We start from the raw sequence: 230,686 nt of genomic DNA, 5'->3' as shown, positions 1-230,686 counted from the left end.
CACTTTAACGACGGCGGCATCTTCGACAAGATTTACACGCCAGGCTCGAAATAATGATGGTGACCATAGATGAACGGAGCTGACTTCACATGAAAGGTTCCAAAAGGAAGTCCAAAAACGTACTGCCGGGCTTTGGCTTGTCGATGGGCTTCACTATCGCTTACCTCAGCTTGATCGTTCTTATCCCTCTTGCCGGTGTGTTTGTGAAAACAACCGGCCTGAGCTGGAACGAATTCTGGGCGATTATTACGAATCCAAGGGTAATCGCTTCTTACCGGATCAGCTTTACGACATCGTTTTTCGCCGCGCTAACCAATCTGGTATTCGGGCTGCTTGTAGCCTGGGTGCTTGTCCGATACCGGTTCCCGGGTAAAAAGATTATCGACAGCCTCGTCGATTTGCCGTTCGCTCTTCCGACGGCGGTAGCGGGTATTGCGTTGACCGCAATCTACGCCCCAAATGGCTGGGTAGGCTCGATCCTCGCGCCGCTGGGGCTAAAGGTTGCTTATACGCAGCTTGGCATTACGATTGCACTCATTTTTATCGGAATTCCTTTTGTCGTCCGCACGGTACAGCCTGTGCTGCAGGACTTCGAAAAAGAAACCGAAGAAGCGGCGGTTATGCTTGGCGCATACCGGCTGCGTACATTCTGGAAGGTTATTTTGCCGGAGCTGATGCCAGCGTTATTAACCGGGTTCGCTCTCGCTTTCGCACGGGGAATCGGGGAATATGGCTCCGTCGTGTTTATCTCGGGCAATATGCCGATGAGAACGGAAATCGCTCCTCTCCTCATTATGACGAAGCTGGAACAATTCGATTATAAAGGTGCAACGGCGATTGCGCTGGTTATGCTTATTGTCTCATTCCTGCTTCTGCTGCTTATCAACTTTATGCAATGGCGGATTAACCGCCGTACGATAGCGGACTAAGGGGAGGAATAACAATGGCTGGAGCAGTTACCGCGCATTTGTCTCAGGAAGCGTCCAAAAGACCAAAGCATATTACCGAATCGGCTGGCGTAAAATGGACTTTAATCAGTATCGCCGTGTTATTTCTAGGGCTGGCCGTCGCGATGCCTCTTGTCTCGGTATTTATCGAAGCCTTCAAGAAGGGCTTTGATGTGTACAAAGCGGCAATCACCGACCCGGATGCCTTATCCGCTTTGCGGTTAACCTTGCTAGTTGCCCTGATTGCCGTACCGCTCAATGCGGTGTTTGGGATAGCGGCGGCATGGGCGATCAGTAAGTTCCGCTTCAAAGGGAAAAACTTTCTTATCACTTTAATTGATTTACCGTTTGCGGTATCGCCGGTAATTTCCGGACTTATCTATATTTTAATGTTTGGCGCACAGGGCTTTCTTGGTCCTTGGCTTGACGAACATGATATTAAGATCGTCTTTGCTCTTCCGGGCATTGTGCTGGCTACCATTTTCGTTACCGTTCCGTTCGTAGCCCGCGAGTTAATTCCGCTCATGCAGGCGCAAGGCGTACAGGAAGAGGAAGCAGCAGCAAGTCTTGGAGCAAAAGGCTGGCAGATCTTCTGGCGCATCACGCTTCCGAATATCAAATGGGGCCTGTTGTATGGCATTATTCTCTCGAATGCCCGAGCGATGGGGGAGTTTGGCGCCGTATCCGTCGTATCCGGTCATATTCGTGGGGAAACAAACACGCTGCCTCTGCATATCGAAATCCTGTATAACGAATACCAGTTCTCGGCTTCCTTTGCCGTAGCTTCACTGCTCGTTATGCTGGCCGTTCTGACTCTGCTGGTGAAAGCTTTGTTCGAATGGAAAACGAATCAAAACGCATCGCGCGAAAAAGTTGAGTGAATTTTTTTTGAACCTAATACCGAGTAAATCGGTTGATTATGGAGGGGTTAATAATGGCAAAACCGTTGGAAGTAGATCAATTGTGGTTGGACCGTATTCTTGAGCAAGTTAATGGGCTGCAGTATGGTTCTGTCAATATTACCGTACATGATGGACGTATAGTTCAAATCGACCGTACCGAACGTACACGTTACGATCAGCCATCCCATAAGCAGACGCAGCCGGAGCACAAAGCTGCTAACGGCGATAACCTTCGCGCGGTTGCTCAATGATAGAGGAATGAAAAAAGCTCCGTACCGGATATCCGGTACGGAGCTTTTCTTGTTTGTGGTTACGAAATGACGAATTTGATGATGACAGCTGCAGCGAAAATGACGGTCATAAAGCCGAGCATTCCGCCAAAGCCTGTCATAACGTCCATCAAGTCGTGGCGCGGTTCTTCGTTCACATGTTCGCGCGGATCACGTACATTTTCCATTAGTGGATTACGCCTCCCTTGAAGACCATTCAAGCTTATAATAGTATACCCAACTTTACGAATAATTGTAAAGCAATTCATTGACAAATATAAAGCGAAACATGCGTTCGATATGCTAATATAAAGAAATAGATAAACAGCGATAAGCCGATGTTTTCGAAGTAAGAATTACCACAATTGCCGAGGATCGGCTATTAGTATGGTAATTCTAAGCTTATGCTTACGAAGTAAGAATTACCACAATTGCCAAGGATCGGCTATTAGTATGGTAATTCTAAGCTTATGCTTACGAAGTAAGAATTACCACAATTGCCAAGGATCGGCTATTAGTATGGTAATTCTAAGCTTATGCTTACGAAGTAAGAATTACCACAATTGCCGAGGATCGGCTATTAGTATGGTAATTCTTTTTAGGAGGGACAATATGGATCAGCAACAACAGAATACAGCCGCGAGCAGGGCAGAAGCCGAAGAGCTAATCCGCAACAAATTAGCGCTGCTTCCAGACCAGCCCGGCTGTTATTTAATGAAGAACGGGGAAGGCACTATTATATATGTAGGCAAAGCGAAGGTGTTGAAAAACCGCGTTCGCTCCTACTTTAACGGCAGCCACAACGGGAAAACGCAGCGGCTCGTATCGGAAATCCGCGACTTTGACTATATTATTACCTCGAGCAATATGGAAGCACTCATTCTCGAATGCAATCTGATCAAGCAATATCATCCAAGATACAACGTCCTGCTGAAGGACGACAAAACTTTTCCATATATTAAGATTACGAACGAAAAGCATCCGCGTCTTGAGGTTACGCGGCGTGTCGTCAAGGATAAAGGCAAATATTTCGGACCGTATCCGAATGCGTTTGCGGCTCAACAGACCAAGAAGCTGCTGGACCGGCTTTATCCGCTGCGAAAATGCGGAACGCTGCCTGATAAAGTCTGCTTGTATTATCATATCGGCCAATGTATCGCGCCTTGCGAGTATGATGTTGAGCAGGGCCAATACGATGCGATGATTCAGGAAATTACCAAATTCCTTAACGGCGGTCATGATGCCGTAAAAGCCGAAATTCATCGTAAAATGGAGGCAGCGGCCGAAGAGCTTAATTTCGAGCGTGCCAAGGAATACCGCGATCAGATCATCAGCATTGATGCGGTTATCGAGAAGCAGAAGATTACGATGAATGACGCACTCGACCGCGACATCTTTGGTTATGCGGTAGAGAAGGGCTGGATGTGCGTGCAGATTCTGTACATGCGCCAGGGTAAAATGATTGAACGGCGCGGCACAACTTTCCCGTATTATGGGGAAGAGTATGATGATTTTATGACGTTCGTTACCCAGTATTACAGCGATAATCCGGCATTGCCGAAGCAGATTTTGCTGCCGCTCCCTGCCGAAGAGGAAGAAGGTACGGCGGAATCGTCCACGGCCTCAGATGAGTTTGCAACAATGCTGCATAACTGGCTGAAGGTGAAGGTGCTGATGCCGCAGCGCGGACGGAAGAGCGAAGCCGTCTCCATGGCCATCGATAATGCGAAGATTGCTCTAGCTGATAAATTCCGGCTGATCGAGCGAGATGAAGAGCGAAGCGTCCGCGCTTCGGAAGGACTAGCCGAGTGGCTTGGACTGCCTGAAGTCCGGCGTATCGAGGCATTTGACAACTCGAATATCCAAGGTACAAACCCGGTCTCGGCCATGGTTGTCTTTACCGATGGCAAGCCGGACAGAAAAGAGTACCGCAAGTACAAGGTGAAGACCGTGGTTGGAGCGGATGATTATGAGACGATGCGTGAGGTTATTCGGCGCCGTTACGAAAGAATGCTGAAGGAGCAGCAGACTCCTCCGGATTTAATCGTAGTCGACGGTGGCAAGGGACAAATCTCCGCGGCTCTTGACATCCTGCAAAATGAGCTGGGGCTGTATATCCCGGTATGCGGACTTGTGAAGGATGCGAAGCATAAGACGGCTCAATTGATGACCGGTGATCCGCCGGAAGTTGTGCCGCTGCCGCGCGACAGCCAGGAATTTTATCTGCTGCAGCGGATTCAGGATGAAGTCCACAGGTTTGCGATCTCCTTCCACCGCGAACAACGCGGCAAATCAATGATCGCTTCCCAACTGGATGCGATTCCGGGAATCGGAGAGAAGCGCCGCAAGCTGCTGCTTAAGCATTTTGGTTCGATCAAGAAGATTAAGGAAGCCTCCATCGAGGACTTCAAGCCTCTATCGATTGGCGAGAAGCTGGCTTCGCAAATTTTAGCTGCGTTAAATGAAGAGGTAAAAGATAAAGAAACGGAATGATAACCTCATTCCGTTTCTTTTTTAATTTATTTACTAACCTTTGCCTTTGCTTTTATCTTTACCCTTGCCTTTGCCTTCGTCCTTACCCTTTTTGCCCGATTTGTTTTCTGCTTCGGATTCAGTTGCCGCGCCGGCGCTGCGTCCGCCGCCGGGACCACGGCCGCCGGGGCTTTGGTTGCCAGCCGTACGGTTGCCGCCGCCAGGATTTTGGTTGCCAGCCGTACGGTTGCCGCCGCCGGGGCTTTGGTTGCCAGCCGTACGGTTGCCGCCGCCGGGGCCTTGGTTATTACCAGCCGTACGGTTGCCGCCGCCGGGGCCTTGGTTATTACCAGCTGTACGGTTGCCAACGCTTTTGTTGGCTGCATCGGAGTTTTGTTTTTGTTGCTTGTCATTATTGTTGTTCTTGTTTTTGTTAGGCAAATCTATCACTCCTCTTAAACGTAGTACTAGATTATATGATGAATGATAGATTTGTTCCTGTACGAGAGTGGATAAAAAAGCGAAATGGTCCCTTGTCCAATTCTTACAGGGCGATGCTTGTAATTTTGTTCAGCGGTACATAGACGATGTAGGTTGTTTTGTAACTGCCAGCCGAGAATGTAGCATTCCCGTTCTGAAAACCTGCCCATTTCGCTTTGTCCAGATCTTTGCCGTTATCGAGCGTTATGCGATGAATAACTTGTCCGAGCGACAGCTTGCTAAGGATGCCGTAAGCATATCCAGCATTGGTTTTTCCGCCTTCTTCTTTGTGGTAAGGAATTGCCGAATTGTCGCTGCAGCCCGAAGATTTGTTCTCGCATTTGCTGCCATTTGATTTGTGTGAATAACCGTACGATTTTTTGCACGATGACTTGTGTTCACGGCATTCGTTTTTCTTGCCGCCTGATTTGTTCTTTTTCCCGGACGATTTGTGATGGCCGCTTGACTTTTTGCATGACGATTGTTTCTCATAGCTTTTGTTGCATGAGCTCTGTTTGCGGTCATAGCCGCTGATTCTTGCAATCAATCCTATCACACCCCATATGTTGGTTTAATAGATTATATTAAGGTGGACAGGATTTCTCTTGGACAAAATGACCGTTTCTATTAAATGGGCTGTTTGGGGTGCCGTTAGTACGAAAAAAAGGAATGTATCTTCTAAGAGATACATTCCTTTTTTATGAAGAGCCCTTTCAGGCCCGTACTATAGTGCGCCGTTTATGCCAGGATTTGATGACCCAAGCGACAATAACAGGCAGAATAGAATAGATAAGGGCTGCGGTAATATTAACGCCTCCTCCAACGCTGACCAGCTCGAAGCTCATAATGAGGCTGTCCAGGATCGCGTGGGTGAACACGGCTGTAATAAAGCCATAGCGGAGGAAAATAAGACAAAATACCGTTCCCAGAATAACTAGCTCTACGATACGCGTATAGAATGGGAAGATCGGATAACCGACATGACCAAGCGCCCACATGATCGTTGGAATAAGCGTAGCGATAAACGTATTCTTGAACCATTTCTTGAATAGAGCAATGCCGAACAACCGGAATATGGCCTCTTCGGAGATTGCAGCGCACCAGGCCATCATCGGCATAAGCCACAGCATATCCGTATTGTACGGAGATTGCGTAGCATCGCTGGTTGCCCAGGAGCCTGCAAGAAACTTCATGGCGACCATAATGACCGCTTGCGCGCCAAGGATAATTGCTGCAAAGAGATAGGAGAGGCCAACGCTGCGCCATACATGATCGCCATAGCCGCGCTCGCGGAATCCCGGCCATAAGGGGCGTTTTTGCGAGCGCCACATTCCGTCACCGGCGACAAGGGCGAAGTAAACGGCGAGCCCAACCGGAATCAGCAGCACAACGGTAATCAGAACAGTAGCTTTCATTTCGGCATCCGAACGGCTCTGCTCGCCAAAGGTTGCCATGATACCGTCGAGAACATTGAGATTGTTATAAATGTAGAACACGATAAACACCAGGCTGATAAATATCCCGCGTTTAAAGGTCGTGTGTCCCCTGTACAGAATCGCGTAAATAAGCGATAAGACAAGGGAGATGAAGCACATGTACGCCAGACTCACAACAGACAGCGCGCTGCCCGTTTTTTTCTGGCCTTCCACATAAGAGACGTAATCTGCCGGAGCTTGGAAGGCTGGCTTGTACCTGGTGATCACAGCTTTATCATCAATAAGGCCGACGCCGATAGTAAGCTCAAGAGAAGCGTCTCCAAGCGTATAACCGGTTGGATGAAGAATAGCGTCTCCTTGGTCATTCATGTACAAGCTGTCCAATTCTTCAGACCGGAACCCTTTTGTTTCGGCAAAAGCCTTCGCTGACGTTTGAACCTGAGCATTTCCGGCAGATTGACCGCCAAGCCAATGCCAGCCTGTAATACTGCCGTTTGTCATATGGACGTAGACATAAGCTTTTGTACCGTCTTCCAGATCCAAATTGACCTGGAACGTATCGGTTGGAAACTTGGCGTCATATTTATCTTCGAACTTTCCTAACAGCTCTTCCTTAGAGAAATAACCGTTTGCCAGACTGTCGGTCTGGTAAATCGTATGGGCGGCTACGGTTGTTTTGCCGAATTGTTCCTGGACGAACTTCTTCGCGGTCGACTCGGCTTCGCTTTTTGCAATCACTTTAGGTGTTGAGCTTGAGAACAGCTGGTCCCCGGCTGCAGGGCCGAACTGGGTAAAGATGAAAATAATTGCGCCTGCAACAGCAGCCCAGAGAAACCTTTTCCAATCATGAGGAGCGATGGAAGGGATCATACAAAACCTCCATTTCGAATTCAGACGATGCTTCGCTACAGTAACAATACCATTATTAACCTGATTTATCCAATGCAGGCGAAAGTAGAGTATGCCAACGGAAAGCGGTGAAATAAGGACTTGCAGCCAGCAAGTGACCATTTGCTTTATAACATTGCCTGTTTTTGAACGAATTCAGCTTAATTATCGCTTAGGCTCATTTTGATCGTTTCCGTCGTTTGGGCGTATAATCGTTTACGTCATATTAATCGAATCGTATCAGCCGAATTTCTTTTTTGAAAACGGGGGAACCAAACCGCTGTCCGGAGCAATCCGCCAGCATGGGGTGAATTTCGAGCATTCCGCTTGAATAGGGCTGCCTTTCCAGGCCCGAATCCGTCAGCTAACCTCGCAGGCTGTGTGGAACAGGACTCATTTGCATGGGAGTTCCCGTGCTTTTTTTTATGCCTAAATGTTGAATGGCCCCTATAAAGGAGAGAAGAATGGCTAAATATTTCAATATTCTGAGATGGTCGCCTCCAAGAATACTTGTCTTTGGGTTTGCGATGATTATCGTCATTGGGGCCGTGCTGCTGTCGATGCCCATCGCCTCAAGCGACGGCTCGCGACTGCCCTTTATTGATGCGTTGTTTACGGCAACCTCGGCAACCTGCGTGACCGGCCTTGTTGTTGTCGATACGGGTACATACTTCTCTACCTTTGGCAAAATCGTCATCCTCTCGCTGATTCAAATTGGCGGATTAGGCTTTATGACCATGTCAACGCTGATTGCTCTTGTGCTGCGCAAGAGGATCTCGCTTAAGGAGAGGCTGATTCTGCAGGAAGCGATGAACCAGACGAGTATGGAGGGCATCGTCCGATTAATCCGCAGGGTTATCTTTTACTCTTTAACGATTGAGCTGGTTGGCGCTGCTTTGTTTGCCATTCGATTTGCCTTCGATATGCCGTTTGGCAGAGCGGCATGGTTTGGACTCTTTCATTCGATATCCTTCTTTAATAACGCGGGCTTTGATATCTTCGGCCATTTCCGCAGCTTAACGATGTATGTAGGCGACCCGCTTGTTAATATCGTGTCAATGCTGCTAATTATTTTTGGCGGATTAGGCTTTGTTGTTATGGCCGATTTGCTGGATTTCCGGAAAAACAAACGGCTCTCGCTACACAGTAAGGTTGTTTTATCGACGACAGGCATTCTGATTGCCGCTGGCGCCCTTGTTATCTTTATTTTCGAGTTTTCGAACAGCAATACGCTTGGATCCCTCCATTGGGGCGAAAAGATCCTGGCTGCCTTCTTCCAGTCCGTTACGCCAAGAACGGCAGGGGCCAATACGCTGGATTATACCCAGCTTCGGCAGGCGACCGTATTCTTTACCGTTATTCTGATGTTTATCGGCGCTTCGCCAGGCTCGACCGGCGGGGGAATCAAGACAACAACCTTTACCACGATGGTCGGGGCGGTTATCGCGATGATCCGCGGGCGGGACGATATCGTTCTTTTCCATTACAGGCTTGGGAAGGACCGGATCTTCAAGGCGCTGACGATTACGATGCTGTCGCTCACGCTGGTGATATTTGTAACGATGCTGCTCTCCACTACGGAAGACCAGCAGTTTCTGAAGATTTTATTCGAAACAACGTCGGCGTTTGGCACCGTTGGCCTCACGATTGGTATTACGCCTGAGTTGACGTTTTTTGGGAAAATGGTCATTGCATTAACGATGTTCGCCGGCCGGCTTGGTCCTCTGACGCTTGCTTACGCGCTTGGACCAAAAACAGAGAGAGAGCTGTACCGGTATCCGGAAGGCAAAATTACGATTGGATAGGGGAATAGGGAGCAAGAATGAAGAACAATCAATTTGTGATCGTAGGTTTGGGGCGGTTTGGCTCTAGTCTTGGTAGAGAGCTCATTAAGCTGGGCTATGAGGTGCTGGGGATCGACCGGGATGAGGAAGCCGTTCAGGAGATGAGCAATGTGCTGACCTATACGGTATCGGCGGATTGCACGGACGAAGAGACGCTGCGATCACTAGGCGTTCGTAATTTTGACTGCGGAGTCGTGGCGATTGGCGATGACATTCAGGCCAGCATACTGACGACTATATTATTGAAGGACTTGGGCGTGAAGCGGGTTGTAGCGAAAGCAATGAGCGAGCTGCATGGTCGTGTGCTGGAGAAAATTGGCGTCGACCGCGTCATCTATCCGGAACGGGATATGGGCATTCGGGTTGCCCATCAGCTTGTCTCCCCGAATCTGCTTGATTATATCGAACTGTCGAAGGAGTATACCATTGCCGAGCTTTCGGTACCCAAATGCCTGAACGGCAAGTCGCTTCAAGATATGAATTTGCGTGCCCGATTCGGATGCAGCATCGTAGCCATTAACAAGCCTTCCGGTATAATTATTGCTCCTACGGCGACAGATGTGGTGACGGAAAAGGACGTTATGGTCGTGATCGGAACAAACGACCAGATTGAACAGTTTGAAGAAACCATAATCAGGTGATGATAAGGACAGTGGGCGCGGTTAGCGTTCATTGTCCTTTTGTTTGTTCGCTGCTGAGGTGGGGAATGGATGGGGCGGGATGGCTCGGCGGGACGGGGTATCTCTTCCGGCCGCTGTTGTCATTCCTTTGCTTTGAATTGGGTTTACATAGGGGTAGCAAAGGAAGTGACAAAGGCGAACGCTGCGCTCCTCCAGAGATACCCCTTTCCCGCATCGCGCCGCACCCATCCATTCCCCCTGCGAGGGAATGATAAAGGACAGTGAAGCGCTAAAAAGCGCTACCACTGTCCTCCCTTGCGGGAGCGAGAAGAGCGAAAGACACAAGAGCGAAAGACACAGAGCGACCCCTACTGACCCAACTCTGAAATCCAACGCCGAACCGCCGGATGTAGATCGGAAGGATCGTTGTGGATAAGACAAGTTGTTCGCTTGGTCTCTTCCAGCTCACGGATTGGGACAACGACAAGCTCGTTGTCGGCTAATAATTGTTTGCGCATATAGGAATGCGGGAGCAAGGTTGCCGCGCGGCAGGTATGAAGGAGACGGACGATAGCCTCGAAGGAGTCGATCTCCATCCGGACATCCGGCTGAAGTTGGTATTTGGCGAATACTTCGTCGGTCAGCTTACGGTACCACGTTCCTTTGGAGAACAAGATCATCGGCAGTCCGTTTAAATCTTCTATTGAAAGAGGCTCCTCGTGCGTAACGGTTACGCTGGTCGGGATAACGAGGAGCAGATGATCGTCAAACAGCGGCACGCAATGAAGCTGGGAGTCTTCAATCATGGAGGCGACGATGGCAATATCCGCTTTATTGTCACGGACAAGCGTGACAATCTCGTGGGTTTTGCCGGTTACGGCCTTGATATCGAATTCCGGATGACTGGCGTTTAGCGTCTTGATGAAATCGGGTAATGTGGTTTGAAGCGTCGTTAAGCTAGCCCCTATCGTAATGGAGGTTCGTCCCGCGGCGGTAAATTCAGCAACGGAGTCCATATAGCGGCGGTGCAGCTTGCGCAGATTGACGGCGTACTCGTAAGTCAATTGTCCGACGCGGGTCAACTCAAGCCGCTTGCCGACGCGTTCGAACAGTTTGGCGCCTATTTCTTCTTCAAGCTTTGCTATTTTGCGGGATAAGGCCGGTTGGGACAAATTAAGCAAGGCAGCTGCTTTATTCATGCTGGAATGCTCCACAATAGCAGCAAACATATGAAATTCTTCGATCATTTTTGGTCTCCTCGATCGCTTATGTGAATTGGTTATAATAAATTATAATAAATATGCAATTCCATTATAAGCTCAAAAGGAGTAGGATTAAAAGAGTGGCATACACGGAACGTTCACAATTTTTAAGCTCCGAAGTTTAATCCTAATACTTTGCGGGGACCCCATGCAATAAAAGTCGAGAAATGAAACTTTCGCAAATGGTGTCGACTTTTGTTGACGGACTTTAAAGCCGGGGGTACAATGTAGAATGGTTTGTCAACAGTAAAAAATGTCATGGAGCGACCACAGTCTGGAAAGGAGAAGTATTAATGAAAGGAAATTCGTACTACTGGCGCAAGCTTCACTCTCTGCTTGGGGTGATTCCGCTGGGTGGATTTATCATCGTGCATGCCCTGGCCAATTTTCAGGCGTATGAGCGTGGGCCTGAAGGCTTCACTAGAGCGGTTAATTTTATTAACGGCCTGCCTATCGTAACACTGCTTGAGATCTTCGGCATCTACCTGCCGATTTTGTTCCACGGTGTTTACGGTTTGTATATGGCTTATCAATCGAACCTCAACTCGGGACGTTTCAAATATGAGCGTAACTGGGCGTTTACGTTGCAGCGTATCACGGGGGTAATCACGTTTATCTTTATTATCTGGCACGTGTTCGAGACTCGCGTGCAGGTAGCGCTTGGCAATGTAACGCATGAAGAGCTTGGTTCGACAATGCATAACATTGCAACAAGCCCTGCTTTGTTCATTCTGTACCTCATCGGTATTCTCGCTGCGGTATTCCACTTCAGCAATGGCCTCTGGGCATTCCTGATCAGCTGGGGTATTACGGTATCTCCGAAAGCCCAACGGGTTTCGGCGAATATCTGCATGGTTATCTTTGTGCTTGTAGCTGCGCTGTTCATCCTGTCCCTGGTAGCATTTATGGGTGACGAGTTCAAGGAAACAGCAAGTGCCGCATTGGCATTGACCAATATCGGTTAGTAGTATTTAGACAAGGAGCGAAACGTTATGGCTAAAAATAAAATTATCGTCGTTGGCGGCGGTCTTGCCGGCCTTATGGCAACCGTTAAAGCGGCGGAAGCGGGCGTGCATGTGGATCTGTTCTCCCTCGTGCCGGTGAAACGTTCCCATTCCGTTTGCGCGCAAGGCGGCATTAACGGCGCTGTAAATACAAAAGGTGAAGGCGACTCCCCATGGGAGCATTTTGACGATACCGTATATGGCGGCGACTTCCTCGCGAATCAGCCTCCGGTAAAAGCAATGTGCGAAGCTGCACCTGGCATTATCCACTTGATGGACCGCATGGGCGTTATGTTCAGCCGTACGCCTGAGGGTCTGCTTGACTTCCGTCGTTTCGGCGGTACGCAATATCACCGTACGGCATTCGCGGGCGCAACAACCGGCCAACAGCTGCTGTACGCATTGGACGAGCAAGTTCGCCGCTGGGAAGCAGCCGGTCTCGTAACGAAATACGAGCATTGGGAATTCCTTGGCTCCGTACTGGATGACGAAGGCATCTGCCGCGGTGTTTCCGCACAAAGCCTGCGTACGATGGAAGTACATACTTTCGTCGGCGACGCCGTTATTCTCGCATCCGGCGGTCCTGGTATCATCTTCGGTAAAACAACGAACTCCGTTATCAATACAGGTACTGCGGCATCTGCCGTATACCAGCAAGGCGTTCATTACGCAAACGGCGAATTTATCCAAATCCATCCAACGGCTATTCCTGGCGACGACAAGCTGCGCCTGATGTCCGAATCGGCTCGCGGCGAAGGCGGCCGAATCTGGACGTACAAAGACGGTAAGCCTTGGTACTTCCTTGAAGAGAAATATCCGGCTTACGGCAACCTGGTTCCGCGCGATATCGCTACTCGCGAGATCTTCAGCGTCTGCGTTGACGACAAGCTTGGCATCAACGGCGAGAACATGGTTTATCTTGACCTGTCGCATAAAGATCCGAAGGAGCTTGACGTTAAGCTTGGCGGTATCATCGAGATTTACGAGAAGTTCATGGGCGACGACCCGCGTAAAATTCCAATGAAAATCTTCCCTGCGGTTCACTACTCGATGGGCGGCATGTGGGTTGACTACAACCAAATGACGAACATCCCTGGTTTGTTCGCAGCAGGCGAATGCGATTACCAATACCACGGCGCGAACCGTCTGGGCGCGAACTCGCTTCTGTCCGCTATCTTTGGCGGTATGGTTGCCGGTCCTAAAGCCGTTGAATACATCAAAGGCCTTAAGAAATCGTCCGAAGACATTTCCTCTTCGGTATTCGACCGCGAGAAGAAACGCCAAGAAGACAAGTACAACAGGATCCTCGGCATGAACGGTACCGAGAATGCTTATGTAATCCACAAAGAGCTTGGCGAGTGGATGACAAACAACATGACGGTTGTACGCTTCAATGACAAGCTGCAGCAAACGATTGACAAGATCAAAGAGCTGAAGCAACGTTACCAAAACATTAATATCAACGATTCGCTCAAATGGAACAACTCCAGCGTAGCGTTCACGCGTCAGCTGTGGAACATGCTTGAGCTGTCCGAAGCGATGACTCTGGGTGCTTTGCTCCGTGACGAAAGCCGCGGCGCGCATTACAAGCCGGACTTCCCGGACCGTAATGACGAGGACTTCCTCAAAACAACAAAAGCAACCTGGACGCCTGAAGGTCCGCAAATCTCGTATGAGGATGTTGATACTTCCCTCATTAAACCGCGTAAACGCGACTATACAGCCAACAAGAAGAAAGGAGAATAACAATGGCTCAAACGACAGCAACGAAAACCGTAAAATTCGTTATTACCCGTCAAGACGGTCCGGACTCCGCACCTTATACCGAAGAGTTTGAGATTCCTTACCGCGCCAACATGAACGTCATCAGCGGCCTGATGGAAATTCAGCGTAATCCGAAAAAATCGGATGGCGGAAACACGGCTCCGGTATGCTGGGAATCCAACTGCCTTGAGGAAGTGTGCGGCGCCTGCTCGATGGTCATCAACGGCAAGCCTCGTCAGGCGTGCAGCGCGCTGATCGATAAGCTGGAGCAGCCGATTCGTCTTGAGCCGATGCGCACATTCCCTGTCGTGCGTGACCTTGTTATTAACCGCGAGCGCATGTTCAACGCGCTGAAACGGGTTAAAGCATGGATTCCGATCGACGGTACGTATGATCTGGGCCCAGGCCCGCGTCTGGCGGAAGAGAAGCGCCAATGGGCTTACGAACTGTCCAAGTGCATGACTTGCGGCGTTTGCATGGAAGCCTGCCCGAACGTAAACGACCGTAACAGCTTTATCGGTCCGCAAGCGATCTCCCAGGTCCGCCTCTTCAACGTTCACCCTACAGGTGAGATGAACAAGGCTGAACGTCTGGAGACGCTGATGGAAGACGGCGGTATCGAAGGTTGCGGCAACTCGCAAAACTGCGTGCGTTCGTGCCCGAAAGGCATTCCGCTTACGACTTCGATCGCTGCAATCAACCGCGATACTACGAAACAATTGTTCAAAAAATGGCTTGGTTAAGAAGGACGCCTTCCGCAGCAGCGGAGGGCTTTTTCTTTGTTTGTATTTGATAATGATAACTATTATCAATATAGTAATGGAGTTAACGATGAAAGTCAACTCATGCAAAAAAGCTGCGCCGGAAGGGATAGTAACATCCCTAGTCCGGCACAGCTTTTTTGTTTGACAGCTTTACATCCAATGCTCGCCCCAGTTTTGAATCGATTCGATTACAGGCTGGAGCTCGCGGCCCTTCGGCGTTAACTCATATTCGATTCGAACAGGCATTTCAGGATAGACAGTTCGTTTCACGATGCTCTGACTCTCTAGTTCCTTCATCCGATCCGTTAACATTTTGTCGCTCATCTCGGGGATCTGCTCTTTAATTTCCTTGAACCGTTTAGGTCCGCCAAGCATAACCCGGATGATAAGCCCTGTCCATTTCTTACCTAGAATGTCGGCCGCAGCTTCATACTTTGGGCACATAGTTGAATAATCCAACGCGATCACCCCTTTTTCTACCTATATTGTAGCATATGTTCTAAGGAAAAGTAAGTTCGTTAGTATAGCCAAATTCGGGTATTTGCTATTTTTTATTTATTTACTTGACTAAAGTAAGTAACATACATTATGATAAGTGCATCAAAGAGAGCGGCCGCTCAACTAACGAGAGAATAGATAAAGGGAGAGGTACTATTATGATGGATACTGGGTTATTGATTATACGGGTTATTATTGGTTTATTGATGATTGGACACGGCACGCAGAAGCTGTTTGGCTGGTTTGGCGGTTATGGTCTGAAAGGTACGGGCGGATGGCTGGAATCGATCGGAATGAAACCTGGCGTTTTAATGGCAGCCGGTGCAGGCTTATCCGAGGTTTTGGGCGGTGTACTGTTCGGAGCGGGACTTTGGGTTGAAGTGGGGGCAGCATTGCTGATCCTTACCATGATTGTTGCGATTGCGAAAGTTCATGGAGCTAACGGCCTCTGGGTTACGCAAAACGGTTATGAGTACAACTTGGTTCTGATTGCTGTTCTTCTTGGCGTAGCCTTCACAGGCGCCGGCGATATCTCGATCGACGCATTACTGAAATAAGTTAAATAAGTCAAATAAGGAAAAGCACCTCAGGTTTCTGCGCGGGCAGACTCCGGGGTGCTTTTTGCGTTGTTAGGCAGGATGGTCAAATCCGGATAATAATAAGTCCGGCGATCGTCAATATAAAAGCGGCCCATTGGGCATGGCTCAGCTTTTCCTTGTAGACGAGAATGGAGCCTGCTGCGACAACAAGGCTATTCGTCGCGAAGATTGGCGCAGCCAGATTGGAGGGGCCGGTCGCTAATGAAACGGCATATAGCTGGAGTCCGCCGTATGAGAATACACCGGCTAGCAGCCCCAGCTTTAAGCCTTCTTGGAATGCTGCACGGTCCGTCGCTTTCCGAAGAGGAAACGCGAACCAGATCAGGGATAACGCGTAACCGATAAATAAAATGGGGGCGCTGGATAGTCCCAGCTCCTCGGTTACTTTTAATCCGGCATTGCGGAAGGTAAAGAACAAGATCGCAGCGGTTACGTACAGGTACCATTTCGATTGCACGGAGGAGGGAACTGCCTGCTTTTTATACGAAATTAATACAACCGCAGCAAGCAGCAATGCGATCCCCGTTGCTTCCGTATAATGCAGCGTCTCACCGTAATATAATGTACCGAGTGCAATAACAAGCACAATATTCATGTTAGTAAGCGGGGACGTTAAGGCAGCGGGGCCATAGTCCAGCGCTTTCATAAATAAAGCATTGCCAAGAGCAGAGCCTGCCCCGATAATGATTCCGGCCAGCCATACCCGGTAATCGCTTAATTGATGGATCGTTCCTTCTACGGCTGCATGAATCCCAAAGCCCGCTGTTCCAGAGGCGTATAGCCCAAACAACATGACCGAGACATGTCCCCGGCGCATTTGGCTTACCTTCATCCACCAGCCTGCCAGTCCAAACAGCACGGCGCTGCCGACTGCGATTGCCAGCCACATCAGATGTCATCTCCTACCTGAATTTGTTACACAATTGAAATAGTTCTGTTACGGTACAAACATATTATTAGGCTATTATAATAAACAAGACCCCCTTTTAATATATCGATTTTGGACCTGTGAGCGCACAGGTCCACTTTTTTTGTCCTGAAAAGTACGCAACAAAAAGGCTTTGCCAGGAAGGCAAAGCCGGGATTTCTTTTATTACAACGGAACGATGATTTGTTGGCGTTTGCGGTAGAATACCCACTTCGAGAAGCCGATTTCCTTCAAGCGCTTGCGCACCAGCTCGAAGTCCTCGCCTATACGGCTTGGTTTATGGGCGTCAGAGCCAAACGTGACATTCACTCCAAAATGAAGCGCTCTCTCGAGAATCGCATCGGAAGGGTACCAGCCGCCAACATCCTTAGTACCGCCGGAAGTGTTGATCTCAATGGCAACGTCGCACTGGGCGATAACACGGAGCGTATCATCAATCACTTCATTAGCCGGAATGTCGGAGAAGGCCGGGTAATAGCCCTTCATCGCATCAATATGGCCTAGTATGTCAAACATGCCGCTGCGGGCGGATTGCTGGATCAGCTCGTAATACGCGACTTTTTCCGAGATCTGCTTCTCATCGGACAAGCCTTTCCAACGGTTGCGGTTAAAGATGCTCACTCCGCTGACCTGATGGACCGAACCAATCAAATAGTCAAAAGGAATATTGCGGTAGGCATCCTGGTAGGTTTCGGCATGCTGCGGGAAGAAATCCGATTCCATGCCAAGGAGCACTTCAATACGGTCTTTATATTTCTCTTTAAGGCGAAGAACCTCGTCTACATAGCTCCGGAAATCGCTTCGGGCCATAGCGATGCCGGGAAAAGGCTGGTCCTGCTCGCTTCCGAAATACGGCGAATGGTCGGAAATACCAATAACCTCAAGGCCTGCATCAAGTGCGGCAATAATGTAATCCTCGATCATGCCGTCGGCGTGGCCGCAACGTTCGTGATGGGTATGCAAGTCGAATTTCATAATGAGCTCCTCCTAAAAACGAAATAATTCGTAAGCATGGTCTACTCGCTGCCAAGAAATGATTGCTCAGGCATGCCTTTTAAGTCGCTTAAAAACTGCTGCATGGCCGTATTTAAATATCTGCCGGATTTATAGACGACTGCTACCGGATGATAGGGTTCAAGCTCCGTCACTTTGATGATTTTGAGCGAGCCAAGCCTTAGTTCATTGGCAATGGACAGCTTGGATACGACGGCAATGCCAAGATTAATCTCGACCATCCGCTTTACTTCCTCACTGCTCGACAGCTCCATAATAATATTCGGCTGGATATTATTTTTCTTGAAGATTTGATCCAGGAAGCGGCGGCCCAACGTGTCAGGCGCAAGCATGATAAAGGGGTAGTCCTTGATCATATCGATCGTAGTATGTGCCACTTGGCTTAATGGATGAGCGGGAGAAGCAACGAGGACAAAGGAATCGTAATATAGAATGGATGAGTCCATGTTCGGATTTTTTTCCGAGATGTAAGTAATGCCCATATCGACGGAGCCGTTCTCTACGCTGGCCAGAACTTGCGAGGATGGCATCGTGTGGATCGTCGTTTTAATAAGCGGGTACTGGTCCTGAAAGTAAGATAATACCCGGGGCAATATCTGAATGGCCATGGATGAGGTAGTTCCAAGTACGATATGGCCTTGAGGTATCGCATTCAAATCGGACAGCTTCTGCTTTAATTCTTCAACAACCGCAAGTATTCTCTCCGCGTGCTCCAGAAAAACTTTTCCGTGGTCGGTCAAGGTAACGGGCTGATTGCGATCGATGAGAACTGTCTTGAATTCTTCCTCCAGCGTCTTGATTTGAGCAGAGACGGCCGGCTGTGTCAAATTCAGCAGCTCGCCGGCTTTGCGGAAGCTCATCGTCTTGGATATGGTGAGGAGCGTTTCAAGCTGGCTAATATTCAATTCAATTCCCCCTCGAACATGATCACTATTTATTATAAAGCAAATGGATGATTACAGCAAAAAAGCGGTCAAGCTTCAAGAATTCTTAAGAAGATGCATTCGAAGCATGAATACCGCAAACGGTTTATGTTAATTTTTTGTATGGCAAATTCATTTTAAGAGGAATAAATGGGGGACCGTCGAACTATTGCTGAAGTATGGCCAATTCCTAAAACTGGGGGCGTTTGTTCTGGATCATAGAGCATTGCGTGGCTGGAAAATGTACGACTGGGCAAACTCCGCCTTTGCCACTACGATGATGGCAGCGGTGCTGCCGGTTTATTATTCCGATGTCGCAGGCGTCCATCTGATAGGCAACCGGGCCGAGACCTACTGGGGTTATACCCAAAGCATTGCGATGCTGCTTGTGGCCGTGTTGTCGCCGATTCTTGGGGCCATTGCCGATTATACGGGCTCCAAGCTGAGGTTTTTGTCCGTATTTATGCTGCTTGGCGTCTTGTCTTGCGTATTTATGGCGTTTGCCGGGGAGGGAGACTGGCTGCTGGCCTCAAGCTTGATGGTGCTGGGATCTATAGGCTTCTCCGGAGGAAATACCTTCTATGACGCGATGCTGGCGGATGGCGTGCCGCAGGAGTTAAGGGACCGCGTAAGCTCGCAGGGCTATGCTTACGGTTATGCCGGAGGCGGCCTGCTGCTGCTTATTAACGTTATCATGATTGAAGGCTGGGATAAGCTGGGCTTCCCGAGCAAAACATTCGCTACCCAAATGGTCTTTATTACGGTGGGGATTTGGTGGCTCCTGTTCTCCATACCGATTCTTCGCTGGGTAAAGGAAACCAGGAAACCAACCGGCCATCTTGGCAAAGGTGAAGTCATTCGGGCTGGTTTTGTCCGGATCGGGAAAACCTTCTCGGTTATTAAGCGATATCCCGAGCTGCTGAAATATATGGCTTCTTTCTGGTTTTTCAACGATGGAATCAATACGGTTATTGTCATGGCAACGATTTACGGAGCGGGTATCGGCATTGAGACAAGCGATCTGATTATCGCGCTTTTAATTACGCAATTTGTCGGGTGGCCGTGCACCATCCTGTTCGGCAGGCTGGCCGGTCGCTTTGGCTCGAAGCGCATGTTGTATTATTCCTTGCTGATCTATGTCCTCATCGTCGGGCTTGGCTTCTTTATGACCAGCGCCATTCATTTCTATGCGCTTGCCATCATGGTTGGCCTTGTCCAGGGCGGAAGCCAGGCGGTGGCCCGTTCGATCTATGCCAATCTGGTGCCTCCTTCGCGAACCGGCGAGTTTTTTGGCTTCTTGGCGCTGTCGAGCAAGTTTTCCTCTTTTGCGGGTCCGTTTGTCTTCTCGGTAGTAGGGACAATTACCGGTTCGAGCCGGGTAGCGATTTTGTCTCTGATTGCCTTTTTCATCATCGGAATCGTTTTGTTGTGGAAAGTAAATTTGGAAAAAGGCGCGCGCGAAGCGGCAGAGGAAGAGATGGCATAAGCAGGCTTCCGGAGCAAATGCTATAATGAAAAGTGATCCAATATAGAAAGGTGCGATGATGAATGCCCAACATTTACAGTAATTTGACGGAGCTGATCGGCAATACACCATTGCTTGAGCTTACTCATTACAATAAGAGTCAGGAGTCGCTTGCGAAGGTTATTGCGAAGCTGGAGTACTTCAATCCGGCTGGCAGCGTAAAGGACAGAATTGGTTTTGCGATGATTAAGGATGCGGAGGAAAAAGGCAAGCTTGCTCCGGGCTCCGTTATTATTGAGCCAACAAGCGGCAACACCGGCATTGCGCTTGCTTTTGCAGCCGCGGCTTTGGGCTACCGGTTAATTATTATTTTGCCGGAGTCGTTCAGTATCGAACGCCGCAAGCTGCTGGAGGCGCTTGGCGCGGAGCTTGTGCTTACGCCGGCATCCGAAGGAATGTCGGGAGCAATCCGCAAAGCCGATGAACTCGCTGCTCAAATCCCGGGTTCCTACATACCGATGCAATTCTCAAACCCTGCGAACCCTGAGATTCATAAAACAACAACCGCAGAGGAAATCTGGCGCGATACCGACGGTCAGGTGGATATCTTTGTTGCCGGCGTAGGTACGGGCGGCACGATCTCCGGCGTAGGCGAACGCTTGAAGGAGCTTAATCCTGCCGTAAAAATTATTGCCGTCGAGCCTTACAGTTCCGCGGTCTTGTCGGGCGGCGAAAGAGGCCCTCACCTGATCCAAGGGATTGGCGCCGGGTTTGTGCCGGACAACTATAACGCGTCTGTCGTGGACGAAATAGTTACGGTCAAAAACGAAGACGCGTACAAGACTTCCCGTATGCTGGCCCGCAGCGAAGGCTTGTTGGTCGGCATCTCTTCCGGCGCTGCGGCATTCGCGGCATCTGAACTGGCGAAACGCCCGGAGAACAAGGGCAAAACGATCGTGGTGCTTCTCCCGGACACGGGCGAACGTTACCTGTCGGCGAATTTGTACGACGAAGCTTAATATGGCACAATAAGACCCCGCGAGGGTCTTATTGTGCTTTAAGGGGGTTGAAGTGGCTGTGATAAGACCCTGCCAGGGTCTTATCGTGCTTATTGTTAAGTCGGGCTCGTGCGCAGCACCTGAGCCCACCTTATCGGCTCCACCCCCAAGAGCCGCCAGGGGTTGTGGGCGGCGGTGCTGGGAGCGCGGGGCGGTCGGGGAGGGGCGCAGGGGTAAGGGGGAGATCTCCATTGAAGAGCGGAGCGTCCGCCTTTGTCTACACTTTGCCACCTTGGAACACTCATTCAGGCAAAGTGTAGACAACAGCGGCTGAAAGGAGATCTCCCCCGTCCCCGAAGCACACCGACCCGACCGCCCCCGCCACAAAGCGGACAGCAAAAAGCCGCCCCAACACCAGGGCGGCTCCCCACTCATAACCATTTTTTCTTCCTAAACACAACAAGCATTCCTACTCCTAACGCGAGCATGATGCCAAGCAGAATGATCGATCCGCCGCGCACATGCATTCCGGGGATAAAGTCGAAGTTCATCCCGTAAATCCCGGTTATAAAGGTCAGCGGCATGAAGATCGTGGTCATCGCGGTAAACACGCGCATGATTTCGTTCGCCCGGGCGGAGATGGTCGACTGATAAGCTTCTCGTAAGTTGCCCATGAGCTCTCGGTACGTATCGAAGGACTCGGCGATCTTCACGGCATTCTCGTAGATGTCGCTGAAGTACTTTTGCAGCTGGTCGTCGATCAGTTTCAAATCCCGCTTGTTCAGCGTGGCGATGAGGTCCTTTTGCGGGCCGAGCACTTTCTTCAGCCACAAAATTTCGCCGCGCAGACCGATGATTTCGTTTAGATGCGTTTTTTTCGTATTCATTAATATATCTTCTTCCAGCATCTCGATCCGGTTGTCGATCCGGTCGCCTACGAGGAAGTAATTGTCGACCACGATGTCGACGAGATGGTATAAGAAATAGTCCGGCCGGTTAACTTCCTGTTCCCACAGAACGGGTTTCAGCGTGCGCAGCTCGTTCAGCTTTTGCTTCGTAATCGTAATAATATAATGACGGCCTAGAAAAATATTCAGCGCACGGAGGAAAATTTCCTCGTCATCGAACCGGATACTGTTAATTACAATAAAATATTGGTTTTCATAAATTTCGATTTTCGGACGCTGCTCTTCTTCGCTCAGGCAGTCTTCGACGGCCAGATCATGCATGCCAAACAGCGGCTGCAGGATAGCGAGGTCTTCCACGTCGGCATCAATCCAATAGAAGCCTTCCGCTGCCGGAACCAGCGTTTCATTAATGTCTTCGATATGGGTAAATAACCCGTTGTTTACATGACGAATTTTCATCCGAGCTTCTCCTCTCTTGTGACGAGCTGCCGGATGAACGGGCAAAAGAACGGACTTAAAACGCAAACGCCCGCTTGAGCAACGATAGATCCGGCAGCTGCCGTATTCGGTTGTTGTCAGGCTTAGGTCGATCGCCTTCCATGTCTGTTTGCACTCCTTTATCCTTTATTCTTCATGAAAAATAGGCTTTTAATCCTTGTCTAGTATACTCCCCCATACACTTTACATTCAAGCGGAAAAATAGGCCGACCGCCTTCAAAAAAAGCCTTCTACAGCATATGTCAATAACGTCCTTGACGCGAATGGCAGAATCCATTAAAGTTAACAATAGAATTGGATTTCGACAACCGAATAGAACCACTTTCTTATCAAGAGCAGGCGGAGGGACTAGCCCGATGAAGCCCGGCAACCGGCGTAAGCACGGTGCTAATTCTTGCGGAAACATTAGTTTCTGAGAGATGAGGGAGGCGAGAGCTCTTTTTTTGATGAGCGCACGACCTTTTCTCACGGCAGAAAGGGTCTTTTTTGCGTTGAGAAGGCCGATATCGAAGCAAAGGAGTGAATCGCAATGCCGATTAAAGTACCTGATTCTTTACCAGCCAAAGAGATTTTGAACAATGAGAACATTTTCGTTATGGATGAAAGCACCGCTTTCCATCAAGACATCCGTCCATTACGGATTGCCATTTTGAACTTGATGCCGACCAAGGAAACGACGGAAACGCAGCTTCTTCGCCTGATTGGCAATACGCCGCTGCAGGTGGAGATTGTACTGCTGCATCCGAAGACCCATACGTCCAAAAACACGTCGCACGAGCATCTGGAATCGTTCTACAAAACTTTCGATGACATTAAGGACCAGTATTATGACGGTCTTGTTATTACTGGCGCTCCGGTCGAGCATCTGAACTTCGAGGACGTGAATTATTGGGAAGAGCTGAAGGACATTATGGATTGGAGCAGGCGTCAGGTGACTTCGACCTTCCATATTTGTTGGGCCTCGCAGGCCGGCTTGTACCACCACTACGGCGTACCGAAATACGAACTGGACAAAAAGATCTTCGGGGTGTTCCCGCATACAACCGAGAAGCAGAACGTCAATCTGCTCCGCGGCTTTGACGAAATGTTCTTTGTCCCTCAGTCCCGCCATACCGAAGTTCGCCGCGAGGATATCGAGAATATCGGGGATCTGGATATTTTGTCCGAGTCCGAAGATTCCGGCGTATATATTGTAGCTTCCAAGGACGGCAGACAAATTTTCGTCAGCGGGCATTCGGAATACGATCCGCTATCGCTGAAATACGAGTATGACCGGGATAAAGCAAAAGGGCTGGAGATTGAGCTTCCGAAGAACTATTTCCCGGGAGATAATCCGGAAAAACTCCCTTATTCGACATGGCGCTCCCATGCGAACTTGCTGTTCTCGAACTGGTTGAACTATTATGTATACCAACAAACGCCTTATGATTTGGGCGCCGGTATCTAAATAATAAATTAGACATGACGAAGACGAAGGAGACGGACGAACTTTATGAAAATTGAAAGTCATCTTGCGCATATCGGTTCCGAGAAGGAGCCTGTAACGGGTGCGGTAAGCTTCCCGATTTATCAAGCAACGGCGTTCCGCCATCCTAAGCTTGGCCAAAGCACTGGCTTTGATTATGCCCGCACCAAAAGTCCGACGCGTACCGTTCTGGAAGAAGCGGCGGCTCAGCTCGAATCCGGTGACGCAGGGTTTGCCTGTAGTTCCGGTATGGCCGCTCTGACAACGATCTTCGCTTTGTTCAGCCAAGGCGACCATCTGATCGTCTCGCTTGATTTGTATGGCGGCACATACCGTTTGCTTGAAAAAATCATGTCCAGATACGGCGTTACGGCTTCGTATGTAGATACCAACGATCTTGACGGCATGTCCGAGCTGCTCCAGCCCAATACGAAGGCGGTTCTGATCGAGACGCCAACGAATCCGCTGATGATGATTACCGACCTGGAGCGGGTATCCGCTTGGGCGAAGTCCAAAGGACTTCTTACTATTGTAGATAATACGCTGCTTACTCCGTTCTTCCAGCGTCCTATTGAGCTTGGCGCGGACATCGTAGTCCACAGCGCAACCAAATATTTGGGCGGTCACAATGACGTGCTTGCCGGTCTGATCGTAACGAAAGGCAAAGAGCTCTCCGAGCAAATAGCTTTCCTGCACAACTCGCTTGGCGCCGTTCTTGGACCGCAGGACTCCTGGCTTCTGATGCGCGGCATGAAGACGCTGGCGCTTCGCATGGAACGCCATCAGCTCAACGCAACGGCTATTGCGAATTTTCTGCTGGAGCACGAGGCGATTGAGGATGTCTATTATCCCGCGCTTCCACACCATCCGGGTCATGATGTGCAGAACAAGCAATCTTCGGGCAATACCGGCATTTTCTCCTTCCGTCTGAAGGATGCCCGTTACGTAGAGCCAATCCTCCGTCATATCCAGCTGATCGCGTTTGCGGAAAGCCTTGGCGGCGTAGAGTCGCTTATGACATATCCGGCTGTTCAGACGCATGCGGATATTCCGGCGGAAATTCGTCAGAAGATCGGCGTCGACGACCGTCTCCTTCGTTTCTCGGTAGGAATCGAGCATGCCGATGATTTGATTGCCGATCTCGATCAGGCTTTAGCTGCGGCAAAACGCGAAATCGAGGGGGCTTAAATGTCATGAGCGACAGACATAATCCCGAAAAAATCGCCGGACGCAGCTTTGCGACAAAGCTGCTTCATTTCGGCGCCGAAATTGATGAACAAACCGGCGCATCCAGTGCGCCGATTTTCCAAGCGTCAACCTTCCATCAGGCGGATATTCAAAATCCGCCGCATCATGATTACAGCCGTTCGGGCAACCCGACCCGCGAAGCGCTCGAAAACTATATCGCTTTGCTGGAAGGCGGTACCCGCGGTTTCGCTTTCGCTTCCGGCATGGCGGCGATCTCGACGGCGTTTATGCTGCTGTCCGCAGGCGATCATGTGATCGTAACGGAGGACGTGTACGGCGGTACATACCGTTTGCTTACGGCTGTGCTGACCCGTTTCAATATTGAAACCACGTTTGTGGACATGACGGATTTCGATCAGGTGAAAGACGCGATTAAACCGAACACGAAAGCCGTGTTTATGGAGACGCCGTCCAACCCTACGCTCAAGATCACGGACATCGCGCGGGTAACGGGCTGGGCAAAAGAAAACGGCCTCCTGACAATGCTCGACAATACGTTTATGACGCCTTACCACCAGCGTCCGTTTGAGCTTGGCGTAGACATTGTGCTTCATAGCGCTACGAAGTTCCTGAGCGGTCATAGCGACGTGCTGGCTGGACTGGCCGTAACAAATGACGAAGCGCTCGGACGCCGGCTGTATCAGCTTCAGAACGGCCTTGGCGCGGTTCTGAGCGCTCACGAGAGCTGGCTGCTGATGCGCGGTATGAAGACGCTGCAAGCCCGCATGGAGCATAGCGAACGAAGTGCCCGCAGATTGGCGGAATGGCTGAATGATCATCCGGCGGTTACGAGAGTGTTCTACCCCGGTCTTGAAGATCATCCGGGCCGTGACATTCACGAGAAGCAATCGAAGGGCTACGGAGCTGTTGTGTCCTTCGACGTAGGCAGCGGCGAGAGCGCTGCGTCGCTTCTAAGCCGCGTTCAGCTGCCGCTCGTTGCGGTTAGCCTTGGCGCGGTGGAAAGTATTTTATCTTACCCGGCCAAAATGTCGCATGCGGCAATGCCGAGAGAAGTTCGCTACGAGCGGGGAATTACGGACGGTCTCGTTCGTTACTCGGTAGGACTCGAAGATATCGAGGATCTGATCGCGGATCTGGACGCAGCCCTGCGCGGATAATTTTGTTCAAAATAAGCGAAAAATGCGGCTGTCGCGTGCGACAGACCGTGTTTTTTCGTTTTTCCGTAACATACGAAAGATGACGGACAAGAACGAGATATGATAGGATTAGTTGATAGCTATTAAGAACGGAAAGATAAGGAGGTCTTGCGATGTCTACGTTGGACCAGATTTTGGATAAAGCGCTGCTCGGCGAACGGATTACGTTTGACGAATGCGTAACGCTGCTTGAATCCGATGAAATTGAAAAAATGGGCGAGGTTGCGAATCAGCTGATGCTGAGACGCCATCCCGAACCGATTACGACATTTGTCGTGGGCCGGAACGTCAACTATACAAATATTTGCGATGTCTATTGCCGGTTCTGCGCATTTTACCGCGCGCCGGGTTCGAATGAGGGTTATGTCCTCTCGAACGAAACGATACTTAATAAAATTCAGGAAACCATCGATGTAGGCGGTACGGAGATTCTGATGCAGGGCGGTACCAACCCGAACCTGCCGTTCTCCTATTACACGGACCTGCTTCGCGAGATTAAGCAGCACTTCCCGGACATTACGATGCATTCCTTCTCGCCTGCCGAAATTCAGAAGATGAAGGAAGTATCGGAAGGGCTGTCGCTCGACGAGGTGATCCGCCAGCTGAACGAAGCCGGCCTTGATTCGTTGCCGGGCGGCGGCGCCGAGATCCTTGATGACCGCACCCGCCGCAAAATCAGCCGTTTGAAGGGTTCTTGGACCGATTGGATGGACGTGATGAAATCTGCGCACCGTCATGGCATGAACACCACGGCAACGATGGTATACGGCTTTGGCGAGACCGCGGAAGAGCGTGCGCTTCACCTGCTCCGCATTCGCGACGCGCAGGATGAGTGTATCGCTAACGCTTATGATTCGAAAGGCTTCCTTGCGTTTATCTGCTGGCCGTTCCAGCCGGATAACACGAATATGAAGAAAGTCGAGAAGTCGAAGCCGGAAGAATATCTGAAGATGGTTGCGGTCAGCCGCATCATGCTCGACAATATTGATAACTTCCAGTCTTCCTGGGTGACCATGGGGCCGGAAATCGGCAAGCAGTCGCTTTCGTACGGCTGTAATGACTTCGGCAGCACGATGATCGAGGAAAACGTCGTATCTGCCGCGGGCACCACGCATAAAGTTAACATCGAACTTATTCTTCAGCTTATCCGCGAGTCCGGCAAAATCCCGGCACAACGCGATACGAAATACAATACGCTCAAGATGTACGATGACAACGAGCACGCTTCGAAAGACTTTGTAATGCAGAACTAATAAAGATGTAAGCATCCGGTCCCGCTTAATGGGGCTTGGATGCTTTTTTTATTTCGGGCATGAAATGAGGTTGATGTCACATATTCTTTTCCATGAACAAGACATGTGAAGAAGGATGTGTAGAGGATGGACCAGCAGAAACTAATAGCCGCGATCAAGCAGATGGAGATCAGTCTTCACCGTGAAGGTATCAATATGCGGGAAGAAATAACGGCCCCCATACTGGATGCTATCTTTGACGAAAATACGATTCTGAGGAAGAAGATCGCATGCGGCCTAACTTTTGATTTCTACTACCGGACCAAAATAGCGCGTGACTTTCTGCTGGCCGAACCGGATTGTCCCGATCATGTATGGGAGCCGCAGACGACCAAGCTGCTGAAGATTTTCTCCCGAGAGGTTAAGGAAGTGCTGATTGGCGGAGCTTATTTTGGCGATCAGGCGCTGATCGTTGCGAAGGAGATGTTGCCGTTGGGCGGGACCGTGCATTGCTTTGAGCCCAACAAGGACCAGTTCTACATGCTGCAGCATAATGCGGAGCTGAACGGTCTGGATAATATACGCGCGTGGCAACTTGGCTTATGGAAAGACGAACAAGCCAGAATGAAGCTGATCGGAGAGGATTCCTTCGCCCATGCGGAGCTGGTAACGGACCATGCCGGCAGCGAGAATGCCGAGGTCTTCCCTACCGTTTCCATTGATACATACGTGAAGCATCAGCAGATTGGCAGCCTGGATCTGATTCTGCTTGATATCGAAGGGCTGGAGCATACCGTTCTTCAAGGCGCCGAGAGTCAATTGAATTTGACTCCGGATCATGCCCCCAATATCATCTTCGAGGTTCACCGCAACTACGTCGACTGGAGCAATGGGCTTGATCAAAGCGACATCGTCCAGTACCTGCAATCCTTCGGCTACCATATCTATGCCTTGCGCGATTACAACACCAACATAGATATGACCGGCAAGCCGGTGGAAATTATTCCTCCGGACCGGGTTTATCTCGAAGGTCCTCCGCATGGCTTTAATATGATCGCTGTCAAAAATCTTTCCATTCTTGATGATCCCGAGATCAAGCTGTGCTACGACGTCAGCCCCAAGCTGCTGACCCATAAAAAAACTTATCTCCATCAGCCAACGGAGTAACGCCATCGACTGCGCTACGTTGGATTACCTCCAATCAATAAAGCATTGCAAAGCCGATTAGGCTCTCTACGTTGGATTCGCTCCAGTATAATGTGCCAATTTAAGTCTTTTTCCGGAAAAATCGAAAACTACGCTGGACGGAATCCAACGTAAACTCAAAATGAGCCTGTTAATGGCCTTTTTCATTGGACTATCTCCAACGTAGCCTAATGGGGGCTAGATAAAATTGCTGCCCGAGGAAACCGGGCTGTACATCAGAGCCTCACCCCACCAGGAGTGGTGTAGTGAGGCTTGGTTTGTGAAGAGTTGGCTGGCGTGAGCGGAGCGAAAGTAACGTACTGGAGAAACGTAGTTTATGCTTCCGATGCAGCTTTCTTGCAGAAAGCTTTTAGTGCGCCTTTGTTCCCCGGATTTCAACCGCATCGCGGCTTGAATCGAAGAAATCCGGGAACAACAGCGATCGTAAGGACGTTACTTTCGCGCGGTGAAATCCCAGCCTAGCCAGCGCCAATAAGAAGCCAGCACAACCAACGCCACTCCCCATCATCTCCCACCACTCCTTTCGTATATACCCAACCCCCCAGCCATATACTTATAAGGGGAATGAAAGGGGTGAGCTCATGGAGCTGTTTACCGTAACGCTGCCTTCGAACATGGAGCAATCCGCTGCCCGTTTAGCGGCGTTGATGGCGGAATACACTACCAATGATCTACATATCGCACACATCGAAGAAGAAGCTATACAGTACACGCTGCTTTCCGATAAGGAAATTAGCTGCCAAGCGATCCTGCCGTATTTTCAGCTGGCTGACCATAGCCAATCGGTGTTTCAAGCCGCTTCCAAAGCGCTTGCCGAATTCATCGTAACCGATATGGAACCGCTCATACTGGCAGCCATCATTCGGAGAAAATACAGGAACAACCATGCCATCGATGCACCTGTCATCGAAAAATATTGCCACGAGCTGCTACATGGAACCGAATGGGACGGTCTCGGAACGAGATTTCTGGATGCGGACCGGCAGCGACGCAAAACGAAGGTAGCCGATGAGATTGACCGTTATCTGCAGGAGAACTCGGTTTTGCATATGGATGGATTAACGTCTTTCCGGCTGCTGCCCTACCGGACGGAACTAGCCGAAATTGTAGACTATGCTTTGGACGAATATGTGCTGGATAAACAGTACCAGGAGTTTATTTCGCTGCTGAAATATTTTGTGGGCTTACAGGAATCCAAGGTACCGATTGTCCATCTCGTGCATAAAGGGAGTCATGATTTTGTCCTTTTTAACGAGAAATTTCAGCCTTTTGAACCGAAGCCCCACTCGGACAAGTTAGTGGCCGAGATGCTGGAGACTGAGATGAATATCGAAGATATGGTCATCAGTTCGCTGATTGCCGTCTCGCCTAAGCATATTATGATTCACACGAGACAGGATGATATGCAGGTCATCCGGACGATCGAGACGATTTTTGACAACCGCGTATCGGTTTGCACCCAATGTCCGGCTTGCAGTCCATGCTTTGAAGGAAATGGAACAATCCAGCCTGATAGCCGCATCTATTGACCAATGGGGGACAAAGCGGTTATAATTTGCTCATAACTATGCAAAAAGCAATGACAAAGCCATGTATTTGCCCCGTAATGTCGGCTCAGAGAGAGGAAACTCGGCTGCAATTTCCTTCATGACATCAGCAAATATACCTCTTTGTAGCTGTGCCGTTGAACGTGGATTACGATGAATAAGCCACTATTAAGCTGCACCGGATGTCTCCGTTATCAGATCAATACAAGGATTGCCCTCATATGTCTGGTTTCAGATGCAAGAGAGCGGTCGAAGTAGGGTGGAACCACGGGTAATCAAGCACTCGTCCCTTTGCGGGATGCGTGCTTTTTTTGCGTTCATCCCGCCTGCTATGCCAACTTTCTCAGGAGGGAAATCCATGTCTATCCAAGTTACTTTTCCAGACGGCGCGGTTCGCGAATATGCGGCTGGAACAACAATCGAAGAAGTAGCCGGCTCGATTAGCCCGGGTCTACGCAAGAATGCAATCGCAGGTAAAATCAACGGCAAGGTCGTTGACGTGTACTCGCCAATCGAATCCGATGCGGCAATCGAGATCGTTACCGTTGAATCGGCCGACGGTCTTGAAGTGTACCGTCACAGTACGGCCCATCTGATGGCTCAAGCCATCAAACGCCTTTATGGCAACGCAAACGTGAAGCTTGGTATCGGTCCGGTGATCGAGGACGGCTTCTATTACGATATCGATATGGAACAGTCGCTGACTCCGGAAGACTTGACCAAGATCGAAAAAGAAATGCAGCGCATCGTTAACGAGAACCTCGACATTCGTCGCCGTGTTGTTAGCCGTGATGAAGCGCTCGCGATTTTCACCGAGCTTGACGACAACCTGAAGCTTGAACTGATCCGCGACCTGCCTGAGGATTCGGTTATTACGATGTATGACCAAGGCGAATTCTTTGACCTTTGCCGCGGACCGCATCTGCCATCCACTGGCCGAATCAAAGCCTTCAAACTTCTTAGCGTAGCGGGTGCTTACTGGCGCGGCGACTCGAAGAACAAGATGCTGCAGCGTATTTACGGAACAGCTTTCGCGAAGAAAGCCGAGCTGGACGAGCATCTGCACTTCCTGGAAGAAGCGAAGAAGCGCGACCACCGCAAGCTCGGCAAAGAGCTGAAAATGTTCACGTTCTCCCGCGAGGTTGGTCAAGGCCTGCCGCTGTGGCTGCCAAACGGTGCAAAGGTTCGCCGCACGCTGGAGCGTTATATCGTTGACCTCGAAGAGCGTCTTGGCTACGAGCATGTTTATACGCCGGTTCTTGCCAACGTGGAACTTTACAAAATCTCAGGTCACTGGGAGCATTACAGCGAAGACATGTTCCCAGTGATGGCGCTGGATAACGAAGAGCTTGTTCTTCGTCCGATGAACTGCCCGCATCACATGATGGTCTATAAGAGCGACATGAGAAGCTACCGCGATCTTCCGGTCCGTATTGCCGAGATGGGTACGATGCACCGCTATGAGATGTCCGGCGCTTTGACAGGCTTGCACCGCGTACGCGCGATGACGCTGAATGACGCGCATATCTTCTGCCGTCCGGATCAGATCAAAGAAGAATTCGCACGCGTTGTTAACCTGATCCGTAAAGTCTATGAGGACTTCGGCATCAAGGAATACCGTTTCCGCTTGTCGTACCGTGATCCGCAGGATACAGAGAAGTACTTCCAGAACGACGAGATGTGGGAAATGTCGCAGCGTATGCTGCGCGAGGTAGTCGAAGAGCTTGGCCTGCCATTCTTCGAGGCAGAAGGCGAAGCGGCGTTCTACGGTCCTAAGCTTGACGTTCAGATCAAGACAGCGCTTGGCAAAGAAGAGACTTTGTCGACTGCTCAGCTCGACTTCCTGCTGCCTGACCGTTTCGAGCTTGAATACATCGGAGAGGACGGCAAAAAGCATCGTCCGGTCGTTATTCACCGCGGGATCATCAGTACAATGGAACGGATGACCGCCTTCCTGCTCGAGAACTTTGCGGGCGCATTGCCGCTGTGGCTGTCGCCGGTTCAAGCTAAGGTTATTCCGGTATCCACTGCTTACGAAGCTTACGCGCGTGAAGTGGAAGAGAAGCTGCAACTGGCTGGTATCCGCGTAGAGAGCGATCTGCGCAACGAAAAGCTGGGCTACAAGATCCGTGAAGCACAGCTCGAGAAGCTGCCATACATGCTTGTTGTAGGCGAGAACGAAGCGCAATCGGGCTCCGTATCGGTACGTAAGCGCGGCGAAGGCGATATCGGCGCTAAGCCTGTAGCAGAGCTGGTAGAGCTGCTGCAAAATGAAATCGCGACTAAAACAATCTAAGTCTCATGCATAAAGCTTGGACCGTTTGGGAAATATTCTTCTGAGGAGGAAGCTGCCCAAATGGTCACAAGCTTTTTTACTTGTACAAAAACAATTTCAAGCCTGGCGATAGCCGCCGTGCTGACAGGAGGAGTTGCTGCTCCAAGCCTTGCAGCGGCACCCGCAGCCAAGCAAGAAATTCATGAAGGAACAAAGAAGAACAAGGATGGCAATGCAGCGGTTGAAGCCATTGCAGAGCAGGCCCTATCAACCGTTCAGGTCGTAGCCACCGGTTATACGGCCGGTTATGAGTCAACCGGCAAGCGTCCGGGTCATCCCCAATACGGAATCACTTATTCCGGAGTAAAAGTCAGAAGGGGGCAAGTGTCGACCGTCGCGGCGGATACGAGGCTATTCCCGATTGGTACGCTGCTCTATATCCCGGGCTATGGCTACGGCGTAGTAGCGGATACCGGTTCGGCCATCAAAGGCCACAGGCTCGACTTATACTTTGAGACGATAAAAGATGTATATAAGCAGTGGGGGAAAAGAACGGTGGATGTCCAGGTGCTTCGCAAAGGCAACGGCAAGCTGTCCCAGTCCTGGCTTAACCAGATTAACCGCGCGGTAGAAGCCGGAAAACCGATCCCCCAGACCTATCTAGAGTCATGATCCCCGTGTTCCGTACCTGCATAATAAGCCTTCACACAGCCATACTAAGGTTGGACGGGGAGGTGAATGACTATCATGGCTAAAAATAAAAACAACAAAGCTCAAAACAACAAGTACAATGCTGAATTCGCTGAAGAATTCAACCAAAACCAAAACGCTACAGCTGGTAAAACAGCTAACCAAGCAACTCAAAAAGCACAGAAGTAACTACTTAAACCAATCAACAGAGGAACCGTCCCTGGTTCCTCTTTTTTCAATGACCCGAATAGCAATGCGTTCCGCAAGGGCAACGATAATCGTTTTTGATTTGAAAATATTGTTTTTGTCAAATTTTCTAATGTTACATAAATTCAGTTTTCAAGAACGAATCTTTGTTGTATGATTAGGTATGTAATAAATAATCACGCAATGAAGACAGGTGAGTTGACATGACCGATCCAATTATCCATACGAATCATTCTTCGACCCATCATCGCAAAGCGGCTGAAGTGCTGCCCTTTATTGATGCGTACGTAGCGAAGAAGGAGCAGGAAATCGCGGAAATCGAGCAAATGGTTGAACGTTATGAGAAGCGTCGTCTGAAGGAAGAACGGGCTTACCAGTCGATGTCTACGTTGCGCCGATTATTGCATGGCCGGAAGCCGGATCATCATTTGGCCGTTGAGTACATCCATTTCGTGAAAAAACCGATGGAGCAGGTTCGGGCGCTTCGGCTAGAGATCGAGCATGCAAGATCCATTCAAGTATCTTCACCTACAGATATCGTAACGGTCTCGGGAGACCTGGTTAATGAACTATATCGATAATACTCATACTTATAAATAAACGGCGTTCCCCATCGGAGGAACGCCGTTATTTTTATTACTTTCTTGTGATGTGGTCTACATCTATAAAGTCATTTTCCTGGCTGTATGCAGGGACGCCATGGATCCCGACATCAAGGCCCACAAGCTCTTCGTCTTTGGATACGCGAACAGGCATCACTTTGCGGATCAGCCATAATACAGCCCATGTCAAGCCAAAGCCCCAAATAGCGATAACGACAAGTCCAAGGGCTTGGGCTCCAAGCAGATTCCAGCCCCCTCCGTACAACAAACCGTAGTAGCCATTTCCAACGCCTTCGGTTAGCTCGGGAATCGCGCATAATCCAACGGCCAGGGTGCCAATGCTGCCGCTTATGCCATGCACGGCGAAAGCTCCAACCGGATCATCGATTTGTTTGCGTTCCATGAATTCCGTAACAAGAACCATAGCGATCCCGCAAATAGAGCCGATCCAGATGGCAGCTCCGTCAGATACAAAGGCACAGCCCGCCGTAATCCCGACAAGGCCGGCGAGAGAACCGTTAATAACCATCGGCGGATCTGCTTTGCGGTATCGGAACATCGTAAACAAAATACAGATTGCGCCGCCTGATGCCGCGGACAACATGGTTGTTATGGCAATGTGCCCGATTGCCGCGTTGGTTGCGCTAAGCGTACTGCCGGCGTTAAAGCCGAACCAGCCGAACCAGAGAATAAAAGCGCCAACCGATGCGAGCGGCAGGTTGGAGGGCGATACGATGTTTACTTTGCCGTCAGGTGAAAATTTGCCGATCCGCGGACCGATAAACAAGGTTGCGGCAAGCGCCGCGAATCCGCCAAGAGCGTGGATTGCCGCAGATCCGGCAAAATCGATCATGCCAAGATTGCCTAACCAGCCGTTAACCGCCCATACCCAATGTCCGGACAACGGGTAGATCAGACCGGTCATGGCGATGGTTAGCAAAATATAAGCCCGGAAATGGATCCGTTCCGCAACGGCTCCGGATACAATGGAGATAACGGCGATAACAAAAGCGCATTGGAACAGCCAGTAGGTTTCGTGGGAAATATTTAGATTGATGTGAGTCAAATCTCCGTTAAGCATGAAACCGGATGTGCCGAATAAGCCGCCGATGTCTTTGCCATACATGATGGCAAAACCGAAGAAGTAAAAGACAAGTGCACCAAATACAATGTCGACAAATACCTTCATAATAATGCTAACCGCATTCTTCTGCCGGACAAATCCAGCCTCAAGCAGGGCAAATCCGCCTTCCATCAGCAAAATCATTGCTGCTGTCAAGACCACCCATATGGTATCCAGCCCTCTCGACAGTTCTGCTACATCCATTGATTCAACTCCCGTTGTTCATAGTCGTTATTGATGTAAGGTTTCTCTGTCTCTATGAATCCGCTCACCATTATAAATAGCCGAAGTAAGTAATGTCAACGTATTAGCGTAATGTTTTGTGACGCAGTCTAACTTTTTTTTACAGATTTTCATAGATTGGACTCGAAACATTGGCAACTGACCTTACAAATCGTTTTGAACTCCGTCTCGAGACCGATGCCAAGTTCAATCGGCCGTCCCTTTATATCCCTTCTTTCATTAGCTATACTAAGTAGCAATAAGACATTCTGAAGTACAGGCAGGGAGTTGACTAAATTGAATGGAAGCTTTCTAAACCGGCTGTTATCGGGTCTTGTCATCATTTCCGTTGGCGTATTCTTCTTGTTGAAACAACTGGGCATGATTGATTATGACATTAGTATTGGCGAGATTATCTCCAATTATTGGCCGGTCGTACTGCTCTGGATCGGTCTGCATGGACTGCTTGCCGGCCGTCAGGGTCACGGCTCGGGTTGGTGGGCGGGCATGATGATTATTCTCGGCTTTCTATTCCTGGGTCATAACCTGGAATGGTTCGCCTGGTCGTTCGGGGACATCATTTCCTATGCTTGGCCGATAATTATCATCCTGGTGGGCTTTAACTTCTTGCGCCGTCCGCGGCACCGCCACCAAGAGCCGCCGCAATATGAAGACGAGTGGAAGTCGTACAATGCTTATACCGATTACAAAGGCGAAGTACCGTCGGCTCCTCCGCTTCATCCGGACCCTACGAAACCGGGCGGCACGGATGAAAGGAAGGAAGCCCGCAGCGAAGGAGACTCTTCTGCCTTTAATGAAAGGAATGAACGCAGCGAACCGGCCGGGGATTATCGCGAAGAACCGCTTCATCGGATGAGACATCATGACATGAGACAGCAATTTCGCCGGCAGATTCACGAACAAAAGCGTCATATCCGAGAGCATAAGCAGCAAGTAAGGGAGCATATCCGCGAGCATCGTCAGCGGGCGAAGCATGGCTCTTTTGAATATTGGAACCACGATCCGCACGCGCAATCGAGATCGGGATTTATCGGAGATATTCATATCGGCCAGGATTACTGGGAGCTGAAGCCGCTTAATATCTCGCATTTTATCGGCGATACCATTGTAGATTTGACGAAAGCACAAATACCTTTCGGCGAGACGAAGATTTGCATCTCTTCCTTTATAGGGGACGTTAAAGTCTATGTGCCTAACGATTACGAGGTAGGCGTACAGGTCGTATCGAGTGCTTTCGTGGGCGACGTGAAGATTTTGGGCCAGAAGGAAGGCGGAATGTTCAAGAGCATCAACATTCATTCCCCTTACTATGAGGAGACGGATAAAAAAATCAAACTCGTCGTTAGCACGTTCATCGGCGATGTTCGTGTGACGAAGGTGGGATAGACGGTTATGATCGTTCGATTGTTCCGCGGCGGCAAATGGCAGCTGCTCACGATGTTTGTGGCTTCTTCCGTAACCGCGCTGCTGCTTGGAATCGCCGTGTGGGCAGGATTAGCAGACGGGGACTATGTGCAGACGGAAGTGCGCTACGGCGCAGTGTCCGTCTTTCTGCTTGTCAGCGCAGGCTTCGGGTACTGGACGGGCCAGCATATTCAGAGACGGATCGATACGCTTCAGCTTGCGCTTAAGCAAGCGGTAAACGGAAATTTTCAGGTCCGGATTACGGAATCCGGCGACTCTTCTTTTTCGGAGCTGTACCGCGAATTTAACGATCTTGCCGAGCTGATGGAAGAGAGAATGAAACGCCTCCAGATGACCGGAGAAGAACAGGTGATGTCGCAAGCGGCTTCTAATGAAGCAGCGGTTCAGGAGGAACGCAAACGGCTGGCCCGGGATTTGCACGATACGGTCAGCCAGCAGCTGTTCGCCATGCATATGTGCGCTTCCTCGCTGCCGAAGCTGCAGGAGATCGACCGGGAGCGGGCAGCCTCCGTGCTGGATCAGCTTATTCAGATGTCAACGCTCGCGCAGAAGCAGATGCGGATCTTTATCGCGCAGCTTCGGCCGATGGAGCTTGAAGGGCGCACGCTGCTGGAGGCGCTTGATAAATGGTTTCCGGATTATTGCCGGCAGAACGGTCTGCAGGGCGTATTCGACTGGCGGTTGACCGAGCCGCTTACGGAAGCCAAGGAGCATCAGCTGTTCCTGATCGTTCAAGAGGCGATGGCGAATGTCGTAAAGCATTCCGGCGCGCAGGGCTGCTCGCTAAGTCTGACGGAGAATGAACGGCAGGTGGTGCTTAGTCTGCAGGACGATGGAGCGGGCTTCCGCGCGGATCAGGTAAGACGCGGATCTTACGGATTGTCTACGATGCAGGAACGGGCCCAGCAGCTTGGCGGTCTCGCTGAAATTATAAGCAAGCCGGGCAGCGGCACTAGAGTAAAGGTTACGATACCGAAAATGTGGCGGAGGAATGAAAACGATGACCGGGACTAATACGTTAAAAGTTATGATTGTGGACGACCATGACATGGTGCGAACAGGCTTGCGCACGTATTTAATGCTGGAGCCCAAATTTGAGGTTGTAGCTGAAGCGGGCAGCGGACAGGCTGCGATTTCGATGCTGGAGGCGGGTCTGCCTTCCGGCTTGCCGGATGTTATCCTAATGGACTTGATGATGCCCGGCATGGACGGTATTGAGACGACCAGGCAATTGATTGTCGAATATCCGAATCTGAAGATTATTATGCTTACAAGCTTCCTGGAGGATGACAAAGTATACGGGGCAATTGAGGCGGGAGCGGTCAGCTATGTCCTGAAGACCGTATCGGCGGAGGAATTGATCTATGCGCTTCATGGGGCGGTCAAAGGCATGCCGGTTATGACGGCGGATGTGTCGCAGGCTCTGACAAGAGGCTTGCGACAGCGTACGGCCCAATCCGGAGACGAAGAACTGACGGAGCGGGAAAAGGAAGTGCTTTTGCTTATTGCGGAAGGACGCTCCAACAAAGAAATTGGCGAAGAGCTTCATATCAGCGTAAAAACCGTCAAAACCCATGTCAGCAATCTGCTGATGAAATGCGAGCTGGAGGACCGGACGCAGCTGGCGGTGCTCGCTCATCGCAAAGGCTGGGTGAAAAACACATAATTGGCCATATGGCGGGACATATTATCCTTTAGCGGTTATATAAGCAAGAGATGCCAAAGGAGAGCTGAACTGTCATGATTCCACTATCATCATCGCTGGAAGCCCGTCAGCAAGCATTTACCGATTCCAGGGACTGGCTGGAGCAGCATCAATTCTCGCTCGGGGGCAACTGGGATTATACAAACGGTTCCTTTGACCGGGCGTTAGACGAAGAGAATAAAGTATGGCTTCGTCTGCCGTTTCAAGTGACGAATGGCAGCGTAGTGGATGTAACTGCGGATACGAATGCCGTCATTACATTTGCCCAGCCCTATGTGCTGAGGCACGAATACCAGGAAGGCAATGATCCGGAGGCAAGCGCCCGCGTAGTAGGAGCGTTGTTTGACCAGTTTCAGTCACCTTCCGATCCGGATGCCCATGTCGATCAGAAGTGGGTAGGCAAGGCGAAGGAAGTTCTTAAAGAGGTCGAAAGATTGTTCCCCCAATAGAATATCGCACGCCAAACTCTCTATTGGGAAATGGGGAGTTTGGTAGAGTCATACGAAAAGTGCATAGAAATAACGTCGTCAGACGTTTTTTTTATGTTCGTTTTAATTCATTTTAAGTTTGTTTTAAGGTAGAATGTGCATGATAGGAATACAGGAATTAAGCGCCGATGAATGAAAGATTCGGCTGCTTTAACGGAATAGATCAAGGAGGAGAACGGAAATGGACGATCAGAACAAAAAATACGACGATTTCTTTCAGAATCGTGCTAATGGTGAAGATGACAACAACCCGCGCGAAGAAGACAACACGGCTTCAAGAGCCGAAGGATCGGAAGCTCCGGGTAAAACTTCCTACTATTATTCATACGGACCTTTCAAATCTTCCGCACAAGACGATGACGGAGCGAGCGTACCTTCCCGGTCTAATCCTCAGGATTACTACACGGCAGCATCCGGCGAGAACGAGCCTGAGCTGGAACAGCCAAAGGTCGAAGTTACACCTCCGGTGCCGATGAGACCCTTTACTTATAACCAGCAATCCGGCAAAAGCAATTGGCAGAACCGCGAACCGCGCAAGAAAAGCCCGATTAAAGGAATGTTTGTTTCTTTCCTCGCCGGCGTTGTGGTGGTTGGCGGCTTGATGGGCGGCCTGATGTATGCTTCGGATACAAACAATTGGTTTACTAGCAACTCGGTATTTTCCTCGAAGCAGGAAAGTGCAGCTAGCACGGGCTCGGGTTCAACGGCATCCGGTTCGACAAGCAGCAACGGCGGCGCGTCCGTGGCGGCTGCGAGACCGGATAACATTGCTTCGCTTTTCGAGAAAGCAAGCCCTGCGGTTGTAAAGATCGAGACGTATGTGAAGCCGCAAACACGCAGCAGCAGCGGCGGCGGCAGCATTTTGGACGATCCGTTCTTCCGTCAGTTCTTCGGTGAGGATGCACCGGACGCGAATCAGCAGCAGGACAATAACAACAAGAATGACGACAGCAATCTGCAAGCGTCGGGAATTGGTACAGGCTTCTTCTTTGAATCCGACGGTTACATTCTGACGAACCAGCACGTTGTTGCGGATTCCGATAAAATCGAAGTTACGGTACAAGGCTACGACAAGCCGTTTACGGCTGAGCTTTTGGGCTCCAGCTTCGATCTTGACCTTGCCGTACTGAAGGTTACAGGAGATAAAGCGTTCCCAACGCTGCCGCTTGGCAGCTCGGATAAGATCAACATCGGTGACTGGGTCGTTGCGATCGGCAACCCGTACGGATTTGACCATACCGTAACCGTAGGCGTGCTTAGCGCGAAGGAACGTCCAATTGATATTCAGGATACGGACGGTACACGCGAATACAAACACTTGCTCCAAACCGATGCTTCCATTAACCCCGGTAACTCCGGCGGTCCGCTTCTGAATGTTAATGGCGAGGTTGTTGGTATCAACACCGCAGTCAGCTCGCAGGCACAAGGCATTGGCTTTGCGATTCCGACAAGCACCATCCAGGAAGTTCTGGATACGCTCAAAAACAATAAGGAAGTACCGAAAGAGCCGGTTCCGTTCATCGGCGCAGAGCTTGGTGACGTAACGGATGCGATTGCGAAGCAGCTCGGAATGGATAAAGCACAAGGCTCGATTGTCAGCAACGTTTACTACAACTCTCCTGCCTACATCGCAGATTTGAAGCAATTCGACGTTATCTTAGGTATCGACGGCAAATCGTTTGATGGCACGCAGGCGCTTATTGACGAGATCAAAAAACGCAAGGTCGGCGATAAAGCCGTGCTGAACATTATCCGCAGAGGCGAGAAAATGGATCTGCAGGTCGAAATTGGCGACAAAAACAAATTTAACGCCGAGTAAGCGATAAAGTAAGCGCAGAGGAAAGTCTCTGCGCTTCTTTTCTAGAAAAGATAAGGTATACAAGGGGAGAATAGAGAATGAGACAACACATCATGGTAGTAGATGACGATGAAAAAATCACTTCTTTGCTTAGAAGAAGCCTTGCGTTTGAAGGTTATGAAGTATCAACGGCAAGCAACGGGATGGAAGGCCTGAGGCTTCTCTTAACAGCGGATCCGGACATGCTTATTCTCGATGTCATGATGCCGCAGGTGGATGGCTGGGAAGTATGCCGCCGCGTGCGGGAGGGCGGAAGCACCGTACCGATTCTTATGCTGACGGCTAAAGATGATATTTCGGACCGGGTTAAAGGACTGGATGCCGGCGCGGACGATTATTTGATCAAGCCTTTTGCGCTTGAAGAGCTTCTGGCTAGAGTGCGTGCTTTGCTGCGCCGCAAATCGGACAAGATTGACGAATCCAGCAGCAACAAGATTGTATTTGACGATCTGGCGTTGGATCTGGATTCCCGCGAAGCCATCCGTTCCGGCAGAAGAATCGAGCTGACCGCGAAGGAATACGATTTGCTGCTTTTATTTATGCAGAATCCGCGCCGCGTATTGACGAGAGATGCCATTATGGAGAAGATCTGGGGCTATGATTTCAGCGGCGAGTCCAATGTACTTGAAGTGTACATAGCAATGCTGCGCCAGAAGCTGGAGGAAGGCGGGGCCAAGCGGATTATTCAAACCGTACGCGGAACCGGCTATGTACTGCGGGGAGAGGGTTGATTTCACATGACGATCAGGCTTCGTCTGACCTTATGGTTTTCCGGTATTCTTGCGGCAGCACTTATCGTGTTATGCGTAGCGATTTATTTTTTCGTAAACATGAATACGTACAGCGATACGAAGGAGCAGCTTCGCGATCAAGCTGAATCCTATGATATCGTGAAATACGAGAACGGATTAAATCAGATTGACCTGAACATTAAGAGGAATTCCCCGTTTTACGAGAAAGATTTTTATGTGCAATTAGTCAATTATAAAGAAGGCGTTATTAAAGCCTCCGGCGAGCTTCAGGTAAACGGCATCAAATTTCCTATCCCGGAAGCAAAGTCCAAGCCGGATTACGGCTATAAAAAAGCGGTATTAAAGACCAACGAAAGAGAAGTTGCTTTTCTGATCTACCAGGTACCTATTCGCAACAATACGGATTCAAGCTTAATTGGCCTTCTTCAGGTTGGTACGGTAGTTGCGAGCGAAGAGAATTACTTGGCGGGATTACGTATCATTCTTATTATGTCGTCGGTGATTTGCTTGTTAATCGCCTTCACGGTGGGTCTGTTTATGGCACGAAAAGCCTTGCAGCCAATCGAACGGGTTATCCGCAGCACCGAGCAAATTCAGAGCGGTTCCGATTTGAGCGTACGGATTCCGATTGAAGGTCCAAAGGATGAGATTGGGCATTTGGTCTACACCCTTAATATTATGCTATCCCGCATCGAGATGGCGTATAACGGACTGGACGAATCCTATAAAGCGCAGCGAAGGTTTGTTTCGGATGCGTCACATGAGCTGCGTACTCCACTGACGACGATTCGCGGCAATATTGAACTGCTGCAGCGGATGTGGTCCAAGACGCTTGAGCCGGATGAAGCGGGAGATATTGTACTGGCGTTGGATAGCCAACGCTATGAGCTGTCTAACGAAGCCATGCAGGATATTGCGGCGGAGGCGCGGCGGATGTCCACTCTCGTTAACGACCTTCTTGCTCTGGCAAGAGCCGATGCGGGCTACGAGATGGAAAAAACAACGCAGCCTATGCTGCCGATTGTGGAAGAAGTAGGCCGTAGAGCGAGCCTCTTGCCTCGCAACGCGGAATGGCGGATTGGGGATTTGACTGCGCTGGACGGATACCAGGTACACGGGAATGCGGATTATTTGCAGCAGCTGCTGTTTATTTTCATAGAGAACGCGTTCAAATACACGCCAAGCGGCTGGATCGAGATGTCGGCGACACGCCGGGAGAACCAGCTTGGCATAATAATTAAAGATACCGGAATCGGCATGAATCCAAATGAAGTTCCGCATATCTTCGACCGGTTCTACCGGGCCGACGAATCGCGCGGCAAGACGGTTGGCACGGGGCTTGGTCTGTCCATTGCCAAATGGATTATCGATGAGCACCGCGGCTCGATTGAGGTGACAACGATGGAGGAAGAAGGGTCCACGTTTGTCATTTGGCTGCCAATAGACTTTTCCCCCCAGCCTGCTTCGATTATAATAGAAGGAACCGATCGAATCGAAGACTAACCTTCGTTATTCAGAAAGCAGGTGCAACAAGTGGAAATTGTTAAAATATCGCCGCGCGGCTATTGCTATGGCGTTGTAGACGCCATGGTGCTAGCGCTGCAAACCGCCAAAAACCTGGACCTTCCGCGTCCGATTTATATTCTTGGCATGATTGTTCATAATGCGCATGTAACCGAGGCTTTCGAGCAAGAGGGTATCATTACGCTTGACGGGGAAAACCGTCTGGAGATCCTGGAGCAGGTGGAGAGCGGTACCGTTATCTTTACGGCCCATGGGGTATCCCCCGAGGTCCGCAACCGTGCGCGCGAGAAAGGCCTGACCGTTGTGGACGCGACTTGTCCGGATGTAACCAAAACGCATGATTTGATTCGTGAGAAAGTCGCCGAGGACTATCATATTATCTATATTGGCAAAAAAGGCCATCCGGAGCCGGAAGGCGCTATTGGCGTGGCACCGGACCGCGTTCATCTAATTGAGCGCGTCGAGGATATTTCCAAGCTTAACGTGCCTGAAGGCCGTATTATCATTACGAATCAGACCACGATGTCGCAATGGGATATCCGTCATATTATAAGCAAGCTTCTGGAGACGTATCCAAGGGCGGAAATTCATAACGAGATCTGCTTGGCTACGCAAGTACGCCAGGAAGCGGTAGCGGAGCAAGCCGGACAGGCGCAGCTATGTATCGTTGTTGGCGATCCGCGGAGCAACAACTCCAACCGCCTAGCCCAGGTATCCCAGGAGATCGCGGGCGTACCGGCCTATCGCGTATCCGACGTATCGGAGATCGAGCAGGAGTGGTTAAAGGGTGTTGATCGCGTTGCCGTAACTTCCGGCGCGTCGACTCCGACTCCGATTACAAAAGAAGTTATCGCGTATTTGGAGCAATACGACCATAACGACCCTTCCACGTGGGAGATTAAGCGCACGGTCAACAAGAACAAGCTTCTTCCAACGATCCGTACCAAATCGGCTTCCAGCACAGCTGAAGCTTAACCAAAAACTCAACCTTTTTGTCTGGCTCTCCGGACTCTTAGGTTGAGTTTTTTATTGTTTTGAAAATATCCGGGCAGAGCCGCAACGGAGGAAATGAATGTTCTGGAGAAGCGGAGCGGTCGCCTTGTGAGATAGATTCCAACTTTATAATAGAAAATTCAGGGAATCTAGCGAGCACAGCGATCGTAAGAACATTCATTTCCGCAGTTGCCTTCTACACCAAGCACGCTTCAAAAATAATAATTGACGAAACAAGAGTCCATCGTGTATATTTGCTTTAACAAGTAAAAGCATAAAAGCCGCAAAGCGTAAAAGCGTATAAGCGTTGAAGTGAAAAAGGAGAGATGGACATGATCGTAATTACTAGCCCACATATTGCTGAAGAGCGTATTCAAGAAATTGTGAACCATATTGAAAGAGCGGGCGTGCAGGCCCATGTATCAAGAGGGACTGACCGTACGGTTATCGGAATTATCGGCAAAGCGGAACCGACGCTAGCCGAGCATCTCCGCCAAATGAAAGGCGTAGAGAACGTGATCAAGATTTCGAAGTCCTACAAGCTGGCGAGCCGGGACTTCCATCCGGACGATACCGTCATCGACATTAAAGGCGTTAAGATTGGCGGCGACAACCTCGTTATTATGGGCGGCCCTTGCGCGGTTGAATCTCCGGAGCAGATCGATGAGATCGCCCGCATTGTCAAAGCAGCCGGCGGACAGGTGCTCCGCGGCGGTGCGTTTAAGCCTCGTACGGGTCCATACAGCTTCCAAGGCGTTGGCGTGGAAGGTTTGATCATGATGGCGGAAGCGGGCAAGAAGCATGGCCTGCTCACGATTACGGAAGTCATGACACCAGAGTATGTTGATGTATGCGCCGAACATGCCGATATCCTTCAAGTCGGAACACGCAATATGCAGAACTTCGACTTGCTCCGCAAGCTTGGCACGATTCAGACTCCGGTATTGCTGAAGCGCGGTTTCAGCTCAACGTATGACGAATTCCTGAACGCGGCGGAATACATTCTCGCAGGCGGAAATCCGAATGTTATGTTATGTGAGCGCGGAATCCGAACGTTCGAAACTTACACAAGAAACACGCTCGACTTGTCCGCGATTCCGGTTCTGCAAGGGCTTAGCCATCTTCCGGTCATTTCGGACCCAAGCCACGGTACAGGCCGCCGCGAATTGGTAGAACCGATGTCCAAGGCTTCCGTTGCGGCAGGGGCGAACGGTCTGATCGTCGAAATGCACACAGATCCGGATAATTCGATGACAGGTGACGGTGTACAATCCTTGTTCCCTGACCAATTCGCTAATTTATTAAAGGATTTAGAAAAGCTCGCGCCAATCGTTGGCAAGCAATTTAACACTCCCAAAGAACCTGCAGCCGCTTTTGCGGAATGGAAAATTTAATCCAGATTTAAAATGTGAAAAGCCGGGAAGCCTTGATACACAAGGCTTCCCGGCTTTTCTGATCGAATGTAAAGGCTTAATTGTGAACAAATGTTTAAACTTGTAAGTATACCTCACATATGAATAAAAAATACCTGACATAAGTATTGACGATGCCAAAACGTAGTCTTATAATTACCTCATAGTTTAACACGAAACTTGAACAATAACTGTTCACCACTATGCAAATGTTCGGAAATGGAGGAAATATCTGATGTCAGTTCAAAAAGTTTTGGAACAAATTCAAGAAAACAACATCCAGTTTGTAGATTTCCGCTTCGTGGATCTCGCTGGTCGTGCGCACCACATTACTCTTCCTTCGACAGAAGTTGACGCTGATACTTTCGTAAACGGTGTAGCTTTTGACGGTTCCTCGATCCCAGGTTTCCGTGGTATTGAAGAATCTGACATGGTAATGATGCCAGATACTGATGCAGCATTCGTTGATCCTTTCACAGATCATCCTACACTGAACATTATGTGTAACATTCATACACCGGACGGCGAGCGTTATGAGCGTGACCCACGCAGCATCGCTCAAAAAGCGGAAGAATACCTGCAAACAACAGGTATCGGTACTACTGCATTCTTCGCGCCTGAGTCCGAATTCTTCATCTTCGACGAAGTTCGCTACGAGAGCACAATGAATTCTTCTTCCTTCTACGTTGATTCCGAAGAAGCGGGTTGGAACACAAACCGTAAAGAAGAAGGCGGAAACCTTGGCTTTAAAGTTCCTGTAAAAGGCGGCTACGTGCCAGTTGCTCCGGTTGACCAACAACAAGACATCCGCAGCGAAATGGTTCGCCTGATGCAAGAAGTTGGCCTTCGCGTTGAACGTCATCACCATGAAGTTGCAACTGCTGGTCAAGCAGAAATCAACTTCCGTTTCGACACATTGACGAAAACAGCTGACAACCTGATGCTGTACAAATATATCGTTCATAACACAGCTCGCCAATACGGCAAAGTGGCTACTTTCATGCCAAAACCATTGTTCGGCGATAACGGTTCCGGTATGCACGTGCATATGTCCATCTTCGATGGCGACGCTCCTATGTTCTACGAAAAAGGTGCTTACGGTAACCTGAGCCCACTCGCTATGAACTACATCGGTGGCGTTCTGCACCATGCTCCAGCACTGATCGCTTTGACGAATCCATCGACAAACTCGTTCAAACGTCTGGTTCCTGGTTACGAAGCTCCGGTTAACCTTGTATTCTCGAAAGGTAACCGTTCGGCTGCAGTTCGTATTCCAATCGCTTCGGTTACGCCTAAAGGCTGTCGTATCGAGTTCCGTACTCCGGACTCCACGGCTAACCCTTACCTGGCATTCGCAGCTATGCTGCTTGCTGGTCTGGACGGCATCAAACGTAAACTGGATCCTGTTGCTCTGGGCTATGGCCCATTCGACAAAAACATTTACGAACTGCCGGAAGAAGAGAAAAAAGAAATCCGCAGCGTACCTGGTACACTCGACGAAGCGCTTGATGCTCTCGAAGCAGATTCTACTTTCTTGACTGAAAGCGGCGTATTCACGGAAGACTTCATCGCTAACTATGTTGCCGTTAAACGCAGCGAAGCTAAAGCGGTATCGATCCGTATTCATCCACACGAGTACAGCCTGTATTTCGGCTGCTAATTCGTAACGCATTTATTCAAGCGGACTCCCTTGGCGGGAGTCCGCTTTTCATTTGTCGAATTGTGCGGACGCAATTGGTTCGTACATAGGTCTTTCGCCTAATCGGGTACGGTATAGAGTTATGCCGGTTATGTCGAAGGCTGTCTGATGCTGTAGAAGGGGGCTGGAAAGCTCCTCAAGCTTCCCGGCTGTACATGGTTCATCAGCGGAATATTTCCGCGCTAAGGTAACGTGAGGGCGGTAAGGACGGGTCTCCGGCGAATAGCCAATACCCGAATGAAGCGATTGGCCAAGCAATTGATGGAGCCCAAGGAGCTCAGCGGGCAATTGTTTTATGCCGAGCCATAATACGGAGGGCCGTTCCTCGCGTCCAAAGCAGTCAAGTTTCGACAGCTCTAATGAGAAGGATGATGAGCGGGAAGCAGTTTCCTGCATCGCGGCCTGTATGGTGGGAATAGAGGAAACCGGCATGTCTCCGATAAAATGAAGCGTAATATGCAGGTCCCGGGGATCCACCCATTTCCGAAAAGAGAGCTGATTCTTCCAATCGGGCAAATGGCTAACGATTTGTCCGGTAATGTTTGCTGGAATGGATATTGCGGTGAAAATCCGAATATTATCTGCCATGTTAATAATCTCCGTTCGACTTTTTGTCACTAACATTATGTAAATGTACTTGAAGAGAGCCGGTAAAATTGCTATCATAATCAATATCATGTGAGATGTTTAACAAAAACAAAAGGTGGGTAACGGAAATGAAACGAGCCTATAATTTCAATGCAGGACCAGCCGCTTTACCGCTTGAGGTGCTGCAGCAGGCGCAAGAGCAATTTGTCGAATATCAGGGCGCGGGGATGTCCATCATGGAAATGTCCCACCGCAGCGCGCTTTATGAGCAAGTGAACAATGATTCACAAGCCCTCATGCGCGAATTGTTCGGTATTCCGGATAACTATCATGTTCTTTTCCTGCAAGGCGGCGCTAGCCAGCAGTTTGCCATGATTCCAATGAACCTGCTTTCCGCGGGCCGTCCTGCCGCTTACGTTAAGACTGGCGCTTGGGCTGACAAAGCCATTAAGGAAGCGAAGCTGATTGGCGAGACGGTTATTGCCGCATCGTCAGAAAACGACAATTTCATGCGTATGCCAAGCATGAACGAAATTGTTGTGCCGGAGAATGCTTCTTACCTTCATCTTACATCTAATGAAACAATCGGAGGCGTACAGTTCCAGGAGTTCCCGACGAATCTTGGCAATGTACCGCTTGTAGCCGATATGTCCAGCGATATTTTGAGCCGTCCTATTGATATTAGCAAATTTGGTCTTATCTATGCCGGCGCGCAAAAAAATCTTGGTCCATCCGGTGTTACGGTTGTAATCGTACGCGATGACCTGGTTCAAGAAAGCCCGAAGAACATTCCGGCTATCTTCCGCTATGACACGCATGCGAAGAACAAGTCGCTTTACAATACGCCGCCATCCTTCTCGGTATATATGGTTAACCTGGTTCTGAAATGGATCAAGGGCAACGGCGGAGTCGCTGCGATGGAGCAGCTCAACCGCGATAAAACAAAGCTGATCTATGACGCGATCGATCAAAGCAACGGTTATTACGTTGGATGCGCTCATCAAGACAGCCGTTCGCTTATGAACATCACTTTCCGTATGCAAAACGAAGAGCTGGAGAAGCAATTCGTGAAAGAATCGGAGCAAAATGGTTTTGTTGGCCTGAAGGGCCACCGCGATGTTGGCGGTCTGCGCGCTTCGACGTACAACGCCGTTCCTCACGAGAGCTGCAAAGCGCTTGCTGATTTTATGGCTGACTTCCAGCGCCGTAACGGTTAAGAAAGTTGACAAAGACCGCCATTTCCGTAATCGGAAAGGCGGTCTTCATTGTTAAAGGTGTTTATGCCAGTGACGAATCGGCCATATTAGGGGCGTGAAGCTTGTAGCCGACATTGCGGACCGTCATAATGTACTCTGGCGTTCTTGCGTTTTGCTCGATTTTATCTCGAAGATGGCTGATATGAACGTCAACGATTCGCGTATCGCCGAGGAAGTGGTAATCCCATACCCCGTGAAGCAGCTGCTGACGGCTTAATACTTTGCCTCTATGCTTGCATAAGAAGAGAAGAAGCTCGAATTCCTTTGGAGTCAGTTCAATCGTCCGGCCATCAATCAGCACTTCGCGCTGTTCGGCGCGTACCGTCAATCTGCCAATATCGAATGTCGTTGATTCAGCTTGACCCGGAAGGGTCTGAATACGGCGGAAAATCGCCTGGATACGGGAGATCAGCTCTTGCGGGCTAAATGGCTTCGTCATATAATCATCGGCCCCGTTATCAAGCCCGGCGATTTTGTCCGTGACGTCCTGCAAGGCAGTCAGCATAACGATTGGTACCGCATTGCTCTGCTTGCGCAGTTCACGGCATACTTGGATGCCATCCATTTTCGGAAGCATCAAGTCGAGTACGATCAGGTCAGGACGGAATGGCTTTAACATCTCGAATACGGCCTCGCCATCGCTTACACACCGGACATCATAACCGGCGAGCTTTAAATTAAATTCGATTAGCATGGAGATGGACGGCTCATCATCAACGACCAATATTTTCTTTTTCATCGTATCTATTCTCCTTTTGCCTCCTACAAGATGTTTTCATTATGGCGGAAGACATTTATGCGGAGATTAAGAGTACGTTAACCTAATGTAAAAATTGCCTCTTTGGCACTGGTGCGGGAACGCAGTGTTTCGTGTATAATGACATAGAATGTGAGGTTGGTACAGTTATGGCTTTCCATATTGTTTTGGTTGAACCTGAAATTCCTGCTAACACGGGCAATATCGCCCGGACTTGCGCCGCAACAGGCGCGCATCTTCATCTTGTACGCCCCCTTGGTTTCCAGACCGATGACCGCACTCTTAAGCGTGCCGGACTGGATTATTGGCATGCCGTTCATGTGGAATATCATGATTCCTTCAAGGAGCTGCAGGATGCAAATCCAAACGGAAGATTCTTTTATGCAAGCACAAGAGCTACAAAAGTGTATACGGAGTTTGACTTTCGGGACGGAGATTTCTTCGTATTCGGAAAGGAAACAAAAGGCCTTCCGCAAGAGCTGATTGATGCGAATCTGGATACTTGCATGCGGATGCCGATGACAGGGGATGTCCGGTCGCTGAATCTTTCGAACTCGGCCGCTATTATTGTGTATGAGGCTTTACGCCAGAATAAGTTCCCGGGAATGGACTGAATTTACATAATATTAAGGACTATCCTTGTATGGGAAGGAATTCGATAAAGGCCATCGAAAGTCTACTGTGCTATGTTTCACAACGTTAGCTTGCAAATACAGTCATAAAGAGGTGAAAAGATGAAACCAGCAGGTGTGGTTAGAAAGGTGGACCAACTCGGACGAATCGTCCTTCCTAAATCACTTCGTAAACGGTATCAGATGAATGAGGGGGATCCTGTAGAGATTTTAGTGCAAGGCGACCATATTATTTTGGAGCGTTACCGTCCAAGATGCGTGTTCTGCGGATCAATGGAAGAAGTGAAGGAATTCAAGGACCGTTATTTGTGCGAGCCGTGCATGAATGAAATGGGGCAGCTTCTCAACCGTTAATCGGATTATCATCCATAATGCACTACTACAAACATACGAATTCAAAAAAAAGAAGCTCCTCCTGTAAACAAGGGAAGCTTCTTTTTTTGTTTTTTAAAGGCCTTTGGTCTTGTCGTCGTTGTACGAAGACGTCAAGATGGCAGTCAGGAACAAAATAAAGACTGTCATAACAATAACGAAAGTAATAGACATTTTGTGCACCTCCGATATGCTAGCTTCATTATAACCAAGTATTAGGGAAAAGAAAACGTTTAAGTTTGCACGTATTCTTTTTATTATGCGACAATAGTGACAGTACAAATCATGGTTTTTTATTGCGGGAGGAGAAGGAAATATGGAATTTCGCTTTGCATCAAGAATGACGCAGGTTAAGTCTTCCGTCGTGAGGGATATTCTTAAGCTGACGCAAGGCAACGATATCGTATCCTTTGCCGGCGGCCTGCCGGCGGAAGAACTTTTTCCGGTACAGGCTGTCAGGGAAGCTGCGGATCGTGCTATTTCAGCGGGTACAAGCGCATTGCAGTACGGACTTACTGAAGGTTATCTGCCGCTTCGCGAGCAGCTTTGCGTCCGCATGGCCCAGAAGGGGATGAACGTGCAGCCGGATGAGATGATTATCACGACAGGCTCCCAGCAGGCGATCAGCCTGCTTGTCCAGGTTCTCACTGAGCCGGGGGATACGGTAATTGTTGAACGGCCAACCTATTTGGCCTGCCTGCAAGTATTTGAGCTGCATGGTCTAAAGGTTGTTGCGGCCGAAAGCGATGAGCATGGCATGATTCCTGAGGATGTGGAACGACTGGTCCGCCAGCATAAGCCAAAGTTTATTTATGCCGTGCCGACCTTTGGAAATCCGACGGGCAATGTCTGGAGCATGGAAAGAAGGCAGGAGATCCTGCGAATTTGCGCCGGCCATCAAGTGCCTATTATTGAAGATGATCCTTACGGCGAGCTGAAATACGATGAAAATGCGGCTTACCCAACCCTGTTTGCGCTTGACCAGCAGCAGTTTGGAAGCGGCGTTGTTATTTATACAAGCACCTTCTCGAAAATCGTAGCTCCCGCACTCCGTACCGGCTGGGCGATCGGCGATACCCGGGTGATCAAGATGCTTGCAAAAGCGAAGCAAGCGGCCGACCTGCAGTCCAGCACGATGGATCAGCAGATCTTGAGCCAGCTGCTTGCGCATTTCCCGCTCGACGAGCATATCCGTATTATTTCGGAATCCTACGGGGATCGGATGCGGGAGATGCAAAACCTGATCAAGGCGCAAAAAATCGAAGGAATGCATTGGATTGAGCCGAAAGGCGGCATGTTCCTTTGGGTGGAGCTTCCCGAGGGACTGGATGCGGAAGCGCTGCTGCGGGTTGCGGTATCGAAGGGCGTAGCTTTTGTGCCGGGCAGCGCTTTTTATGCTTATGATCCAAAAAGGAACACCGCCCGGCTTAATTTCACCCATAATAAAGGTGAAAAAACGGTGCTTGGCGTTGCACGCCTGGCGGAAGCGATCCGAGAGTTTACGGCTCGTAGCTAAAAGGAGGTTCCTTTACGCGTTTGGACGTCTTCCCTTTGGAAGCTTTGGAAGCTTTGGGGGCATTTGATTTTGGTGCTTTTGCTGGTTTTGGCTCGGGTTCGGGCGGAAGAGTGAAGGTTGCTTTCCATTCGGCGATCACCTCATCGTATTCGGCTAAGGCCAAGGCTCCGGCTGCCGTTAGTTGGTATTGGCCGCGCCCAACCTTCTCGAACCAGCTATAATAATTGCTGCGCAGCATGGAGGCGCTTTGCGGATTGCCCGTCAGCGACGCCAGCTGGCTTGGCGACAGGATGCCGGCTTGCTGCATGGCATAAGCTGCCCGTAGCGCCTTCTCCCGATAGGCGGTGACGAGCTTGCGGCCGGTGCTGCCGCCTACATTGTAATCTCCGCTCCGTTCCCGGAACTCCCTGAGGAGCCGTGCCTGGCGGGTTCTTCGGATGCCGCGCTTTGGCATCTCGCCGGGCTCGCACAGCATTTCGATCAGCGGCGCCTTAGTCTTGAAGATGGTGACGGTCATCAGGCCGAGTCCAAGCATCCGGCACAGCTCCGTAATATCGCTGAAGCGCTGATTGTGGGCGCCGCTTTTCTTGCGGTTGCGCTCAACGGCAAGTACAACATGATCATTTATGCGTAAACGTTCAATCCCTTGCAGCAGCAAAGCGAGATTGAACGTTTTTTTCATTTCGACAACAACCGCCTCGCTTCCATCCGGTTTCATTGCAACCAAATCGCAGTGGAGAACCTCGCTTTTTACCGTAAAACCTAGCTTTTCGTAGTAGGCCTTGATGGGGCTGTACAGCTCCTCTTCCTTGTTAACTGCCATGTTAATTCCCCTCTTTCTCCCATCATTATAGCAAATGCTTGTCGTTATTTGCCGGATTGCCGACTAAAATAGTGGTCAATTTCCTACATAACTAAGCATAGGATTGTAATACTTCAGTAAAAAGTTGGTCCACACGATCAATGATGTAGAGATAATCCCGGGCGGAGTGAAAACTAGCGGATTGCGGAAGCGATGGGAGGAGGCACGGCATGGACATTTTCAAGCGAATATCGGAGTATCAGACAGAGAGTGAGAAGCTTGCGTGGACGGGATCTTTCAAAGAATATATTGAACTGCTTAGAGAGGACCCGACCCCGGCCATGACTGCGCACGCGCGCGTCTATGAGATGATTGATTCTTTTGGGGTAGAGGACGATAACGGAAGGAAGCGTTATAAGTTCTTCGAACAAGAAATTTTCGGTCTCGACCGCGCCGTAGAGAAGCTTGTGGAGGAATACTTCCACTCGGCGGCAAGAAGGCTGGATGTCCGTAAACGGATCCTGCTCCTAATGGGACCGGTCAGCGGCGGGAAATCAACGATTGTAACGATGCTGAAGAAAGGGCTGGAGCGTTTCTCCAGAACGGAGAAAGGCGCTACTTACGCCATTAAAGGCTGCCCGATGCATGAAGAACCGTTGCACTTGATCCCGCATGAGCTTCGTCCAGAAATTGAGAAGGAGCTTGGTGTCCGTATTGAAGGCAATCTATGCCCTTCTTGCCAAATGAGGCTTCGGGTTGAATACGATGGAGATATTGAGAATGTAATCGTTGAACGTGTGCTTGTGTCGGAGGAAAATCGGGTAGGTATTGGTACGTTCAGCCCTTCCGATCCGAAGTCCCAGGATATTGCCGACTTGACGGGCAGTATCGATTTCTCGACGATTACGGAGTTTGGTTCGGAATCCGATCCGCGCGCGTACCGCTTCGACGGCGAGCTGAACAAGGCGAACCGTGGTCTGATGGAATTCCAGGAGATGCTGAAATGCGACGAGAAGTTCCTATGGAACCTGCTATCGCTGACGCAGGAGGGGAATTTCAAGGCGGGCAGGTTTGCGCTTATATCAGCCGACGAACTGATTATCGCCCATACGAACGAATCCGAGTACAAGTCGTTTATCAGCAATAAGAAAAACGAGGCGCTTCAATCGCGTATGATTGTAATGCCGATTCCATACAACCTCAAAGTATCCGAGGAAGAGAAGATCTACACGAAGCTGATCGGCCAAAGCGATATGAAGCATATTCACATCGCACCGCATTCTCTGAAATCGGCAGCCATCTTCTCCATACTTACCCGCCTCAAGGAAACGAAAAAGCAGGGCATGGACCTTGTGAAGAAGATGAGAATGTACGATGGAGAAGAGGTTGAAGGCTTCAAGGAAGCCGATCTGAAGGAAATGCAGAACGAGTATATTGAGGAAGGGATGTCCGGCATTGACCCTCGTTATGTCATTAACCGGATATCGAGCGCACTCATCAAGCAGGATATGCATTGTATTAATGCTCTCGACGTGCTGCGGGCACTGAAGGACGGCCTTGACCAGCATCCTTCGATTACGAAGGAGGAGCGGGAAAGATATCTAAACTTCATCTCGGTAGCGCGCAAGGAGTACGATAACCTGGCCAAGAAGGAAATTCAGAAGGCATTCGTCTATTCCTTTGAAGAGTCCGCCCGGACCTTGTTTGAGAATTATCTCGATAACATTGAATCCTATTGCAACTGGACCAAAATCAAAGATCCGCTTACCGGCGAAGAGATGGATCCGGATGAGCGCCTGATGCGGTCAATTGAAGAGCAGATCGGCGTATCCGAGAATGCGAAAAAAGCGTTCCGCGAAGAAATTTTGATCCGGATCTCTTCGTACTCGCGTAAAGGGAAGAAATTCGATTTCACAAGCCATGAACGTTTGCGCGAGGCTGTTGAGAAAAAGCTGTTCACCGACCTGAAGGATATCGTGAAAATTACGACTTCCACCAAAACGCCGGATGAAAGCCAACTGAAGCGAATTAATGAAGTGACCAAACGGTTAATTGACGAACACGGCTACTGCCCGGTGTGCGCAAACGAGCTGCTGCGGTATGTGGGAAGCCTCTTGAATCGTTAATAAAATGAAACGGCTGTGCAGGTGTAAGCCTGTACAGCCGTTTTTTTGTTTGTTGTCTACGGATGAAGAACATTCGAATGCGCAGGTTGCTAATTAAGCCCCCCCTTTCGTCATGAAGAATACAAGAATACATACAAGTCGGTTCCCTATTTTCCGATATAATCTTTATAAGACTTTTTGACTTTATAAGGGGAGATCAGAAATATGATTAAAGTCTCAGAAGAACGCCGCAAACAGCTGGAATATACCCGAATTAATGAAGAGGACTTGAAACGGCTCGCCGATTGCAAGCCTATATTCGAACAAGTCGTTGAAGAGGTAGTGAACCGCTTCTATGACAACATTGAACAACAGCCGCATCTGATGCACATTATCTCGAATGTGAGCACCATTGAACGGCTTAAACAGACACAACGCGGTTATTGGCTGTCTCTGGCTTCCGGTGTCATTGACCAGGATTACATCGAAAACCGAATTACGATCGGGCTTGTCCATTCCCGGATTGGACTCACGACGGATTGGTACCTGGGAAGCTACATGACCTATCTGGATATTGCCGCAACTGTACTGCAGCTTGCGATTCCGGAGAAATGGACTTCCGTTCTGCACTCCTTGTCCAAAATGTTTAACCTGGATTCGCAGCTGGTGCTTGAAGCGTATAACCGTGCCGAGCAGTCTTTGATTCAGGAGCTGGCTGACCAAAGATCGGTTATGCTCACAACTGTTACGGAGTCGGTGCAGCAGCTGTCGGGCTTGATGACAGAGCTTGACCAGGGCGCCAAGTCGATTGCCGAGGCGGCCGTGTCAACTTCGCAGTCGCAAGACCACTCGCATGAGCTGCTTGGAGATCTGCAGGAGGAGCTGGCGGGTATCACGGAGATGGGGCTGTTGATCCGCGGGATTGCAGACCAGACGCATCTTCTTGGCCTGAATGCCGCTATTGAGGCCGCGCGCGCCGGCGAAATGGGACGAGGCTTCGAAGTTGTGGCTAACGAGGTTCGCAAGCTTGCGGCATCCTCGCGCTCAGCGCTGGAAACGATTCAAACGAATCTGGACGAGATTCATAAGAAGATTCATTTGGTTCAAATGGAATCGGAGAAAACCTCGGTCGAAGCCCGCAATCAGGCGGCGAGATCGCAGGAGCTTGCCGTATTCGTGCACACCGTGGATACCGTTACAAAAGATTTGCGTCGATTGAATACATAACAAGAGAATAGGCATATGATATAAAGCAGGGTTTCTTCGCCAGCGCAGAAGCCCTGCTTTCGTGCTATATAAGTTGACATTAAAATCCATTTCTTGTATGATAAATCTAACAAAAATTTACTTTCACAAATATTTTCAGATAATCAATGTTAGTTAAAATGACATAAAAAGTTCTGAACCAACTTTGGTAGTCATTAATGCAGGAATCAGGAAAGGTGCTGTACCATCATGGAGGAGGCGGTTGGCATGTCGACGGCCAAACAGTCGCAATCGCATTATTACGATTCGCAATCATTTTACGATGAAATGTTCGAGAAAGACTTTTCGGTTCGTCCCCACTATGACAATATCCATCGATTGTTCGCAAGAATGAAGCCGTCGGAATTGACGATGAGGCAGCATGCTCTTAATCAACGCATGATGGAGGAAGGAATCACCTTTACCCTGTACAGTCCAAACCAAAGTGAGCCTCTGGAAAGAACCATTCCATTTGACTACATCCCTCGCGTTATCCCCAAGCATGAATGGGAAGCAGTGGACCGCGGCGTCCGTCAGCGGACCAAAGCGCTTAATATGTTCATCCACGATATCTATCACGCCCAGCGCATTGTGTCCGACGGGGTTATCCCAAGACGAATGATTGTATCCAACGTATATTTTCGCCCGGAAATGATGGGGTTAGACGTTCCGGGAGGCGTGTATATTACGTCCTCCGGCATAGATTTAATTAGAGACGAGAAAGGCCGGTATTTTGTCCTCGAGGATAATCTCCGTTCGCCTTCCGGGTACTCGTATTTGTTCAAAGGCCGTACCATCATGAGCGAGCTGTTCCATGATTTATACTTGTCCTCTTCCGTTCAAAGCATTGAACGCAGCCTGAACTATTTCCTTCGTTCTTTGCGTTCACTTACACCTAACGGGAAAAAGGATCCGTTAATTGCGCTTCTAACTCCCGGCTCATACAATTCGGCGTATTATGAGCACACCTTCCTTGCGCAGCAGCTGGGCATTCATTTGGTTGAAGGCCGTGACCTGGTCTATAAGGATCACAAAATTTATTTGCGCGATCTGAGAGGCCTTCGTCAGGTGGACGTCATTTACCGCCGGATAGACGATGATTTCCTTGATCCGCTTGCCTTCCAGCCGGATTCGCTGCTTGGGGTCCCGGGGCTGATGAACGCTTACCGGGCAGGCAATATCGCAATAGCGAATGCACCGGGTACGGGTGTTGCGGACGATAAGGCAGTGTATGCTTATGTTCCGGATATGATTCGTTATTATCTCGGTGAAGAGCCGATTCTGCACAACGTGCCGACCTATCTGTTATCCCGGAAGGAGGAGCGCGACTACGTTCTGGACCATCTGGACCAGCTGGTCGTGAAGGAAACTTCGCTCTCCGGCGGATATGGCATGCTTATTGGCCCAACGGCCACTCCAAAGGAAATTAAGGAGTTCGCCGAGGAGATCAAAAAAGATCCGAGCCGTTACATCGCGCAGACCACAATGAAGCTGTCGCGTGCGCCGGTCATGGTCGACGGGCAAATGACGCCTCGTCATATCGATCTGAGGGCATTTGCGCTAATGGGGGAAGATTCCACTCATGTTATTCCGGGCGGACTTACCCGCGTTGCTTTGCGGGAAGGCTCGCTGGTTGTTAACTCTTCGCAAGGCGGAGGAGTGAAGGACACATGGGTGTTAAATCGCTAATAGCTTTAATCTAGAAACGGAGGTATCGCTGTGCTTAACCGAAACGCTGAAGCGTTGTTTTGGATCGGCCGCTATATGGAACGGGCGGAGAACCATGCAAGATTAATTGATGTCCATTATCACCTGCAGGCAGAAGATGAATTAGGCGTTGAAGCTTGCGGTCAAGACGGCGAGAGCAAAGAAGTTCCTTGCAAGTGGACCCGGATTGTTGACGCTCTGGGCAGCAGAAGCGCTTACGAGCAGCAATACGGCAGTTATACGGAACAGGACGTCCTTCGTTACATCACGCTTGACCGGGACAACGCCAACTCGCTGGTCTCTTGCGTTAGCCATGCCCGCGGTAACCTGCGCACGCTGCGCGAGAAGGTTCCAAGCGAGTTGTGGGACACGATTAATGCTTTTTACTTATGGCTGCGCGAGAAACAGCCTGAAGACCTGATGAAGGAATCGCCGCATTTGTTCTATGGCCGGATTAGGGAATGGGCGGCTATGTTCCAAGGCTTATGCCAATCGGTCATGCCGCGCGAGAACGAATGGCATTTCATCGAATGCGGGCGTTTCCTGGAGCGGGCGGAGAATACGCTTCGGATTATTAAAGCGGTGGGCAATGCGGCTGTTGGAGACGGCTGGAACAATGCCGGCGCTTACCCGTATTTGCAGGCTGTCCTGAAATCGCTGAGCGGTCATCAGTCGTTCCGCCGTTATTATGCCGATGGAATGTCGGTGGAATCCATTGTGGAATTCGTCATTCTAAACCAATCGTTCCCGCGCTCCGTTCATTTCTCCTTCCATGCTCTCGACGAGCATATGAAGCAGATTGAGCTGTCGGATAAACAGCTGCGTACCGCCCATGACCGAATTATCCGCCAAGTGGCGAAGGTGAAGGCAGACCTGGCCTGCCTGGAGCACGAGGATATGATTGTCGACCGGAACGGATCGATCGTTGGTCATTTGCTGGAGGCGTGCCAGATGCTTGGGCATTCATTTGCCAAAACCTTTTTTCGCATGGGGGAGGCAAGCGCATGAAGCTAAATATTTCCCACGTTACGCAATACGATTACGAGGAGTCGGCGACGGACAGTGTCAATGAGATCCGGCTTACGCCAAGCACAAATGAACGTCAGTCCTGCTATCAGCAGGCTATCTTCATAGAGCCGAATGCCTCGCTCTTCAGCTATGAGGATTTCTTCGGCAACCGGGTGCATTCCTTCTCGGTGAACCCGTCGCATAAGCGCTTGACGATCCGAACGCAGATGACGGTTGTAACAAGGCATGCGCCTAGTCCGGAGGAGCAGGCTGCTCTATTGAACGGCAAGCTTGCAAGGGAGGCGTGGACATGGCTGGAGACGGAAGAAGCGGCTAACCGTTTCGCAGAGTTTCTGCTGCCGACCAGTTATGCGGATGTAACGGCTGATGTAGAGCGTTATGCGGAGAGCGTTGACGCGAGGGAAGGCGAAGGGATAAGCGTATTGAGCTGGCTCATTTCCTTGTCTAGCAAGATCAGAACCGAATTTATTTATGATCCGGAAGCTACGACGGTTACAACGAAAGCCAGCGATCTGATCGAGCGCAAACGCGGAGTATGCCAGGATTTCGCCCATCTCATGATTGCCTGCTGCCGGTTTCATCAGATTCCTGCCCGTTACGTAAGCGGCTATCATTTTGTAGGGGATCTTCAGGGCGGCAGCGCCGATTTCGAGCAGGCCTCTCATGCGTGGGTGGAGGCTTATGTGCCTCAGCTTGGTTGGTGCAGCTTTGATCCGACGAATGAAGCGCCGGTTGGCGAACGGTATGTCAAGCTGGGGCATGGCCGTGACTACAAAGATATTGTGCCGGTAAAAGGGGTGTACCGCGGAAGCGGACTGCAACAGCTGAAGGTAACGGTAGATGTGCGTAAAATCGAGGATTAATGCAATGATGAATGTGAAATAAGGCTGCATCCACAGGTTCATTTGACGGAACCAGGGGAAGCAGCCTTTTAATTTTTGTCACTTATCCAAGAAAATAATCGAGCTCGACCTCAACCTCTTCGATGACAACATCCGTGATCCGCTGATCCCGCGTATATCGCCACTGTTCATAATACTCCTCTTTCATATAGACATGAACCATAAACCTTGGCCCTACATTAAACATAACCCTGTAGCCTGTGAACTTATCTTTGGACAACGGTATCACCTCGGAAGTCTTATTGCGCGTTAGTAGGTACTAGAAAAATTATAGTGAAGATAGAGAGAAAATGCTATAAGCGGGTATCCTGCTTTATTGGGCGAGTTTTCCTAAATTTTTTCTCATAATTGGTAACGGAGGAAATGATATATGAAGGGAATTTTATCCTGCAAAATTGCGGGAAACAGCCTAATAACACGGCTTTCCGGGTACTATGAAAGCTAGTCCTGGCTTTGGTTTGACGAGTATTTTCATTAAAGCTTACGAAGAAAAAACATTGGTAAAAGGTAGAAAATTAGAAGGCTGTAAGTTTGGCTCCGTCTATCAATAGTGGTACTTTTTGGTCGTTGCGGTGAGAGTTGGTATATATTTTAATAGGGGTGGGAGGGATGACAAAAGCATGAAAAAGCAATTACTAAGCCTCGCTATTATCGGATCTTTACTAGGGACAGCCGGCATTGCAAACGCAAGTACAACCTGGACCACGGCAAGTGCAGTAAAGAAATACAATGAGTACATAAACGCAGATAGCTATGTGAAGGACGAGCTCTATAATGTGGCGGATTTCCGTGCGAAATACGGAAGTCAGTCGAACACTCTCGCTTACCAAATCGTCGAACGGGCCATCTGGTATATGGAAAACGGTTATATGGTTTATGGCAGCGGTTCGGATGCTTACGGCAAATACGGCTACGAGGACTGCTCGGGGTTTGTCCGTTTTGTATTTGGCGATTTTGGCTTTAACGTTACAGGAACATCCGCAAATTACAACACGGTTGGCACAAAGGTTGCCGGTGTCGGCAAACAGAAGGTGAACGGCAAGTGGAAACTTACCGGCATTGAAAACCTGAAGCTTGGCGATATTCTGACCTGGCAGGAAACCGATCATATTATGCACGTTGCGATTTACATGGGAACCAACCGCGATGGTCAGCCGGTTGTTATCGGCACACGTTCGGACGGCAACCCAACAGCACTTGGCACGGTTGACGGCTGGGAATATTGGTGGGGCGAGAACTTTAAGGAAGCCCGCCGCGTAGTCCCTGCAGCCGGGTTTACGGGTATGGCTGGCAAAACCATTAAAGCGCCTACCATTCCGCAATCGTATGTGCTTCCGCCGCAAAAGACGGTTCCGGCTTGGACGGGCCCATCAACTGGCGGCGGTTCTACAACGCCTACGCCAACACCGGATCCGACACCGTCGAATCCGTCTAATGAGAAGACTACATACGTGGTAACGGTAAAGGGCTGGGTTAGCCTGAAATCGGCTGCGAGCTCGAGCTCGTCCACGGTTGGCAGACTGGAGCTTGGCCAAAAAGCCGAGCTGATCAAGAAAGCCAACAGCTACTGGTACCAAATTAAAGTAAACGGCAAAACCGTCTACATCACAACAAACAGTACTTATACGAAGACCATTACGGAATAGAAGTTGAAATAGGGAAGCTGTTCCTTAAGGCGTAGATTCGCGCTATAGCTGGTGCTTTGGGAAGGGCTCCATGGACAAGCGCGAAGCAGCCGATAGAAGGAAAAGGATCTTTAGTTCAGCACAAAAAAGGGTTGTTCCCGAAAGCCGGTTTTGGCAGAGGGAACAGCCCTTTGTGTTGGTTATCAGGATTTCAGGATTCGTTAGAATCCCCCAGCAACGTGCGTATCCGGTTATCGACGATACTGAGATCCCACGGGTAAAAGAAAACATGGTCGCCATCGTCCGCAATACTGTATGAATAAGCGATCGGCTCGTTCGTATAGAAGACCATAGAATAATATGCCGGATCTCCGTTCTGGCTGTTTGGTGTATAAGTAGGCTTATATTCGCCCGATTTCAATAGATGGATAAAGTCGGCTTGCTCCTGATTAACAAGCGTCCGGTACGGAGTGGTTTCGTTCATTTTATACAGTTCGATCTTGCTGACCTGGTCCATAGGAAGGTCCTTAAAGCTGCGCCGGTTAAGCGTTTTGAAATACGAGTCTTCCACGTAGATGCGGTATCCGCCAATTCTGCTTTTATCCTCTGCAGCAATGATCTCCTCGGGTTTGTAGCCTTTTATCTCATAAAGCTGCGTACCGATAGCAAGAAAAGCCGCATCGCCTTCCTTGGTCCGGTAGTTCGGATTGGAAACAACATCCCCAACCTTGAACTTCACCTTGCCTGCGACAACATCGGTTACATCGTCCGGATTTACAAGAACGCCGTCATAAAGGCCGGTATAGGCATGACCGTTAAGCTTAACGAAATCCACCCAGTCGATAACCGCATTTCCTTTGATCGATTGGGAGTGATCCCTAGTCAGCGCCCAATAGGCGATTGCGCCTAATCCTAGAATAAGCAGCAGGCTTGAACAGAGGATAACCGCATTTTTTTGCACGAGACACCACACTCCTAATAACTACTTAACGGGTACATAAGCCGAATAGTTGCAGTTGTATGGAGGCCTATCCACTTCAGCACAAGTGGCGTTAACCGGTGGAACATACACTGGGATTGGAGGGTGAATTCCATGTACGTAAAAAAATATAAAAGCCGAAACATCTACGGAAAGCTTAAGGTGTGCCGCTATTTAAATTCTCACAAAAGCTTGAAGAAGCTAGTCCCTCACACCGTATCGTTCAACCGGAAACATATGGCATCGATGCTGGCAGAGCACTCCTCGGTCTATGTAAAGCCGGATACGGGCTCGCTCGGAGTGGGGATTTTTAAAGTAAAGAAAGCGAAGGGCTCGGGCTATACGGTCAAGCATATCGTGAAGAAAAAGCAGCTTAGCCGTCGTTTGGCTTCGACTTCAGCCGTGTATGACCATATCAACAAAAGGTCGGAGAAGAGGCTCATTATTCAAAAGGGCATCACGCTCGACCGCGTGAACGGCAGAGCGTACGATATCCGGGTAATGGTGCAGCGAAAGCCAGGCGGCACTTGGACCGTAAACGGCTGTATGGTGAAGGTTGGAGCACCCAAGAAGATCGTTACGAATTATTATCAGGGCGGAAAGCTGTATACGATGGAGAAGCTTGGGAAGAAGCAAGGCCTCTCGCCAAAGAAAACAGCGAAGCGAATCTCGCAGCTAAAATCAAAGTCGCTAAAAATTGCAAAGCATCTCAGCGGCAAACGCAAAGGCATGCATGAGCTGGGCATCGATTTTGCCTATGACAAGAAACAGCGTCTTTGGGTCATCGAAGTCAACTCGAATCACCCGCAGTTTTACCCGGTGAAGCGGCTTGACCCAAAGGCGTACAAGAAGATGAAAGAGTTCGCGGGGAGTTACGGGAGGAAGGACGCTTAAGTTGAGAGCCGCTTATTTGCGGCTCTTTTTGTTTTCTACACAAGATTGGGAAGCCATTATATTGGTAATGATGATAGGTAAAAGTATAGAAGGTGTGCGAGGTTGAATTTTTCAAGTGTGCTTTTTAGTTTTACTATTATTACTGTATTCTATCTGATGTATTTGTACTTTAAACAAAAGAAACAGTTGGAGAAAATTCAGATGAGCGCAGTGGAAGCTTTCGCTTCTAATAGCGAAATGAAGGAAACTCTTCGGATAGGATTATATAACCGTTTCAAGAGAGAACCGGAATTGGAAAAAGAGGAAGACCCCTTATTATTTGAACATTTTGTTGCGAGAGTAATGACTTCCGTACGTGGAGGAAGCATTAACGTGACCAAAGGTTCAGGGGATTTTGGCATTGATCTTGAAGAGCTGACAGATAATGGACTCTTTTTGGGGCAGGTTAAGTGTTATCACGATATGAATTCCGTTGGCTATGAGCCAATTGCTATTGTACATTCTCAGATGATTAAACAAGGTGCAATAGGTGGGTATGTCGTTACAACTTCTAAATTCACAGCCAATGCAATTAATTATGCAGAGGGTTTAAACATAGAACTTATTAATGGTAGCCAATTGATTGAATTATGGCTTCAAAATTTAGAAATAAAACAGGAAAACTTTAAGGAATTAACACCAGTTCTACAAATGTAATTCTAATAAAGACCGGGAAGCAGCTATAACTGTTCTTCCCGGTCTTACTCATTTTTTCTTTACACGAACTTCCGGCTAGTCTTCTTCCCGTCGCAGCTGAACACGATTTTTTTGTCCTCCACGATAGTCTCGAGATGGACGTTTTTGCCCCATAGCTGCACGACATAAGGGAGGGTGCGCTCGACATATTTCAGATCCAGCTCGGTTCCTTCGTAGTTATGCTTCATGTACAGCTCGCCGACTCGGTTGAAGTCCCCGTCGGTGACAACGATGCTTGGGAAGCCGCCGTTTACCTTGGAATAAACGAGCTGCTCCCGGATGTTTTCCCAGGATTTATCGGTAATTTTCCATTCCGGACCTTTCTTCTCGAAGATGTACAGATCCAGTTCGTCGGTCAGGCTCTTCGTTAAATAATTACGCAGGAAGGAGATGTCGGAATCTTCTTCCCGGACCTCGAAGATTTTCTCCCGGCCTTTGCCCGGCACCCGTCCGAACCGCTCCTGCTCTTCCTTTGTTGGTTTATCCCAGCGCTTCTCGATATCCTCGAATATCTTCAGCCCGAGATAATACGGATTGAGGCTGTGGCGGGAAGGGACAACAACGGAGGAGTTTAGCTTGGCGAACTCGATGGTTTCATCGCTCGTGAGCGGCAGCTCGCGGATAATACGCTGATGCCAATACGAAGCCCAGCCTTCGTTTTGCTAAGGTGCTTTCAAATTAATATAGTTCTAAAGAAAGGGGTTTGTTAAAAAATGTCGAAATCACAATGTAATATTTTACAAGGTGTGGTGATTTCATGATATTTTCAAAAGGTTCGGAGTGGAGAAGATGGGATTTACACGTACACACTCCAGAATCATATCAACAGAGATTTGGGCAGGATTGGGAGAGGTATATTACTGCCCTTAAAGAACGAGCTGTTCATCATGACATTGAAGTTGTAGGAATTACTGATTATTTCTCTGTGGATGGCTATGAGAAAATTAAAAGAGAGCATGCAAACGGTGAAACATACTTACAATTGTCCAATGGAAAAAAACTGTTCCTCATGCCATGTATTGAATTAAGGTTAGATGCGTTTGATACACGGGAGAATTCAATTAATTTACATTTAGTGTTTAATCCTAAATTAGCAGCTTCCACGATTAAAAGTTCTCTCCTTGATAATCTTGATGTGATTTATCAAGATACAACTTTAAAGTGTAAACACGATGACTTGGTTAAAATTGGATATGCAGAAGCTAATGGCGGCTCATTTAATATTAATTTGGATATACAGTCGATTGAACACATAGATCAAAAAAAGTATAAGAAAATAGCGCTTGATATGATTACCATATCAATGGAAAAATTGAAGAATGTGCTTTCTAATTGTGGAATTTCTAGAGAAGATTACTTGATTTTAGTAGCTTATAAAGGGCATGGTTCGTTAAGCAACATGCCTTGGAGTGATCAAAATGAGTATACAGGACGTCTAGGGAACATAAAGCAAACACTTCTTAATTTGGCTGATTTGTGTTTTACTCATAATCAAGCGGATATTAATTTTCTCTTAGGAAAATCAACATATGCATCAGTTGAAACGTTCCGTACGCGGTTTCGTTCGTTAAAACCGAGTGTATGGGGTTCAGATGCTCATGATTTGAATAATTTGTTCCACCCATCGAATGGCGCTAGCCAGCACTATACTTGGATAAAAGCTGATCCTACATTCGAGGGGCTCAAGCAAATTATTAATGAGCCTGAAGAGAGGGTTTTTATTGGAGTCAAGCCGACTAAATTAAAGAACGTTTCTGATAGAAAAACAAAGCATATACGGTCGTTGAGAATTCAAAAGAAATTAGATTCGACATTACAAGAAATATGGTTTGATAATGAACTTTACTTTAATCCAGGGCTAGTCGCTGTTATTGGGAATAAAGGAAGCGGAAAAAGTGCTCTGGCTGATGTTCTTGGTTTAATGGGGGATACGCCATATAGCACATCTTTTTCCTTCCTAACTGAAAGTAGATTTAAACAAAAAAGAGACAATAAAGCAATGAACTTTGAAGGTGTCTTAACCTGGGAAGATAACACGGTTATTCAAAAGAGTCTAAATGATTCAATTAACCCAACCTCGGTGGAAAGAATTAGATATTTACCACAAAATTATTTTGAAACGATTTGTAATGAAATGGCTAGTGGTGAAAAAAGTTATTTCGATGCTGAAATAAAAAAAGTTATTTATCAATATGTGTCTGAGGCTGACAAGCTTAGTAAAGAAACTTTAAATGAATTAATTGCATATAAAACAATTGAACTAAGAGAATCTGTTCAATTACTTCAAGTTGAATTAAGTAAAGTGAATACAGAAATCGTTGAACTTGAGAAAAAAGCATCTGATAAGTATATGTCAACAATTCAAAGTCAATTATCACTTAAACAGGGTGAGCTATTTTCACATGAAACCAGTGTTCCGAAGGAAATTGCTAAACCTAACATTGATCCTGAAATTGAAGACTTAATCTCGTCTAAACAGAAAGAGCTTAGTGGGTTTGAAAACACAATTAACGATTTAATGGTTTCCCAATCGTCGAATGAGTTGGCACTCGCAAGCGCAGAGAAGTTGTTAAACAAACTAGCGAATTTTGAGACAAGATTTGATACATTTAAAAGCGAATGCCAAGATGAAATGAATGTATTAGGTATTAATTTTGATGATGTCATTAGTTTTAATGTTAATGATGATCCGATTAACTTGAAAAAAAATGATCTACTACAAATCAAAAAGGATATTGCTGATAAGCTAGATCCTATAGTAAGTACATCAATTCAAAACCTAAAAGATACTACTGAACAAGAAATAGTAGCTTTGCAAAATAAGCTGGATGAGCCAAATAAAGAATATCAGGCATATCTAAGTGAAGTAAAGAAATGGGAGGAAAAGAAACAGTTAATAATTGGTGACATCGATATTGTTGGCTCATTAAAACACATTGAGGAAAAATTAGAAGAGACTAGACGTATACCTGCAACATTACAACACTTAAATCAAAGGCGGATGCATTTGCTACGTAATGTATTTGGTAAAATTCGGGAAGAAGTAAATTTGTATGAAAATCTGTACAATCCAATTCAAGATATTATTCAAACAAATGTTATTCTTAAGGATTCACTTAAGCTAAGGTTTGAAGTAAGTGTGAAAATTAATAACTCCTTTCAAGAGAACCTCCTAAAAAGGTTAAATAGAAGAGCTAAGGGTTCATTCAATGGGGTAACTGAAGGGGATCAGGTATTAAAAAACATTATTGATCGCTTTGACTATAATACTGAGGATGGTGTTGTTGGGTTAATCGAGGAAATTGTGAAACATTTGCATTATGATATGAGAAACGATAGTTCAAGAAAAATTGAAATCGAAGAGCAGTTACGACAAGGAGAGTCTGTTCAGGAGATTTACGACTACATTTTCTCACTTTCATATCTTGAGCCGATGTATCAATTGAAATTAAATGATAAAGAGTTAGCGGAACTGTCTCCCGGTGAAAGAGGAATAATTTTGTTAATATTTTATTTATTGCTCGACAAAGATGATATTCCTTTAGTTATCGACCAGCCAGAAGATAACTTAGACAACCAGACTGTATATAATTTATTGGTACCCTGTATTCGGGAATCAAAGAAAACTCGGCAAATATTCATTGTTACACACAATCCAAATCTTGCAGTCGTGTGTGATGCTGAGCAAGTTATTTGTGCATCGATTGAAAAATCAAATGGAAATCAATTGATTTATGAGTCGGGGTCAATCGAAAATTCATTAATTAATAAGCGCTTAGTTGATGTTTTGGAAGGAACGAGACCTGCCTTCAATAACAGGGATTCAAAATATTTGCCAGAACTTATTAATGTATAATCGGCGGAGCAAAACACAGCCTTCAGATCCGTTAAACGGTCTGAAAGCTGTGTTTTGCTTTAGTATCCAATTGAAGCTAGTTAAGATATTAAAGGATGGAATAATAATTCTCTTTCACAAAGAATTATGGGTATCTGATTCGCGGCAACAAATTTCTTGATATTTTGTTTACCGATCATATTGTCGAAGAGACAGCCTTCATTGTAGCAAATAATGAAATCGCAATCATTAATAGTAATCCATCTCATCATTTTTGATAATTCTTTACGTGGATTACAAGTGTTATTCAGAATTAAGTTACTTTTTGTATCTATGTACTGTTTTACAATATTGGAATTGTATCGTTGGGCAAAAGCAGTAGCTGCTTGAAGTTGTTTTTCTAAAATCACTCCATAATTTTGTAATCCATAAAATACTCCAGTTCCCCCAGATTTCATTACCTCATTTATAGGCAAATCTGCTCCTCCTTTCAACTCTATTAACAAATTATGTTAGTCGTTTGGATTCTAGAATTGAGCTTGTCTGATACCTACCCAAATGCCGAGACTTTCTAGGTGATTCTATAATTATTTAACCCAATTACCGAGAAACGTTTACCAACCTAAAATCCTGTCCATAATGGTGAATACAGGAATCGGACAAACCCCATGGGACAAGCACTTTCTGAACGATTCGTCTCGGTGAAGGGGTAGTCTCCGGATCGAGAGACTACCCCTCTACCGAGATTTTGAGACAAGTCTACCTAATTACCGAGAACTTGTCCTATAGCAAAATGGTTAACTTTAGGCAACAAAAAACCGACCGTCCCGGCTAGGGTGGTCGGTTAACTGATGGTAGTTCGAATGAGGCTGCTTCGTGTTTGAATTGCGATATCACCCTGGGTAATTACCTTTTTGCTATCAACACGAATTGGCGTGAAAATTGCTTGCTTCACCAGACAAGTTATCATCTTACGGATGTCATGATCGTGGCTATTGCCGGTCAAGAGGCTCATAGATTTAATTTTGCGGTTAATGATATCAGGGGTGCCTTCAACTAACGTAAGGTATTTATCGATCTTCTTCAGCCGATCAAGTTCGGCATTGAGATCGCTTATTTGCTGGTGCATATGCTGTTGTTGCAGCGTTAGGATATGAACCAATTTTGTATTGTCATCATTGGTCTCAAGATCTGGCACTAAAGCTGCACGTTGCTTGGCTCGATCTTGGGCAATTACGAGCATTTGATTCATATGATTGATTTCGGAGGTTGTTTTAATCAATCGATAAGCAATGCTTTTGCGTTCAGAGACCATTTCAGCATGCACGAGAGAGCTTACTGTTTCGAGATTTTGTGATTTCAAATCGTTTACGATGACATCAATGACTGTATGGATCCGACGAGCTTCTATCTTGAAGTTGCATGACTTACAGCAGTACCATTTTGTACCATAACACTTACTTCGATTCTGATCATATGTGCTATGGTCTTTGCCGTACAACAGGTTATTACAGACAGAGCAGTATAACAGGTTGCTGAGGAAAAAGCTTGTTTTGTACATTTTAGGACTCAGCTCACCGGATTTCCGCTGCTCATAGATCGTCCAGGTATCTTGCCATTCTTCAAGGGGCATGATGGGCTGAATGAGATGACTCTTGACCATCTCCCAGTTATCTATATTGTTTAATGAATTACGGGATTTCTGCTGTTTACGATGATGGGTCAAGTACCCCGCATAGAAGGGATTGGTAATAATCTCCCGAACGGCTGCTTTTTTCAAGGGTGTCCCTGTTTCATTACTAACTCTAGTTGCAATAGACTGGAAGCCTTTCTGTTTCCGGTATAAATCATAAACAAGAAGTACAATCTTTATCTCGTCCTCACATTGCGAGAAAGTCTTGTTTGCTTTGTCATAGTGATAGCCGAAAGGTGCTTTACCACCTGTCCATTTGCCTTCTTTCAAAATAGTGCGAGCAACATCTCGCGTACGCATTCTGGTGTTGTCAACTTCAAATTTGGAAGTGCCGTCTTTTATCAAATCCACGATAAAATCGCCGGAGTCATACAAGCTTTCGGTGCTGCTGATGATAACCGGGATGCCGCAACTCGCTAAGATCATTCGAACACGTTGATGTTCTGACGGATTACGGGCGATTCGGTCATGGTGATTAACGACCACGAAGTCAAACTTGCGATCAATGGCATCTTTTAATAATGCATTTATACCTTCACGATCGTCGAGATCCGTTTTCCTAGCTGATACACCTGCATCTTCATATTCACCTACAATTGTGCAAGCGTATTTCTTGGCAAACTCGTAAGCCATTGATCGCTGAGCAGTCATCGTCTGTTTATCTGTTGAGTGGCGACCGTAGAAGGCGCCCTTCATACCTGGCTGAATGATATCAGATAATGTTGGCATGACCTAGCACCCCATTAAATGGTTCTCTGAATTGGATTTTCAGTGTAGGAGCATCCAAGACAACGCGATGGATAACATTCTGAATGAGCGATTTCCGTTTTTCTGCGTCATACTGAAGAACCGCCTTTACTAAATCTACGGATTCATGAAGTGTATGCATGAGCTGATATTGTCTCTCCAGTGCTTTCACGCTTTCCCGGATAGATTTCTCATAAAACTTGATAAGATCGCCATGGACCAGATTATATACCTCCAGAAAATTTGTCTGGAATTGTTGTGTGATGAACTTTGCACTTTCCTCCAGGATGGCTCCCTCCAAGAGGTCAGGGCTTTGACGAAGGTAATTATGCTTCTTACAAGTGTAGTAGCTTCTCGTGTTGATATCGGTTATTTCTTTACCTAACATCTGCTCACCACATTTACCGCAGATGAGAAGCCCATCGAGCATCATTGGGACGCGGTTATTTTGGCGAGATCGAGGTTGCTTCAGACTGCTTAAGCGTGCTTGTGCTTTGTCCCAAGTTAGCTCATCAACGATAACAAGGTTTTCGTTCTCGATCTCAACGAACTCTCCGAATTCTTCGATCTTTCGAATGCCCTTATACATCGAATTTTTAATGATCGATTGAACACGAAAGTAATCCCATCTTGTAGGAAACCAGGGTTGATTCTGCATATCTCGAACTACATCTGCGAATGTTGAGCAATTTGTGTCAATCAGCATGTTATATATCTTTCGAACCGTCTCAGCTTGCTCTTCATTGACCCTATATTTCTTATCTTGATCTACGGAGTAGCCATAAGCGATCCGACCTGAAGCATGTTTTCCTTGTCTGGTCATCGTATACTTCGTTTCCTTTATCCGCTGAACGATTTGATTGGCTTCACGCTGGTTGAATCCTGCAATAATCAGCTCAAAGAATTCTCCAGCCGGTGAATATTGAATCGGAATTTCGTTATCCGCTGTGAAAATAACCTTAACCTGATGACTCCGGAACAACTCGAACAGTTCTATCGCTTGAATGACATTTCTTGCGAGGCGGTCTCGTTTATAAACATAAACAGATGTGACTAATCCTCTCTTAATATCGTACATAAGTCGGTTTAACTCCGGACGTTCTTTCAATTCCGTTTTTCTTGCTGACACGGCTTCATCCAAGTACAAATCATCGAACAGTTCGCCCTTGTTTTTAATTTTCTCCAACGCTAATGCTTTCTGCATATCAATGGAGTGCTCTTGCGTACTAATCGAACTGCGGGCGTACAATACCGTTCTCATCTCTAGATCTCCTCTCCAGACATTTCGTCTAAGTGTTCGGCGATAAGTTGTTTTTTTAATAAATCCACATACAACTCCATCCATTTGCGAGCTGCGTTCGGATCGTGAATTTGACTAATGGATGAGATTTGAAGCTCAGTGCTGTGAGTTTTTTTGCGGGTCAAAGTTGTGTATTCCTCCTAAGGTGGTGAATGTAATGAGTAATTTCGGTCAGCAATTGCGACAGATCCGGCAGCAGAAAGGATATGGGCTGAACGAGTTTGCGAAGGAGCTCGGAGTGTCGCCGGCGTACCTGAGCAATCTTGAAACAGGCAAGACCCAGACCATTCAGCTGGATATATTGAGCAAGTTACAAGAGCAGCTTCATTTGTCGGTCAATGAAAATGTACCAGTAGACGACCAATTCACCTTTCGACTAGATCGCCTGAAAGGGCTGTTGGCAGAACTTCATTGTTCCAACCCATGTGCTGCTGAATATTTAATCGCAATGGTCGAACAGGGTATCGATGTGATGAACCCTGCTGAATCATCCGGCATATAACAAGATGCCCCACTTGTTGGAAAACTATTCATCATGATAAATGATTGTTTACTTTGATAAATAGTAATTTGAATAAACGGAGAGCCTAACCCTTGTCATGGAGTTAGGCTCTTTGTGCGAAATCGTTTGTAGTTGAATCAGCCACTTCATGAATAATGCATATTTCGAATGGAGGATGGATGAGTGCGCCAAGTTTTTTCTGTAACCATACGTCAGCAGCTGCTCGTTTGAGCCGTGCTTCAAAATCAGCGACCTTTGTAAGGAGGAGATTGCAGTAGGTTTGTTGTTGAAGTTCTTCCAGGCATGTGAAGCTGCTCTGTTCGTTGTGATGTTCAACCGTGAATCGGACCCTTAATTGTCCCATAAGCATCACCTCGATCTAGTCTATGCAGCTTGATTGAGTGGACAATCCCTGATTTAACACATAATTTCGACAGGACAAGCATAGGAATGGACAAGAGGTGAGGTCATGAGCGGACTAAGGCATAAGGCTCAACCAATGGGGCTTCGTTTTGTGGCTTTATACTGCCGGGTATCAACCGATGAACAAGCACGTGAAGGTGTCTCGTTGGATGAACAGGTAGAACGGCTGAAAGCCTATTGCAGAGCTATGGGGTGGAGTGAACAGGTCCAGATCTACATTGATGACGGATACTCTGCCAAAAACTTAGACCGTCCTGAGTTGAAGCGATTGCTTCATGCGGTCAAGAGTGGAGCAGTCTCGCGCATTATGGTTACGAAGCTCGACCGAATGAGCAGACGGCTGCTCGATCTGCTTAATATCATCGATTTGTTTCAGGATCATGAGGTTTCATTCGTTTCTATTAGTGAGTCGTTTGATACGAATACCCCTTCAGGAAGATTGACATTGCAGGTTCTTGGCGCCGTAGCTGAATTCGAACGAGAACGGATTCGAGAGCGTGTTTTTGAAAATATGCTGCATGCCGCTACTACTGGCAAATGGCTGACCCAGAGCCCATATGGATATGACTTGGTGGACAAGTCATTGGTTGTTAATATCGTTGAATCCCAAATCGTAAAGAGGGTATACGATATGTATCTGAATGAGGGGCTTGGCTTTTACAGCATTGCCAAACGTTTGAATGAGGAAGGCGTTCCTTCCAGACATCGTAAAGAATGGTCTATTCGGGCGATTAAGCTGATGCTTACGAACCCTGCTTATAAAGGCACATTGGTATGGAATCGCAAAGATTCCAGCAAAACGCAGCGCAAAGACAAGGATGAAGCGGAGTGGGTAAGTGTGGAAGAATGTCTTCCCGTTATAATTGATCAGCCGATGTGGGACAAAGTTCAGCAGAGGATTAATCAGCCAAGCAACATAGCTCCAAGAGCGAAGACAAGTCCGCATTTGTTGGGTGGAATGCTAAGATGTGGGAATTGTGGTTCCGGTATGAGTATCGGCTTCTCAGGGTCACCTAACAAGCGATACCGTGTTTATCGTTGTTCCGCCAATAAGAACAAAGGAACGTGTACGAGCAAGCAATACCGTGCCGATGAAGTGGAAGCTTGGTTTAAGGAAGGGCTGAAGCAGCTGGTCGAGAATAAGACTGGCGCATTAACCATTATGGCGAAGGAAGCCATGGTAAGGTCAGAGCGTGAACAACTCGAACAGAAGGTCAGTACGGCTAGAGCACGTTATAAAAGAAAAGTTGAGGCTTACACCTCGGGGTTGATCGAACTAGAAGACTTGAACGAGGAGAAGGCTCGGCTTGATCAGTTCGTGCAAGAACTGGAGAAAATGTCGGGAGGAGAAATCGAACCTGTGAACATGGAACAACTTCAGTTAGAGCTGAATTCAAAAGTTAACAACATCATTTCAGCGATGGATTTACTGCCTGTCGAGCAAGCCAAAGGAATTATTCAAACTCTTGTCCAATATGTCGTTGTGCACGGCGAGGAAGATATTGAGATTCGACTGCAGCCGGTGTAATCGATGGATAAGCAATGGTATTTCCTTTGTGGTGACAGAGACGAAATGACGATCGTATATGCTTATGAACATGAACTGGATGATATCGGAGCATTGTTGATGCCGACGGGATATGCCGTATTCGGTATCTATGATGCGATGGAAGGGGCGCGGTTAGCGGAATCTCGGTCGGAACATCCGCCTTACTTGCCGGAGAACAAGAAATATTTGCATTGAAACATCCCCTGCCTTATTAGACAGGGGATGTGCATTTATATCTTGTCGGTTTGCTCTGGTTCATCTTCTGGCTGATCTTCGAGTTGTTGATCATTATCGGTCTGTTCTTCCTGTTGAAGGTCTTGCAAGTATTCATCAACCTCAGGGAAATAGGGCTCTTGATCATCGAACAGATCTTCAGCTAATCCGTCCTCCGGCTCGTCAACTTCATTGCTTTCGAGCTGAACGATAAATTCAGTTGAAGGCTGCTGTAATCCACTTATTGTTAGTAGGGAAGTGTCTTTCCTAGGGCGACCTCGCTTCTTTGGAGTTGGAGTATCTGTGTCTGTTATATCTAATGTGTTATCAAGGTTTTCCTGAGTATTTATTCTTGTCGTAATATGGTGAGAGAGTGCTGCGCTAGCTTTTAGGCGTTCGATTTCAAGCTTATGTTCATATTCCATCCGTATGAGTGTCATTTCGTGTTGCTGTTTTTGTAGTTGTTTCTGCAAGTCCTGGCTTTCCTCTTTCAGACGATGAATTTCTGATGGATAATTGATGGCATTCCATTGATTGCGTTCATTTCGAAGATTCTCGATTTCTGAATCTTTATCTTTTAGTGAATTGGATAGGGTGGAGATTAGTGTTTCGTGTAAGTTTGACTGCTTTCGAAGTTCCTCTAATTCTTTCTTGTCTTGCTGGGCTTGGGCAGCAGTTTCGGTTAATTGGTTGCTCAATGCAGTACGTGCATCTTCGCTGGCTTGAAGTTGCTGTTCCAATGCCTCATATCTGTTCTTCCAAGTCGTTTCTTGGTCGTTTAGCGTATCAGAAGATTTTTTGATGATGTGTACAATCGTTTCTTGAACACGAGTTAGATGATGTGAGATGGAGTCGAGATCATCGGCGTAACGTTTTGTTCCATCCAATTGTTTTAATACATTCAGTTCATAGATTGAGATAACGTGTTCAAACCACTCTTTATTCGTATCGAAATCTGCATCCTTCATAAACTGATTGATCTTTTCCTTTAATTCGGGAGTAACCTTTACTGCAAATCCTGGATCTGCCATTTTACTAATCCCCTTTAAAATGGTTTACTTTAAACTCCTTGATATACTTGAGATTAACCGGGTTTACCGAGTTAACTGAATTCAAATCAGATTTGCTTTCTTCAACAAATATATGCAGGTCATTGAAAAAAATGTGGCTAAGCTATAGATATCAATTGATATAATGGAAGAAAACGGGTTTGTGTGACGGAGGATGTATGACTGACCATAGTAATATTAGAAGAGTTATGTTGATTAGAGATATCTTGCTTGAACATTCTGATGAGAACCATGTTTTATCGATTACAGACATTATCAATCATTTAAGACGTTATTACGGCTCGGAATATAAAGTATCTAGAAACACCGTGAGAAGTGCAATTCAAGAATTGCAAAATGGTGGGTTTAACATAGAAGAGTTAATAAAAGATAATACGGTTTACTATAGCCATATACATAGAAAGTTTGAAATCCATGAACTTCGAATGCTAATTGATGCTGTTTCCTCTGCAAAATTTATTACACCTGCGGAAACGAATCGCTTAATTGAGAAAATTAAAGCTTTGACTAGTAGACATCAAGCAAGAAAACTGCATCATCAGATTACCGTAGACCCTACTGTTAAGGCGAAAAATGAAGAGGTTAAATATCATATTGATAAAATCCACACAGCAATAAACGAGCAGAAAATGCTGCATTTTAAGTATGGTAATTACAACACCAATAAAGATTTTGTGTTTAGACGAGAAGGTGCTTTTTATACGGTGATCCCACTTGGTTTGGTGTGGAATAGTGACTATTATTATCTTGTTGCAAAGAAAGACCCTGCAGATGTTCACGTAAAACATTATCGTGTAGATCGGATGAAGAATGTTTCAATATCAGATGATAGATTTAATGAAACTGAATTTAATATTTCAACTCACCTGAAACAAACATTTAACATGTACCCGGGCGATGTAGAATCTGTAGAAATTCAATTTCATAATCATCTTATAAATGTTGTTATTGATCGCTTTGGAAGGGATATCATTATCCATGAAGTTGATAATGATACGTTTTCAATAACAATTAGGGCTGCTCTAAGTGAGGGTTTATTACGATGGCTGCTGATGTGGGGAAGCGATGCAAAGGTGATCTCTCCTCAAAGCCTGATTGATAAAATGAGAAGTGAATCAAAGAAGATGTTTGAGAAGTATTCCTGAAGAGATATTAAGCGGGAATGCTTTTTTTTGTAGGGTCGATCAATTATTTGATCGATAGGTCTGTAATAATGAAGACATCTTAAATCACATATCACGTAAGTGAACGTAATGAGGCGGTGGATTGAATGGGTAAATCAGAAAATCAGCAATTGCATCGATTTCCGATTCATGCTGTTCGTGCGAATCAAATTGTTGATTTACACCCTTTAAAGTCATCTTCTATAAGAAGCGATTACTTTTCAGAATGGTTTAAATCGGATGCCAATCCAGAGCACATAGTCAAGGGATTTTCCCATTTGAGTATAAAAGAAGGTTATAAACTTAGGGCATATCAATTCCACGAAAGTGGAAATGGAAATGGTATCGTATGGGCTATTCCAGAGGATACGGAATTACCTGAACCGTCTGACTGCAACCGGCTGGAACAATATTACTTATCGCCGCCTAAACCCAAATTTGCATTGGATGATTTTATGCAAGTTATAGAAGGTGATAAGACGCCGTTGTCTTATTTACAAGCGGCGATAACTTATCAAGAACTGCATGAGTTTGGAGCACAGTGGCATGGGATAGCTTGGGGAAGAGATACTATCCTGCCTTCACCTAGTGAGGACAGCAAAATCTATAGCCAGTATCAGTGGGAAATGATCGAAGAAGAGCCTGAGATTATTGAACCACATTTTTATTACAACTCTGAAGGGAATCCAGTTATCGTATTTCACACAATAAATGATATTGCTGTCATCACAATGAAACGGTACGTCTGTACATTCGATAAAAGCGATTATACCTTAACAGTAGAGGTCACACGTATTGCTGAAGCGGGATTCGGAATCATTTTTTGATTATTATTGTTGTATCGATAAAAAAGTGGAGGCGATTATGAATGGCAAAGAAGAGGGTGTATCCAGAGCGGGTTACGGCATCTATGATGAGAATCATTCATGAAGATGAAGTGTTGTTGATGCGCCATTCGACAACAATACATTTTGGCAACTCAGACGATCTTCTTGGAGTAGTGATAATGACCAATCCTGGGAAGTTTGAATTTAAGCACTCCCCTAAGTGGGAAGAATTTAAGAACGGTGAAGGGGCAAGTGATGTATTTAAATCAGCAGATTATCCAGATCTATCTATGCAAAATGTAATTGAAGTTATCAGAGCTGGATTTGCTGCATGTAGGCGTTCTGAACCAAAGGGTATTCTACGAGTGTACAATCTTTCTAATGTACGACAGCCAGATGGTCAAAAAGCGGAAACATACCATGATCGTGCTAAAAGCTTACTATCTTCCGATGAGATATCGCTTCTCGAAGATCCCATAACTCACAATAGAGAACAGTTCATGACAGAGTGTGCAAAAGCTAAGTTCGTAATAATGGGCTTTGTACAAGGAGCTTTTGATCAAAAGATGCAGCAAGTTCGTGCTTGGTCAAATGAGTTAAATGGAAATGGGTTAGTGGTTGCTCTTGATAATAACGATCACTTTACTCGCCCTCGCAGATGGAGGACAGATCGTCAGTTGAAACAACAGGCAATTGAATCTATGATATCAGTCTTACAGAGGTGAGTGTATTGATAGAGAAGCTAATCTTAGATTCCAGTTCCACCATAATATTCTCGGGGGCTGGAATGTCTACGGAGAGCGGTCTGCAGGACTTTCGATCGGCGGACCGTGGAATGTGGAACAATCGAAATCCGATTGAACTTGCAGATATTGAAGCTATTGATTCGAATCGAGAAGAATTTATTCGTTTTTATCAATGGCGTATTCATGAAATGAATTCACATCAACCCAATGATGGGCATAGGATTCTTGCGGATTGGGAGAATCGGGGGTTGATCAAAGGCATTATTACGCAAAATGTTGAGAATTATCATGAGCAAGCTGGCACTCGTCAAATTGCCAAGTTGCATGGTGATCTAGGGACTTTACACTGTATGAAATGCAATAAACAATACGAGTCTAAGATGTATTTGGTACCGGAAAAAATGACAGTTTGCAGTTGCGGTGGATTTATACGCCCAAATGTAGTGCTGTTCGGCGAAATGTTGCGCCAGTCAGCACTGCAACTAGCTAATAAGCTGATGAAAGATGTTGAGTTGTTCATTGTTCTTGGTTCATCACTTCAAGTAAGCCCAGCAAATCAGTATCCAAAGCGAGCAAAAGAAAATGGAGCCAATCTAGTGATAATAAACAATGATCCTACACCTGCTGATCACTATGCGGATATTGTGATAAATAATTCAATTGGTAGTTCTTTACGAATGATTGATGATTTATTGAAAATCTAATTGGTAAAAAGTTATTGAAGGACAGATATTTAACTATATCCGAAAGAAAGAAGGCATTATGGACATGTATCTTGAGTCTTATTTATCTTATTGGAATCAATTTTATGCAAGCGGCAAGTATGATTTGAAGGAAGCTTTGCCAGCAGAGGTTATCAGCTATTTCGATGCGGATTTTTATCCAGAGCCCTTTTATGGATATCTAAATGAAGATATGAGCAATGATGCACTGCTGCTGCTTATTAATCCCGGTGATATACTAATTGACAAGCTAAGGAAATCGAATCCGTCACTTGATTACGAAGGTATTTGCAGGCAGTTTAATGATTTTGTGGGAAATCGATATTTGAATTGGACCAAAGAAGACTACATCCATAATGAGGTTATAAATCGGACTACGCCGGGAGGCAAATGGAGAGCATCCAGGTTAAAACAGCTTGAGCAGTTAACCAATGAGAACCTTGGATTCTTACATACACTTGAATTTTTCCCGTTCCACTCTAAGCAATGGAATGTCAGAAAAAGCTTGAAAGAGGAATGGCTATACGAACTGGAGTCCACCCAATTAGCTATGCAGGCGATAGGGGATATCTCAACGCAAAGAAAGACAAAGCATATTGTTGGCATTGGTTTGGATTGGGTTGTGCTCTTTGGAAAGTATCCGGAACTTTTTGAGCGGACGAATGAATACACCATTACTGGAAAGACAGGTAAGCCTGCTCATCGTGTTTTTCAATTTAAGGTAAAAGGAAACAGCGATTCATTGCCTATCGTTATCTACTCCGGCTCTTCAATGAACCTTCCGGTCGGTACTGACAGTGCAGTTAGATTGTTGAGGCAAGCGTTGGAGCTTGAAGCAATTAAGATCGGTTAAAACAAACATCCCTGTCGGATTGCCGGCAGGGACGTTGTTTTTGTTTATTTTACGAACAGAACAAGAAGCATAAAAATGATGACTAGTCCGGCATTAATTCCAAGAGACAGTTGAAGGAATTTATAAGTGGATGATAATTTAGTTTGCTGCTCGTTAAGCTTCGATTCGAGAGTAGCGTGCGCTGTTTGATTCGCCCTCGATAGCTCTGAGATTTTGTCATTGAGGTTATGCTGGGCTTGTTCAATATTAGTTTGCTTAGCCTCTAGGTTCCTAGAAATCGTGTTGAACAACTCCAGTTTGCTCTCGACAATATCTTGTACCATTTTAATCTGATCTTTGGATTGCATCAAAGTATCCGATGTTGTACTTACTTGCAGCTGCATCTTTTCAATAAGCTGAATATATTCGGATGCGGTTTTCAGCTTCTTAATTTCTTCGCCAAATTCCCCGATTATTTCTTCCATAGCATCAACTTGCTTTAAACTTCCCATGGATATCCTCCCTCGGTATGCTTCTTGAATTCTTTATACAAGCTCTTGATAATGTGAGCGTATATGGTGTTGCTGCCGTGTGACTGATAGATGTTCTTGAGATCGGAAGTCTTATCAAAGCCATTCATAATTAGCAGTTCGCTTAACTGTTCTTTTTGATCAAAGTCGAGATGTTGATCTGACATTTCTAATAAGGAGAGTAGTATTTCGTCACGTTCTTCAGTATCCAGATGATTGATTTCTCGAATAGCCGCAACCATACGCTCCTTACCGTCAGTCGCATCAAAATCATCAATTACCAAATGAATAAAGCCACTGATCAAATTCAAAGCAATATCATTCTTGTAACTTTCCAAGAAGCGGCTAACTGTTATTCTAAGACGCTTAAAGGTACTTATGTTTCGAGGTGTATCCGGTTTACCTTCTTCTTGAATAACAAAGAGCTGATACCACGAGCGAAGGTTCAATGGATTTCCAATTATGGACTCCAATAAATATACATCGTCGTTCCGTTTGAAATAGGTCTCAATATTTTGTTGAAAGCTGTCGCTGTCGGTAAACTCATCCGCGAACTGCTTCATTAACAAGATGGACTGTTTCTTGGAATAGACGACATTGTCGTTATACCATCTTAGAAGCACGTACAGAGCTCTCTTCAAGAAAGGGATATCCAAGTCATTGAAATACTGGATATAGTCATTATATTGTTCTGCATGCCGATCACCTGGTGTTAATGTAAAAGTGTACTCATATTTCTTGATATACTTCAGCAATTGTTCGACGATGTGATCCTCATTCCAATCTGTGAACTGGACTTCCATCTGTCCCATTTTCCAATCTACAGTCCAGTCCTCAACGATCCCTATTAAGGCAAGTCGATATATGTATTTTTCCTTCTTAGCCTTAACACGTTCACCGTCACTGCCAAAGGACAGTGTCAGATTTAAATCTTCGGTTGTTCTAATGGAAAAATAGTAATTGTATATCTCATCCACTTCAGTTTCGATATCCATAAGATTTTCCGATAAGAAGTAGAAAAGGGTATTTAGATCTCCCTTTAGCTTGCTTTTATTCTTATTAATCGTATCTATATCAGTGTGAATCCCGAATAAAGTGCCTTTTGTAACAGCATCCAAGTCGTCAGGGTTATATAAAATGAGGCAGTCAGATTTATGCTTATCCCTTCCTGCACGACCGGCTTCTTGATAGAACGATTCTAAGGAACTTGGTATGCCATAATGAATGGTTTGACCGATATTGGGCTTATCAATTCCCATGCCAAAAGCTTTGGTTGCCACCATCACATCTATTTCATCCAACATGTACTTCTGCTGAATAAAGTCTTTATAATCGGTAAACTTTTGCGTGGTTTCTTTACCCCAATCAGTTGGTTGAGAGCCGGAGAAAAATCCGGTTTTGAATCCTGTTGCTTTATTGATTTTATGATGTAACTCGTAGCATCCCGAGTTACCATTAACATTAGAGGTAAATACGAGTGCTGCCCGTTTTGTACTTCTGCTCTTAAAATGAACAAGATTACTCATTAAAGCATCGTCACGTTCTTTTGGAGTGATGGGAGCCACGTTGAAATTCAGTTCATTGCGTGTGAATCGCGATATAGTAATGACATTGTGGTTTTCAATCTCCAGCTCGTTTCGTATATCCAATAAAACCTTGGAGGACGCAGTTGCAGTCAAAGCTAGGAATCTGGCTGACGGCGCATAGGTCCTAATTGTTCGGGACAGTACCAGATAGGAGGTCCGGAACTCATGTCCCCACTCGGATAAACAGTGAACTTCGTCAATGACAGCAATTGATATCGCTTTCGTTAAGTTGATGTTGGCTAACTGTTCTCTGAACTTTTTGGCTTGGAATCGTTCTGGCGATATGATAAGGAACATGTATTTACCTTTAGAGAACTGATCTAATCTCTGGTTAGCCTCTTCAGCACCTAAATCAGAATTAATATAACTGCATGTAGTTATAAAATGCTTACGTTCAAGGTTTCTAATCTGATCTAACATCAACGATTTAATAGGTACTACCACAAAGCTAATTGCGGGCTGCAGCATAACACTTAGTTGATAAGTCAGCGATTTTCCTCCGCCGGTCGGCAGCAGTCCAATCGTATCGTGACCATTCAAACAATTGATAATAATGTCCAGCTGACCTTCGTTAAATGACGAATGTCCGAACAAATTGTTTGTTAAGAACTCCAGGTGTGAGCGGTGTACATCCGGATCGAGTTGATAAACGACAGGCTCGTTTACTTTGATTAAATTGTAATTTGCATGATCGTCAAAGTCAGTCTTAATGTGATATACACGAGCCTCCTCGACGGAATCGTCCCAGCGCTTGAATAAGTCAAATTTAATATTTATTGTCTTTTGATAAGCTGGGGTAAGCTTGGCATATTTATTGACCATAATACCTATTTTAGGTAATCGAATCTGCTTGTTAAAGAGTGCTGCGATATTTCTAAGCCATAGTTCGAGGTCACTCATGCCAAGCTCAAAATAATAACGAGCATTATCATCAAGTAAGTTAATGCTCCATTGATCGTCGTCAAGGGACAGAACACCACGATCTAAGAGTTCAAGGATAAATACTTGAACTCTTGCTACGGCTGTAAGTGTGATCTGAGCATCGTATTTTTTTTTGTCCAAATTCAGGTACTTCTCATATTCGGTTACGTCGGTTCTATGTTTTAAATAGATGTCTCGAAATTTTGATAAGAAATCAGAGTAATTCCTATCCATAATTTCTTTGGAACTGATACGAATGACATGAATGCCTGCTTTGTTTAGTGCAGTATCTCTTCTGTTATCAAGCAGTATCTGATTACTACTAAAGTGACCGGTTTCATCCTTATCAGAGCCGCCATCGACCTCAATTACAGTCTTAAGTAGCGGAATATAGAAATCAACTTGTTGTTTTGCGAAAGTATCAGATACTTCAGGAACGATTTCGGAGATAGCAACCTCAGCACGGGTTAGGTTTCGAATAAAGCCTACACTGTTGAGTATTTTTCCAAAGTCATTATAAAATTTTTCTGCAGGATAGTGGTTTTTTCTTTTGTCACCTTTAATTTGCTTCGACCAATCTAAATCTTCGGTAGAGAGAAATTTTACATGCTCTAGGTGATGGAGATAATTTCGATCTAAACCAAGTTGGTCCCTAAGAAACTGAGAGGCAATCGTAGGCGCCCCTCGTGTAATTAGATTTTGAGTGATTCTGATGATGTTTGTATAAGGCGTTACCTTTTGCTGATCTGGTAAATTCGTAATTACAAAATTGGGATTGGAGTAGCAGTAGTTCGCGGTGAATTTCATCATAATTTAATATCTCCTGTTGCTGACATCAATTGAATCTGTCAGATTAAGTCGATTTCCTAGTATGTTATATTTTACATTTATTTGATAGGGAAGCCAACCGATGGTCCTAATTATCTCATGTTTTTTATCAACAAAAAGGTTTTTCCTTGCACTTTAGCGAATATTTATCTGTTACTACAGAACTAGTCAATCAAACGTACGTTCCAGACAGTGTACTGTCGGAAGAACACGTTAATATGAAAGATAACAACCACGTATCGAGGTGTTTCTAATGGCTGGCAACTTTGAATTCTTGCATGACCGCTGGGAGATCTTATCGGATCTTGGCGAGATGGCAGAGCGCAATTTGTTCATTGATCCGAATACATCCCTAATTAAGCTTCGTATGTTCGGAGAGACATTGACCAAATACATATGTGCGATGGAAGAGATGGACGAGACGAAAGAGCTTACGCAAGTCGATCGTTTGTCACAGCTGAAGAGGGACGATCTGATTTCCGATGACATTGTGGATTATCTGCACACTCTTCGTAAGATCGGAAACAAAGCTGTTCACGAGTCGGGATACGGTTCAACACGTGAAGCTCAAGCTTCAACGCTGCTGGCATTTAGACTTAGTGTCTGGTTCATGCAAGTGTACGGCGATTGGAACTTCCAAGCACCTGATTATATAGAGCCAGTAGAGCAACAGGATAGTGCTGGCAACGAAGTGCAACTGGATCAATTGGCGAGAGCCTATGAAGAAAAGATGGCAAAGCTCCAACAGGAACTGGCAGCGCTTCGACAGCAGCAAACGAATGTTACGCATGAGGACAAGAAGAAACGCCATTCGAAGTCGAAACAAGCAGGTAGTGCTTTTGCGCTTACGGAAGCTGAGACTCGCCTTATCATTGATGAGAAGCTGCGGCAAGCGGGCTGGGAGGTAGATTCTCAGACTCTTCGTTATGGACTTGGCACGCGTCCCGAGAAAGGTCGCAACCTAGCAATCGCGGAGTGGGCGCTCAAGACTGGCTTCGCGGACTATGCACTGTTCTGTGGTCTTGAGCTGGTTGGCATCGTTGAAGCGAAGCGGATCAGCAAGAACGTTGAGGCGGATATTGCCCAAGCGAAAAAGTACGCCATGCAGGTTGTACGTCATGGAGATGAAATCATTCATGGACCATGGGGGAACTATCAGGTGCCATTCCTGTTCTCGACGAATGGTCGCCCGTACCTGGAGCAATTGAAGCATATGTCCGGTATTTGGTTCCTCGACGCTCGCAAGCCAACGAATCATCCGCGCCCTCTGCAGGCATGGTATTCACCGCAAGGGCTGAAAGATTTGCTGAAGCAGGACACCGAGCAAGCTGCTAAGGATCTGCAAGATGAGACGCTTGATTACCTGAAACTGCGTCCGTATCAGGAGGACGCTATCCTTTCGGTAGAAGGTGCAATTGACGAAGGTCAGCGCAGTATCCTGCTGGCAATGGCTACAGGCACAGGCAAAACCCGTATGGCTATTGGGCTTATTTATCGTCTGATCAAACATAACCGCTTCAAGCGAATTCTGTTCCTCGTGGACCGCTCAGCGCTTGGACGCCAGGCAGAAGCAGCATTTAAGGATTCCAAGCTGGAGAGCTACCATTCGTTTACGGAGATTTTTGAGCTTCAGACGTTAGATGATAAGAAGCCGAATCCGGAGACCAAGGTGCAGATCGCTACCGTTCAAGGTATGGTAAAACGTATCTTCTATAATGAATCCGACGAAGCGGAAATTCCGTCTGTTGACCAATACGATTGTGTAATCGTCGATGAAGCACATCGCGGCTATACACTGGATAAGGAAATGTCCGAGCTGGAGCTGGAGTTCCGTGACCACGAAGATTATGTCAGCAAATACCGCAAGGTGTTGGACTATTTCGATGCGTTCCGGATTGGGCTGACGGCTACGCCGGCTTTGCATACAGTTGAGATTTTTGGAAGACCGGTATTCAACTATTCGTATCGTGAAGCGGTGATCGACGGGTATCTCATCGACCATGAGCCTCCGATGCAGTTCGAGACACAACTCAAGAAGCACGGGATCAAATGGCAGGTTGGTGAAGAGGTCGCCGTATATGATATCTCCTCCGGTAATGTGGAGAAGGAACTGCTCCAGGATGAGATCAATCTGGAAGTGACCCAGTTCAACAAGACGGTTATTACGGAGAACTTCAACCGCGTTATCCTGGAAGAACTGACGAAATATATCGACCCTGAGTCAGAAGGAAAGACACTTATTTTTGCGGCGACGGACGATCATGCGGATATGGTTGTTCGGATCTTCAAGGAAGAGCTGGAGAAGGCATATGGGGCGGTAGATGACAATGCCGTGCTCAAGATCACTGGTTCCATCAAAGATCCGCTGCATACGATTAAGTTGTTCAAAAATGAACGGCTGCCAAGCATTGTCGTAACAGTCGATTTGCTGACAACGGGCATAGATATTCCAAGTATTACGAATCTCGTCTTCCTGCGCCGCGTACGTTCTAGGATCCTGTATGAGCAAATGCTTGGCAGAGCGACGAGACGTTGCGATGAGATCGGCAAGGATCATTTTATGATTTATGATGCCGTTGGAATCTATGAGACGTTGAAGCCTTATACAGACATGAAGCCGGTAGTGACGAAGCCGACGGTATCGCTGGATGTGCTGACGAGCGAACTTGCACAGCTGGAAGATGAAGGGCAGGGCAAGCCGCATAAGGATCAGATCATTGCGAAGATGCAGCGCAAGAAGCGTACATGGACGCAGAAGGATCATGACGACTTCAAGGCACTGTCGGGCGGGATGAGTATTGAGAAGTTTATTGACGACTTGAAGAGCATGAGTGTGCTTCAAGCGAGCGCTGATCTTCAGACGAAGAAGCCGCTGGTTGCTTATATCGATGAGAATCGTGGCAGAGGTCACCGGATCTATATATCGGAGCATGAAGATAAGCTTATCTCCACCTCACGGGGGTATGGAAATGCCGATAAGCCGGAGGATTACCTGGAAGGGTTCCATGCTTTTATAACAGAGAACTTGAACCTCATTCCGGCTCTTACGATTATTTGCACCCGTCCGAATGACCTGACGCGAGATGAACTGCGCAGGCTTCGGGTGGAGCTTGACCAGAAGGGATATTCGGAGAAAATGCTGCAGGCGGCATGGCGCGATGCGAAGAATGAAGATATAGCAGCGGATATTATTAGCTTCATCCGTCAGCAAGCTCTTGGTGACCCATTAATTAGTCATGAAGAGCGGATTGAAGGCGCCATGAAAAAAATATATGATATGAAAGTCTGGTCGAAGGTTCAGAAGGACTGGCTGAAGCGGATTGAGAAGCAGCTACTGCAGGAATCGGTGTTAGACCCGAATCCGGAGAAAGCTTTTGAGGTAGAACCGTTCAAGAGCAAGGGCGGCTACAAGCAGCTGAACAAGATTTTTGACGGCGAGATGGACACCATTGTAACAACAATAAATACAGCATTGTATACACCACGAAAGAGGGATTACGCGTAAATGGGAAATCAGGATATTGTACAGAAGCTTTGGAATTTATGTAACGTACTGCGGGATGACGGCATTACGTATCATCAATATGTAACGGAACTGACGTATGTGCTGTTCCTCAAAATGATGAAGGAAACCGACAACGAAGGCATACTGCCGGAGCAGTATCGCTGGGATTCGCTGACGGAGCGTCATGGCATGGCGCTTCAACAGCATTACCGTCAATTGCTTCTTGATCTCGGCAATCAAGGCAATGAAACGATCAAGCAGATCTATATGAATGCAACCTCCAATATCAATGAGCCGAAAAACCTGGAGAAGATCATTACATCTATCGATCAACTCGACTGGTACAGTGCAAAGGAAGAAGGTCTCGGCGACCTGTACGAGGGATTGTTGGAGAAGAACGCCAGCGAGACGAAGTCGGGAGCGGGGCAATATTTTACGCCGCGTCCGCTTATTGATGTAATCACCAAATTGGTGGATCCACAGCCAGGCGAGCGTTGTAATGATCCTGCTGCAGGTACGTTTGGCTTTATGATTGCGGCGGATCGCCATGTGCGCAACAACACGGATGATTATTTCGACCTTGGGGAGAAGGAAGCCGAGTTCCAGAAGCATCAAGCGTTTACTGGTGTTGAACTAGTTAAAGATACGCATCGCCTCGCGATGATGAATGCGATGCTTCACGATATTCATGGCGAAATTATACTTGGCGATACACTGTCTGATGACGGTACTAACCTGAAAAATTTCGACGTCATCCTTACGAATCCTCCGTTTGGCACGAAACAGGGCGGAGAACGTCCGACTCGTGATGACCTGACGTTCGCAACAACGAACAAGCAGCTGAACTTCCTTCAGCATATCTATCGTGCCTTGAAAGCCAACGGTAAAGCTCGTGCTGCTGTTATTCTGCCGGACAACGTACTGTTCGAAAGCGGCGTAGGTACGAAAATCCGTGCCGACTTGATGGACAAATGCAACCTGAATACGATTTTGCGTCTGCCAACAGGCATTTTCTATGCACAAGGCGTTAAGACGAACGTCTTATTCTTCACGCGTGAGAAGACCGATAAGGACAGCACAAAGAACATATGGGTTTACGATCTGCGTACGAATATGCCAAGCTTTGGTAAACGGAATCCGTTGACTGTGTCTCATTTTGATGCATTTGTAGCAGCCTACATGGCTGAGGATCGCACCAAGGTAGAAGATGAACGCTGGAATGTGTTTACCCGTGAGGACATCCGTAAGAAGGATGACAGCCTAGATATTGGCTTGATTGCCGACGAATCACTATCTGCTTACGACAATCTGCCTGATCCGATTGACTCGGCAGAAGATGCTATGGTGAAGCTGGAGGAAGCACTCGCGCTGCTCGGTGAAGTTGTTACTGAGTTGAAGGCAATCGAGACGAAGCCGGTTAGCTATGAAGCCGAGCCAGTGCTAGCGAAAGTCGCTGAAGCATCCGGGGTGTACGGTAATGAGTAAGAAGGTTGCGAAGTCGCAGGAAGAGCTGTTGAAAGAGGCTTTGGTGCCGATAGAGGATCAGCCTTATGAGGTGCCAGGGAATTGGGTTTGGGTTAAATTAGGTAGTCTCGCTTACCTGACTGATTTTGTTGCAAATGGCAGTTTTCAATCACTAAGAGAAAATGTTGAAGTTTCAGATGATACGGATTATGCACTTTATGTACGACTAACTGATTTAAGACTGGGATTAGGACATGAAGGTCAAAAATATGTAGATGAAACAAGCTATAAGTTTCTATCCAAATCATCTTTGACTGGTGGTGAAATTTTAATAGCAAATATAGGGGCTAATGTTGGCGAGGTATTTGTTATGCCAAATGTAGACTTACTGGCTACTATAGCACCTAATATGATTGTATTAAGATGTAATCATTATGTTGAGAATATTTTTTTGAATTATTTTTTATCCTCACCACAAGGTAAAAAATTATTAGGGACCATTATTACAGGAACTGGACAACCAAAAATTAATAAAACTGGATTGAAAACTATATCTGTAGCCCTCCCACCACTAAACGAACAAAAACGAATTGCTGACAAAGTCGAAAGACTCTTGGACAAAATCAATCAAGCCAAACAATTAATTGAAGAAGCCAAAGCAACCTTTGAACTTCGCCAAGCAGCAATTTTGGACAAGGCTTTTCGCGGTGAGTTGACGAAGAAGTGGCGGGGAGAACATAGCAATCAGATTTCAACTGTAAGGTCAATCTCAGAAGACATTAATCCGAATGAAATTCCATTTTTATTGCCAGCTGGATGGAATTGGGTTCGTTTGAAGGATTTGGGTACCTTAGAACGGGGTAAATCTAAACACCGCCCAAGGAATGATCCTAAATTGTTTGGTGGAGAATATCCATTCATTCAAACAGGCGATGTAGCTAATGCTGGAGATTACATTGAAAGCTATAATCAGACTTTGAGTGAATTTGGATTGCTGCAAAGCAAGCTATTTCCTGAAGGTACAGTATGTATAACAATTGCAGCAAATATTGCTGATACAGCTTTGTTAAAATTTCCTTGTTGTTTCCCTGATAGTGTTGTTGGTTTTATTCCAAAGGATGCTTATATTTCATCATTATATTTGCACTATTATATGAGAACAATTAAGTCTAACTTAGAGCATTATGCACCAGCTACAGCCCAAAAAAATATTAATTTAAAGGTTCTACAAGAAATATTAGTTCCAGTACCTCCTAAAACTGAACACGATGAGATACTACACATGATTAACTTACTTATGCAAAAAGATGAAGAAGCTCAAACAATTATGAATGTAGCATCAGATTTAGAGATATTGAAACAGTCAGTTTTAAGTAAAGCGTTCCAGGGTAATCTTGGAACTAATGAATCGAGTGAAAATCTTATATTTAACTAATAACTTAAGCATGCCTTATAAACGAAGTACCCCCGTTAATCACGGGGGTACTTCGTTTATAAAAACTTCCGACTAACTTTCTTCCCATCGTACATAAACAACAACGCTTTATCCTCCACAACTGTCTCCAAATAAACGGTCTTCCCCCACAGCTGATAAACATAAGGCAGCGTCCGCTCTACGTATTTCAAATCTAACTCGACACCTTCGAACTGATGAAATAAGTAAAGCTCTCCATTATTTAAATAATCGCCATTCTTAACAACGAGATATGGAAACCCGCCATTTACACGAGCGTAAGCGAGCTGGTCACGAATATTCTCCCACGATTTATCGGTTATTTTCCACTCGGGACCTTTTTTCTCGAAGACATATAAGTCTAGGTCCTTCACCAGATCTTTGGTCAAGTAATTGCGGATGAATGAGATATCTGCATCGTTCTCACGGACCTCAAACATCTTCTCCCTACCGCGACCGGGCACTCGTCCGAACCGTTCTCTCTCTTCAGGTGTGGGGTTATCCCAGCGCCTCTCGATGTCTTCGAATATTTTTAGCCCTAGATAGTAGGGGTTCAACGAATGCCGGGAAGGTTGCACGACGGAGGAGTTAAGCGCAGCATATTCAACGGTCTCCTCTGAGGTTAAATCCAGCTCTCGCATGATCCGCTGGTGGAAGAAACTTGCCCAGCCTTCATTCATAATTTTGGTCTCGATTTGTGCCCAGAAGTACAACATTTCATCACGAAGCATGGTTAAGATATCACGCTGCCAAGGCTCCAATACGGCTGAATACTCTTCAATGAACCACAAGATATCTTTCTCCGGCTGAGGAGGGAAGGACACAGAGGGCTCTGTCTTCTCCTGTGAATCCTCTTTCTCCAGTGACCACAGATCATCGTAAGGAGATGAGAGTGGGGCTGGCTTCGCTGCCGGTGAACGTTTCTGCATGGAAGAAATATAAGCATCCTTGGACATGCGATAAGGCTTTACGATTGAAGGATCTACATGCTCCTGAATCGCAAGAACAGCATCAATGAATTGTTCAACGGCTAGTGCTCCATGAGTCATTTCATATTCACGGATTCGTTCTGCCGTTGCGGTCATGCTCTCGACCATATTTCGGTTTGTCTTGGAGAAGCGAGCGTTGTTCTTGAAGAAGTCGCAGTGGGCGAGAACGTGAGCGACGATGAGTTTGTTTTGAACAAGGGAGTTGCTGTCGAGCAGGAAGGCGTAGCAGGGGTTAGAGTTAATGACAAGCTCGTAAATTTTACTTAGACCGAAATCATATTGCATCTTCATCTTGTTGAATGTCTTACCAAAGCTCCAATGACTAAAGCGGGTGGGCATACCGTATGCGCCAAAAGTATAAATGATATCAGAAGGACAGATTTCGTACCGCATCGGGTAGAAATCAAGTCCAAACCCCGTTGCAATTTCCGTAATTTCAGCTATGGCATATTCTAAAGCTTTCATGTCAGTGGATGGCATAATGAATTCCTCCATTTCTGATTGTGGTTTATCGCTAAATGCAGGTATGAGGTTTGATTGAAATGCAATGGATTTGGTAAGGATTGATCTAAAGGAGAGATGTCAAATGGATGTGCTTTTTAGTTTATTGATAGCTGCAATTTGTTACTTACTGTATCAGTATTACAAACAAAAACGCATGTTAGAGAAGTATCATAGGAATGCGCTTGATGCATTCTCATCGCATGAAGATATGAAAGAAACCCTTCGTATTGGTCTGTATAACCGGTTCAAGCGCGACTTGGAGCAGGAAAAAGATGAAGACCCACTGCTCTTTGAGCATTTCGTAGCTGCTATTATGACATCCGTTCGAGGCGGCAGCACAAACGTTACTAAGAGTTCCGGCGATTTTGGGATCGATATAGAAGAGAGAACAGATAGCGGGCTGTATCTAGGACAAGTGAAATGTTATAAAGATCCTATTGCTTACGACCCGATCGCGATTATCCACTCCCAAATGGTCAAGCAAGGCGCTGTAGGCGGTTATGTCATCACGACTAGTGATTTTACTTCTAATGCTCGTGCCTACGCGCAGGGCTTGAATATCGATCTGATTAATGGTAGGCAATTGGTGGAGTTGTGGTTGAAACATCTGGATACAAAACGTGAGAGGGCAGAAGTAGTAAACCCAGAGCCGCAAATATAATTGGCGCTTCAATCGACAGGTATTCACTAATGAGCTGCAGGGTGAATCTATGCTATAATTCAGTTATGAGTTGGATGATCAGCAGACTTAACGATTTCATCAAAGGAGGTTGTAAGGATGAATTTTAGTCTAAAAGCTCCTGATGGCACCGTCATTGAATCGTACGAGAAAAACCATAAGGAATTTATTCGTATTGCCGGCTTGGAATATGAAATCTATAACCCGGTAGACGAGCTGGACTCCGATCCGGAAATTCGCCAAATGATTAAAGCATCCGAGAAAGACATCATGCAAGGCAAGCTCTATTCAACGGATGAATTGATTGAAATGGCGAAGCGTGGTGAACTCTAATTGATTGTCCAATGGACTGAAACGGCAATAAACCGGCTTCGACAGATCAAGAGTGATCACTTCACTGACCAGGAAACAATCGAGTACAAGGTCAATCTCATTCGCCGTACCGAAGCGAAGGTTGTCAGTATGGGAATGACCATGCCGTCAAGAGAATTTCGCAACACTTATTATTGCATCGTGGACCGGTATGTCATCTCGTTTAAAGTGCTGGATAACGGAGAACGCTATGTGATCACCTCATTCAAACACGGTGCAATGAGGCGCAATCTTAAATATTGATCTTGAACCGATTCCGAGAGGAGTCGGTTTTTTCTGCTCAAGAACTTAAGCACCTTGGCGGTACGAAGCCCAGCCTTCGTTCATTATCTTGGTCTCGATCTGCGGCCAGAAGTAAAGCATCTCGTCGCGTAGCATCGACATGATGTCGCGCTGCCAAGGCTCGAGCTTAGGCGAGTATTCCTCGATGAACCAGACCAGATCCTTCTCCGGCTCCGGAGGGAAGTGATTGGACGCCGGAGTGGCTGCTCCAGCCGACTCGGCGATCTCCTCAAATGACCATAAGTCCTCGTATTCCGACTTTGCCGTCTTCTTCGAGGAACGCGATTTTTCCTTCGTCAGCAGCTCGATATACCGGGTCTTATCCAGCTGGTAAGGCTTAATGATGGTCGGATCCACATGCTCTTGAATGGCCAGAACGGCGTCAATAAACTTCTCGACGGCTTCAGTGCCGTAGTCCATTTCGTATTGATGAATGCGGTCGGCGGTAGCGGACATGCTCTCCACCATGTTGCGGTTGGTTTGGCTGAAGCGGGCATTGTTCTTGAAGAAATCGCAGTGGGCCAGAACGTGCGCGACAATAAGCTTATTCTGAATCAATGAGTTGCCCTCGAGCAGGAAGGCGTAACACGGATTCGAATTGATAACAAGCTCGTATATTTTACTTAGACCGAAGTCGTATTGCATCTTCATCTTGTTGAACGTTTTGCCAAAGCTCCAGTGGCTGAAGCGCGTCGGCATTCCGTAAGCGCCAAAGGTGTAAATGATGTCCGCCGGACAAATCTCATAACGCATCGGGTAAAAATCTAGACCAAAACCTGTTGCGATTTCCGTAATTTCATCGATGGCATATTCCAGTGCACGGATCTCATCCTGGTTCATTCCGCTATCCCCCCGTACTTGATAAATACCGTTCATACCATGTGTATGCCGCCGCGGTTGTTGGATATGCCCTTTAGCGTTCAAGTAATCTCCTATTTATTTATTAGACAAATTCGTATATGATTTCCCTATTCATGAACGATAGGACCTAGGAGGGCGCAGCAATATGGAGAAGCGGATGAGAACCTTCATGCCGTTTACGTATAAAATGATGATTTCCTACCTGCTGCTGGTCTTGGTTACGGACGCGGTTATCGGCTATTTCTCGTATACGATGCTGGTGCAATCCCGTACGGAAATGGCAGAGACAAACATTAAGACGGCAATGGAGCAGACGGAAAATAATCTGAGCTACCAGCTGGACGAGATTCAGCGGATGTCCGATACGCTGTTCGGGAGCTTATCCTTTCAACGGGCGCTGCAGAAGAAAGGCGATCCTCTCCAGACGTATCTGACGATGCTGGATGAGATCGTGCCTCAGATCCAGGCACCGCTCCACTTGTACGGCAATCATATCCGGCTCCTTGTCTATACGACAAACGGCTATTTGAACGAGGTTGACGGAGACAGCATGTATGAGGAGATTAAGGACAGCGATTATTACATTTTGCCGTACAGCGAGATCACGAATAAGTCTTGGTTTAATGCCATCCAAGATTCGGACAAGGATAATATTTGGCTGCAGGTCGACACGGACCGAACCCTCAATAATATTTCTCATTTCCGGAAGCTGGTCTCTTACAACGATTATAAGACGATTATCGGCTACGTCCGGATTACGACGCGGCTGGATGATTTGCTTGGGGATTTTAAAGCGTTTCCAACCGAGGAGGGGCTTATTCTACGTCTGGTGGATACGAGCCGCGATACGGTTCTCTATCAACGGGGAGACGATGGGGATACGGACGGGAAAGCTGCTGCAGGCACGATGCCCGAAGAGGATAACGGCACTTATCTCGTTATGCAAAATAAGATTCCGAATACCAGCTTTGAGATTGAGACACTGGTTCCGAACGAGTATCTGAGAAAGGATGCCGGCAAGCTGGGGAGCGTTATTTTCTACGTATGCCTGATCAGTTTCCTTGTGATGTCGCTTATCGGGTTCCTCGTAGCCAGATTGTCCGGACGAAAAATGAGACGTATCGTTACGTTCCTCCGTTCCTTCCAGCAGGGCAGCTTCCAGAAGCGTCTTCGCTTCAGCGGCAATGACGAATTTGTTCATATTGCCGGAGCCTTTAACGATATGGCGGAGAACATTCAGGATCTGATCAAGAAGGTATACGTGGAAGGCATTCAGAAAAAGCAGGCGGAGCTCGAAGCGCTGCAGGCGCAGATTAATCCGCATTTCCTGTATAACACCTTGTCGACGATAGGCAGCCTTGCGAACTTGTCGGAGACGGAGAAGGTGACGGGAATGGTTGAAGGACTCGCCAAGTTTTACCGGCTTTCGCTGAACGATGGCCAAGTCTTTATCCCGCTGGCGAAGGAATTGGAGCAGGTAGAAGCTTATCTGGACATCCAGCGTATAAAATACGCGGGGAAATTTGATGTCCATATCGATATGGAGCGGGAACTGGCGGACTGCAAGGTGATTAAGCTGATCCTGCAGCCTTTTGTGGAAAATATTTTCAAGCATGCCTGGTTTGGCAGTCACATCGCGATCCGGATCAGCGGCAGAGCGATAGGGAATAAAGTGGAGTTGAAGGTCATTGACACCGGGATCGGGATGAAGCCGGATGCTTTGAAGGCCGTAATGGCACAGCCGGGACAGTCGGGCGGATACGGCATCCGCAACGTGGATGACCGCATCAAGCTGCGGTATGGCGACGAGTACGGCATTGAGATCGGAAGCGTGTTTGGCGGCGGGACGACCGTGCGGATCCTGCTGCCGATAGACCGGCAGGGCAACGTGGACGAGGAAGAGCAAAGGAGACAGCTGGCATGATTACAGTATTACTAGTAGATGACGAAGCGGTAGATCTGGAATGGATGCGGCGCAGGGTAACGGGCAGCCCGCTGCCCTTGCAGGTGGTAGGTACGGCAAGCAGCGGTTTTGAAGCTCTGAAGCTGATGGAGAATGAGCGGATTGATGTCATTTTGTCCGATATTCGGATGCCCATTATGTCGGGAACGGAGTTCGCGCGGAAGGCGAAAGAGCGGAACCCGCATGTGCAGGTTGTATTTATCAGCGGACATGAGGACTTTCAATATGCGAAGGAAGCGATTCAGATGAACGCTTCGGGCTATTTGCTGAAGCCGGTCAAAGACCAGGAGCTGCATGACATGCTGGAAACGGTCTATAAGCAGGTGGAGAGCGAGCGGAAGCGCCATTCGATCGTAACGGAAGCCTTGTCGCTGGTTAATAGGGAGCTTATGCTTAAATGGCTGGGCGATACGGCAGAAGAGCATGAGCGGGAGCATATCGCTCCGTTTCTGAACTCGCTCCTTCAATACGGGGCAGCGGCGGCGGTTGTCGAGATCGATGACGTAGAGTGGAAAATTCCCGAGCAGGAGCGGCGCAGCCAAATCCGCAGCATATCCTCCTTTATCGAGCAGTTCGTCGGCGACCATGACGGAGGTACGGTACTAGTCAGCCTTGATCAGCGGATTGTTATTCTATCGCCGATCTCCGATGACCGGTTTAACGCCATGCTGGAGGAGCTGGTTGGCGAAGTCCGTCAGAGCTTCCCCGTAACGATTACGGCAGGAGCGGGCGGCTCCGCAAGAAATACGGATGAACTCCGGGTATCTTACCGGCAGGCGCAGGCGGCCCTTAGCGCGAAATGGCTGCTTGGCAAGAACCGGCTGATCAAGGATATTTCCGGTACGGCACGAGAGGACAAGCTGGAGCCGAATGTCGAGGAGAACGTGGAGCAGATGCTGGCCGCAATCCTCGATTATGACTTGGTATCGATAGACGACCGGCTGCTCAAGCTGTTCGACAAGAACGAAAGCGTATCCCAGAAGCAATATGCGTACGACCTGATTATCCGGGTAACCTCGAAGCTGCATGCCGATCTGCTGCAGCGGAACGAGAATCTTTACGAGCTGCTGAAATGGGATGCGCAGAAGGCGGCCGTTCTATTCCAGTTCGAGACGATAGACGATATCCTGTCCTGGCTGCGCAGAAGGTTTTTCGAGCTGTCGGAGCTGCTGTACGTAAAGCGCCAGAAGCAGAAGCGCAAGCTGTTCGACAACATTATGGCGTTTGTGGACGAGCGGCTGGAACAGAAGATTACGCTGAAGGAAGTAGCGGCGCATTTTGATTTTACTCCTAATTATTTGGGCACCTTGTTCAAGGAAGAGACCGGCACCTTATTCAGTGATTGGCTGAATGAACGTCGCATGGACCGTGTCCGGGAGCTCCTTGCGGATCCTTGTCTGAAGGTATACGAAATAGCGGAGCGGGTCGGCTACAAGAATATTATTTATTTCAACCGGCAGTTCAAGCAGTTTACCGGCATGACACCGGGCGAATACCGAAAGAAGCATAAAATCTAGCCCGTTTGACCTTCATTGATAAGCCTGCGGCTGTTTTTCCAAGCCTGCAGGCTTTTGTTTTTTTCCGATCCGTATAAACTAAACTTTCTGGCCGAAATCGTAGATTAAGTATTACTTTTTGTAGTTTGGCTTAATTTTGGAGGGGCAGCGCGGTTTATATAATTAACCTATAAGACAGAGAGATTATACAGGAGGAGAAAAACGAATGATGCGACGCGGATTTTGGGGTTATGCCCTTCAGAACAAGACGCTGCTGCTCATGCTGGCGCCGGCGGTATTCTTTTTTATACTGTTCGCTTATGTACCGATGGCCGGCATTGTGCTTGCATTCAAACAATACAACAACACGGGCGGCATATTCGGAAGTCCGTGGAACGGAATCAGCAACTTCCGCTTTTTCTTCGAATCGGGCAATGCCTGGATGGTAACGAGAAATACGGCGCTTTATAATATCGCCTTTATCATCGTGAACAACGTGCTGCAGATTGCGGCGGCGATATTCCTGTTTGAAGCGGTGGGCAAATGGTTCCGCAAGTTAACCCAGACGATGCTGTTCCTGCCTTACTTTATCTCGTGGGTTGTCGTAGGCGCTATTGCTTACAACCTGTTCAACTATGACGTGGGTACGCTGAACGTGCTGCTGAAGGCAGTAGGCATGCAGCCGGTTGATATTTACAACACGCCTTCTTATTGGCCGGTCATTCTCGTGCTCGTATCCGCTTGGAAAACGCTTGGCTACGGCTCGGTCATGTATCTGGCGGCCATCACGGGGATCGACAACGAGATGTATGAAGCGGCAGAAATTGACGGAGCAAACGTGTTCCAGCGGATCTGGCGAATTACGCTGCCGAATCTGTTCCCAACCGTGATCATTCTGGTCCTGCTCGCCGTCGGCAATATTTTCAGAGGAGATTTCGGGATGTTCTACAACATGGTCGGCAACAACGGCCTCTTGTTCTCCTCAACCGATGTTATCGATACCTTCGTCTTCCGGTCGCTGACGACCTCGAACGAAATCGGCTTATCGGCTGCTGCAGGCTTCTATCAATCCGTGCTTGGCTTTGCAACGATCTTGCTGGCTAACTATGCGGTACGCAAATACGACAAAGATCATGCTTTGTTCTAAAGTTAACGCTTACGAAGCAAAGAATTATCACAAATAGAAGATAGAAGGCTATTTGTGTGACAATTCTTTTTAGGAGGGATTATAGATGAGTGCAATTGCCCAAACGGGGAAAAGCGGGGTTAAACATCAGGCGGATATCATTCTGCTAAGAGTCATCGGTTACATCTTTATATCGCTCTTGGCTGTCATCTGCTTCATACCTTTCCTGCTTGTTATATCATCCTCATTATCGCAGGAAAGCTCCATTGTGGAGAAAGGTTATCAGCTCATACCGGCCGTATGGTCCACCGAGGCCTACAGCGTGCTGTTCAAATATCCGGAGCAGATGCTTCGGGCGTATGGGGTCACCATTGCGGTGACGGCAATCGGGACGCTGGTCGGATTATTCGTAACCGCGATGACGGCTTACGTCCTTCAGCGCAAAGACTTCAGATGGCGCAACCAGTTTGCTTTCTTCTTCTTCTTTACGACATTGTTCAGCGGGGGTCTTGTTCCATGGTATATGCTGATCGTTACGTATCTGGATCTGAAAGACAAATTGATCGTCCTTATTCTCCCGATGCTGCTGAACGTGTTCTATATTATCGTCATGAAGACGTTCATGAGCAGCATTCCGGAGGCGATTACCGAATCGGCCAAGATCGACGGCGCAGGGGACTTCCGCATTTTCGTCCAGCTGATCCTGCCCCTGTCCAAGCCTGTACTTGCCACCATCGGTTTGTTCATCGCTTTGGCTTACTGGAATGACTGGTACAACGCGCTTCTATTTGTGAGCGACGAGAAGCTGATGCCGCTTCAGTATTATCTGTACAAAATGCTTGGCAACATGGATGGCATGCGCAAAGCGATGGTTGCCTCGGGAGCTGTCGTTACGACCAACATCCCGACGGAAAGCCTGAAGATGGCGATGACGATTGTCGCAACCGGGCCAATCCTGCTCGCTTATCCGTTCATTCAGCGTTATTTCGTGCAAGGTCTTACGCTTGGCGCAGTAAAAGGTTAGGATGACCTCAGGGTGACCTGGTTATCATAGATGACTACCATTATTTAGGGGGATACACATGCGAAACAAAAAAACGGTCATGATGCTGGCAGCAACGTTTGCCCTATCTGCTACGGTTCTGGGAGCATGCGGCAGCAACAATGGTAATAACGGCGGAAAAAATGCGGAAGCGACAGAGTCGCCTGCTGCGGAATCGCAGTCTCCTGCGGCATCGGCTGATGCCGGCGCGGTTGACACCTCGCAAGAGCTAAAGATCAAAATGCTGATGGTTGGCGGCAAACCGGTTGATTATGACGCGGTATTCGCGGAGATCAACAAAAAGCTGAAAGAAAAGGTTAACGCAACCATTGATGCCGAGTTCCTCGACTGGGCGGACTGGACGCAGAAATACCCGCTAAAATTCGCGGCAAACGAAGATTTCGATATTGCTTATACAGCTAACTGGGCGTTCTACAATGACCAGGCACTCAAGGGCGGCTTCATGGAGCTGACCGACGATATGCTGAACAAGTTTATGCCGCAAACGATGAAGGCTATGCCTGCTGTAGCTTGGGAACAGTCGAAGGTGAACGGCAAGCAGTTCATGGTACCGAACAACAATCCGGAAGTAACGGACAAAGCGGTATTGATCCGCGAAGATCTGCGCAAGAAATATAACCTGGAGCCGGTTAACAGCCCTGAGACTTACGCGGCTTACCTGAAGGCGATTGCGGCTAACGAAAAAGGCATCAACGGCTTTAACGCCAAAGGCGCCGACGGCTGGAAATGGCATGAGCTTGACCAAATCCTGCTCGAGCAGGCGAATGATTTCAACCTGGTCGACTACAGCATGCCGCTTGCTTACAAGCTGGACGATGCAACAGGCAAAGTATTCAACATTTACGACACGCCGGAATTCAAATCCCTTCTTGCTTATTATAAAGATCTGGCTGACAACGGCGCTTGGTCCAAAAACATCGTATCCAACAAAAACGACGTATGGCAGGATATTAAAGCCGGCAAAACCGCTTCTTACGCTCAAAACCTGGGTACGGTAGCGATGAACCTGGCTGAACTGAAACGCGAGCAGCCGGATGTTGAGCTGGCCATTGCGGATCTGACGCCTAACAGCAAGAAAATCGCGGCAATCTCGACGCAAAACGGCTTTGCAATCCATGCGACATCGAAGAAAGCGGATCGTTCGCTGATGGTGCTTGACCTGCTGCAGAACGATAAAGAAATCCATGACCTGTTCATGTACGGCATTGCGGGCACAAACTATGAGCCTGTGGGCGATGACAAGTTTAACGCTTTGCCTGGCACGCCGAACTACACAGGCTTCTCCAACTGGGGTTCTAACTCCCCGCTGAATCGTAAAGACGCTTCGTACCCGGCAGAAGCAGACGCGATTGCTACGGATTGGGAGAAGAAGGTTTACCACTTCAAGCTTGAGACCTTCGTATTCAACGATGCTAACGTGAAGAACGAAGTAGCTAACGTAGGCAACGTGATGCTCCGTTACGCGATTCCGCTCGAGTACGGCCTGATCAAGGACATCGACAAAGGCCAAGCGGATCTGATCGCGCAGTTGAAAGCTGCAGGTATCGAGAAGGTTCAGAAAGAGCTGCAAACTCAGATCGATGCATTTTTGGCGGCTCAATAAGGGGAGACGATTGTCTCTCCGCCTTGGGAAAAGGATTTGTTAGAGAAAGGTGGGGCGTGCAGGAACGGGGTATCCCCTTCGGCCACGGTTGTCTGCAGGAAATTTCAATTTACTCTCCAAAGGAGACTTCCTGTAGACAAAGGCGGACGCTAACGCTCCTCAGGGGACACCCCTTTTCCTTTCGCCAACTATTCTCTGATGAACCATTTTCTCAGCTTTGGAGGAGACAAAAGTCTCCTCCTTTTTAAAACCCAAAAAGGGAGGAAAATTAATGAAACGAATGGTGAGAAGAAGCATTCTTTTATTTTTCACATTTACGTTAGCGCTTACATCGATGCTGGCCGTTGGGCCGGTGAAGAAAGCGGAGGCGGCGGAGAACAATTTGTCCGATCCCGATACGTTTATTAAAGGCGTCGATATTTCGACTTTGCAGGCGCTCGAGGATAAGAATGTGAAGTTTTATGATGGAGGAATCCAGCAGGATCTGCTGACCATCATGAAAAATCATGGCGTCAATTATGTCCGTCTACGCCTCTGGAATGATCCGGTGCAGGCGGATGGCTACAATGACAAGGCTCATGTGCTAGCCATGGCGGAGCGGGTGAAGGCGGCAGGAATGAAGCTGCTTCTTGATTTCCATTATTCCGACTTCTGGGCGGATCCGGGACAGCAGGTGAAGCCGGCGGCATGGAAGGATCTCAGCTTTGCGGATCTGAAGACAGCTGTTTATGATTATACGGCAGATGTCATGAGCGAGCTGGCGGACGCGGATGCTTATCCGGACATGGTGCAGATCGGCAATGAAATTAACAGCGGCATGCTGCTGCCCGACGGATCGACCAGCAACATGGATAATCTTGCCGGGTTGATCAGCGAAGGCGTTAAAGCGGTGCGGGACACCACGCCAAACGGTCAAACGACGCAAATCATGCTGCATTTGGCGGAAGGCGGCAATAACAGCAAGTTCCGCAGTTTTTTTGACGCAATGGAAGCGCGAAATGTAGATTATGACGTCATCGGCATGTCCTATTATCCGTTCTGGCACGGGACGTTCCAGCAGCTGAAATCCAATATGGACGATATCGCCGCAAGATACGGCAAGCCGATTGTTGTAGCGGAAACGTCGTATGCCAATACGCTTGAGAATGGCGATGACCATCCCAATACGGTTGGCGAGAACGAGACCAAGCTGGTTGGCTTTGAAGCATCCGTGGCGAATCAGAAGCTTGTCACCGAGACGGTGCTGAATACAGTTGCCCATGTGCAAGGCGGACTTGGTCTTGGCGTATTTTACTGGGAGCCGACTTGGCTGCCGGGGGTAGGCTGGAAGCAAGGCGAAGGCAATGCATGGGAAAATCAGGCGATGTTTGATTATAGCGGCAATGCGCTTGACTCTCTTAACGCATTCCAATATGTACCGGGCAGCATCGCAAGCGTAGATCCGATTCTCGTTTATCCGGCGACACCTGTTACGATTGCAACGGGAGATGCCTTGTCTCTGCCGGCAGAGACAAAGGTGCTTTATAACGAAGGGACCATCACGGCGGCACCGGTTGAATGGGAGGAATATAACCCGGAGCTGTTGAGTATGCCGGGAACGTTTACGGTTCAAGGGAATGTGGCGGGCACCAATCTTCGCACCTCGGTAGAAGTGACAGTGACGGGAAGTCCGAACCTGTTGAGTAATGGCGGATTTGAGAGCGGTACGCTGGCGGATTGGACGGTTACCGGGGATACGGGAGCGGTGAAAATCGAGCATAACGCGGGTAATGCGAAAGCCGGCGAATACGCTCTGAATTATTGGTCGGGCTCGGCCTTTGCCTATCAGGTATCGCAGACGGTAACGGGGCTTGAGAACGGAACGTATGAGCTTCGCGGTTATGCTTCCGGCGGAGAATATGCGGACCAGACCATCTCTCTCACGGCTGAGACCAGCGGCCAGGCGTACAGCACTCCGGTAACGAATGCCGGATACAACGTCTGGAAGCCATACACGATTGGGGAGATTCAAGTTACGGACGGCCAGGTAAAGGTCGGTATTCACGTGAACGGACCGGCAGGAGCATGGGGGTATTTTGACAAGCTTGAGCTGGTGAAGGTGGAAGCGGCAGAGGTTAACGTCGTGCAAAATCCGGGCTTCGAGAGCGGCGCTCTTGTGCCATGGACGGTTACCGGGGATACCGGTGCGGTTAAGGTTGAGCATAATGCGGCAAATGCCAAAACCGGAGAATACGCGCTTAATTATTGGCTGGGCACAGCATTTAAGTATACGGTTACGCAGTCTTTCGAGAATCTCGAGAACGGAATTTACGAGCTCCGCGCATCGGCTTCCGGCGGCGTCTACGACGAGCAGAAGATAAGCTTGTTCGCCAAATCCGGCGGGTTGACGTACAGCACCGATGTTGTGAATACCGGCTGGAACGATTGGCATTCTTACAAGGTCAGCACCATTGCAGTTCGTGACGGCAAAGCATCCATTGGTTTTGATGTGGATGCTCCAGCTGGTGCATGGGGCTACATGGACGATATTGCGCTGGCGAGAGTAGGAGATCTGCCTTCCGGCGGCGATAATAACGGCAACGGCGGGGGATCAAGCAATAACATGAACGGCGTTGCTACCGTTACTTCCTCCCAATTGGCTTCGGACGGCAAGGGCGGTTATACGGTAGAGTTGCCGACGGGAACAACGCAGGCCGTTTTACCATCCGGCCTGTATGATCAATTAAAGAAAGGGCCTGTTACCTTGTCTGCCGGAGACCTGTCCCTGACGATTCCTTCGGCGGTCGTAACCGAGCTGCTTGGCAAGCTGAAGACGGAGGCGGGCAGCAAGATTACTTTAAGCCTCGTGCCAGTTACAGGGGAGGATGCGGATAAAATGCTTGCCGGCACCGGCGCGGATGTCCGAGCGCTTGCCACCGTTTATAACTTCGGGTTGTCGGTAACCGATGCGGCCGGCAATGTGGAGAAGCTGGCCAAGTTCAGCAGTCCGTTAACTCTTCGCATGAAGGCTTCGCAAAGCGGGAACGCGGAATTGACGGGCATCTATTATATCGCTGAAGACGGATTCATCCATTATGTTGGCGGGCAATTCGCAAATGGCGTATGGCAGGCAGAGGTTACGCATTTCAGCAGTTATGGTTTGCTTGAGGTGAAAAAATCCTATACGGATGTGCCTTCCGCGCATTGGGCAGCGCTTGCTATCGAATCCCTTTCGGCGAAGCAGATTATTAACGGAACAGCTGCCGCAAGCTTTGAACCGGAGCGCGCGATCAGCCGTGCCGAGTTCACTGCGATTCTGGTTCGGACCTTAAAGCTTACCGGAACCGGCGGTCAAGCCACGCGCTTCAGCGATGTACCGGCGGGCGTCTGGTATGCCGAAGCTGTATCCGCGGCTTATGAAGCGGGTCTTGTGAAAGGCCGTTCGGCCGAGTTGTTTGTACCAGACGGCTCGATTACACGTCAGGAAATGGCCGTTATGCTGGCCAAAGCTTATGAAATTTCTCATGAAGGAGTGTCTGCTTCCTCTATTGCTCACGCGGAACTTCCGTTCCTGGACAAATCGTCAATTGCGGATTGGGCTATGCCTTCTGTACAATGGGCTTATGAGCAAGGGCTGTTGAAAGGACGCAGCGGTGACCGGTTTGCCCCGGCAGCATCGATGACACGCGCGGAGGCGGCAGAAGTAATTTATCGCTTGCTTAAATAGAATCAGGAGTAATTAATTTCGTTATGCATCTTGATGAACTGGTATTTGTTTTTATGATTGTCCTGCTTGCAGGCTTTGTGCAGGGCTTGACGAGTTTTGGATTTGCCCTGATCTCCATGCCGCTGCTAGTGAAGCTGATGCCGATGCAGCAGGCTGTCCCGGTCGTTGTTGTTTTAAGTCTCTTAACCAACATTGCCGTGCTGTACAGCAGCCGGAAGCATATCCGGATCAGGCAGATTTGGCCGCTTCTGGCCGCTAGCCTGCTGGCGGCACCGCTTGGAACCTATGCCTTGCTGTATGTTCCGGCGAATGCGCTGAAGCTTGGGGCAGGCCTGCTTGTCGCCGTCGTATCCATCCTGATGCTAAGCGGAAAAAGCTTTCCGCTTGGACGGCTGGCTTATATGCCGGTTGGTGCGGTAAGCGGCTTTTTGAACGGAAGCATCTCGATGAGCGGACCTCCGGTGGCGCTGTTTTTAACCAACCAAGGCCTCGACAAGATGACCTTCCGGGCGAACATTACGGCTTACGCCCTAATCCTGAATATCATTACGATAGGGACGTATATGTACGAAGGACTGCTTAACGAGACGTCTATGAAGACGGTTGGCTGGGCGGTTCCGGCGCTTATTATCGGGGTTATTATCGGGATCAAGGCGGTTGGACGGCTGAATGACAAGCTGTTCAAAACAATCGCGCTTTGGCTGATCCTGATTACCGGGTTATGGACAGCGGTGGGTGGACTCATCGGCTAGCGGCAAAATAAAAAACCTTGAAGGTGTGGCGCCTAAGTACGGCGCTTCTGCCTTCAAGGTTTTTTTCTTGACTGCTTCATTTGATACATCGCTTGGTCTGCATCCGTAATCAGCTGCTTGAGACTGGCGTACCGGTCTTGAATGGAGCTAATGCCAATGCTGGCAGATAAGCTGATGGGCTTGCCTAGAACAAGAAACGGATCCAGGAAAGCGGCATTGATCTTGTCATGTACCGTCCGAACGCCGTTATCCTCGCTTAAGTTCTGGAAGCAGATAATAAATTCATCGCCCCCGTACCTGACGATCCGGTCACTGTGCCGGATTTGCTGCTTCAGGCGTTTGGCGATTTCTACCAGCAGCAAGTCTCCAAACTCATGGCCGAATTGATCGTTAATCTGCTTGAAGTCATTCAGATCGATAAACATGACCCCTAGAGGTACCTCTGCGTTCCGCTCAAACAACTCGTCTAAAAACCTTCGATTGTACAACCCGGTTAAGCTGTCGGTAACGGTCGCGAACTCCAAATCTATCGTGTAACCAAGCAATGCGGTCATGGAATTCAGAAACGACTGCTCCTCTTCGCTGAGGGACAAGGGATCCCGGTCAACTAGATAAAGAGCGCCGTGAACGACGCAATCGCTTGTTGATATCGGAACTATATAGTGGGAACGTTGTCCAATGATTACACTGATGTCGGATTGAAAATTCATTCCGCTTTGCACGAGGGGGTCTCTGCGGTTGTAAGCACCTACGATCCGGTGGCTCGATCCTTCCTGAACCGCAATAAAGAGAGTGTCGACATGAAGAAACGAGGTCAAAAGCTGTAGGACATGTCCGGCTGCATCGTCGAATGAGCGAATTTTGCTGGGCATTGCGTATTTCATCTCCTGCAAGAATGGCGAACCATATCGAAAAATTACCTTCTGATTCCAGTTTAGTCGAAACCGGCTGCAGACTCAACAAAGAACTTCTTAATAATGGGTATTTTAGGTTTAAACTATTATAAGTGATTAATAAATGTATTAATTCAAATACATAAGAATTCGTTATTGAATTATTTCATTGTCTGATGTTTAATAAAGATATTGATTTATACATTTATCACGAGGTGATTCTTTAATGACGAACCGTGCCAAGATGATCGTTGACAAAGATTTTATCGTAGGTGAAGTAGATAAACGAATTTATGGTTCCTTTATTGAGCATTTGGGACGTGCGGTATACGGCGGTATTTATGAGCCAGATCATCCGTCTGCAGACGAACAGGGCTTCCGTTCGGACGTGCTTGAGCTTGTAAAAGGATTAGACGTACCTATCGTGCGTTACCCTGGCGGCAATTTTGTATCCGGTTACAACTGGGAGGACGGTATTGGTCCTCTCGCGGACCGTCCAAAACGACTTGAGCTGGCATGGCGGACAATCGAGCCTAACCTGGTAGGCTTTAATGAGTTTGTGGATTGGTGCAAAAAAGCAAACACCGAAGCGATGATGGCCGTTAACCTCGGTACCCGCGGACCGGAAGAAGCCCGGAATCTGATCGAGTACTCCAACCATGCTTCGGGATCGTACTGGTCGGATCTTCGCATTAAGCATGGCTACAAGGATCCGCATAATATCAAAACCTGGTGCCTGGGCAACGAGATGGACGGTCCATGGCAGATCGGAGCAAAGACGGCAGTCGAGTACGGCCGAATCGCGAACGAGACCGCGAAGGTGATGCGCTGGGTAGATCCAACCATTGAGCTTGTTGCCTGCGGCAGTTCGGCGCTTGGCATGCCGACTTTCCCGGAGTGGGAAGCTACGGTGCTTGATCTGACGTACGATAACGTTGATTACCTCTCGCTGCATCAGTATTATGGGAATAGAGACAAGGACACCGCCAACTTCCTGGCGCAATCGATGGGGATGGATTCTTTCATTCAGACGGTTATTTCGACCGCTGACTATGTGAAAGCGAAGAAGCGGAGCAAGAAAAACATTAATCTTAGCTTTGATGAATGGAATGTATGGTTCCACTCCAACGAGAGCGACCGCAAAATCGAGCCATGGTCCATCGCACCGCCGCAGCTGGAGGATATTTATACGCATGAGGACGCGCTTGTGGTTGGCTGTATGCTGATCAGCCTGCTGAAACGCGCCGACCGGGTGAAAATGGCATGTCTTGCTCAGCTCGTTAACGTTATTGCGCCAATTATGACGGAGAACGGCGGAGCTGCATGGAAGCAATCGATCTATTATCCGTATATGCATGCAAGCTTGTTCGGCCGCGGCACGGTACTGGTTCCATTGCTTAAATCGGATAAATACGACTCCAAGGATTACACCGATGTTCCTTATGTAGAAGCGGTGGCTGTTCATAACGAAGAGCTTGGAGAAGTAACCGTATTTGCCGTAAACCGTGATCTGGACCAGGCAAGAACGTTCGAAATCGATCTTCGCAGCTTTGGCTCGTTCCGCGTAATCGAGCATATTGTCCTTGAGAATGATGACCTTCAGGCCGTTAATACAGCAGCTAATCCGGACCGCGTGAAGCCTCACGCAAACGGCAATGCCAAGCTTGAGCAAAACGGTACGATTGAAACTTCCCTTGGCAAAGCTTCCTGGAACGTCATTCGCATCAAACTTCAATAAGTAACAGGATGTGAATCATGTTAATCAAAACCGATACAGACCATGCCTGGCTTCCGCTCTACGAAGCGCTGGCAAGTCCTGTACGATTAAATATCCTTGACCTGCTTGCAGCAGCTTCGGAGCCGATGAATGTCAAAGATCTTGCTGCTGCGCTTGGGTTAAGCAGTGCCATCGTGACAATGCATGTCCGCAAGCTGGAGCAAGCGGGGATCATTCAGACAAAGATGGTCAGAAAGCAGGGAGGCACGCATAAAATTTGCGAGATTGCGGCCTCCCGGATTCAGATTGATCTGCCGCAGGCCGGTTTTATCCCGAAGAAGACTCACGAGATCAGCATACCGATCGGTCATTATACGGAGTTTGAAGTACATCCGACCTGCGGCATTGCCACAACGGAGAAGGTTATCGGCCAATTTGACGACGCGAGATACTTCCTTGAGCCTGAGCGGATGAACGCTGGCATCCTGTGGTTCGGCCAAGGGTACGTGGAGTACCGGATTCCGAATTATCTGCTGCCGGGCCAACGTCCCGAGGAGCTGGAGATTGTGCTTGAGATCAGCTCCGAGGCGCCGGGTTACAACGAGAATTGGCCATCGGATATCGTATTTACCCTTAACGGCGTCCGGATCGGCATGTGGACCAGTCCCGGCGATTACGGCGCGATAAAGGGGAAGTATACCCCGTCATGGTGGCAGGATTTCGTTAACCAATACGGTCTGCTCAAGATCATCCGAGTCCAGAAAAACGGCACCTTCATCGATGGGCAGCAAATCTCCGATACCGGAATCGACCAGATTGGCCTGAACCGCAATCAGTGGGTATTCCGCCTCGCCGTCGAAGACAACGCCGCCCATGTCGGCGGCCTGACGTTGTTCGGCAAAGGCTTCGGCAACTACAATCAGGACATGATTTTCCGTGTCCATTACTCGGAGTAGGGGAAGGCTCGCGTGATGGTGTTACTCCAAAAGTAAATGTTCTTGCGATCGCTGTGCTTTTCCGGTTCCCTGAACGAGTTGTATGGGTAGGAACCGGAAAAGCAAGGCGAACGCTCCGCTTCTACAGAACATTTACTTTTTCCGCTCCAAAGTCGCTCGCCCTTTTTTTGGGGGCCGTATGTGGACTGCTGATGACTCAGCAGTCCTTTCTTTATTAGTTGTTCCTGGGCTGTCAGCCAGGAACGATAGGCGGCAGCAAAAAGGGCTGAACCCATGGGCTTTTAGCCTTGGGTTCAGCCCTTTTTTTGGTTGTGTGGCGAGCCGGGGAGGCGCGGAGTAAGTGAATGTTCTTGAAAAGCGTTAGCGCTCGCCTTGGCTTTCGGGTTCCTACCTTGAAACCTCTTATTGAGGGAACCCGAAAGGCACAGCGATTGAAAGAATATTCACTTACGCAGCGACTGCCAACAGCGAGCCACACCACACCACATATAAAAAATAGGCTGTACCCAAGGGTACAGCCCGCATTTTAGCCCTCCAAAAGGAGAGTTTCCGGATCTTCAAGCATTTCTTTTACTTTTACAAGGAAGCGAACCGCTTCTGAGCCGTCAACGATACGGTGATCGTAAGTGAGGGCGATGTACATCATCGGACGGTTCTCCGAACGTTCAGCGTCAATCGCTACCGGACGAAGCTGGATTTTGTGCATACCCAGAATGCCGACTTGCGGAGCGTTCAGGATTGGTGTCGACAAGAGCGATCCGAATGTACCACCGTTAGTGATAGTGAATGTACCGCCTTGCAGCTCATCCAGCGCCAGCGAGTTGTCGCGCGCTTTTTTAGCCAGGGATACGATCGATTTCTCGATTTCCGCGAAGCTCAGGCGGTCCGCGTCGCGAACGACCGGAACAACCAGACCTTCTTTGGCCGATACGGCGATGCCGATATCGTAATATTGTTTGGCGATGATATCGCCGTTGTTGATTTCAGCATTCAAATTAGGGAACTCTTTCAATGCGCCAACAACTGCTTTAGTAAAGAAGGACATGAAGCCAAGACCAACTTCGTGTTTGTCCAGGAACGATTGCTTACGGCGTTTACGAACGTCCATGATCGCTGTCATATCAACTTCGTTGAACGTAGTCAGCATAGCTGCTGTATGCTGTGCTTCAACGAGGCGGTTAGCGATTGTCGCGCGGCGGCGGGACATTTTGGTGCGAGTGAAAGGCTTGTTCGACGTGAATTCCGGTTGAGCCGCTTTTGCAGCTGGCGCCGGTGCTGCTGCAGGAGCAGGAGCCGCAGGGCGAAGCTCAACGCGTCCAAGCGTCGATTGTGCTTCGCTGATGTCGATGCCTTTTTCTCTTGCAAGCTTGCGGGCTGCAGGAGAAGCATTCAGGTGGCTGTCAGCCGCAGGTGCCGGAGCAACGGCTACCGCTGTAGCCGGAGCAGCAGCCGGAGCTGCTGCCGGTGCAGGCGCTGCTTCAGCTGCTGGAGCAGCCGGTGCCGGAGCGGCAGCGCCGCTGCCAGCTCCGATTGTGCCGATAACTTCACCGATTTCAACGGTGTCGCCTTCGTTTTTTGCGATTTCTTGCAGAACGCCGTCTTGCTCAGCGCTGATTTCGATGTTTACTTTGTCTGTTTCAAGCTCAAGAAGCACGTCGCCTTGTTTAACAGCGTCTCCTACTTTAACGACCCATTTGGAGATTGTGCCCTCCGTAATCGATTCACCCATTGCCGGAACTATAATTTGTTGCACGTGAGCTTACCTCCCTGTGTTATATGTCAACGACGGACTATATTTTAAAGTTTGCAATAAAATGTGCTGCTGCTCGAAGCTGTGTACTTGCTGGAAGCCGCTTGCCGTACTCGAGCGCTCTGGACGGCCGATGTAGCTTACGCTTGCAGCGGCTGGCGCGATTTTGCGCAGACGTGGCTCCATGTAGAACCACGAACCCATGTTTTGCGGCTCTTCTTGTACCCAGACGATTTCCTTCAGGTTCGGCAAGCGTTCGATAATCGCTGCGATTTCTTTCTCAGGGAACGGATACAGCTGCTCAACGCGTACGACATGCAGCCAATCCAGCTCTTGATCGCCGTTTTTCTCGATCGCTTCTTCAATATCAATGGCCATTTTGCCAGTCGCGAGAACGAGACGTTCTACGCGGTCTGGCTTAGCGCCAAGACCTTTTTGCTCGATAACCGCTTTGAATGAACCGCTGCTCAGCTCGGAAATTTCCGCAGCTACGCGAGGGTTACGGATCAAGCTCTTCGGTGCCATGATGATCAGCGGACGAGCGGCATCGCTCTCTGTGATCGAAGCTTGGCGGCGAAGCAGGTGGAAGTAGTTCGCTGCGCTGGACAGGTTCACAACCGTCCAGTTCTCTTCAGCGGACAACTGCAGGAAGCGTTCCAGACGAGCGCTGGAGTGCTCCGGACCTTGACCTTCATAACCGTGCGGAAGCATCATGATCAGGCTCGATTTTTGCTGCCATTTTGCACGGCCTGCCGAAATGAACTGATCGATCAATACCTGCGCAACGTTAGTGAAGTCTCCGTACTGCGCTTCCCAGATAACCATTGTTTCCGGAGCGTGTACGTTGTAGCCGTATTCGAATCCGAGTACAGCTGCTTCGGAGAGCGGACTGTTATGAATCGCAAACGATGCTTTCGCTTCCGGCAAATGATGAAGAGGGCAGAACGTGTCGCCAGTCTCGGCATCATGCAGCACCAGGTTGCGGTGTGCGAATGTTGCACGTTCTACGTCTTGGCCGCTGAGGCGGATTGGCTTGCCCTCTGCCAGGATCGTAGCGAACGCAAGCGTCTCGGCATGGCCCCAATCCATTTTCTCGCCGTCGTTTACAGCCGTTGCGCGACGTTCCAAAATACGCTGCAGCTTCGGATAAACCGTAAAGGTCTCCGGCCATTTCAGCAGGTTAGCGTTAATCTCGCGCAGGGTTTCAACCGAGATAGGAGCTACCGCATCGCCAGTTGCCAAATCGTTTGGCAAGCCTTGCGTCTGATGAACCGGCTCTTGGCCTTCGCGGCTCTTCATTTCTTCGTAAGCTGCTTTCAGACGGCCGATAACTTCTTGCTTCAGGCCTTCTGCTTCTTGCTCGGTAATCGCGCCTTCCGCAACCAGTTTATCCGTGAAGACACGGCTTACTGTCGGATGAGCTTTTACCTTTTTATAAATCGTAGGTTGCGTTGTTTCCGGATCGTCCGTTTCGTTGTGACCGTATTTACGGTAGCCAATCAGGTCGATCAGGAAGTCTTTCTTAAACTTCGTACGATATTCGCTTGCCATGCGAGCCGCTGCGATTACCGCGTCTGGATCATCGGCATTGACGTGAACGATCGGAATTTCGTAGCCTTTCGCAACGTCGCTTGCATAATGCGTGGAACGGGAATCATGGCTTTCTGTAGTGAAGCCGATTTTGTTGTTAACGATAATATGAAGCGTACCGCCATGCGAATAGCCGTTAAGCTGCGACAGGTTCATGGTCTCCGCTACGATGCCTTCGCCAGGGAATGCGGCGTCACCGTGCATAATGATCGCTGCGGCGAGATCCGGGTTTTGCTTCGGATAGCCTGGTGCCGTGCGGTCATCCTGTGCAGCGCGCGTGAAGCCTTCGACAACAGGGTTAACGAACTCCAAGTGGCTTGGGTTGTTCGCCAGCGAGATGCGGGTCTTAACCGTTTCGCCTGTACCGATCGAGCGGTTCGCGCCAAGGTGATATTTCACGTCGCCGGTCCAGCCGTAATTGATGCCGATGGAACCTTCGGACGGACTCATTTTTTTGTTGGACGCATGATGGAATTCCGAGAAAATCTTGCTGTACGGCTTGCCAAGCACATGCGCCAGAATGTTCAGGCGTCCGCGGTGAGCCATACCCATCAGAATATGTTTAACGCCGTCATTGGACAGCTCATGAACCATCTCGTCAACGAGGGCCACGAGAACGTCGTTGCCTTCAACAGAGAAGCGTTTTTGGCCGACAAACGTACGTTGCAGGAAATCTTCGAATTGTTCAGCTTCGAACAGCTTCGTCAGAATTTTCTTGCGTTCTTCCGTGTTCAGCTTAGTTGCCGGATTCTGTTTTTCTACGCGTTGCTTCAGCCATACGCGTTCTTCTTCGTTATGAACGTGGCTGAACTCGTACGCGATTGTTCCGGTGTAAGCTTTGCGAAGCTTCTCGATTGCGTCCCAGCCGTTTTTAACGTCAGCAGGTGCTTTCGTCCAGACAAGCTCTGCCGGAAGGGCAGCCAGATCGGCCTCAGTCAGGCCGTATGTTTCAAGTTCCAGCATGTTCGTGCTTACTTTTGGACTGATACCGAGCGGGTCGATATCCGCAGCTAAATGGCCGAAAGCGCGTATGTTCCATACAAGCTTACCAGCCGCTACTAGGTTTTGAAGTACTTTGGCATCGATTGCCGCGCCGCCGGAAGCTTGCGCGGTTACGATTGGTGCTGCCGTTTGCCCGGCGTATTGAGGCGGTTCGCCATATTGCTCGAACAGCTCGCGATACTCGGCTACGACGGATTCAGGGTTTTGTTTAAACAGTTCGTATTGTTCTTGGACATAACCAAGGTTGGGCCCGTAATAAGAAGCCCAGGGATCTTGCTTGCGTAAATTGCCAGATGACATCGACAGATACCTCCGTCTAGGATTTTGAAGTTCAAAGGGACGGAAATTAGAACTTACTTATGCATCCATTATATTATAAACAGGCCTTAAAACTTAAATAACGAATATGTATCATTATTATCTTGAATCTAGATTGATTCGGCTTGGCGGGCGGCATTTTTCATTCTTATTATGCTCATATCGGCAATATCCAACACATCGGCGCCGCAGAAAGCTGATGTTTCCTTTTAAAGCGTATTCATTTTCGAGAACGATCTTTTTCCTGCTGTGTCAAGCGAATAGAAATTTACCCCGCCAGCCGTTAAAAATATCCCTATTTTACGCAGTTCAAGCACTATAATGGAAGGGGATGGACATATTGATCAGCGGGAGTGAGGAATCGTGAACGTATCAATTGGAGGCTATTCGTTTAACAACACGCATCTGGAAGGGAAAATGGATGTATTTGGCTATTTGGAAACGGTTAAATACCGCTACAGGCTGGATGTCGCCGATCTGTGGAACGGGTTCTTTATAGACCGCAGCACGGGGCCGATCTATCAGCTTGCAGAGGAAAGCTATATCCGCAAAATCCGGGAGGCATTGGACGAAAAAGAAATGTCGGTGGTCAATTTCGCCGTTGACGGCGCTCATCTGTGGGATCCGGACCCGGAGGTTAGGAGACGTCTCCACGATAACGCTCTTGTGCATTTGCGCGCATCGGTTATTCTCGGCGCGAAGACTGTCCGGATCGATACAGGCGGAAGCTACCATGACGTAGAGACGATGACGGAGGAGCAATTCGATTACACGGTCCGGACTTACCGGGAGTTTGCGCAATTTGCGTCGGATAACGGTTTCCTCATCGGTCCGGAGAATCACATGGGCGCATCGCTGCTGCCTCGCGAAATGAAACGGATCGCCGAAGCGGTCGACCATCCGGCATTCGGCTTCCTGGTCCATCTTGGACGGTGGAAAGCCGACTCTGAAGAGGGCGACAAGCTGGTTGCGCCGTGGGCCTACCACACCCATTTTGATGAAAAAACCGCCGTATCCGGCGATGCTTTGAATACGATTGCAACGCTAAAGGATGCGGGTTATAAGGGCTATTGGGGAATTGAATATAACGCGCCGACGCGGCAGTATCTGGAGACGGAGAGGCTGCTTGGCATGGTGAAAAAGCTGCTTGCGGACGAAGCTGACTTAAGGAGTGAAGGGTAATGGAGACGGTTAAAATCGGGATTATTGGCGTTGGCCAAATCGGCAAGCAGCATATCGAGAAGTACCGTTCGATTCCGGGCGCCCAGATTGTTGCGGTCTGCGATGTAAACGAAGCGGAGGCCAAAAGGGTAGCCGACCAATACGGAATTCCGCATGTGTACTCCGATTATCGCGAGTTGATTAGGCGCGAGGATATCGATGCGGTTGACGTCTGCCTGCATAATAACTTCCATGCTCCCGTCACGATTGCTGCGCTGGAGGCCGGCAAGCATGTATATTGCGAAAAACCGATAGCCGGTACTTACGAAGACGGCAGAAGAATGCTGGAGGCTGCGGAGGAGACGGGCAAGCTGCTGCATATTCAGCTGTTTACGCTTTACGGCAAGGATACGAAAGCGGCTAAGACGCTGATTGACGGCGGCAAGCTGGGCAGGCTGTACCATGCGCGTTCCACCGGCTTCCGCCGTAGAAACCGTCCCTTTGTGGACGGTTACGGGACGCCGTTTTTCACCCGCAAAGAAACGGCAGCCGGAGGTGCTCTGCTCGATATGGGAGTATACCATGTGGCTCAGCTGCTTTACCTGCTTGGCAATCCGGAGGTGGAACGCATCTCGGGCAAGGTCTATCAGGAGATGGCGATGGTGGAGGAACGCAAGAACAGCAGCGGGTTTAACGTAGAGGAACTGGCGACCGGCTTTATCCGGTTCAAGGGCGGTTTAACGCTTGATCTGATCGAAGCTTGGTCGGTGCATATGGGAAGCTTTGAGGGAAGCAGCATTCTTGGCTCGGAGGGCGGTGTCAGATTGCCTAACGGCATGCCTGGCGAAGCCTCCCAGCCGTTCAGCTACCATAGCACGGTATGCGATATCGATATGGACAGCACGATTGACCTGGACATGATGGACTTACGCTGGCACCGGCTCCGCGAGAATGAAGATGCATACGACTCCTCGCAGCATCACTGGATTGCGGCGCTGCAGGGACGGGTTCCGCTGCTCCCGACATCCGATATTGCACTGCGTACGATGCTGATCAGCGAGGGGATTTATTTATCCGAAGAGCTCGGCCGCGAAGTGACGGCGGAGGAAGTAACCGCCCGGTCAAGCTCAACGGCTATTTCCGTCTAGGCTGCAAAGAAAGCGGTGATGGACAACATGAGTGAGATAGAAGGAAAAATAGAAAGAAGAAGCTTTCACTTTATCAAGGCGTTCAATTTTTTCAGTTACGGAACGATAGCGGTCTACAGCACGTTTTTTGCCCTTTATTTGCAGTCAATCGGTATTAATCCGCTGAAAATCGGGGCGCTTATGGCAGGCGGCCCTATCGTGTCGCTCATTGCAAACCCGCTATGGGGATTTTTGAGTGATCGGAGCCGCAATATCCGGTTAATTCTTATTCTGATGCTGGCCGGCAATCTTATTGCGATGCAGCTCGTATTTTTAAGCGACTCCTACACGTTTATATTCGGCTGTATGCTGCTCTTTTTCTTTTTCCAGATGCCGTTGTTCTCGCAGAGCAACAGCCTTATCCTGAACAGTATCGAAGGGACGCGCCACAAGTTCGGGGCGTTCCGGTTATGGGGATCATGCGGGTGGGCGATACTTGCTTTGGTTACGGGACCGATTCTCGGGCAGATTGGCATCAGCCGTTTATGGCTGGTTTATACGATTATGATGCTGGTCGCGATCGGATTCGCGTTTACCCTGCCGAGAGGATCCTCTCCAAAGACGGCTCAAGGCGTAAATTACCGGCGGATGCTGGGCAATAAGGTGTTTCTCGTGTTTCTCGTTATCGGGCTTCTGATCTCGATTCCGAACTCGATGAACACAACGTTTATCGCATTGTATATGACGGAGCTTGGCGGGCATACGGATCTTGTGGGCTGGTCGGCTTTTCTGTCTTCCGTCTTCGAAATCCCGGTATTTCTGCTCTTTGACCGGTACTTGTCCAAACATGTCCGGACGATGGTCAGCTGCCTGATTCTCGTCAGCCTGCTGTATGCGCTTCGCTGGTTCCTGATGGCAGGAGCGGGCAACGCGGAGCAAATTATTTTTATCCAGGCGCTGCATTGTCTGACGTTTGGAGCGTTCTACTATATCGGCACGCAGCTGACGGCGCTTATCGTTCCCAGCGAGCTGCGGGCATCGGGGCAGGCGGTCTATGCGTTGACATGGGGCGGCTTGTCGGGGATTGCATCCGGATTTCTTGGCGGTTATCTGTTCCAGCAGATCGGGCCAAGGTCCATCTATTGGACAGGAATGGGGATGGCGTTAATCGGGCTGGTCGGATTCACCTTGCTTTACTTGTATATGAGGATGACAGCCGTTAAAAAGAGCAAGCAGGAAATCAGCTTCTAGCAACATTTACCGCATGACCTTCGTCCATAACTTTGAACAGTTGTTCAATATCACAGCCTAGAGGATGAAGGAGGACATACAGTTATGAAAAAACGTATCACTGCCGCGGCTATTTCCGCCGCTGTCTTGTTCGGAGCGGTATCCGGCCAGGCGCTTGCCGCCGATAATTCCAGCTTCACGGACATTGCCGGCACCAGCAGCCGCGCGCAAATTGAAGCTTTGCAGGAGCTTGGCATTGTGAAAGGGGTATCTTCTTCGGAGTTCCATCCGGAAGAAAACCTGACGGGAGCGCAAGGTATCGAGCTGATCGTCCGGACGATGCAGTTAAGCCTGGCTGCCATTGATTTCAATCAGACTCCTACTGCGGACGGCTTTTTCACCAATGTGAAAAATGATGCCTGGTACGCGGAAAGCTTCGTCATCGCACACTATAACGGACTTGATCTGCCGGCTGACATCGATCCGAATAAGCCGCTGACTAGAGAGCAATTCGCTCATTACCTGGTTCAGGCCCTTGAGAAAACCGGCCAATATCCGCTGATAAAGATGTACATCAACATCCAGGATGAGAAGGATATTACGGTAGACTATCAGGGAACGATCCAGCGCGCGCTGCTGTACAAGATCGTTGCGCTTGATGAGGACGGCAATTTCCACCCGCAGCAAATCGTAAACCGAGCGGAAGCGGCTGCTATTCTTTTTGCAGCTCATGAATTTGTTGAGACGCATAAGGATAACGGCGAAGCCGGGGCTCCTGAAGAACCAGCGGCTTCAGCGCCGGCGCAAGCATTGGAGTAAAAAAGGCAGAGGCTGTCCATCCGACAAAATGTCGGGCGGACTGCCTCTTTCTTTTTCGCGCCGCAGCGGGGAATTTCATAGTATAATAGGAGCATCATGTGTCCCATAACGACGGCATCTTTGAGCAAATGTTGTGGGCAGCTGGAGAGAGGAACACGAATGACGCAAATTAAAGATCTTCGCAATCAGGACGATTTTACCGGCTTCTATTTGCTTAAGGAGCTGGAAGTTAAACAGACCAATGCAACAACACCTAAGGATTATTTCGATATTGTATTAGCCGATGGTACGGGGCAGCTGGGGGCTAAGTTCTGGGATGTCTCATCGCAGGACAAAGAAACCTTCTTTCCGATGGGACTCGTTAAGGTTCAGGGGAATGTCCATCTGTACCGCGAGAAGCTTCAGATCAAGATTTCGCGCATGCGACCTGCTGTTGAGGAAGACGGCATTACGCTGACTGATTTTATCCGTTCGGCGCCGGTTGCTTCCAATGAACTTATTGATACGATTTATAAAGCGAAAGACAGTATTCAAGATACGGAGATTAAGGCGATTGTCACTTATTGCGTGACGAAGGTGGAGGAAAAGCTGACGCATTACCCGGCTGCCAAGACACATCACCATGCGTATTTTGCCGGACTTGCTTACCATATGGCCAGAATGCTGGAGATCGGGGAATTTCTGTGCAAGCAGCGGCCTTTCCTGAACGCCGATCTGCTTAAAGCAGGCATTATTCTTCATGATATCGCTAAGCCCGAGGAGATGATCGCGCAGCTCGGCATCGTATCCGACTATAGCCTTTCGGGCAAGCTGATGGGACATATTTCGCTGGCATCGACATGGATTACGGAGGCCGCCATCCGCTGCGATATTAATTTGGATTCGGAAAAAGTGCTGGGATTGCAGCATATGGTGCTGTCTCATCATAATCTGGGAGAGTGGGGGAGTCCCGTTCAGCCGCAAACGGCGGAAGCTGTGGCGCTGCATCATATTGACGCGATGGATGCCAAGCTTCAAATGGTCGAGGATGCCCTGCAGACAACTCCGGAAAGCGAACCATGGACGCCGGTTGTCCGTGGACTGGAGAATAAGCCGATCTATCGGATGAAGCTGTAATTATAAAGGGTAATGGGGTGAAGGACGGGTGCTAGAACACCCGGCACTACCGATGACCGATAACTTGCAAACGACTCAATATAAGCAATGCGTGCATTGCCTGGAGCAAAAGCCGATGACGGATTTTCTCCGCCGTACGGGCAGGCGTTCAGGACCGGCTTCGAGGCGTGGTTCCTGCCGAAGCTGCCGGAAAACAAGAAGCCGGATTACCGCGCCGGTTATGATATCTGCTGCTAATCAAGAGGCGGAGGGTCAGCTGGCAACGCCATTGGCAACGATGCCCGAGGGGGTTGCCGCCGCACCGGCAAGTCAAGCTGAGCCTGCAGCAGCAGCTGCTCCTGCTGTGGCACCAAAGCGGCCTAGACCGTCCAAAGCTCCGGCGCGGACTGCCGGAGCCGGCGGGAAATACCGTCCCCGTCCGCTGCCGGCGAATTACTCGCCAACGGATGCTACTTTGCTAAGGACGACACGCAAAGGGACGGTCTGGATGCGCGGCAAGACCGATAAAGGGCGGCGCTGGCATCAGGAGATTGAGCTGGAGCTTGCGGTGACGCTCGTGAAGGAGCGGGCCGCCGTTATTGTGAACCGGACTACGATCCGGCGTTTGTTCAGCAATAAGGATTTCCGGAGCTATATCCTGACTAGGGACAATTACACCTGCCATTTCTGCGGACAATACGGCGATACCATCGACCATATGCTGCCGCGGGCAAAGGGTGGCCATACCACGCCGGATAATTGCGTATGCGCCTGCAATGAGTGTAATCAGTCCAAAGCGGATAAAGATATTGATGAATTTATGCGGGAGCTTTAAAAATAAGAGGGGTGTATGCAGCCGAGTCTGGGATTCGGTGTTCGTACACCTCTTTTAATTTTGACTTAAGGTCCCTAGAGGGCCTTAAGTTTGTAAATAGCCATACTAAAATGTGCTTAAGGCCCTTAAGGGGCCTTAAGGGAGCAGGAGAGGTACCCCAAACGGGCTGGATATGCTGATTATCAGGAACTTAAGGTCCCTAAGGGGCCTTAAGCTTGTAAAATAGCCATACTAAAGGCTGCTTAAGGCCCTTTAAGGGCTTTAAGTAAGTAAGATAGGTGCCCCAAACGGGATGAAAGTGATGGTTATCCGGAGGTTAAGGACCCTGGGGGGCCTTAACCTCGCCGGTATTGGCAGAAATAGTGAAAATGAGCTGTAGCCAAAATAAGACCCTTACAGGGTCTTATCTAATAAAAATGGAGCAGTAGTCAGTTGAACAAGACCCTTGCAGGGTCTTATTCGTTCACAAAACGAGGAAGAACCGATGAAAATTAACTTTTGTAACCAAAATAAGACCCCGTTAGGGTCTTAATAATTAAAGTAACAGCCTTAACTAGCCAAATAAGACCCTCGCAGGGTCTTATTGGAATGAGAACTTCTCCAAAACGCTTAGAACAAACTCCAATCCATTTCGCGCGAAAGGGTCTCAAGCAGATGGACGCCGGCGATGCTGTTGCCTTTGGAGTTAAGGGCCGGACCAATTACCCCGATGCCAAGTCTTCCCGGCACCATAGTCAGGATTCCGCCGGACACGCCGCTTTTTGCAGGAAGCCCGACTTGGATGGCGAATTCGCCGGATGCATTGTACATCCCGCATGTAATCATAAAGGTTTTCGCGATTTGCACATACCGGCGGGGGATTAAGGAGTCACCTGTTATCGGATCGGTACCGTTGTTGGCAAGGACAAGGGCCATTCGGGCTAAGTCGCTGCAGGTAACCTGAACCGAGCAATGGTGGAAATAGACATCCAGCACGTCCTCGACTTGTCCTTCCAGAACGCCGTTATCCTTCAGCAAATAGGCCATTGATCTGTTCAGATTGGCGGTATCCGATTCCGATTTGTATACGTCCATGTCGTACGTTAATGTATCATTGCTTGCAAGGGCTTGGAAGAAGGAGAGAATGCGTGCGGACTTCTCAGCGGAATCCCGGCCGTGAATCAAGGAAGAAATGGCGATAGCGCCGGCGTTGATTAGCGGGTTGAACGGGATACCGGGACGTACAAGCTCCAGCTTCAGCATGGAGTTGAAGTTGTCGCCGGTTGGCTCCATGCCGACCTTTTGGAAGACGGCTTCCTCTCCGTTGTCCATCAGGGCGAGAATAAGCGTAAATACTTTGGAGATGCTCTGCATCGTAAAAGGCAAGCCGCAGTCGCCTGCCGAAACAGCTTGCCCGCTAGTATCGATCATGTGGATGCCAAGCGCATGCTGAGGAGCTTTGGCGAGCTCCGGAATATAGGAAGCCGTCTTGCCGTAGGCGGAACGGACTTTGCTCGACTCTACCCAAACCGGGAGCTGGCGGTTTAATAATTCGATTTCTTGTGCAGTAAATGACATTGCAGGTTCCTCCATTACAAGCCGTTGGCATCTATTTTCTATATTATATTTCATATTCCAAATTGCGAACAGTGCGAGCGAATCTCTAGATTGATTTATGAATAGGACTCGCTTAGACTTGGGTCTTACAGGCGGCTGACTGCCAAATTTGGCAGAGAGAGATAATAAAGCCAGCCGGATATAAACGGGAGGAATGGATAGTGAGAAGCAAAGTAATCGGGCTCGTCATGCTCGCACTCCTTGTGGCGATTGTCGCGGGATGCGGTCAAAATAATAAGCCGGACAAGCAGGATAATCAGGCAACAAACGAAGGAAAAGCCGGACAGGAAGTGAACCTGGAGGTAGCGGTTCTAATTCCGCCGATGAGCGAAATTCTGGAGCTGGTGAAGCCGCTCTTGAAGCAAGACGGCATTAACATGGAGATTGTAACGCTGTCGGATAACGTACAGCCGAACACGGCTCTTCAGCATAAAGAGGTAGATGCGAACTTCTTCCAGCACGTTCCTTATATGAACGATTTCAACGCAACCAACAAGGCGAATCTGGTGCCGGTTAAAGCGATCTATAATGCGGTATACGGCGGTTATTCGAAAAAGTATAAAAAAATCGAGGATCTTCCGGATGGCGCAACCATCGCGATTGCCAACGATCCGTCCAATATCGGACGTTCGCTTGTGATGATGGAGAACAACGGTCTTCTCAAGCTGAAAGAAGGAGTTGGCATTAAAGCCACGCAAGCCGACATCGTGGATAACCCGCATAAGTTCAAGTTCAAGGAAGTGGACCTGCTTATGCTTGCCCGCGTCATTGATGATGTGGATATGGTTCTTATGACTCCGGCTTACGCGAAGCCGCTTGGTCTGACGCCTAAGAAGGACGCTTTGATCAAAGAAGGCAGCGACTCCGACTTCGTTATTACCTTGGTCGCGCGCGAGGACAACGTAAACTCCCCGGCGATTCAGAAGCTGGCTGAGCGGATGACCGGCCCAGAGGTTAAGAAATTCCTCGAGGATAATTACAGCGATATCGCGCTTCCGGCGTTTTAAAGGTATACAAAAAAGGCAGCCGTCAAGGCTGCCTTTTTAGGTGTATAGTCCATTAATTGCATTGCACTTTTTACAGCATAATGACACGGATAACCCCATTAGCTGGCCATATCCTGCACATAATGCAGGATATGAAGGCAAAAACGACCAATAAAGCCCAATTCAGCGAAATATGCTGCACTTCGTGCAACATAACGTTCCGTAACTGCTCATTTAAGCGTAATAACCTGCATTACGTGCAACGAAAAAAGTTTCGGTTACATAGCCAGACTTACAATGATTATCACAATACCGGCCGGGAGGGTTATATACCCTCCGGCTTTTACGGCTTCTTTCGTTCTGACCCCAAATGGTTTGTGACTCTCATTTCCCCCTAGAGGCTAGTTATACTCTTTTCAAAAACTCCACGATCGTCAGCAAACCTTTGTCGAAGTTCTCGAGGTTGAAGTGCTCGTTAGGAGCATGAAGATTCTCGTCCGGCAGGCCAAAGCCCATCATGATAACAGGCGCCGACAATTGGCGGGAGAAGGTCTCCACAATCGGGATCGAACCGCCGTCCTTGGTGAACAACGCGCGCGTGCCGTAAACGGCTTCGTATGCGTCAGCTGCCGTTTGCAGAAGCGGGATCGTTGGATCCATATCGAAGGCGCGCGCTTTTTCGCCCGGCTTCACGGATAAGGTAACTCCCTGCTGCACGTTCGCGTGAAGATGCGCGATGATGGCATCCAGAATGCGCTGCGGATCCTGTTGGCCGACGAGGCGGCAGGTGATCTTCGCATGCGCTTCTTTCGGAATCACGGTCTTGGTGCCTTCGCCTTGGAAGCCGCCCCATACGCCGTTCAGCTCCAGCGTTGGACGAGCGCCGGTGCGCTCTACAAACGTATAGCCTTCTTCTCCGTACAAGGTGCCGAGTCCAAGCGTTTTCTTCAGCTGCTCTTCGTTGAACTTCTGCTTCTCGAACTCTTCATGCATGGCTGCCGTTAGCTCGGGAACCCCTTCGTAGAAGCCTTCTACCGTAATACGTCCGTGTTTGTCATGCAGAGATGCAAGCAATTCAACCATGGCATGGAGCGCATTTGGAACGCCGCCGCCGTATGTACCCGAGTGCAGGTCCGTATTCGAAGCGTTAATGGTCAGCTCGAGTGAACAAAGACCTCGCAGACCTGTCGAGATGGCAGGTTTGCCTTTTTCAATGAGGGAAGTATCCGAGATAAGCACGGCATCGGTTGCGAGCAGCTCTTGCTTCTCGTTCAAGAATGTCAGCAGGCTAGGGCTTGAAATCTCTTCTTCGCCTTCGATGCAGAACTTCACGTTAACCGGGAGCTGCTGCTCCTGCTTCAGCAGGGCCTCAACGGCTTTGATATGCAGGAAGACCTGTCCTTTATCGTCCGTTGCCCCGCGCGCATACAGCTTGCCATTACGTTCCGTTGGTTCAAACGGTGGCGTCTCCCACAGATTAAGCGGATCGACCGGCTGTACGTCATAATGGCCGTAGACAAGGACCGTTGGTTTGCCCGGCGCATGAAGATGATCGGCATATACAATCGGATGTCCGGCCGTCTGATGAATCTTTACGTTCTCAAGTCCAGCTGCCTCAAGCTTGCCTGCCACCCACTCGGCAGCTTTGATCATGTCCTGCTTATGCTCAGACAGCGCCGAAATGCTTGGAATTCTCAAAAACTCTTTAAGCTCCTCCAGCTGCTGCTCTCTACGTTCCGAAAAATACGATTCATAACTCATATGGTTTATGTACCTCCCAAAAAGAAATTAATACACGAACAACTTTGTAACTGCAGGCTATAAGAGCCTAATCCAAGTATACGCTTCCGGGCAGTCAAAAAAAAGGCAGCCCCGCCCAAAGAGGCAGAAGCTGCTGTCAAACGTTATTTATGAAGCATGTGGAACACTTGCTCCACGTCTTTATCGCCGCGGCCGGACAGATTGATAATGATGATCTCGTCCTTGTTCATCGTTGGAGCGAGCTTTTTCGCGTGGGCAACCGCATGGGCGCTTTCAAGCGCGGGGATAATGCCCTCCGTACGGGACAGCTCCTGGAACGCTGCGAGCACTTCTTCATTGCTTACCGTAACGTATTCCGCGCGCCCGGTAACCTTCAGATGGCTGTGCTCCGGTCCGATACCCGGATAATCAAGACCAGCTGCGATAGAGTACGTTTTTCTTGGATTGCCTTCTTCATCAAGCAGCACGAGACATTTGAAGCCGTGGATGATGCCAGGAACGCCTTCGGTCAAGGTTGGCGCTTGATCCGGTTCAACGCCGATCAGGCGTACGGAAGGCTCGTCGATGTAGTGGGCGAAAGCTCCAATCGCATTGCTGCCGCCGCCAGCGCAGGCGATAACGGCATCCGGGAGACGGCCTTCCTTGGCCAGTATCTGACGCTTCGATTCTTCGCTGATGATCGATTGGAAGTGCTTAACCATCGTTGGGAACGGATGCGGGCCTACGGCCGAACCCAGGAGGTAGAACGTGTTTTGATAGTTGGCAACCAGATCGTTCAGCGCTTCGTCAACGGCATCCTTCAGGCGGCCTTGACCTTTGTCTACCGGTACAACGGTAGCGCCAAGCAGCTCCATCCGGAATACGTTCAGCGCCTGCCGGCGTGTATCCTCCGCGCCCATATAGATGACGCAGTCCATGTTAAACATCGCGCAAGCGGTTGCTGTAGCAACGCCATGCTGACCGGCACCGGTCTCGGCAATGACGCGTTTAGCGCCCATCCGTTTGGCGAGCAGGATTTGGCCAACCACGTTATTGATTTTGTGTGCGCCGGTATGGTTCAAGTCCTCGCGTTTCAGATAGATTTTTGCGCCGCCCCAGGCGTTCGTCAGCTGTTCGGCGTAAGTCAGCGGGTTTTCGCGGCCGACATATTCCTTCAGATAATAGTCCAGTTCTTCCTTAAATTCCGGATCATCCTTGAACTTGTTGAATTGCGCGCTTAAGTAGTCCAATACTTCCTTCAGCTCAGGCGGGACAAAGCTGCCGCCAAATTCTCCAAAATACCCTTCAGCTACTTGTTCTTGACTCATCTCCGAAAGCGCCTCCAATACTAGGGATAATCTACTAATTCAAATCTTATCGTAGCATAAAATATGACAAAATTCTTGTTAAAAATAGGTAGGTGATAGATTCGGGAATTCAATTGATGTTCACCCTATTTTACAAATATTAGTTGCGCTTCAGAGTAATTTTGATTACTATATAAAGTAAGGAGGTGCTAAAAAATGGAGGAAGAGTTACAGCTTAACGTTCCGCTATTGCGCCGTCGCGTACCCAATCTTACTTCTGCGGCACGGACAGCCGGTCTTCGGGCAGCAACCGTCTCGAATCTTTGTACGGGGAAAATACCCGTCGGCCGTGCGGAGGTCCGCACTTTGGTTGCTTTAGCCACGTTGGCAGGTTGTAGTCTTGATGAACTCATAATTAGAGGGAGCGGGATGAGGATGATCGAAACCGGAATTAAAGCGCTGGATTTGCTCGCGCCGGTCGTGCGGGGCGGAACGGTTGGTTTTGTGGCCAGACCCAATATGGGGCAGCTTGTATTGTTAGCCGAGTTTATGCACCGGATGAACAAACGGGGGTATACGACGATTTTTTGGGATCCGGGTACCGATGCTCCGGGCATTAGCCATGTCAAAGAACAGTCCGAATTCGTACTTGCAACAAGAGATGATATAGATAAACAGATCGTTAAGCTTCGCGAAGAGAAGGATATCTTGCTGGGCGTTGACCGCAGCACCGTATTAAGCGGGGAGCTTTTCTCGCTAAAGGAGAGCTTGAAGGAAGCGGGTGCAAGACCGATCACGGTCGCGTTGGTAGATATGGCTTACGCCGTTGCGGATGATTCGGCTGCCGAAGCCTACGGACCGCTAGATACGTTATGGCGATTTGATTCGGATTTGATCAGCCGCGGTATTTATCCGGCTATCGATCCTATAACCTCCACTTCGACTATATCGGAAGGCAATTATTTGGATGCGGCGCATCTTGCTCTGCAGCAGCGCGCGCGTAAGCTGCTTCGACGTTATAGAGAGCTGCGATTGATAGTAACTACGCACGGACTTGATAAAATAACGGATGCCGATTCGCAGCTGTATAAACGGGGGGAGAGACTGGAATCTTATCTGGCCCAGCCGTTTTTTGTCTCGGAGCCTTATACGAATAAGGCCGGCGAGTGGCTGTCCCTGTACGAAACGTTGGAGGATGCGAAGCGAATTCTGGACGGCGAGCTGGATGAGACGCAAGTCACCGAGCTGTTTTTCAAAGGAAAGCTAGAGGTTAGAAGCTAGTTATATACTAAAGGCAGAACCCTAGGGTTCTGCCTTTTTCCTTTTCCTATGCTGTCTGTTTATCGAACTGATTAAACATCCTGTAGTAGATTACCGCGGACAGTACGGCGAGCACGGTCAGGAGGGCAAACGTTCCGTCATAACCGATCCATTCGCTAAGCGGGATGGAGATCGGAGCCAGCGTTCGTCCAATCGTAAACCTCAGGCTGGAAGCCGCAAAATATTGCCCGCGCATATGCTCCGGCGCCAGCCGGGATACAAATGTCTGCTGCGGACCGGCCGTCATCAGCTCCGCAAGCGTAAATACGACAATCGCGGCGGTCAAGCCCCAGAACGTGGACATTTGACCAAACAACGCAATTCCGGTCGCGTACAGCAGCGCGCTTCCGATGAATACAAAACGGTCACGGAATTGCAGCATCCATTTGGTTACGGCTACCGTAAACAAGGCGACAAACAGTCCATTCTCCGATACGATGAGTCCAAAAAGCTTCTCGCCGGACAATTGGAAGCTCCAGTCGCCGTAGGCAAGCACCGTAGTCGAGTGGATCGTCTCCTTCAGGAAAACGGGGAAGAGCAAATCCAGCTGCATAAAGGTCTGGGCTAACAGAACACCAGCTATGATGAACAGCAGGAATACGCGGTCCGAGGCAATAACCTTATAATCCTGAAGCTGTTTCGAGACGGCTTTGTACCATGGCTCGCTACCGCTGCGTCTCTCTTTGAGCAAATCCGCCGAAAGCGTCTCTCTTGTAAAAGAGGCAAGCAAAACGGCAACAAGCAGGCAGACCGCGCTTGCCGCAAACAAGATGATAGAAGGCGAGTCCAGAAAGAAGGTGGCGCCGATCAACGGGCCGATTACAACAGCCATATTAACCGCAGTGTAAAAGACGGCGAATACACTGGAACGGTGCTGCTCCGGCACAACATCGGCTACCATCGCCTGGCTGGCAGGCCAGTACAAGGTGCCGCATAAGCTGGCGAAGGTGAAGCCGATAAATCCGATGGCGGGGGCATCCAGCCAAGGAGTTGCGCTAAAGGCGAAAATGCCGTAACCAACGGCTTGTCCGCTGGCTGCGAACACCATGACCTTTTTTCGCCCGAGCCGGTCCGCGAAATAACCTCCGAATAAGTTAACAAACACGGATAAAGCCTGTGACAGGATGAGCAGGATACCGGTCCAGCTTTTACCGAAGGATTGCGCGAAATAGATCGACAGAAAAGGATAAAACACCCAAAAGATAACGTTAAAGCAGGTTTCTCCCAAAAGCCGAATTTTTAAATTCTGATCCCAATCTCTAATTCTCATGTTGTCCTGATCCTTCTAGTTGTGATAGTCAATCCTCCCATCATACTGTTCCTCTTAAGTCGTAGCAAGTGGTGCAAAAAGGAATCGTTGCGGGCCATACAACGCGGGACTATAATTGTATGAAAATAACAAAATGAAATTGGGGAGAGATGAGCCGATGAGCCAATTCGGAACGAATCCAATTCTGCTGACCATTCCTGAAAGCTTTGAGAGCGCTCGGCTCCTTATTCGTGCTCCTTTATTTGGCGACGGGGCGGCCGTTAATGAGGCAGTAATCGAAAGTATCGAGGAGCTGCGGCCATGGATGCCTTGGGCGAACCAAATTCCTACAATAGAAGAGTCCGAGATTACAATAAGAAAGTCCCGTCTAGAGTTTCTGAACCGCACGGATTTGCGGCTGCTTCTCTTCCATAAAGAGACTGGCCAATTAGTCGGCAGCAGCGGGCTTCACCGGATGGATTGGAAGGCAAGAACATTCGAAATCGGGTATTGGGCAAGAACAGCTTATGCTGGGCAGGGTTACATATCGGAGGCGGTTGAGGGGATTACGAACTTTGCCATTCATCAGTTACAAGCGAACCGGGTCGAAATCATATGTGATGCCCGTAATAAACGGAGTGCAAAAGTAGCTGAGTGTGCGGGATATACACTGGAAGGCGTTTTGCGCAATCATAAGCGCGCCAACGACGGTTCGCTGCGGGATACGATGATTTTCTCGAAGGTTCGAGGCGTGGAGTTTGGAGTAAGAACATAGAGGGATGAAGATGACAGACAATTACCATAAGATTATCTATTTATTAGAGGAGCTACGGGCACGAGTCGAGTCTCCCTTAACGGATTTATTTTGGAGCTCTTACAATTCTGTTTCAGAGATCTTAGAAGAAATAGATAGTTATGTTATTCGATTAACGGCCATGGATATTGAAGTAATGAAAGACATACAATTTTTTATCGCTCCAACAGGCTCTATGCAAGAGATCTCAATAAGCAATGGTTGGGCCAGTGAATTTGTTGCCATATCCGGGATGCTGGATCAATTAATGGAGTTTAGCAATCCGGTTTAGAAAAAAGGCAGCGGCCCCAGACTTGTAAGTTCAAGTGTCTGGGATCCGCTGCCTTTTGTCATTTTGCAGGAGGGATACTTTGCGGATTGTTAAAAACGTTTTGCGGGTCGTATTTGGCTTTAACTCTGCGCAGTCTCGCGAAGTTTTTGCCGTAATAGACGGGACCGGAGCATTTAATGCCTTGGTCCGGCACGTTGATGTAGGACCCTACGATAAACGGCTGCAGCTTCTTCCTCGTGTTGCGAGCCAGGGCAATATTTTTAGCCGCATGCGACGGTTTTACCCACGAGCTATTCCATTCCACGTAATATTGCGGATCACGCCAATAGAAGGCGGTAGCTCTAGGCGCAATTTTTCTTATAGCTCCTCCCCAGTTGAGGAAGAAGAAGCCAGCCGGAGTTCCGCCCTCGGCCTTTTCCAAAAACTCGCGCATATATTTAAAAGCCTTATCCGGGAACGGACGTCTGCCGAAACCGCTGGAGAACTGGTTGCTGAACTTCTGCGGAAGGATTGGATCCGGAGCCAGCAAAAACTTGGTTGCTTGCAGCCAAGGAAGAGACTGGATGTCTCTCTTGGTCGTTGTTCCTACACTTAGTATAGGCTGCAAGAATTTAAGGGCTTTCTTTTTGCAGCCCAGGTAGACACCTAGCATACTGACATTTCCGCCTTTTTTCGGACCGACGGATAATTCGCTGCCCAGCTTGGTGCTGGTGAAAGGCGCCCAACGCTGCCAGGCCTTGACGACTTCCTCGAACTGCTCCCACGGCCAAGTGATACTGAATACGGTTGCCCGAACCGGAGCGCGTCTCACTTTGAATTTGTATTTGGTATATACGCCAAAGTTACCCCCGCCGCCGCCGCGGGAAGCCCAGAGCAGATCGGCGTTGCGTTTCTTGCTTGCGCGAATGATTCTGCCCTTGGCATCAACCATTTCCAGAGCTAGCAGATTGTCGCTGATAAGCCCGGTCGTCCGTTGCAACGGACCGATTCCTCCTCCGGGGGTGATGCCGCCGATGCCGACGGAAGGGCTGTCGCCAAATGGCGCCATGAAGCCTTGCCGAGCAAGCGTATCAACGATTCCTCCTACCCGGTTACCGGTCTCGACAACCGCGGTACTGGATTTTTTATTCAACGTAATTTTCTTCATCTCGCTTGTATCAATAACAAGTCCGCCGTTAACCTGCGACAGGTTAGTCTCCAGCGCATGCCTGCCGCTTCTTGGGCGGATAGGCACCTTATGCTCCCGTGCCCACTTGATGGCATTGGCTACATCATTCGTTTTTTTCGCGAAAACAAATACTTTCGGAAACCGGTCCGTATGTGGGTCCCAGTTCTTTCGAGCGGTCTCGTAACCGGGATCACCTTTGAAAATAACTCGCCCCGTAAGTTGTGTCTTGGCTTTCACGTATCCATCTCCCTATGAATGAATGGCTAATCTTCGCTTGTTAGTCATTTTTTTAGGCAGGTACGTTATAGCGTATGAAGGCGGTTTACAGCGGGTATAGGCGAACGTATATAGTAGAAGATTAAAAATTTGTTATTCGATAAATTACCCGGGAAATTGACACGGCCGTCTTTAGGGATGGCCTTTTTAAATGAAAGGATTAGGAAATTAGTTCCATACAATCATGCCTTTACAAAGAAAATTATGGTAACATAGCTGGATAAACTTTGAAAGGGTAGGAGTAGTATGACTTTTCGCACACGTATTCTCTCTGCAGCAGGCGGACTGTTTTTTGCAACGATTTTCGCAGCTTCTTTTGCAAATGCATGGAGTTTCTATGATTCGGTATTAAAAATGATCGCTGCGTTTATTGCGACAGCAGTAGTGACCTTGCTTGTTATTCATTGGGCCATTACCGGTCTCAGCCGGAAAGCTTTCCTGGTTGTATTTCTCTTCTTTGGCTTGGTTTGCCGAGTGATCTGGATCGTGTGGAATCCGGCGCTGCCGCAATCGGATTTTCTATTTATGTATAATGCGGCACAAGAGGCGGCTTCGGGGGACTTTGCCTTTAGCGATTCATCTTACTACGTCAGCTTTCCTTATCAGCTTGGGTTTACGATGTATGAGGCCGGAGTCATTAAGCTTTTTGGCAATCACTTAATCATTTTTAAGCTCCTGAACGTCTTATTTAGCATGGGAACCGCCATTGTCCTTTATCTTTCCGCTTCGAAAGTATTTCATGAAAGCTGTGGAAGAATCGCGGCTTTGGTATATCTCTTTTATATTCCGAATATCTTGATGTGTTCGGTGCTGACAAACCAGCATATATCGGTGTTTTTATTTACAGGGGGATGCTTTCTGCTTCTTAAAGGAAGAGACCGGGTTATCTATTGGTTGTTTGCAGGATTAGCGATTGGCTTGGGGCATCTCATGCGTCCCATTGGAAGCGTCTATTTGGCTGGCGTTGTTTTATTTGTTCTCCTAATCATATGGCAGCAATGGCGCGGCTCTCTCAAAAGACAAGCTGCGAGTACGGCCGGCAAGCTGGGAGTCGTCATTGCCATGTATTATTTAGTACAAATACTAGCCAGCATCTCGCTGACTTCGTCTCATGTTTCCGAGCAATCGTTATTTGGCGGAGAAAAGTATTGGAAGTTTATGGTGGGGCTTAACGCGCAGACAAACGGAAGTTGGAATAAGGAGGATGCCCACTATACGAACCAGTATTCTTTTGGCGAAGAGCGCCACCAGGCGGAGCTTGTAATCATAAAAGAACGTCTCCAAAATAAAAGCGAGCTTATCGCTTTATTTGGAAGAAAGCTTGTTTATATGTGGGGTTCTTCGGATTCTTCGCCTTATTGGAGTCTGCGGGGGTTAGACAAATGGGAACTGGAGACTAGTCTTAACCAGTGGGAAAGACCGCTATATGTGCTCATGAGCGCATTTGGCGTTGTGAGTATGGTTGCTTTATGGCGTACGGGTAAAGGAAATGAGGCATTATTCTATTTAATTCTCTTATTGCTATATATCGGAGCGCATTTGCTGGTAGAAATTCAGTCCCGGTATAGGCTCGACTTTATCCCCATACTGATTCTTTTGCAAAGCTATGGAGTCTACCAGGTGTATAAACGGGTTCAAGGAAAACAATCAGCGACGTTGGACAAGCGTTGGGAGAGAGAACTTGGAGCTTAGAATGGAATAAAGGTGGTCATTTATTATGGCAAGTAAACAATACGAGATCATTAAGCGTCTTCCAACGGTGCAGGAGCATAAAGCTTTATGGGAAGCTGTAGGTTGGGGGAGCATTCATATAGAAATGTCGGGGCAATCAATTGCAGGCTCGCTTTATGGCGTGGTTGTCGAGCGTGAAGGCGAGGTTGTCGGAATGGGACGGGTCGTTGGCGATGGGGCCATGTACTTTTACATCCAGGATGTAGCGATCGCACCGGAGCACCAGAAACAGGGTCTAGGAAAGCTTATCGTAGAACAGCTGCTGGACTATATCAAAGAACGCCGCCATGAGAACGGGCTGGCTTTTGTCGGGCTGTTTGCCTCCCATGGCAATGATGCATTTTACGAGCAGTTTGGGTTCAAGGATCATTCCCCTGGGATGACGGGGATGTTTACGGTGTTTGAATAGATAGTAGCGGGGAAAAGATGACACTATTTGGGTCATCTATTTTTGGATAGTAGGAGCGAACCCTTCTCCGATTTTATCGTATATAGAACAGTGCATGGAATAATTCCCATTGGAGGAGCGATAAAATGGAGTTCATCTTATTAGCTGTAGGAGCGTTGTACTTGTTTGCTCCGAAGCTGGCTTGGAAGTGGGGAAGATTTAATTATAATAACGAAAGCAACGCTCAGAATAAGGATCTGGAGAAAATGACTCCATCGAAAAAGACAATCATATACCTGCGGGTTGTTGGAAGTTTGTTAATTGCAGCAGGCATGATTTTTTTCATCAACTAAATATAAATGGCGATAGTCTTTTTGTATAATATACGCATATAAGATGTCCTTCATTTGATAGCTCCTGGAGGGAAGCGGTCTGTTGAATACTAAAGCGATGAAGCGAATAAAGTACAAGTTTCTTTTCAGAAGAGCAGTAGAAGGGGAGCTCTTTTATCTAGTCCTTATGTTAGCTGCCTATTTGTTGTTTCATAGAGAGTTCTACTACTACGACTGTTTTGCTGGCGCGGTAATGGGGATCATTTTTGGACAGATGAATTGGAAAGATAAACAGAAACGGGTTCATGCCGAGGTTGTCAGGTCAAACTTAGGAAATGTTCAATGTCCTTGCTGCGGTTACTTTACAATCTGCAGCGATGATGAAGTCGTAGTAGATATTTGTGAAGTTTGTTATTGGCAATATGATCTTATAGCGCATGAAAAGCCTCATATAAGCATCGGGGCAAACAAGCTGTCATTAAATGAAGCTATTAAAAATTATAAAAAGCATGGCGTTTGCAAAGTAATATTTAAGCACTTAGTTAGAGAGCCGATCGCAGAAGAATTGCCCGAGAATAATGTGGTGAGTGAATGAACGACGAGTATTATTGTAAGTTATTAGATCAGACTGTTGAATTAGGAGTATGCATGGACATTAATTTTGAGAGAGAAAGATTGTTCATGGCGGATACTCTAATCAAATTAAACATTCAGAGGAATAAGGCACAATCGGTATGTCCGACTTGTCCTTATTGTCCAATTGGGGAAGCTGTTACAAGGCAAGGAATGAATAAGAGATGAACACAGCAATTGTTTTTGCTTTAGCGCAAGACCGGCATAATTTTAGCGTATATAACAAGGAGGCCTTGGATAGTGTTTGAGGTCGGAGCTTTGAGAGAGTGGATGCTTACAAATGATGTCGAATCGAAATTGTATTCAGCATTTTGGAGAAGCTTTGAACACTACAAAGTAGAGGAATCTGCTGAGTTCGGTGAAGCTTTTCCTAATTATGACTCAACTTATCTTGATCTGAAGATTGATTCAGTATCGATAAAGTTTAGTAATAACTATCCTGATTTTGATTACAACCATGTCGTTGCAACGCTTAATATGGAGTACTCTGATCATGTAGTTGGGTATTATAAACTCTTCTTTAACTTTGACGGCAAAGTGGATGATGATATGTTCGTTATTTATTGATCGCTTGGAATAAAAATATATAACTTATATAGTCCTTACTTGGAAAAAGTATCCTTTGGGAGGATGGGATGATCTCTAAAAGAACTAAAATAATTATTACAGGAATACTTTTATTGCTATTGTCAGCTATCATTGTTACCTTATATTTCGGTTACAAAGGTACGCCATGGGGGAAGGCGAATTTTCATTCAAAAGCAGTGCAGTACCTTAATCAATCAAATTATACTATTCCGAATGAATATGGGATATCGACAATTCACAGTTTTATAACAGGTGATTATATGTCGATCATCACATTGCCTAATGGTATTCAATTTCAAGTGTTAGAGGATTATCAAAAACAGTTGTACGACAATTACTATGCTTCGAAAATAGAACATACCATTTCGAATGAAGCCTCCGATGTCGTGAAGGATATATTTGGTGGCGATGCCCGAGAATCGTTTCATATGGGAGACGGTTATATTTCTAGAAAACTCACGGAGACTAGTTCCTATACTAACTTAGGCAGAGATATTAGAATAAATGCATCTTTTTCTGTTAATTTGGAAGACGGTTCGGCTTTCGCAGATGAAGATGCATTGATTAGGAAGTGTATGAGATTTCTAGAATGGATAAAGAAAAATAATTACGATTCGGATGTTTATATTTCTAATGAAGAATATGCAATAACCATAAGGCTTGATGAACTTAGAAAGTTAGATGAACAAGGTTTAAGATCATTAATATCGAGGTGGAAGAACTAAACCATTTCCAAAAAAACCGGCCGTCCCTTGGACGACCGGTTTTCTATTACCCTACAACGCCTTCCCGTTTGCGGAAGAAGGATTTCAGGGCGTTATACACTTCGCCTTTCTCGCGAATGACGTAGTACATGAAATGGTTCATATTGATATGCTTATACGCGGACATAAGCGTACTCGAGCGGTTGTACTGGTTCACTTCGCCGTAGCCGAACAGGTTGGAGCGCTTGAGCAGCTCGCCGATCAGCTTGACGCAGCGCTCGTTGTCGCTGGTCAGGTTGTCGCCGTCGGAGAAGTGGAACGGATAGATGTTGTACACGCTTGGCGAGAACCGGCTGTCGATAATCTCGAGTGCCTTAATATAGGCTGACGAGCAGATCGTACCGCCGCTTTCGCCGCGGGTGAAGAACTCTTCTTCGGTAACTTCCTTCGCTTCGGTGTGATGGGCAATGAATACGATTTCGACTTTCTCGTATTGATGCCGCAGGAAGCGGGTCATCCAGAAGAAGAACGAACGGGCTACGTATTTCTCGAAGGAGCCCATGGAGCCCGATGTATCCATCATGGCAAGGATAACCGCATTGGATTGCGGCCGTACAATCTCTTCCCAGGTCTTATAGCGAAGATCATCAGGCGAGATGCCGTGGATACCCGGCGTACCGGAGGTGGCGTTGCGCCGCAGGTTTTCCATAATCGTCCGTTTCTTGTCGATGTTCGACATGATGCCTTTTTTCCGGATATCGTTGAACCGGATTTCCTTCGTCTCGAGCTGATCCTTATCCTTCTGGCGAAGGAACGGCAGCTCTAATTCCTCGAACAGCATGCTCTCCAGCTCAGCCAAGCTGATCTCCGCTTCGATAACATCCTCGCCGGGCTGATCGCCAGCGCCTTCGCCCTTGCCGGGACCTTTGGCCGCTTGCGGATCGACGCCTAATACGTCGCCGACCTGGCTGTCGCCGTCTCCTTGACCTACATGTTTATTTTTATTGTAGTTATACACAAATCGGAATTCGTCAAGGCTCCGAATCGGCACTTTGATTACTTGCTTGCCGTCAGACATGACAATGCTTTCTTCAGACACGAGGTCGGGCAAATTCTGCTTAATGGCTTCCCGGACCTTCTGCTGGTGCCTGGCTTGATCCTGGTAGCCTTTACGATGCAGCGACCAATCCTCCTGAGATACAACAAACAGTCTATCTTCTGCTGAACCCATTTCGGAGCACCTCCTTGCACAGTTTTTTTGGGTTTGTTATTCAATATATTCAAGTCCTCCCCGGATATGTGAAGCAAAAGTTGCCCGATTCTAGCAAACTTCCAAATAATCCGCCAAAATGTAACAAGGACAGCCCATTCAGAAAGGTGAGAAATTGGCTCGCTTTATCGGTTATAATGTACTTTACATATGTAAGTGCAAGACAAGGGGGTACATCATGTCAAACTACTGCAAGCTGCTGATCGTGGACGACGAAGCCTTGATCCGGCAAGGGATCAAGCATTATATGAACTGGGAGCAGGAAGGCTTTCAGATCGTGGGCGAAGCTTCAAACGGAAAAGAAGCGCTTGAGATGATTGCGGAGCTGCAGCCTCATATCGTGCTGACGGATCTTGTCATGCCGATTATGGACGGCGAAGAGCTGACCCGGCAGATCAAGCTGAAATATCCGGATATTGAAGTTATTGTCCTAAGCAGTTTTGGAGATTTCGATTACGTACGATCCACCTTTCAAAGCGGCGTACGCGACTATATATTAAAGCCCAAGCTAGACACTGGCCACATGCTGAACGTGCTGAAAGCCGTTGCCGATAAAATTCCGTCCCTGCAAGGGGACGAGCAATCCACGAATCAAGGTCCAACAATCGATTCGGTGCTGGAGAAGCTGTTATCCGGTTACGAGATGGATGCCATGCAGGTTGAAGCGGAGCTTGGCGACCATTTTCCTCATAGCGCCTTCTGCCTACTGGGTGTGGACCTGCGAGGAATAAACGCAACAAAGGAGCAGGTGAATGCCATCCGGCAAACGATGCAGGGCGAGCTGGACAAACAAGCGGTTCATGCCGATCAGTTGGTCTATCACGTTCTGAAAGCCGAAGCGCCTATGATTTTGCTGCTTCTTAATCTGGATTACACGATGCTAAGCCTGCTGCCCTACTGGGGAAGAACGATGGCGAGCTCGATCAATCAGCTGGAGCTGGATGTGGCTGTTGTCGTAAGCGAGCCTTTCTCGGCGATTACCGAATTAGAGCAGTCCTATAAGGCTAGTCTGCTGAAAATGATGGATTACGCCTTTTATTTCCCGGACAAGCATCTGTTATTGTTCCATGAGTTCCCGGAATCCGGGCAGGCGGCAGATCCTTTTAACCTGAACAGCTTTACGGAATCGTTCAAGCGCGAGCGCTTTGATACGGCATTTGACTATTTGCTGGATCATCTGGAAGTGTTCAAAACAAACTATACGACGGATGTCTTTGAGTTCAAGTCGTTTCTGAGCAATGTTATTTTTAACATTACCGTGCTGCTTGGCAATATGAACTACGGCACGCAGCAGCTGGAGACGAAGAAATATTACTATTTCAAAGCTATTGAAGAGTCGCGAAATGCCAATACGGCGGCAGAGCTGCTGACAGCGTTTATCGGGGAAGCGAAGCTATGCATAGCCGAGAAAGCCGAGCAGTCCGGCAATGCCAACATGAAGCGGCTGCTTGATTATATTCACGAGCATTACGCCGAATCGCTCAATTTGACGGAGATGGCGAAGCATTTTCATTTTAACCCGTCTTATTTGTCGAGCTATTTCTCAACCCATCATAACGAAGGCTTTGTCGATTATTTGCATAGGGTGAGACTGGAGAAAGCATCGGAGCTGCTGCGGGCAGGGGAAGCTTCGATCTCGGAAATCAGCGGGATGGTTGGTTATTCGGATCACAGCTATTTCTGCAAGGTGTTCAAGAAGCATACCGGACTGTCGCCAAGCCGTTACCGGCAACAAAACCTGAGATGAGTGAGTGATAGCTTTGAGTAAAGTACTCGACCGATTTAAATATAACGGCCTTTTCGTGAAAATGTTCATCATTATGGTAGTAAGCATTGTGGCCGTATCGATTACAGCGACCTGGACAACGATGAACGTGTCCAGCCGCGTGTTTATGGAAACCTTCAGCATTACCAATTCGAAAATTATTACGCAGATCAGAAACGGCATGGACTCGTTCAATTATTCCATTGTGCTGACGGCGAACAAAATCTCGCAAAGCGGTACGATCAAGCAGTTTCTGACCGAAGGCAGCGGCGAATCGAACGTCATGGTAGGCAGTTATTTTCAGATGGGGCAGCAGATGAACAAGATTCGCTCTAGCGTGGACGCTTATGAGGTAGGCATTACGGTGACAGGGGTGAACGGCCGTCGTTATTCGACGGACCGTTCCTACTGGCCGGTACCGGACGATGCTCTTGCGAACCACCCCATAACCAAACGTTCTCTTGCAGAGCCTCGCAGACTGATGTATTCCTATGACGATGCCGAAACCTCCGGTACTCCGGGCATCGAGCCTACGATTGTAGCTTCCAAGGCTTTGGTGGACCGCAGCGGAACCGTCTATGGAATGGTTTATTTTGCCGTACGCGAGCTTTATTTCGCCCGTTTTTATGATAGCAATACAAGTCTTGGCAATGATGTGGCGGTAATTGACAGCCGGGGGACGATAGTATCCTCCAACCGTAATGACTGGATCGGGCAGCGTTCGCCGGATCTTCTTCAGTATGCGAAAGAGATCGACGAGAAGCATCTGGATTACAAGAATGCCAACATTATGGGGAAGGACCATCTTCTTTTATCGGAGTATATTGCCGGTTTAGACCTTTATATGGTGAACGTTATAGATAAGAAGCAGGTCCTGGGACAATTGACGGATACGAGGCAGATTACGCTTATCGTCATGGCCATTGTAGCCGCGGCGGTTATTATCGTGTTCATCATTTCAAGGCGCATGACCAAATCGCTGACCCGGCTTGTAAAGCAGATTTCGACGATCTCAAAATACGAGTTCGACCGCCATGTGAAGGTGGACGGCAGCTATGAGACTCGCCAGCTTGGCCTTGCTTTTAATGCCATGATCGACGAGCTGAATGAATACGTAGACAAGCTGGTGGAGACGCAGAAGCAGCAGCGTAATGCGGAGCTGGAAGCGCTGCAGCAGCAGATTAATCCTCATTTTCTGTATAATACCCTAGCCTCGGTGAAATTTATGGTGCAGCAGGGCAATAAGGAGAAGGCGGCCGAAACGATTAATGCGCTTATCTCGCTTCTGCAGAATGCGATCGGTAACGTCAGCGAGATGATTACGGTACAGCAAGAGCTCGACAACATGAAAAATTACGTGTTTATCAATCAGGTTCGTTACGGCGAGCGGATCCGCGTTAGTTACTTTATTGGTCCGGATTGCCTGAATTACCGGATTCCGAAGCTGATGATCCAACCCTTTATCGAGAACGCCTTTTTCCATGCTTTTAACGACAAATCCGAAGGTTATATCTATATTATGGTAGCGCAGGAAGGCTCTTCGCTTGTATGCGAAGTGGTGGATAATGGCGACGGCATGAACATAAACGGAGGGATTCCGAGTCAGGAGAACAAGCGCCAGCTGTTCAGCGGAATTGGGGTACGCAACGTTAACGACCGGATCAAATTATTGTTTGGCGAGGAATATGGGGTTACCATAACAAGCGAGATCGGGGAAGGGACCCGGGTGAAAATTCGCATTCCGCTGCTTCGATCCAATAATGATCCAAATTTCTAAAGATTGTCCTAGTACGAATAGACCACTTTCAAGCAACTCATAATAAAATGACAATTCGTTGTAAAGATCGTTCTAACGAGCGCCATGATGGGAATGCTATCATGGATTCGTAAGCCGGAAAACGCTTACAACACATATACAGATGCGGAGGTCTTGAAAGTGAAGAAATTAGTCACTGTACTTGCTCTTAGCGCAGTAGCTCTGTCGGCTTGTTCGTCCAACTCGGACAACAACAAAAACAGCGCGAATACTGGTGCTGAAAACGGCGGTAAAGCTGCAAGCAAAATTACGGTTTGGGCATGGGATCCTAACTTTAACATCAAAGCGATGAACCTTGCGAAAGACGCTTATGCGGCAACTAACAAGGATTTGACCGTTGATATTGTAGAGAACGCTCAGAACGATATCGTTCAAAAGCTGAACACTGGCATGAGCTCCGGCACGACTAAAGGTCTGCCAAACATTGTACTTATCGAGGACTACCGCGCGCAAAGCTTCCTGCAAGCTTACCCGGATATGTTCTACGACCTGAGCAGCGTAATTAACCCTTCCGACTTTGCTGATTACAAGCTTGGACCTACAAGCGTTGACGGCAAATACTACGGCGTTCCGTTCGACTCCGGCGTTGCTGGTCTTTATGTAAGAACGGACTACCTCGAGAAAGCCGGCTACACCATTAATGATCTTCAGGACATTACTTGGGACCAGTACATCGATATCGGTAAAAAAGTCAAGGAAGCTACAGGCAAGGACTGGATCTCGCTTGATCCGAACGACCTCGGTATCATCCGCATGATGATTCAATCCGCTGGTTCGTGGTACCTGAACGAAGACGGCAAAACGCCTAACATTGCGAACAACGAAGCAATGAAAGAAGCGTTCGAAGTATACAAAAAAATGATGGATGCCAACATCGTGAAAATCCACTCCGACTGGAGCCAATTCGTAGCGAACTACAACAATGGTGATGCTGCATCGGTACCTACGGGCAACTGGTTCACGCCATCCATCACGGCGGAAGCTTCGCAATCCGGCAAATGGGCGGTTGCTCCAATGCCGAAGCTTGCGAAAACGCCTAACTCCGTGCATGCGACTAACCTTGGCGGCAGCTCGTGGTACGTTCTGAACGTTCCGGGCAAAGAGCAAGCAGCCGAATTCCTGAAAGCAACACTTGGCTCGAACGTTGACCTGTACCAAAAACTCGTTACTGACGTTGGCGCAATCGGTACTTACAAACCGGCTACAACAGGCGAAGCTTACACAGCTGCTAACGAATTCTTCGGCGGTCAAAAAATCGTACAGGACTTTGCGAAATGGACGAACGAAATTCCAAGCGTAAACTACGGTATGCACACTTACGCAATCGAGGACATTCTGGTTGTCGAAATGCAGAACTACCTGAACGGCAAGAAGATTGACGATGTATTGAAAGATGCACAAGCACAAGCAGACTCGTCTGTAAAATAAAGAGAGAAAATGACCTTGGAACATGGTCCTCCGCGTTCCGCCGCCATCTCTTAAGGGCGTGCCCCGCGGGGCATGCTCCAAGGTCTTTATTATGAAATGCTCAAGATAGGAAGGAGCTGGCTGCCGCTGTGAGTAAAGCAAAAGCAATGAATATTAAGGCGAGAACGAATGCGATCGGCTGGTCGTTTATAGCGATAGCTGTCATCATGATTTGCGCCTTTTATTTCTACCCGATGATTAAGGCACTGATGTTATCGTTCCAGACCGGGACAGGCACGAACTTGCATTATGTTGGTGGAGACAACTATGCAAGGCTGTTTAAAGACCAGACTTTTATTACCGCACTGAAAAACACGTTTATTTTCCTGATTATCCAAGTACCGATTATGATCGTACTTGCCATGTTTATCTCGGTATTGCTTAATGATAGCAAGCTGAAGCTTAAAGGATTTTTCCGTACGGCGATTTTCCTGCCGGCTGTAACATCGCTTGTTGCTTATTCCGTTATTTTTAAATATCTGTTCGGCAATGATGGCTTGATTAACTCTTTGCTTACCAATCTTCATTTGATCAGCGCCCCGATTCAATGGATCACTGACCCGTTCTGGGCTAAAATTACGATTATTATCGCCATCACATGGCGTTGGACCGGATATAACATGATTTTCTATCTGTCTGCCCTGCAAAATATCGATAACTCGATTTATGAAGCAGCAAGGATTGACGGCGCATCTTCATTCCGTCAATTCACGCAGATCACTATTCCGCTTCTCAAACCGATCATCTTGTTCACTTCGATCACATCGACCATTGGTACGCTTCAATTGTTCGATGAGGTTATGAACATTACGAAGGGCGGACCGGGTAACTCGACCACTACGCTGTCGCAGTATATTTACAACCTTTCGTTCAAATATACGCCTGACTTCGGTTATGCGGCGACGGTTTCGTACGGCGTTGTCATTCTTATTGTAATCTTCTCGATTCTTCAGTTTAAACTGGCAGGTGATAAAAATGGCTAAACGGATTTTCACCTATGTATTCCTGAGCATTGCGGCCATTGTATCGATCTTCCCATTTATATGGATGATCATAAGCGCGACAAACAAATCGGTTGACGTAACGAAGGGTACTCTGATGCCCGGCTCAAGTCTTGGTGCGAACTGGCATAAAATTTTGGATCAGGTTGATCTTGGGCAAGCCATGCTTAACTCGGCGAAAATTTCGATCTCGACAACCATTCTGGCCCTTCTGATTGCTTCGCTGGCCGGTTACGGCTTTGAGATTTTCCGCAGCAAAGCGAAGGACGTTGTCTTTAACATCCTGCTGCTCTCGATGATGATTCCGTTCGCGGCTTTGATGGTGCCGCTTTACCGGATGTTTGGTACGATTACGCAGAATATCCCTGCAATCGGAATCAATACAATGACGGCTGTCGTGCTGCCAACGGTAACGACCGCGTTCTTAATTTTCTTTTTCCGTCAAAGTACAAAGATGTTTCCGAAGGAAATGCTTGAAGCAGGTCGAATAGATGGATTAAACGAACTTGGCGTATTCTTCCGTATTTATGTTCCTACGATGAAAACTTCGTATGCGGCAGCAGCCATTATTACGTTTATGTCCAGCTGGAATAACTATTTGTGGCCGCTCGTCGTGCTGCAATCCCCCGAGAAACGGACGATTCCGCTCCTGATCTCGAACTTGGGATCCAGCTACTCGCCGGATTATGGCGTGAACATGCTTGTTATTCTGATTGCGACGCTGCCAACGGCCATTGTCTTCTTCCTGATGCAAAAGCATTTTGTAGCGGGAATGACTGGATCGGTAAAATAGGCTCGCAAGTAATGAATCATCACGATTGCCCGTATAACGGGCAATTGTGGTGATAATTCATTTTGGGGAGGAAATAAAAAGAATGAAAGCAACAAGGGCAGACATCAATTGGCTCAGCGACCCGACCGTTTACCGCGTAAACCGTCTGGACGCGCACTCCGATCATCGGTATTACCGTGCAATGGAGGATGCGGAGCGCAAAGCGCCAATGGCGATGCGCCAGGATTTGAACGGCGGTTGGAAATTCAGCTATGCCGCAAATGCGGCGAGCCGAATTGAAAACTTCTATAAACAAGACTTTGATTGCAGCGGCTGGGATGATATTCAAGTGCCAGGGCATATCCAAATGCAGGGCTACGGTCAGCTGCAATATGTAAATACGATGTATCCTTGGGACGGTCTGGATGCTGTTCGTCCTCCGGCTATCCCGGTAGTCAGCAATCCGGTGGGCAGCTACGTGAAGCATTTCCGCAAGCCGGAATCCATGAGCGGACCTGTCTATATTTCGTTCCAAGGCGTCGAGTCGGCCTTCTATGTATGGCTGAACGGCGAGTTTGTGGGCTATGCGGAAGACAGCTTTACGCCTTCGGAGTTTGATCTGACTCCGTTTATCCGGGAAGGCGACAATAAGCTTGCGGTGGAAGTGTACCAACGCAGCTCCGGCGCTTGGCTCGAGGATCAGGACTTCTGGCGTTTCTCGGGAATTTTCCGCGATGTGTATCTGTACACGGTTCCGGAGATCCATGTAAGAGACATGTTTATCCATGCGGATCTGGATGACAGCTGCAAGCAAGGCACGCTGAAAGTTGATCTCGAATTATTGGAGCAAGCCGGCAATGCCGATGCTTCGGTGAAGCTTGAGCTGAAGGATGCGGAAGGCGTTGTTGTAGCTGCAGGCGAGGGTGCTTTTGCGGACGGCAAGCTGTCGGTTACGGCTGATGCGGGCGAAGTAAAGCTGTGGAGCGCGGAATCTCCGTATTTGTACAGCGTATGCTTGTCCGTCTTGAATGCACAGGGACAGCTGGTTGAAGCCATTGTGCAAAAAGCCGGCTTCCGCCGCTTCGAAATGATTGACAAAGTCATGCACATAAACGGCAAACGTATCGTGTTCAAAGGCGTTAACCGCCATGAATTCAACGTACGCCGCGGCCGCACCATTACGGCTGAAGATATGATCTGGGATATTACAACGATCAAAGCGAATAACATGAACGCCGTTCGTACTTCGCATTATCCGAACCAAACGTTGTGGTACGAGCTGTGTGACGAATACGGCATTTATCTGATTGATGAGATGAACCTCGAATCCCACGGCTCGTGGCAGAAGATGGGCGCGGTTGAACCGTCCTGGAACGTGCCGGGCAATCTGCCGGAATGGCAGGGCTCCGTGCTGGATCGGGCCGAGTCGATGCTTGAGCGCGACAAGAACCATCCTTCGATTCTCATCTGGTCTTGCGGTAACGAATCTTACGCGGGCGAAGTGATTCTGAACGCAACGAAGTACTTCCATGCGAAGGATCCAAGCCGTCTTGTCCATTACGAAGGCGTGTTCCACAACCGGACGTATGATGCGACAAGCGACATGGAAAGCCGGATGTACGCCAAGCCTGCGGATATTATCGAATATCTGGAAAGCAATCCGTCCAAGCCTTACATCAGCTGCGAATACATGCATGCGATGGGTAACTCGGTTGGGGGCATGCATAAATACACCGAGCTGGAGCAAAAGTACCCGATGTACCAAGGCGGCTTCATCTGGGATTACATGGATCAGTCCATTATGACCAAGGACCGCTATGGCAAAGAGTTCTTTGCTTACGGCGGCGACTTTAACGACCGTCCGACGGACTACAGCTTCTGCGGCAACGGCATTGTATTCGCAGACCGCAAGGTAACGCCAAAGATGCAGGAAGTGAAGTTCCTGTATCAGAACGTGAAGCTGGCTCCTTCGCGTACGGGCGTTAAAGTGATTAACGAGAACCTGTTCGTGAATACAAGCGAGTGGGATTTGACGGTCCGCGTATACCGCGATGGCGTAGAAGTATTCGGCTGGAACGGAGAAACCTCTGTTCAACCGGGAAGCGAAGACGTTGTGCCGCTCTCGCTGCCAGCGGAAGTAACGAAGATTGCCGGTGAATATGCGGTTCATGCCGCACTTGTGCTCAAGCAGGATGAGCTGTGGGCAGAAGCTGGCCATGAAGTAGCCTTTGGCGAGTACGTATTCGAGGTTGCTGCTGAGGAAGCCGTACCTGCAGGCACGATTCGCGTCGTAGAAGGCGACGTGAATATTGGCGTAATGGGCGATGGCTTCACGATTCAGTTCTCCAAAGGCGTCGGCTCGCTGGCATCGATCCGTTACGGCAGCCGCGAGTTTATCGCAGCACCGCCAGTGCCGCAGTTCTGGCGCGCGCAGACGGATAACGATAAAGGTTATGCGCATGGCTATGATGCCGGTCTGTGGTATGCGGCAAGTCTTGCCCGCAAATGCCTGAAGGTTGAGCTGGACGCAGCCGCATCGGGCGACCGCGCAACGGTTGCGTTCGAATACGGCTTCAGCATTAGCTCCGACCTGCGCGTACGCACGACCTATACGGTATTTGCGGACGGAAGCATTGAAGTGAAGACCGATTATAAAGGTGCAGCCGGACTTCCGAATGTGCCGATTGTTGGCCTGACGTTCAAGCTGTCTGCGGACTATGATCAGACGCAGTGGTATGCAATGGGGCCGGAAGAGAATTATATCGACCGTGCTTTCGGCGCGCGTCTTGGTACGTTCAGCCGTGCGGTGAAAGACCTGCCAACTCCGTATCTGGTACCGCAAGAGACGGGCAACCGTACCGGCGTACGCCAGTTGCGTATCACGGACAGCAAAGGCTTTGGCCTGCAGCTGAATGCTGCAGCATCGGCACCGGTGGAATGCAACGTGTCGCCTTGGACAGCGTTCGAGCTTGAAAATGCCGCTCATTGGTATGAGCTGCCGCAGCCGCATTACACGGTTGTAACGGTTGCCGGACGCCAAATGGGCGTAGGCGGCGACGATAGCTGGGGCGCTCCGGTTCATCCGGAATACCTGATCTCTGCGGATCAGGACCTGAGCTTCACGTTTACGATTTCGGCGGTTGACCGCTCTACGAAATAGAAGATTGCAGGATAGAGGCTGTCCCTTTGGGACAGCCTCTATTTTTTTGAGTGGGGCGGCGGGACGAGCCTTACAGCTGCATATTGTCTCTTGATTTCCATTACGAGGACCGTGCTTGCCTCTTTCCCGTCCACCACACTGTACGAAATACAGCATAATGAGGCTCTACAGCCCAGTAACTCGTTCTACATTGTACGTTGTGCAGGATATTGAGCAGAATGAGGGCCGGGGCGGCCTATTAAGGCAAAATATACTGTAATACGTGCAACGTAATTTTCGCCTTGGAGCGTTTTATGTCCATTATCCTCCACAATGTGCAACGTAGCGGAGCGAAGGGAGAAGAGGTCACGGCAGTTAGCACACAAGTATAGTAACTCCATCCTTACATCATCTAACCTACATCAAACCTCCTCTATACATAACGTCCAACGATTAGACCATTTTATAAAACAGTTTGTATAATGTAATCCAAATTACGTGTTATATAATATTACATAACAACATAAGCGGCGGGTAAAAGGATGACATAAACAATCTTCATCAGGAGCGAGGGGGCTTGGGAGTTTGTCACAAGAGAGTCAGAAGGAAATAGAGATACGGATCGACGATGTATCGATGGTATTTGGCCGGAAGGGCAGAGAGGTGACGGCGCTCTCGCAAGTCAGCTTTGATATCCGTCGGAAAGAATTCGTCTCCCTGCTAGGGCCTTCGGGCTGCGGTAAATCTACATTGCTCCGGTTAATCGCGGATCTGCTGCAGCCGACAAGCGGACGGATTACAATCGGCGAAGAGGAGCCCCGGGAAGTCCGGTTAAAGAGAAAGTTCGGAATTGTATTTCAAAGCCCTACCTTATTCGAATGGCGCACGGTGAAGGATAATATCGAGCTTCCGATGGAAGTGCTTGGCCTTAAAAAGTCTGAATATTCAGCTATATCAAGCCGTCTGATCGAGATGGTTGGCTTAACCCAATTCAAGGATCATTACCCTTGGCAGCTAAGCGGCGGCATGCAGCAACGAGTGGCGATTGCCAGAGCATTGGCGCTTGATCCGCCGATCCTGCTGATGGATGAACCGTTCTCCGCTTTGGATGAGTTTACGAAGGAGAAGCTGCAGCTTGACCTGCTCGCCATTCAGAAGCAGACCAACAAAACGATCGTATTCGTTACTCACAGCATTCCGGAAGCGGTGTTCCTCTCCGATCGGGTTATCGTCATGTCGGCGCATCCCGGGCGAGTCCATACGATTCTGGACGTCGAACGGGAGGAAGGCAGCTACGAGCATATCCGCAATTCCGGGCATTTCCATGAGATGACGGCCAAGGTGAGGGGTTGCCTGTTAGTAGATAAGAATTGCATTCGCAATTCTTAAGTGAATGCTTACGAAGCAAGAATTGCATTCGCAATTCTTAAGTGAATGCTTACGAAGCAAGAATTGCATTCGCAATTCTTTTTAGGAGAGTGATATTGTTGATGAGCGGATGGCTTAGAAAAAGCGGCCAAGGCGGTATTCTTGCCATGTGGGTGGCGGGAGCTCTCGTGTTATGGGAAGCGGCGGCCTGGTACTTAGCCGATATTGCGCATGTGCTGGCTCCGGCCTCCAAGCTCCCTTATCTTCACCTTGTCATTGAAGCCCTGATTAAGCACTGGTCTACATTAGCCGAGCAAGGCGCGGTTACCTTCGGGAACTCGATACTGGGCTTCCTGATTGGGACGGGAGTAGGGACTGCACTTGCTATTATCATGAGCTTGTCCAGAACCATCGAGTTAACCTTATCTCCCTATATGATCGCTTCGCAGATGGTTCCGATCATCGGCCTAGCTCCAATCCTGTACGGCATTATCCACGATCCAGCGATGTCGAGGGTGCTGATGGCGGGATATGTAACCTTTTTTCCGGTAGCTATTCATATGCTGCGCGGCCTTCAGAGCATCAAGCCTGAACAGGAGGACCTGATGCGCTCGTACGCAGCCTCTGCATGGACGACGTACACCAAGCTGCGGCTGATGGCATCGCTTCCCGGTCTTTTTGCCGGACTTAAGCTGTCCGCCCCTCTTGCGATTACGGCTTCTATTATCGTTGAGCTGATGGGAGCGCCAAACGGCATTGGCGTATTAATGCTCAGCTCTCTCTACTACGGCAGCTCGCAAGTGTATATGTTCTGGTCCACGATTCTAGTCAGCGTTGTCATCGGGTTGATCTGGTTCCTGCTAGTCACGCTGGCTGAACGGTTATTGACTCCATGGCAGCCGGAATTTCGTTCGCAAGGGGGAGGCGGAAGATGAAGGAGATGACCGCCGTCAATACGGAGCAGTCCCTTGTCCCGCCCCCGCAGCCTAGATTAGCAGCAGACCTTACAGCGGGACTAAACGAGAGGAAGAGCAGACTAACTCCAACCTCCATACGAAAACAATCCCGAAGCACGTTCTGGCTGCCAATCGGATTTGGCCTTCTCTTTCTGATCATCTGGCAGCTAAAAGGATTCCACAAGCTGTTTCACCTGGAGCTTTATCAATTGCCGATTCCGTCGGCCATCGGAAAGGCTATTCAGACAAACCGCGATCTCCTCTGGAACTACTCCCTCTATACCGGCGCGGAAATGATTGGGGGCTGCCTAATTGGCTCCGCTATTGGCCTTCTCGCTGCCATTGCAGCGTCTTTTATTACGCAAGCGGGCAAAGGAGCCATCACCTTAGTAGCTGCTTTAAACGCCGTCCCAATCGTTGCGCTCGCGCCGGTTATGAACAATTGGTTTGGCGACGGTGTCGCCTCCAAGATGGCGATTGTCGCCATCATGACGATGGCCACGATGGCGGTTAGCGCCTATAAGGGGCTGCGCTCCGTCGAGCCCGCCTATCTGGAGCTTATGCACGCCTACGCGGCAGGAAGGTTCGTCATCTTTTTGAAGCTGCGGTTCAAGCTTGCGCTGCCAGCCATATTTACAGCGCTCAAGATCAACATGGCAACCGGCATTATAGGAGCGATAGTTGGCGAGTTTTTTATCTCCTCCAGAGGGCTGGGCTTTCTGCTATCCGATCAGATTAAGCTGGGCAATATGCCCATCGCCTGGTCCTGCATTGTTATCGCCGCCGTGCTTGGCATCGCGCTCTATTATCTCATTCAGCTGCTGGAAAGAATCGCGATTCCATGGCATGCCGCCCGGCGCAAGCTGCAATAACTTCTTACGCATCAGGGGATGTCTTCATCTTACAAATAGATAGCGATAGGGAGAGGATGGGGTAGATGAGAAAGAGAAACCGGGTCATTAAGGCCGTAACCTCGCTGACGATGGCAATGGCGTTGATTATGGTCGCAGCCTGCGGCAATAACGGTCCATCGGAGTCTTCGGCGAACGAGGGCAAGTCAAGCGAACCTCTGAAGAAGGTGAAAATCCAGCTGAAATGGGTGCCTCAAGCCCAGTTCGCGGGGATTTTCGTCGCCAAGGAAAAAGGCTTCTACGAGCAGGAAGGTCTGGATGTCGAGATTGTACCGGGCGGCCCGGATGTCGTTATCGAGCAGCAGGTGGTGAACGGCGCGGCGGATATCGGCGTAACGAGCTTCGACAGCCTGTTGGTGAACCGGGACAACGGATTGCCGCTCGTCTCGGTGGCGCAGATCTTGCAGAAGAGCTCGTACCGGTTTGTTGCCGACAAGGCTTCCGGGATTGATGCGCCGGCGAAGATGAAAGGAAAGAAGGTAGGCATGTGGACGGGAAGCCAGCAGTTCCAGGTGCTTGCTTTCATGGAGAAGAACGGCCTTGATCCGCAGAAGGATGTGGAGCTGGTGAAGCAGGGCTTTACGATGGACCAGTTCTTCAACAAGCAGCTGGATGTAGCGATCTCTACCATCTACAACGAGTACCATGTCGTGCTGGAGAGCGGCGTGAAGCCGGAGGATTTATATGTGTACGACTTTGAGGATGCGGGTGTCGGGATGCTTGAGGATACGCTGGTGGTGAAGGAGGATTGGCTGAAAAATAACCGGGATACCGCGGTTAAGGCCATCCGCGCCACAATGAAGGGCTGGAACTACGCCATTGCCAATCAGGAAGAAGCGGTTGATATCGTAATGAAGGCCGTAACAGAGGGCAGCACAACGAAGGAGCATCAGTCCACCATGCTGATGGAGATGGCGAAGCTTGTGAAGCCGGAAGGGTTCACGGATGCCCAGGTAGGTTCCTTCGTAGATGATGCCGTGCAGCGGACGGTAGATATTTCGCTCAAATACGGATTAATCAAGGCGGCGCCGGATTTAAGCAAAGCCATAGACAAGACGATTCTGGCGGACGCGGAAAAAAGCTAGCGGATAACATACGAGGTAGTGGGGGAGATGCATAAGGTTCCTAGGGACCTTAAACACGAGAAAAAGCAGTTGAGTTAGGTGGTTAAGATCCCTAAAGGACCTTAACACGTTGAAAGTGGCAGGGTTCCGCCTTGAAAGTAACGTGCGAGCAGGAAATGAGGTCCCTCAGGGACCTTAAACACGATAAAAAGCAGTCGAGTTAGGTGGTTAGGGTCCCTGAGGGACCTTAACGCGTTGAAAGTGGCAGGGTTCGGCCTTAAAAGTAACGTGTGAGCAGGAGTTAAGGTCCTAAGGGATCTTAAGCTCGAGAAAAAGCAGTCGAGTTGGATGGTTAAGGTCCCTGAGGGACCTTAACGCGTTGAAAGTGGCAGGATTTGACCTTGAAAGTAGTGTGCGAGCAGGAAATGAGGTCCCTGAGGGACCTTAAACACGATAAAAAGCAGTCGAGTTAGGTGGTTAAGGTCCCTGAGGGACCTTAACGCGTTGAAAGTGGCAGGATTCCGCTTTGAAAGTAACGTGCGAGAAGGAAATAAGGTCCCTGAGGGACCTTAAACACGATAAAAAGCAGTCGAGTTGGGCGGTTAAGGTCCCTGAGGGACCTTAACGCGTTGAAAGTGGCAGGATTCCGCCTTGAAAGTAACGTGCGAGCAGGAAATAAGGTCCCTGAGGGACCTTAAACACGATAAAAAGCAGTCGAGTTGGATGGTTAAGATCCCTAAAGGACCTTAACGCGTTGAAAGTGGCAGGATTCCGCCTTGATAAGTAGCATGTGAGTAACAATTAAGGTCCCTAAGGGACCTTAACGCCGCGCTTAGTTGCCAGAGTTCGAGGGATGGTGTTCTGACTAGCCGTATAAATTCAAATCTCGTACATACTTATATGTCATCGGAGACTTGGACGGGAGGGAACGGGACATGGGTGTGGAGCTCAACGCTACGATTAATGCAGAACGGCTGAACCGGCATACCGAGGAGCTGGCGCAGATCGGAAGGATTGGGGAGACCGGCGTATGCCGGCTGGCTTTGTCGAAGGAAGATAGAGCGGGAGTAGAGCAGGTGAAGAGCTGGATGGAAGCAGCGGGAATGACCGCAAGAATAGATCCTTTTGGCAATCTGATAGGCGTATTCAGAGGAAAACATCCGGAGCTTCCGGTCCTTATGCTAGGCTCCCATGTCGATTCCCAGCCCTATGGCGGACGGTATGATGGGGCTATCGGCGTTCTTGGAGCGATTGAAGCGGTCCAGACGATGGCTGAAAAAGGTTTCACACCCGAAATGGACATTGAGGTGGTCGCCTTTTGCGATGAAGAGGGCTGCCGCTTCAACAAAGGATTATTTGGCGTCCGCGGCATGACGGGCAAGCTCGAGGAAGGGGAGCTTGACCGGACAGACAAGAATGGCGTAACTCGCCGGGAAGCCTTGCTGGAGTTCGGCTGCGACCCGGCAGAGTTTGAAGGATATGCGTTTGAGGCGGGAAGGATCGGCGCGTTCCTGGAGCTTCATATTGAACAAGGGCCGGTGCTTGAATCGCTGGATTCGCCGATTGGCATCGTAACCGGCATTTCCGGCCCGCTCTGGTGGACGGTTGAGCTGAACGGCTTTGCAGGACATGCGGGCTCGGTGCCCATGCCGATGAGGAGGGACGCGCTGGTTGGCGCGGCAAAGGTGATTGTTGCTCTTAACGACCTCGCCCGTCTGGAGGACGGGGCTTCAACAGTTGGAACAGTAGGCTCGCTGTCGGTGTTTCCGGATTCCCGCAACATCATCCCGGAAAAGGTGACGTTTACGGTTGACCTCCGGGATATCGTTCTCTCCCGCCGGAACGAGCGGGAGCAGCAGCTGCTGGATACCATTCAGGACATCTGCGATGAGCATGACCTGCAGTATCTGATCCGGGAGGATACGAACAGCGAACCGCGGTATTGCGCGGAATGGATGAAGGACATCTTGCGGAAGGAAGCGTCCGGCATGGGGATGAAGCTGCCTGAGCTGATGAGCGGGCCGTTCCACGATTCGCTGACGATGTCTTACGTGACGGATTACAGCATGATTTTTGTCCGGTGCAAGGACGGCATCAGCCATAACCCCAAGGAGTATTCTTCTCCGGAGGATATAGCTTTGGGAACGGAGCTGCTGTACCGGTCGGCTATACGTATTGCGAGCGGAATCGGGAGGAGAAGCGATGAGTAAGGTAACGATTGGATTAGTCCAGGCATCTCATGACGTACATGGCGATGAGCCGGTAGAGGCGCACAAGAAGGCGGCGATTGAAAAGCATATCCGTCTTGTACGCGAAGCCGCTGCCAAAGGCGCTCGGATTATCTCGCTGCAGGAGATCTTCTACGGACCGTATTTCTGTGCGGAGCAGGTAACCAAATGGTATGACGCCGCTGAGGAAATTCCTAACGGGCCGACTACAAAGCTGTTCCGGGAGCTCGCCCGGGAGCTAGGCGTCGTTATTGTGCTTCCTATATATGAGCGTGACGGCATTGCGAATTACTATAACTCCGCAGCGGTTATTGACGCGGACGGCGCTTACCTCGGCAAATACCGCAAGCATCACATTCCGCATGTAGCGGCAGGCGACGGGGGATGCGGCTTTTGGGAGAAGTATTATTTTAAGCCGGGCAATGTAGGTTATCCGGTATTTGATACGGCTTACGCGAAGGTTGGCGTATACATCTGCTATGATCGGCATTTCCCGGAAGGGGCGCGTGCGCTTGGGCTGAACGGGGCGGAGATTGTTTTTAATCCTTCCGCGACGGTAGCGGGCACTTCGGAATACCTATGGAAGCTGGAACAGCCGGCTCATGCGGTGGCGAACGGCTATTACGTGGCGGCTATCAATCGGGTCGGGTACGAGGCGCCTTGGAATATGGGAGAGTTTTACGGACAGTCTTATTTGGTTGACCCGCGCGGCTCGATTGTGGCTATCGGCAGCCGGAATCAGGATGAGGTTGTAATTGGCGTCATGGATAAAGAGCTGATCCGCGAGGTGCGGAATATTTGGCAGTTTTATCGGGACCGCAGGCCGGAAACGTACGACAGCATCATAAACCTATAATAAGCGCTATGGGAAAGGGGGATGAACGGATGGCTGCAACGTTTATATCCGCGGAATCTTTGCGGCGTAATTTTGCCGAGGTGAAAGCCGGAATGAAGCCCAAGGAGGCGATCGAGGAGTCGAACCGCTGCCTGTATTGCTATGATGCCCCGTGCATTAAGGCTTGTCCGACGGGCATCAACATTCCGTCCTTTATCAAAAAGATCGCCTCCGGCAACATGAAAGGCTCCGCCCGCGCCATTATGGAGGCGAATCCCGTTGGCGCAAGCTGCTCGCGGGTATGCCCGACGGAGGAGCTATGCGAAGGGGCCTGCGTGCTTAACCATTCGTCCAAGCCGATTATGATCGGGGATCTGCAGCGTTACGCGACCGATTGGGCAATCCGCAACGAGCAGGTATTGTTCAAGGCAGGAAGCAGCAACGGGAAAAAAGCCGCCGTTATCGGAGGTGGTCCTGCAGGCTTGTCGGCGGCCAGGGAGCTTGCCCGGTTCGGCTTTGCGGTCACGGTGTTCGAAGCGAAGGAGCAGGCAGGCGGCCTTGATACGCATGGCATTGTCTCGTTCCGGCTGCCGCAGGAAATCTCGCTCTGGGAAGTAGAGCAGGTCAAGCAGCTTGGCGTAGAGATCCGAACGGGCGTGAAGGTTGGGATCGATATCAGCGTCGAGGAATTAAAGCAGCAGTACGATGCGATTGTCCTGGCCATCGGCATGTCCAAGGTGCCGAAGCTGGGCATCGGGGGCGAAGGTCTCCGAGGCGTCTATGACGCTATCGAATTCGTAGAATCGACCAAATCGTCCATTCGTACGGATATTGCGGGAAAAAAGGTTGCCGTTATCGGTGCCGGCAATACCGCTATTGACGCGGCGACCTGTTCGGTTCGGCTCGGAGCGGACGAGGTGACGATTGTCTACCGCCGGACTTCCGTAGAGATGACGGCTTACGATTTCGAATTCGATTTTGCGAAGCAGGACGGCGTCATGTTCAAATGGCTGACCGCGCCAAAGCGGATCGTTGGAGATTCGGCGGGCAATGTAACGGCGCTCGAATGCACGTTGATGAAGCTTGAAGAGAGCGGTGGCCGGATCCGGCCGGTGCCGGTGGAAGGCTCGGAGTTTTTTATGGATGTGGATGCGGTTGTTCTTGCCATTGGTCAAACGCGTCATATCGGCCTGGTCGAGCAGCTTGGTCTCTCGCATAAACGCGGAATCGTAGCGATTGATCCGGTTACGTTCCAAACGTCCGATCCGCAGGTGTATGCGGCTGGCGATGTTATTTTTGGCGACGGCCAAGGGGAAGCGATGGTTGTATCGGCGGCGCAGCAGGGCAAGAAAGCCGCGTATGCCATCTATCGGCAGCTGGTGAAGGAGCAGGGGGAGACGGCGTAATCATATTTTTTAGGAGGGGAAACGCGATGGCTGATTTGCGTATCAATCTGGCGGGCATATCCTCGCCGAATCCGTTCTGGTTAGCGTCGGCGCCGCCAACGAATACGGGCTACCAGGTGCAGCGGGCTTTCGAGGCGGGTTGGGGCGGAGCGGTATGGAAGACCCTTGGGGATCCGATTATCAACACTTCGTCGAGGTTTGCGGCCGTGCATTTTAACGGTCAGCGCGTGGCGGGCTTTAACAATATCGAGCTGATTACGGACCGGCCGCTTGAAGTGAATTTGAAGGAGATTTACGAGACGAAGAAACGGTTTCCGAACCATGCCGTCGTGGTGTCCCTTATGGTGGAGCCGAAGCGGGAGAAGTGGCATGAAATTGTAAAAAAAGTCGAGGCCGTAGGCGTCGACGGACTGGAGCTGAACTTCGGCTGTCCGCATGGCATGGCGGAGCGCGGCATGGGCTCGGCCTCCGGCCAGCAGCCGGATCTGGTTGAAGCGCAAACGATGTGGGCGAAGGAGGCGGCAAAGACGCCGGTCATCGTGAAGCTGACGCCTAACATTACGGATATTACGGCTACCGCCAAAGCGGCCGTTCGCGGCGGCGCGGATGCGATCTCGCTTATCAATACGATCAACTCTCTGGCTGGCGTGGATCTCGACACCTGGAACACGATTCCGCATGTTGGCGGCAAAGGTGCTCATGGCGGGTATTGCGGTCCGGCGGTAAAGCCCATCGCGCTGAATATGGTGGCGGAATGCGCGCGTAACGCTCAGGTCAATGTACCGATCTCGGGAATTGGAGGCGTCTCCAATTGGCGGGATGCGGTCGAGTTTATGCTTATGGGAGCTACCGGGGTGCAGGTGTGTACAGCGGCCATGCATCACGGCTTCAGCATCGTGGAGGATATGATCGACGGGCTGAACAACTACCTGGATGACAAAGGCTTATCCTCCGTTACAGAGCTGATTGGCAAATCCGTTTCCCGATACTCCGATTGGGGCGATCTTGATCTGAACTATCAGGTTGTTGCCCGGATTCACGAGGAGAATTGCATCGTCTGCAATAAGTGCCATATTGCCTGCGAGGATACGTCGCATCAATGTATTGAACGCCTGACAACGGACGACGGCCGTGCTTACCTCAAGGTGCGGGAAGAGGATTGCGTAGGCTGCAATCTTTGCTCGATCGTTTGTCCGGTGGAAGGTGCGATCTCTATGGTTGAGATTCCTTCCGGCGAGCTGCCGATGTCCTGGAATGCGCGCCAGAAGGCGGTCGCTTCAGTCGGCGATTCCAATCAAGCGCCAGGTGGCGCGAGCAAGGAGGCGGTATAAGCGATGGCTGCGAAAATCATACGAAACGGCACGATAGTAACCGCCGCGGATACGTATCGGGCTGATGTTCTTATTGAGGACGGCGTTATCAAGCAGATTGGTCTTGGCCTTTCGGCAGAGGAAGCGGAGATCGTTGATGCAACCGGGAAATACGTGTTTCCTGGCGGCGTAGACCCGCATACCCATCTGGATATGCCGTTTGGCGGGACGGTGACGGCCGATGATTTCGAGACGGGGACAAGAGCCGCGGCATTTGGCGGGACCACAACGATTATCGATTTTTGCCTGACGGACAAGGGAAAGCCGCTAAGCGAGTCGCTTCAGAAATGGCATGCGAAAGCCGGGGGCAAAGCCGTGATCGACTACAGCTTCCATCTGATGATCAGCGAGATCAATGACGCCGTGCTGGCGGAGCTGCCTTTCATCGTGAAGGACGAAGGGATTACTTCGTTTAAGGTGTTTATGGCGTATAAAAACGTGTTCCAAGCCGATGACGGCACGTTATACCGGACCATGTTATCGGCCAAGGAGCTTGGCGCCATGGTGATGGTGCATGCCGAGAACGGCGATGTCATCGAGTTTCTGGTGGAGAAGGCGCTTGCCGAAGGGAATACGGACCCGATCTACCATGCGCTGACCCGGCCTTCCGCTATCGAAGGCGAAGCAACGGCTCGCGCGGCGGCTCTTGCCGAGCTCACGGGTGCAAGGCTGTATGTCGTGCATGTCACCTGCGCGGAAGCGGTGAAGGCGATCCGCGAGGCAAGAACCCGCGGGGTAGATGTGTGGGGCGAGACCTGCCCGCAGTATCTGGTGCTCGATCAGTCGTACCTCGCGCTGCCGGATTTTGAAGGAGCCAAGTATGTATGGTCTCCGCCTCTCCGCGAGAAGAGCCATCAAGAGGTGCTCTGGAATGCGCTTATTACGGGTTCCCTGCAAACGCTAGGCTCCGATCAATGCTCCTTCAACTTCAAAGGGCAAAAGGATTTGGGGAAGGGCGATTTCAGCAAAATTCCAAACGGGGGTCCGGTCATTGAGGATCGTTTCTCCATCCTATACTCGGAGGGAGTCGCGAAAGGCAAGCTGACGCTGAACCAATTCGTAGAGATTGTCGCTACCCGTAACGCCAAGCTGTTTGGCTTATTCCCGCGCAAAGGGACGATTGCCGTTGGCAGCGACGCGGATATCGTTATTTTTGACCCAACAGCGGATAGAACGTTATCGGCGGAGACTCATCATATGAACGTCGATTACAACCCGTTTGAAGGGCTTCGCGTGAGCGGCGTGCCGGAAAGCGTATTGTCGCGAGGCGAGTTTGTGATTCGGAATCAAGCTTTTGTAGGGGAAGCGGGCAAGGGGCAATTCCTGAAGCGCGCGACATATAAGCAGGGATAGGGATGCGGGCCGGAAGACCACTCAACGGAGGTGCTTACTTATGTCGGCTTACCGGGAGTTTATGGAAGAGAAGCAAAAGCTGGATGCTTATATCGGCAGGCAGTTCAGAATTCATAGCGTAGTGGAGAATTTGAGCGGGGCAACCATAGAACTTGTTCATCCCGGCGGGGAGAGCGCGGTGCTGCAGCTGCTCTCCGCGGATGCCCGGAAATATATGTCCAATCTGGTGGTGAAGCAGCTGGCTTCCTCCGGTTGGAATGATGCAGGGTAATTAGGGAATCGCCCCATAGGTGTATTCATACGCATTTAATGCGAGCTCAATGGCCAGCCGTTTATCTGCAACGAGGTAGTCATCGCCTAACAGCGATGCTATTTTCTCGAGCCGATGATAAAGCGTCTGACGGACGATAAACAACTCTTTTGCCGTATCCTGCTTGGAGCCGGACAGGGAGAGGAACACCTTCAGCGTTTTGAGCAGCTGCCCGTTTTTCTCCTGATCGTACCGCGCGAGCGGGCCGATATATTCCTCGATGAGGGCGGGCAGCATGCCGGTCTTCTTGAGACCCGATATGATCCGGTACGTGTGCAGGTCATTGAAAAAAGGCGAGCTCAGCGGCCCGATATCCGTCTGAATCGCAACCGTCTCTTGCGCGGACTCGTAGCCTTCCTTGGCGCGGGACAGATCGGTCAAGTATTTGCCGATGCCCAGCGTTCCGGCAAATAGGGCCGAATCCGGGTTGTGCTCAGTTTTTCTTAGACGGTCAATGGCGCGGAGGAGGCGATCCTTCCACTTGAGCTGCTTCATCTGATCGATTAGTACAAAGACGATATGATCATGCAAAATGGCGGGGAGAAGGAAGTAGCCTTCGCCTTCGAAGATGGCGCGGGCAACCATGTTTTTCTGAATAAGCAGCTCTTCGCCTTCCTTCCACTCCGCCAGCTTCAGGTTCAAGCGGAATATGCAAACGGTTAAGCCGTAAAGCTTGGCGGCGGGCCTGATCGAGCTGATATACTCCCGCACTTCCTTCTCGGCATGCTTGCCGCTCAGCCAATCCGTTACCCACATTTCATCCTTGTAGCGCCGTCTCTCCTCCATATATTTGGTACGCATCATTTCTTGGGCGATAGCGGTAGCGCAGCGGTCGAGGGCTAGAACCTGGAATTCGCTCAACTCCTGCTCGGACTGCAGCAGCAAATCGGCAAATAGATGGTCAAGGGCAAGAATCGGGCGGTGCGCGAGTCCGCGCTTCAGGTCAGGGGTGGCAAACATTTCGCCGTAAATCCATTGCTCGTAGAAGCTGTCTGCTTTGGCTTTGGGCATATGCGGAATAAACTCTGCTTCGGCATTTAACGGAAAAAAAGCGACTTGGGTACCGGTCGTGTGGTGGAGAAGCTTAAGCAGCGGCATAATGCCTTTGCCGGAGAGCAATAGCTGGTTCAGCTTGGTGGAGAGCGCTTCAAGCTCATAGACCATGCGGTGATGCTGATGGATGAAGTAGGCGTGCAGATCTTGGGTAATGTCGATATAACGAACCTCCTCGTGGAAAAAAAGGAGAGGAAAGTTCTCTCGCTCCGCCAGCTCGATCATGGCATCGGATGGCTTTTTGGTGTAGGTGCCTAGTTCGATACAGAGGCCAGAGGCTCCGGAATCGATAAGCTGCCGAAGGAAGGATAGGCTTAGCTCCTCGTCGTCATGCCAGCCGATGCCGGTGGACAGGATCAGCTCATTGCCGCTTAGAAGCTTGCCAATCTGGGTAACTTCCATAATGTGGACCCATCGTACGGTGCGATTCAGCGCTTCTTCGCTTGCGATCGTCTCAGCCTTCTGAAACAGAGGGCGCTGCAGGATGTCTCTAACGGTTAGCTGCATCAACGTTTCAACCATGGACCTTCACCGCCCTAACGTGGAATTGTGAGGGAAACTGATTCTAGTTTCTCATCATTATACAAGAGGATAGATTTCGCAGGCAACGTAACGCATAGTGGCAGGCGGATAGGAGAAAAGGGAGGGAGCGTATATGGAAATTGGCGTTCCGAAAGAGAGAAAAAGCGCGGAGCACCGCGTTGCTCTAACGCCCGGCGGCGTTTATGAGTTAGTAAAGCATGGACATCGCGTGTTTGTAGAGACGGAAGCGGGGGCGGCATCCGGGTTCCCGGATGAACAGTATCAGTCGGCTGGGGCTATAGTTGTAGCGGTTGCGGATGATGCTTGGTCCAGGGATATGGTCGTGAAGGTGAAGGAGCCGCTGAAGGAAGAGTACCGGCACTTCCGTGAAGGGCTGGTGCTGTTTACGTATTTGCATCTGGCTGCGGAGCGGGAGCTGACAGAGGCATTGGCGCAGCATAAGGTGACGGCGATCGCATACGAGACCGTTCAGCTGTCCAGCGGCCAGCTGCCGCTTCTCACCCCGATGAGCGATATAGCCGGAAGGATGGCAGCCCAGGTCGGAGCTCAATTTCTGGAGAAGGCGCATGGGGGAAGAGGTATTCTGCTGGGCGGCGTTCCCGGCGTGCGGAAAGGCCGCGTCACCATTATCGGCGGCGGCGTAGTAGGGACAGGCGCTGCGCAGATCGCGCTTGGTCTTGGCGCCGACGTATCCATTATAGACCGCGATGCCGATAGGCTGCGGGCGCTGGAGGATCGGTTCGGCGGCCGGATACAGACACTCGCTTCGCATTCCCGGCAAATCGCCGAGGCAGTCGCTGAATCGGATCTTGTGATTGGAGCCGTGCTGATTCCCGGCGCCCGTGCGCCAAAGCTTGTAACGGAGGACATGGTCCGTGCCATGCCGGCAGGCTCGGTTATCGTGGATGTCGCGATTGACCAGGGCGGCAGCGTGGAGACGATTAACCGGATTACGACGCATGCCGAGCCGGTATTCGAGCGGTTTGGCGTCCTTCATTACGCCGTCGCCAACATGCCGGGCGCCGTGCCATATACGGCAACGGCGGCACTAACAAACGCCACGCTGCCGTATATGCTGGCGCTGGCCGACCGCGGCGTCCGCGATACGCTTGCCGGCAGCGAGCCGATCCGGCGCGGCGTAAACGCCATGGACGGCTTTATCACTCATGAAGCCGTCGCCGCGGCTCATCAGATGAGCTATACCAAGGTGCGCGATCTGTTAAGCTCTTCGATCGCTTGAGAGAACCCCCGCAAAGCTGGATGCCAGCCTGCGGGGGTTCTTTTTTTTGCCTAAGAGAGCTGCCCCGCCTGCGTGGATTCCGGCGGCTGAAAGGCTGAAAACAGCCTTAGAGCTTGTCCGACAGGCCTCCGGATTAGCAGAATGGCTCTTGAAAGGCTAAAAGAAACCTTTCAGGCTAGCAAAAGCAGCGAATCCAGCTGCGAAAGGCTGAAATCAACCTATCAGCTGTCGGTAGGGACCTTAAGGATCCGCGAATAGCCTGGCATCGCCGCATGTTTGGCTGATTTCATGAGGTTAAGGTCCCTGAGGGACCTTAACCCGGCTCGCACGGGCAAGAAGAAAGCTCTTAAGGTCCCTAAGGAACCTTAAGGTTCCACCAATAACCCGGCGTCGTCACCTGCCCGCTTGAGAGGGATTCCCCATTCCAGCGGCTTATTTCCGAATGCCCAGCGAAGGCTCAGCAATCGCCATCTCCCAGCATGATCTAGGGACGATGCCTGCTGGGCAGGCGTCTAGGAAACTCTTTTCTACTATTTTCCTCATTCTCAATAATTTCTTAATCTATCATTTACGTTCTTCAAACACTTCAAAACTATAATCGCTAAGTATGTCCAGCATTCGACAGATAGAGAGAAGCAGGAAGCCAAGCACTAGGGAGAAGGGAGACGCATGTGAAATTACACAAAAAAGCTGGGGTTATACTGGCCGCTTTATGGGTTCTGTTGACAGTAATGGGCGGAACGGCCGAAGCGCATTTCAGCTCGACGGGTTTTTCGGATATTACCGTTAAGGATAAGAATCTGGAATACAACTTGTTCTTGCTGGAGAGGGAACTGCTCGAAGCTATGCCGCAGCTTGATGGCAACGGTGACGGCAAGCTTTCCGAAGACGAGCTGTCCAGTGAAAATGATGCGCTTACGGCACTCGTTCACGACAGGCTTATCGTTACGGGCAATAACAAGGTTGGCACGGGAGTTGTACTCGCAGCCAAACAGACGGAAAAAGCAAAAGTGCCGATGATCGAGATCGACATCAACTATGATTTTGCCGAGCCTGTCGACCGGTACATGGTTCAATATAACTTTTATGACGGAACAAACCCCGATCACCGCAGCTATGCAACGATCCGGATGGGGAAGCAGTCTATCGTGCAAGTGATAAACAGTTCGAACAACATTTTGCAGATGGAAGGCTACCATGGAACGGATGCGGCAAGCTCCGATTCTGGTGCCGCTCTAGATGATGCTGGGTCGAAGCCGTTGACCACTTCTTCCTCGTGGACAAGCGTGCTGAAAGATTACGTGACGATGGGGATGGAGCATATCTGGTCGGGCGCCGATCATATGTTGTTCCTCTGCGGGTTAATCCTTGCCTCGGGCACAAGCGGCTGGACGATGCTGAAGCTGGTCTCGGCCTTTACGGTTGGACACAGCATCACATTGGTTCTATCCGCGATGGATCTAGCGTCGTTGTCGCCGCTTATCGTGGAGCCTCTTATTGCGTTAAGTATCGTATTCGTAGCTTTTGAGACGATGTTCCGCAAAAGATTCCCGCAGCTGAAGGGCAAGCAGATTGCCGTCACGGTGACGTTCGGGATGGTGCATGGCTTTGGCTTTGCGGAGATTTTGCACGGAACGATGTCGGGCAACATTGCCCTGCCGCTCTTCTCCTTCAATCTTGGCGTTGAGATCGGCCAGCTCGTTGTACTGGCGATTGTCATTCCGATTCTGTGGGTAATTCGGAAGCTGATTACAAGCACAAGCAACCGTCAGATCTGGTGGACGTATGCGACCTCCTCGGTGGTTGGTTTAATGGGACTATATTGGCTGATCGAACGCCTGATCTCAGACTTCACGATGTAACAAGCTACATACTAATCAGAAGGAAGTGTTTCCTATTATGTTAAGCAAGAGATACAAGAAATGGATCTCTAGCGTTCTACTGGCAAGCATGATGATGGGCTTGTTGTCCTCTGTAGGCGTTGTTGCGGCTGCAGACGAAAATACCGTACCGGAGCTGTTTGTCTCCGAAATTCATCCCGACGTTGCGGGTACGGATGATTACGAGTTTTTCGAAGTATACAATAACTCGAACAAAACCATTCGTTTGAACGATTATACATTCCTGTACCGTTATCCGGACCCAACGGCTTCTCCGGATGCAACGTTCAGCTTTGGCGAAAAGACGTTGGATCCGGAGCAGGTCATGGTGTTCTGGTACAATCCAAAAAACTTTGTTCTCACCGATTTTAATGCCAAATACGGCGTAAGCTTGACGGACAGCCAGATCGTCCAGGTTACGGGCTTTAATGGCTTCTCTAATACGGCTGACCGCGGGGTTGTCATTAAAAACAGCCAAGGAACCGAAATTTCGAGTTCCAGCTATACAGCCTCCACCGATGTTGGCGCCGGTCTCGGCGACCACTACCTGCTGCCGGCAGCAGGTGGCGTGCAAACCGACAAATTTGCAGTGAAGTCGGCCCCAACTCCAGGCACACTGGCACAGGGACAAATTCCTGCGGTTCACTACCAATTCCCTGAGGGCCCGGTTAACCAGGCTCCGGTTATCACTCATTCCCCGGTAACGGAGGGAAGCAGTGAACAAGACCTTGCTATTACGGCGCAAATTACGGATGCCGATGATACGGCTACGGCGGCGGTCTTTTATAAGAACTCGTCCGACGCAACGTTTACCTCGGTACCGATGACGAATACGGGAGGCTCGGATTTTTCCGCGGTTATTCCAAAGGCTTCTCTTACGGCAACCGAGCTGCAGTACTATATTGAAGCTGCTGACGCGGTTAACCATGTAAAGTCTTCCACTTATACGGTTGCCATTGAGCAGCATAACTTCGACTACTCGAAGGTGCCTCCCATGCTTATTACGGAGCTTGTACCGGACAGTGCAAACCTGTCGGGTTCCGATGCTTACGAGTTCGTAGAGGTGTACAACAATACGACACGTCCGATCTCGCTGAGCGAGTATAAGCTGATCTATCGTTACACAAACTCCGCGACAGCGGACGCTGTATGGGAGCTGCCAAGCACGGCTGTTATTCCTCCGCTTGGCAATGTGGTGTTCTGGGTTATGAACGGCGTAAACAATGAGCTGAAAGCGGATGATTTCAACGCCAACTATCATACAACCCTGGTAGAGAATACGAATCTGTTCCGCATCGATGGCGGCGGCGGCATGGCCAACGGCGGCCAGCGCAAAATCGTACTCGCGTCGAAGACCGGCAAGGAAATTGCCGAAGCGTTCTACGAGAACGATGCGCAGACGGTAGCGGACAAAGGCATTTTCTATCAATATCCGGTTGACGGCACGAATCAGATGAAGCTGTTCAGCGCAGGCGTCACTGCCGCAACTCCTGGCACGGTAGAAGCGGCTTTGCTTCCGGAGCAGCCGGCTCCTGCCGTTAATAAGCTGCCGGTTATCGAGCATACGGCACCTGTCTCGGGCAGCATCGATAACGATCTGATGGTGCAAGCAACCATCGCTGACCCGGACAGCGACGCCGTAACAGCATCGTTGTTCTACAAAGTAGGCGATGCAGCGGACTACGCCTCCTTGCCGATGTCGGCGGGAGAGAACAATGTATTCTCGGCGAACATTCCGAAGGAAGCTTTCACCGATTCCCAGCTGCAATACTATATTCAAGCTAACGACGGGATCGATACGGTCAAATCGAACACCTACACGGTAACGATTGAGCTTGGCAACGTAGATTTCTCGAAGCTTCCTCCTCTGATGGTGACCGAGATTGTTCCGGACTCCACAAACGTAGGCACGGCGGACGGCTACGAGTTTGTCGAGATCTACAACAATACGGATAAAACCGTTAACTTTAAAGACTATAAAATTCAATACCGTTACACCGCTTCGGGACCGGATGCCGACGTGGTCTGGCCAACGGATTCGGAGGACCTGCTTATTCCTTCGAAAAAGACGCTGGTATTCTGGGTCATCAACAGCCAGAACAAGCAAAAAACGGTTGCCGATTTCAACGCCAATTATGGAAGTAACCTTGTAGAAGGCACGGATATCGTCAAGATGTACAGCGACGGCATGGCTAACGGCGGCGGACGCGGCATTGTTATCGCGACGAATACGAAGACGGAAACCTCGGCCGTTTATTACGATACGGACGCAGAGACTGTCGCGAACAAAGGGATTTTCTACAAATATTCGCAGGCCGGCAGCACGCAGATGATCAAATACAGCGCAGGTACGGAAGCGGCAACGCCGGGTACCGTAGCTCCGGTTCAGGTGCCGATTATTACGGTTAAGACACCGGTTGATACAACAAGCCCTACTTACAAGGATTTGACGAATACGCCGGAAATCGACAAATCGAAAAACCTCTCGATCGTTGCGGAAGCAAATGACGAGAACAAGGTTAAATCCGTAGCTCTTTATTACAAGAGCAACCTGGATACGCAATATACAAAGCGTTACCTGGCGGAAAGCTTCGACGATACGCTGTATCACTACACGATCTACTCGCCGGAGCTGATCGGACGCGATTACATCGAGTATTACTATGTAATCTCGGACGGCCAGAACGAAGTGACATCGGAGAAGTATCGTACGAATGTGACTGGAAATACGGACCATTCCGATCTGCGCCTTAACGTGAAGGACGGCGATTTCCTTGCCGGAACGAAGGTAGTGAAGGCAACTGCGGAGAACGCGCCGGCTTCCGAGCTTCACTTGTCCGTTGACCGGAACGAAGCGACGGAAGGAACGTACAGCGCGGTTGAGCAGGATGCCTACTTCGCTTTCGAAGCGAATGGCGTTAACTACTACTTCAAGAACGGCGTGACGATGGGAGACGAAATTCTGTCGATCTTCCTGGATCCGATCAACACCTATACAACGCTGACGGTACCAATCGCGGCGGAACGCCTGAAGGGCGGAAGCAACGTTATCTCCATCCGTGCAGGTACTAAGGCATCGCCGTTTGATGACCGTCCGGAAGAGAACAAGGATGATTTTACCGTACGTAACGTAAGGCTTGTATTCGCGGACGGTACGGAAATTTTCGACGAGCGTTACAAAAACCGGGATACCGTTATCTCGATGGGCGACAGCAGCGGTAAATTCCCGGTTATGGACTTCAACTTTGTTATTCCGGATGAGCTGCTTGCATCGAAGGCTTACGCGCTTGATACAACTAAGCTGACCGATGGTGATCATACGGTAAAAGTGAGCCATTCCGAGTACGGTGAGAAAGCTGCCGTTGTGAAAGTGGATAATACGGCGCCAACGATCACAACGACTCTTCAAGAAGGAAAAGAGTACCGTGGTGCTTTCACCATTAACGCTACCACTAACGATGCGTTGTCCGGCGTGGATAAAGTGCAGGTGTGGCTCGACGAGACGCCAATCACAATCCCGTATGCAACGGCATCCAAGGATTTTACGGGCGGAGAGCATGTATTCAAGGTTCAGGCAACGGATAAAGTCGGCAATGTTGCGGTGAAGGAAGTTACCTTCTCCGTACCGGACGAGAATCCGCTTAAGCCGGAGCTGGTCTCTCCTGCTAATGGCGCTTCCGGTACCGGCAGCAATCCGGTTCTGGCTGTGAAGGTAAAGGATCCTACAAATGACAAGATGGATGTTTCCTTCTACCGCGGATTTAAGTATGACGGAGCAAATAAGGACGGCTTCCAGGGCTTCCGCAATGCAGCGGATGTCGAACCTCCGAAGGAAGTAGCTCCTGCGGGTGAACAAGCGATGAGCGCGGAAGATTATGCGCTGATCAGCGCCGCTGACGGTAAATACCTGACCGATGACTCCACGGATCAATTCCCTTATCAGCGGTTCCAGGTACAGCTTGATCCTTCCGTGAAGAATACGGATCAGATTGAATTGAGCTGGAAGGGCAAATCGCTGGAAGGCCGTAAAGTCAGCATGTATGTATGGAGCCCGTCCAAACAACAATGGATTAGCGTCGATTACAAAGTAGCTGGCGCAACAGACTTTACGCTTGGCGCATGGGTTACGGCTGGCGAATACGCGGATAATAATACGCTTCAGGTAATGGTGCAGGACGAGCTTCCGGTATCGCAGGAAAACTATGATTTCTCGTTTGCCTGGATGTCCGATACGCAGTATTACTCGGAAAGCTATCCGCATATCTACGAGGATGTCGTGAATTGGATTGCCGACAATAAAGAGAAGAACAAAATCAAATACGTGATCCATACCGGCGACATTGTCGACGACGCGGATCAAGAATTCCAATGGAAGCGTGCTTCCGCAGACATGAAGGTGCTGGAAGACGCCAACGTTCCTTATGGCGTGCTTGCCGGTAACCATGACGTTGACCATCAGCTTGGCGCTTACGATTACTACTGGAACTACTTCGGGGAAGACCGGTTCAAGGATCAACCGACTTACGGCGGTTCCCTGGATAACAACCGCGGTCACTATGACCTCGTATCCTCGAACGGCAACGACTTTATTATGGTATACATGGGCTGGGGTATCCGCGATTCGGATATCGATTGGATGAACGAGGTGCTGGCGAAATATCCGGACCGCAAAGCGATTCTGAACTTCCATGAATTCCTGCTTGTATCCGGCAACCGTGCCCCGATTGCGGATAAGATTTTTGAAGAAGTCGTGCAAAAGAACAAAAACGTATTTGCCGTCCTTTCCGGCCATTACCATGACTCCAAGCTTCTCGTAAGCGAACTGGATGACAATGGCGACGGCAAGACAGACCGCAAGGTTTATCAAATGCTGTCCGACTACCAAGGCGGTCCGGAAGGCGGTCAAGGCTATATCAAGCTGCTGCAGTTCGATATCGCGAATAGCAAGATGTATGTAAAAACGTACTCGCCGTACATGGACGACTATAACTTCTACGATCCAAGCGATGCGACTAAACAAGAAGAGTTTACGCTCGATGTTGATTTGAAACCGCAGGTGAAAGAGGTTTCGACGGACTACATGGGCGTTAACGTCTACTCCGATCAGCCGATCGGCAAGGTAGATCAGGTAACAAGCGGAGAACAGGCGTCCGTGAAGTGGAGCGGCTTGAAGGCGAATACCAAATACCAATGGTATGCGGCAGCCGAAGATGCTTACTCTGGCAAGACATTGTCCGACATTTGGAGCTTTAACACAGGTTCCAATGGCGATACCGGTACAACCCTGCCGCCTGTGGAAGTGCCTGGCGGATCCGGTAACGGTGGGAAGAAACCGGAGCAAACAGACAACGGAGTCAGCATTGACGGCACAACAGCCGGTCAAACGTTAACCGTATCGGCTAAATCTTTGAACGAAGCGATCAAAATGATTGCGGGACAAAAAGGCCAGACGGTTACCATTAAAGCAGATTCCAAGCAAGCCGTAAGCGCGGAACTGCCGGCTCGAGTGCTGCTGGACGCGCTCAAGCAAGCACCAAATCTGACGATTTCGGTTGTCATGGGCAACGCAAGCTATGATCTGCCGATTCGCGCTCTTAACCTGCCAACGACAATTGGCACTGACGCTTCGATCGTAATCAAGATTAATCAAGCGGACAGCACATTGTCGGGCACGATGAAGGACAAGGCAGCTAAAGCCGGCGTTAAGCTGATTGGTACTCCGGTTGAGTTTAGCGTCATCCTTCAAGCCAACGGCAATACTAAAGAAATTCATGATTTCGGCAAGACATACGTATCCCGTACGCTCGACATCAATCAGACTTTGGATGCTTCGCATTCCACAGCCGTGATGTATAACGAGGCGACTGGCGCGTTTACATTCGTACCGGCAACCTTCAAGAAAGTGAACGGGCATACGATTGTAACCATTCAACGCAATGGCAACAGCATTTATGCGGTTGCGCAGCTGAACAAGACCTTCAGCGACCTGAGCAAGCATTGGGCGAAGGCGGATATTGAACTGATGGCGTCCAAGCTAATTGTCAAAGGCACCAGCAATACGAAGTTTGCTCCTAACGCCGTTGTAACGCGTGCTGAATTTGCGGCTATGGTTGTCCGTGCGCTTGGTATCTCCGAAGATCAAGCAGCGGCATCCTTCAAGGATGTAAGCAGCAAGAATTGGTTCGCGGGCGCGGTAGGCGCAGCGGTGAAAGCAGGTATTGTAAAAGGCTACGATGGCAATAGCTTCAAGCCGAATGCTTCGATCACCCGCGAAGAGATGGCGGTTATGATCTCCCGTGCTCTCGTCTTTGCAGGCAAACAGCCAGCCGGCGCTGCCTCGCAGCTGAATGTCTTCAAGGATAAAGCTTCTATTGAAGCTTGGGCGAAGCAGGCAGTAGCGCAAGCGGTTGAAGCGAAGATTATCGAAGGCAAGACGGGCGGCAATTTTGCTCCGGGCAGCAAAGCGACCCGCGCGGAAGCAACCGTTATGCTGAAGCGACTGCTCGAGTACGTGGATTTTATTTAAAGTAACTTTATAAGCCAGCCCCTCGTCTAAGACGGGGGCTGTTTTTTTGGCTTTATATGGTAGTATGGTGAGCAGGATTAAGGAATAGGAGTTGTTTTCTTATGATGTCTAAAATAACTGCAGCGTTTATTGCGATAGGCTTGTTGCTCGCAGGCTGCCAAAGCAATAATCCTAATCAGGCGGACGCTGAAACGACATCAATGCCGGCGCCGGTATCCCCGGCAACAGCTGAACAAACCGCTGAACCTATAGCATTTAAGGAAGATCCGCCGGATTCTGCTTTCGATCAAATCGACAGTTTGATTCATCAATATCAGCAGAAGCTGGTTCAGGCGATCGATACAAATACATTCTCCGAGGTGGAGCCCTATCTGGCTCCGGGCAGCAGTCTCTACGAAGCGCAGAGCAAGCTTGTTGCGGATCTGTATTCGCGTCGAATCACAGAAAGTCTGATTACCTCTACTATCTATGGCTATACGGACATAGGGAATGAAATTCAGATCGAGGTAACCGAGAGGGTGAAGATTGATTACCCGGACAAAGGGGCAAGAGTACAAGACTTCAATTGGCTCTATACCGCTAAGCAGGTGGACGGCAAGCTTAAGCTCAGCGGGCTTAAAGAATGGACGACTTACGACCAGGATATGGAGCAGAGGAGCGGTGCTGTAAAAGGGGACGGCTATTATGCGGAGATGCTCTTTGACAACTATCCGGCGATTCTCGAGAAAGCCATCCGTACGCTGGATTTAACGGATATTCGAAGAATATCCGGCAGCGATACCGTATTCGAACAGCAGAAAAAGCTGATCAGCTGGTTTCGCAGGACGGGTGAGGATGTTACCGTTACCGCCAAAACGGTTAAAGAAGATCCGATTCGACAATACGGCATGGAATTAAACTTCGTAGACGGCTATAAAGGTACCGGAACGCAAATGGTTTATTTTCAGATAAGTGAAATTCGTGAACATAACGGTTTTGGAGGCCGGGCTGTTATTGATTATTATTCCGATCGTGAGATTGATGATGCTTTTGCAGCAGATCCCCAAGCCGTTATTCGCTATCACTATATCCGCATTCATCCGGACATGCCGGAATATTTGCTGAAGATATACGGCCGTGCCGAGGGCGAGCATATTGAGGACCAAACTTATCATGCCAATAAAATAGAGCTGTACGATGGGGACCGCTTACTGCAATCGATTCCGCTAGAGACAACCGATACTTGGAATGGTATGAGTCTCGGAGCTGAGGTCGAAGACATGAATTTTGACGGTTATTTGGATCTTCGGATTCAATCGTCGATTCCAGCAGGGCCAAATACGCCTTATTTGTATTGGTTGTGGAATCCGGAAACATCATTGTTAGAGGTCAATAAGGAACTGGAGGAAATAACGGCACCGGAGTTTGATTCATCCACGCAAACCATTCATTCTTTTAATCGGGATAATGCTGCCGAGTATTCGGATGTTTACTATCGTTACATTGAGGGCTCGCCTGTAGTTGTCCGAAGCCTGATACACAAATTCGATGACGATCAAGTACTGTGGCAGGTTACCATCAACGAGCTAATTAACGGAAAAATGCAGGCGACAGGGCAATATGAGGAAGCGGATGAGTAACGACGAGTAGGCGGAAAGTATGATATACTTTCCTAACCTAACGATTGTTGAAGGGAAGACGGTTCCGTGAATAATTCGGTTCAAATAAAAGCGTTGAAACACGGTGATCTCCTGCATTACGAATGGAGCACCGATCTGCTGGAGGAAGGGGACGGCTACGTGTTTGTCCTTGGCCGATACGGCAGGAAGCTTCAGCATCATACGAAAAAATCAGTGTTTACCGTAAACAACTGGTCGATCGAGTTTTTCTCGAGCAAGCATTGGTTTACCGTCAGCGCGGCTGTTGTAGACGGCCAAATTAATGAATATTATTGCAATATTAATCAGCCTGCGCTCATTAACGGCAGTGAAATTTCCTTTGTTGATTACGATCTGGATCTTGTCCAGCGCGGCGGCGAGTGGATGGTTATAGATGAAGACGAATTTGCCGACAATGCGATTAAGTTCGGATATTCGGAGCAGCTGATGAAGCAGGTCAGGGAAGAGCTGGCCGGGCTGCAGACGCGTGTTGCGGAGCGGCAGTTTCCTTTTGACGGAACCATTGAACGGTTAATGGCCCGAATTCCGGACCAGCAAGCAAATGTTACAAATCCGACTGTATAAGAAGGAATTTAGCGCGGAATGTAGAAGTATTCTAGAAATTATTCCACTACTACTATGGACGTTAAGGATGAAGAACGATGCTTAAGGATAAAATTTTGAACAGACAGGCGGGCATTATTACTTACGGCATGACTCCGCCCAAATCAAGCCATACGCCGGAGAAGCTGGCCGAAATATCGGAAAAGCAATACGAGCGTCTGAAAAATCTCGATATTGACGGCCTGATCCTGTACGACGTTCAGGATGAAGCGGACCGGACGGATGAGGAGAGACCTTTCCCGTACCTGGAAGCGCTGGATCCCACTTCGTACAGCAAGAACTACCTGAACTACTGGAAGGTTCCCAAAATTATTTACCGCGTGGTGGGCAATAACTCGGAAGAAAGCTTCGCGGAATGGCTGAAGCAGGATGCCGAAGAGGACCGCTTCTCGGTCTTTGTTGGTACTTCCTCGAGCAAGCAGCAGACTACGATGAAGCTGCCGGAAGCCTACGAGCTCAGCAAAAAGCTGAACGACCGCTTAACGCTGGGCGGCGTCGTTATTCCCGAGCGTCACATGAAGAAGAATGACGAGCATCTCCGCATCAGGGATAAGGTAGACGGCGGATGCAAGTTCTTTATTTCTCAGGCGACTTTTAATGTGGAAGCATCGAAGAATATGTTGTCCGACTACTACTATTATTGCCAAGAGCAGGGCATTGAGACCGTGCCGATTCTATTCAACTTAGCGCCATGCGGTTCACAGAAAACGCTTGAGTTCATGAAGTGGCTGGGCATCAGCATTCCGAAGTGGCTGGAGAATGACCTGATCAAGTCCACCGATATTTTGGACAAGTCGGTTGCGCTGTCGCTGAAAATCTTCGAAGAGCTGTTTGAGTTCGGCATCGAGAAGGGCATCCCGATTGGCTGCAGTATCGAAAGCGTATCGACGCGCAAAGTGGAGATTGAGGCTTCGGTGCAGCTGGTGAAAGACATTAAAAATATGATTGACCGTAAACTTGGCGTTCACGCCATTGTATAAACAAAAGGCCGCTGTTTGAGCGGGAGCTTGTTAAAGCCCCGCTTGAACAGCGGCTTTTTTCCTCTTATATCCTCCTTTTTCAATGAAAACCTATCCCCTTTATGCCTGTCATCTAGTAGGGAATATCCCATTTTATAGGGTAATTTATAGATCGAATGTTTAAATGCCAAGACTATATCTATACCAACAAGTCGTATCGTCAATTCCAAAGCTAATGATGCACATTTTACGCTAGTAATAATTATTAAATTCATAAATAAATATTACTGCCTAAAATTATATGAAATATATAATACAAACGATTATCAAATAAATAATTTAGAATATTAACCCGGAATAATCAATGAAAATAACTTGCATTTACTATTTCTTTAAATGTTTTTTACATTCGCAAAATTATTCTACTCTATTATGATGCAGAAGCATTAGGTAGAGTAGGAGGAATCGGGAGTGAAGAGAAGTTATAAGCTGACAAACCGTATGTTGGCCGTCGTGACGTTGTGGACATCCGTAGCAGCGTCCGGCGGTTATTTCATGGTGCAGCAGGCTAATGCCGGAACATCCGCCGAGAACGTGTTTGCAAGAGCGGGAGTAACCGCAACCGCAAACGGTTATGTATCGGATGCTTTTGCGCCTTCCTTGGCCATTGACGGACACAGAGAGAGCGGTGAATGGGTATTCCAAGGCAACGACGGTCTGCCAACGGCGGACAATCCTTATTGGCTGGAGGTGGATGCCGGCACGGAGGTCAACGTAGAGAAGTTTATCGTTGGACATGCCGGAGCAGGCGGCCAAGAGGAGCAGTACAACACGAAGGATTTTACCATTGAGACAAGCGATGACAATGTCAATTGGACTCCTGTCGTAACGGTAGCCGGCAACACCGAGGACACAACGACGCATGAGCTGGATACGCCGGTGACGGCAAGGTACTTCAAGCTTAACATTACGAATCCGGGTGATGTGGATGCCGATACGGGCTTTTACGTTGCACGGATTTACGAATTTGAGGCTATTGGCTTCGATCGAAGCGAAGCAGCTCCGGAAACGCCTGACAATACGAATCAAGAGGCAACTTCGGATTTGGCCGCAGCAGCTTCCGAAGCGCAGGGCTTGCTCGGCGAATATTACCTGAACTCAGGCTCGGGCAACAACTTTGCATTTGGCGATTATAAAGCGACAACGGTAGATCCGCTTATTAATTTCACGGATTTGAACCCGGTATTAAAAGGCTGGACGGGTGTCGAGGACAACGCAAACGTGCGGTGGACCGGCCAAATCATGCCGCCGGCATCCGGCGACTACACCTTCTACATGATGGGTGACAACGGCTTCCGGGTATGGATTGACAACAAACTTGTGATCGACCATTGGGTGAACGATTGGGATAAAGAGCAGACAAGCACCCCGGTTACGCTCGAAGGCAACCGCAAGTACGATATTAAGATCGAATATTTCGAGGACTTTGGCGGTTCCAACCTGTATCTGCGCTGGTCAACGCCAACGCTCGCCAAGGAGATCATTCCGGGCAACGCATTCTATCTTCCGGTTGAATATACAGGCCCTAAGGCGGCAAGCGTTGCCGCTGACGGAAGAACCGTATCGCTTAGCATGCTCTCCGGGCTTGGCGAGCTGCCGGCTGACCTGAATAATCACCTTACCGTCATGGCTAACGGCCAACCGGTATCCGTACAGCAGATTGCAGCCGGCGAGGATTCCGCAAGCTTGACGGTTAGCCTGGCGAAGACCGTTCTGCCTGGTCAAACGGTATCGCTAGCTTATGACGGTCAAGGCAATCTGAACTATGCGGATGGAACAGCCGTTAAGGCTTTTGCGTTTAGTCCTTCCAACTTCTCCGAAGTCGTGGACTACTCGCCAATCGCAATCGCGATGTCGCTCTATGGCAGCGCGAAGACGAACCGTTCCTTTGCCTGGTATACCCCTTACGACCGTCCGCAAAGCGCGCCAACGAACATTAAGGACAGTATCGTTGAGATCGTGCCTGCGGCGGAAGGATTTGATTCGCCGAATAAAATCCGCGTAACGGGCAAGCCGGAGGATACGCGGGTTCTCACGAATTTGAAAATTACAAGCAGCACGACGGGCTCGTTCATCAGCCATAAAGTACTGGTTGAAGGACTGACGCCGGGCACGGCGTACAAGTACCGCCTTGGCGCCGACGGCTACTGGAGCGAGACGGGGTCTTTCACGACGGAGAGCGATAACGAGAACAACTTCAACTTCTTGTATCTGACCGACTCGCAAGGCTCCAATTCGCAGGATTACGATGTTTGGGGCAACACGATGCAGCAAGCCATCACGAAGTTCCCGGATGCGAAGTTCCTGCTGATGACCGGCGACCAGGTTGATGCGGGCGCACTTGAATCGCAATGGCTGGATTACTTCAAGAAGCCGCAGTCGATTCTGATGAATCTGCCGCTGATGGCAGCTGTCGGCAACCATGAAGGTCCGTACAACGATAACTACTACTACCATTTCAACTACCCGAACGATTCGATCAAGAACCCGCTGCCGCCGGGCAGCGTGTACGCGTATGACTACGGCGACGCGCACATTATGGTGCTTAACACGATGGATATCGGCTGGGACGATGCGCAGAAGGAATCCTTCGAGCAGGAGATTGAATGGCTGAAGCACGAGGTTGCGGCGACGGACAAGAAGTGGAAGATCGTAGCGTTCCACAAAGCGATCTATTCCGTGGGCAACCATGCGCTCGACAGCGATATTCTGGCCCTGCGTCAAAAGATGTATCCTATCTTTGACGAGCTCGGAATCGACGTTGTCCTGCAAGGTCACGACCATACGTTTATGCGTTCTTATCAAATGTACGATAACAAGCCGGTTCAGAACGTAGAGACGGATGCGCAAGGCAGAGCCCTTAATCCGGACGGTACGCTCTACATGATCAACAACTCGGCTGCAACGAAGTTCTATGATGTCAAAGACGGTGTTGACCGCTTCTACGCCGCGGTGTTCAAGCAGCCGAAGAAGGCGATTTTCTCCGGCGTCAGCATGACGGATAGCAGCTTCACCATCGATTCCTTTATGACGGGCGAGACGGATCCGTTCGATACGTACACGATTGTACGCGAAGACGAGAAGCCTAAGCCGGTTGAGCAACTGGAAGTAAGTAAATCGGAGGACGGCAAACGGACCATTACCTGGAACAAGCCGGAGGATGACGGAGTCAGAGGCTTCCGTATTTACGAGAAGAACGACAAGCTTGGCTTGAACTGGAATGCGTATATTCCAACGGTTGCAGGCCAAGACAGCTACCAGTATGTCGTAGACAAAACAAATCTTGACCAGTCCTACCAATTCGTCGTGAAGGCAGTTAACAAACGCGATAACTCGGAAGCGAAAATCGCAACAAGCGCGGGCAACCAGCCGGCTGCTCCTACAGCTCCGGTTGTGGACGACGCGCATAACACCTTTGGCTGGACTAACGCAAAAGGTTACGATGCCGTAACCAACTACGAATACAGCGTAGATAACGGCAAAACCTGGAGCCCGGCTACGGCTAACCCTCAGCCAATCGCCGATGGCGACTTTGCCGCCGGAGCGGTGCAGGTTCGCGTCGCGGCGAATGAATCGCTTGGCATTATGGCCGGTACGCCTCTCGTATCAACGAAGGCATTCACGAAGAACGATACCCGGGATACCTTCCTTCTTACGGGTACAGTCGATCGCAAGGAGCAGCTGAAGGTCAGCGTTAATGTGGAGCAGCTCAAGGACTACGAGGATGAGGCTTATGTGGTGTTCCAGTTGATGAAGGGAACCAATCCGCAGCCGATTCTCGTCAGCGCCGTACCGCTCAAGAAGACCAAGCTTGCGATCACACAGTATTTCAATGAGACCGGTGAAGATTACAAGGTGAAGGTGTTCGTCGTGAACAAGTTCGACAGCAAGAACGAGACTCCGGTTCAATTAGCAAGACCGATGCTGTTCCAATAACGGCTGGAAAGAGAGGATAATGTGCAGTGAAAAAAGTTTTGGCAGCCCTACTGGCGTTGTGTATTGTTGTCCTGCCGGCAACCGGCTACGCGGCTGCAGCAGCCTTCGCGCTTAATATTAGCGCGAAGGAAGTGCTGCGCGGCGGGGAAATTACGTTCTCCGGAACGGCAGGGGACGACGTAGTCCTGAAGATTATTCGTCCGAACCAGACAACTTTCTATATGGATGTTATCGAGCCAACTAACGGCACTTATACCGCAACCATTACCATTCCCGAGACGCAGGATTTTGCTCCTTGGGGCGTGTATAACGTTGCGGCAACCAGCGGCTCCTCTACGGTGAACAAGAAGTTCTCCGTTGTTGAGAAGCTTGGCGAAGGCGGCACGGATCCGGAGGAGCCTTCCAATCCGGGTAACGGCAATGGTAACGGAGGCACGGGAACAACGCCTCCTGCAACGACCATTCCTGCCGATGCAGGCGACTCGACTGGCTCTACGATTAAGCCGGAGCTTGGCAAAGACGGCTATATGTTCGGCAGCGGCACTTTAGCTTCCGCCATTAGCAGCGCGCGGGGCTCTATTACGGTAGAATTGCCTGCAGCGACCGGCGATGCGGGGAGCGCGCTGAACTTCCCGGCAGAGACCTTGAAGACGCTGAAGGACAAGAATCTGGATCTGATTGTGACTTCGGGCAGCTCGACCATCCGATTCCCTGCAGGTTCAATCGGGACATCCGATACATCGGCGAGCTCGCAGGTTCGCATTGTCGTGAATACTCTTCTGACAAGCGATGCGAAGAACGCCGTTAACCAAGCGCTTCAATCGAACCCGGACTACGTGTCGACGGGCGTTGTGCTTACGGCAACGATTCAAGTGATCAACGGCAGCAGCGTGACGGAGATTCACAATCTGGACAAGCCTGCCGAAGTAACGCTTAAGCTGACGGACGACCAAGCGAAGCAGCTCCATTCCGGTCTGGCTGGCGTTTATTACGTGAACGGCAAGCAGCTTGACTATGTCGGCGGCAAGCTTGAAGGCAATACGTTCAAGTTTAATGCCCGTCATTTCTCGACGTATACCATTCTGGAATACAGCAAGACCTTCGTGGACGTGCCGGCTGGCCATTGGGCGGAAGCAGCTGTGAAGTCCCTGAGCGCGAAGCATATCGTATCCGGCGTGGACCAGCAGCATTATGCGCCTAACCGCAACATTACGCGCGCGGAATTCGCGACTATGATGATGCGCGCCGTGGATTACACGGGTAAAGAGGCAGACGCGGCGGCAGCCAATCCGTTCAAGGATGTACCGGCTGGCCAATATTACACCGATGCGGTAACGCGCGCGGCTTCGCTTGGCATTATGTCGGGCTACGGCGGTTCGTTTAGACCAAACGATCCGATTACCCGTGAAGAGGCTGTCGTTACGCTTGTACGGACCGTTAAGTACTTTGAAGTAAAAGATACCGGCAAAGGTGCGCCGGCATTCGCGGATAAGAAACAAATCTCGGCTTGGGCTAGCGCCGCTGTCGATCAAGCTTGGAAGCTTGGTTTAATCGAAGGCGACGGCAAGCAGTTCCATCCGAAAGCTGCTCTGACACGTGCGGAAATCGCCGTTATGATTAACCGGCTGATGCCGTAAGGAAGACGAAAGAGGGAGGACCCGGCAAATGTTTAAAAAGCTTTTTGCGGTGGCGATGACCGTTATGTGCTTGACCGGCATTCTGGTGCCTGTCGGATCAAATGCCGCATTTGCGGCTGCAGCCGAAGGAATTACGACCAGGAACGTGGCCATTAACGCGGCAGCAACGGCTTCCGGCCAGTGCAACGCGAACGAAAGTGCCAGCAACGCCGTGGACGGAAAGACCGATACGAAATGGTGCGATAACACTTCCGCCCAGAAGAAATGGCTCAAGCTTGATTTGGGCAAAGAATATTTGGTTAACGAATGGGTGCTGCAGAACGCGGCGATTAACGAGTCCGGCAACAGCCCGTTCTGGAATACGAAAAACTTCAGACTTCAAAAAAGCGATGACGGCGAGACATGGACGGATGTCGACATCGTGACGAATAACGCTCAGACGATTGTGGACCGGTTCGTTACTCCGTTCACCACGCGGTACCTCCGTCTCTACATCGACAAGGCGGCGTATGACAGCAACATCGCCCGGATCTACGAGCTGGAAGTATACGGAGTTGAAGCCGATCAAATTCCGGCTGAACCGGAGACGAATCTGGCTCCGATCGATTACGTAGATCCTTTCATTAATACGCTTGGCGATAACGGTCAGACCAACCCTGGCCCTACAACGCCGTTTGGTCTGGTATCGCTTGGTCCGGACAGCGACGGCGGAGCATTCAGCGGTTATTACTACGAGAACAAAAACCTGAAGGGCTTCTCCCATCTTCGCTTCAGCGGCGTAGGCTGCAGCGGCGGAGGCGGCAACATCCTGATGATGCCGGAGACGCGCGATTTTACGAAGAACGTTGCGGATTACAAGCAGAAGTATGACAAGAGCAGCGAGCAGGCATCCGCAGGCTTTTACGGCGTGACGCTTGCCTCCGGCATTAACGTGCAGCTGACTTCTTCCGATAACGTAGGCTTCCACAAGTATACGTTCCCGGACACGGCCAATACCGGTTCCGTTCTGGTCGATCTGTCGAACTCTTACGCGGGTATGGTGGATGCGAACCTGAAAGTAACGGGCAGCAACGAAATTACGGGGATGATCAAATCCCAGAACGTCTGCGGCCATGGCTACTACACAATCTATTACTCGATTCAATTCGATCATGACTTTGATTCCTACAGCTCGTGGCAAGGCGATTCCGTAGGCGCGGTAGCTCAGCGCAGCGGCTCGAACAGCGGCGTATGGCTGAACTTCAACACGGCAGGCAGCAAGACGGTTCAAGCCAAGGTAGGTCTGTCGACGATTAGCGTGGAGCAGGCGCAAGCGGAGCGCGGCTTGTACTCGGACTGGAATTTTGACGCCCGTCACGAGGAAGCAAGAGCAGCTTGGAGCAACGTACTGAACAAGGTTGAAATTACGGATGCGGATGAGCAGAACAAGCGCGTATTCTATACGCAAATGTACCACTCTTATCTGAGCCCGAAAAACGTAACAAGCTCGGCCGGCACGTTCAAAGCAGGCAGAGACGAGAATACGGTTCGCCAGGCTTCCGAGCTGGGCGATGACTTCGAGTATTACAACGGCTGGACGACATGGGATGACTTCCGCAAATACGCGATGTTCTCCTTGTTTGAGCCGCAGCGCTACAACAACATGGTGAAGTCGCTTGTGGATCTTTACAATACCCGCGGCACTTATACCCAATGGGGCGACGGTTACTGGCCAAGCCCAACGGTCCGGAACGAATTCAACGGACAAGTTATTCTTGATGCGTACGCGAAAGGCTTCCAGGACTTTGACGTCTATAAGGCGTTAAAAGGAATGGCGGTTGACGCGGACAACTTCTCCATCAGCGACGGGGAAATTTCCGGCAAGCTGGAGAAGGCGAACAGCGCATCGTTCCCGATGAAGCTGGCTCAGCTGATCGGAGACAAAGCAACGTTCGAGAAGTACAAAGAGCTTGCCCTGTCTTACAAAAAGCTGTGGAATCCCACGCAGGTAGATGAAAAAGGCACCCCAACCGGCTTCTTTACGCCAAACGGAACAACGGTTGGAGCAGGCGACATTCAAGCGGTTGACCGTTATGCTTATCAGGGCAACCTGTGGCAATACCGCTGGTCCGCGCCGCAGGATATCAACGGCCTTGCGCAGTTGATGGGCGGCAAGACGGAGATGGCGAAGCAGCTGAAGCACTTCTTCGAGATTGACGAGTATATGGCGATCAACGAAGAAGATATCTCGGCGCCGTATTTGTTTAACTATCTGGGTTATCCATACCTGACGCAATACTATGCAAGAGAGTTTACGACGGAAGTCGTGACGCAGAAATACCATAACCACGGGGCTTACGCCTATCCGCTTAAATCCCGCGTATACCGCGACGATCCGGAAGGCTACCTGTCTTCGATGGACGATGACGCGGGCGGCATGTCCTCCTGGTACGTCTTCAGCGCGCTTGGCTTATTCCCTGGCAACCCGGGTGAAGGTTACTTCCTGATCGGCTCGCCGATCTTCTCGGAAGTGAAGCTGCATATGGGCAGCGGGAAGACGCTTGTGATTAAGGCGGATAACGTATCGAGCGAGAACCGCTTTATCCAATCGGCAAAGCTGAACGGCAAAGACTTCAATCAGTCCTGGATCAAGTACGATGATCTGATGGCTGGCGGCACGCTTGAGTTCCAAATGAGCAGCACGCCGAACATGAGCTGGGGCGCGAAAGCCAGCGCTGCTCCTCCAACGGTTGATTACAATGCGGACATGGACAATGATTTCAACCATGAGCAGCTGATCCCCGAGAAATCGACTTGGAAATATGACGACAAAGGCAAGGAAGCCGGCGAAGGCTGGACGCAAGTAGATTTCGACGACAGCAGCTGGAGCTCCGGGAAAGCGATGCTGGGTTATGACAGCTACGGCAAACCGGCAACGACGGTCAGCTACGGACCTAATGCCAACAATAAGTATGTAACCACGTATTTCCGCAAAACCTTCGACGCGAAGGATCTGGACGGCATTCTTGAACTGGATGGCAGTCTGATCCGCGACGACGGCGCAATCGTATACTTGAACGGACATGAGATTTTCCGTACCAATATGCCTACCGGCGCCGTAAATTACAGCACGTTTGCCAATGCGACGGTTGGCGATGAACGGGATAAGAATGGCTTCATTATCGATCCTTCTTACCTGGTTGAAGGCAAAAACGTGTTGACGGCAGAGGTGCATCAGGTTAACGCAACCAGCTCGGATATCGCGTTCGAATTTAGTCTCGAAGCGGTACGCAAGCTGAACATTCCGGCTGCTCCAACCCATCCGGTTGTTGATGACAAAGCCAATACCATTGGCTGGACGCCTGTAGAAGGCATCAACAACGCATCGGATTACGAGTTCAGTACGGATGGCGGCAAGTCTTGGAAGCAAGCGAAGGCGAATCCGCAAACCGTTGGACCGCTGAACTATGCCCCAGGTATTGTTCAGGTTAGAGTTATGGCGAACGCGGCGGCCAATCGCGCGGCAGGCGAAGCCCTTCTGTCTACCGAGGCTTATACCTCGGACGTGAAGTGGGATGTGTATGACCTGGATGCCGATATTCACCAGGACGGCAACATGGTAGTGGATGTTACCGGTACGCTTAAAGGCGACTATACCGATTCGGCGGTTGTTGTCTTCCAGCTGATGGACGGCAAGGAACACGCTTGGGTATCCAGCGCGGTGCCGGTTCAGACCGGAAGCTTCGACATCTCGCAAATCTATAACGTGGATGCTAGCAAATACAAGGTTAACGTATACCTTGTCAACGAATTTAACGGAGATATCTACGAATCGCCGCTTTGGCTGGCCGATCCAATCGTGCAGCAGTCGGAGCCGGGATCGCTTCCGGATCCGGAGGGGCCGCCAGTAACCGAGGAGCCGCTGCCGGAACCAATTCCGCTGCCGGATCCGAAGCCGGATGAGCCGGAAGAACCGGAAGTGCCGGAGACGGGGATGAAGATTCAATTCGAGGACCGTGCGGAATGGACTTCCGCTGCGCATCCGAACGGTGGCGGCGGTCTGTCTACGGAAGCAGGCAACGGCGGAACGGTTGTTGCCCACACGTTTGGCGGCGCATGGCTTGCTTACAACGTTGATTTTGGCACTACAGGCTACAATAACGTGACCGTCCAATACGATGCTCCAACGGATAAGGTGCCGGCTGGCTCCAAGCTGGAGTTCCGACTCGGCAGCGTGTCCGGTGAGCTTGTGGGTACGGTTAATATGGAAGACAAGAATGCAGGCTGGGGCAGCTATATCACCACCAAAGCGAACCTGACGAGAACCCTTACCGGACAGCAGAAGCTTTATGTAGTGATGGTGGCGGGTACGCCTAACAATCTTCCGTATATCGGCAACTTCGACTGGTTCAAGTTCGATTATGAGAAGATTAGATCGGATTACGCCAAGCTTGAGCTTGAGAGCTATGACGAGTGGACTACGGATGTGAATACAGGCAATAACAACACGCCGCTGAAGACCGAAGCGGGCAAAGGCGGAGTTGGCCAGCAAGTGGCCAATACGTTTAACGGTGCTTGGCTGGCTTACAAACGTATGGACTTTGGCAGTGAGGGTGTAGACAAGTTCTCGATCGAATACGCGGGCAACTCTACCAACACCTTCAACAACTCTGCGGTAGAGGTTCGTCTTGGCAGTCCTACAGGCACTCTGGTTGGAACGGTAGCCACACCGCCAACCGCGGCTGCTTGGGGAACGTATGCTACGGTAAGCGGCAGCTTGACGCAGAAGCTGACTGGTCTTCAAGACGTTTATCTGGTATTTACGGGATCAGCTGCTAACGGAGAGACCGGCAAGAAATATATCGGCAACTTCGATAATGCTTCCTTCTCCCTGAGCGTGCAGGAGCCGGAAGAACCGGAACAACCGCAGCAGCCTGAACAAGAGCAAATTACCGTTCAGTTCGAGAGCAAGACCGAGTGGAATACCGCTCTGAACACGTTCAACAATCAAGCCATGAAGATTGAAAATAACAATGGCGGCCAGACGGTCGGCAATACGTACACAGGCGCATGGCTGGGCTTCAAGGACGTTGATTTCGGTTCGGAGAAAGGCAAGAATCAAGTATCCATCGTCTACGACGCGCCAACCAATAGAGTCCCTGCGGACGTAAAAGCAGAGATCAGGCTTGGAAGTCCAACAGGTACCTTGGTCGGGACGGTAGCGATCCCTAATACGGGCAGTACATGGGGTCAGTACAATACGGCGACGGCGGATCTGAATACGACGATCAAAGGCAAGCAGGATTTGTACATCGTAATGACGGGCAGCACGACTTCAAGTCTTCTGTACGTCGGCAACTATGACAGCTTAACCTTTGGCTACAAGCCGGTTCGCAGCGATTACGCGAAGCTGGAGCTGGAATCTTACGATGAGTGGACAACGGCTGTGAACCCGTTAAATAGTAATACGCCACTGAAGACTGAAGCGGGTAAAGGCGGAGCAGGCAAGCAAGTAGCGAACACGTTTAACGGCGCATGGCTTGCTTACAAACGAATGGACTTCGGTACGGAAGGTGTTAATACATTCGCGGTTGAGTATGCGGGTAATACCACTAACTGTTTTACGAACTCCGCCGTTGAAATACGCCTCGGTAGTCCGACAGGTACGCTTGTGGGTAAGATCTCCACTCCTCCTAAGGCAGGAAACTGGACAACTTATGACACCGTAAGCGGCACCTTGACGCAAAAGCTGACAGGCATCCAAGATGTATATCTCGTGCTTACCGGCTCGGCCGGCAATGGCGAGACAGGCAAGAAATACATCGGCAACTTCGATAACGCGGCATTTTCGTTAAAAGTATAAGGCAGTAAAAACAAAGCCCCGAATCCTTTTGAAGGATTTGGGGCTTTTTGTTCATTCGCAATTATTTTGAAGCCAAATACTCAATTCATCTATATTCATTGTTTTAGTAGCGACTTTGATAGCTACTTCATACAACTCATCATTATCGGCGATTAGCTCTTGGTTGTGGATTGTAAGAAAAACATAACAAGTTAAGACGGCAGTGCGTTTATTTGCATCGTTAAATGCGTGAGCGGTGGCTAATGTATAAAAATAAACAGCGGCCTTCCTAAATAATCCGGGATACAGTTCTTGTGAGAATGATTCCATGAAGGGTTGTTCCGCAATGAAATCAAGTCTTCCTCTATCCTTAATACCAGGTAGGCCGCCGTATACTTTTAATTGTTCATCGTGAATTTGAATAATCTGCTCTGCGGTAAGTTGTACATACATTAACTTTTAGACAACCTTTTAAGTGTCTTGTCGTATTTTTTCATGCCTTTTTTCATAGCTTCTTCAACGACACGATCACTGGCAACGGTTGTTTTAATAGTTTCTTGTTTATTAGCCACATCCTTCTCCTCCTCTTTGCCCTCCAAGAACATTCCTCCTCTACAAACGTGCTAGTAGAGAATATGTCCTTTAATAGGTTAATTATACCAGTGTGGTAGATGATTGCCTAGAATACGTTATTTACTGCAGCATAAGAGAGAAAGAACTATCGTAATAAACAAGCCGCTATTCAAAACGAAGCCTTAGTAAAAGCTTGGTTTGAACAGCGGCTGTTATTTTGCTTAAGAGTTCAGAAACGCCTCGCGTTGGCGAAGCTCGATCCGGCGGATTTTACCGGAGTTGGTTTTCGGCAGCTCGCTTACGAATTCGATTTTACGCGGATATTTGTAAGGCGCCGTTACGGATTTGACGTGATCCTGCAGCTCTTGGACCAGCTCCGGGGAACCGGAGACGCCGTCCCTCAGGACGATAAAAGCCTTCACGATATGGCCGCGGATTTCGTCCGGGCTTGCGACGGCTGCACATTCTTTAACAGATGGATGGCGGAGCAAGGCTTCTTCGACCTCAAAGGGTCCAATCGTATAGCCGGAGCTGATAATGATATCGTCCCCGCGGCCTTCGAACCAGAGATAACCTTCCTCATCCTTGCTTGCGCGGTCGCCGGTGATGAAGTACGAACCAACAATGTTGTCGCCTTTGCGATCGGGATCCTTGTAATATGACTTGAACAGGGCAGGCATATCGGTATGAACGGCAATGCTGCCGACCTCTCCCATCGGCTGCGGACGGCCTTCGTCATCAATAATCTCGACGAGACCCGGAACGATAGACTTGCCCATGGAGCCAATCTTAATAGGCGAATCCTTCAGATTGCCGATCAGCAGCGTATTTTCCGTCTGGCCGTAGCCGTCGCGGATGATGAAGCCGAACAGCTCCTCGAACTGCTTGATCACGGCTTGGTTAAGCGGCTCGCCGGCCGATACCGCGCTGCGGATCGACGACAGGTCGTAACCGGATAAGCCATCCGTCTTCGCCATGATGCGGTATTCGGTTGGCGTGCAGCACATCACTTGAACCTGGTTTTCCTGAATGATCCGCAAGTAACGTTCCGCACTGAACGAACCGTTATAGATCAAGCCGGTTGCGCCGCTGCCCAGCACGGATAAGAACGGCGTCCAGATCCATTTTTGCCAGCCTGGCGCAGCGGTTGCCCAGACCAGATCGGAGCTTTGGATGCCAAGCCATGCAGCGGTGATGCGCAGATGCGCGTAGCCCCAGCCGTGGCTGTGAACGACGCCTTTTGGATTGCCGGTTGTCCCCGACGTATAAGCGAGAATCGCCATATCATCGCGATGGGTAGCCTCGGCTTCGCGCTCTTCCGGCTGTCCTTCCATTAAGGAGCCGAGGGTGATCCAACCATCCGCTTGTCCGCCGCTAGCATCAATCCGGAACTGCAGCTCTGGCAGTTCTTCCGTAATGTTGTCTACTTCAGCGGCACCTTCTGCCCATGCGATAACCGCACGCGCTTCGGAATGCTGGAGGCGGTAGGACAGATCCTTCGCCCGGAGCATTTCGGAGGATGGAATAATGACAAGGCCAAGCTTCAAGCAGGCTACGTAAATCATATACGCTTCGATGGTTCTTGGAACCATAACGAGGACGCGATCGCCTTTTGCCAGGCCTAGTTCGTTCAAGCCGCCCGCCAGCTGGTTTACTTGATTCAGCAGGTCGTTATATGTAATGTGCGTGGTATGCCCCTGATCGTCCAGCAAGCGGAGCGCAAGCTTGTCCGACTTGTGGCGCTCAATCTCAGAGCTGATGTTATATTGTTCGGGTGCGATCCATTGATCGAAGTTCATTAGGGCCTGCTCCTTTGTCGAGTGCGTGATTCACAGCTAATTAGCGACAGTATAGCATAGGTTGCGAACATGAAAAAGAAGACTTCCGCCGAATGCGGAAGTCTTCTCTGGCCTAACTGTTTAGCCCTCTTCGTCTGAGAGCTCTTCTTCGAATTCCGTAACGCTTTCTCTGCGGCGCTCGTTCTTCTCTTCCAGCTCGTTTTGCTGCGTGCCGCTGATCTCCGAGCTGAACTCGCTCAAATACTGTTCAGTCTCCTGGATGTTCTGCTGCGTGTTCGCAATGTGCTCTTGCAGATGTTCTGCGTTATCCGTCCGATTGTCCGGCTTTGCCATACGGATATTTCCCCCTTATTCGTGTTGGTAGTCGGGCACGGCTTAGCACCCAACAGCTATTGTGGCCCAAAGACTGGATTTTTTATGCAAAAATAAACTAAAGTTAATTGTCTAAAGATTGGTTTTTCTGTTTAATTATATAAGAGGGCTTGTTTAGCTCTGCTTACACCAATCCAGCTGTATATCGGGAAGCGAATATAGAACTTTTTTCAAATAGGAGGGTGGCTCTCTATGTCGGAAATTACGGTTGAATGTCCAAATTGCGGGCACAAAAATCAGGTTGAAGCTTTGAAGCTCAGGCAGGCCAAATGCGAAGCGTGCCACGAAAGATTCATTCAAGAGGAGGTTATTCCGGCCGACTTGTCGGATGAGGAGATTGCAAGCAGCGTAGAATCGCCTCCTTCGGAAAGGCAGGAGGAAGAAGTCGATACCGACTCCTGGGCCGCCAAGATTGGCGACTACGAGGAGCAAGTGAAATACGTAAACAAAGGCTTCTGGTCCAAGGTGAGAAAATACGCGGGCAAGGTGCCTTTTTCCCATGAAGCGGTGGCGATGTACTATTGCGCGATGGACCCCAATACTCCGGTAAAAGTAAAAGTTACCGCAATCAGCGCGCTAGCTTACTGGATACTTCCGATCGACCTTGTACCGGATATTTTCCCGGTTATCGGATACGGGGATGACGCTACCGCGATCTTTGTCGCTTATAAGGCCATCAGCTCGCATATTACGGACGAGCACCGGGATAAGGCTGCAACTTTTTTTGCGAAATAAGTGTTAAATATTAGAAAGTACCTCGCTTATGGTTAGCGGGGTATTTGCATCGGAAGATGAGTTAGTCGGGAGAGGCTAGGGGGAAGCGGCAACATGAACGTGACGGAAGAGAGATGCGGGAGAGAAACGATAGAGGCAAGGCCAACAGAGGTGTTAGCCTACATCCATTCGGATGCGGACGGCTGGGAAGAGGCCGAGACGGCGCAGCAGCTCCAGCAGGTGTATGATCAGCATCGTCCGATGTATTATGATCTATATTTGGACTTTAGCAAAGAGGAGTGGCTTGCGAGAGGCGAGGCCATGGAGCTGTCTGCCGGTGATGTCTGCGTGTTATTCCGAATGGTTACCGAAGGGTTGTCCTGTACCTCCGAGATGATCTTTACGGCCAGGTACCATCAGGAGCTTGAGCCCGGCAACAAGAAGGATAGAGGCAGACTCGACAGCTACTATCGAAGATTGAAGGAACGCTTGAAGCTGTACGGCATTAAAACCGAGCATTATACCGTGAAGCCGGGGACCAGGTACTTTGTAATATATCCGGAGCAATGGGGCGAGGAGACCGGGGAGCGTTGACCTTCCTTGCCGGCAGGTATATGCTGACTTTAGAGGCTATACCGGTTGCAAAGGTGGGAAAAGCATGAATACGAACAGCTTTTATGAGGTGAAATGGAGAGAATCCGGGGATTTCCGGCCCAAGATCATGGCGTATTACTACAAGCAGTGGGAGGATTTCCATATGGGCTTCCATCAGCACGACTGGACGGAGTTCATGTACGTCATTTCCGGAAACTGCACGGTGGAGACGAATAAGGACGTTATCGCGATGCGCAAAGGCGATCTTATTATGCTGGATGCCGGCGTGCCGCATAGACTCATCGTCGAGAGCGGGAGTCCGTGCCGGATGCTGAACGTAGAGTTTGGTTTTCAGCCCTGCGATGGCATCTATCCCTCGATGAACCAGCTGGCCAATCATAATCCGATGTTCTCCAAGCTCTTGGAGCAGCGGCTTGATACCATTGTGCTGAGAGACTATGAAGATATTCAGGTGAACCTGCGGAATCTTGTATTCGAGTTGGATCTTGGCGGCGAAGGCAAGGAGCAAGGCCGCGAGATGATGACCAATCTTCTGATGTCCCAGCTGCTCGTCCGAGTTGGAAGGCTGGTTGCCGTTGAGGCGAAAAATAGCACGGAGCGCCAGATCCATCATTACGTGCGGCAAGCAACGGAATACATTCATCAATATTACGATACGGCGATTCAAGCCAAGGATATTGCGGCTGCGGTTAATCTGCATCCCGTCTATCTCCAGCGTATTTTCAAATCGAATATGAACAAGACCATCAATGAATATCTGGTGGACTTGCGTATGGATAAAGCCAAAATGCTGCTCGCCCGGACGGATGTGCCCATCATCGAGGTGGCGGATCATATCGGGCTGAACAGCCGCCAATATTTTAGCATGCTGTTCAAGAAAATGACAGGCATATCGCCTGCCGAATACCGCAAATCCAAGAATACGATCTCCAGCTGGACCGATTATGAAGTTGAAATAGTTGACAACATCTAACGCAAGCTGTTGCGAATGTGGAAACGCCTTCTTTTTCCGCCTGCTAGAATAAGGGTAACGAAAGACAACACCCTTATAGGCGAAGAGGAGGCGTTTTTTATGAGTTTTAAGGTGGCGTTTGTAGGTGCGGGAAGTATCGGGTTCACACGCGGCTTGATGAGAGACTTGCTTGCCGTGCCAGAGTTCAAGGATATCCAGGTTGCTTTTACAGACATTAACGAACATAATCTCGACATGGTTACGCAGCTGGTCCAAAGAGACATCAACGAAAATGGCTTGTCCATCGAGATTCAAGCCACAACCAACCGCAGAGAGGCGCTTAAGGATGCGCGATACGTCTTCTGCGTGGTGCGGATTGGCGGACTTGAAGCATTCCAGTACGATATCGACATTCCGCTCAAATACGGAATCGACCAATGCGTCGGCGATACCCTCTGTGCAGGCGGCATCATGTACGGCCAGCGTGGCATTGCCGAGATGCTGAACATCTGCAAGGACATCCGCGAGGTGGCGGAGCCGAATGCGCTGCTCCTTAACTATGCGAACCCGATGGCTATGCTGACTTGGGCTTGCAACAAGTACGGCGGTGTACGTACCATCGGCCTCTGCCATGGCGTACAAGGCGGCCATCACCAAATCGCTCGTGCGCTCGGTCGTGAGAAGAAGGACGTTGACATCATCTGCGCGGGCATTAACCATCAGACGTGGTATATCTCGGTTAAGACGGATGGCGTAGACCGTACGGGTGATCTCTTGGAGGCATTTGAATCGGTACCGGAATTCGCTCAGACCGAAAAGGTCCGCATCGACATGCTGCGCCGCTTCGGTTACTACTCCACCGAATCCAACGGTCACTTGAGCGAATACGTGCCGTGGTACCGCAAACGCGCCGATGAGATCAAGGACTGGATTGACCTTGGCGTATGGATCAACGGCGAGACCGGCGGTTACCTGCGCGTCTGCACCGAAGGCCGCAACTGGTTCGAGACCGACTTCCCGAACTGGATGAAGGCAGAGCCGTTCAAGTACACGGCTGAGAACCGCGGCGAAGAGCATGGTTCTTACATTATTGAAGGCCTCGAGACAGGCCGAGTCTACCGCGGTCACTTCAACGTCGTGAATAACGGCGTCATCACCAACCTGCCGGACGATGCGATTATCGAAGCGCCGGGCTATGTCGACCGAAACGGCATCAACATGCCGGTAGTCGGCGACCTGCCGCTCGGCCCAGCAGCCGTCTGCAACGTCAGCATCTCCGTCCAACGCATGGCCGTAGAAGCCGCCGTCCACGGCGACGACAAGCTGCTCCGCCAAGCGATGATGATGGACCCGCTCACCGGCGCGGTGTGCAACCCGAAGGAGATTTGGCAGATGGTCGACGAGTTGCTCGTCGCGCAGGCGAAGTGGCTGCCGCAGTATACGGAAGCCATTGCGGCAGCGGAGGAGCGGTTGGCAAGTGGTAACCTGTTGCCAACGCGGGAGAATTATCAGGGCGCTGCGCGCCTGAAGACGAAGTCGGTCGAGGAGCTCAGCCAGGATCGGGAAGCGGCGACTCGCAACGCGATTGAGTCGGATAAGGCGAAGGAGCGGCCTGCGGCCGGGGTTTGATAAATATACGAAAACTCGCTCGAGTGTTGGGCGAGTTTTTGTTTTGAGAGGATGCCGTAGGTATTTTCTTGCATCGTAATACTTTCACCCTGTTGTTCGGGAGAATGGATTTTATATACTAAGCTTAATCAATCTTATGACAGGAGTTGAGCGATTGTATAGCATATCAAACAATAGACGGCGTACGTGTCTGGGGTGCACCTGAAAGTGGAGCATTGGCGCAAGCGAAAACATGCGCAGAGCATGGGAATGTTGTTCAAACTCTTCTTATGGCGGATCATCATAAAGGGTACAGTCAGCCGATTGGCGGAGTTGTTGTATATGACGGACAAATTTCCCCTTCAGGTGTTGGTTACGATATTGCATGTGGGAATAAAGCGGTGCGGACCAATTTATTGGCAGCCGATATTAGGCCTATATTAATGAAAATAATGGATTCGATAGCTCGTAGAATTTCCTTCGGTGTAGGGCGAGTCAATAACGAGAAGGTAGACCATGACCTCTTTGATGATCCAGATTGGGCTGCATACCTAACTGTTGGTAAACAGGAACATGACAAGCTGAAAGCACTTGCTCACAATCAGCTAGGTACAGTCGGCAGTGGTAACCATTACGTAGATTTATTTGAAGAAGAGGGAACGGGGCGTCTCTGGATTGCTAATCATTTCGGTAGCCGTGGATTTGGTCACAAGACAGCAAGTGGTTTTATAAACCTCGCAGCAGGAAGAGAATTTTTTGGGAAAGCTCCCGGCGAGAAAATGGATCAACCTCCTGTATTACTTGAACTGAAAAGTGAACTTGGCGATATGTATTATAGGGCGATGAAGTTGGCAGGGCGTTATGCGTACGCAGGTCGAGATTATGTTATACAACAAGTCTTGTCCATTCTAGGGGCCGATGCGGACCTCGAAGTCCATAATCATCACAACTATGCTTGGAAAGAGATCCATAATGGAAAAGAAGTCGTTGTCGTTAGAAAAGGCGCAACGCCATCTGCGCCAGGTCAGGTTGGTTTTATCGGTGGGAGCATGGGGGACATCTCCGTCATTGTAAAAGGAAAGGACAGCATAGAGAACAAGGATTCCTTCTATAGTACAGTGCATGGGGCGGGAAGAGTTATGAGCCGGACGCAAGCGGCAGGTAAAATGAACTGGAAAACCCGAACTCGAAGCGGCGGTCAAATTACAATTGAGCAAATGAAGGATGCAGTGCGGAATTATGGTGTTGAATTGCGCGGGGCAGGGACAGACGAGAGTCCGTTTGTTTACCGGAAGCTTCAAGAAGTACTGGATGCTCATGTTGAGACGATTGAGATCATGAATGTGCTGAAGCCGATTGGTGTTTGTATGGCTGGAGCGGATGAGTTTGATCCTTATAAGGATTAATGAAAATTAGTTAGCCTAGTTTTAATAGTTTTGGTGATTATGTTACAAATAAAGTAGCTTCTAAAATCGGGAGTATTATTTTGTTTTGGGATTTTTATTGAGATGTCTAAATCTAGCTCTCAAAATTTTTATGCATAGTTTAATAATAACTATTTCAAAATTAGCTTTGAGATCATGCTCCCATATTCTAATCAAAATCCAATTATTATCGACGTAATACTGGGTAACTTCTAAATCTCTCTCTCGGTTACGGCTGATTTTATTCATCCAGTAATCCGAATTCTTAGATGGCAGCTTAAAATGCCGTTCACATCCATGCCAGAAACAAGAATCAATAAAAATGACTAATTTATACTTTTTTACCGCTATATCAGGTCTGCCGTACAATGAAAGAACATTTTTCCGAAATCTAAAACCTTTTCTCCAGAGAGCCTTAGATACGGATTGTTCTAATTTAGTGTTTTTACTTTTTACCCTCCCCATAAAATTGCTTTTAAGATTGGTCTTATTAATATCCAACACACTCCTTATATAAAATGAGAACATATGTTCTTTTTTTATTATATTATATTTCATGAGAGATGTTAGACATACTTGTATGAATTATCGGAGATTTTATTAGAATAACGTAGTATATTATTGCAAAACAGAAGCCATTTCCTCAAGGAAATGGCTTCTGTTTTTAGTTTTATAACTGACCAATCAAATTCCCCATAACCTGCGCACTTTCAGCGCGGGTCATAAGCGCTTGCGGAGCAAATAGATTATTGCTTCTGCCTTTAATTAAGCCGAGCTCCTGCGCAAGGCTCGCAGCATCCTGTGCCCAAGCACTAATGCTGCTCTTATCCGCAAATGAAGCAATATCCTTCTCAACCTCAGCCTGCTTACCCTTCACATACTCATAAGCCCGAACAGCCATAACTGCCATTTCCTCACGAGTAATAGCATCGTTAGGTGCGAACGCAATGGAGCTGCGCCCCATTACGATACCCGCCTTGCTGACAGCCCCAATATAACCGGCGTACCAAGCGTCGGCTTTCACGTCGAGGAAGATTGCTGATCCATCAACCTCTTCAAGGCCTAGTGCACGAGCAATCATAGCAGTAAATTCGGCGCGAGTGACATTGTCTTCCGGATTAAACAGGGTGTCGCTGACACCTGTGATAATATGCTTGGCAGCTATCTGTTGAATGATATCATGTGCCCAGAAGGCTGGGCTGACATCGGTGAACGATTTGTCGTACTCAAGCACGGCATATTGCGAGAAATGCTTAACATAAGCTGTCATCACACCGTCTGCTAATGTGCCGCCAACATATTGCAAAGCTCCGTCTGCTGCGATGTAATACACGCCAAGCAGATCAGGATTCGCGTTAGGATCAACGGTGAACGTAAGCTTCAATGGTTCATCGAAAGTTGATACCGGTACAATCGTGCCGTCTGCTGCGATGACCGACAATCTGAAATCATAGACAGTGCTTGCTGTTGTCAGCTTCACTGTGCTATTAACTTCCTGGTTGTTAATCAGACTATTCACTTCACCGTTCGGCACTTTAACGGCAGTGAAACTGATTTTTGCTCCAGCTGCTTTTGCACCTGTTACAGCTCCCATGATCCCGGCCAGATCATCCTTCGTAAATGAAAGGGTCATGCCATCCATAACAAGCTTCAGGGTGTTGTCGCCCACAAGCTGTATGACATTACTAGGGAACTGAACTGTATTCTTACCGTTAGCTACAGTGACGGTAATCGTACCCGAAACCGCATTTTGCAGATCTCCACTCGTCAGAACCTGTGTAGTTGCAGGAACTGTCGGTTCGGAAGGAGTTGGATTCGTTACGACTGGCGGTTGTACCCGCTCCGCTACAATAACCGTTCTAGTTACTTCATCGGCAGCATTACCGGCAGCATCAGATACGTTGTAGTGGAAGGTGTAATTGCCAGCGACGGAAGTATCCAGCGTTGTTCCGTCATTGATGTTATTGGTAATCGTCGTTATGATCTGATCCGAAATATCTCCGTCCCGGTCATCAGATGCGGTAGCACCAGCATCGGTGTAGCTAGCTCCATTCGCCAGATTAACTGTGGCATCACCAAGCAATGTGATAACCGGCTTAACTGTATCCGGATCCTCGCTCACAATAACGGATCTAGTCACTTCATCCGCCGCATTGCCAGCAGCATCAGATACGTTGTAGTGGAAGGTATAAGTACCAGCTACGGAAGTATCCAGCGTAGTACCATCATTCACGTCGTTCGTAATCGTCGTAACGATACTTCCAGTAAGATCGCCGTCCCAATCATCCAGCGCGGTAGCTCCCGCATCGGTATATTCGGCGCCGGTTGGCAGGTTAACGACCGCTTCTCCGTTCAAGGAGATAACCGGTTTAACGGTATCTTTCGCTGCAATAATTCCCTCATAAGCTGCTGTCTCCTTCGCAAGCCCCTTCGACAATTGAACGGTAAAGCTGAAGCTGCCGTTGGTATCTTCGGTTGCAGCCTGGAAGGCATCGAGCGTGATGTTATCGATAGAAGCGCCGGTTGCGCTCAACCCATCCAGCCCTTGGATCGCATCCGCAAGCCATGCCTTCACTTCATCCTCAGAGTTAGCTTTCACTTTAAATACCGAATACTCAGCTGCTTCGATAATACTCTTTGCAGTCTCGAGAGCCTGCACATCCGCAGGGTCTGCAACCCGCTTCGCAACACCAAGGTAGCTGATCAATGCCGCCTGGTTGCCGCTATAAGTGTTGTTAATCGAATAAGTGACCGTGCTGTCGACAGGCAGGGTAAAATCATAGGTCACCGTTGTGCCGTCTGGTCCAGCGATAAGACCAGTCCGTACTGGCAAGGTGACAACATTGTTGTCTGCATCCTTGTAGCTCAGGGTTATATCCATCGTCCTGTTTGTGTTATTCCACCAGTCGCGATGGAAGGAAGTAATGGTATAGTCGCCTGAGGCTAATGGAAGGACGTAGCCGAGCGGGTTGTTTATGGTGTCGGCGCCGTAAACCCCGGTCTGGCTTTTATCCGTTGCAACGACTGCACCTGTAAGAGCCTTATATTTATAGTTCGCATCGGTAGGCGTATGTCCCCAGACGGTATCGCCTGTGGAAGGCTGGTCGGCTGTATTATTAAGCAGAGCATCTCCCACTAAAGCTTTAATGGCATTATACGGCGGCGTTGTTGTACTATCCGATATCCCGGGATCTATGAAATAGACTAGGTTGTCGGGCACAACTTCGACCTGCACGGTAATGGACAGATTGTTGCCGCCGACAATCTCGCCGGTCACTTGTACGCTGGTGTATGGTGTATTGAAGCGCTCCGGCGTGTTGTTCAGCCAATGAACCGCTGCATCCGCATCCGTTGTTCCGTCAGCAAGCGTAACTTTTACCGTGTTCGGAAGTCCCGTAACGGCTTGGTCGGATCGGGTTGCGACAATTGTTGGGTACGTACCCGTGACGGCCACCGGTTGTATCCGCAGCTTGAGGGCGCTGGATGCATCCTTCAAGTTGTTAAAGGCAAGGTCTACCTTATATTGCGTAGCCGCTTCGTCGGCTAGAATCGCTTGAGCAGCTTCCAATGCCGCCGTAAAAGCTCCCCATTCCGTTGGCATGTAATCCGCTTCCGTATATTCGCTAACCTCGGTGATGAAGTCGGCGAGAGCCGCTTTGGATACCGTTCCGTACACCTCTCCCAAAATATCGATGGCATCGATGGAGAAGCTGCCGTCCTTCACTGCGACCTTCAGCGTATGAGGGCCATAGCTCAAGCCTTCATAGGAATAAGAGTCCGTCCGGTTGACCGTGGCGGCAGGAATAGCAACGTTAGTTCCAACAGGCTTATCATCTACCGCAACATCAATCGTTGCTGCTCCGGTATCGCCTACGAGACGGAAGCCAGTGCCGGTAAACGGCAGTTCAAAAGAAGTAGGATCCGCTGCATCGGCGGTTACGACGGCTTTCTCAATGGAAAGGTAGTTGCCGCTGCCGGATGCCGCGGCGGTTTTGACGATTTTGACATTATGCACGCCTGGCGTTAGGCCGCTGATCTGATAGATAAGCTGGCTGCTGCTGTTGTTGGCGTAGGCTTTGCTCGTAACGACTCTTTTCGAAGAGTCATGATTATAGCCCGTTCCAAAATCGTCCAAGTACACGTCCATCCGGACAACCGCGTTGGTGCCTTGCCCTTGGCCGTATACGGAGATGCCGGTTCCGTTAAAGGTGAGGGAGGCATAGCTGCCCGTCTCGCCGGCCCATGCATTGGTGCTGTTCGAGCTCCAAGCCGCGGTATTGCCTTCATTCTTGACCATGTACCAACGGTTCAATGTGCTCTCGGTCTTGGAGGTGCTGCTGAACAGGATGCTTGTTCCGCTGGTGGAGATCGTCCGGTTCAACCGGCCGGCACCGCCGGATATGCTATGCGACCATGGGAAGCTGCCTTCATGGTAGGTAACGCGGGAATCCAGATCATCGACCCGTTCCGTTGCGTAAGGCACATAACCGTTAACCGCTTCAACCTTCAGGTTGTCAAAAACGGATTGCTGCAGGCTTGTTTGAATCATGACCTGACCGGAGAGCGGAGCTCCGCTAGCCGTATCGTTGTAGGTTGTTACAACTTCGCCGTCTAGGGATGCGGTAATGAATTGGCTGGCTCCTTTAATGGAGATACGATGCCATTTGGAAGCATCAAAACTTGTTAAAGTGCCGCTTGCAACCGTAGCGGTCAAGCGGATCAGGCGCCATGTTCCATCCGCATAGATCCGGAACTTATAGCCGGATTCCGAATCGGAGGTAGTGCCGTTCAGCTTATGGCGCATGCCGATCGCGACATAGTTGTCTCCGGTATGGGTCGGGTCCTGATCCATCTTGAAATCAATGGATGTCTCATAGTTCGCCCAACGTTCATCGCCAAGCACGGTGTACGAGAATGGCGTTGTTGCCCAAGTACCCGGCTTGTTGCCGGAGTAGACTATCTGCTTCATGCCGTTGGAGCCGTCCTGGCCGATGCCCGGATACACCTCAAAGGCACCGCCCTGGTCGGCGGTATAACGAGGCGTACCTCCGCGACGCTCCATGTAGCTTAGGCCGTTGCTGTCCGCAGGATAATCCGCATATTCGAAATCATCCTCGTACAGGACGGCAGGATTGCTTCCGTCAACATCCAACACGGATTGCTTCGGAATATCGTTATTGCGCGTATATGGCGTGCGCGGATTGCCTGTATTCGGGTTGACCGTCGTGCTAGTCACGCTGACCATGGAATGCGGTTTGACCGTAAGGGTATACGAATAGACGTCACCATTGTCGGTCGAAGCAAGGTTAGCAAGCTGCTTGTACCAGTTGGCGTCGTAAGCCTGCCCGGCGTCGGCACCGCGTGTTTCCCACACCTGGAGCGGGTTGCCGGCGTTGGCGATATTTTTCTTCACGTCGAATTGGTATTCCGCCACCCGGTCGCTGTCATTAACCATTACGACGGAGAAGTCCTTCTTATCCGGGCTGACAAAAGCAAGGCGGTTATATTCCGCTCCGGCCGCATTGCCGTCCATCTCGCTGTTGCCGCGGCTGCCGATTACGCCAAGACTTGCGTCCGGAATGTACATCCAGTCATTGGCGGCGAATTGCGTAAATTGCATGACCGTCTGAATACCCACGTCTGGCACGTAGTAGCCGGACCATGGATCTCTTGCACCGATTAGCTCCTTGCTGCTGTACGGAGCGCCGCTGTAGAAAGCGCCTATCGCAGGCTGGAACATGTAATGCGTTCGCTTGCCTTGCGTATACATGCCGATGAAGCGGCCGGCCACGTCCAGCGCGCTGGCGACGCCGCCGAATTTTTCATCCGAATTGGCACGGTACTTGGCGAACGTCTGAGGCGCAACGCCTTCGCTGTACCAGACTTCCTTCTGGTTCTGCTCGTTGACTTTCAGGTAGTCGGCGCTGGTCGCCATGTTATAGTGATAAGCCATCACGTCCACGGCGTTCATCAGATCCGGGTCCGCCAGCATGCGGGTCGGAATGTTGAGGGAAGTATTTTCGTCGGAAGCAATAATCTTGATCTTGTTGTAGTTAGGAAATTCCGCGTCGCTGCGCATGCGGTTCGCGAACCACTTGATGAAGTTGACGTTAGGAGTGCCTGTCTCGTTGCGGTCCGGGTTAATGTAGTCGAGGTCGTAGCCGTAGGTGTTATGAATGGCAATAGCGGTATCTTTGTACCACTTGTACATTCTTTCGTAGGCGGCTAGTGTAGCGGGCTGGGAAGGATCCGTATTACCGTCGCTCCATGGCTGCACCCAGCCTGGCTGCGTCCAGCGGAGGATGCTGACTTTAATGTCGGGATTGATCGTTTTGGCATCGGCTGCAAATATGTAACCGGCTCCGCGGCGGACATTGGCTTCTTCGTCAGCAGACCGCTTGGTGGAGGGCTCAGTGCCGGAGGAGGTGTTGGAGTCGTTGCCCATCTCGATCTTAATATCGTTGATGCCAGCTCCGGTGTCCTGATTGAATAACAGATTCATCATTTCCCAGTACTGGTCGGGATGCTCTTCCTTATAGTCCAGCAGCAGGCGGGATGTATTGTTGGCGGACACAAGGCCGTAGCCTTTGAACGTATTGGCAGGGTTGGTATCGGCGGCGTCGCCGTCAATGGTAACCATGGTTGGCGCCGATTCGGCGGCAGCAGCCTTGGCAGGGGAGATTAATGGAATAGCGAGAACAAGCGCTAGAACAAATGAAAGGCTTTTTTGAAGCGGATTGCTTATCTTCATTACCTGCTCACTCCTTTGTGGACGATGGTCATGCTGCTAGTGTCTCGTCTAAGATGTGATGGTGAATGCGTATGCCAAGCAATAGCTCGCAGATGTTCCCCCTTCCGTATTCGATTACGCCGCTTTATTATAGAAAAGTTTGGAAGCGTATTCATCCAATTAATTTTACATGTAATGGAACTATCTTTACTTTTTGCGATGGAGCTCCAAAAACAAAAATCTTGTATACAAGTGAAATCCAAGGGGGATAACCCTTTAATTTGTTCCTTATTTTGTAAGCGTTTTCTCTCTATAATCTTGTTCAGAAGGAGGTGGCCGCCAAGCTTAGCAGAGAGGGTCAGACACAATAACAATCTACTTCATAGAGAATCAGCGCGCAGAGATGATTCACGTTAAGTCGTAGGTACAATGTTGTGACAAGCCAATACAAATCCCAGGAGGTAGATTATGTTTAAGTTGAAAAAGAAGGTTATGACAGCAGTACTGGCAGCATCCATGAGCATCGGTTTATTCGCGGCAACGGCAAATGCGGCAACAGACTACTGGCAGAACTGGACGGATGGCGGCGGAACTGTGAACGCGGTTAACGGCTCCGGCGGCAACTATAGCGTGAATTGGTCGAATACCGGCAACTTCGTGGTAGGCAAGGGCTGGAATACCGGCTCGGCATCCCGGGTAATCAACTATAACGCGGGCGTATGGGCGCCAAGCGGCAATGGCTATCTGACCCTGTATGGCTGGACTAGAAACTCCCTGATTGAATATTACGTGGTAGACAGCTGGGGTACATACCGGCCTACCGGTACTTATAAAGGGACGGTGAGCAGCGACGGCGGCACTTACGACATCTACACGGCTCAACGCGTCAACGCGCCATCCATCGATGGAACGGCTACCTTCACGCAGTATTGGAGCGTCCGTCAATCGAAGAGAGCGACTGGCAGCAACGTCGCCATTACGTTCGCCAACCATGTTAACGCTTGGAAGAGCAAAGGCATGAACCTGGGCAGCAGCTGGTCCTACCAGGTCCTCGCGACGGAAGGCTATCAAAGCAGCGGCAGCTCGAACGTAACGGTGTGGTAATCTAATAAGTTACTAAGAGAGCCTGCTTGCTTTTACCATAGGAATAAAAAGAGCCAAGGCCGGCCGGTCTCCCTGACGGCGGCCTTCTCTATTTCGAATGCTCAAAGGAGAATAACCGATGAGAAAGCTTTTAACCTGCTCTCTATTAGCAGCATTAATCTTGGTTAGCGCTTGCTCGGAGGAGCCGCAGCCGGATAAGAACGCGCAGAAAAAGCCTGCTCAAGACGCAGCCGTGGTTCAGCCTGCCAAGTCGGAGGACAAGAAGGATGACCGCTTTGTGCTGGTGAAAGGCGGAGCTTTTGCCAATACGAAATCCAGCTACCATGGCAAAGAAATCAAGCTTCCGGACTTTTATATCGGCAAATACGAGGTCACGCAGGAAGAGTGGGTTAACGTGATGGGAAGCAACCCCTCCCAATTCAGCGGCGCCAAGCAGCCGGTCGAGATGGTCAGCTGGTACGACGTGATTGAATATTGCAATGCGAGAAGCGTGAAGGAAGGGCTTAAGCCTTATTACAGCGTAGACAAGAATACGAAGGATCCGAATAACAAGAGCGAGAACGATCAGCTCAAATGGACGGTTATGATTAACGAAGGCGCTAACGGTTACCGGCTGCCGACGGAGGAGGAATGGGAATATGCCGCTAGCGGCGGACAGCAGAGCAAGAGCTTTACCTACAGCGGAAGCAATAACGTGAATGAAGTCGCCTGGTATTGGAGAAACGCCGGGGACAAGTATCTAGAGGGAGACTGGACCTGGCCCGCGATAGAGAACAATCACGATACGACCAAAACGATCGGCATCAAGAAGCCTAACGAATTAGGCTTATACGATATGACGGGGAATGTACGGGAATGGTGCTGGGACTGGTATGTTGGGCAGGATGTACCGCAAGGCGCGATGCGGGTCGTCAAAGGCGGCGGATGGATTGGCGATATCGGCAGCGCCGTGTCTGCCTTCCGGGGCAAGTTCGAGCCAAACGGCTTTGGGCCGGATCAAGGCTTTCGATTGGTTCGCGGGGAGTAGAAGGTGGCCGAGCATATAGGAATGATCATGAAAAGCACATCTTGTCTGAAGCGAGGTTCGTGAAGAACCAGCGGCTGATGGGATGTGCTTTGTGTTATTGTTATACCTATACAATGATGAGGAACGATGGTGACTATGAAAATCCAGCTAGATAATTACACAATAGACGTGAACGTCCTTTATGGCGTCAGAAAGAAGCTGTATCTCCAGATGGATTCGATGGGGCACATTACGGTGAAGGCTCCTAACGATACAAGCGATGAAGTGATTCAGCAAGCTGTGAAGCAGCATGAAAAAGAAATCGTGAGCAGACTGCAGGCTATTGAGAAGGTACAAGCAGCAGCGCCTAAGACCAGGGAGTATGAGGACGAAGGAAGATTCCTTCACCTAGGTAAATACTATTCTCTCCATGAATTGATCGAGACGGAAGGCTTAACGGAAGAGGAGCTGAAGCTGAATCTCCGGAAGTTTTATTTTGCCAGCTGCAAGAAGGTTGTAGCGGAGCGGATTAAGCCGTATCAGGAGAAGCTGAAGGTAAAGCCCAAGTCGGTTGACATTGTCGAGTCAGCGACCAAGTGGGGGAGCTGCAGCTCCAGCAAAAAGCTGACCTTCAACTACCGCCTCGCAATGGCACCGGTTGAGGTGATCGATTATGTTATTATCCATGAGCTCTGCCATCTTACGCATATGAACCATGACCGATCCTTCTGGCGTCTGGTCGGAAGCATCATGCCCGATTACAAGGACAAGGAAGCGTATCTGGCCCGTTATGGGCAGGCGCTGACGTTGTAGTTGCCAGTTTTTATCTATAGACATGATTGTTGGGATGTAACAGTATAATAGTGGAGCGATCTGTTTAAAAAAGAGAGAGGAACAAAACGGTTCTTACAGCCCAACAACTGTAGGATCCAGTTTGAATCTCTCTCTTTTTTCTGTCACGGGAACTCAGAACGGTGTCGAATTTAGCAGAAATCCTAATTCTTTAGTGCTATAGTAAATAGTAAATAGTAAATCTACTGACATCATTTGATAGAAACTGAATAGCAAGGAGGTCAAGAACCTTTGGAAAATAAGCAAATATCCTGCGATTGGTCCTACAGTGAGATTGTCAATTACGGCATCCAGCAGAATCACGTCCCGGTCGTCAGATCGATAGAGATACATAATCATACGGAAGAAGATCTTTCTAACTTTACGGTCCGGATTACATCCGAGCCCGAATTCGCTTATGAGTGGAGTAAAAACTTCACGCTCCTACCAGCTGGCCAATCGCTGAATCTCGGAACGGTAAATCTGCAGATGTCGGCGTCTTTTCTGGCGAATCTGTCCGAACGGTTGACCGGGACGCTTACTTTGCAGGTGCTTCAAGGGGACTCGGAAGTCTACCGCGAGCGCGGGACGATAGCCGTATTAGCCTTCGATGAATGGAGCGGGCTTGCCGTGCTGCCGGAGCTGACGGCTGCTTTTGTCATGCCGAATCATCATCATATTGCGCAGGTCGTCCGGGAGGCAGCGGATATTTTGGCCAAATGGACCGGAAGCTCCTCGTTCACCGCTTACCAGAGCAAGGACCCGAACAAGGTACGCACGCAAGCGGCTGCCATTTACGCAGCTTTGCAGAACCGGAAAATCGCGTATAACGTGGCGCCGCCAAGCTTTGAAGTCATTGGGCAGCGCGTTCGCTTGCCGGAGACGATTTTTACGCATCGCATGGGCAATTGTCTGGACCTGTCTCTTCTCTACACGGCTTGTCTGGAGGCGGTTGGGCTGCATCCGCTGCTCGTCTTTACCAAGGGGCATGCGTTCTCCGGCTTGTGGCTGGAGGAGGAGACCTTTGCGGAAAGCGTGCAGGATGATATCTCCGTCTTAACGAAGCGGATCGCTTCGGGCATGAACCAGATTTGCGTGGTGGAAGCGACGGCTTTCGTGGAGGGAGATACGGCAAGCTTTGATCAAGCGGTTGGATTAGCCGAAAAACATCTCCAGGATCCCGACCAATTCGACTGCGTGCTGGATATTCGAAGAGCCCGGTCTGCGGCGGTACGCCCGCTGCCGATTCGTACGGCTACGCCGGAAGGCTGGATCGTAGAGCCTCAAGCGGTGACACCAGGCGAGACGGATGCGGCGGCGCCCGGGCTTGTTGATGTTTTTGACAAACCGCTCGAAGTGGATGCTTTATCGCAATCCCCACGCCAGAAGCTATGGGAACGCAGGCTGCTTGATCTGACGCTTAGAAATTCGCTTCTTAACTTCCGTTTGTCCAAGTCGAGTATTCCGGTCATTACGGCTCAGTTAGGAGATTTGGAGGATGCGCTGGCGGACGGCGAGGAATTCCAACTGCTTGCGAAGCCTAACGACTGGCAGAACAACGGCCGGAATGCGGATTTGTACCAGAGCATTAATAACGATCACCCGCTCGCTCAGCTTCTGAGAGAGGAGTTCAACCGGAAGCGTCTGCGCGTCGATCTGGATGCGGTGGAGCTGGAGAGAAGAATGGTGCATCTGTACCGTTCGGCCAGAGTCTCCCTTGAGGAAAATGGGGCCAATACGCTGTATCTGGCGCTGGGCCTTCTAAAATGGTATGAGACTCCGGTCAGCGAGCTGCCTCGTTATGCTCCAATTGCTTTGATTCCGGTTGATATTATCCGGAAGTCTTCGCGACAAGGCTATGTCATCCGGGCCAGAGACGAAGAGCCGCAGATGAACATTACGCTGCTGGAAATGCTGAAACAGGATTACGGCATCGGCATTGACGGGTTAGACCCTCTGCCTCGCGACGAGAAGGGCATTGCCCTGAAGCAAGTATTCCATGTGTTCCGCCATGCGCTTATTCAGGTTCCGAGATGGGATGTGGAGGAAACCGCCTACCTGGGATTGTTCTCCTTTGGCCAATTCGTCATGTGGAATGATATCCGCACGCATGCCGATAAGCTTGCCCGCAATAAAATCGTAGCCAGCCTGATGGAGGGCCAGTTGAAATGGGAGGAGCAGCCGGAGGAGACAACTCCGCTTGATCTGGATCATCCGACTCGGTTATCGATTCCGATCAGCGCGGATTCCTCGCAGTTATCGGCGGTGCGTGCAGCGGCAGGCGGTCAAAGCTTTGTCCTTCATGGTCCTCCGGGAACGGGCAAATCGCAGACAATTACGAACATGATTGCTAATGCGCTGGCGCAAGGGAAGCGGGTCTTGTTCGTCGCGGAGAAAATGGCGGCCTTATCCGTCGTGCAGCGCCGTTTGGAGCAGATTGGGCTTGGTCCGTTTTGCCTGGAGCTGCATTCGAATAAGAGCACGAAAAAATCCGTTCTGGATCAATTAGCTGCCGCTATTGAGGCGAAAAAGATCCCGGCACCGAATTCCTGGAGCAGCCAAGCGGACCGTCTGTTCCAGCTCAGGAACGAGCTGAACGGTTATGTATCGGCTCTTCACCGTAAATATCCTTTCGGCATGACCTTGTTCGAAGCGATAGCCGGGTACGAACAAGCGGGAGAGGCTCCTGCCGTCGTCTATTTCGACGATGCTTCTATAGATGCCTTAACGCCGGAAAAGCTGATCCTCTGGAAGGATCTCGCGGCAAGGCTGCAAATCGCGGGAGCGGATTGCGGAGAGCCGCATCTTCACCCATTGAGCGACGCTGAGCTTACTACCTACTCGCAAGCGATCAAATCGGAAGCGGATCAGGTGCTGAAGCGGTATATTCCGCTGCTGGCTCAACTGCGTGAAGCAATAGGTCAAGCGGAGAGCCGTCTCCAGCTGAATGTGGTAGCGGAAAGTCTCAGCTACCAGCGTCTTCAGGTGCTGATGTTGCTCTGCGAGCAGGCGAGCCGAGTTCCCGAGATCAAGCCGGCCTTCCTTCAGGCTGCTGATATCGAAGAGGCTGTAGCGCAAGTGAGGGCAACCGCCGAGCAGGGCAAGCGCAGAGATCAGCTCCGGGCGAAGGTGTTCGCTAGATTTACCCCGGAAGTCACCCGAATCGATGCGAAATCCATTCTAGCGGAATGGGATCGGACGGAGCTGCAATGGTTCCTGCCGAAGTGGTCGGGGCAAAAGCGTATTTCCAAACGGTTAAAAGGTCTGGCAGCTAACGCCTCTTCCTTCTCAAAGGATCAGGTTAAGCCGGCTCTCGTGGAACTAACCGCCTGGCAGGAAGAAGAGTTGAAGCTGAAGGCGATGAAGGCAGCTGTGGCGCCTTATCTTGGTCAGGCATGGGCGGATGCGGAGGACGGCAAATGGGAGGAGCTTGCTGCGGCCTGCGATTGGGTAGAAAAGCTGCAAGCAACGCTTGTTCAATGGTCCGGCAGCCGGACTGCTGCGAATTCCTTGAGACAGCAAATGACGGATGTCCTTCTGGATGGCCGTCATGATCAGGCTCAGATTACCCTCCTGCAAGGAGTAGGAAGTCTTGATCAACAGATTAATGCAGACGAGATGGAGCTAGCCAGACTGCTGAGCATTCCATTCGAGAAGCTGCGGACATCGGAACATGCAGGGGAATGGCTTGTATATATCGCCGACAAAGCGAAGCTATGGTCCACGCATATGGAGCGGCTGCGCGAATGGACGACTTGGCGCAGGGTCCGCACGGAAGCGGTAGAAGCAGGCTTGTTGTCTCTTATTACGCCGTATGAGGAAGGCCAGGTCGCTAATGCCCAGCTGATTGCCGCCTATGAGAGAGGGCTGTACAAATCCATTGCCAACTACATGATTGCGAGGGATAACAGTCTGCAAGCCTTCTCGGGCAAATTATTCGAGGATACGATCGAGAGGTTCAGAGCCGCGGATCACCAATATTTGAGCTTAACCCAGCAGGAGATTGCGGCACGTTTATCGGCCAAAATCCCGCAAATGACGGTAGAAGCCGCGCAAAGCTCCGAGGCGGGTATTTTGCAGCGAGCCATTCGCAGCGGGGGACGGAATCTCTCCATTCGCAAGCTGTTCGAGACGATCCCGAATCTTCTTCCAAGGCTGACGCCTTGCATGCTGATGAGCCCGATTTCAGTTGCGCAGTATTTGGATCCGAGTGGCGCCAAGTTTGATCTGGTTATCTTTGACGAAGCGTCCCAGGTGCCGACGGCTCAAGCGGTTGGAGCGCTCGCGAGAGGGCATCAAGCCGTTATCGTAGGCGATCCGAAGCAGCTGCCGCCAACAAGCTTCTTCTTGAAGAACTCAAGCGAGGTGGATGAGGAAGAGGCGCTGCAGGATATGGAAAGCATCTTGGACGACTGCTTGGCGCTAGGCATGCCGGAGCGGCATCTCACTTGGCATTACCGAAGCCGGCATGAGAGCCTGATTGCTTTCAGCAATGCGCATTATTACGAGAACAAGCTGATGACCTTTCCGTCCCCGGATGAGCCGGTCTCCAGCGTGACCCTCATACCGATCGAAGGGTATTATGACCGCGGTCGCTCGAAGCAGAACCGGGCGGAGGGCGAAGCGGTTGTGGCGGAAATGATTCGAAGAGTGAAGGATCCGGTCTTGCGCCAGCGCAGTATTGGGGTCGTAACGTTTAGCTCCGTTCAGCAGACCTTGATCGAGGATTTGCTCGAGGAAGCGATGAAGCAGGATCAGGAGCTGGATCTGTTATTTGCGAAGCTTCCGGAGCCCATTTTTGTGAAAAACCTGGAGAACGTGCAGGGCGATGAGCGGGATGTGATCCTGTTCTCCGTTGGTTACGGACCGGATGCAGCCGGCAAGGTGAATCTGAACTTCGGGCCGCTGAACCGGCAGGGCGGCTGGCGCCGTCTGAACGTCGCCGTATCCCGTGCCAGATATGAAATGATGGTTTACTCGACGTTAATGTCGCATCATTTGAACGCGAGCCGAATCAGCGCGCAGGGCGTTCTTGGCCTCAAAGCCTTCCTGGATTACGCAGAAAAAGGTCAGCGCGCGCTGCCGGCGAGCTCAGCCTCCGAGCAAATCTCACTGGTGTCCAATCTTCATCGCAGCCTTGCTGACGAGCTGAAGGCTCTTGGTTATGAAACGGAGCAGCATGTAGGCGCGTCGGGCTACCGGATTGATCTTGGGGTGCTTGACCCGGTGAACAAAGGGCAATACGTGCTTGGGATATTGCTTGACGGACCGATGTATCGGGATGCGGAGGCCGCTCGCGACAGGGATATTTTACGCGAGCAGGTGCTGGAGCAGCTTGGCTGGAACCTAGTTCGCGTATGGAGTCCGGAATGGTGGGAGAACAAGGGGAATGTTATCCGGCAGGTGGTCGGAGCTATAGAGAAAGCTAAGGAACAAGCCAAGGAAATAACGGCTGTGGCAGAGCGGCCTGTACCATCTGAGCCTACTGTAACGATTCATTCGGAGTCCGCTTCTTCCACTGCTGCGGATGTTGCGGAAGCTTCGGAAGAACCTGCAGCGGTTGACTCGACGACGGTTAAGCAGGATTCGTCGCTTTCGTATACCCCGTGCCAGCTTGAACCGGTCTCGCTTGGAACAGACCACTTCTATTCTCCCGCATCGACGGAGTTGATCCTTGGACAGATCAAGCAGGTCATCCGCCAGGAAGGGCCAATCAGCCGCAGTCTGCTGGCTAAGCGGGTGCTGCAGGCATGGGGCATAACCCGTCTTGGAGCTAAGCTTGATCAGCGTCTCGCCGATCTGATTGTACGGCTTAAGCCTGTGGAGACGGTCTCGGATGGAGCCGTGTTCTACTGGCCGGAAGGCAGCGAACCGTCAGGTTACGACCGGTACAGGGTTGCAACCGAAGAAGCAAGACGGGCGGCGGAAGAGCTGCCTGCGGAGGAGGTTGCGGCAGCGGTGAAGGCTGTCCTTGCAGCGCAAATCAGCCTGCCGCAAGAGGATCTGATCAAGCAGGTTGTGAAGCAACTCGGCTATGCAAGATCAGGCAATGCGCTTGACCGGGTGATTCGAAACGGCATTCAGAAAGCCATTGAGCTGGATTACGTGCAATCCGATGAGCAGGAACGGATTGTTTTGAAATAAGGGTAAAGGGAATGACCGCCTACCTCGCGTATGGCGGTTTTTTCTTTTTTCCGGAAAGTGCTTGCACATTTCTTTTTATTATGTCATATTGATATTATCAAAGTGATAATATGAGTTGCGGAGGAGGCCCAGTACCTTGAACCTGAACGAAAACGAAACGAATTATTCCGCAAGCAACTACCGGACTCCCGACGGCGCGCCTACGGATATTGTTATTTTTACGATTACCTCGCAAGAGAAAGAGAAGGGAAAGAAAGCTCTGCCTAACAGGGAACTGCAGGTGCTGCTGATTCGGCGGAAGGTGTGGCCTTTTGAGGGGCAATGGGCTTTGCCGGGCGGGTTTACCCGCGAGACCGAGACCGTGGAGGAATGCGCGATCCGGGAGCTGAAGGAGGAAGCCGGTGTCGAGCGGGTGCGCATGGAATTTCTGAAGGTATACAGCAAGCCGGGACGCGACCCGCGGGGCTGGATGATCAGCCATGCGTTCTGCGCGCTCGTGAATGAGCGTTACTTGAAGGATAGAAAAGCATCGGATGATGCGGAGGACGTGCAGCTGTTCCCGCTAAGCGAAGCGCTCGAGATGGAGTTGGCTTTTGACCATCATGGAATTATCCGTGACGCTTACCGGCGGATTCAGCAGCAGATGGTGACTGAGCCAATCGCCAAGGAATTTTTACCGGAGGAATTTACGATTGGGGAGCTGTATCAGATTATTCAGACGGTTGTGCCGGCGTTTGAGGAGAAGAACTTTATCCGCAAAGTGACCTCCACGCAAAGCCGCAAGGGTCTAATTGAAGAAGTCCGCCACGCGGACGGAAGTCTGAAGCAATCCAATCAGTATTCGCAGCGTGCGGCGCAGCTGTACCGTTTTACAGGCTTTGTGCCGGAGCTTTCGATTTATAGCTAGGAGGAGATTGTCATGAAGCAAAATCTATCGATGCTGGGACTGCTTGCGGCGATTCTGGCCGTTGCTTATTTTACGTCGTCGAGCGCTATCGAGATTGCGGCTACAACAACCGGACTGGCGGCCGTATGGCTGACCGCGAAGGAGAAAATGTGGACCTGGCCGATCAGCTTGGTCAACGTAGCCTGCTTTTTCTATATGTTCCTGGACGTAAAGCTGTATGCGGATATGACGCTGCAGGTATTCTTTTTCGTGCTTAGCCTTTATGGCTGGGCCGTATGGATGACCAAGCGCGAAGGGGCGGCCGTTCGGCCAACAAGAACCTGGACTCCGCGAATGGCTGCGCTGCTGCTTGCGTTTCTGGTTGTGTTCACGGTGGCGTGGGGCTACATTCTTGAGCGTTATACCGATGCGTCTATTCCTTATCTGGATGCTTTTATCGCTACACTTAGCCTGGTCGCCCAGTTCCTGCTCTCGTACAAAATCCTGCAAAGCTGGTATTTCTGGATCGTCGTAGACGTTCTATCGATAGGCATGTATTTCTACAAGGAGCTGTACGCGACATCGTTCTTATATGTTATTTTTCTCGGCATTGCGATTATGGGGCTTGTGGAGTGGAAGCGGGAATATGCGCGGAGAGCTTCAGCTATACAGGCGCAGCAGAATGAGGTGAACACGTATGCCGGTTAAAAAAGTCGGGCTGACGTTGGGCAAATTTGCACCGTTTCACCGCGGGCACCAGCATGTGGTGGAGACGGCGCTGCGCGAAGTCGACCATCTGATTGTCGTTATTTACGACAGCCCCGAGGTGACCCCTGTGCCGTTATCGGTTCGGGCGCGCTGGATTCGCAAGCTCTATCCAACCGTGGAAGTGCTGGAAGCTTGGGACGGACCTTCGGACAGCGGAGATACGCCTGAGGTCAAGCGTATACAGGAGAATTATATCTTAGGTCTGCTTGGTGGTCGGAAGGTAACTCATTTCTATTCCAGCGAATTCTACGGCGAGCATATGAGCGAAGCGCTTGGGGCGGTTAATCGTCAGGTCGATCCGCTTCGGGAGACGTTTCCCGTATCCGGGACCAAGGTAAGAGAGGGTTTGTTTGAAAATAAAAGCTTGGTGGAACCAGCCGTTTACCGGGATCTTATTACGAATGCCGTATTTCTCGGGGCCCCTTCTACCGGCAAAACAACGCTTGCCTCTCGTTTGGCCGTAGAGCTGCAGACGGTCTGGATGCCGGAGTATGGCCGGGAATATTGGGAGGAGCACCAGATTGAGCGCCGCTTGACGCTGGAACAGCTGGTCGAGATTGCGGAGGGCCATCTGGAGCGGGAGGAGCGGTTGCTGCTAGAGGCGAGGGATGCGCTGTTTGTCGATACGAACGCGATTACGACCTATATGTTTTCACTCTATTATCATGGCGAGGCTCATCCCAAACTGAAAGAGATGGCGGTCCACTGCGTTTCGCGATATGACCTCGTCTTCTTATGCGAGGATGATATTCCGTATGACGATACGCCGGACCGCTCGGGTGAGGTGAACCGGTCTATTTTCCAGAAACAGATCGTGGCGGATCTGATTGAGCGCAAAATTCCTTTTATTCCGCTTCGCGGCAGTCTGGAGGAGAGGGTGCAGCAGGTAAAAGCCGTTCTCGGGCGCTACGAGAAATACAGAAATCCATATGAATGGATGGAGGTCTTACGATGATGAGGAACCGAATTCTGGGCGGTTTGTTTGGGGTTGCGGTTGGCGATGCGCTCGGCGGAACAACGGAGTTTATGAGCGAAGCGGAAATCCGGCGCAAGCACGGCTGGCTGGAAGAGATCGTTGGCGGAGGCGTCTGGCAGCTTGAAGCCGGAGAGATTACGGATGATACGGCGATGACGATAGCGGTAGCAAGAGGTATTTTGCGCAATCCGCAGGATCCGATTGAGGCGATCGGGGAGTATTTTATGGCGTGGAAGGCTACCGATCCGAAGGATATCGGCAATATCATCCGGACGGTATTGGGTCTCTATGACGGAAGCTGGCCGGAGGCGGCGAGAAAGGCTGGTAAGTTGCTTGGCGGAAAAACGGCGGGGAACGGAACGTTGATGCGTTGTTTGCCAGTTGCTCTTGCTTATGGGGATGCGGCTTTGATGGAAGAGATAACGAGACGTCAGTCGGAGATGACGCATGAGGATCCGCTGGCGGCGGAAGCTTGTCTCATCTATAACCGGATTGCCGCTCGACTGCTGGAAGGCGAACAGCTGACTGCGGCCATCCGCGCCGAAATAACCGGAAACCGTTATGAACAGCTACTGAGCGGTGCCGTGCCGGCCTCTCCGCCGGACGGATTTGTTGTTCACACGATGGAATGGGTTGTCCATCATCTGCTTGTGGCAGAGAGTTACGGCGATGCGGTGCAGCGTGCTGCCAACAAAGGCGGCGATTCCGATACCATTGGCGCCATCGCAGGCGGACTTGCCGGTATTTACTCGGGATACGACGGGATTCCGTCCAAGTATACGGATAAAATCCTGCTGAGGCACGAGCTCATGGAGCTGGGAGACTCACTTCTCGCATTGCGGGAAAGTGAGAGGGTGTAGGCGATAGACAGCGAGTATGATAAAGGGGGCTGCCCGTAAGTCATCTTGGATGACAGTGGGGGCCTCTTTTTCATTGAAAAGGTCAACTGTTTGCAGCAAGTAGTAAAGGTGGGCTCTCAGCAGAATGGATTTCCTCCAGTAAATTTACTCTTTTTTGTTGCTGCGTCTCTCTACGTTGGATCCGGTCCACTAAATTTATGCTTTTGAGGTTATTTAGGTGGATTTCAGCCCATTTTGCTGTATGCAATCCAACGTAGGCACGCGAACCCGGTAAAATGGGCCTTTACGCTGTAGTGAATCCAACGTAGGCCTCGTTGCTTCGTCGTCGAACGAGTGTTGATGGAAGGCTTAACGATGTGCGGCATCGTCAAAGGAGCAACCACCGGTTGCTCCTTCTTATCTCTTCAAGCTTACTTCGTCTTTTTCCAATACACGCCTGTAATATCGATAGTCACGAGCGGGTCCGTGATGTTATGAGCAGCGCGGAAATCATGTACGGCTGCGGCGCAATAGCCGATGGAGTAGTCGTCAATGATGACATAGCCGCCTAAGGATACTTTTGGATACAGATTGTTCAGCGCGTCCATCGTAGAGGAGTACATGTCGCCGTCGAGGCGGGCAATCGCGATTTTCTCCGTTGGCGCCGTAGGAAGCGTGTCCTTGAACCAGCCCTTCAGGAAGACAACGCTGTCGTCCAGCAAATCATATTTCTTAAAATTCCCCTGCACTTCCGGCAAGGAAACGCGCAGAAAGTCCTGCTCGTGGAATTTGGAGGTTGCGTCGATCGGATATTGCGGGTCCGGCTTCGGCAGCCCTTCGAAGGAATCGGCTACAAGGACCTTACGCTTCCTTACGCCATGCGCTTTCAAATAGCCCGCCATAAAGATACATGCTCCGCCGCGCCATACGCCTGTTTCAATAAAGTCTCCCTGAACGTTGTTGGCGATGACGTCATTCATTAACATATGGAGGTTGTTCATCCGGATCCGGCCGATCATGCTATGTGCAATAATGGGCCAATCGAGGCCTTGAAGGCGGTTCTCCTTCGTGGCGCCTGGCTCATGCTCCAGCCAGATTTCGAATAGAATCGTTTTCTTCAATAATTCCAAATACATCTCAGCTGCTAGATTGCGCATAATCACAGTCCTTTTCATTCTTAGTGTTAAGGTATGAATATGAACCAAGCTTGAATTTGGATTGTGTGTACGACCACCGGAGAGAAAAACCTGTACATCGCCCGTTTTACTCATTGACATAAAATTTAATATAGCATTATAATATATCCATTATAACAAATGTTAATATGATAAAGGAGTTGTTTTCATGAGCGCAATTCGTCCTCCTGCAGTCCCTCTCGTAACGGTAGATCCTTATTTCAGTGTATGGTCCCAAGCGGACCGTCTTACGGATGACTATACCCGCCATTGGACGGGGCAACGGCATGCCATGACCGGCCTGATCCGAATTGACGGAATGATAGAGCGGTTTGCAGGGCTGGTTGAGCCTAACGCCGAGCGATATTACACGGAACCGCAGGCGATGGAGCAAAAGAGCGTATCCGTATCTCCGCTCAGCACCGTTTACACGTTCCAATCGGCAGGAATCGAATTGACGGTCCGGTTTACTTCTCCGCTGCTTCTGAATGACCTGGACGTGCTGTCGAGACCGGCTTCTTACGTAGCCTTCGAAGTGCGCTCGACCGACGGCGAGGAGCATGACGTGCAGATCTACTTCGACGTTACCGGCGAATGGTGCGTGGATCAATCGAAGCAAGCCGTTATCAGTAAGAAGCAGGAAACGGACGGACTGATCTCGCTGCAGATCGCTCATGAGACGCAAGAGCCCGTGAACCGTTCCGGCGACGACCACCGCATTGACTGGGGTTATTTCTACCTGAACGCGGAAAAATCCGATCAGGTGAGCGGCTATATAGCTCCTGCACATATTCGTAAAAACTTTGTTCGCAACGAGAAATTGGCCGAATCCCCAGCACAGACGGAAGCTCAGGTTGTTGCAGACGTACAGCCGGTTATGGCGCTAGTCTACAATATCGGCAGCGTAGGCTCCGTAACGGAGAAACGCCTGGCCGTGCTCGCTTACGACGATGTGATTGCGGTTGAATATTTCGGCGAGAAGCTGCAGGCTTATTGGAAACGAAACGGACAAAGCACGCAGGAAATGATTGCGGCCGCATTCTCGGAATACGAGAGCCTGCTCGAGCGCTGCGCTGCATTTGATAAGCAAATCATTGCCGAAGGCGAAAAATCCGGCGGAAGCCGTTATGCGGATCTTCTGGCGTTATCCTACCGCCAGGCTATCGCTGCGCATAAGCTTGTATTGGATACGGAAGGCGAGATCCTGTTCCTGTCCAAGGAATGCTACAGCAACGGCTGTATGGCTACGGTGGACGTCAGCTATCCTTCCGTTCCAATGTTCCTGCTGTATGCGCCCGAGCTGGTTGAAGGCATGATTCGCCCGATTGTGAAATATGCGAAGACGGATGCATGGACATTCGAGTTTGCCCCGCATGATATCGGCCAATATCCAATCGGCAACGGCCAAGTGTACGGCGAGAATGATCGTGACGGACAAATGCCGGTAGAGGAATGCGGCAATATGCTCGCAATGGCGGCGTCCTGCGCGCTTGCCGGCGGCAACCGGAATTACTTGTTCAGCCATATGGACATTTTCGGCGAATGGGCCGATTATTTGACGGAGTTTGGTCTTGATCCCGAGAACCAGCTGTGCACGGATGATTTTGCCGGTCACCTTGCTCGCAACGCGAACCTGTCCGTAAAGGCGGTTATGGGCGTAGCAAGCTATTCGATCCTGAAGAAGCTGCAAGGCGATAACGAAACAGCTGCCCGTTACATGGCCAAAGCCAAAGAAATGGCTGAGCAATGGGAAGTGCTTGCGGCGGACGGCGACCATACGAAGCTGGCTTTTGGCTCGGAAGGTACTTGGAGCCTCAAATATAACCTGATCTGGGATGTGCTGTTTGGCACGGACTTGTTCTCCAAAGAGATGATCGACAAAGAGATCAGCTGGTACAAAAAGATGAAAAACGATTACGGCACGCCGCTCGACAATCGCGCTACTTATACGAAGAACGACTGGCTCGTCTGGTCGGCCGCGCTGTCGGATAACCAGAACGATTTCGAAGAGCTGGTAAGCCCGATCTGGGACATGCTGAACGAAACGGCTGACCGCGTTCAATTCTCGGACTGGACGGATACGTTGACGGCGCGTCAATTGAACTTCCAGCACCGGTCAGTCGTTGGCGGCATCTTCATGAAGGTGCTGAAGGACAAAGGCGTTATGAGGGCATTCCAAGCGGTTTCTTCCGTCAACGGAGGAAAGTAAATATAATTTCCTGTGACGGACAGGGGCGCATGTGAAGTGCGCCCTTGTTTTGCTCTATACAAGAAAATAGACAATTGTTTAAATAACTATTTTGTTAATAAACCCGAATATGGTATATTTGTTATAACCTATGAATTGCGGTCCGGATAGGAGGATTACGCGTGAGTCAAGATAGAGAGCCTCTGTATATTAAAATACAGAATCATTTCAAAGATCTGATCATCTCCAGGGAGCTCGTAGAGGACGATAAAATCCCGACGGAAAAAGATCTGATGGACGAATTCGACGTCAGTCGGATTACGGTTGTGAATGCACTTGCCGAGCTGGCGAAGGACGGATGGATCTACAGGATTCCGGGAAGAGGCAGCTTCGTCAAAGGCATTCCGGAGAAACAAATGGCAGTCAGCCCGATGAGCGAGACGCGCGGAGAGCAGGCGGGACCTAAGGTGAAGATTGGTCTTGTGTTCCCCGTGCTTGGCGACTATTTCGCCATCCGTTTAATAGCAGGGATAACGGACGGCCTTAAGGCCAAAGGTTATTCGCTTGTTATTATGCTGACCAACAACTCCAAGGAGAAAGAGAAGGAAGTTATCCGGGAGATGAAGAACACCGTTGACGGACTTATTATTTTCCCGGTCGACGCCGAGGTCTATAACGAAGAGATTATCGCGCTCAAAATGCAGAATTATCCGTTTGTCCTGATTGACCGGTACCTGCCGGGCGTGGAGACAAACGTTGTCGCATCGGACAGCGCGCTGGCCACGATGCTGGCGGTTGATCATTTGTGGGAGCTGGGACACCGCAATATTGCGATCTGCTCCGATTCGCCGCTTATGACGGTATCGGTAGACGAACGGATTCAAGGCTATCAGGAAGCCATGAAACAGAAGGAAGCGTTGATTAATCCGTCGCTCATTCTGAATGACATTCATATTAACGGCGGCGGCATGAGTGCCGAGCATCCATTCTACCGCTTCGTGAAAAATCAGATGGCGACCGCTTATATCGCGCTTAACTGCTCGCTTGGCGTTCAGATCTTATCGATTGCCAAGGAGGTTGGCCTTCGCGTTCCGGAGGATATCTCCATCGTAACTTTCGATAACCCGACGCCGCTGCTCGAGGAGTTCAGCCTGTTGACGCATATCGACCAGTCGGAATATCAAATGGGGGCCGAAGCGGTTCAGCTGCTGCTGCAAGTCATCGAGAATAAAGGCAAGCAGCCGGTCAAATTCGAGAAGAAAATCTTGAAGCCGACTCTGATTGAACGCAAAACAACGGCAAAAGCGAAAGCATAAGCCGCCATACAGGCAAAACATACGAGAAAACCCGATTCCCTTGCATCCTAAGGGCGTCGGGTTTTCTTTTTTTATTTGACTAATTTGATATAACAAATATAATTAATTTTATAGGGGTTTTATAGCATTTGAGAAAGTCTAAAACAAGCAAGGAGGAAGATGATTATGAACGACAGGAAAGTTGTAGAAACCGCATCTTTGCATCTGCCAGTCCAAAACGCATCAACAAAATCCTCTCTCAAAAAGTTTGCTGTCAGACACAAAGATGCATTAATCGCGACGGCCATCTTGAGTCCAATGATTCTGTGGTGGCTTGTCTTGTCGGGGTTCCCGACGCTATTTGGTTTTTTCCTTGGATTTTTTGACTGGATCGGCATTGCGGCCAATCCGAAGTTTGTCTGGTTTGACAACTACGTTCGATTTTTCCACGATCCGCTTTACTACGAAGCCTTATGGAGATCGATCTGGCTTGGGGGACTTGTTACCGCAATTACCCTGATTGCCGGCTTTGGGGCAGCTCTGCTGATGAATATGCCGCTTTTCGGCAAAGGGATCTACCGGTCCATCTGGTACATTCCGGCGGTTACGTCAACGGTTGCGACAACGCAGATTTTTAATCTCCTCCTCGATACTAACAATGGCGTTATTAATAACTTTCTGAAATCGATCGGCAAGGAACCAATCGTGTGGCAATATTCCGTCTTCTGGGGCGTGTTCTGGATCGTCGTTTACTCCGTGTGGAAAGGCGTAGGGGGCGCGGCGCTGATCTGGCTTGCAGGTCTGCAGTCCGTTGACGTTTCCTTGTACGAAGCGGCGGAGATCGACGGAGCGGGACGCTGGGGCAAGCTTTGGAACGTGACGCTACCAGGCTTGAAGCCGATTGCAACTTACATTGTCATTACAAGCTTGATTGGCGCGATTCAGATCTATGAGCAGGTGCTGTTCATGACGGGCGGCGGTCCATACGGAAAAACGGAAGTGCTTGTGTTCCGCATCTACCGCGACGCGTTCTGGGACTTCAACCTCGGCATGGCGGGAGCTTCCTCGCTTATTATGGCGGTTATCGTCTTCTTGGTTACCATCGCTTATTACCGCTGGTCGACGAATTCGGACAGAAGCTCAACGATCAAGATTAAAGGAGTTAAAGGAGGTCCTAAAGCATGAGAGAATCCTTATCCAAAAAGCTGGCGTTTCAATTGAAGCCGGGCAATCTGTTTGCCCATCTGGTTCTGCTTGGCATCGGACTTGTCCTGTTATATCCTTTGGTCTTTATGGTTCTGGCCGGCTTCTTCACGAAAGACGAGTTCACAAGCTCCATCATCGGGTTGCTCCCGATTGCGAAATCGCCAACCCTTCATAACTTTACCGTTCTGTTTTACGGCTCCACCGATGCAGGCATACAGAAATATTTCATTAACTCCGGCTACCGCACGATTTACAACACCTTCTGGGCACTTCTGACTTCTTTGCTGGCCGGGTACGTGTTCGCAAGGCTGCGCTTCAAAGGGAAGGATCAGCTTTTCCTTGTCCTGCTGGGGACGCAAATGATTCCGGGAACGATCGCCCTCATTCCGACTTATCTGGAATTTGCACGGTTTCCGTTTGCCGGGGGCAACCATATTTTCACGGGAGGCTCCGGGATTCTCGACACATGGTGGGTGTACTTCATCGGCGGACCAAGCTTGAATATTATGGGGGCATTCCTCGTTAAGCAGTCCATTGAGAAAATACCGTTTGAACTTGACGAAGCGGCTAAAGTGGACGGTGCGGGCACCATGCGCATTATCTTCCAAATCATGCTGCCGCTGCAGCTCCCGATTATGGCGTTTATCGCGATTACGACAGCGCTGGCTACCTGGAATGATTTTGCCACGCCGTTCTTCTATACATCTTCGGATAAGCTGCAGACGCTGCCTGCCGCGATAACAAGGCTGTCCTCGGCTGCCGTGAGCCCGGGGGCGATTCCGAACTGGCCGCTTATTATTACGCTTGGTCTAGGCATGACGGTTCCCGCGCTTCTTATTTTCTTCTTCTTCCAGAAGTACATCGTGCAGGGTCTCGCCAATACCGGTATAAAGGGTTAAGAGAAATATTGTTATAACATATTGAATATAACAAATAGTCATGATATATTAAACTCAAGAAGTCAGTTATCCTAATCTGGAGGGGTTCAATGTGAAAAGTACAAAGATCACATCCTTGCTTGTAACTGCGCTATTAACGGTCTCATTATCAGCTTGCGGCGGCAACAATAACGGCAATACTTCAACAGCCACCAACTCGCCGCAAAATTCGGCGACACCGGCTGAATCCGCCTCAGCTTCACCGACAGAAAGCACAGACGCAACGACAGGCACTGATCCGGTAACGATCACGGTTTTGAATGAAGGGGCCGTTGGGATCGGGGTAGGCAAGCTGGACGATTTGTTCGCACCCAAAGAGAAGGAATTGAAAGGCAACGGCATTGATGTTACTTATACACCGGGCAATCCGGTAGAGGCATTCCCGCTTTTCTACCAAAAAATTATCGCAGGCAAGCTGCATGAGAAAAACATCAGCGTTAAAACCGAAGACTGGGGCTGGGGCGAGCCGCTGATTCAGAAAGAAACAGCAGGTTTCCTTGCTAAAAACGTTCCGGATATTATCGTAGGCGAAACCCAAATGCCTGGCTTCGCGCAGCAAGGGCTGCTTGAGCCGTTCCCGGACGATATGGCTGCGGATATCCGTGAGAATGTATCGCCTGCTGCATGGAAGCCAATGGAATACGACGGCAAAATCTACGGTCTTGCTTCGCAGCCTGGCGTAAGCAGCCTGTATTGGAATAAGAAGCTGGTGAAAGAAGCCGGCATCGATCCGGAGAAGCCGGTTACATCCTGGCAAGAGCTGGCTGACAACGCGAAGAAAGTAACGGAAGCGGGAAAAGGAAAATTCTATGGCGGCGGCGTTTACGCTGGTCCTAACTTCGGCGGATACCTGCGCTACGGTGCTCTTATCGGAATTAACGGCGGTTCTTATGCCGATGCAAACGGTCAACCGACCTTCAACTCCGATGCAAACGTAGAGACGGTTAATTTGCTCCGCGAGCTGAACGCGGCTCATCCGGCGGGACTGATGGTCAACAATACGGAAGGCACGTATTTCGATGCATGGAACAAAGGCCAGATTGCTTATCTGATCGATGGACCTTGGCAAGTGCAGCAATGTAAAGACAACAACCTGGAATGCGGCATGTCGCCAATTCCTCTGTCGCCTAACGGAGCGGCTGCCAACGTAACGATTGGCGCAGCTTTCCACTCGGTACCGAAAGACGCGAAGAACAAAGACGCGGCATTCGAATATATCAAAGCGATGTACAGCAAGGAAATTCAGCAGCTGATTGCGGACTCCAACGTTCGTTCTCCGATTCTGAAAGAAATCGCTGAGGCACCTGACTACCAGCAAAAGCATCCTGAAATGTACCTGCATTACCAAGCGATGAACGGCAATGTCCAAGGTCTTCCTACCTTTGCGAAAGACAACTCCAAGGTATGGCAAGTATGGGGCGACGCAGTGGTGAAATCGCTTATGACCAAAGGCGACGTAAAAGCCATTCTGGACGACGCCCAAAAGAAAGCAGAACAAATTACCAAACAATAAAAATCAAAAAAAGAGGACTTTCTTAACGCGTCCTGTACGGTCAGAAAAAAATTAACGTTGAGCAGAAAGGAGTTGTGGTATCTCTTTTAAGAGCGGAGCGTCCGCCTTTGCCTGAGTGAAATTTCCGCTTAATAATCCAATCAGAATTTTCCGAAGGCAACCCCACCGAATGTGATACAGAGTTTTACAAACTGTCTCCCATTCGGTTGGGCTTAAAAAGATACCACTCTCCCGAAAATGCTCAATAACGCTAATTGTTTTCCGGCCACAGGACTGTTAATCAGTCCTCTTTTTTTCCAGGAGTGACTTTATGCCATACGAAACGAAACGAATCAAGCTGCAGAAAGCGAAGGATCTCCTTCCTCGCATACGCGAAGCGATCTACCAACCCGTCTCCGCGCTGAAAGTAACAGCCTGGGTAACGAAGGAGCCGGTGCCTTACGCGGAGCGGACTTCCGGAGAGCTTGTCGAGCTTACGCCCGGCGCGAAATGGGGCAATCTGTGGGATTGCGCCTGGTTCCGGTTTGAAGGAATTGTCCCGGAAGCCGTTAGCGGGAAAAAAGCCGTCATGCTGATCGACGTCAACGGCGAGTTATGCCTCGTAGATAAAGAAGGCTCGCCGATGCAGGGTCTTACCAACATCAACTCCGAATTCGATTTCAGCCTTGGCCTGCCGGGCAAACGCGTCGTTGATCTTGGTTACGAAGCCGCAGGCCGGCAGATTGATCTGTGGGCGGATGCCGGCTGTAACGACCTGTTTGGCAGATATCGCAGCGGTACCTTGAAGGAAGCCGATATCGCGATCTGTTACGAAGAAATCCGTCAGCTGTATTACGATTACGAAGTGCTTATCGAGCTCGCCGAGCATACGCCGGAGAACGGTGCCAGAAGAGAACGCTTGATTCAAAGCCTCTATGACGCTGCGCACAAGCTGCAAGTGATTAATGAGGAGACAGCTCGGCAGGCGAGAGAAATTTTGTCCAAGGAGCTTGCGAAAAAAGGCGGCGATCCCGTTGTGACGGTCAGCGCGATTGGGCATGCGCATATCGACCTTGCGTGGCTGTGGCCAATCCGCGAGACGATTCGGAAGGGCGCACGCACTTTCTCTACCGTTCTTGCGAACATGGAGAAATATCCGGATTACGTATTTGGCGCAAGCCAGCCGCAACTCTATCAATGGATGAAAGAGTACTATCCGAAGCTGTACGACCGGATCAAGCAGCGTATTGAGGAAGGACGCTGGGAAGTACAAGGCGCGATGTGGGTAGAGCCGGATACGAATATTTCCGGAGGCGAAGCATTGGTTCGTCAGATCCTGTACGGCAAACGATTCTTCCAGGAGGAATTCGGACAGGAGATGAAGGTGCTGTGGCTTCCGGACGTATTTGGCTATGCGGCCAGCTTGCCGCAGTTGCTCAGAAAGTCGGGCGTCGATTATATGATGACCCAGAAACTGTCGTGGAACGTATACAATACGCATCCGCATCACAGCTTTGAATGGGAGGGTATTGACGGAAGCAAGGTGCTGGCGCATCTTCCGCCGGAGGATACGTACAACAGCCCGGGCGCGCCAAGATCGCTCGCCAAGATTGAGAACAGCTATCTGGACCGCAACGTATCCGAGCATGCCTTGATGCTGTTCGGGATCGGCGACGGCGGCGGGGGACCGGGCGAGGAGCATCTGGAACGTCTGTCGCGCGAACATAATCTTCTGGGACTGCCGCCGGTTGTTCAAGAGTCTTCCTTATCCTTCTTCCATAAGCTTGAGGAAGAGAGAGCGTGCTTCCAGACGTACCGCGGTGAGCTCTACCTGGAGAAGCATCAAGGTACGCTGACATCGCAGGCCCGGAACAAATGGTATAACCGCAAGATGGAGAAATCGCTCCGCGAGCTTGAATTCGCGGCTTCCCTATTGCTCGCAATGGGAGAGAATGCGTACCCGTCCGAGGAGCTTGAAGTGATCTGGAAGGAAACGCTGCTCTATCAGTTCCATGATATTTTGCCGGGCTCTTCGATTACTCGCGTCTTTGAAGAATCGCTGGAGCGATATGCCGCGATGCACGTCCGCACGCGGGAGCTTATCGCGCAAACCTATGCCAGAGCTGCGGAGCTCGCGGGTGCCCGTGAAGGCCAGGCGGTTGTCTTTAACTCTTTGCCGTGGGAACGCGAGGAGGTTGTCGAGCATAAGGGCAGCCTTTATGCCGTTAAAGTGCCGGCAATGGGCTTTGCGTCTCTTGCAGAGGCGGAGCTTCGCCAGGAGCAGACGGAACAATCCGGACTGAGCGCAGGCGAGCAGCTTCTTGAGAACAAGAATCTGCGAATTAGCTTTGGACAGGACGGAAGCATCGAGTCAATGTACGACAAAGCAGCAGGCCGGGAAGCGATTATGCCGGGCCAGAAAGCCAATGTGCTGACCGTGTATCACGACAGAGGCGATGCCTGGGATTTCCCGCGGGATTACCGGGAGACGGTGGCAGGCTGCATGAAGCTTGAAGATAGCTCCTTCTCGGTTGAGCAAGGCCAGGCGGTGCTGGAACAGCATTACCGGTTCGGCGAATCCACGCTGGTACAGCGGATTGTGCTGGATGAAGAAGCAACCGCCGTAAGATTTGAATCCAAGGCGGATTGGAAGGAATCGGAGAAGATGCTTCGCGTCTCCTTCCCGGTTCAGGTCATGTCCGACCATGTGAATTGCGAGATTCAATTTGGCTATTTGAAGCGTCCGACAACAAGGAACACGATGATCGAATTTGTCCGCGATGAAATATGCGCGCATCAATATATCGACCTGTCGCAGCCGGACTACGGCGTAGCTCTGCTCAGCGACAGTAAATACGGGTACAGCGCGGAACGGAACGTGCTCGACATCAATCTGCTTCGCAGCCCAAGCTATCCGGATCCGGTTGCCGACCGCGCGGAACATCAATTCGTCTATGCGGTTTATCCGCACCGCGGAGACTTTATCCAGGCGGAGGTATACCGCAAAGGGTATGAGCTGAATACGCCGCTGACGGTTGCCGAGCCTTCCCAGGCGTCTTCGGCCGCAGGACGTACGGCTTCGTTTGCCTCTCTGGTTCAGGTGAATCATCCGCATGTGATGATCGAAGCGGTGAAGAAAGCCGAGGACTCGGATGATCTTATTATCCGTCTGTACGAAGCATCCGGAACGTTTGCCGAAACATCGGTTGGTTTCGGGATTCCGGTCTCGCTCGTCGAGGAAGTGGATCTAATGGAAAACACGATCGGCGAGGCTGGAGCGAAGCTGTCGTTCCAACCATTCGAGATCAAGTCGCTTCGCGTGAAGCTCTAGTAACGGTTAGTCAATCAGGGGGGGAAGGCTTAACAGCCCCCTCCTGTTTTATTTTCGGCCAATAGGCGAATGGATAGAGGAGGATGTTGCAGTCATGATCAGAAAGAATCGGCAGGAAGAGTTAACGGGCTTTCAGGAGGGTGGACCCTACCATCCGTCCTATGATTTGCAGACAGACTTCGTTATGGTCTATGGCATCCACGGGGATTTTCAGGAACGGATCCGGACATGGAAAGAAAAAGGCTATGTTGTTCATCTCATGACGGGCGTATCCTGGGGTGGTTATCAGGACTATCTGAACGGTAAGGTCGACGGCCGGCCGCATTGGGACGAAGCGCAGAAAAACCGAAAATACGAAAATATCATTCACGGCACCTCCGCGGATATCCCTTATATGGTTCCTACGATCGCTTACGCCGATTTTCTGACCGAACGGATCCGGATCGCCGTAGACGCCGGCGTAGAGGCGATTCACCTGGAGGAGCCGGAGTTCTGGGTGGAGGGCGGTTATTCGGATGCGTTCAAGCGCGAATGGGAGATTTATTACCGCGAGCCATGGCAGGCTCCGCATGCTTCGGTAGATGCGCAGTACCGCGCTTCGAAGCTGAAGGCTTATCTGTATACCCGCACGCTTGACCGGATTTGCAGTACCCTCAAGGAATACGCAATGCGGAAGTACGATCGCCGGATTCGCTTTTACGTGCCGACGCATAGCCTTATCAACTATACGCAATGGCGGATCGTCAGTCCGGAATCAAAGCTGCTTGAACTGCCGGGAGTAGACGGTTATATCGCGCAGGTATGGACGGGTACGGCGCAAACGCCAAATGTGTACAACGGCGTCCGCAAGGAGCGTACGTTTGAGACGGCCTATCTGGAATACGGTATTATGCAGGAGCTTGTCCGCGGCACAGACCGCAGAATGTGGTTCCTGCATGACCCGATTGCCGATGATCCGAAGCATACGTGGAGGGACTACCGCAGCAATTATATCCGCACGCTGGTCGCGTCCCTGCTGCATCCGCATGTGAGCCGTTACGAGGTATGTCCTTGGCCAAGACGGATTTATCAGGGGCAATACCCAAGAGAAGGCGGGAACGGCAAAGAGAGAATTCCGGCTGCTTACGCAACGGAGCTGCAAACGGTATTAAACGTGCTTGGCACCATGGATGGGCTGGACGCGGAATGGCTGACGGACAGCCTGCAGGTAGGTCTGCTGCTCGCGGATTCCGCGATGTATCAGCGTAATCACCCGGATTGGAGCGAAGAAGCCACTTCCTTCAAATACGATGGCACGGAGGTTGCGTCGGCGCTTGGCAGCGAGTTTATGGAGCTGCTGGACTGGTCGCCGTTTTATGGACTTGCGCTGCCGCTCCTCAAGCATGGCGCAGCCGTCCGTCCGGTTCAGCTCGACAATGCTGGAAGATTCCCGGGCTACCTGGACGATTACCGCGTCCTGGTACTTAGCTATGAATATATGAAACCGGAATCATCCGGTCTGCATAATGTTCTGGCGGAATGGGTGAAGGAAGGCGGCACGCTGGTTTATGTCGGAGACGGCAGCGACGACTTCCACTCCGTCCGCGAATGGTGGAATCAGGGCAGCAAGAAATTCGCTTCGCCGATGGAGCATCTATTCGCAAGTCTTGGCCTGGAGCCGTCGCTGGCACCGGGAGAATATGCCGTAGGCAAAGGCTGTCTGGCTTACTTGCCTCTGCATCCGTCGCAATGCGCGGTCCTGCCGGAAGCGGGCGAGCAGTTGAGACAGACGGTGGCCTCCGCTATTACAAAAGCAGAGAACTCTCTTCGTTGGGAGAAAAAGAACGGCATGGCGCTTCGCAGAGGCCCTTACATTATTGCAGCCGTTCTGGATGAGTCTTTGAGCGAAGAGCCTTATAAAATTTACGGCAAGCTGGTCGATCTGCTCGATGCCAACCTTCCTATTGTGGATGAGGTTACGGTTAACGCAGGCGAGCAAGTTCTGCTCTATGACCTGAGCAAAGCGGGAGAAGGCGTACAGCTGATTGCAGCTGCTTCCCGCATTGACCGTGTAGAAGAGAACGCTGACGGCTATGGCTTTACGGCGTATGGCCCTGAAGGCATTCAGGCATCCGCCAGATTCCAATGCCCGCGCAAGCCCAAAACCGTGGCGTTTAGCGCAGCGGGAACAACCATTCGAATGCCCCTGGAGTTCAAGTGGGACGAAGGCAGCTCGACGGTGCTTTTCCGTTACGAGAATGACCCGGCCGGCGTGTCGGTAAAGGTTATTTGGTAAAGGGCTATTTTCAAGGGGGAGGAAGATCGAGTGAAGGGCAAAGGTAAAATCATTATCATCTCTTTGGCCGTTATCCTCGTTGCCGCCGTATCCTCGTATCTGGCATGGCCGGAGAAGAAGGAAGGGGTCAGTTGGCCAAGCAAGCAGGCTTTGCCGACGTTTCAAGCCCCGGCCGAAACACTTGATCTCATCTATACGACAGACAGCTATTACTATCAGGCCGAGAACGAAGCGTTTGGGCATGGCACGGGCAAAGCGGACGGAGACGGCTGGGTGGCGGAAGCGGGAAGCGACGCTGCCGGCAAGGCGATTCTGGACGTAACGGGGCGCAAGGAAATACCGGCGGGAGAAATAAAAGCCGCGTTTAATATGCAGGTCGACAATTTTGCGGATGAGGACGGCGTTGTGGCTTCTCTTGAGGTTCGGGACCAGACGGCGGATGCCGTTCTTGCTTCGACGGAAGTCCGCAACTGGGATTTCCGGCTGCCGAATGCGTCGCAAAGCTTTGAGCTTTCTTTTAACGCGCCGGGAGATGGGCATGAGCTGGAATTCAAGGTGTTATGGACCGGCAAATCTACGATGAAGCTGTTTGATGTTGGCGTATTCTGGCCGCTCCGCAAAGACGAGAACTTATTGTTCACCTCTTTGAAGGGCGTCGTGAATCAGACCAAGCCTCGCATTTATTCGTATACGGACAATGTTCGGGGCTCTACAGGTACCGCCTTGCTGGATGACTTGGGACTGAAATATGCCGAGGTGAAGGATAACTGGGAGCTGCTGAACAAATACCGGTCCGAGCTGAAGGGCCTCATCGTCTACGATGATCAGCAGCCGGATACGATTAATTTGGCAACTACGATTGCAGGATTGAAAAACGCGATTGTTGCTCCGCCATCCCTCGTGGATAAGCTGACAGGCGCGCCTTACAACCTGCCGGTCATCGAGGACCTGCGCGGCAAATTCAGCTCCAAGCTGGAGGTCTACGGTTATCTGTATGACCACTATTGGAAGCAAACGACGCATAAAGCGATTGTTGGCCTGGATCCGGGCATTCAATCCTATCTTCGCGACTATGCAATGGGAATGGACGCCGCCGTGGTCTGGCTGAATCCGGCGGATGAAGGGGAGTCGACGCTGCTGGATAAGTTCCTGCAGGATATGCCTTACGGTACGGGACTCTATCTCGGCTGGTGGCCGGATGAAGGGATGGGCGTCAAGAAGACGTCGGATTACGGGCTTGCGACGGTTGCCAGCGATTTCTCCTCGAACCTTAGCGTGCTGAGCGGTACCTCGCGGTCGATTACGATGCCGAAGGCGCCGGAGAAGCCGAAGCTCGAGAATAAAGTGTACGTCTCGTTTATTATGAGCGACGGCGACAACCTGCAGTATATGGAGCATGCCTTCTGGAACGTATGGAATACGCCTAACCGCGGAGAGGTGCCGCTTGGCTGGACGATCTCGCCGCTGATGGTCGATACGATGCCGGGACTGCTCGATTATTTGTACAAGAATGCTACGCCTAATGATGCTTTTGTTTCCGGTCCATCCGGCGTGGGTTACACGTATCCGAACTTCTGGGAGAAGGAAGATGGACTTGACCGCTTTATCGAGCGTACGAACGATTATATGAAGCAGGCGGGTCTAAACGTTCTGACGGTGTGGAATTACGTGAAGGGCGAGATTAAGCCGGAGGTAGCCGAAAAGCTCGCCAAGCATGCTCCGTCGCTGCTCGGATTTACTTCGCAGTTCGGTACCGGTACGATCGGGGTCTACGGCAACTCGATGCCGGGCCAGGAGTTAAACGTCGCCTACGGCAGTGCGGAGAGCGACTTGACGAACGGCATTGCCGACGGTATTAAGAAGTGGGACGGCAAGTCGCCATCCTTTGTCTCCATTCAGGCCAACCCTTGGCAGGTCAGCTATCAGAACTTTATCAACGCTATGAATCAATACAAGGATAACGCTGACGTTGTCTTCGTCCGGCCGGATGTTTACTTCCAGCTGATGAGGGAGAGCAAGGGTCTGCCGGTGACGCCTTGAAAAAATCCATAGAGACAGCTATGCATCTTTTAGGTGCTTAGCTGTCTTTTTTTTGATAAGGATGTTAAGGAGGATCGATGGGCGAGTGGGTGCAGGCGCCTAAAGCCGCCCTTGCCGAAAACGCTTTCACTTGATAGACTGTACATATCTTTCCGGCAGGAGGAGAGGCGTACTGAAGCTATCGATTAAGACCCAATTGATCATCAGCTTTTTCGTCGTTATGATCCCCGGCGTACTGTTCTTCATCGGCAATAATCTATACGCGAAAAACGTCGTCCGCGACAAGGTTACCGAGACCTACCGGAATACACTGGATATCTTCGCCGACCATACGGACCGGACGCTGAACGATATTACGAACTATTTAAACAAGCTTGGCGTCTACGATACCGACGTAGGCGTGCTTAATTCCTTCCCTCCGGGCAGCGACAACTACGTCCTGACCAAGATTCGCATCCAGCTTAAAATCAACCGCGACATCGGCTTATACAATATGATCGACACCATTTTTCTCTTTAATTCCAACGAACTCATCCTGAGCACCAGCTCCCAGAATCAGTACGGCATCCTCCAGAACGTCTTGAATGATAACGTCCGGCGCATCGTGGACGAGAGCATGCCAGGCCGCTGGCTGCTGTGGTACGACCGGAGAATCGAGGGCGGCAATTTTCTCGTGCAGGTAAGCGAGGTGCCTGATACCGGACTGTACGTCGGCGCGATTATCCGCATGTCGGAGATCGCTAATCAGCTGTCGATCCAATGGTCGCACGGCGATATCGGAGAAGCCGCCATCTACCGCTCGGACGGTACCCGTCTGGGTGGGCAGAGAACGGACAGCCATGTGCAATTGAATCGGACAGACCTGATTCGCGAGAACGCGCCGTACCGGTTCGTGAAAGACGGGGAGACCGGCAAGCGGTACCTGATGATGAACCGGCCCAGCGAGGTGGCCGACATGACGACCAGCATCCTTATTCCCGAGAGTTATATTTTGCAAGGTCTGCCCTATTTCCAATTGCTGACGTATGCGATGGCGGTCGGCGTCATCTTCATCTTCTCTCTCTACCTCTTCTTCATCCGACGCACGCTGTTCAAACCGCTGCAGCAGCTGATCAGCGGCATGAAGAAAATTTCGCTCGGCATGCTCGACGTTCGGCTGCAAACGAACAACACGCTGGAGTTCGTCTTTCTCGCGAACACCTTCAATAACATGGCGGAGCAGATCAAGAGCCTGCGGATCGGGATGTACGAGGAGCAGCTAAGGGCCCAGAAGATCGAGCTTAAGCAGCTGCAGGCGCAGATCAACCCGCATTTTTATATGAACAGCCTGAACATCATCTATAATTTCGCGGCACTGAAGGATACCGATTCGGTGAAAAAGATGGCGCTCCATCTGGGGGATTATTTCCGCTTCATCATGCGGGCCAACCGGGAGCTGATCACTCTTGAGGAGGAGCTGAAGCATATCGCGAACTATCTCGAGATCCAGAAGTTCCGCTTCCCGCACAAACTTGGCAGCGTATACGACATTCCGGGCCGCATGAAGGGCAGTCTGATACCTGCCCTGTCGATCCAGCCGTTCGTGGAAAATGCGATTATCCACGGCTTCGTCAATCATCGCAAGCCTTTTGAAATCAGGGTCCGCGGCGAGCTGCTCGAGGAGGAGGGGGCATTTATGCAGATTACCGTGGAGGACAACGGTGGCGGCTTTCCCGGGGAGGTGCTGCAGCGGCTGAACGAGGGACAAGGTCTCCCTTCCGCGGATTCGAGCCGGCTCGGCATTGTAAACGTCATCCAACGGCTCAAGCTGAGGTACGACGCTGCCGCCCGCATCGATTTCCGAAATACAAAGGGCGGCGGAGCGGCCGTCACGATCAGGCTGCCGGTATCGACAGAGCCCGAGCTTCCGGAACCGAAAGGAGAATGACGATGTACAACCTGCTTGTAGTGGACGACGAGGATATAGCGATCCGCGGTATTGTCGAGGGGATCGACTGGTCGTCCCTCCCCTTAGCGAATATTTTTACCGCTTACGATGCCGAGGAGGCGCGGCAGGTGTTCCGGGGGTACCCCATTCACGTCCTGATCTCCGATATCGACATCCCGCAGGAGAACGGCATCACTCTGCTCACCTGGGTCAACGAGACTTCGCCTCAAACGGAGACCATTTTCCTGACCGGCCACGCCAATTTCAATTTCGCTCAGCAGGCCGTCCAGCTCGGCAGCTTCGACTATCTGCTCAAGCCGGTCGATCATGACGTGCTGAAGAGCTGCGTGGAGAAAGCCGTCGAAGCGGTTCGCCGGCGCGAGGAGGAGGAGGCGTATCTCAAGACGTATGCCTACTATTTCGACCAGTGGAACCGCCAGCTTCCGCTGCTCGTCGAGCGCCTGTGGCAGGACGTTCTGGGACTGCGCATCCCAGCCTCAGCGGACAAGCTCGAGCCGCTGTTCGAGCTGTACGGCATTCCGCTTGATATCGGCAAGCGCGTGCAGCCGCTCCTGATCAGCGTGGAGCAGTGGACGCAAGAATGGAGCGCGCGCGACGAAGAAATTATGACCTACGCGCTGAAGAACGCCGCGGCGGACATTTTGCTGAAAGACCGCTCCGGCCACGTTATTCAAGACGCAGGCGGCATACTCTTCGCCCTCCTCTACGAGCCGTCGGGGGAAGACGAGAGTACCCTTGAGGAGCGGTGCACGGAATATATCCGCAAATGCTCGGAATACCTGTACGCCGTCGTTTCCTGCTACATTGGCGAGGCGGCTCCCGTCGCCTCGCTGCGGTTCGGGGCTCAGAGTCTCGGCGAGCTGGAGCGCTCCAATGTCTGCCAGACCGGCCGTGTATTCCGCTTATCGGACTATAAGCGGGAGAAGAAAACAATTACCGCCCAGCCGAATTTTCAGGAATGGTCGGCCCTCATCGAGCAGGGCAAGACGTGCGAGCTGAAGCGCCACATTGAGGATTTATTCGACCGCCTCAAGTATGGCCAGGTCGACCATGCCTATATGGTCAGCTACTATTTCGGGCTTGTCCACACGGTTTTTCAGGTGCTGCAGCGGCGCTCCGTACCCGTGGAAA

176 protein-coding genes, 2 pseudogenes and 2 riboswitches (2 of these 180 running past the window's edge) are annotated in these 230,686 nt (G+C 49.6%); of the genes and pseudogenes, 133 read left to right on the top strand and 45 right to left on the bottom strand.

Going from position 1 to position 230,686, the window contains the following annotated elements:
- The 4 genes in view from PJDR2_RS24245 to PJDR2_RS24230 are tightly spaced (at most 53 nt apart) and all read left to right on the top strand, a layout consistent with a single transcriptional unit that may run on beyond the window.
- On the top strand, positions 1-54 hold the 3' portion of the coding sequence (locus PJDR2_RS24245; protein WP_015846373.1) for a sulfate ABC transporter substrate-binding protein. It extends 1,053 nt beyond the left edge of the window; 54 of the gene's 1,107 nt are visible here — the last part of the coding sequence; the start codon falls outside the window, past its left edge; the stop codon is at positions 52-54.
- Between the two features lie 35 nt (positions 55-89).
- A complete protein-coding gene (gene cysT, locus PJDR2_RS24240; RefSeq protein ID WP_015846372.1) occupies positions 90-929 on the top strand; it encodes a sulfate ABC transporter permease subunit CysT in 840 nt (279 codons plus the stop codon).
- Positions 930-943: 14 nt separating this feature from the next.
- Entirely contained in the window at positions 944-1,828 is an 885-nt protein-coding gene (gene cysW / locus PJDR2_RS24235) for a sulfate ABC transporter permease subunit CysW (protein ID WP_015846371.1), read from the top strand.
- Between the two features lie 53 nt (positions 1,829-1,881).
- Positions 1,882-2,100, top strand: coding sequence for a YezD family protein (locus PJDR2_RS24230; protein ID WP_015846370.1), 219 nt, complete (start codon positions 1,882-1,884; stop codon positions 2,098-2,100).
- 59 nt (positions 2,101-2,159) lie between these two features.
- Here PJDR2_RS24230 and PJDR2_RS32775 read toward each other — a convergent pair whose 3' ends face one another.
- Positions 2,160-2,306, bottom strand: coding sequence for a hypothetical protein (locus tag PJDR2_RS32775; RefSeq protein WP_015846369.1), 147 nt, complete (start codon positions 2,304-2,306; stop codon positions 2,160-2,162).
- Between the two features lie 424 nt (positions 2,307-2,730).
- Here PJDR2_RS32775 and uvrC point away from each other — a divergent pair, with 424 nt between their 5' ends.
- A complete protein-coding gene (gene uvrC / locus PJDR2_RS24225; protein ID WP_015846368.1) occupies positions 2,731-4,611 on the top strand; it encodes an excinuclease ABC subunit UvrC in 1,881 nt (626 codons plus the stop codon).
- 33 nt (positions 4,612-4,644) lie between these two features.
- On the opposite strand, the gene PJDR2_RS32115 is transcribed toward uvrC, so the two are convergent.
- The 3 genes from PJDR2_RS32115 to PJDR2_RS24210 form a co-directional block, all read right to left on the bottom strand.
- Complete coding sequence (locus tag PJDR2_RS32115; protein ID WP_015846367.1) at positions 4,645-5,031, bottom strand: hypothetical protein; 387 nt, start codon at positions 5,029-5,031, stop codon at positions 4,645-4,647.
- Positions 5,032-5,134: 103 nt separating this feature from the next.
- Entirely contained in the window at positions 5,135-5,617 is a 483-nt protein-coding gene (locus PJDR2_RS24215; protein ID WP_041613604.1) for a hypothetical protein, read from the bottom strand.
- Between the two features lie 166 nt (positions 5,618-5,783).
- Positions 5,784-7,376, bottom strand: coding sequence for a CPBP family intramembrane glutamic endopeptidase (locus tag PJDR2_RS24210; protein WP_015846365.1), 1,593 nt, complete (start codon positions 7,374-7,376; stop codon positions 5,784-5,786).
- 250 nt (positions 7,377-7,626) lie between these two features.
- A riboswitch (cyclic di-AMP (ydaO/yuaA leader) is annotated at positions 7,627-7,788 on the top strand.
- Between the two features lie 70 nt (positions 7,789-7,858).
- On the opposite strand from PJDR2_RS24210, the gene PJDR2_RS24205 reads away from it, so the two are divergent.
- On the top strand, positions 7,859-9,199 hold the full coding sequence (locus tag PJDR2_RS24205; protein ID WP_015846364.1) for a TrkH family potassium uptake protein: 1,341 nt from the start codon (positions 7,859-7,861) through the stop codon (positions 9,197-9,199).
- A 17-nt stretch (positions 9,200-9,216) separates the two neighbouring features.
- Positions 9,217-9,879 (top strand): potassium channel family protein, encoded by a 663-nt coding sequence (locus PJDR2_RS24200; RefSeq protein ID WP_015846363.1) that lies wholly within the window; start codon positions 9,217-9,219, stop codon positions 9,877-9,879.
- Positions 9,880-10,226: 347 nt separating this feature from the next.
- Here PJDR2_RS24200 and PJDR2_RS24195 read toward each other — a convergent pair whose 3' ends face one another.
- Positions 10,227-11,105: a LysR family transcriptional regulator gene (locus PJDR2_RS24195; RefSeq protein WP_015846361.1), complete on the bottom strand. Its 879-nt coding sequence runs from the start codon at positions 11,103-11,105 to the stop codon at positions 10,227-10,229.
- Between the two features lie 308 nt (positions 11,106-11,413).
- Here PJDR2_RS24195 and PJDR2_RS24190 point away from each other — a divergent pair, with 308 nt between their 5' ends.
- From PJDR2_RS24190 to sdhB, 3 genes are read left to right on the top strand one after another with little or no spacing between them, the layout of a single operon-like run.
- Positions 11,414-12,085, top strand: coding sequence for a succinate dehydrogenase cytochrome b558 subunit (locus tag PJDR2_RS24190; RefSeq protein WP_015846360.1), 672 nt, complete (start codon positions 11,414-11,416; stop codon positions 12,083-12,085).
- A 27-nt stretch (positions 12,086-12,112) separates the two neighbouring features.
- The gene (gene sdhA / locus PJDR2_RS24185; protein ID WP_015846359.1) at positions 12,113-13,870 is read left to right on the top strand and encodes a succinate dehydrogenase flavoprotein subunit; all 1,758 of its coding nucleotides are present in this window, start codon (positions 12,113-12,115) and stop codon (positions 13,868-13,870) included.
- Positions 13,871-13,872: 2 nt separating this feature from the next.
- Complete coding sequence (gene sdhB / locus PJDR2_RS24180; protein ID WP_015846358.1) at positions 13,873-14,631, top strand: succinate dehydrogenase iron-sulfur subunit; 759 nt, start codon at positions 13,873-13,875, stop codon at positions 14,629-14,631.
- A gap of 171 nt (positions 14,632-14,802) precedes the next feature.
- Here sdhB and PJDR2_RS24175 read toward each other — a convergent pair whose 3' ends face one another.
- Positions 14,803-15,111 carry a winged helix-turn-helix transcriptional regulator gene (locus tag PJDR2_RS24175; protein ID WP_041613603.1) on the bottom strand — a complete coding sequence of 103 codons (309 nt, stop codon included), beginning with the start codon at positions 15,109-15,111 and terminating at the stop codon, positions 14,803-14,805.
- A gap of 197 nt (positions 15,112-15,308) precedes the next feature.
- Here PJDR2_RS24175 and PJDR2_RS24170 point away from each other — a divergent pair, with 197 nt between their 5' ends.
- Positions 15,309-15,707, top strand: a complete 399-nt coding sequence (locus PJDR2_RS24170) for a DoxX family protein (protein ID WP_015846356.1) — start codon at positions 15,309-15,311, stop codon at positions 15,705-15,707.
- 85 nt (positions 15,708-15,792) lie between these two features.
- Here PJDR2_RS24170 and PJDR2_RS24165 read toward each other — a convergent pair whose 3' ends face one another.
- The 3 genes from PJDR2_RS24165 to PJDR2_RS24155 form a co-directional block, all read right to left on the bottom strand.
- Positions 15,793-16,638: a DMT family transporter gene (locus PJDR2_RS24165; protein ID WP_015846355.1), complete on the bottom strand. Its 846-nt coding sequence runs from the start codon at positions 16,636-16,638 to the stop codon at positions 15,793-15,795.
- Positions 16,639-16,842: 204 nt separating this feature from the next.
- Entirely contained in the window at positions 16,843-17,652 is an 810-nt protein-coding gene (locus PJDR2_RS24160) for a histidinol-phosphatase (RefSeq protein ID WP_015846354.1), read from the bottom strand.
- A 41-nt stretch (positions 17,653-17,693) separates the two neighbouring features.
- Positions 17,694-18,596 carry a LysR family transcriptional regulator gene (locus tag PJDR2_RS24155; protein WP_015846353.1) on the bottom strand — a complete coding sequence of 301 codons (903 nt, stop codon included), beginning with the start codon at positions 18,594-18,596 and terminating at the stop codon, positions 17,694-17,696.
- Positions 18,597-18,783: 187 nt separating this feature from the next.
- Here PJDR2_RS24155 and PJDR2_RS24150 point away from each other — a divergent pair, with 187 nt between their 5' ends.
- On the top strand, positions 18,784-20,100 hold the full coding sequence (locus tag PJDR2_RS24150; RefSeq protein WP_015846352.1) for an MFS transporter: 1,317 nt from the start codon (positions 18,784-18,786) through the stop codon (positions 20,098-20,100).
- 62 nt (positions 20,101-20,162) lie between these two features.
- A complete protein-coding gene (gene cysK / locus PJDR2_RS24145) occupies positions 20,163-21,098 on the top strand; it encodes a cysteine synthase A (protein ID WP_015846351.1) in 936 nt (311 codons plus the stop codon).
- A gap of 410 nt (positions 21,099-21,508) precedes the next feature.
- On the opposite strand, the gene corA is transcribed toward cysK, so the two are convergent.
- Positions 21,509-22,444, bottom strand: a complete 936-nt coding sequence (gene corA / locus PJDR2_RS24140) for a magnesium/cobalt transporter CorA (protein ID WP_015846350.1) — start codon at positions 22,442-22,444, stop codon at positions 21,509-21,511.
- 362 nt (positions 22,445-22,806) lie between these two features.
- Positions 22,807-22,909, top strand: a riboswitch (SAM riboswitch).
- A 103-nt stretch (positions 22,910-23,012) separates the two neighbouring features.
- On the opposite strand from corA, the gene metA reads away from it, so the two are divergent.
- The 5 genes from metA to PJDR2_RS24115 all read left to right on the top strand — a co-directional run bounded on the left by metA (position 23,013) and on the right by PJDR2_RS24115 (position 28,752).
- Complete coding sequence (metA, locus tag PJDR2_RS24135) at positions 23,013-23,930, top strand: homoserine O-acetyltransferase MetA (protein ID WP_015846349.1); 918 nt, start codon at positions 23,013-23,015, stop codon at positions 23,928-23,930.
- Positions 23,931-23,975: 45 nt separating this feature from the next.
- On the top strand, positions 23,976-25,136 hold the full coding sequence (locus tag PJDR2_RS24130) for an aminotransferase class I/II-fold pyridoxal phosphate-dependent enzyme (protein ID WP_015846348.1): 1,161 nt from the start codon (positions 23,976-23,978) through the stop codon (positions 25,134-25,136).
- A gap of 5 nt (positions 25,137-25,141) precedes the next feature.
- On the top strand, positions 25,142-26,314 hold the full coding sequence (locus PJDR2_RS24125) for an aminotransferase class I/II-fold pyridoxal phosphate-dependent enzyme (protein ID WP_015846347.1): 1,173 nt from the start codon (positions 25,142-25,144) through the stop codon (positions 26,312-26,314).
- A 152-nt stretch (positions 26,315-26,466) separates the two neighbouring features.
- The gene (gene mqnC, locus PJDR2_RS24120) at positions 26,467-27,606 is read left to right on the top strand and encodes a cyclic dehypoxanthinyl futalosine synthase (protein WP_015846346.1); all 1,140 of its coding nucleotides are present in this window, start codon (positions 26,467-26,469) and stop codon (positions 27,604-27,606) included.
- Positions 27,607-27,732: 126 nt separating this feature from the next.
- On the top strand, positions 27,733-28,752 hold the full coding sequence (locus PJDR2_RS24115) for an FkbM family methyltransferase (protein WP_015846345.1): 1,020 nt from the start codon (positions 27,733-27,735) through the stop codon (positions 28,750-28,752).
- 388 nt (positions 28,753-29,140) lie between these two features.
- On the opposite strand, the gene PJDR2_RS33285 is transcribed toward PJDR2_RS24115, so the two are convergent.
- Positions 29,141-29,299, bottom strand: a complete 159-nt coding sequence (locus PJDR2_RS33285) for a hypothetical protein (RefSeq protein WP_015846344.1) — start codon at positions 29,297-29,299, stop codon at positions 29,141-29,143.
- 73 nt (positions 29,300-29,372) lie between these two features.
- Here PJDR2_RS33285 and PJDR2_RS24110 point away from each other — a divergent pair, with 73 nt between their 5' ends.
- The 5 genes from PJDR2_RS24110 to PJDR2_RS24095 all read left to right on the top strand — a co-directional run bounded on the left by PJDR2_RS24110 (position 29,373) and on the right by PJDR2_RS24095 (position 34,091).
- Positions 29,373-30,320 (top strand): putative sporulation protein YtxC, encoded by a 948-nt coding sequence (locus PJDR2_RS24110; protein ID WP_015846343.1) that lies wholly within the window; start codon positions 29,373-29,375, stop codon positions 30,318-30,320.
- Between the two features lie 376 nt (positions 30,321-30,696).
- On the top strand, positions 30,697-32,634 hold the full coding sequence (gene thrS, locus PJDR2_RS24105) for a threonine--tRNA ligase (protein ID WP_015846342.1): 1,938 nt from the start codon (positions 30,697-30,699) through the stop codon (positions 32,632-32,634).
- A gap of 60 nt (positions 32,635-32,694) precedes the next feature.
- Complete coding sequence (locus PJDR2_RS24100; protein WP_015846341.1) at positions 32,695-33,285, top strand: 3D domain-containing protein; 591 nt, start codon at positions 32,695-32,697, stop codon at positions 33,283-33,285.
- A gap of 75 nt (positions 33,286-33,360) precedes the next feature.
- Positions 33,361-33,492 carry a hypothetical protein gene (locus PJDR2_RS33620; protein WP_015846340.1) on the top strand — a complete coding sequence of 44 codons (132 nt, stop codon included), beginning with the start codon at positions 33,361-33,363 and terminating at the stop codon, positions 33,490-33,492.
- 221 nt (positions 33,493-33,713) lie between these two features.
- Positions 33,714-34,091, top strand: coding sequence for a hypothetical protein (locus PJDR2_RS24095; RefSeq protein ID WP_015846339.1), 378 nt, complete (start codon positions 33,714-33,716; stop codon positions 34,089-34,091).
- Positions 34,092-34,146: 55 nt separating this feature from the next.
- Here PJDR2_RS24095 and PJDR2_RS24090 read toward each other — a convergent pair whose 3' ends face one another.
- A complete protein-coding gene (locus tag PJDR2_RS24090) occupies positions 34,147-35,439 on the bottom strand; it encodes an ammonium transporter (protein WP_015846338.1) in 1,293 nt (430 codons plus the stop codon).
- A gap of 315 nt (positions 35,440-35,754) precedes the next feature.
- Here PJDR2_RS24090 and liaF point away from each other — a divergent pair, with 315 nt between their 5' ends.
- The 10 genes from liaF (at position 35,755) to glnA (ending at position 47,295) form a co-directional block, all read left to right on the top strand.
- Positions 35,755-36,864 carry a cell wall-active antibiotics response protein LiaF gene (gene liaF / locus PJDR2_RS24085; protein ID WP_015846337.1) on the top strand — a complete coding sequence of 370 codons (1,110 nt, stop codon included), beginning with the start codon at positions 35,755-35,757 and terminating at the stop codon, positions 36,862-36,864.
- Positions 36,865-36,870: 6 nt separating this feature from the next.
- A complete protein-coding gene (locus tag PJDR2_RS24080) occupies positions 36,871-37,917 on the top strand; it encodes a sensor histidine kinase (RefSeq protein ID WP_015846336.1) in 1,047 nt (348 codons plus the stop codon).
- Positions 37,904-38,569 (top strand): response regulator, encoded by a 666-nt coding sequence (locus tag PJDR2_RS24075; RefSeq protein ID WP_015846335.1) that lies wholly within the window; start codon positions 37,904-37,906, stop codon positions 38,567-38,569. The genes PJDR2_RS24080 and PJDR2_RS24075 overlap by 14 nt, the downstream gene beginning before the upstream one ends.
- Before the next feature lie 74 nt (positions 38,570-38,643).
- Positions 38,644-39,057 (top strand): YugN-like family protein, encoded by a 414-nt coding sequence (locus PJDR2_RS24070; protein WP_015846334.1) that lies wholly within the window; start codon positions 38,644-38,646, stop codon positions 39,055-39,057.
- 220 nt (positions 39,058-39,277) lie between these two features.
- Positions 39,278-40,915: a S1C family serine protease gene (locus PJDR2_RS24065; RefSeq protein WP_015846333.1), complete on the top strand. Its 1,638-nt coding sequence runs from the start codon at positions 39,278-39,280 to the stop codon at positions 40,913-40,915.
- Positions 40,916-40,992: 77 nt separating this feature from the next.
- A complete protein-coding gene (locus PJDR2_RS24060; RefSeq protein ID WP_015846332.1) occupies positions 40,993-41,685 on the top strand; it encodes a response regulator transcription factor in 693 nt (230 codons plus the stop codon).
- A 6-nt stretch (positions 41,686-41,691) separates the two neighbouring features.
- Positions 41,692-43,209, top strand: a complete 1,518-nt coding sequence (locus tag PJDR2_RS24055) for a sensor histidine kinase (protein WP_015846331.1) — start codon at positions 41,692-41,694, stop codon at positions 43,207-43,209.
- Positions 43,210-43,239: 30 nt separating this feature from the next.
- Positions 43,240-44,205, top strand: a complete 966-nt coding sequence (locus PJDR2_RS24050) for a 4-hydroxy-3-methylbut-2-enyl diphosphate reductase (RefSeq protein ID WP_015846330.1) — start codon at positions 43,240-43,242, stop codon at positions 44,203-44,205.
- 350 nt (positions 44,206-44,555) lie between these two features.
- Entirely contained in the window at positions 44,556-45,617 is a 1,062-nt protein-coding gene (gene aroF / locus PJDR2_RS24045; RefSeq protein WP_015846329.1) for a 3-deoxy-7-phosphoheptulonate synthase, read from the top strand.
- 253 nt (positions 45,618-45,870) lie between these two features.
- Positions 45,871-47,295: a type I glutamate--ammonia ligase gene (gene glnA / locus PJDR2_RS24040; protein ID WP_015846328.1), complete on the top strand. Its 1,425-nt coding sequence runs from the start codon at positions 45,871-45,873 to the stop codon at positions 47,293-47,295.
- A gap of 48 nt (positions 47,296-47,343) precedes the next feature.
- Here glnA and thpR read toward each other — a convergent pair whose 3' ends face one another.
- On the bottom strand, positions 47,344-47,922 hold the full coding sequence (thpR, locus tag PJDR2_RS24035) for an RNA 2',3'-cyclic phosphodiesterase (RefSeq protein WP_015846327.1): 579 nt from the start codon (positions 47,920-47,922) through the stop codon (positions 47,344-47,346).
- Positions 47,923-48,050: 128 nt separating this feature from the next.
- Here thpR and serC point away from each other — a divergent pair, with 128 nt between their 5' ends.
- Positions 48,051-49,139 (top strand): 3-phosphoserine/phosphohydroxythreonine transaminase, encoded by a 1,089-nt coding sequence (gene serC, locus PJDR2_RS24030; protein WP_015846326.1) that lies wholly within the window; start codon positions 48,051-48,053, stop codon positions 49,137-49,139.
- Positions 49,140-49,200: 61 nt separating this feature from the next.
- On the opposite strand, the gene PJDR2_RS24025 is transcribed toward serC, so the two are convergent.
- The gene (locus tag PJDR2_RS24025; RefSeq protein ID WP_015846325.1) at positions 49,201-49,917 is read right to left on the bottom strand and encodes a response regulator transcription factor; all 717 of its coding nucleotides are present in this window, start codon (positions 49,915-49,917) and stop codon (positions 49,201-49,203) included.
- Between the two features lie 167 nt (positions 49,918-50,084).
- Here PJDR2_RS24025 and trmL point away from each other — a divergent pair, with 167 nt between their 5' ends.
- The 3 genes from trmL (at position 50,085) to PJDR2_RS24010 (ending at position 52,455) form a co-directional block, all read left to right on the top strand.
- Positions 50,085-50,549 carry a tRNA (uridine(34)/cytosine(34)/5-carboxymethylaminomethyluridine(34)-2'-O)-methyltransferase TrmL gene (gene trmL / locus PJDR2_RS24020; RefSeq protein ID WP_015846324.1) on the top strand — a complete coding sequence of 155 codons (465 nt, stop codon included), beginning with the start codon at positions 50,085-50,087 and terminating at the stop codon, positions 50,547-50,549.
- A gap of 120 nt (positions 50,550-50,669) precedes the next feature.
- Entirely contained in the window at positions 50,670-50,921 is a 252-nt protein-coding gene (locus PJDR2_RS24015; RefSeq protein ID WP_015846323.1) for an AbrB/MazE/SpoVT family DNA-binding domain-containing protein, read from the top strand.
- 334 nt (positions 50,922-51,255) lie between these two features.
- Complete coding sequence (locus tag PJDR2_RS24010) at positions 51,256-52,455, top strand: PLP-dependent aminotransferase family protein (RefSeq protein WP_015846321.1); 1,200 nt, start codon at positions 51,256-51,258, stop codon at positions 52,453-52,455.
- Here the strand turns inward: PJDR2_RS24010 and PJDR2_RS24005 are convergent.
- Positions 52,439-53,278, bottom strand: coding sequence for a DUF2161 family putative PD-(D/E)XK-type phosphodiesterase (locus PJDR2_RS24005; protein WP_015846320.1), 840 nt, complete (start codon positions 53,276-53,278; stop codon positions 52,439-52,441). The two genes, PJDR2_RS24010 and PJDR2_RS24005, sit on opposite strands and share 17 nt — an antisense overlap.
- A gap of 209 nt (positions 53,279-53,487) precedes the next feature.
- On the opposite strand from PJDR2_RS24005, the gene PJDR2_RS24000 reads away from it, so the two are divergent.
- The 5 genes from PJDR2_RS24000 to PJDR2_RS23980 all read left to right on the top strand — a co-directional run bounded on the left by PJDR2_RS24000 (position 53,488) and on the right by PJDR2_RS23980 (position 60,206).
- Entirely contained in the window at positions 53,488-55,383 is a 1,896-nt protein-coding gene (locus PJDR2_RS24000) for a PrkA family serine protein kinase (RefSeq protein WP_015846319.1), read from the top strand.
- A gap of 204 nt (positions 55,384-55,587) precedes the next feature.
- On the top strand, positions 55,588-56,589 hold the full coding sequence (locus PJDR2_RS33775; protein ID WP_015846318.1) for a globin-coupled sensor protein: 1,002 nt from the start codon (positions 55,588-55,590) through the stop codon (positions 56,587-56,589).
- Between the two features lie 246 nt (positions 56,590-56,835).
- Complete coding sequence (locus tag PJDR2_RS23990; RefSeq protein ID WP_015846317.1) at positions 56,836-58,296, top strand: circularly permuted type 2 ATP-grasp protein; 1,461 nt, start codon at positions 56,836-56,838, stop codon at positions 58,294-58,296.
- Between the two features lie 30 nt (positions 58,297-58,326).
- Positions 58,327-59,322, top strand: a complete 996-nt coding sequence (locus PJDR2_RS23985) for an alpha-E domain-containing protein (RefSeq protein WP_015846316.1) — start codon at positions 58,327-58,329, stop codon at positions 59,320-59,322.
- A complete protein-coding gene (locus PJDR2_RS23980) occupies positions 59,319-60,206 on the top strand; it encodes a transglutaminase family protein (protein ID WP_015846315.1) in 888 nt (295 codons plus the stop codon). The genes PJDR2_RS23985 and PJDR2_RS23980 overlap by 4 nt, the downstream gene beginning before the upstream one ends.
- 82 nt (positions 60,207-60,288) lie before the next feature.
- Here the strand turns inward: PJDR2_RS23980 and PJDR2_RS33280 are convergent, their stop codons facing one another.
- Positions 60,289-60,465 carry a hypothetical protein gene (locus PJDR2_RS33280; RefSeq protein WP_015846314.1) on the bottom strand — a complete coding sequence of 59 codons (177 nt, stop codon included), beginning with the start codon at positions 60,463-60,465 and terminating at the stop codon, positions 60,289-60,291.
- 400 nt (positions 60,466-60,865) lie between these two features.
- Between PJDR2_RS33280 and PJDR2_RS23975 the strand changes: the two genes are divergently transcribed.
- Entirely contained in the window at positions 60,866-61,891 is a 1,026-nt protein-coding gene (locus PJDR2_RS23975) for a C40 family peptidase (protein ID WP_015846313.1), read from the top strand.
- Positions 61,892-62,081: 190 nt separating this feature from the next.
- Here the strand turns inward: PJDR2_RS23975 and PJDR2_RS32110 are convergent, their stop codons facing one another.
- A complete protein-coding gene (locus PJDR2_RS32110) occupies positions 62,082-62,831 on the bottom strand; it encodes a hypothetical protein (protein ID WP_015846312.1) in 750 nt (249 codons plus the stop codon).
- 132 nt (positions 62,832-62,963) lie between these two features.
- On the opposite strand from PJDR2_RS32110, the gene PJDR2_RS23965 reads away from it, so the two are divergent.
- A complete protein-coding gene (locus PJDR2_RS23965) occupies positions 62,964-63,743 on the top strand; it encodes a YheC/YheD family protein (protein ID WP_015846311.1) in 780 nt (259 codons plus the stop codon).
- Positions 63,744-63,944: 201 nt separating this feature from the next.
- Entirely contained in the window at positions 63,945-64,439 is a 495-nt protein-coding gene (locus PJDR2_RS23960; RefSeq protein ID WP_265525076.1) for a restriction endonuclease, read from the top strand.
- 59 nt (positions 64,440-64,498) lie between these two features.
- Here PJDR2_RS23960 and PJDR2_RS23955 read toward each other — a convergent pair.
- Positions 64,499-65,137 (bottom strand): annotated as a pseudogene (locus PJDR2_RS23955) (SpoVR family protein); the annotation flags it as partial.
- A gap of 98 nt (positions 65,138-65,235) precedes the next feature.
- Here PJDR2_RS23955 and PJDR2_RS23950 point away from each other — a divergent pair.
- Positions 65,236-68,334 carry a TrlF family AAA-like ATPase gene (locus tag PJDR2_RS23950; RefSeq protein WP_015846309.1) on the top strand — a complete coding sequence of 1,033 codons (3,099 nt, stop codon included), beginning with the start codon at positions 65,236-65,238 and terminating at the stop codon, positions 68,332-68,334.
- A gap of 80 nt (positions 68,335-68,414) precedes the next feature.
- Here the strand turns inward: PJDR2_RS23950 and PJDR2_RS23945 are convergent, their stop codons facing one another.
- From PJDR2_RS23945 to PJDR2_RS33275, 4 genes are all read right to left on the bottom strand, one after another.
- A complete protein-coding gene (locus tag PJDR2_RS23945) occupies positions 68,415-68,789 on the bottom strand; it encodes a hypothetical protein (protein WP_015846308.1) in 375 nt (124 codons plus the stop codon).
- Positions 68,790-69,157: 368 nt separating this feature from the next.
- Positions 69,158-70,735 carry a recombinase family protein gene (locus PJDR2_RS23940; protein ID WP_049790078.1) on the bottom strand — a complete coding sequence of 526 codons (1,578 nt, stop codon included), beginning with the start codon at positions 70,733-70,735 and terminating at the stop codon, positions 69,158-69,160.
- Positions 70,719-72,014: a recombinase family protein gene (locus tag PJDR2_RS23935; RefSeq protein ID WP_015846306.1), complete on the bottom strand. Its 1,296-nt coding sequence runs from the start codon at positions 72,012-72,014 to the stop codon at positions 70,719-70,721. The genes PJDR2_RS23940 and PJDR2_RS23935 overlap by 17 nt, the downstream gene beginning before the upstream one ends.
- A gap of 2 nt (positions 72,015-72,016) precedes the next feature.
- Positions 72,017-72,178: a hypothetical protein gene (locus PJDR2_RS33275; protein WP_015846305.1), complete on the bottom strand. Its 162-nt coding sequence runs from the start codon at positions 72,176-72,178 to the stop codon at positions 72,017-72,019.
- Between the two features lie 32 nt (positions 72,179-72,210).
- Between PJDR2_RS33275 and PJDR2_RS23930 the strand changes: the two genes are divergently transcribed.
- Positions 72,211-72,555 (top strand): helix-turn-helix domain-containing protein, encoded by a 345-nt coding sequence (locus PJDR2_RS23930; protein WP_015846304.1) that lies wholly within the window; start codon positions 72,211-72,213, stop codon positions 72,553-72,555.
- 103 nt (positions 72,556-72,658) lie between these two features.
- Here PJDR2_RS23930 and PJDR2_RS23925 read toward each other — a convergent pair whose 3' ends face one another.
- On the bottom strand, positions 72,659-72,919 hold the full coding sequence (locus tag PJDR2_RS23925; RefSeq protein WP_041613601.1) for a hypothetical protein: 261 nt from the start codon (positions 72,917-72,919) through the stop codon (positions 72,659-72,661).
- A gap of 105 nt (positions 72,920-73,024) precedes the next feature.
- On the opposite strand from PJDR2_RS23925, the gene PJDR2_RS23920 reads away from it, so the two are divergent.
- Both PJDR2_RS23920 and PJDR2_RS32970 read left to right on the top strand, forming a co-directional pair.
- Complete coding sequence (locus PJDR2_RS23920) at positions 73,025-74,506, top strand: recombinase family protein (RefSeq protein ID WP_015846303.1); 1,482 nt, start codon at positions 73,025-73,027, stop codon at positions 74,504-74,506.
- A gap of 45 nt (positions 74,507-74,551) precedes the next feature.
- A complete protein-coding gene (locus PJDR2_RS32970; protein WP_015846302.1) occupies positions 74,552-74,722 on the top strand; it encodes a hypothetical protein in 171 nt (56 codons plus the stop codon).
- 35 nt (positions 74,723-74,757) lie between these two features.
- Here PJDR2_RS32970 and PJDR2_RS23915 read toward each other — a convergent pair whose 3' ends face one another.
- A complete protein-coding gene (locus PJDR2_RS23915) occupies positions 74,758-75,771 on the bottom strand; it encodes an HMG-I and HMG-Y DNA-binding domain-containing protein (RefSeq protein WP_015846301.1) in 1,014 nt (337 codons plus the stop codon).
- A 197-nt stretch (positions 75,772-75,968) separates the two neighbouring features.
- Between PJDR2_RS23915 and PJDR2_RS23910 the strand changes: the two genes are divergently transcribed.
- From PJDR2_RS23910 to PJDR2_RS23890, 5 genes are all read left to right on the top strand, one after another.
- Positions 75,969-76,955, top strand: a complete 987-nt coding sequence (locus PJDR2_RS23910) for a helix-turn-helix transcriptional regulator (RefSeq protein ID WP_015846300.1) — start codon at positions 75,969-75,971, stop codon at positions 76,953-76,955.
- Positions 76,956-77,080: 125 nt separating this feature from the next.
- Complete coding sequence (locus tag PJDR2_RS23905) at positions 77,081-77,800, top strand: hypothetical protein (RefSeq protein ID WP_015846299.1); 720 nt, start codon at positions 77,081-77,083, stop codon at positions 77,798-77,800.
- A gap of 41 nt (positions 77,801-77,841) precedes the next feature.
- Positions 77,842-78,525: a hypothetical protein gene (locus PJDR2_RS23900; RefSeq protein ID WP_015846298.1), complete on the top strand. Its 684-nt coding sequence runs from the start codon at positions 77,842-77,844 to the stop codon at positions 78,523-78,525.
- Between the two features lie 5 nt (positions 78,526-78,530).
- Positions 78,531-79,250, top strand: coding sequence for an NAD-dependent deacylase (locus PJDR2_RS23895; RefSeq protein ID WP_015846297.1), 720 nt, complete (start codon positions 78,531-78,533; stop codon positions 79,248-79,250).
- Positions 79,251-79,308: 58 nt separating this feature from the next.
- The gene (locus PJDR2_RS23890; RefSeq protein WP_150106554.1) at positions 79,309-80,121 is read left to right on the top strand and encodes a hypothetical protein; all 813 of its coding nucleotides are present in this window, start codon (positions 79,309-79,311) and stop codon (positions 80,119-80,121) included.
- 44 nt (positions 80,122-80,165) lie between these two features.
- On the opposite strand, the gene PJDR2_RS23885 is transcribed toward PJDR2_RS23890, so the two are convergent.
- Together PJDR2_RS23885 and PJDR2_RS23880 are read right to left on the bottom strand one after the other, a co-directional pair.
- Positions 80,166-80,612, bottom strand: coding sequence for a hypothetical protein (locus tag PJDR2_RS23885; protein ID WP_015846295.1), 447 nt, complete (start codon positions 80,610-80,612; stop codon positions 80,166-80,168).
- Positions 80,600-83,947 carry a RecQ family ATP-dependent DNA helicase gene (locus PJDR2_RS23880; protein ID WP_015846294.1) on the bottom strand — a complete coding sequence of 1,116 codons (3,348 nt, stop codon included), beginning with the start codon at positions 83,945-83,947 and terminating at the stop codon, positions 80,600-80,602. The genes PJDR2_RS23885 and PJDR2_RS23880 overlap by 13 nt, the downstream gene beginning before the upstream one ends.
- Before the next feature lie 271 nt (positions 83,948-84,218).
- On the opposite strand from PJDR2_RS23880, the gene hsdR reads away from it, so the two are divergent.
- Genes hsdR through PJDR2_RS32105 form a run of 3 tightly spaced genes read left to right on the top strand, consistent with a single transcriptional unit; the run spans position 84,219 to position 90,369 of the window.
- Entirely contained in the window at positions 84,219-87,470 is a 3,252-nt protein-coding gene (gene hsdR / locus PJDR2_RS23875) for a type I restriction-modification system endonuclease (protein ID WP_015846293.1), read from the top strand.
- Positions 87,471-88,955, top strand: a complete 1,485-nt coding sequence (locus tag PJDR2_RS23870; protein WP_015846292.1) for an N-6 DNA methylase — start codon at positions 87,471-87,473, stop codon at positions 88,953-88,955.
- Positions 88,948-90,369 carry a restriction endonuclease subunit S gene (locus PJDR2_RS32105; RefSeq protein WP_049790077.1) on the top strand — a complete coding sequence of 474 codons (1,422 nt, stop codon included), beginning with the start codon at positions 88,948-88,950 and terminating at the stop codon, positions 90,367-90,369. Before PJDR2_RS23870 ends, PJDR2_RS32105 begins: the two co-directional genes overlap by 8 nt.
- A gap of 56 nt (positions 90,370-90,425) precedes the next feature.
- Here the strand turns inward: PJDR2_RS32105 and PJDR2_RS23860 are convergent, their stop codons facing one another.
- On the bottom strand, positions 90,426-91,856 hold the full coding sequence (locus tag PJDR2_RS23860) for a SpoVR family protein (RefSeq protein ID WP_015846290.1): 1,431 nt from the start codon (positions 91,854-91,856) through the stop codon (positions 90,426-90,428).
- A 106-nt stretch (positions 91,857-91,962) separates the two neighbouring features.
- On the opposite strand from PJDR2_RS23860, the gene PJDR2_RS23855 reads away from it, so the two are divergent.
- The 3 genes from PJDR2_RS23855 to PJDR2_RS23845 all read left to right on the top strand — a co-directional run bounded on the left by PJDR2_RS23855 (position 91,963) and on the right by PJDR2_RS23845 (position 93,174).
- On the top strand, positions 91,963-92,541 hold the full coding sequence (locus PJDR2_RS23855; protein ID WP_015846289.1) for a restriction endonuclease: 579 nt from the start codon (positions 91,963-91,965) through the stop codon (positions 92,539-92,541).
- Between the two features lie 117 nt (positions 92,542-92,658).
- Positions 92,659-92,892, top strand: a complete 234-nt coding sequence (locus tag PJDR2_RS23850; RefSeq protein WP_015846288.1) for a hypothetical protein — start codon at positions 92,659-92,661, stop codon at positions 92,890-92,892.
- Entirely contained in the window at positions 92,893-93,174 is a 282-nt protein-coding gene (locus PJDR2_RS23845) for a hypothetical protein (RefSeq protein ID WP_041613599.1), read from the top strand. It abuts the gene before it with no gap.
- A 60-nt stretch (positions 93,175-93,234) separates the two neighbouring features.
- Here PJDR2_RS23845 and PJDR2_RS23840 read toward each other — a convergent pair.
- Positions 93,235-94,053, bottom strand: a pseudogene (locus tag PJDR2_RS23840) (SpoVR family protein); the annotation flags it as partial.
- A gap of 166 nt (positions 94,054-94,219) precedes the next feature.
- Here PJDR2_RS23840 and PJDR2_RS23835 point away from each other — a divergent pair.
- The 7 genes from PJDR2_RS23835 to PJDR2_RS23805 all read left to right on the top strand — a co-directional run bounded on the left by PJDR2_RS23835 (position 94,220) and on the right by PJDR2_RS23805 (position 105,783).
- Positions 94,220-95,998 (top strand): sensor histidine kinase, encoded by a 1,779-nt coding sequence (locus PJDR2_RS23835; RefSeq protein ID WP_015846287.1) that lies wholly within the window; start codon positions 94,220-94,222, stop codon positions 95,996-95,998.
- Positions 95,995-97,554, top strand: coding sequence for a response regulator (locus PJDR2_RS23830; protein ID WP_015846286.1), 1,560 nt, complete (start codon positions 95,995-95,997; stop codon positions 97,552-97,554). The genes PJDR2_RS23835 and PJDR2_RS23830 overlap by 4 nt, the downstream gene beginning before the upstream one ends.
- A gap of 205 nt (positions 97,555-97,759) precedes the next feature.
- Positions 97,760-98,680 carry an ABC transporter permease gene (locus tag PJDR2_RS23825; protein ID WP_015846285.1) on the top strand — a complete coding sequence of 307 codons (921 nt, stop codon included), beginning with the start codon at positions 97,760-97,762 and terminating at the stop codon, positions 98,678-98,680.
- An 85-nt stretch (positions 98,681-98,765) separates the two neighbouring features.
- On the top strand, positions 98,766-99,683 hold the full coding sequence (locus PJDR2_RS23820; RefSeq protein WP_015846284.1) for a carbohydrate ABC transporter permease: 918 nt from the start codon (positions 98,766-98,768) through the stop codon (positions 99,681-99,683).
- 58 nt (positions 99,684-99,741) lie between these two features.
- Complete coding sequence (locus tag PJDR2_RS23815; protein ID WP_015846283.1) at positions 99,742-101,325, top strand: DUF3502 domain-containing protein; 1,584 nt, start codon at positions 99,742-99,744, stop codon at positions 101,323-101,325.
- Positions 101,326-101,596: 271 nt separating this feature from the next.
- On the top strand, positions 101,597-105,031 hold the full coding sequence (locus tag PJDR2_RS32100) for a glycosyl hydrolase 53 family protein (RefSeq protein ID WP_015846282.1): 3,435 nt from the start codon (positions 101,597-101,599) through the stop codon (positions 105,029-105,031).
- 23 nt (positions 105,032-105,054) lie between these two features.
- Complete coding sequence (locus PJDR2_RS23805) at positions 105,055-105,783, top strand: sulfite exporter TauE/SafE family protein (protein ID WP_015846281.1); 729 nt, start codon at positions 105,055-105,057, stop codon at positions 105,781-105,783.
- A 53-nt stretch (positions 105,784-105,836) separates the two neighbouring features.
- Here the strand turns inward: PJDR2_RS23805 and PJDR2_RS23800 are convergent, their stop codons facing one another.
- Complete coding sequence (locus tag PJDR2_RS23800) at positions 105,837-106,655, bottom strand: GGDEF domain-containing protein (RefSeq protein WP_015846280.1); 819 nt, start codon at positions 106,653-106,655, stop codon at positions 105,837-105,839.
- Positions 106,656-106,902: 247 nt separating this feature from the next.
- Between PJDR2_RS23800 and PJDR2_RS23795 the strand changes: the two genes are divergently transcribed.
- Both PJDR2_RS23795 and PJDR2_RS23790 read left to right on the top strand, forming a co-directional pair.
- Positions 106,903-108,414 carry an alpha-N-arabinofuranosidase gene (locus PJDR2_RS23795; RefSeq protein ID WP_015846279.1) on the top strand — a complete coding sequence of 504 codons (1,512 nt, stop codon included), beginning with the start codon at positions 106,903-106,905 and terminating at the stop codon, positions 108,412-108,414.
- Positions 108,415-108,431: 17 nt separating this feature from the next.
- Positions 108,432-109,349: an ArsR/SmtB family transcription factor gene (locus PJDR2_RS23790; RefSeq protein WP_015846278.1), complete on the top strand. Its 918-nt coding sequence runs from the start codon at positions 108,432-108,434 to the stop codon at positions 109,347-109,349.
- A gap of 526 nt (positions 109,350-109,875) precedes the next feature.
- On the opposite strand, the gene odhB is transcribed toward PJDR2_RS23790, so the two are convergent.
- Together odhB and PJDR2_RS23780 are read right to left on the bottom strand one after the other, a co-directional pair.
- On the bottom strand, positions 109,876-111,102 hold the full coding sequence (gene odhB, locus PJDR2_RS23785) for a 2-oxoglutarate dehydrogenase complex dihydrolipoyllysine-residue succinyltransferase (RefSeq protein WP_015846277.1): 1,227 nt from the start codon (positions 111,100-111,102) through the stop codon (positions 109,876-109,878).
- 6 nt (positions 111,103-111,108) lie between these two features.
- A complete protein-coding gene (locus PJDR2_RS23780; RefSeq protein WP_015846276.1) occupies positions 111,109-113,991 on the bottom strand; it encodes a 2-oxoglutarate dehydrogenase E1 component in 2,883 nt (960 codons plus the stop codon).
- Between the two features lie 381 nt (positions 113,992-114,372).
- Here PJDR2_RS23780 and PJDR2_RS23775 point away from each other — a divergent pair, with 381 nt between their 5' ends.
- The 6 genes from PJDR2_RS23775 to PJDR2_RS23750 all read left to right on the top strand — a co-directional run bounded on the left by PJDR2_RS23775 (position 114,373) and on the right by PJDR2_RS23750 (position 120,276).
- On the top strand, positions 114,373-115,191 hold the full coding sequence (locus PJDR2_RS23775; protein ID WP_015846275.1) for a sugar phosphate isomerase/epimerase family protein: 819 nt from the start codon (positions 114,373-114,375) through the stop codon (positions 115,189-115,191).
- Positions 115,191-116,318, top strand: coding sequence for a Gfo/Idh/MocA family protein (locus tag PJDR2_RS23770; RefSeq protein ID WP_015846274.1), 1,128 nt, complete (start codon positions 115,191-115,193; stop codon positions 116,316-116,318). The genes PJDR2_RS23775 and PJDR2_RS23770 overlap by 1 nt, the downstream gene beginning before the upstream one ends.
- Before the next feature lie 27 nt (positions 116,319-116,345).
- Complete coding sequence (locus tag PJDR2_RS23765) at positions 116,346-117,548, top strand: MFS transporter (protein ID WP_041613598.1); 1,203 nt, start codon at positions 116,346-116,348, stop codon at positions 117,546-117,548.
- A gap of 84 nt (positions 117,549-117,632) precedes the next feature.
- Complete coding sequence (locus PJDR2_RS23760; protein ID WP_015846272.1) at positions 117,633-118,346, top strand: S-layer homology domain-containing protein; 714 nt, start codon at positions 117,633-117,635, stop codon at positions 118,344-118,346.
- A gap of 159 nt (positions 118,347-118,505) precedes the next feature.
- On the top strand, positions 118,506-119,462 hold the full coding sequence (locus PJDR2_RS23755; protein ID WP_015846271.1) for a 3'-5' exoribonuclease YhaM family protein: 957 nt from the start codon (positions 118,506-118,508) through the stop codon (positions 119,460-119,462).
- Positions 119,463-119,514: 52 nt separating this feature from the next.
- A complete protein-coding gene (locus tag PJDR2_RS23750; protein ID WP_041613596.1) occupies positions 119,515-120,276 on the top strand; it encodes an HNH endonuclease in 762 nt (253 codons plus the stop codon).
- 609 nt (positions 120,277-120,885) lie between these two features.
- Here PJDR2_RS23750 and glsA read toward each other — a convergent pair.
- On the bottom strand, positions 120,886-121,833 hold the full coding sequence (gene glsA / locus PJDR2_RS23745) for a glutaminase A (RefSeq protein ID WP_015846269.1): 948 nt from the start codon (positions 121,831-121,833) through the stop codon (positions 120,886-120,888).
- Positions 121,834-122,060: 227 nt separating this feature from the next.
- On the opposite strand from glsA, the gene PJDR2_RS23740 reads away from it, so the two are divergent.
- Complete coding sequence (locus tag PJDR2_RS23740) at positions 122,061-122,879, top strand: MetQ/NlpA family ABC transporter substrate-binding protein (RefSeq protein WP_041614608.1); 819 nt, start codon at positions 122,061-122,063, stop codon at positions 122,877-122,879.
- 384 nt (positions 122,880-123,263) lie between these two features.
- Here the strand turns inward: PJDR2_RS23740 and PJDR2_RS23735 are convergent, their stop codons facing one another.
- Together PJDR2_RS23735 and trpB are read right to left on the bottom strand one after the other, a co-directional pair.
- The gene (locus PJDR2_RS23735) at positions 123,264-124,619 is read right to left on the bottom strand and encodes a dipeptidase (RefSeq protein ID WP_015846267.1); all 1,356 of its coding nucleotides are present in this window, start codon (positions 124,617-124,619) and stop codon (positions 123,264-123,266) included.
- A gap of 143 nt (positions 124,620-124,762) precedes the next feature.
- Positions 124,763-125,926, bottom strand: a complete 1,164-nt coding sequence (gene trpB, locus PJDR2_RS23730; protein ID WP_015846266.1) for a tryptophan synthase subunit beta — start codon at positions 125,924-125,926, stop codon at positions 124,763-124,765.
- A 195-nt stretch (positions 125,927-126,121) separates the two neighbouring features.
- Between trpB and PJDR2_RS23725 the strand changes: the two genes are divergently transcribed.
- A complete protein-coding gene (locus PJDR2_RS23725; protein WP_015846265.1) occupies positions 126,122-127,186 on the top strand; it encodes an ATP synthase subunit B in 1,065 nt (354 codons plus the stop codon).
- Positions 127,187-127,232: 46 nt separating this feature from the next.
- Here PJDR2_RS23725 and PJDR2_RS23720 read toward each other — a convergent pair whose 3' ends face one another.
- On the bottom strand, positions 127,233-128,495 hold the full coding sequence (locus PJDR2_RS23720; RefSeq protein WP_015846264.1) for an MDR family MFS transporter: 1,263 nt from the start codon (positions 128,493-128,495) through the stop codon (positions 127,233-127,235).
- Positions 128,496-128,652: 157 nt separating this feature from the next.
- Between PJDR2_RS23720 and PJDR2_RS23715 the strand changes: the two genes are divergently transcribed.
- Together PJDR2_RS23715 and PJDR2_RS23710 are read left to right on the top strand one after the other, a co-directional pair.
- Positions 128,653-129,249, top strand: coding sequence for a GNAT family N-acetyltransferase (locus PJDR2_RS23715; protein WP_015846263.1), 597 nt, complete (start codon positions 128,653-128,655; stop codon positions 129,247-129,249).
- Between the two features lie 10 nt (positions 129,250-129,259).
- Complete coding sequence (locus PJDR2_RS23710) at positions 129,260-129,559, top strand: hypothetical protein (protein ID WP_015846262.1); 300 nt, start codon at positions 129,260-129,262, stop codon at positions 129,557-129,559.
- A 58-nt stretch (positions 129,560-129,617) separates the two neighbouring features.
- Here PJDR2_RS23710 and PJDR2_RS23705 read toward each other — a convergent pair whose 3' ends face one another.
- The gene (locus PJDR2_RS23705) at positions 129,618-130,964 is read right to left on the bottom strand and encodes an FAD-binding oxidoreductase (RefSeq protein ID WP_015846261.1); all 1,347 of its coding nucleotides are present in this window, start codon (positions 130,962-130,964) and stop codon (positions 129,618-129,620) included.
- A gap of 285 nt (positions 130,965-131,249) precedes the next feature.
- Here PJDR2_RS23705 and PJDR2_RS23700 point away from each other — a divergent pair, with 285 nt between their 5' ends.
- The 6 genes from PJDR2_RS23700 (at position 131,250) to PJDR2_RS23675 (ending at position 135,400) form a co-directional block, all read left to right on the top strand.
- Positions 131,250-132,695, top strand: coding sequence for a glycosyltransferase family 39 protein (locus tag PJDR2_RS23700; RefSeq protein WP_015846260.1), 1,446 nt, complete (start codon positions 131,250-131,252; stop codon positions 132,693-132,695).
- A gap of 25 nt (positions 132,696-132,720) precedes the next feature.
- The gene (locus PJDR2_RS23695) at positions 132,721-133,143 is read left to right on the top strand and encodes a GNAT family N-acetyltransferase (protein WP_015846259.1); all 423 of its coding nucleotides are present in this window, start codon (positions 132,721-132,723) and stop codon (positions 133,141-133,143) included.
- A gap of 125 nt (positions 133,144-133,268) precedes the next feature.
- The gene (locus tag PJDR2_RS23690) at positions 133,269-133,475 is read left to right on the top strand and encodes a hypothetical protein (protein WP_015846258.1); all 207 of its coding nucleotides are present in this window, start codon (positions 133,269-133,271) and stop codon (positions 133,473-133,475) included.
- 82 nt (positions 133,476-133,557) lie between these two features.
- Positions 133,558-134,049: a CPCC family cysteine-rich protein gene (locus tag PJDR2_RS23685; RefSeq protein ID WP_015846257.1), complete on the top strand. Its 492-nt coding sequence runs from the start codon at positions 133,558-133,560 to the stop codon at positions 134,047-134,049.
- A 278-nt stretch (positions 134,050-134,327) separates the two neighbouring features.
- On the top strand, positions 134,328-134,654 hold the full coding sequence (locus PJDR2_RS23680; RefSeq protein ID WP_015846256.1) for a hypothetical protein: 327 nt from the start codon (positions 134,328-134,330) through the stop codon (positions 134,652-134,654).
- 68 nt (positions 134,655-134,722) lie between these two features.
- Positions 134,723-135,400, top strand: a complete 678-nt coding sequence (locus PJDR2_RS23675) for a hypothetical protein (protein ID WP_015846255.1) — start codon at positions 134,723-134,725, stop codon at positions 135,398-135,400.
- Between the two features lie 46 nt (positions 135,401-135,446).
- On the opposite strand, the gene yhbH is transcribed toward PJDR2_RS23675, so the two are convergent.
- Entirely contained in the window at positions 135,447-136,610 is a 1,164-nt protein-coding gene (gene yhbH / locus PJDR2_RS23670) for a sporulation protein YhbH (protein WP_015846254.1), read from the bottom strand.
- Between the two features lie 217 nt (positions 136,611-136,827).
- On the opposite strand from yhbH, the gene PJDR2_RS23665 reads away from it, so the two are divergent.
- The 16 genes from PJDR2_RS23665 to PJDR2_RS23590 all read left to right on the top strand — a co-directional run bounded on the left by PJDR2_RS23665 (position 136,828) and on the right by PJDR2_RS23590 (position 158,371).
- The gene (locus PJDR2_RS23665; protein ID WP_015846253.1) at positions 136,828-138,396 is read left to right on the top strand and encodes a response regulator transcription factor; all 1,569 of its coding nucleotides are present in this window, start codon (positions 136,828-136,830) and stop codon (positions 138,394-138,396) included.
- A 13-nt stretch (positions 138,397-138,409) separates the two neighbouring features.
- Positions 138,410-140,191 (top strand): sensor histidine kinase, encoded by a 1,782-nt coding sequence (locus PJDR2_RS23660; protein ID WP_041613594.1) that lies wholly within the window; start codon positions 138,410-138,412, stop codon positions 140,189-140,191.
- Between the two features lie 159 nt (positions 140,192-140,350).
- Entirely contained in the window at positions 140,351-141,658 is a 1,308-nt protein-coding gene (locus tag PJDR2_RS23655; RefSeq protein ID WP_015846251.1) for an ABC transporter substrate-binding protein, read from the top strand.
- 146 nt (positions 141,659-141,804) lie between these two features.
- Positions 141,805-142,680, top strand: coding sequence for a carbohydrate ABC transporter permease (locus tag PJDR2_RS23650; protein ID WP_041614604.1), 876 nt, complete (start codon positions 141,805-141,807; stop codon positions 142,678-142,680).
- On the top strand, positions 142,673-143,491 hold the full coding sequence (locus PJDR2_RS23645) for a carbohydrate ABC transporter permease (protein WP_015846249.1): 819 nt from the start codon (positions 142,673-142,675) through the stop codon (positions 143,489-143,491). Before PJDR2_RS23650 ends, PJDR2_RS23645 begins: the two co-directional genes overlap by 8 nt.
- A gap of 82 nt (positions 143,492-143,573) precedes the next feature.
- Positions 143,574-146,630, top strand: coding sequence for a glycoside hydrolase family 2 TIM barrel-domain containing protein (locus PJDR2_RS23640; protein ID WP_015846248.1), 3,057 nt, complete (start codon positions 143,574-143,576; stop codon positions 146,628-146,630).
- Positions 146,631-147,194: 564 nt separating this feature from the next.
- The gene (locus tag PJDR2_RS23635) at positions 147,195-147,998 is read left to right on the top strand and encodes an ABC transporter ATP-binding protein (RefSeq protein ID WP_015846247.1); all 804 of its coding nucleotides are present in this window, start codon (positions 147,195-147,197) and stop codon (positions 147,996-147,998) included.
- Positions 147,999-148,099: 101 nt separating this feature from the next.
- On the top strand, positions 148,100-148,912 hold the full coding sequence (locus PJDR2_RS23630) for an ABC transporter permease (RefSeq protein WP_049790076.1): 813 nt from the start codon (positions 148,100-148,102) through the stop codon (positions 148,910-148,912).
- Entirely contained in the window at positions 148,909-149,805 is an 897-nt protein-coding gene (locus tag PJDR2_RS23625; RefSeq protein WP_015846245.1) for an ABC transporter permease, read from the top strand. Before PJDR2_RS23630 ends, PJDR2_RS23625 begins: the two co-directional genes overlap by 4 nt.
- A gap of 65 nt (positions 149,806-149,870) precedes the next feature.
- On the top strand, positions 149,871-150,929 hold the full coding sequence (locus tag PJDR2_RS23620) for an ABC transporter substrate-binding protein (RefSeq protein WP_015846244.1): 1,059 nt from the start codon (positions 149,871-149,873) through the stop codon (positions 150,927-150,929).
- Between the two features lie 914 nt (positions 150,930-151,843).
- Entirely contained in the window at positions 151,844-153,118 is a 1,275-nt protein-coding gene (locus PJDR2_RS23615; protein WP_015846243.1) for a M20 family metallo-hydrolase, read from the top strand.
- Positions 153,111-153,992 carry a nitrilase-related carbon-nitrogen hydrolase gene (locus tag PJDR2_RS23610; RefSeq protein WP_015846242.1) on the top strand — a complete coding sequence of 294 codons (882 nt, stop codon included), beginning with the start codon at positions 153,111-153,113 and terminating at the stop codon, positions 153,990-153,992. Before PJDR2_RS23615 ends, PJDR2_RS23610 begins: the two co-directional genes overlap by 8 nt.
- A gap of 29 nt (positions 153,993-154,021) precedes the next feature.
- On the top strand, positions 154,022-155,377 hold the full coding sequence (locus PJDR2_RS23605) for an NAD(P)-dependent oxidoreductase (RefSeq protein ID WP_015846241.1): 1,356 nt from the start codon (positions 154,022-154,024) through the stop codon (positions 155,375-155,377).
- A gap of 26 nt (positions 155,378-155,403) precedes the next feature.
- On the top strand, positions 155,404-156,708 hold the full coding sequence (gene preA, locus PJDR2_RS23600; protein WP_015846240.1) for an NAD-dependent dihydropyrimidine dehydrogenase subunit PreA: 1,305 nt from the start codon (positions 155,404-155,406) through the stop codon (positions 156,706-156,708).
- Positions 156,709-156,711: 3 nt separating this feature from the next.
- On the top strand, positions 156,712-158,100 hold the full coding sequence (gene hydA, locus PJDR2_RS23595) for a dihydropyrimidinase (RefSeq protein ID WP_015846239.1): 1,389 nt from the start codon (positions 156,712-156,714) through the stop codon (positions 158,098-158,100).
- Positions 158,101-158,140: 40 nt separating this feature from the next.
- Positions 158,141-158,371, top strand: a complete 231-nt coding sequence (locus PJDR2_RS23590) for a hypothetical protein (protein WP_015846238.1) — start codon at positions 158,141-158,143, stop codon at positions 158,369-158,371.
- Here PJDR2_RS23590 and PJDR2_RS23585 read toward each other — a convergent pair whose 3' ends face one another.
- Positions 158,372-159,985 carry a PucR family transcriptional regulator gene (locus PJDR2_RS23585; RefSeq protein ID WP_015846237.1) on the bottom strand — a complete coding sequence of 538 codons (1,614 nt, stop codon included), beginning with the start codon at positions 159,983-159,985 and terminating at the stop codon, positions 158,372-158,374.
- A gap of 133 nt (positions 159,986-160,118) precedes the next feature.
- Between PJDR2_RS23585 and ald the strand changes: the two genes are divergently transcribed.
- The 9 genes from ald (at position 160,119) to PJDR2_RS23540 (ending at position 184,347) form a co-directional block, all read left to right on the top strand.
- Positions 160,119-161,246: an alanine dehydrogenase gene (gene ald / locus PJDR2_RS23580; RefSeq protein ID WP_015846236.1), complete on the top strand. Its 1,128-nt coding sequence runs from the start codon at positions 160,119-160,121 to the stop codon at positions 161,244-161,246.
- Positions 161,247-161,917: 671 nt separating this feature from the next.
- Positions 161,918-163,108: a HupE/UreJ family protein gene (locus PJDR2_RS32095; protein ID WP_015846235.1), complete on the top strand. Its 1,191-nt coding sequence runs from the start codon at positions 161,918-161,920 to the stop codon at positions 163,106-163,108.
- A 37-nt stretch (positions 163,109-163,145) separates the two neighbouring features.
- Positions 163,146-169,652: an S-layer homology domain-containing protein gene (locus tag PJDR2_RS23570; RefSeq protein ID WP_015846234.1), complete on the top strand. Its 6,507-nt coding sequence runs from the start codon at positions 163,146-163,148 to the stop codon at positions 169,650-169,652.
- A gap of 101 nt (positions 169,653-169,753) precedes the next feature.
- Positions 169,754-171,271, top strand: coding sequence for an XAC2610-related protein (locus PJDR2_RS32090; RefSeq protein ID WP_015846233.1), 1,518 nt, complete (start codon positions 169,754-169,756; stop codon positions 171,269-171,271).
- A 66-nt stretch (positions 171,272-171,337) separates the two neighbouring features.
- Entirely contained in the window at positions 171,338-171,874 is a 537-nt protein-coding gene (locus tag PJDR2_RS23560; RefSeq protein ID WP_015846232.1) for a DUF402 domain-containing protein, read from the top strand.
- 77 nt (positions 171,875-171,951) lie between these two features.
- Positions 171,952-172,893, top strand: a complete 942-nt coding sequence (locus PJDR2_RS23555; protein ID WP_015846231.1) for a methylenetetrahydrofolate reductase — start codon at positions 171,952-171,954, stop codon at positions 172,891-172,893.
- A 450-nt stretch (positions 172,894-173,343) separates the two neighbouring features.
- Positions 173,344-176,868 carry a PA14 domain-containing protein gene (locus PJDR2_RS23550; protein WP_015846230.1) on the top strand — a complete coding sequence of 1,175 codons (3,525 nt, stop codon included), beginning with the start codon at positions 173,344-173,346 and terminating at the stop codon, positions 176,866-176,868.
- A 26-nt stretch (positions 176,869-176,894) separates the two neighbouring features.
- Positions 176,895-178,505: an S-layer homology domain-containing protein gene (locus tag PJDR2_RS23545; protein WP_015846229.1), complete on the top strand. Its 1,611-nt coding sequence runs from the start codon at positions 176,895-176,897 to the stop codon at positions 178,503-178,505.
- A 28-nt stretch (positions 178,506-178,533) separates the two neighbouring features.
- Positions 178,534-184,347: a glycoside hydrolase domain-containing protein gene (locus PJDR2_RS23540; RefSeq protein ID WP_015846228.1), complete on the top strand. Its 5,814-nt coding sequence runs from the start codon at positions 178,534-178,536 to the stop codon at positions 184,345-184,347.
- A 51-nt stretch (positions 184,348-184,398) separates the two neighbouring features.
- Here PJDR2_RS23540 and PJDR2_RS23535 read toward each other — a convergent pair whose 3' ends face one another.
- From PJDR2_RS23535 to tlp, 4 genes are all read right to left on the bottom strand, one after another.
- On the bottom strand, positions 184,399-184,779 hold the full coding sequence (locus tag PJDR2_RS23535) for a type II toxin-antitoxin system death-on-curing family toxin (protein ID WP_015846227.1): 381 nt from the start codon (positions 184,777-184,779) through the stop codon (positions 184,399-184,401).
- The gene (locus PJDR2_RS33270; protein WP_015846226.1) at positions 184,779-184,925 is read right to left on the bottom strand and encodes a hypothetical protein; all 147 of its coding nucleotides are present in this window, start codon (positions 184,923-184,925) and stop codon (positions 184,779-184,781) included. Before PJDR2_RS33270 ends, PJDR2_RS23535 begins: the two co-directional genes overlap by 1 nt.
- A 195-nt stretch (positions 184,926-185,120) precedes the next feature.
- Entirely contained in the window at positions 185,121-186,698 is a 1,578-nt protein-coding gene (locus tag PJDR2_RS23530) for an acyl-CoA synthetase (protein ID WP_015846225.1), read from the bottom strand.
- A gap of 120 nt (positions 186,699-186,818) precedes the next feature.
- A complete protein-coding gene (gene tlp, locus PJDR2_RS23525; RefSeq protein WP_015846224.1) occupies positions 186,819-187,031 on the bottom strand; it encodes a small acid-soluble spore protein Tlp in 213 nt (70 codons plus the stop codon).
- 231 nt (positions 187,032-187,262) lie between these two features.
- Between tlp and PJDR2_RS32560 the strand changes: the two genes are divergently transcribed.
- The 5 genes from PJDR2_RS32560 to PJDR2_RS23500 all read left to right on the top strand — a co-directional run bounded on the left by PJDR2_RS32560 (position 187,263) and on the right by PJDR2_RS23500 (position 192,365).
- A complete protein-coding gene (locus PJDR2_RS32560) occupies positions 187,263-187,805 on the top strand; it encodes a YkvA family protein (RefSeq protein WP_015846223.1) in 543 nt (180 codons plus the stop codon).
- A gap of 93 nt (positions 187,806-187,898) precedes the next feature.
- Positions 187,899-188,378 carry a hypothetical protein gene (locus tag PJDR2_RS23515; protein WP_015846222.1) on the top strand — a complete coding sequence of 160 codons (480 nt, stop codon included), beginning with the start codon at positions 187,899-187,901 and terminating at the stop codon, positions 188,376-188,378.
- 64 nt (positions 188,379-188,442) lie between these two features.
- Positions 188,443-189,372 (top strand): AraC family transcriptional regulator, encoded by a 930-nt coding sequence (locus PJDR2_RS23510; RefSeq protein ID WP_015846221.1) that lies wholly within the window; start codon positions 188,443-188,445, stop codon positions 189,370-189,372.
- Positions 189,373-189,471: 99 nt separating this feature from the next.
- Positions 189,472-190,980, top strand: coding sequence for an alpha-glucosidase/alpha-galactosidase (locus tag PJDR2_RS23505; RefSeq protein WP_015846220.1), 1,509 nt, complete (start codon positions 189,472-189,474; stop codon positions 190,978-190,980).
- 158 nt (positions 190,981-191,138) lie between these two features.
- Entirely contained in the window at positions 191,139-192,365 is a 1,227-nt protein-coding gene (locus PJDR2_RS23500; RefSeq protein WP_041614598.1) for an RtcB family protein, read from the top strand.
- A 75-nt stretch (positions 192,366-192,440) separates the two neighbouring features.
- On the opposite strand, the gene PJDR2_RS23495 is transcribed toward PJDR2_RS23500, so the two are convergent.
- On the bottom strand, positions 192,441-192,884 hold the full coding sequence (locus PJDR2_RS23495) for a very short patch repair endonuclease (RefSeq protein ID WP_015846218.1): 444 nt from the start codon (positions 192,882-192,884) through the stop codon (positions 192,441-192,443).
- A gap of 169 nt (positions 192,885-193,053) precedes the next feature.
- Positions 193,054-199,134: an S-layer homology domain-containing protein gene (locus tag PJDR2_RS32085; protein WP_015846217.1), complete on the bottom strand. Its 6,081-nt coding sequence runs from the start codon at positions 199,132-199,134 to the stop codon at positions 193,054-193,056.
- 447 nt (positions 199,135-199,581) lie between these two features.
- On the opposite strand from PJDR2_RS32085, the gene PJDR2_RS23485 reads away from it, so the two are divergent.
- The 8 genes from PJDR2_RS23485 (at position 199,582) to PJDR2_RS23450 (ending at position 211,688) form a co-directional block, all read left to right on the top strand.
- Positions 199,582-200,217 (top strand): glycoside hydrolase family 11 protein, encoded by a 636-nt coding sequence (locus tag PJDR2_RS23485; RefSeq protein ID WP_015846216.1) that lies wholly within the window; start codon positions 199,582-199,584, stop codon positions 200,215-200,217.
- A 118-nt stretch (positions 200,218-200,335) separates the two neighbouring features.
- On the top strand, positions 200,336-201,244 hold the full coding sequence (locus PJDR2_RS23480; RefSeq protein WP_015846215.1) for a formylglycine-generating enzyme family protein: 909 nt from the start codon (positions 200,336-200,338) through the stop codon (positions 201,242-201,244).
- A gap of 135 nt (positions 201,245-201,379) precedes the next feature.
- Positions 201,380-202,036 (top strand): M48 family metallopeptidase, encoded by a 657-nt coding sequence (locus PJDR2_RS23475; RefSeq protein ID WP_015846214.1) that lies wholly within the window; start codon positions 201,380-201,382, stop codon positions 202,034-202,036.
- Between the two features lie 270 nt (positions 202,037-202,306).
- Positions 202,307-208,198: a DUF3320 domain-containing protein gene (locus PJDR2_RS23470; protein WP_015846213.1), complete on the top strand. Its 5,892-nt coding sequence runs from the start codon at positions 202,307-202,309 to the stop codon at positions 208,196-208,198.
- A 136-nt stretch (positions 208,199-208,334) separates the two neighbouring features.
- Positions 208,335-209,105, top strand: a complete 771-nt coding sequence (locus PJDR2_RS23465; protein ID WP_015846212.1) for an NUDIX domain-containing protein — start codon at positions 208,335-208,337, stop codon at positions 209,103-209,105.
- A 12-nt stretch (positions 209,106-209,117) separates the two neighbouring features.
- Positions 209,118-209,792: a nicotinamide riboside transporter PnuC gene (gene pnuC, locus PJDR2_RS23460; RefSeq protein WP_015846211.1), complete on the top strand. Its 675-nt coding sequence runs from the start codon at positions 209,118-209,120 to the stop codon at positions 209,790-209,792.
- Complete coding sequence (locus PJDR2_RS23455) at positions 209,782-210,807, top strand: AAA family ATPase (protein ID WP_015846210.1); 1,026 nt, start codon at positions 209,782-209,784, stop codon at positions 210,805-210,807. The genes pnuC and PJDR2_RS23455 overlap by 11 nt, the downstream gene beginning before the upstream one ends.
- Positions 210,804-211,688 carry an ADP-ribosylglycohydrolase family protein gene (locus PJDR2_RS23450; protein ID WP_015846209.1) on the top strand — a complete coding sequence of 295 codons (885 nt, stop codon included), beginning with the start codon at positions 210,804-210,806 and terminating at the stop codon, positions 211,686-211,688. The genes PJDR2_RS23455 and PJDR2_RS23450 overlap by 4 nt, the downstream gene beginning before the upstream one ends.
- A gap of 410 nt (positions 211,689-212,098) precedes the next feature.
- Here PJDR2_RS23450 and PJDR2_RS23445 read toward each other — a convergent pair whose 3' ends face one another.
- Complete coding sequence (locus tag PJDR2_RS23445) at positions 212,099-212,824, bottom strand: TylF/MycF family methyltransferase (RefSeq protein ID WP_015846207.1); 726 nt, start codon at positions 212,822-212,824, stop codon at positions 212,099-212,101.
- 187 nt (positions 212,825-213,011) lie between these two features.
- On the opposite strand from PJDR2_RS23445, the gene PJDR2_RS23440 reads away from it, so the two are divergent.
- From PJDR2_RS23440 to PJDR2_RS23395, 10 genes are all read left to right on the top strand, one after another.
- On the top strand, positions 213,012-215,051 hold the full coding sequence (locus PJDR2_RS23440; protein WP_015846206.1) for a glutaminase family protein: 2,040 nt from the start codon (positions 213,012-213,014) through the stop codon (positions 215,049-215,051).
- Between the two features lie 161 nt (positions 215,052-215,212).
- Positions 215,213-216,346: a GntR family transcriptional regulator gene (locus PJDR2_RS23435; protein ID WP_015846205.1), complete on the top strand. Its 1,134-nt coding sequence runs from the start codon at positions 215,213-215,215 to the stop codon at positions 216,344-216,346.
- A 165-nt stretch (positions 216,347-216,511) separates the two neighbouring features.
- Positions 216,512-217,510 (top strand): carbohydrate ABC transporter permease, encoded by a 999-nt coding sequence (locus PJDR2_RS23430; protein ID WP_015846204.1) that lies wholly within the window; start codon positions 216,512-216,514, stop codon positions 217,508-217,510.
- A complete protein-coding gene (locus PJDR2_RS23425; RefSeq protein ID WP_015846203.1) occupies positions 217,507-218,430 on the top strand; it encodes a carbohydrate ABC transporter permease in 924 nt (307 codons plus the stop codon). The genes PJDR2_RS23430 and PJDR2_RS23425 overlap by 4 nt, the downstream gene beginning before the upstream one ends.
- Positions 218,431-218,521: 91 nt before the next feature.
- Positions 218,522-219,982 carry an extracellular solute-binding protein gene (locus PJDR2_RS23420; protein ID WP_015846202.1) on the top strand — a complete coding sequence of 487 codons (1,461 nt, stop codon included), beginning with the start codon at positions 218,522-218,524 and terminating at the stop codon, positions 219,980-219,982.
- Positions 219,983-220,292: 310 nt separating this feature from the next.
- Positions 220,293-223,292 (top strand): alpha-mannosidase, encoded by a 3,000-nt coding sequence (locus PJDR2_RS23415; RefSeq protein ID WP_015846201.1) that lies wholly within the window; start codon positions 220,293-220,295, stop codon positions 223,290-223,292.
- A gap of 94 nt (positions 223,293-223,386) precedes the next feature.
- Entirely contained in the window at positions 223,387-225,567 is a 2,181-nt protein-coding gene (locus PJDR2_RS23410; protein ID WP_015846200.1) for a hypothetical protein, read from the top strand.
- A 30-nt stretch (positions 225,568-225,597) separates the two neighbouring features.
- The gene (locus tag PJDR2_RS23405) at positions 225,598-227,607 is read left to right on the top strand and encodes a GxGYxYP domain-containing protein (RefSeq protein ID WP_015846199.1); all 2,010 of its coding nucleotides are present in this window, start codon (positions 225,598-225,600) and stop codon (positions 227,605-227,607) included.
- Between the two features lie 196 nt (positions 227,608-227,803).
- Positions 227,804-229,534, top strand: coding sequence for a sensor histidine kinase (locus PJDR2_RS23400; protein WP_265525073.1), 1,731 nt, complete (start codon positions 227,804-227,806; stop codon positions 229,532-229,534).
- A protein-coding gene (locus PJDR2_RS23395) for a response regulator transcription factor (RefSeq protein WP_322597425.1) crosses the window boundary here: on the top strand, positions 229,531-230,686 show its 5' portion. It continues 455 nt past the right edge of the window; 1,156 of the gene's 1,611 nt are visible here — the first part of the coding sequence; the start codon lies at positions 229,531-229,533; the stop codon falls past the right edge of the window. The genes PJDR2_RS23400 and PJDR2_RS23395 overlap by 4 nt, the downstream gene beginning before the upstream one ends.

This window comes from Paenibacillus sp. JDR-2, from assembly GCF_000023585.1.
GTDB lineage: Bacteria > Bacillota > Bacilli > Paenibacillales > Paenibacillaceae > Pristimantibacillus.
This window is presented reverse-complemented; position numbering and strand designations above follow the sequence as displayed.

Excerpts from the sequence above, each read along its gene's own strand:
- cysT (WP_015846372.1), top strand. The coding sequence starts at position 90 with ATGAAAGGTTCCAAAAGGAAGTCCAAAAACGTACTGCCGGGCTTTGGC.
- cysW (WP_015846371.1), top strand. The coding sequence starts at position 944 with ATGGCTGGAGCAGTTACCGCGCATTTGTCTCAGGAAGCGTCCAAAAGA.
- PJDR2_RS24230 (WP_015846370.1), top strand. The coding sequence starts at position 1,882 with ATGGCAAAACCGTTGGAAGTAGATCAATTGTGGTTGGACCGTATTCTT.
- PJDR2_RS32775 (WP_015846369.1), bottom strand. The coding sequence starts at position 2,306 with ATGGAAAATGTACGTGATCCGCGCGAACATGTGAACGAAGAACCGCGC.
- uvrC (WP_015846368.1), top strand. The coding sequence starts at position 2,731 with ATGGATCAGCAACAACAGAATACAGCCGCGAGCAGGGCAGAAGCCGAA.
- PJDR2_RS24210 (WP_015846365.1), bottom strand. The coding sequence starts at position 7,376 with ATGATCCCTTCCATCGCTCCTCATGATTGGAAAAGGTTTCTCTGGGCT.
- PJDR2_RS24205 (WP_015846364.1), top strand. The coding sequence starts at position 7,859 with ATGGCTAAATATTTCAATATTCTGAGATGGTCGCCTCCAAGAATACTT.
- PJDR2_RS24200 (WP_015846363.1), top strand. The coding sequence starts at position 9,217 with ATGAAGAACAATCAATTTGTGATCGTAGGTTTGGGGCGGTTTGGCTCT.
- PJDR2_RS24195 (WP_015846361.1), bottom strand. The coding sequence starts at position 11,105 with ATGATCGAAGAATTTCATATGTTTGCTGCTATTGTGGAGCATTCCAGC.
- PJDR2_RS24190 (WP_015846360.1), top strand. The coding sequence starts at position 11,414 with ATGAAAGGAAATTCGTACTACTGGCGCAAGCTTCACTCTCTGCTTGGG.
- sdhA (WP_015846359.1), top strand. The coding sequence starts at position 12,113 with ATGGCTAAAAATAAAATTATCGTCGTTGGCGGCGGTCTTGCCGGCCTT.
- sdhB (WP_015846358.1), top strand. The coding sequence starts at position 13,873 with ATGGCTCAAACGACAGCAACGAAAACCGTAAAATTCGTTATTACCCGT.
- PJDR2_RS24170 (WP_015846356.1), top strand. The coding sequence starts at position 15,309 with ATGATGGATACTGGGTTATTGATTATACGGGTTATTATTGGTTTATTG.
- PJDR2_RS24165 (WP_015846355.1), bottom strand. The coding sequence starts at position 16,638 with ATGTGGCTGGCAATCGCAGTCGGCAGCGCCGTGCTGTTTGGACTGGCA.
- PJDR2_RS24160 (WP_015846354.1), bottom strand. The coding sequence starts at position 17,652 with ATGAAATTCGACTTGCATACCCATCACGAACGTTGCGGCCACGCCGAC.
- cysK (WP_015846351.1), top strand. The coding sequence starts at position 20,163 with ATGCCCAACATTTACAGTAATTTGACGGAGCTGATCGGCAATACACCA.
- corA (WP_015846350.1), bottom strand. The coding sequence starts at position 22,444 with ATGAAAATTCGTCATGTAAACAACGGGTTATTTACCCATATCGAAGAC.
- metA (WP_015846349.1), top strand. The coding sequence starts at position 23,013 with ATGCCGATTAAAGTACCTGATTCTTTACCAGCCAAAGAGATTTTGAAC.
- PJDR2_RS24130 (WP_015846348.1), top strand. The coding sequence starts at position 23,976 with ATGAAAATTGAAAGTCATCTTGCGCATATCGGTTCCGAGAAGGAGCCT.
- PJDR2_RS24125 (WP_015846347.1), top strand. The coding sequence starts at position 25,142 with ATGAGCGACAGACATAATCCCGAAAAAATCGCCGGACGCAGCTTTGCG.
- mqnC (WP_015846346.1), top strand. The coding sequence starts at position 26,467 with ATGTCTACGTTGGACCAGATTTTGGATAAAGCGCTGCTCGGCGAACGG.
- PJDR2_RS24115 (WP_015846345.1), top strand. The coding sequence starts at position 27,733 with ATGGACCAGCAGAAACTAATAGCCGCGATCAAGCAGATGGAGATCAGT.
- PJDR2_RS33285 (WP_015846344.1), bottom strand. The coding sequence starts at position 29,299 with ATGATGGGGAGTGGCGTTGGTTGTGCTGGCTTCTTATTGGCGCTGGCT.
- PJDR2_RS24110 (WP_015846343.1), top strand. The coding sequence starts at position 29,373 with ATGGAGCTGTTTACCGTAACGCTGCCTTCGAACATGGAGCAATCCGCT.
- thrS (WP_015846342.1), top strand. The coding sequence starts at position 30,697 with ATGTCTATCCAAGTTACTTTTCCAGACGGCGCGGTTCGCGAATATGCG.
- PJDR2_RS24100 (WP_015846341.1), top strand. The coding sequence starts at position 32,695 with ATGGTCACAAGCTTTTTTACTTGTACAAAAACAATTTCAAGCCTGGCG.
- PJDR2_RS33620 (WP_015846340.1), top strand. The coding sequence starts at position 33,361 with ATGGCTAAAAATAAAAACAACAAAGCTCAAAACAACAAGTACAATGCT.
- PJDR2_RS24095 (WP_015846339.1), top strand. The coding sequence starts at position 33,714 with ATGACCGATCCAATTATCCATACGAATCATTCTTCGACCCATCATCGC.
- PJDR2_RS24090 (WP_015846338.1), bottom strand. The coding sequence starts at position 35,439 with ATGGATGTAGCAGAACTGTCGAGAGGGCTGGATACCATATGGGTGGTC.
- PJDR2_RS24080 (WP_015846336.1), top strand. The coding sequence starts at position 36,871 with ATGATCGTTCGATTGTTCCGCGGCGGCAAATGGCAGCTGCTCACGATG.
- PJDR2_RS24075 (WP_015846335.1), top strand. The coding sequence starts at position 37,904 with ATGACCGGGACTAATACGTTAAAAGTTATGATTGTGGACGACCATGAC.
- PJDR2_RS24070 (WP_015846334.1), top strand. The coding sequence starts at position 38,644 with ATGATTCCACTATCATCATCGCTGGAAGCCCGTCAGCAAGCATTTACC.
- PJDR2_RS24065 (WP_015846333.1), top strand. The coding sequence starts at position 39,278 with ATGGACGATCAGAACAAAAAATACGACGATTTCTTTCAGAATCGTGCT.
- PJDR2_RS24060 (WP_015846332.1), top strand. The coding sequence starts at position 40,993 with ATGAGACAACACATCATGGTAGTAGATGACGATGAAAAAATCACTTCT.
- PJDR2_RS24055 (WP_015846331.1), top strand. The coding sequence starts at position 41,692 with ATGACGATCAGGCTTCGTCTGACCTTATGGTTTTCCGGTATTCTTGCG.
- aroF (WP_015846329.1), top strand. The coding sequence starts at position 44,556 with ATGATCGTAATTACTAGCCCACATATTGCTGAAGAGCGTATTCAAGAA.
- glnA (WP_015846328.1), top strand. The coding sequence starts at position 45,871 with ATGTCAGTTCAAAAAGTTTTGGAACAAATTCAAGAAAACAACATCCAG.
- thpR (WP_015846327.1), bottom strand. The coding sequence starts at position 47,922 with ATGGCAGATAATATTCGGATTTTCACCGCAATATCCATTCCAGCAAAC.
- serC (WP_015846326.1), top strand. The coding sequence starts at position 48,051 with ATGAAACGAGCCTATAATTTCAATGCAGGACCAGCCGCTTTACCGCTT.
- PJDR2_RS24025 (WP_015846325.1), bottom strand. The coding sequence starts at position 49,917 with ATGAAAAAGAAAATATTGGTCGTTGATGATGAGCCGTCCATCTCCATG.
- trmL (WP_015846324.1), top strand. The coding sequence starts at position 50,085 with ATGGCTTTCCATATTGTTTTGGTTGAACCTGAAATTCCTGCTAACACG.
- PJDR2_RS24015 (WP_015846323.1), top strand. The coding sequence starts at position 50,670 with ATGAAACCAGCAGGTGTGGTTAGAAAGGTGGACCAACTCGGACGAATC.
- PJDR2_RS24010 (WP_015846321.1), top strand. The coding sequence starts at position 51,256 with ATGGAATTTCGCTTTGCATCAAGAATGACGCAGGTTAAGTCTTCCGTC.
- PJDR2_RS24005 (WP_015846320.1), bottom strand. The coding sequence starts at position 53,278 with ATGGCAGTTAACAAGGAAGAGGAGCTGTACAGCCCCATCAAGGCCTAC.
- PJDR2_RS24000 (WP_015846319.1), top strand. The coding sequence starts at position 53,488 with ATGGACATTTTCAAGCGAATATCGGAGTATCAGACAGAGAGTGAGAAG.
- PJDR2_RS33775 (WP_015846318.1), top strand. The coding sequence starts at position 55,588 with ATGATTAAAGTCTCAGAAGAACGCCGCAAACAGCTGGAATATACCCGA.
- PJDR2_RS23990 (WP_015846317.1), top strand. The coding sequence starts at position 56,836 with ATGTCGACGGCCAAACAGTCGCAATCGCATTATTACGATTCGCAATCA.
- PJDR2_RS23980 (WP_015846315.1), top strand. The coding sequence starts at position 59,319 with ATGAAGCTAAATATTTCCCACGTTACGCAATACGATTACGAGGAGTCG.
- PJDR2_RS23975 (WP_015846313.1), top strand. The coding sequence starts at position 60,866 with ATGAAAAAGCAATTACTAAGCCTCGCTATTATCGGATCTTTACTAGGG.
- PJDR2_RS23965 (WP_015846311.1), top strand. The coding sequence starts at position 62,964 with ATGTACGTAAAAAAATATAAAAGCCGAAACATCTACGGAAAGCTTAAG.
- PJDR2_RS23960 (WP_265525076.1), top strand. The coding sequence starts at position 63,945 with ATGAGCGCAGTGGAAGCTTTCGCTTCTAATAGCGAAATGAAGGAAACT.
- PJDR2_RS23950 (WP_015846309.1), top strand. The coding sequence starts at position 65,236 with ATGATATTTTCAAAAGGTTCGGAGTGGAGAAGATGGGATTTACACGTA.
- PJDR2_RS23940 (WP_049790078.1), bottom strand. The coding sequence starts at position 70,735 with ATGCCAACATTATCTGATATCATTCAGCCAGGTATGAAGGGCGCCTTC.
- PJDR2_RS23935 (WP_015846306.1), bottom strand. The coding sequence starts at position 72,014 with ATGAGAACGGTATTGTACGCCCGCAGTTCGATTAGTACGCAAGAGCAC.
- PJDR2_RS23930 (WP_015846304.1), top strand. The coding sequence starts at position 72,211 with ATGAGTAATTTCGGTCAGCAATTGCGACAGATCCGGCAGCAGAAAGGA.
- PJDR2_RS23925 (WP_041613601.1), bottom strand. The coding sequence starts at position 72,919 with ATGGGACAATTAAGGGTCCGATTCACGGTTGAACATCACAACGAACAG.
- PJDR2_RS23920 (WP_015846303.1), top strand. The coding sequence starts at position 73,025 with ATGAGCGGACTAAGGCATAAGGCTCAACCAATGGGGCTTCGTTTTGTG.
- PJDR2_RS32970 (WP_015846302.1), top strand. The coding sequence starts at position 74,552 with ATGACGATCGTATATGCTTATGAACATGAACTGGATGATATCGGAGCA.
- PJDR2_RS23915 (WP_015846301.1), bottom strand. The coding sequence starts at position 75,771 with ATGGCAGATCCAGGATTTGCAGTAAAGGTTACTCCCGAATTAAAGGAA.
- PJDR2_RS23910 (WP_015846300.1), top strand. The coding sequence starts at position 75,969 with ATGACTGACCATAGTAATATTAGAAGAGTTATGTTGATTAGAGATATC.
- PJDR2_RS23905 (WP_015846299.1), top strand. The coding sequence starts at position 77,081 with ATGGGTAAATCAGAAAATCAGCAATTGCATCGATTTCCGATTCATGCT.
- PJDR2_RS23900 (WP_015846298.1), top strand. The coding sequence starts at position 77,842 with ATGGCAAAGAAGAGGGTGTATCCAGAGCGGGTTACGGCATCTATGATG.
- PJDR2_RS23890 (WP_150106554.1), top strand. The coding sequence starts at position 79,309 with ATGGACATGTATCTTGAGTCTTATTTATCTTATTGGAATCAATTTTAT.
- PJDR2_RS23885 (WP_015846295.1), bottom strand. The coding sequence starts at position 80,612 with ATGGGAAGTTTAAAGCAAGTTGATGCTATGGAAGAAATAATCGGGGAA.
- PJDR2_RS23880 (WP_015846294.1), bottom strand. The coding sequence starts at position 83,947 with ATGATGAAATTCACCGCGAACTACTGCTACTCCAATCCCAATTTTGTA.
- hsdR (WP_015846293.1), top strand. The coding sequence starts at position 84,219 with ATGGCTGGCAACTTTGAATTCTTGCATGACCGCTGGGAGATCTTATCG.
- PJDR2_RS23870 (WP_015846292.1), top strand. The coding sequence starts at position 87,471 with ATGGGAAATCAGGATATTGTACAGAAGCTTTGGAATTTATGTAACGTA.
- PJDR2_RS32105 (WP_049790077.1), top strand. The coding sequence starts at position 88,948 with ATGAGTAAGAAGGTTGCGAAGTCGCAGGAAGAGCTGTTGAAAGAGGCT.
- PJDR2_RS23860 (WP_015846290.1), bottom strand. The coding sequence starts at position 91,856 with ATGCCATCCACTGACATGAAAGCTTTAGAATATGCCATAGCTGAAATT.
- PJDR2_RS23855 (WP_015846289.1), top strand. The coding sequence starts at position 91,963 with ATGGATGTGCTTTTTAGTTTATTGATAGCTGCAATTTGTTACTTACTG.
- PJDR2_RS23850 (WP_015846288.1), top strand. The coding sequence starts at position 92,659 with ATGAATTTTAGTCTAAAAGCTCCTGATGGCACCGTCATTGAATCGTAC.
- PJDR2_RS23835 (WP_015846287.1), top strand. The coding sequence starts at position 94,220 with ATGGAGAAGCGGATGAGAACCTTCATGCCGTTTACGTATAAAATGATG.
- PJDR2_RS23830 (WP_015846286.1), top strand. The coding sequence starts at position 95,995 with ATGATTACAGTATTACTAGTAGATGACGAAGCGGTAGATCTGGAATGG.
- PJDR2_RS23825 (WP_015846285.1), top strand. The coding sequence starts at position 97,760 with ATGATGCGACGCGGATTTTGGGGTTATGCCCTTCAGAACAAGACGCTG.
- PJDR2_RS23820 (WP_015846284.1), top strand. The coding sequence starts at position 98,766 with ATGAGTGCAATTGCCCAAACGGGGAAAAGCGGGGTTAAACATCAGGCG.
- PJDR2_RS23815 (WP_015846283.1), top strand. The coding sequence starts at position 99,742 with ATGCGAAACAAAAAAACGGTCATGATGCTGGCAGCAACGTTTGCCCTA.
- PJDR2_RS32100 (WP_015846282.1), top strand. The coding sequence starts at position 101,597 with ATGAAACGAATGGTGAGAAGAAGCATTCTTTTATTTTTCACATTTACG.
- PJDR2_RS23805 (WP_015846281.1), top strand. The coding sequence starts at position 105,055 with ATGCATCTTGATGAACTGGTATTTGTTTTTATGATTGTCCTGCTTGCA.
- PJDR2_RS23800 (WP_015846280.1), bottom strand. The coding sequence starts at position 106,655 with ATGCCCAGCAAAATTCGCTCATTCGACGATGCAGCCGGACATGTCCTA.
- PJDR2_RS23795 (WP_015846279.1), top strand. The coding sequence starts at position 106,903 with ATGACGAACCGTGCCAAGATGATCGTTGACAAAGATTTTATCGTAGGT.
- PJDR2_RS23790 (WP_015846278.1), top strand. The coding sequence starts at position 108,432 with ATGTTAATCAAAACCGATACAGACCATGCCTGGCTTCCGCTCTACGAA.
- PJDR2_RS23780 (WP_015846276.1), bottom strand. The coding sequence starts at position 113,991 with ATGTCATCTGGCAATTTACGCAAGCAAGATCCCTGGGCTTCTTATTAC.
- PJDR2_RS23770 (WP_015846274.1), top strand. The coding sequence starts at position 115,191 with ATGGAGACGGTTAAAATCGGGATTATTGGCGTTGGCCAAATCGGCAAG.
- PJDR2_RS23765 (WP_041613598.1), top strand. The coding sequence starts at position 116,346 with ATGAGTGAGATAGAAGGAAAAATAGAAAGAAGAAGCTTTCACTTTATC.
- PJDR2_RS23760 (WP_015846272.1), top strand. The coding sequence starts at position 117,633 with ATGAAAAAACGTATCACTGCCGCGGCTATTTCCGCCGCTGTCTTGTTC.
- PJDR2_RS23755 (WP_015846271.1), top strand. The coding sequence starts at position 118,506 with ATGACGCAAATTAAAGATCTTCGCAATCAGGACGATTTTACCGGCTTC.
- PJDR2_RS23750 (WP_041613596.1), top strand. The coding sequence starts at position 119,515 with ATGACCGATAACTTGCAAACGACTCAATATAAGCAATGCGTGCATTGC.
- glsA (WP_015846269.1), bottom strand. The coding sequence starts at position 121,833 with ATGTCATTTACTGCACAAGAAATCGAATTATTAAACCGCCAGCTCCCG.
- PJDR2_RS23740 (WP_041614608.1), top strand. The coding sequence starts at position 122,061 with ATGCTCGCACTCCTTGTGGCGATTGTCGCGGGATGCGGTCAAAATAAT.
- PJDR2_RS23735 (WP_015846267.1), bottom strand. The coding sequence starts at position 124,619 with ATGAGTTATGAATCGTATTTTTCGGAACGTAGAGAGCAGCAGCTGGAG.
- trpB (WP_015846266.1), bottom strand. The coding sequence starts at position 125,926 with ATGAGTCAAGAACAAGTAGCTGAAGGGTATTTTGGAGAATTTGGCGGC.
- PJDR2_RS23725 (WP_015846265.1), top strand. The coding sequence starts at position 126,122 with ATGGAGGAAGAGTTACAGCTTAACGTTCCGCTATTGCGCCGTCGCGTA.
- PJDR2_RS23720 (WP_015846264.1), bottom strand. The coding sequence starts at position 128,495 with ATGAGAATTAGAGATTGGGATCAGAATTTAAAAATTCGGCTTTTGGGA.
- PJDR2_RS23715 (WP_015846263.1), top strand. The coding sequence starts at position 128,653 with ATGAGCCAATTCGGAACGAATCCAATTCTGCTGACCATTCCTGAAAGC.
- PJDR2_RS23710 (WP_015846262.1), top strand. The coding sequence starts at position 129,260 with ATGACAGACAATTACCATAAGATTATCTATTTATTAGAGGAGCTACGG.
- PJDR2_RS23700 (WP_015846260.1), top strand. The coding sequence starts at position 131,250 with ATGACTTTTCGCACACGTATTCTCTCTGCAGCAGGCGGACTGTTTTTT.
- PJDR2_RS23695 (WP_015846259.1), top strand. The coding sequence starts at position 132,721 with ATGGCAAGTAAACAATACGAGATCATTAAGCGTCTTCCAACGGTGCAG.
- PJDR2_RS23690 (WP_015846258.1), top strand. The coding sequence starts at position 133,269 with ATGGAGTTCATCTTATTAGCTGTAGGAGCGTTGTACTTGTTTGCTCCG.
- PJDR2_RS23675 (WP_015846255.1), top strand. The coding sequence starts at position 134,723 with ATGATCTCTAAAAGAACTAAAATAATTATTACAGGAATACTTTTATTG.
- yhbH (WP_015846254.1), bottom strand. The coding sequence starts at position 136,610 with ATGGGTTCAGCAGAAGATAGACTGTTTGTTGTATCTCAGGAGGATTGG.
- PJDR2_RS23665 (WP_015846253.1), top strand. The coding sequence starts at position 136,828 with ATGTCAAACTACTGCAAGCTGCTGATCGTGGACGACGAAGCCTTGATC.
- PJDR2_RS23650 (WP_041614604.1), top strand. The coding sequence starts at position 141,805 with ATGAATATTAAGGCGAGAACGAATGCGATCGGCTGGTCGTTTATAGCG.
- PJDR2_RS23645 (WP_015846249.1), top strand. The coding sequence starts at position 142,673 with ATGGCTAAACGGATTTTCACCTATGTATTCCTGAGCATTGCGGCCATT.
- PJDR2_RS23640 (WP_015846248.1), top strand. The coding sequence starts at position 143,574 with ATGAAAGCAACAAGGGCAGACATCAATTGGCTCAGCGACCCGACCGTT.
- PJDR2_RS23630 (WP_049790076.1), top strand. The coding sequence starts at position 148,100 with ATGAGCGGATGGCTTAGAAAAAGCGGCCAAGGCGGTATTCTTGCCATG.
- PJDR2_RS23625 (WP_015846245.1), top strand. The coding sequence starts at position 148,909 with ATGAAGGAGATGACCGCCGTCAATACGGAGCAGTCCCTTGTCCCGCCC.
- PJDR2_RS23620 (WP_015846244.1), top strand. The coding sequence starts at position 149,871 with ATGAGAAAGAGAAACCGGGTCATTAAGGCCGTAACCTCGCTGACGATG.
- PJDR2_RS23615 (WP_015846243.1), top strand. The coding sequence starts at position 151,844 with ATGGGTGTGGAGCTCAACGCTACGATTAATGCAGAACGGCTGAACCGG.
- PJDR2_RS23610 (WP_015846242.1), top strand. The coding sequence starts at position 153,111 with ATGAGTAAGGTAACGATTGGATTAGTCCAGGCATCTCATGACGTACAT.
- PJDR2_RS23605 (WP_015846241.1), top strand. The coding sequence starts at position 154,022 with ATGGCTGCAACGTTTATATCCGCGGAATCTTTGCGGCGTAATTTTGCC.
- preA (WP_015846240.1), top strand. The coding sequence starts at position 155,404 with ATGGCTGATTTGCGTATCAATCTGGCGGGCATATCCTCGCCGAATCCG.
- hydA (WP_015846239.1), top strand. The coding sequence starts at position 156,712 with ATGGCTGCGAAAATCATACGAAACGGCACGATAGTAACCGCCGCGGAT.
- PJDR2_RS23590 (WP_015846238.1), top strand. The coding sequence starts at position 158,141 with ATGTCGGCTTACCGGGAGTTTATGGAAGAGAAGCAAAAGCTGGATGCT.
- PJDR2_RS23585 (WP_015846237.1), bottom strand. The coding sequence starts at position 159,985 with ATGGTTGAAACGTTGATGCAGCTAACCGTTAGAGACATCCTGCAGCGC.
- ald (WP_015846236.1), top strand. The coding sequence starts at position 160,119 with ATGGAAATTGGCGTTCCGAAAGAGAGAAAAAGCGCGGAGCACCGCGTT.
- PJDR2_RS23570 (WP_015846234.1), top strand. The coding sequence starts at position 163,146 with ATGTTAAGCAAGAGATACAAGAAATGGATCTCTAGCGTTCTACTGGCA.
- PJDR2_RS32090 (WP_015846233.1), top strand. The coding sequence starts at position 169,754 with ATGATGTCTAAAATAACTGCAGCGTTTATTGCGATAGGCTTGTTGCTC.
- PJDR2_RS23555 (WP_015846231.1), top strand. The coding sequence starts at position 171,952 with ATGCTTAAGGATAAAATTTTGAACAGACAGGCGGGCATTATTACTTAC.
- PJDR2_RS23540 (WP_015846228.1), top strand. The coding sequence starts at position 178,534 with ATGTTTAAAAAGCTTTTTGCGGTGGCGATGACCGTTATGTGCTTGACC.
- PJDR2_RS23535 (WP_015846227.1), bottom strand. The coding sequence starts at position 184,779 with ATGTATGTACAACTTACCGCAGAGCAGATTATTCAAATTCACGATGAA.
- PJDR2_RS23530 (WP_015846225.1), bottom strand. The coding sequence starts at position 186,698 with ATGAACTTCGATCAATGGATCGCACCCGAACAATATAACATCAGCTCT.
- tlp (WP_015846224.1), bottom strand. The coding sequence starts at position 187,031 with ATGGCAAAGCCGGACAATCGGACGGATAACGCAGAACATCTGCAAGAG.
- PJDR2_RS32560 (WP_015846223.1), top strand. The coding sequence starts at position 187,263 with ATGTCGGAAATTACGGTTGAATGTCCAAATTGCGGGCACAAAAATCAG.
- PJDR2_RS23515 (WP_015846222.1), top strand. The coding sequence starts at position 187,899 with ATGAACGTGACGGAAGAGAGATGCGGGAGAGAAACGATAGAGGCAAGG.
- PJDR2_RS23510 (WP_015846221.1), top strand. The coding sequence starts at position 188,443 with ATGAATACGAACAGCTTTTATGAGGTGAAATGGAGAGAATCCGGGGAT.
- PJDR2_RS23505 (WP_015846220.1), top strand. The coding sequence starts at position 189,472 with ATGAGTTTTAAGGTGGCGTTTGTAGGTGCGGGAAGTATCGGGTTCACA.
- PJDR2_RS32085 (WP_015846217.1), bottom strand. The coding sequence starts at position 199,134 with ATGAAGATAAGCAATCCGCTTCAAAAAAGCCTTTCATTTGTTCTAGCG.
- PJDR2_RS23485 (WP_015846216.1), top strand. The coding sequence starts at position 199,582 with ATGTTTAAGTTGAAAAAGAAGGTTATGACAGCAGTACTGGCAGCATCC.
- PJDR2_RS23480 (WP_015846215.1), top strand. The coding sequence starts at position 200,336 with ATGAGAAAGCTTTTAACCTGCTCTCTATTAGCAGCATTAATCTTGGTT.
- PJDR2_RS23475 (WP_015846214.1), top strand. The coding sequence starts at position 201,380 with ATGAAAATCCAGCTAGATAATTACACAATAGACGTGAACGTCCTTTAT.
- pnuC (WP_015846211.1), top strand. The coding sequence starts at position 209,118 with ATGAAGCAAAATCTATCGATGCTGGGACTGCTTGCGGCGATTCTGGCC.
- PJDR2_RS23455 (WP_015846210.1), top strand. The coding sequence starts at position 209,782 with ATGCCGGTTAAAAAAGTCGGGCTGACGTTGGGCAAATTTGCACCGTTT.
- PJDR2_RS23450 (WP_015846209.1), top strand. The coding sequence starts at position 210,804 with ATGATGAGGAACCGAATTCTGGGCGGTTTGTTTGGGGTTGCGGTTGGC.
- PJDR2_RS23445 (WP_015846207.1), bottom strand. The coding sequence starts at position 212,824 with ATGCGCAATCTAGCAGCTGAGATGTATTTGGAATTATTGAAGAAAACG.
- PJDR2_RS23440 (WP_015846206.1), top strand. The coding sequence starts at position 213,012 with ATGAGCGCAATTCGTCCTCCTGCAGTCCCTCTCGTAACGGTAGATCCT.
- PJDR2_RS23430 (WP_015846204.1), top strand. The coding sequence starts at position 216,512 with ATGAACGACAGGAAAGTTGTAGAAACCGCATCTTTGCATCTGCCAGTC.
- PJDR2_RS23425 (WP_015846203.1), top strand. The coding sequence starts at position 217,507 with ATGAGAGAATCCTTATCCAAAAAGCTGGCGTTTCAATTGAAGCCGGGC.
- PJDR2_RS23415 (WP_015846201.1), top strand. The coding sequence starts at position 220,293 with ATGCCATACGAAACGAAACGAATCAAGCTGCAGAAAGCGAAGGATCTC.
- PJDR2_RS23410 (WP_015846200.1), top strand. The coding sequence starts at position 223,387 with ATGATCAGAAAGAATCGGCAGGAAGAGTTAACGGGCTTTCAGGAGGGT.